Genomic DNA, 225,246 nt, shown 5'->3' with positions numbered 1-225,246 from the left:
TTGGCCGACGCGCCGGAATTCGTCTTTAGCGACGTGCGCCAGGTCGGCCCCGATCTGCGTTTGCGCCTGCGGGCGAAACACTGAATCTCGCGCCTGCGCGCCGGTTTTACAAAAGCGCCGCGCAGGCGATGAAAGAATATGATAGAATCCGCCCCCCTGCGGGGTATTGAACCCATTTTTAAGGAAAGCCCATGAAAGTTATCGAAGGTGTTGTTGCTACTCCAAATGCCCGTGTGGCGATCGCAATTGCACGTTTTAACAATTTCATCAATGACAGCCTGCTGGAAGGCGCCATCGACGCGCTGAAACGCATTGGTCAGGTTGCTGACGACAACATCACCGTTGTCTGGGTCCCGGGCGCTTACGAGCTGCCGTTGACGGCGAGCGTATTGGCCAAAACCGGCAAATACGACGCGGTTATCGCGCTGGGCACCGTTATCCGTGGGGGCACCGCGCACTTCGAATATGTGGCGGGCGAAGCCAGCTCCGGCATCGGCAACGTTGCGATGAATGCCGAAATCCCGGTTGCCTTTGGCGTGCTGACCACCGAAAGCATCGAACAGGCGATCGAACGCGCCGGCACCAAAGCGGGCAACAAGGGCGCTGAAGCCGCGTTGACCGCACTTGAAATGATTAATGTTATCAAAGCTATTAAAGCCTGAATTTAGTTAAGGGGAATTCCGTGAAACCTGCTGCTCGTCGCCGCGCTCGTGAGTGCGCTGTTCAAGCGCTTTACTCTTGGCAGTTGTCTAAAAACGACCTTGCCGATGTTGAACACCAGTTCCTGACGGAGCAGGATGTCAAAGATGTTGACGTCGCCTATTTTCGCGAGTTGCTGTCCGGCGCGGCAGTGAATGCAGGTATGCTGGACGAACTGATGGCGCCATACCTGTCGCGTCAGCTCGAAGAGCTGGGCCAGGTGGAGCGCGCAGTGCTGCGCGTCGCGCTGTTTGAACTGAAAATGCGCGAGGATGTCCCTTACAAGGTGGCGATCAACGAAGCGATCGAGCTGGCGAAAACCTTCGGCGCGGAAGACAGCCACAAGTTTGTGAACGGGGTGCTGGATAAAGTGGCGCCAACCCTTCGCAAGAAAAAGTAAAACATTAAGGCCGGCATTCCCGGCCTTAATTTCTTCTCGTGGAATATCGATATGGCATGCGGCGAATTTGACCTCATTGCCCGCTATTTTGACCGGTTTAAGCGCGTGCGCCGGGATGTACAGTTGGGCATTGGAGATGACTGCGCACTGCTGGCAGTGCCGGAAAAACAGCTGGTGGCCGTCAGTACCGATACGTTGGTGGCGGGCGTGCACTTCTTGCCGGACATCGATCCGGCCGATCTCGGTTATAAAGCGCTGGCGGTCAATCTGAGCGATCTGGCGGCGATGGGCGCCGATCCGGCGTGGCTCTCGCTGGCCCTGACCCTGCCGGAGGTGAACGAGCCCTGGCTGAAGGCCTTCAGCGACAGCCTGTTTGATCAGCTCAACTATTACGGCATGCAACTGATCGGCGGCGATACCACGCGCGGCCCGCTGAGTATGACCTTGACCATTCAGGGCTTGATCCCGGCCGGCCGGGCGCTGACCCGCAGCGGCGCGCGTATCGGCGACTGGATCTACGTGACCGGCACGCTGGGCGACAGCGCCGCCGGTTTGGCGATCCTGCAGGATCGTCTGGCGGTGACGGATACGGCGGCGCGCGATTACCTGATCGCTCGCCATCTGCGCCCGCAGCCGCGGGTGTTGCAGGGGCAGGCGCTGCGCGATCTGGCCAGTTCGGCGATCGACATCTCCGACGGCCTGATCTCCGATCTGAAACACATCCTGAAGGCCAGCGACTGTGGCGCACGCATCGTGCTGGACGAGCTGCCGATGTCGCAGGCGCTGAGCAGCCACGCGGATGCCGAGCAGGCGCTGCGTTGGGCGCTGGCGGGCGGCGAAGATTACGAGCTGTGTTTCACCGTGCCGGAAATCAACCGCGGCGCATTGGAAGTGGCGCTGAGCCACCTCGGGGCCGACTACACCTGTATCGGTCAGATTGGCCCGCTGTCTGAAGGCATTCGCTATTATCGCAACGACGAGGCGGTGGAGCTGGACTGGGTCGGGTTCGACCATTTCAATGCGGAGCCGGGCAACCATGGATGAAGCCAAACGCCGGCTGCGGATGAGCAATCCGTGGCACCTGCTGGCCACCGGTTTTGGCAGCGGTTTGTCGCCGGTGATGCCGGGTACCATGGGATCGCTGGCGGCGATCCCGTTCTGGCTGCTGCTGATCCAACTGCCGTGGCAGCTCTACTCGCTGACGGTGATGTTCAGCATTTGCATCGGCGTCTATATTTGCCACCGCACGGCAAAAGACATGAAGGTGCACGATCACGGCAGCATCGTCTGGGATGAGTTCGTCGGCATGTGGATCACGCTGATGGCGCTGCCGGTCAACGACTGGCGCTGGGTCGCCGCCGGTTTCGTCATCTTCCGCATTCTGGATATGTGGAAGCCGTGGCCGATCCGTTGGTTCGACCGCAACGTGCATGGCGGCATGGGCATTATGGTCGACGATATCATCGCCGGCGTGCTGTCCGCCGGTATCATCTACCTGATTGGCCACCACTGGCCGATCGGGCTGTTCTGACCGCCGGGCGCGGTTCTTCGCGCCCGCTTCTCTTATTCAAACCCCGTCACCCGATGCGGCACGTAAGCCGTCTCCAGTTCCGCCACCTCTTGCGGCGACAAACTCAAATCGACCGCGGCGATGGCGTCATCCAACTGCTCGCTGCGTGACGCGCCGACGATCGGCGCGCTGACCGCCGATTTGTTCAGCAGCCAGGCCAGCGCGATCTGCGCGCGTGAAACACCGCGTTCTTCGGCGAGGCTGGCGACGCGCTCGGCGATGATGGCGTCGATGCCTTCAGTTTCCTCGTACAGGCTTTTGCCGAACTGGTCGGAGACCAGCCGCGCGGTGGTTTCGCCCCAGGGGCGGGTCAGGCGGCCGCGCGCCAGCGGGCTCCATGGCAGTACGGCGATGCCTTCGGCGGCGCACAGCGGGTGCATTTCACGCTCTTCTTCGCGCTGGATCAGGTTGTATTGATCCTGCATGCTGACAAAGCGCGTCCAGCCGTGCAGATCGGCGGTATACAGCGCTTTGGCGAACTGCCAGGCGTACATGGAAGAGGCGCCGATGTAACGCGCCTTACCGGCTTTCACCACGTCGTGCAGCGCCTCCAGCGTCTCTTCCAGCGGCGTTTCGTAATCCCAGCGGTGGATTTGCAGCAAATCGACATAGTCGGTGCCGAGACGGCGCAGGCTGTCGTCGATGGACTGCATGATCTTGGCGCGCGACAAACCGCGCTCCAGGTTGCTCAGCGGGAAATAGACCTTGGTGGCGATAACGACGTCCTCGCGGCGTGCATAGTCGCGCAGCGCCCGGCCGAGGATCTCCTCGCTGCTGCCGTCGGAATAGCTGTTGGCGGTGTCGAAAAAGTTGATGCCGGCTTCCAGCGCCTGTTTCAGCAGCGGGCGGCTGCTCTCTTCCGGCAGCGTCCAGGCGTGATTGCCGCGGTTCGGTTCGCCGTAGGTCATGCAACCCAGGCAGATGCGCGAAACGTTCAGATCGGTGTTGCCCAGTTTCAGGTACTTCATGTTTGCCTCCCATTCACAGCTCAGACAGTAACTGTAGCGCGGATCCCGGAGGGCGGAAACGAAAACGCCCCCGAAAGCGGAGGCGTTTTATCAGGCGCGGGCGGCGATTACTGCGCCAGCCAGGTTTCGATTTGGCGCTGAATGCCGGCGGCGTCCAGCCCCAGATCGGCGCGCAGTTCTTCCTGGCTGCCCTGTGAGACGAAGCTGTCCGGCAGGCCGAGGTTCAGCACCGGCACCGGACGGCGTTTGGCCATCAGCAGTTCGTTGACGCCGCTGCCGGCGCCGCCCATGATGGCGTTCTCTTCCAGCGTGACCAGCGTTTCATGGCTGGCGGCCAGTTCGAGCACCAGCTGCTCGTCCAGCGGCTTGACGAAGCGCATGTCGACCAGCGTGGCGTTGAGCGCTTCCGCCGCTTGCGCGGCCTCCGGCAGCAGGGTGCCGAAGTTGAGAATGGCGATCTTTTCCCCCTGGCGGCGCACCACGCCTTTGCCGATCGGCAGCATGTTGAGCGGCTCCAGCGCCGCGCCGGTGCCGGTGCCGCGCGGATAACGCACGGCGCTCGGGCCTTCGTTATAGTGATAGCCGGTATACAGCATCTGGCGGCATTCGTTCTCGTCGCTCGGCGTCATGATCACCATGGTCGGAATGCAGCGCATGAACGACAGATCGAACGCCCCCTGGTGGGTCTGACCATCGGCGCCGACGATGCCGCCGCGATCGATGGCGAACATCACCGGCAGGTTTTGGATCGCCACGTCGTGGATCAGTTGGTCGTAGGCGCGTTGCAGGAAGGTGGAATAGATCGCCACCACCGGCTTGTAGCCGCCGATCGCCAGCCCGGCGGCGAAGGTGACCGCGTGCTGCTCGGCGATCGCCACATCGAAATATTGCTGCGGATAGTCGCGAGAGAACTGCACCATGCCGGAGCCTTCGCGCATCGCCGGCGTGATCGCCATCAGCGAGCTGTCTTTGGCGGCGGTTTCACACAGCCAGTCGCCGAAGATTTTCGAATAGGTCGGCAGACCGCCGGCGCTTTTCGGCAGCGTGCCGCTAGCGGGATCGAACTTCGGCACCGCGTGGAAGCTGATCGGATCCTTTTCCGCCGGCGCGTAACCACGGCCTTTCTTGGTCATGATGTGCAACAGCTGCGGGCCTTTCAGATCGCGCATGTTTTTCAATGTGGCGACCAACCCCTGCACGTCGTGCCCGTCTACCGGGCCGATGTAGTTGAAGCCCAGCTCTTCGAACAGCGTGCCTGGCACCACCATGCCTTTCAGGTGCTCTTCGGTGCGTTTCACCAGCTCCTTGATCGGCGGCACGCCGGCCAGCACTTTTTTGCCGCCTTCGCGCAGGGTGGAGTAGAGTTTGCCGGACAGCAGCTGCGCCAGATGGTTGTTCAGCGCGCCGACGTTTTCCGAGATCGACATCTCGTTGTCGTTCAGCACCACCAGCATGTCCGGATTGATATCACCGGCGTGGTTCATCGCTTCGAACGCCATGCCGGCGGTGATGGCACCGTCGCCGATCACGCACACCGTGCGGCGGCCCTTGCCCTCACGCTCCGCCGCCACCGCCATGCCGAGGCCGGCGCTGATCGAGGTCGACGAGTGGCCGACCGACAGCACGTCGTATTCGCTTTCGGCGCGCCACGGGAAGGGGTGCAGGCCGTTCTTTTGCCGGATAGTGGCGATGCGGTCGCGGCGGCCGGTCAGAATTTTGTGCGGGTAGGCCTGGTGGCCGACGTCCCACACCAGATGATCGAACGGCGTGTTGTAGACGAAATGCAACGCCACCGTCAGTTCGACGGTACCCAGCCCGGAGGCAAAGTGGCCGCTGGAGCGACTGACGCTGTTCAGCAGGTATTGCCGCAGCTCATCGCACAGCTTCGGCAAGCTCTCTTTGGGCAGCGAACGGAGTTCCTCGGGGTTTTCCGCTAGCGCCAGGGTTGGGTATTTGGCTATATCAAGACTCATTCGATACTCATATCAGAGGAGTTAACGTCACACGTTAATTGTCGCGTTCAATAATGAAGCTGGCTAACGCTCGCAATGGCGCTGTGTTATAAGATTGCGCTGCCAAAGTGTCTAATGCAGCTAATGCTTCCTGATAGAGATCCCACGCTTTTGCTTTCGCGCTGTCAAGCCCGAGTAACGCCGGGTAGGTACTCTTTCCGTGTTGTTGGTCCGCTCCCTGGCGCTTGCCGATTTTCTCAGTTTCGCCGACAACGTCCAAAATGTCATCCTGCACCTGGAACGCCAGGCCGACTGCAGCGGCGTAACGATCCAATTGCGGCAGCGCCGCTCGTCCGGCTTCGCCGGCGCTCAGCGCGCCCAGGCGCACCGCCGCGCGGATCAGCGCGCCGGTTTTGTGGCGGTGGATCTGTTCCAGCGCCTGCAGGTCGACGTGCTTGCCTTCGGCTTCCAGATCCAGCGATTGGCCGCCGCACATGCCGGCTACGCCGCTGGCGGTCGCCAGTTCGGAGACCATCGCCAGCCGATCGCGCAGCGCCACGTCGGGCATCTCGGCATCGGCCAGGATCGAAAACGCCAGCGTCTGCAGCGCATCGCCGGCCAGGATCGCGTTGGCTTCGCCGAATTTAATGTGACAGGTCGGCTGGCCACGGCGCAGATCGTCGTCGTCCATCGCCGGCAGATCGTCATGGATCAGCGAGTAGGCGTGGATGCATTCCACCGCCGCCGCCGGCGCGTCCAGGTTGCTCAGCGACACGTCGAACATCTGGCCGGTGGTGTACACCAGGAACGGACGCAGACGCTTGCCGCCCAGCAAGGCGCCGTGACGCATCGCCGCCACCATGTTGCCGTCGTTGAACGGCAGCGGGGCGATGAAGTCCAGCAGCGTGCGATCGGCGCGCTGGCGGAAAATCTGCAGTTGATCGGCAAAAGCGGCCGATGGGGCGATCTCAGACATGTCGGTTACTCGGCATCCGGTGTGAAAGGCGCCAGCGCCGCATCGTCGGCGCTGTCGTTAAGAAGTATCTGCACACGCTGTTCCGCCTGTTGCAGTTTCTGCTGGCCTTGGCGCGCCAGCTGCACGCCGCGTTCGAATTCGTTCAGCGCGTCTTCCAGCGGCAGTTCGCCCGACTCCAGACGCGTCACGATGCTTTCCAGCTCGCCGAGGGCGCTTTCAAAGCTGGCAGTTTGCTCTGTACTGGCTGATTGTGCTGGTTTTTTCGGCATAATTTTCTTTTTACGTCATCATGTGAACCGTGGCGCCAGAGCCTATCCTAGCGGATCTTGATTAGCAAATCATGGCGCTCATGTGTGGTTTTGTGCGCAGAGCGCGGCGATATGGTGATATACTCCGCGCCGTAATTCTTATCTGACAACAAAGACCGCCATGAAGTTTATCATTAAATTGTTCCCGGAAATCACCATCAAGAGCCAATCTGTGCGCTTGCGCTTTATCAAGATTCTCTCGACCAATATTCGCAACGTCCTGAAGCAGTATGATGAAACGCTGGCGGTCGTCCGTCACTGGGATCATATCGAAGTTCGCGCCAAAGATGAAAACCAGCGGCCGATCATCGCCGACGCGCTGACGCGTATTCCCGGCATCCACCATATTCTGGAAGTGGAAGATCGCGCTTATACCGATATCCACCACATCTTCGAGCAGACGCTGGAAGCCTACCGCGCCCAGCTGGAAGGCAAAACCTTCTGCGTGCGCGTCAAGCGTCGCGGCAAGCAGGCGTTCAATTCGCAGGACGTGGAGCGTTACGTCGGCGGCGGCCTGAACCAGCATATCGAGAGCGCGCGCGTTAACCTGACCCGCCCGCAGGTCACGGTAAACCTGGAGATTGAAGACGACAAGCTGATGCTGGTCAAACGCCGCCTCGAAGGCATCGGCGGTTATCCGGTCGGCACTCAGGAAGACGTGATGTCGCTGATTTCCGGCGGTTTCGACTCGGGCGTGTCCAGCTATATGCTGATGCGCCGCGGCTGCCGCGTGCACTTCTGCTTCTTCAACCTGGGCGGCGCCGCGCATGAGATTGGCGTGAAGCAGGTGGCGCACTACCTGTGGAACCGTTTCGCCAGCTCGCACAAGGTGCGCTTCGTCGCCATCGACTTCGAGCCGGTGGTGGGCGAGATCCTGGAGAAGGTCGATGACGGCCAGATGGGCGTGGTGCTCAAGCGCATGATGGTGCGCGCCGCTTCGCAAGTGGCCGAACGCTATGGCGTGCAGGCGCTGGTGACCGGTGAAGCGCTGGGGCAGGTGTCCAGCCAGACGCTGACCAACCTGCGCTTGATCGACAATGCGTCCGATACGCTGATCCTGCGTCCGCTGATTTCGCACGATAAAGAGCACATCATCAAGCTGGCGCGCGAAATCGGCACCGAAGACTTCGCCAAAACCATGCCGGAATATTGCGGCGTGATTTCGAAGAGCCCGACGGTGAAAGCCGTCAAGGCCAAGATCGAAGAGGAAGAGAGCCACTTCGATTTCAGCATTCTCGATCGGGTGGTGAGCGAAGCGAAGAACGTCGATATTCGCTCCATCGCCGAGCAGGCGCAGGAGCAGGTGACCGAAGTGGAAACCGTTGCGGCCTTCGGCGCCGACGAGGTGATCCTGGATATCCGCTCCAACGACGAGCAGGAAGAGAAGCCGCTGCAGCTGGAACAGGTTGAAGTGAAAGCGCTGCCGTTCTACAAGCTGAGCACCCAGTTCGGCGATCTGGATCAGAGCAAAACTTATCTGTTGTACTGCGAGCGCGGCGTGATGAGCCGCCTGCAGGCGCTGTACCTGCTGGAGCAGGGCTTCAGCAACGTGAAGGTTTATCGCCCGTAACGCGGGCAGCGGCGTAAACGAGAGGGGCTGAACTGGTGTTCAGCCCTTTTTTTATCGGCAAGCCGCTCAGTCGCGGAAATCGTACATCCCAGGGATCAGCACCAGCTGCGCGGCGATCTCCGCCGCTTTGGCCTTGCCGAGCAGCAGATCGATCAGCTTCAGCGCGAACTCCATCGCGGTGCCCGGCCCCTGGCTGGTGAGCAGCTTGACGCGTGCGTCGTACACCACACGGCGCTCCATCCATTTTTCCGCCGGTATCTGGTCTTTCAGGCCCGGGAAGCCGGTCATGTTGCCGACCGGGAACAGATCGTGGTGCTGGAGCACCAGCGCCGGCGCCGCACAGATGGCGGCGACGATATTCCCCTGCAGGTGCATCTGCCGCACTTTTTCCACCAGCAACGGGCTGTCGCGGAAGCATTCCGCCCCCTTCAGGCCGCCGGGCAGCACGATGGCGTCAAAAGGCTCATCGACGATCGCCACCAGCGGCGCGTCGGCCAGCAGCTTGACGCCGCGCGAACAAACGATAGTCAGCTCGCCGTCACCGGCGACGCTGGCGGTAGTGACTTTAACGCCCGCCCGCACCAGCAGATCAATGGTGGTGACGGCTTCGGTTTCTTCGCTACCAGGTGCCAGGCAAACCAGCGCCGATACGCTCATATTCATTTTCCTTTCGTTTAATCAATTCAAACAGCCGCGCATTCTCCGGCAGCGTGAGGCCGTGACTGCGCGCACGGCGCAGCAGGTAGCCGGTGATGTAGTCGATCTCGGTATGCCGCTGGCTGCGGATATCCTGCAGCATCGACGAAACGTTGTCGGCGGTGCTGTGGATCACGTCCATCACATATTGCATCAGGCCTTCGCAGGAGGTGTGGTAGCCCTCCATCGCCATCACGCTGGCGACTTCACGACACAGCGTTTCGATCTGCTCCGGGTAGCGCTGCAGATCGCCGTTGCGGCAGCCGTACAGCGCCGTCAGCGGGTTGATCACGCAGTTGACCGCCAGCTTGCGCCAGTTGGCCGAGGCGATGTTGTTGTGCCAGGCGACGTCGGGCAGCGCCTGATGCAGCACTTCCGCCAGGTGGCTGAGATGCTGGGCGGCCGGTGAGGTGGGGCCGATGTGGGTGATGCCGGTGGCGACGTGAATAATGGTGCTGCCTTCGTGGCGCGCGGCGTGGGTGGTGGTGCCCTGCAGGATGGGCTGGCCGTTTTGCGGCAGCTCCTCCTGGGTACCCATGCCGTTATGCAACAGCAAAATGGCGCACTGAGGGTTCAGCTTCGGCAGCAGCGCACTGACCGCGCTGGAGACCTGCCAGGCTTTCAGCGTCACCAGCAGCAGCTCGCTCTGCGCGAGGTGCTCAGGATCGTTGGTGGGCAAATTGCGATTAAACGAGACGCCTTCCGGCTCGATCACGTTCACGGCGCAAAAAGGCTGCGGCACTCTTAGCCATCCCTGTACATCGTGGCCCTGCTGATACAGCCGGGAGAGCCACAGTTGTCCGAGCGCGCCGCAACCAAGAATGGTTATTTTCATTCAGTCTCCTTGGAAACACGGGAATACCGCTCAATTACCGTGATCTAACTATAGGCTTTATGGCAGCCTGAAGCGCTATCCCTGCGTGCGTTCAGCAGATTTTGTCTGAGGCGGCAAAGCGGTTATCATGCTCGGCATCAAAATCGCCTAAGCTATTAGGCACTCATTCAGGAGGAAGAAGTATGCCATCTTTCGACATCGTTTCCGAAATTGATATGCAGGAAGTGCGTAACGCCGTTGAGAACGCCACCCGCGATCTCGGCACCCGCTGGGATTTTCGCAACGTGCCGGCCAGCTTTGAGCTAAACGAGAAGAATCAAAGCATCAAGGTTGCCACCGAGTCTGATTTCCAGGTGCAGCAGCTGCTCGACATTCTGCGCGAAAAGCTGAGCAAGCGCAGCATCGACGGCGCCGCGCTGGAGATCCCGGAAGAGTTTACCCACAGCGGTAAAACCTACAGCGTGGAAGCCAAGCTGAAGCAGGGGATTGAAACCTCTGTAGCGAAGAAAATCGTCAAGCTGATCAAAGACAGCAAGCTGAAGGTGCAGGCGCAGATCCAGGGCGAAGAAGTGCGGGTGACCGGCAAGTCACGCGACGATTTGCAGAGCGTGATGGCGCTGGTGCGCGGCGGCGATCTGGGGCAGCCGTTCCAGTTCAAGAACTTCCGCGATTAATCTCGACGGGGCCGGCATTGCCGGCCCTGATTCTTTACAGCGAATTGACCAGCGCTTCCAGTTGACCGCGATTGGTCTGCTTGGTATCCACCTTGACGTAGGCGCTGCGCTCCTCCGGCACCACGATCGCCTCGGCCACGCCGGGCTGCGCCTTCAGGCGGCTTTCCAGCGCCGAATCCTTCACCGCCAGTTCAGACAGCGTAATGCGCAGGCTGCTGACATACGGCGGCTCTTTCATGGTGCTGCTGACCAGGAACCAAACGGCGGCCAATACCGCGCCGGCGATAAACACCAGGCCTGCCCCCTGCAAACCGTACAGCCAGCCGCCGAGGCTGCCGCCGATCGCTACGCCGATAAACTGGCTGGTGGAGTAGACACCCATCGCGGTGCCCTTATAGCCGGCCGGTGATTCTTTGCTGATCAGCGAAGGCAGAATGGCTTCCATCACATTGAAGGCCATGAAGAACAGCTGCACGCCGGCGATGATGCCCCACAGGTGCGCGCCGGAGAGCCACAGCAGCACTTCGGCGCAAAACAGCACCGCCACGCAGCCCATAAACACCTGCTTCATGCGGCGATATTTTTCGGCATAGATGATGAAAGGCACCACGGCGGCGAACGACACCAGCATGGTCACCAGGTAGACGATCCAGTGTTCGCTGGCCGCCAGCCCGGCTTTTTCCATCGCCAGCGGCAGCGCCACGAAGCTCGACATCAGCAGGATATGCAGACACATGATGCCGAAGTTGAGCTTCAGCAGGCGCGAGTTGCTCAGCACTTTGCTGAAACTGCCGCGCACGATGCTGGACTCGCGGTTCAGCAGATGGGTATCGGCGGAAGGCACTACCGCCAGGGTGATGACGATGCCGGCCAGCGCCAGCACGGCGATCATCCAGAACAGCGCATGCAGGCCGAAGGCGTGGGTAATTATAGGGCCCAACACCATGGCGATGGCGAAGGTGATGCCGAAGCTGACGCCGATGAACGCCATCGCTTTGGTGCGGTTCTGCTCGCGGGTCAGATCGGAGAGCAGCGCCATTACCGCGGCGGCGATCGCGCCGGAGCCTTGCAACGCGCGGCCGAGGATCACACCCCAGATAGAGTCGGTCGCGGCGGCGATCACGCTGCCGAGGGCAAAGATCAGCAGGCCGCCGACGATCAGCGGCTTACGGCCGATGCGATCGGACACCAGACCGAACGGGATCTGAAACACCGCCTGCGCCAGGCCGTAGATGCCGATGGCGATGCCGATCAGCGCTTCGCTGGCGCCGTTGAGCGCCATGCCGTAGGTGGTCAGCACCGGCAATACCATAAACATGCCGAGCATGCGCAGGGAGAATACGGTGCCCAATCCCCAGGTAGCGCGGCGCTCCTGCGGGGTCATTGAATTATCGTTCACATCAAACCTCGGTAAAAACCATGCCATCAGACGTTGAGACAGCGCCTGATGGCATGATTTCTGTAAAGCTTCGTCATTTTAGTGTGCGGGGCAGGGGGGGTAAATCGAATGTTGTTTAACAGATATTACAGTTTGGCCGCTTTTCGGCGTGACAAATAAAATGGGCCGCAAAAGCGGCCCATTCACAGATGATTTGGCTTACCAAACGTAGGTCACCAGCGCTTCAGGCGCCGCCGTGGCGCTGAAGTCGATCGACATCATCACGCTCAGCGAGGTGATGGCGACGATGGAGAACACGAACAGTTTGCGCGCCCAGACGCTGTCGTTTTCGGTCTTGTAACCGCGCAGCGCCATGCCGAGCCACCATACGCTCACCGCCGCAGCGACGATCAGGTATTTGTAGCCGGCGTAGCCCACCAGGGTCAGCATCAGCGTGGCGATCATAAATGCCAGGATGTAGACCGTGATGTGGTTCTTGGCGACGGAAATGCCTTTCACCACCGGCAGCACCGGAATGTTGGCCGCCTGGTAATCTTTAAAGCGGAAGATAGCGATCGCATAAGAATGCGGCATCTGCCACAGGCTAAAGATAGCCAGCAGGATCAACGCGCCGGCGTCGAACTCGTTGGTCACCGCGCAGTAGCCGATAACCGGCGGCGCGGCGCCCGACAAGCTGCCGATCAGCGTGCCGTAGACCGAATGGCGTTTCATGTACAGGCTGTAAACGCCGACATAAACCACGAAGCCCATCACCGCCAGCCACATGGCCAGCGGGTTGGCCGCGATATACAGCAACGCGAAGCCCGCAATACCCAACACGGTCGCATAAACCAGGGTGACACTCGGCGCGATCAGGCCTTTTACCAGCACCCGATTCTTCGTTCTCTCCATTTTCTTGTCGATATCGCGGTCGATGTAGTTGTTAAACACACAGCCCGACGCGACCACCAACGAGACACCCACCAGGGTGGCGAGAAACAGGGGATAGTCGATGCTCCCTTTGGAAGCGAGCAGGAATCCCCCAACGACAGAAATTAAATTGCCGAAAATAATTCCTGGTTTAGTGACTTGCAGGTATTGCTTAATCATCACGTGCAGCTCAGCTCTTAATCGACCATCATATTGATGTTGAGGTTGTACATAATCCAGAGTGAACCTACAACAACGATACCGATGATCATAGCGGTGAACAGCAATGCCACCAGGTTCCAGCGCTCTTCCGATGAGGTGTTCATGTGCAGGAAGTAAACCAGGTGAACAATCACCTGGATAACCGCCATACCGACAACAACCGCCAGGATGGTGGAATGAGAGGCAGTGCCGTTCATTACCATCGCAAATGGAATTACCGTCAGGATGATCGACAGGATAAAGCCGATCAGGTATGACTTCACGCTGCCGTGGCTTGCGCCGCCGTGAGAGGTTTCATGGGATGAATGGCTCATTACATAACCCCCAGCAGGTAGACAACGGTAAATACGCAGATCCAGACCACGTCCAGGAAGTGCCAGAACAGGCTCAGGCACATCAGGCGGGTTTTGTTGGTCGCGGTCAGGCCGAACTTGCTCACCTGAATCATCAGCACGATGATCCAAATCAGGCCGGAAGTCACGTGCAGACCGTGGGTGCCGACCAGCGCGAAGAAGCTGGACAGGAACGCGCTGCGATCCGGCCCGAAGCCTTCGGCGATCAGGTGATGGAATTCATAGATTTCCATCGCCACGAAGCCCAGACCAAACAGGAAGGTCAGGAACAACCAGGTGTTTACACCGCCAACTTTACCCTTGTTCATGGCGATCATCGCCATGCCGTAGGTGATGGAGCTGAACAACAGCAGGAAAGTTTCGACCAGAACAAACTTCAGGTCGAAGATGTCTTTGCCTGAGGGACCGCCAGCGGTCCCGTTCACCAGGACTGCATAAGTCGCGAACAAGCTCGCAAACAAAATACAGTCGCTCATCAGGTAGATCCAGAATCCGAAGACTTTGGTCTCTCCCGCGTCGTGGTGCCCATGCTCTGCATGGGCTGCGTTATGATTGGTCAGAGTTTCAGTTGACATGGTTCACGCCTGCTTTACGGATTTGTTCGTAGTGTTGGTTCTCAATGCGCTCGATTTCATCAACCTGCACATAGTAGTCAACATCGTGATCGAAGCTCTTGCCGATCCAGACAACGATCATACCGATGAAGCCGGCCAGAGCCATCCACCAGATTTCCCAAATCATTGCGAAACCGAATACCAGGCTGAAGAAGGCGATGATAACGCCGGCACCGGTGTTCTTAGGCATATGAATCGGTTCGTATTTAGCCGGTTTCTTATAAGCTTCACCTTTTTCTTTCATGTCCCAGAATTCATCACGGTCATGAATCTGCGGCACTACGGCAAAGTTATAGAACGGCGGTGGAGACGAAGTTGACCACTCCAGAGTACGAGCACCCCATGGGTCACCGGTCAGATCGCGGTTCTGCTCGCGGTCACGGATACTGACGAAGATCTGGGTCAGCTGGCACAGGATGCCGCAGGCGATCAGCGCCGCACCGCCGGCTGCAACCAGCAGCAGAGGGTGGAACTCAGGGTTGATGTTCTGGCTGATACGACGGGTCATGCCCATAAAGCCCAATGCGTACAGCGGCATGAAGGCGGTGAAGAAGCCGATGATCCAGAACCAGAACGCGCGGATGCCCCATTTTTCGTTCAGCGTGAAGCCGAAGGATTTCGGGAACCAGTAGGTCAGGCCCGCGAAGCAACCGAACACCACGCCGCCGATGATGACGTTGTGGAAGTGCGCGATCAGGAACAGGCTGTTGTGCAGCACGAAGTTCGCGCCCGGCACCGCCAGCAGAACGCCGGTCATACCACCCACGGAGAAGGTGATGATGAAGCCAACGGTCCACAGCATTGCGGAGTTGAGCTTGATGCGGCCCTGATACATGGTGAACAGCCAGTTGAAGATTTTCACCCCGGTCGGGATGGAAATGATCATGGTGGCGATACCGAAGAAGGCGTTAACGTTCGCGCCGGACCCCATGGTGAAGAAGTGGTGCAGCCAGACGATGAACGACAGAACGGTGATCGCGATGGTTGCCCATACCAGTGAGGTATAGCCGAACAGGCGTTTTCTGGAGAAGGTCGCGGTGACTTCGGAGAACACGCCGAACACCGGCAGAACCAGGATATACACCTCTGGGTGACCCCAGGCCCAAATCAGGTTGATGTACATCATCATGTTGCCGCCCATATCATTGGTGAAGAAATGGGTGCCCAGATAGCGATCCAGGGTCAGCAGCGCGATGGTGACGGTCAGAATTGGGAAAGAAACGATGATCAGGACGTTGGTACACAGCGCCGCCCAGGTGAACACCGGCATCTTCATCATAGGCATGCCAGGGGCACGCATCTTCAGAATGGTGGCGAAGAAGTTCACGCCGGTCAGCAGGGTACCCAGACCGGAAATCTGCAGACTCCAGATCCAGTAATCGACCCCGACGCCAGGACTGTACTCTTTACCCGACAGCGGCGGATACGCCAGCCAACCGGTCTGAGCGAACTCACCGACCCCCAGGGAGATGTTGATCAGCACCACGCCCACCACGAAGAACCAGAAGCTCAGGGAGTTCAGGAACGGGAAGGCGACGTCGCGCGCACCGATTTGCAGCGGCACCACGACGTTCATCAGGCCAACCACGAAAGGCATCGCCATGAAGAAGATCATGATGACGCCGTGCGCGGTGAAGATCTGGTCGTAGTGGTGCGGCGGCAGGAACCCGGCTTCGCCGGCGGACGCCAACGCCTGCTGGCTACGCATCATGATGGCGTCGGCAAAGCCGCGCAGCAGCATGACCATCGCCACGATGATGTACATGATACCAATTTTTTTATGGTCGACCGAAGTCAGCCATTCGCTCCACAGCCACTTCCATTTACCGAAATACGTCAGCAGTGCCAGCACTGCCAGGCCCCCGACAATAATTGCGGCTACGGTGACCATGATGATCGGTTCGTGGTACGGAACCGCATCAAGTGTTAATTTTCCCAACATCAGTTATTCCTCGGCTCCGGCGTGAGCAGCATGTTCACCCATGTCCATACCTTGGCTCATGTCCATGCCTTCGTGCGCGCCTGCGCCCTTGTGCATATCCATGTCGCCCATGAATTTGGCAATTGTTTCTTTGAACAAATTCGGTTTGACAGCGGCAAAGTACTCAACCGGGTTGTTTTCACTCGGCTCTGCCAGTTTGTTAAAGTCGTCGGTGGTGTTCAGGTTTTTAGACGATGCCTTCACCTTGGCCACCCACTGATCGAAGTCGCCTTCGGTCGGGGTAACGATCGCGGTGAACTTCATACCGGAGAAGCCTGCGCCGCTGTAGCTGCTGGAGATGCCTTTGTAGGCACCGGCTTCGTTGCCGATCAGGTGCAGTTTGGTCTGCATGCCGGCCATCGCATAAATCTGTCCACCCAACTGCGGGATAAAGAACGAGTTCATTACCGAGTTAGAGGTGATCTTGAATTCGACTGGAACATCTTTCGGGAAAGCCAGCTCATTAACGGTCGCAATGCCTTGTTCCGGGTAGATGAACAGCCATTTCCAGTCGAGCGACACCACTTCGATCGTCATCGGCTTCTTGTCGGTGACAATCGGCTTGAACGGATCGAGTTCGTGGGTGGTCTTCCAGGTAATGGTGCCAAGGATGGCGATGATAATGATAGGAATGGTCCAGACGACCGCTTCGATCTTGTTGGAGTGGGCCCAGTTCGGACTGTACTTGGCGTCTTTGTTGGAAGCGCGATACTTCCAGGCAAAGGCGAACGCCATGAAGATAACTGGCACCACTACGATCAACATCAATGCGATTGCAGTGATAATCAGTGTCCGTTGCTCAACACCAATTGCTCCTTTGGGATTCATCAAAACCATATCGCAGCCACTGAGCAATACAGTGCCTGCGATTAATGACAGCATCCCAATACTTTTATTGTATTTCTTAAGTCTCATCTAACGACCTCAATAACAAAGGCTCAATTGTCGTTTCATGTGTGCGGGCATTTTACGGGAAGGTTGCAGTACTGTAAACATGCTTAAGGGAGTGTCAGCGGCTTGTTGACACTTTCTGTTAAGGGGGTCACAGATGTAACCCTGCGTGACAATTTACCAATGACAACAACGCGTTGGCACGCTGAATCGTGACGAGCAGCCCGTATGTTAAGGAAAACTAAAGGTATGATGAATTTGGCGAAGAAATGCGCGGCGGGGAAATACGCAGAAAAGGTTTATTTAATGTAAAATAATTGTGTCTTAAAGGTGAATTTAATTTTATTTCCGAGTGCGGCAGTCGGATAAAAAAATAATTTCCGCGCCGATTATCTTTTTTTACCGAAATAAATATATCCCCGGATCGCTTTTTTTTTCGGCCGGTGAAATCACCGGCCGGTCAGATTATGCCAAACGGGTGCGGCGCAGGGCGAGGTAATCCAACGTACTGCCCATGGCGACGCCGAGCAGGCTCAGCGCGGCGCCGACCTGCAGCAGCCGATCGGCCAACTGCGGGGCCTGAGTCCAATCCAGCGCGTTGGCGATAAGCAACAGCAACCACAGGCCCAACAGCGAACAGCCTAGCGTCAGCAAGCGCAGCGCCCAACGGTAATATTCTGAAAACTCGGTGCGCGGCATAAAATTGCCATGCTGCTGGGTGTGCTCCAGCGTCTGACGACAGATAGCGAGCAGCAGCAAGCCGGGCAGGGCAGCGGCGATAGAGAACAGGTAGAACAACGGCCAACCGTGGGCTTCAACGAACCAGCCGGCGATCGGGCCGACATAGACGCGCCCTACGGCGGACAGCGCCGACAGCAGCGCGAACTGGGTGGCGGAGAACGACCGGTTGCACAGCGTCATCAGCAGCGCCACGAAGGCCGCGGTGCCCATGCCGCCACACAGATTTTCGAGGAAGATGGCGCTGCCCATGGTGAGCAGGCTCTTGTCGGTCACCGCCAGGATCCAATACCCGAGATTGGAGACCGCCTGCAGGACGCCGAACAGCATCAGCGCGCGAAACAGGCTGAGACGTTGCATCAGCACGCCGCCGAACAGGGCGCCGACGATGGTCGCGAACAGGCCGAGGGTTTTGTTCACCAGCCCGACTTCACCGGCGTCGAACCCCACGCCGCGGATCAGGAAGGTGGTACTCAGGCTGCCGGCGAAGGCGTCGCCCATTTTGTACATCACGATCAGCAGCAGGATCAGCCAGGCGTTGTTGCGGCCGAAGAAATCGCGCAGCGGCGCGACGACCGCCTGTTCCATGGTGCGCGGCGCCGGGATGCTTTCGTCCGGCTCCGGCGCCAGCAGCGTGGCGGCCACGCCGATCAGCATCAACCCGGCCATTAGCCAGTAGGTGGCTTGCCAGCCGAAATAGCGATCCGCCAGCCACAGCGCCAGGCCGCCGGAAACCAGCATCGCCAGCCGATAACCCAGCACCGAGATCGCCGCGCCCGTGCCGCGTTCTTCGGCTCTCAGCAGATCGGTTTTATAGGCGTCGAACACGATATCTTGCGAGGCGGAGCAGAACGCCACCAGCACCGCCAACGCCGCCAGCCACCACAGGTGCTGCGCGGGTTGCATAAAGCCCATCGCCACAATCGCCGCTACCAGCAACAGCTGGCTGATCAGCAGCCAACCGCGCCGCCGCCCGAGAAACGGCGGGGTATAGCGGTCCATGAACGGCGACCAGAGGAATTTGAAGACATAGGCCTGGCCCACCAGCGAGAAGATGCCGATGGTTTTCAGATCGATATTTTCGACGGTCATCCAGGCTTGCAGCGTGCCGGAGGTCAATGCCAGCGGCAGACCCGACGCGAAGCCCAGCAGCAGCAGAATGGCGGAGTTACGCTGGGTGAAGATGTTCAGATAGTGTTTCGACATGAGTTCCCTGTCTGCGCCGCCCGATCCGCCGGGCGGCGCCAGGCGCGCCGATTAGCGCGCGTTTTGCTTGATGAAATCGTTGACGCTGGTGTCCTGAGCCATGTCGGCGATCACGTCGCCCAGCACGGAGTTGACGGCGTCGGTGATCTTCTCGTTGGTCGCCGTGAAGGCGCCCTGCACGTTATAGGTCGAGCGGTAATTCTTCACTTGCTTGTTGCCGTTCTTCGCCTGGGCGATGATCGAGATGTCGGCTTTGGTGGTGATGTTGTAGCGCAGGTTACCTTCGGCGACGTCCGCGTACAGGTTATTGACGACGATTTGCAGCGCCACCGGGCCGTCGGCACCGATCATGTAGCCGCGTGCGCCCATCTGTTTCTCCAGCACTTCCTGCAGCAGGAAACGCAGATCGCGCGATGGCGTCAGCGTGACCAACTGGCCGTCGCGGTTCACCTTGGCCAGCGCCTGGTCGGTGCGCTGATCCGCGCCGTTGATGCTGACAGTGATGCCCTGCAGGGTAGGATCCTGCTGCGGCAGAACGATTTTCGGCGTGACGTTCAGGGTGTTGCTGCTGGTCGCGCAGCCGGCCAGCAGCAGGGCGGCCAGCAAAGGAAGACAAAGTTTCTTTAACATGTTTTCTGTCTCATTCTCGATGGATTTAGCAATAATCAGAGCGGGATAGCCGACAACAAATTGCCGACATCATAGCATCGCCGCCGTGCGGTGGAAGCGCGGAAGGCGCCTGAGTGACAAATTTTTACCTGCCGTTGATAAAAACACGCTTTTTTGGCCCGCTCAATCGGATAATCCCCCAAGCGGCGGGGATGGCGCTCATCATTTGACCGCAGAAAAGAGAAATTTGTCCCGGCGATGGTCTAAACGGGGGAAAACCGGCTAATATTGAACTAGATGGGCACGGTCCTCTGCCGGTGTTGTAAGGAGATCCTATGATTCGCGAGCAAATAGAAGCAAAGTTAAGGGCGGCGTTTGAGCCCGCGTATCTGGAAGTCGTTGATGAAAGCTATCGTCATAACGTTCCGGCGGGTTCAGAAAGCCATTTCAAAGTGGTATTGGTCAGCGATCGCTTCGTCGGCGAACGTTTTTTGACGCGCCACCGCTCCATCTACGGCGTATTGTCGGAGGAGCTGGCGGACGGCGTACACGCGCTGGCGCTGCACACCTATACGCTCAAAGAGTGGGAAGGTCTGCAGGATACCGTGCCGGCCTCGCCGCCGTGCCGCGGCGCCGGCACGCTGGCCTGAGGGGGAAATTTTCAGGTATCAGTGGAACTTTGCCCTTGAATTAGGGTATTACTACTGACGAATTTTGAAACGGCCTGCGGGCCGTTTCTGTTTTTGACGACGACACGGCCGACGCGCAATGTGGCCAACGTTCGGTCTGTTTTGGCGGCCTTTGGGCGATCGAATCGGCAAAAGTGTGAGTTTTAGCGCGCCTGCGCCGCCTAGCTTTCCTCGACTCGCCACGCATGCGCCGCTATAATGTCGCGTCTTATTTTTCCGGAATGGTTTCGGGACGCTTCTGTCATCAGGGAACTCGGTTCTTATCTGTAGCCGTCCTGGTTCTTGGAACGGAGTTGACCGAGCACTGTGATTTTTTTGAGGTAACAAGATGCAAGTTTCAGTAGAAACCACTCAAGGCCTTGGGCGCCGTCTCTCTATTACTGTACCGGCTGATACTATCAAGCAGGCGGTGAAGAAAGAGCTGATCAACGCAGCGAAAAGCGTGCGTATCGACGGCTTCCGCAAAGGCAAAGTGCCGATGAACATCGTGGAACAGCGTTACGGCGCCTCTGTTCGTCAGGACGTGCTGGGCGAAGCGATGCAGCGCAGCTTCGTTGACGCGATCATCAAAGAAAAGATTAATCCGGCCGGCGCACCAAACTACGTGCCGGGCGAGTACAAAGAAGGTGAAGACTTCACTTTCGCCGTTGAATTCGAAGTGTATCCAGAAGTTGAGCTGAAAGGCCTGGAAAACATCGAAGTCGAAAAACCCGTAGTTGAAGTGAACGACGAAGACGTCGACGCGATGCTGGATACCCTGCGCAAGCAGCAGGCCACCTGGAAAGAAACCGATCGCGCGGCGGAAGCTGAAGATCGCGTGACCGTTGACTTCACCGGTTCTATCGACGGTGAAGAGTTCGAAGGCGGCAAAGCGTCCGACTTCGTGCTGGCAATGGGCCAGGGCCGCATGATCCCAGGCTTCGAAGAAGGCCTGGTCGGTCACAAAGCGGGCGAAGAGTTCTCCATCGACGTGAACTTCCCGGAAGACTACCACGCTGAAAACCTGAAGGGCAAAGCGGCCAAATTCGCTATCGTGCTGAAGAAAGTTGAAGAGCGCGAGCTGCCGGAACTGACCGAAGAGTTCATCAAGCGTTTCGGCGTGGCGGACGGTTCCGTTGCCGGCCTGCGCACCGAGGTTCGCAAGAACATGGAGCGCGAGCTGAAAGGCGCCGTGCGTAACCGCATCAAGTCTCAGGCGATCGAAGGCCTGGTGAGCGCGAACGAAATCGACGTGCCTGCTGCCCTGATCGACGGCGAAATCGACGTGCTGCGTCGTCAGGCTGCACAGCGTTTCGGCGGCAACGAGAAGCAAGCGCTGGAACTGCCACGTGAACTGTTCGAAGAGCAAGCGAAACGCCGCGTAGTGGTTGGCCTGCTGCTGGGTGAAGTGATCAGCACCAACGATCTGAAAGCTGACGAAGACCGCGTGAAGACGCTGATCGAAGAAATGGCCTCCGCCTACGAAGATCCGAGCGAAGTCATCGAGTTCTACAGCAAAAACAAAGAGCTGATGAACAACATGCGCAACGTGGCTCTGGAAGAGCAAGCGGTTGAAGCCCTGCTGGCGAAAGCGAAAGTGACTGAAAAAGCCACTACCTTCAGCGAGCTGATGAACCAGACTCAACAGGCGTAATGCCGGCGTCCCGGGCGCGATGAACGGCGCCCCCGGTTTCGCCTGGCGAACCGGCGCACGATGAAAAAGCCCGCGACCTCAGGTTGCGGGCTTTTCTTTTTGCCACGTTGCTGATTAATCTCAGGTTAAGCGGGATAATATGCACTATATTTACCCTGTTGCCTGGGGAACTGGCTGGCATGATAAAGGTCAGAATAACGGCATCGTTTCCGGCGCGCGGAGAAAATCGGCCTCTGGGCTTGAAATCGCGCCGGGCTCCCCCCATCTGTAAAGAATAATTCTGGGGCTGTTTGCCAAAGTGCGCGGGATAAAACAACCGTCGGGTACGTGCGGCGCGGGTCGAATGCTTGAGCATAGTCATCATGGCCGTTCTCAAGTAGAATCGGCGTATTAGGGTGACACCCTGGCCGCCAAGGCAATTTCTATTAGGAGACGGTAATGTCATACAGTGGCGAACGAGATCAATTTGCACCGAACATGGCGCTGGTGCCGATGGTGGTAGAGCAGACTTCACGCGGGGAGCGTTCTTACGACATTTATTCCCGCCTGCTGAAAGAGCGCATCATTTTCCTGACCGGCCAGGTGGAAGATCACATGGCCAACCTGATCGTGGCGCAAATGCTGTTCCTCGAAGCGGAAAGCCCGGAAAAAGACATTTACCTCTACATCAACTCGCCGGGTGGGGTAATTACCGCGGGCATGTCGATTTACGACACCATGAAGTTCATCAAGCCGGACGTCAGCACCATCTGTATGGGCCAGGCGTGCTCGATGGGCTCCTTCCTGCTGACCGCGGGCGCCAAAGGCAAACGTTTCTGCTTGCCGAACTCGCGCGTGATGATTCACCAGCCGCTGGGCGGCTACCAGGGCCAGGCGACGGACATCGAAATCCACGCGCGTGAAATCCTCAAGGTGAAAGCGCGCATGAACGAACTGATGGCCGAGCATACCGGCCAGCCGCTGGAGCAGATCGAGCGCGATACCGAGCGCGATCGCTTTATGACCGCGGAAGAAGCCGTGGAATACGGCCTGGTTGACGGCATTCTGACACACCGCAGCTAGAACCACGCGGCGCCGATGGACTATAGTAATCAGAGTGGGCAGGGGCTCGCTCTGTTGTAGCCCCTCGGCGTTCCCGATATGAGTTTGGGCGCACTGCCGCCGTGATTTTCCTGCGGGACAAGACTAAAGAAGAGGTTTGACTGATGACAGATAAGCGCAAAGACGGTTCAGGAAAGCTGCTGTACTGCTCTTTTTGCGGCAAAAGCCAGCATGAAGTGCGTAAGCTGATTGCCGGGCCGTCAGTGTATATCTGCGATGAATGTGTCGATCTGTGTAACGACATTATTCGCGAAGAGATTAAAGAAGTTGCCCCGCATCGTGAGCGCAGTGCGCTGCCGACGCCACACGAAATTCGCCACCACCTGGATGACTACGTCATCGGCCAGGAGCAGGCGAAGAAAGTGCTGGCGGTTGCGGTGTACAACCACTACAAACGCCTGCGCAACGGCGATACCAGCAACGGTATCGAGTTGGGCAAGAGCAATATCTTGCTGATCGGCCCGACCGGCAGCGGCAAGACTCTGCTGGCGGAAACGCTGGCGCGTTTCCTGGACGTGCCGTTCACCATGGCCGACGCCACCACGCTGACCGAAGCCGGTTACGTGGGCGAGGACGTGGAAAATATTATCCAGAAGCTGTTGCAAAAATGTGACTATGACGTGCAGAAAGCGCAGCGCGGCATCGTTTATATCGATGAAATCGATAAGATTTCCCGTAAGTCTGACAACCCGTCGATCACGCGTGACGTCTCGGGTGAAGGCGTGCAGCAGGCGCTGCTGAAGCTGATTGAAGGCACCATCGCCGCGGTTCCACCGCAGGGCGGGCGCAAGCATCCGCAACAGGAATTCCTGCAGGTCGATACTTCCAAGATCCTGTTTATCTGCGGCGGCGCATTTGCCGGCTTGGATAAGGTGATCGGTCAACGCGTCAACACCGGCTCCGGCATCGGCTTCGGCGCGACCGTCAAGGGCGAGTCCGAGAAGGCCACCGAAGGCGAACTGCTGCTGCAGGCCGAACCGGAAGATTTGATCAAGTTTGGTCTGATCCCTGAGTTTATCGGCCGTCTGCCGGTGGTGGCGACCCTGAGCGAGCTGAGCGAGGACGCGCTGATTCAGATCCTGAAAGAGCCGAAGAACGCCCTGACCAAGCAGTATCAGGCGCTGTTCAATCTGGAAGGCGTGGAGCTGGAGTTCCGCGACGAAGCGCTGAACGCCATCGCCAAGAAAGCCATGGCGCGCAAAACCGGCGCCCGCGGCCTGCGTTCCATCGTGGAAGGCGCGCTGCTCGACACCATGTACGATCTGCCGTCGATGGACAGCGTAGACAAAGTGGTGATCGACGAGTCGGTGATCGCCGGCCAATCCAAACCGCTGCTGATTTACGGCAAGCCTGAAGCTCAGGCATCTGGCGAATAATTAGCCAGTTAAACCAGCGCGTTATCAGCAAAATGGGGGATTTCATCCCCCATTTCTTTTTCCTGCATTCTTGCCGTTGAATGTAAGAGATTCATCCCCATATACTCATTAACCAGATTTTATGAAACGTTAGATGCTTGCGTCTCATGAGATTCCCCCTCAACCTGGCGGAAATTAAACTAAGAGAGAGCTCTATGAACCCTGAGCGTTCCGAACGCATTGAAATCCCCGTTTTGCCATTGCGCGACGTGGTGGTTTATCCGCACATGGTGATCCCGTTATTTGTTGGCCGGGAAAAATCGATTCGGTGCCTCGAAGCCGCAATGGATCACGATAAGAAGATCATGCTGGTGGCACAGAAAGAGGCCTCAACGGATGAACCTGGCATTAACGACTTGTTCTCGGTCGGCACCGTAGCGTCGATCCTGCAGATGCTGAAGCTGCCGGACGGCACGGTAAAAGTGCTGGTCGAGGGGCTGCAGCGCGCACGCATCACTACGCTGTCCGACAGCGGTGAGCATTTCGCCGCGCAGGCGGAATACCTTGAGTCGCCGGCTATCGACGAGCGCGAGCAGGAAGTGCTGGTGCGCACCGCGATCAATCAGTTTGAAGGCTATATCAAACTGAATAAAAAAATCCCGCCGGAGGTGCTGACGTCACTCAACAGCATCGACGACGCCGCGCGCCTGGCGGACACCATCGCCGCCCACATGCCGCTGAAACTCAGCGACAAGCAGTCGGTGCTCGAGATGTCCGACATCACCGAGCGTCTGGAATACCTGATGGCGATGATGGAGTCGGAGATCGACCTGCTGCAGGTTGAGAAACGCATCCGTAACCGCGTCAAGAAGCAGATGGAGAAGAGCCAGCGCGAGTACTATCTGAATGAGCAGATGAAGGCGATTCAGAAAGAACTGGGCGAGATGGACGACGCGCCGGACGAGCACGAAGCGCTGAAGCGCAAGATCGATGCGGCGAAAATGCCGAAAGAGGCGCGCGAAAAAACCGAAGCGGAACTGCAAAAGCTGAAGATGATGTCGCCGATGTCGGCGGAAGCGACCGTGGTGCGCGGCTACATCGACTGGATGCTGCAGGTGCCGTGGAATGCGCGCAGCAAGGTGAAAAAAGACCTGAACAAGGCGCAGGAAGTGCTCGATACCGATCACTACGGCCTGGAGCGCGTCAAAGATCGCATCCTCGAGTACCTCGCGGTGCAGAGCCGCGTCAGCAAAATCAAGGGGCCGATCCTGTGTCTGGTGGGGCCGCCGGGCGTGGGTAAAACCTCGCTGGGGCAGTCGATCGCCAAGGCGACCGGTCGCCAGTACGTGCGCATGGCGCTGGGCGGCGTGCGTGACGAAGCGGAAATTCGCGGTCACCGTCGTACCTACATCGGTTCGATGCCGGGCAAGCTGATCCAGAAGATGGCCAAGGTTGGGGTGAAGAACCCGCTGTTCCTGCTGGATGAGATCGACAAGATGTCTTCCGACATGCGCGGCGATCCGGCCTCCGCTCTGCTGGAGGTGCTGGATCCGGAACAGAACGTGGCGTTCAACGACCACTACCTGGAAGTGGATTACGATCTGTCCGACGTGATGTTTGTCGCCACCTCGAACTCGATGAACATTCCTGCGCCGCTGCTGGACCGTATGGAAGTGATCCGCCTGTCGGGTTATACCGAGGACGAGAAGCTCAACATCGCCAAACAGCACCTGCTGCCGAAGCAGCTCGAGCGCAATGCGCTGAAAAAAGGCGAGTTGACGGTCGACGACAGCGCCATCATCGGCATTATTCGCTTCTATACCCGCGAAGCCGGGGTGCGCAGCCTGGAGCGTGAAATCTCCAAACTGTGCCGTAAAGCGGTGAAAACGCTGCTGATGGACAAGAAGCGCAAGCATATTGAGATCAACGGCGACAACCTGAAGGATTACCTGGGCGTGCAGCGCGTCGATTACGGCCGTGCGGATACCGAAAACCGCGTGGGCGAAGTCACCGGGCTGGCGTGGACGGAAGTGGGCGGCGATTTGCTGACCATCGAAACCGCCTGCGTGCCGGGCAAAGGCAAGCTGACCTACACCGGTTCTCTGGGTGAAGTGATGCAGGAATCGATTCAGGCGGCGCTGACCGTGGTGCGCGCGCGCGCGGAGAAACTGGGCATCAACGCCGATTTCTATGAGAAACGCGACATCCACGTGCACGTGCCGGAAGGGGCGACGCCGAAAGATGGCCCGAGCGCCGGTATCGCGATGTGCACCGCGCTGGTCTCCTGCCTGACCGGCAACCCGGTACGCGCCGATGTGGCGATGACCGGCGAGATCACGCTGCGCGGTCAGGTGTTGCCGATCGGCGGCCTGAAAGAGAAGCTGCTGGCGGCGCATCGCGGCGGCATCAAAACCGTGCTGATCCCTTACGAGAACAAGCGCGATCTGGAAGAGATTCCGGACAATGTTATCGCCGATCTGGAGATTCATCCGGTGCAGCGAATCGATGAAGTTTTGAACATTGCGTTGCAAAACCCGGCCTTCGGCGCACTGCCGGTAGCGGCAAAATAGTGACGAATCGCAAAAACCATTGATAAAACTTATACTGGCAAGCCATTTCGGACTTGCCAGTATTTTTTTGTACCGCTAAGTTAGATCTCTGTCGGCCCGCGTTTTGTCACCCAGTCGGTGGCTTGCCAAGGTTCGATGGGATTGATATAACAGCTGCGCTGTCGCAACCGTAGGGATTTTTCGGTGCGACGATAGAATTCTAGAGGGGATGATAGAGTGAATAAGTCACAACTGATCGACAAGATTGCCGCAGGTGCTGATATTTCCAAAGCGGCAGCGGGACGTGCTTTAGACGCAGTAATCGCTTCCGTTACCGACTCCCTGAAAGCAGGGGATGACGTGGCTCTGGTAGGTTTCGGTTCCTTTACCGTGCGTGAACGTTCGGCCCGTACCGGCCGCAACCCGCAAACCGGTAAAGAGATCAAGATCGCGGCAGCCAAAGTACCTGCCTTCCGTGCAGGGAAAGCGCTGAAAGACGCTGTAAACTGATTTAGCGTCTAACCGTTTAGCGTAACAGGGTTTTGTAATAAACAATCACCTGACGCAGCGGTGCTGGTAAGGTAAGATACAAGGCGCATCGGACTGATGCGCTTTTTTTATTTTTGTCGCAGGGAACGCGCCTGCGCAAGGGTTGTTAATCCACATCACAGCGGAGTGTTGTCACACTATGATGGACAATTTACGCGCGGCTGCCAATCACGTCGTGCTCAAAATCATCCTGGCCCTGATCATCCTGTCATTCGTTCTGACCGGGGTGGGTAACTACCTGATCGGCGGCTCCGGCGATTATGCTGCGAAAGTAAATGGTCAGACGATCGAACGCGCTCAGCTGGAACAGGCTTTCCAAAGTGAGCGCAGCCGCATGCAGCAGCAGCTGGGTGACCAGTTCTCTGCGCTGGCCGGCAACGAAGGCTACATGCAGCAGATGCGCCGTCAGGTGTTGTCCCAGTTGATCGACAACATGCTGCTCGACCAGTATGCCAAGACGCTGGGCCTGGCGGTCAGCGACGATCAGATCAAGGACGCCATCCGCAAGGCGCCTTACTTCCAGACCAACGGCCAGTTCGATAACGCCAAATATCTCGATCTGATTGGCCGCATGGGCTACACCGCCGACAACTTCGCGCAGTCGATGCGTCAGCAGTTGGTCAATCAGCAGGTGATCCAGGCCTTCGGCGAGTCCGGTTTCGTGCTGCCGTCTGAATCGCAAGCCATGGCGGCGCTGGTGCTGCAGGAGCGCGACGTGCGCCTGGCGACCATCGATTTGAAAGCGCTGCAGGCGAAACAGAGCGCCGGCGACGACGAACTGAAGGCGTATTACGATCAGAACAAGAACAGCTTCATCGCCCCGGAGCAGGTGAAGGTGAGCTATATCCCGCTGGACGCCGCGTCCATGCAGGACAAGGTGAAAGTGAGCGAAGAGGACATCAACGCTTACTACGACCAGCACAAGAGCAGCTACGGCCAGCCGGAGCGTAAAAACTACAGCGTGATCCAGCTGAAAACCGAGGCGGAAGCCAACGCGGCGCTGGATGAGCTGAAGAAGGGCGCCGATTTCGCCACCCTGGCGAAAGAAAAATCCACCGACATCATCTCACGCCGCACCGGCGGCGAGCTGGGTTGGCTGGAGCCGGAAACCACCGCCGACGAACTGAAGCAGGCTAACCTGACCGAGAAAGGGCAGCTGTCTGGCGTAGTGAAATCCTCCGTCGGCTACCTGATCGTGCGTTTGAACGACATCGAACCTGAGAAACTGAAACCGCTGAGCGAAGTGCATGACGCCATCGCCAAGCAGGTGCAGCAGGAGAAAGCGGTAGACGCCTATTACGCGCTGCAGCAGAAGGTGAGCGAAGCGGCGACCAGCGACAACGAATCTTTGGCCTCGGCTGAGGAAGCGGCCGGCGTGAAAGCGGCGCAAAGCGACTGGTTCACCCGCGACAACATCCCTGCCGCGCTGAACTTCAAACCGGTGGTGCAGGCGATCTTCGACGGCTCGCTGATCGGCGAGAACGGCGCGCCGGGCAGCAACTCCGACGTGATCACCGTAGACGGCGACCGCGCTTTCGTGGTGCGCGTGAGCGGCCACAAGCCGGAAGGCATCGAACCGTTCGACCAGGTAAAAGACCGCGTGGCGGAACTGGTGAAACGCAACAAGGCGCTGCAGGCAGCGAAGCTGCAGGGCGAGAAGCTGCTGGTTGAGCTGAAGCAGGGCAAGGGCGACGAAGCGATGAAAGCCGCCGGCCTGAGCTTTGGCGCCGTGCAGAAGATGGCGCGCGCGCCGGAAGACAGCCAGCTGGTGGAGAGCGTGTTCGCGCTGCCGCACCCGCAGGACGGCAAACCGGTTTACGGCATGTCGCAGGATCGTCAGGACAACGTGGTGCTGATTTCGCTTGATGCGGTGAAGCCAGGCACGCTGCCGGAAGACGAAATGAAAACCTTCGTCGGCAAGATGGAAGAGGGCGCGACCGGCGTTTCCTTCGATTCGCTGCTGGCGAGCCTGCGTAAAGAAGCCAAGATCAAAATGGGCGCCGCTGAGCAACAGCCTCAGTAATCGCCGCATTTTTCTGCAACGCAGTGCAACAAACAAAGGCCGCTTTCGCGGCCTTTTCCATATCTGACATCCGTCGATTGCTGAATATTCGCCGCCGCGGCAAGGTAGCCGTGCTGTCACACACAAGGAGGATACAGCATGCAATATTCAGAGAAAAAAGCGTTTTTCGGTTACCGTCGTCACGTTAACGCCGCGCTGACCGCGCTGTTGTTATGCCTGGCCGGGCCGGCCGCCGCGGTGGAAAAAAACGAGGCGCCGATGCTCTCAACACCGGCGAGCCATGGCGGACAATCGGTGATGACCAAGGCAACCGAAGAGGCGGCGGTCAGCATCAATCAGGCCACTGCCGAACAACTGGCCGCCGCCTTGAGCGGCGTCGGCCTGAAGAAGGCGGAAGGCATCGTGCGCTATCGCGAACAGAACGGGCCGTTCACCCAGGTTGAGCAGTTGCAGGAGGTGCCGGGCATCGGGCCGGCGCTGTTTGAGAAGAACCGCACCCGGCTGAAAATGTGATCCCGGTCGCGGCTGCGTGGCAAAATGGCGCTGAGGCCGTGACTCCTCTGCTACATTTTACAGGTCTTACCAGTTTGGCGCGTTGACCAAACGGGCGAGGGAGCCAGCGCGGCTCCCTCTTTCTGTAATCACCAGGCAGGAGCGATCGTTCCCTATGCAAACCTTTATCAAAGTTCGCGGTTATCACCTTGATGTTTACCAGCACGTTAACAACGCCCGCTATTTGGAGTTTCTGGAAGAGGCGCGTTGGGAGTGGTTGGAGAACGAAGCCGGGTTCCGCTGGATGACGGAAAACAACATCGCTTTCATCGTGGTGAACATCAACATCAATTACCGCAGCCCGGCGGTATTAGGGGACAAGCTGCGTATCGACAGCCAGATGGTGCAGCTCAACGGCAAGAGCGGGGTACTGAGCCAAAAGGTGACGCAGGATCCGGCGGGGACGCCGGTGGCAGACGCGCTGCTGACTTTCGTGTGCGTCGATCTGAAAACGCAGCGTGCGCTGCCGATCGAAGGAGAATTGCGCGAGCACCTGGAGGCGCTCACGCTGAAGGATAATCCGCAGTAAGCTCACGGGCGGCATAGGCTGCCGCCGTCACTGCCCTCAGGCCAGGCCGGCTTTCTGTTTCAACGCAGCCATCACTTCCGCCTGGTTGGCGCGATACTGCGTCAGGCCATTGGCGCGCAGGTTGCAGGCGGCGCACTCGCCGCAGCCGTCACCCTTGATGCCGTTGTAGCAGGTCAGCGTATCCTGGCGTACGCGATCCAGCTGGTGGTAATAATCCGCCAGCGCCCAGGTCTCGGCCTTGTTCAGCCACATCAGCGGCGTTTCGAAGCGGATATCGCGGGCGATGCCCAGCGTCATCGCCTTGTTCAGCGCTTTAACGAACTCGTCGCGGCAATCCGGGTAGCCGGAGAAATCGGTTTCACACACGCCGGTGATCACCGCTTCCGCTTCGACCTGGTAGGCGTAGATCGCCGCCAGCGTCAGGAACAGGATGTTGCGGCCCGGCACGAAGGTGCTCGGCAGCGCATTTTTCTGGTTGGGATCGTAGGTGGGAACCGGAATATTGTCGCGCGTCAGGCTGCTGACGGCCAGCTCATTAAGCAGCGTTACGTCCAGCACCTTGTGCGCCTTGGCGCCGAGGGCTACCGACAGCTCTTGAGCTACTTCAATCTCGGCGCGATGGCGCTGGCCGTAATCGAACGTGACGCAGTGAACTTCGTCATACTGTTGCAATGCCTGGATTAAGCAGGTCGTGGAGTCTTGTCCACCGCTGAAAACGACAACCGCGCGCTTCATAAAATCACCTTTTTGGGCTTTGGCCTCTCCCGATACACATTCGGGCGGCAGGATAAAAATTGCGTTGCGGCGACAATAGTAGCAGAAAGGGCCGCCAGGCGCAGGGCGGTTCGGCTCAGGCCGGTGCGTTGTCCACCGGCGGCGGCAGCCACGCCTGGCAAAAATCGAACCAGCCGTGGGCGGTCAGCGTGACGCCATGCATGCGCGGCGGCGCGCTGATCTGATACTGGTAGTGGAACAGCGGCGTGATGATGGCGGCGGCCATCAGCCGTTGATAATAGGCCTGCAGCCGTGCGAAACGCGGTTGCTGCGCCTGCAGCTGCTGGATCTGCCGCAGCGTATCCTGTTGCTGCTGCCAGCGGCTTTCCGTCAGGATGCCACGCCACAGCGTATCCTGCCGCAGCCAGCTCTCCAGCGTCGCCTCCGGCGCTTCGCCGATCAGGTTGTCCGCCAGCAGCAGATCGGCCTGGGCGATCTGTTCCTCGCTTTGCCAGCGCTTGCCGGCATAGTAACGCACCTCTAGCTCGCAGCCGTGCTGCGCGAGCAACCGCTGTAGCGCGGCCGTCACCGTTTCCAGCTCGACCGGCGGCCGATACAGCAGCGTCAGCCGGGCGGGCAGGGCGACATCCTCTTCGACCTGTTGGTGGGGGATGCGCCAGCCGGGCAGCATTTCATGGCTGGGGGTGATCACGCTGTTGGGGATCGGCAGATGGCTCAGCAGGCCGGACTGCTGGATCAGCATCAGCAGCTTTTGCCCCTGGGCTTCGTTCAGCACGCCGTGGCGCAGGTTCAGCGCCAGATAACACCAGCCCAGGCTCATGCTGCGCTGCACCGGCCGGGCCTGCGCCAAATCGTCTTGCTGGCCTATGGTGATGCGCACCGGATGCTGGCAACTGGTGTAGGTGCCGGCGGTAGGCAAATCGGGGGTGATCCAGTATTCGATGGTATCCAGATACGGATGCTGCAGATGGTAACCGGCGTGCTGTTCCAGCCGCACCAGGTGCGGCTCATTCAGTGTCAGCTTGAACGGGCCGGCGCCGATGGCCGGCAGTTCCGGGTGAGTCATCAGGCAAGGCAGCTCCGCCAGCCGGTGGGCCAGCCAGTAGTCCGGCAGGTGCAGATCGAACTGAATACACAACGGATGCGGCAGGCTGATGCGCGCGACGTTGGCCAGGCTCGGTTGGCTACGCGGATGGCGCTGCAGTTTTTCCAGCGTTTGCAGCAGTTGGTGGCCGGTTAACGGTTCGCCGTTGTGCCAGCGCAGCTGGCTGCGCAGAAAGAAGCGCCAGCGCAGGCCGCGATCGCTAATCTGCCAATGGTGCGCCAGATCGGGCTGCGGTTCCGGGTTACCGGTCATCAGGCGCGTCAGTCCGGCGTGCAGGGTCGACACCAGATGTTGTTCGGCGCGGCCGGTCAACGTGAGCGGGTCGAGCGCTTCCAGCGTGCGGTAATAGGGAATGCGCAGCGTCGGGCTGCCGGCCTGCCATTGCCCGCCGAGGTGCGGGCTGAGCAGATCCTGCAGGTGCTGCGGATCGAGCTGCGCCATCTCCAGCGCCCCCTGATGATTGCCCTGTTGCAGCAGCTGTTGAAGCAGCTGCGCGCGCAGTTCATCCGGGGTTTTCAGGCAGTGCAGGCGAGCGCGCTTACCGCGGCCGGGCTGCGAATGCCAGCTCAGCCAGCCCTGATCCTGCAGCTGCTGCACCAGCGTGCGGGCATGGCGTTCGCTGCAGTAGAACATCGCCGCCAGCTCGCCGATGGTCACGGCGACCGGCGCGCTGCCGAGCTGTTGATACAGGCGTTGATATTGGCTGAGGCGGTGAACCAGGCGCATGGGCAGAAATCCGGAACAGTTTTCTCAAATTGTTCACTATTACTTCCGCAAATACCATCCCATACTGCAGTGATTGTAATCGCGTTCACATTCATGAGGTCTTTATGTATCGCCTGGCAGCTTTCGATATGGACGGCACGCTGTTGATGCCGGATCACCGGGTTGGCCCGGAAACGCTGGCGGTGCTGAACCAGCTGGTGGAGCGGGAGATGGCGGTGACGTTCGCCACCGGGCGCCACTACCTCGATGCGCAACCGATCATGGCGCAACTGGGGCTGCAGGGTTACCTGATCACCGGCAACGGCACGCGGGTATATGACAACCGCGGCCAACAGCTGCACGCCACCGACCTGCCGGCGGCGGTGGCCGAAGAGGTGCTGCATCATCATTGGCGCACCCGCGCCAGCATGCATGTATTCCGCGACGAAGGTTGGCTGACCGAGTTTCCCGTGCCGGAAGAGATGCTGCGGGCGCATCACCTGAGCGGTTTTCGTTTTCAACTGGCCGATGTGCGCCGTCTGCCGGCGTTCGGCAACAGCAAGGTGTGCTTTGTCGCGCCACATGAGGAGTTGCTGGCGTTGCAGGTGCAGCTGCGGGCGCAATTGGGCGATGAGGCAGACCTGTGCTTTTCCGCCTACGACTGTCTGGAGGTGCTGCCGCTCGGTTGCAACAAAGGCACGGCGCTGGAGCGGCTGAGCCGTCATCTGGGGCTGACGATGGCCGACTGCATGGCGTTCGGCGACGCGATGAACGACAAAGAGATGCTGGGAGCGGTGGGGCACGGCGTGGTGATGGGCAACGCCCTGCCGCAGCTGAAATCCCTGCTGCCGCAGCTACCGGTTATCGGCCATTGCCAACAACAGGCGGTGGCTCACTATTTACAACATTGGCTGCGTTCACCTTGCCTCACCTATTCCCCCGAAGAATGAGGTTCTCCTTACAGCCGGCCGGGTATGACTACCCGGCTTTTTTTTACCCGAAGCCTGGCGTTACAAATCCGCCAGCTGCGCGAGATACGGCTGCAGATCGCCGATGTTGTTGCTGACCCATTCCGGGTTGTAATAGGTATCCAGATAACGCTCGCCGCTGTCGCACAGCAGGGTGACGATCGACCCTTGCTCGCCGTTTTCCCGCATCTGCTTCGCCAACTGCAGCGCACCCCAAACGTTGGTGCCGGTAGAGGCGCCAACCTTGCGGCCCAGCACGCCTTCCAGCCAGTGAATGGTGGCGACGCTGGCGGCATCCGGCACGCGCAGCATGTTGTCGACCACCGACGGGATGAACGACGGCTCGGCGCGCGGGCGGCCGATGCCTTCGATACGGCTGCCGCAGCTGCCGATCAGGGTGCGATCGCCGTGGTGGAAGCAGTCATAGAACACCGAGTTTTCCGGATCGACCACCGTCAATTGGGTGTCGTGCCCCTGATAGCGGATGTAGCGACCCAGCGTGGCAGAGGTGCCGCCGGTGCCGGCGCTCATCACGATGTGTTTCGGCACCGGGAAAGGTTCGCGCGCCATCTGGCGGAAGATGCTGTCGGCGATATTGTTGTTGCCGCGCCAGTCGGTGGCGCGCTCGGCGTAGGTGAACTGATCCATATAGTGGCCGTTCAGCTCTTTCGCCAGCTGTTCGGAGGCAGCGTAGATCTGGGCGGCGTGATCGACGAAATGACAGCGGCCGCCGTAAAAGGCGATCTGCTCCACCTTGCGGCGCGCGGTGCAGGACGGCATCACCGCGATGAATGGCAGGCCGATCAGACGGGCGAAGTAGGCTTCGGAGACCGCGGTGCTGCCGGAAGAGGCCTCGATGATGGTGGTGTTCTCGGTGATCCAGCCGTTGCACAGGCCATAAAGGAACAGCGAGCGCGCCAGGCGGTGTTTCAGGCTACCGGTCGGGTGGGTGCTCTCATCTTTCAGGTACAGGCAGATGCCGGGAAACGCCGGCAGGTTCAGGCGAATCAGGTGCGTATCGGCGGAGCGCTGAAAATCCGCTTCTATTTCACCGATAGCATATTTTACCCAAGAGTTTGTCATGATTTGGCCTCAGAATAGGGGGCTGATTTATGGCGTAGCATAGCCTGTCGGCAGGAAAAAAGGATTGCCATTTTCCCTGTTTAATCGCCTAATGGGAGAAAATTTTTCTCCAGGTGGCCGCTATGTTAGATAAAACAGACCGTAAGCTGCTGTGCATGCTGCAGCAAGATTGCACCCAGTCGCTGCAGGCGCTGGCCGATGCGGTCAATTTGACCTCTACGCCATGCTGGAAGCGCCTGAAGCGTCTGGAAGACGAAGGCTATATCCGCGGCCGGGTGGCCTTGCTGGATAATGAAAAGCTCGGCCTGGGGTTGACGGCGTTCGTGCTGATCAAGACCCAGCAGCACAGCAGCGAGTGGTATCAGGCGTTTGTGCAGTTGACCAGCCAGATGCCCGAGGTACTGGCGTTCTACCGGATGGCAGGAGAGTACGACTACCTGATGCAGGTCGAAGTGGCGGACATGAAAAGCTACGACGGCTTTTATAAGCGCCTGGTGAACGGCGTACCGGGCCTTATTGACGTCACCTCGAGCTTTGCCATGGAAAAAATCAAATACACCACTGCGCTGCCGGTGCCGGAGTGAAAAGTTAACCGGACGGGCGGCTCAACGGTGGTATCCTGCTCTGCTGAAGCAGAAAAAGAGACAAATCCCATAAAATCCTGGAATCAAACTGCGTGAGATTATTTGCACAAATCGGCTGGTACTTCCGCCGGGAGTGGCGCCGCTACCTCGGGGCGGTGGTGCTGCTGATCGTCATCGCCATCCTGCAACTGTTGCCGCCTAAGCTGGTCGGCATCATCGTGGACGGCGTCACCGAAAAACAGATGTCCACCGGTGTGCTGTTGGCCTGGCTCGGGCTGATGATCGGCACCGCGATCGTCGTTTACCTGCTGCGCTATGTGTGGCGGGTGCTGCTGTTCGGCGCCTCCTACCAGCTGGCGGTCGAACTGCGCGAAAACTTTTACCGCCAGCTCAGCCGACAAAACCCGGCGTTCTACCTGCGTCATCGCACCGGCGACCTGATGGCGCGCGCCACCAACGATGTGGATCGCGTGGTGTTCGCCGCCGGTGAAGGCGTGCTGACGTTGGTGGATTCGCTGGTGATGGGGGTGGTGGTGCTGGTGGTGATGAGCACCCAAATCAGCTGGCAGCTGACGGTGTTGGCGTTAATCCCGATGCCGCTGATGGCGATCGCCATCAAATATTACGGCGACCAGCTGCACCAGCGCTTTAAATCGGCGCAGGCGGCGTTTTCCAGCCTGAACGATCAGGCGCAGGAAAGCATGACCAGCATCCGCATGATCAAGGCCTTCGGGCTGGAAGATCACCAATCCAACCGCTTCGCCGACGTCGCGGCGCAGACCGGGGCCAAGAACATGCACGTGGCGCGGGTGGATGCGCGCTTCGATCCGACCATTTATATCGCCATCGGCGCCTCTAACCTGCTGGCCATCGGCGGCGGCAGCTGGATGGTGGTAAACGGTTCGCTGACGCTCGGGCAACTGACCAGCTTTGTGATGTACCTCGGCCTGATGATCTGGCCAATGCTGGCGCTGGCCTGGATGTTCAATATCGTCGAGCGCGGCAGCGCAGCCTACAGCCGCATCCGCAGCCTGCTCGACGAGGCGCCGGCGGTGCAGGATGGCCCGCAGGCGTTGCCGGCCGGGCGCGGCGTGCTGGAGGTGGATATCCGCGCGTTCCACTACCCGGAAAACCCGCATCCGGCGCTGCACGATGTGGCGCTGACGCTGAAACCAGGGCAAATGCTGGGGCTGTGCGGGCCGACCGGGGCCGGCAAATCGACGCTGCTGTCGCTGATCCAGCGCCAGTTCGACGTCGATCAAGGGCAGATCCGCTATCACGGCCTGCCGTTGCCGCAGGTCAAACTCGACGACTGGCGTTCGCGGCTGTCGGTGGTGAGCCAAACGCCGTTCCTGTTCTCCGATACCGTGGCGAACAACATCGCACTGGGCCATCCGGGGGCGACGCAGGCGCAGATCGAACAGGCGGCGCGGTTGGCCAGCGTCCATGAGGACATTCTGCGGCTGCCGCAGGGCTATGACACCGAGGTGGGCGAACGCGGCGTGATGCTGTCGGGCGGGCAGAAACAGCGCATCTCCATCGCGCGCGCGCTGCTGCTGGATGCGGAGATCTTGATCCTCGACGATGCGCTATCGGCGGTGGATGGCCGTACCGAACACCAGATCCTGCACAACCTGCGCAGCTGGGGGCAAGATCGCACGGTGATCATCAGCGCACACCGGCTGTCGGCATTAACCGAGGCCAGCGAAATCCTGGTGATGCAGCACGGCGGCGTGGCGCAGCGCGGCGATCCGGCGGCGCTGGCGGCGCAGCCGGGCTGGTATCGCGATATGTACCGCTATCAGCAGCTGGAAGCGGCGCTGGACGAAGCGCCGGAAAACGGCGAGGAGGCGTTGGCCGATGAATAAAGTGCAAAAGCTGTGGCCGACGCTGAAGCGCCTGCTGGCCTACGGTTCGCCGTACCGCAAACCGTTGGGGGTGGCGGTGCTGATGCTGTGGGTGGCGGCGGCGGCGGAAGTCGCCGGGCCGATCCTGGTGAGCTATTTTATCGATAATTACGTCGCCAAAGGGCAACTGCCGCTGATGATCGTCGGCGGGCTGGCGGCGGCCTACATTCTGCTGGAGCTGCTGGCGGCGGCGCTGCATTACTTCCAGGCGCTGCTGTTCAACCAGGCGGCGGTAGGCGTGGTGCAGCGGCTGCGCACCGACGTGATGGACGCCGCGCTGCGCCAGCCGCTCAGCGCCTTCGACACGCAACCGGTCGGGCAATTGATCTCGCGCGTCACCAACGACACCGAAGTGATCAAGGACCTGTACGTGATGGTGGTCTCTACGGTGCTGAAAAGCGCCGCGCTGATCGGCGCCATGCTGGTGGCGATGTTCAGCCTCGACTGGCGCATGGCGTTAGTGGCTATCTGCATCTTCCCGGCGGTGTTTGTGGTGATGGGCATCTATCAATACTACAGCACGCCGATCGTGCGACGGGTGCGCAGTTATCTGGCGGACATCAACGACGGCTTCAACGAAGTGATCAACGGCATGGGCGTGATCCAGCAGTTCCGCCAGCAGGTGCGCTTCGGCGAGCGCATGAGCGCCGCCAGCCAGTCGCACTATCTCGCGCGCATGCAGACCCTGCGGCTCGACGGTTTCCTGCTGCGGCCGCTGCTCAGCCTGTTTTCGGCGCTGGTGCTGTGCGGTTTGCTGATGTTGTTCGGCTTCAGCGGCGAAGGCGTGATTGGCGTCGGCGTACTTTATGCCTTCATCAACTATCTGGGGCGTTTGAACGAACCGTTGATCGAGCTGACGTCACAACAGTCGATCCTGCAGCAGGCGGTGGTGGCCGGCGAGCGTATTTTCGAACTGATGGATCGCAGCCAGCAGAGTTACGGTACCGACGATAGTCCGTTGGCCGGCGGCCGCATCGACATCACCGATCTGAGCTTCGCTTACCGCGCGGACAAAAAGGTGCTGCAGCATATTTCTCTGTCGGTGCCGTCGCGCGGCTTCGTGGCGCTGGTCGGGCACACCGGCAGCGGCAAGAGCACCTTGGCCAACCTGCTGATGGGCTATTACCCGGTCAGCGAGGGAGAAGTGCGTCTCGATGGCCGCCCGATCTCCAGCTTGTCGCACCGCACGCTGCGCCAGGGCGTGGCGATGGTGCAGCAGGATCCGGTGGTGATCGCCGATTCGGTGCTGGCCAACGTCACGTTGGGGCGCAATATCGAGGAACACGCCGTTTGGCGGGCGCTGGAAACGGTGCAGCTGGCGGATCTGGTGCGTGGCTTCCCGCAGGGTATTCACACCCGACTGGGGGAGCAGGGCAATAACCTGTCGGTTGGGCAGAAACAGCTGCTGGCGATGGCGCGGGTCTTGGTGCAGGCGCCGCAGATCCTGATCCTCGACGAGGCGACCGCCAATATCGACTCGGGCACCGAACAGGCTATCCAGCGCGCGCTGCGTGCGATCCGCGAGCACACCACGCTGGTGGTGATCGCCCACCGGCTGTCGACCATCGTCGACGCCGATTCCATTTTGGTGCTGCATCGCGGCCAGGCGGTGGAGCAGGGCAACCATCAGCAACTGCTGGCGCTGCAGGGGCGTTACTACCAGATGTACCAGCTGCAGTTGGCGGGCGAGCAGTTGGCGGAAGCGGTGCGCGAGGAGAGCCAACCCGCCTGAACATGGGCCGCGCTCGCGGCCCTTCTTTCTTTCCAACGCACCATAAGCAGGCAAACCATCTGGGCCACGCCCCCTTTCTGCACTTTTTCGACGCGATGCGCACCAAATCAGTGCGCATTATTTAACCTACCCAAGGTATCGGTGCCGTGCTGCCTCGCGGCTGCGCCCGCGAGCCCGCTAATCCGCTGAATCGCCCTGCAAAATTAAATTTGGCACACCCCTTGCTACATATGACGCGTACCAGGGGTGAGTTTGGGCTTAATTCGTGGAGGGGCAATATGAAGCTGGTGACCGTGGTAATCAAACCGTTCAAGCTGGAGGACGTGCGCGAGGCCTTGTCCTCCGTGGGCATTCAGGGGTTGACCGTAACCGAAGTGAAGGGCTTTGGCCGCCAGAAGGGGCACGCCGAGCTGTATCGCGGCGCCGAATATAACGTCAATTTCCTGCCCAAGGTCAAAATCGATATCGCCATCGCCGACGATCAGTTGGATGAAGTGGTTGATGTGATTAGCAAAGCTGCCTACACCGGCAAAATCGGCGACGGAAAAATTTTCGTTGCCGAGTTGCAACGTGTGATCCGCATTCGCACCGGCGAAACCGACGAATCGGCACTGTAACCGCGAACTCAGTTAAGTGATGGGGATGGATTGATAATGAAAAGACTGTTATCCATGTTGGGCCTGAGTTCGGTAACCCTGGTTCCTTCTTTGGCCCTGGCCGCCCCGGCGGTCGCTGATAAGGCCGACAACGCCTTTATGATGATCTGCACCGCGTTGGTGCTGTTCATGACGCTGCCGGGCATCGCGCTGTTTTACGGTGGCTTGCTGCGCGGCAAAAACGTGCTGTCGATGCTGACGCAGGTCACCGTCACCTTCGCGCTGGTCTGCGTGCTGTGGGTGTTGTATGGCTATAGCCTGGCGTTCAGCGAGGGCAATGCGGTGTTCGGCGGGTTCGAAACGGCGATGCTGAAAGGCATCGGCATCGACAGCGTCACCGGCAGCATCAGCCAAATGATCCACGTCGCCTTCCAGGCCTCCTTCGCCTGTATCACCGTGGCGCTGGTGGTGGGTGGCTTCGCCGAACGCATTCGCTTCTCGGCGGTGCTGATCTTCGCGATCCTCTGGTTCACGCTGTCTTATCTGCCGATCGCGCACATGGTGTGGGGCGGCGGTTACCTGGCCGCCGACGGCGCATTGGACTTCGCCGGCGGCACCGTGGTGCACATCAACGCCGCCAGCGCCGGGTTGATCGGCGCCTACCTGATTGGCAAGCGCGCCGGCTTCGGTAAAGAGGCCTTCAAACCGCACAACCTGCCGATGGTGTTTACCGGGGCGTCCATCCTGTATATCGGCTGGTTCGGTTTCAATGCCGGTTCCGCCAGCGCGGCCAACGGCATTGCGGCTCTGGCATTCCTCAACACCGTGGTTGCCACTGCGGGCGCCATTCTCTCCTGGACCTTCGCCGAGTGGGTGCTGCGCGGCAAGCCTTCATTGCTGGGCGCCTGCTCCGGCATGATCGCCGGGCTGGTAGCAGTGACGCCGGCGGCGGGCACCGTGGGCGTGGGCGGGGCGTTGATCATCGGCCTGGTGGGCGGCGTCGCCGGCCTGTGGGGCGTCGTGACGCTGAAAAAATGGCTGAAAGTGGACGACACCTGCGACGTGTTCGGTGTGCACGGGGTGTGCGGCATCGTCGGCTGCCTGTTGACCGGGGTGTTCACCGCCTCTTCACTGGGCGGCACCGGTTATGCCGAAGGGGTGACGATGGGCCATCAGGTCTGGATCCAGCTGGTGAGCGTGCTGATCACGCTGGTGTGGTCGAGCGTCGCCGCCTTTATCGCCTTCAAGATCGCGGGCGCCATGGTTGGATTGAGAGTGCCGGAGGAGCAGGAACGCGAGGGGCTGGACGTCAACAGCCACGGCGAGAGCGCCTACAACCAGTAAGGCTCAAAGCAGGGCAGTGCGCTAAAGACTAAAATAATGATGAAGCCAAAAGGGGCGATGGAAACATCGCCCCTTTCTTTATGCTGCGGATCAGGCTTCGCGTTGGCGAATCACCCCTTCCTGCACGGTGGTGGCGACCAGTACGCCGTCGCGGGTATAAATCTGGCCGCGTACAAAGCCCCGTGCGCCGGAGGCAGAGGAGCTCTCCACCGCGTACAGCAGCCAGTCATCCATGCGGAACGGACGGTGGAACCACATTGAGTGGTCAATGGTAGCCACCTGCATGCCTGGCTCGAGGAAGCCGACGCCGTGCGGCTGCAGCGCCGTCGGCAGGAAGTTAAAGTCCGACGCGTAGCCCAGCAGATATTGGTGGATGCGCTGATCGTCCGGCATGCTGCCGTTGGCGCGGAACCACACGTAGCGATGCGGTTCTTCCACGCTGCCTTTCAGCGGGTTATGGAATTTCACCGGGCGCATTTCGATCGGCTTCTGGCCGATAAATTTTTCGCGCACTTTTTCCGGCAGCATATGCGCCAGCTTCTGGGCGATCTCTGACTCAGACAGCAGCCCTTCCGGCGGCGGCACGTCCGGCATCTGGTTCTGGTGCTCGAAACCTTCTTCCGGGCTCTGGAAGGAGGCGGTCATATAGAAGATAGGTTTGCCGTGCTGGATGGCGCTGACGCGGCGCGCGCTGAAGCTGTTGCCGTCGCGCAGGGTTTCCACGTCGTAAACGATAGGCTTGCTGCTGTCACCCGGGCGCAGGAAGTAGCTGTGGAACGAATGCACGCTGCGTTCGTCCGGCACCGTCTGTTTGGCGGCGTACAACGCCTGGCCGACCACCTGCCCGCCGAACACCTGGCGCAGCCCCAGATCTTCACTCTGACCGCGGAACAACCCTTCTTCGATTTTCTCCAGATCCAGCAGATCGAGGAGGTTTTGCAATGCCTGGCTCATAAAGTTGTTACCTTTCTAATAATCATTTTGCGCAGTGTGCGGAATATCACGGCGCGGCGTCAACATTTTGCGTTAAGGGGCCGATGAGAATGCTCTTAATCATGGACGCCTTGGGCTGTTTAAGTGATTAATAGGCGGGGTAAAGTGGATTTATCAGTGTTTTGTGCTAGGTTTAATAGGTGAGGTGGTGAAAGCCACCAACATGTTGATAATAAAAAAGGAGACCGATCCATGAAACTCTGGCAAATCGTAGGCGGTGCCGCGGCACTGACGATCACGCTGGCAGGATGCGCGCAAAAGAGTGCCGATGTGCCTACACAGACGGCCGGTAACCCGGCGGCTGCGCAAACGCAGATTCAGGGCCCGGCGGTGACAGGTTCGGTTAATATACGTCAGCGCATTGCGCTGCCGCCGGACGCCGTACTGACGGTCACCCTCTCTGACGCTTCGCTGGCAGATGCGCCGTCCAAAGTGATTGCACAGCGCGCGGTGCGTACTGAAGGGCAGCAGGCGCCATTCAGCTTTACGCTGCCGTACAACCCGTCCGACATCCAACCGAATGCGCGCATCATTCTGAGCGCGGCGGTGACGGTCAACGGGCGCCTGATGTTCATTACCGACACCATCCAGGAAGTGGTTAACCGCAACGGCACCCGCGCCGATCTGCTGCTGGTTCCGGTTCAGGGTGTGCCGATTCAGGCTGCACCAACCGCCATGCAGTAAACTTACTGCGGTACAGCAAGATGAAATCAACAGCCTTTGCGCTTCGGCCAAAGGCTGTTTTGTTTTACCAGCGCCAGCCGTAGCGTTCGAAATCGATCGTGCTGTGCGGGCCGAAAATTATCCCCTCCGCCAGCAGTGCCTGCCGTTGCCGTTGAAAATCCTCCCCCTGCTGCGAGATCTGTCCCTGCCGGTTGATCACCCGGTGCCAGGGCAGCGTGCTGCCTTCCGGCAAACGCCGCAGCACGCCGCCAACCTGACGCGCGGCGCGCGGCGAGCCGGCCAGTCGGGCGACTTCACCGTAAGTGGTGACTTTGCCGAACGGGATGGCGGCCACGATATGGAAAACCCGCTGGCTGAAAGAGGCGTCTTCTGGTTGCATATTGCTGTTCCTGCACGAGTCAAAACCCAAGCGAAGAGTGTGCCACAGCGCAGGTGGGTAAGAAAACAGCGGTTGGCCCCGGTTGGCTTGCTATTTGGTGGGGCATCGCCGATAATGCCCACCGCTTCGGAGTACAGAAGCCGTCAATGGGGGCCCTGTTGGTTCTCCCGCAACACTAACTTGTGAACTCGGTCAGGTCCGGAAGGAAGCAGCCGCAGCAGGTGACGTGTGTGCCGGGATGTAGCTGGCAGGGTCCCCACCCATTTGGGCTTCGCCAATCCGCGCTTTTGCCACCTATCCTCCACGTATCTATTATCCATTTCTGTCATCAGGCAGAGCGACACGCATTTCTTTTCTTCCCGCCTTCAATTCTTTTGGATAATGAATTAGCGGTTCTGGGGAGCGGGCACAGTGAGGCGGGCGATGAGATAACCTGACTCGATTAAAAAAGAAAATTGTTTCCGCGCAATATTATTATCGGAAGAGGGAACGCAAGTGAAGTTTTACTGTCAATAGGAAAAGTACGTATTCAACTTGAACATTGAAGCCGATAAAAGCATCGGCTCAACGCGTTAGGGGGGCTGATTATCTGACATATTTCCAAACGGAGGTGGGGATTTTGTCATACAGTTTGTTCATGGTCAGCTCTGCCAGACGATGATCTGCCGCTGAGTAAAACAGCTCCAGTTCATCATCGGAAAGCTCGTACTTATTTTTCTCAATAACACGTTCGAGAGTATCAATCGTGGTGCATTTACGTAAACGCATCAGATAGTCGGTTTTAGTCATGGTGGCCTTTAGTTTAATAACCGTAAAATAGCTTGGGAATAATTATCCCCTAAGTTTTCATTGTCGTACAGATGTCCTCTCCTGAGAACATTCTGAATAATCTCGCCTTGGTTTTTTGCCAGCGGCGCAGGTCGGAATCATTGATACCATAGCTGCTGAACAGCGTATAGGTATCGTCGAGATATTCTTCGACTAACTCCGACAGGTCAGATTCGTCCATGTATTTAATTTTATAACTCATCACAAACGAAGCGATATGTTCGATCAACTCATTAAGCTGCAGGTTGACGGAGGACGTCGGATCGTTGACCCACCCATGATGACTGTCTCCCAGGGTAGCGATACCTTCATCATACAAATTTTCGCACAAGAATTTGAGCTGAGCAATGTCGTGTCGCTTAGGCGAATACTCATCCATATCATCCCCTCCGTAAGTCTTAATTGCGGTGTGATAACACTATGTGAGTAAGCTGATTTACATCATGAACGGAGGCAGCTTAACGGTGGTTAAATAAACTTCCCGTAAAATGAATATAAATCATTTTTTCGCGTTTGGCCTGTAGTTATTACTTAAACTTACAATTCATCCGCAGTTGATGGTCGTGAGTTATCAATGATGTCGAAGATTAAACCCCGCGCCGTCACTCGAAACCGGACGCTGTCGTTGATGATATCTTCGCTGTTGATATCCAGGCAGGCATTAAAAATGCCCCACTTATAACGATAACTCATTGAATAATCGCTGTCACCTTGTTGCACTATATCAAGTATTTCTAATGAATCTTCGGCATAGCGTGCGCTTTCAGAATAAAAGCTGAGTCCGCTGGTCAGCGCCGGCACTAACTCCGCAATATTGTCATGAACCACTTTCTTTAATTTTTTAACAGAAAGTGCGTTGACGTCCAGGTTACAGGCAAGGGTAACAAGCATTAATCTCGGCCAACAACAATGTTATCTGCTTATCTTACTCCTTTTCCGCCCTCGTCGGTAAATTTTTCGATTTACCGCTGTTCTTTACCTTAACCTTACGCCAACATTCCAACCGAACGGAAATATCCCTGGGTTTTGTAAGGGCGTGGGGGGGCCGCTGTGCGAGGGATTGTTACGTTCCGTTGCATTATTGTCGCGCCATAGCTTGAGCTACGGCAGTTGTTGTGATGTTATATTATAACTCTTATCCATCATTTTGGTCATCACATTGATTCCCACTTCACGACATGGTGCCGCGCCGTCACTGAATTCGTTGTTCACCACCTCCGCCGCCGCGCGTTGTGCAGGGGCCGTTGTGCTGCTGGCTCTGCTGTGGCTCGGCATCTTTTGGGCGGTATCGCTGCCATGATCATCCTGCGTCAGCTGGTGCTAGGCTATGGCGCCACGCCGCTTTTTCCACCGCTGAGCGGGCAGTTTACCGCCGGCTCGTTAACCGCGGTGGTGGGCGTCAATGGGGCCGGAAAATCGACATTGCTGAAAACGCTCGCCGGTTTGTTGCCGCCGATGGGCGGCAGCCTGAATTTCAGCGGCGGAAAGCCGCCGCGCAGAGCTTACTTACCGCAGCAGGCGGAGCTGGATCGGCAGTTCCCGATCGCGGTAAGCGATCTGGTGGCGATGGGATGTTGGCCGCAAAGCGGCATGTTCGGCGGTATGAACAAGCATGCGGCGAGCCAGGTTAATGAGGCGCTGGCGAGCGTCGGCATGAGTGCGCTGGCGCACAGCCCGGTGGGCGAGCTCTCCGGCGGCCAGCTGCAGCGGGTGTTGTTTGCGCGCCTGCTGGTCCAACAGGCGCCGCTGATCCTGCTGGATGAACCTTTTACCGGCATCGACAGCGCCACCACGCAAATTTTGCTGCAGGTGATTGCGCAGCTGCACCGGCAGGGGAGAACGGTGATCGCCGTGCTGCACGATATGTCGATGGTTGCCGAGCATTTTCCGCAGGCGCTGTTGCTGACGCCGCAGGCTTGCCACTGGGGCGCGGCCGAGCGGGTGCTGGAGCAGGTGCCGAGGTATCACGCCGCCGAACGGCAGCCGGATCTGCGGGCGGTGGCGCCATGATGCTGTGGCATGCGCTTATCGATCCTTTCCTCTCTTTCGGTTTTATGCGCCGCGCGCTCATGGCGTGCCTGGCGTTGTCGCTCAGTGCCGCCCCGCTGGGCGTGTTTCTGCTGCTGCGCCGCATGAGCCTGGTAGGGGATGCCTTGTCACACGCGGTGTTGCCGGGCGCGGCGATCGGCTATCTGATCTCCGGTATGTCGCTGGTGGCGATGGGCGTGGGTGGCTTTATTGCCGGGCTGGCGGTAGCGATGCTATCCGGCCTGGTGAGCCGCCGCACGCCGCTGAAAGAGGACGCCAGCTTCGCCGGATTCTATCTGGGCTCACTGGCGTTGGGGGTCACGCTGGTCTCGCTGCGCGGTTCCAGCGTGGATCTGCTGCACGTGTTGTTCGGTTCGATCCTGGCGGTGGATGCGCAGGCGATGCTGATGGTCGGTGCGATCGCCTCGGTTTCGCTGCTGGCGCTGGCGGCGCTGTACCGCGCGCTGGTTATCGAATCCTTCGATGTCACTTTCCTGCGCGTTAACGCGCCGCGCCGGTTGGCGCTGATCCACGGCCTGTTTTTGGCGCTGGTGGTGGTCAATCTGGTGGCGGGATTCCAGATCCTCGGCACCCTGATGTCGGTTGGGCTGATGATGCTGCCCGCCGCCAGCGCGCGCTTCTGGGCGCGCAATCTGCCGCAGACGCTGGCGACGGCGATGGGCATCGGCGCGCTTTCCAGTCTGATTGGGCTGGTGTGGTCCTATCACGCTTCGCTTCCCGCCGGCCCGGCGATCGTGCTCAGCGCCAGCATCCTCTTTTTTGTCTCGATCCTGTTTGGAACGCGCGGAGGCATTTACGCCTTTGCGCGCCGTTGAGAAGTGCCATTTGCAAGGAGAAAATATGAAACGTTTACCTATATCGCTGGCGGTAGCTGCTCTGCTGGCCAGCCCATTGGCGATGGCGAAGACCGTCGACGCCGTCGCCAGCTTTTCCATTCTCGGAGATATCGTCAAGCAGGTGGGCGGCGATCACGTCAAGGTCAGCACGCTGGTGGGGCCGGATGGCGATCCGCACAGTTTCGAGCCTTCACCGCAGGACGGCAAGAAGCTGGCTCAGGCTGATGTGGTATTCGTCAGCGGCCTGGGGCTGGAAGGGTGGATCGATCGCCTGGTCAATGCTTCGGGTTATAAAGGGCAGGTGATCATCGCTTCACAGGGCATCAACACCCGCCAGATGGAAGAGGATGGCAAACCGATTACCGATCCTCACGCCTGGAACAGCATGAAAAACGGCGTGCAGTACGCCACCAACGTGATGAACGCCCTGATCGCCGCCGATCCTGAAGATGCCAACTATTTTCGCCAGCGTGGCGCCGACTACATTCAGCAGCTGCAAAAGCTGGATCTGTGGGCCAAAACCCAGTTCGCCGCAGTGCCACCGCAGAAACGTAAGGTGCTGACCAGCCATGATGCTTTTGGCTACTTTGGACAAGAGTATGGCGTCACCTTCCTTGCCCCGGTCGGATTTTCCACCGAAGCGGAAGCCAGCGCCAGCGACGTGGCGAGCCTGATTAAGCAGATTAAACAGGAGAAGGTTAACGCTTACTTTATCGAAAACCAGACCGATCCGCGGCTGGTGAAGCAGATTGCCGCCGCCACCGGCGCCAAGGCGGGCGGCGAGCTGTACCCTGAAGCGCTCTCCCGCGCCGGTGGTCCGGCGGCCACCTATGAGCAGGCGTTCAAACACAATGTCGACACGTTGCTGAGCAGCATGAAGTAATCTCTGCCCCCCGCCCGCGGGTGGGGGACAGCTTGCAGGCACTTTCTCGCCATAAAAAAAGCCCCGTTGAGCAGCAACGGGGCTTTGCGACAGATGACACTTGGGAGTTAACGCTTTTTCTTACGTCCCTGTACCGCTTTGAAACGCGGATTGCTTTTACAGATCACATAGATGCGGCCACGACGACGCACGACTTTGCAATCCGGATGGCGATTTTTCGCCGAACGCAATGAACTCAATACCTGCATGGGGTTTCCTTGTTACTTATTGCCGATAAAGCGGCCAAAGCGCTGCTGGAAGCGCGCCGTGCTGCCTTCTTTGGAATAGTCTTTCTGCTTACCGGTGTAATACGGATGCGAAGCGGAAGAGACGTCGAGGGTGACATACGGCCAGCTTTCGCCGTCCAGTTCGATAGTGCGATCGGTTTTGATGGTCGATCCCACTTTGAAGTAGGCATTGGCGCTGACGTCGTGGAACACCACGGTGCGGTAATCGGGATGGATGCCGGGTTTCATAATGGCTCTCTCGTGTGATGTTATACTATAACAATAATTATGCGCCGACCTGGCATCATGATCAAGCGTAAATTGCACTCACGAGCGAATTAATGAGAACGGTTTGCATTAAGCAACTGAAGCAAAAGAAAAAGGCCGCATGCGCGGCCTTTTCGATTATCGGGTGGAGCTCACATCACTGAGCGATCAGTGGTGCTCTACCGGGTGGCTGTGTTCCAGGTCTTCGTTCTTCTTGCTGAAGCGGCGGCGAACCACCACGAAGAACACCGGTACGAAGAAGATCGCCAATACGGTCGCGGTGATCATCCCGCCCATTACGCCGGTACCTACCGCGTTCTGTGCGCCGGAGCCTGCGCCGCTGCTGATAACCAGCGGCAGAACCCCGAGGATGAAGGCCAGGGACGTCATCAGGATTGGACGCAGACGCATACGCACTGCTTCCAATGTCGCCTCGACCAGGCCTTTGCCTTCTTTTTCCATCAGGTCTTTGGCGAATTCCACGATCAGGATGGCGTTCTTCGCCGATAGACCAATGGTGGTCAGCAACCCTACCTGGAAGTACACGTCGTTGTTCATGCCGCGCATCGTCGCGGCCAACAACGCACCGATAACCCCCAGCGGCAATACCAGCATGACCGAGAACGGCACGGACCAGCTTTCATACAGCGCCGCCAGACACAGGAACACCACCAGAATCGAGATGGCGTACAGCGCCGGCGCCTGGTTGCCCGACAGACGTTCCTGATAGGACATGCCGGTCCAGTCGTAACCGATGCCGCTTGGCAGTTTGGACGCCAGTTGCTCCATCAGGTTCATCGCTTCACCGGTACTCTTGCCCGGTGCGGCCTGGCCCAGAATTTCCATCGACGGCAAGCCGTTATAGCGTTCCAGACGCGGTGAGCCGTATTCCCATTTCGCCGAAGAGAAGGCGGAGAATGGCACCATCTGGCCGCTGGTACCGCGCACGTACCACTTGTTGATGTCTTCCGGCAGCATGCGGAACGGCGCTTCGGCCTGTACGTACACCTTCTTCACACGACCGCGGTCGATGAAGTCGTTGACGTACGAGCCACCCAGCGCGGTGCTCAGCGTGCTGTTAATGGTGGTGATGCTGACGCCCAACGCCTTGGCTTTCTCCTGATCGACGATCAGTTTGAACTGCGGCGTATCTTCCAGGCCGTTCGGGCGCACGCCCACCAGCACATCCGGATGCTGAGCAACCATGCCCAACAGCTGGTTACGCGCTTCGGTCAGTTTTTCGTGCCCCAGGCCGCCCTGGTCAATCAGCTCGAAGTCGAAGCCGGTTGCGGTACCGAGTTCGATAATCGCCGGCAGGTTGAACGGGAACACCAGGCCTTCTTTAATCTGCGAGAAGGCGCCCATGGCGCGACCGGCGATCGCTTCTACCTTGTTCCCGGCCCCCGGACGCTCGCCCCAGTCTTTCAGGCTGACGAATGCCAGGCCGTTGTTCTGGCCGTTACCGTTGAAGCCGAAGCCCGCGACGGTAAACACCGAAACCACGTTGTCCTTTTCCTTGTTCAGGAAGTAGTCAGAGACTTCTTCCAGCACTTTGTTGGTGCGGGACTCGGTGGCGCCGGCAGGCAACTGCACCATGGTCAACAGGATGCCCTGATCTTCGTCCGGCAGGAACGAGGAAGGCAGGCGCAGGAACAGCAGGCCCATGCCAACCACGATCAGCAGGTAGATGATCAGATAGCGGCCGGTGCTGCGCAGGATGTTGCCCACGCTGTCGGTATAGTGATGCGTGCTTTTCTCGAACATGCGGTTAAACCAGCCGAAGAAGCCTGTTTTAACCCCGTGATCGCCTTTCGGGATCGGTTTGAGCATGGTGGCGCACAGCGCCGGCGTCAGGATCAAGGCCACCAGCACCGACAGCGCCATCGCGGACACGATGGTGATCGAGAACTGGCGATAGATGGCGCCGGTTGAGCCGCCAAAGAACGCCATCGGCACGAATACCGCTGACAGCACCATGGCGATGCCCACCAGCGCGCCCTGGATCTGGCCCATCGATTTACGGGTGGCTTCTTTCGGCGGCAGCCCCTCTTCGGACATAACGCGCTCGACGTTTTCCACCACCACGATGGCGTCATCTACCAGCAGGCCGATCGCCAACACCATGCCGAACATCGTCAGGGTGTTTATCGAGAAGCCGAACGCCGCGAGTATCGCAAAGGTCCCCAACAGTACTACCGGCACCGCGATGGTTGGGATCAGCGTCGCGCGGAAGTTCTGCAGGAACAGATACATCACCAGGAACACCAGGATGATGGCTTCGATCAGCGTTTTCACCACTTCGTTGATGGAGATTTTAACGAACGGGGTGGTGTCGTACGGATAAACCACTTTCATCCCTTGCGGGAAGAATGGCGCCATCTTGGCCAGCTCGTCTTTCACACCTTTGGCGGTGTTCAAGGCGTTGGCGCCGGTTGCCAGTTTGATACCCAGGCCGGCGGCAGGCTTGCCGTTATAACGTGCGGTAACGGCATAGCTTTCCGCGCCGCGCTCGATGTGAGCGACGTCGCGCAGGCGCACCTGGGAACCGTCGGTATTCACCTTCAGCAGGATCTTGCCGAACTCTTCCGGCGAAGTCAGACGGGTCTGCGCGATGATCGAGGCGTTCAACTGCTGCCCCGGCACCGGCGGCAGGCCGCCCAGCTGGCCAGCGGCGATCTGGTTGTTCTGCTCGGTGATGGCGGAGGTCACGTCCGTGGTCGTCAGCTGGTAGTTGTTCAGCTTGTTCGGATCCAGCCAGATACGCATCGCGTACTGGGCACCGAACAGCTGCACTTCACCCACGCCGGACGAACGGCTGATCGGATCCTTGATGTTGGACGCCACGTAGTCCGCAATATCGTCCTGCGTCATGTTCGGATCGTCGGAAACGAAGCCGGCCACCATCAGGAAGCTGCTGCTGGATTTTTCTACTTTCAGGCCCTGTTGCTGAACTTCTTGCGGCAGCAGCGGGGTGGCCAACGACAGTTTGTTCTGAACCTGAACCTGCGCGATGTCAGGATCGGTGCCGGATTCAAACGTCAGGGTAATGGTGACGCTACCAGAGGAATCACTGGTGGAGGACATGTACATCAGGTTATCGATACCGTTCATGTTCTGTTCGATAATCTGTGTGACGGTATCCTGCACCGTTTTGGCATCTGCGCCCGGGTAGTTGGCGGAAATACTCACCGCCGGCGGTGCAATAGTGGGATACTGCGCGATGGGCAGTTTCATTATTGCAAGCACCCCCGCCAACATGACGATGATGGCGATTACCCAGGCGAAAATTGGGCGGTCTATAAAGAACTTAGCCATGTATTACAGGCTCCTTTTTATGACTTCTGCGCTTCAGACTGCGGCTGTTTTTGCGCCTGAGTGTCAACTTCCTGCACTTTTACCTGCGCGCCCGGATGCACTTTCATCAGGCCGGAGACGATCACGCGATCGCCGGCTTTCAGGCCATCGGTAACCAGCCATTTGTCGCCAATCGCCTGGTCCGCCTTCAGCGTGCGCAGCTCAACTTTGTTGTCTGCCCCTACCACCAACGCCGTCGCGTCGCCGCGCGGGTTGCGGGTGACGCCCTGTTGAGGCACCAGCAACGCATCGCTGCGTACGCCTTCGTCCAGACGGGCGCGCACGAACATGCCAGGCAACAGCGTATCGTTCGGGTTAGGGAACAGGGCGCGAATGGTAATGGAGCCGGTGGTCTCATCGACGGTGACGTCAGAGAACTCCAGCGTGCCTTCCTGCGCATATTCGGTGCCGTTTTCCAGCATCAGTTTCACCTTGGCCTTGCCGTTTTCCTGCTTCAGCGCGCCGCTGGCCAGTTCTTGCTTCAGGCGCAGGAAGTCGGTGCTCGACTGGGTGACGTCGACATACATCGGATCCAACTGCTGCACGGTGGACAGGGCGGTCGCCTGGCCGTTGCTGACCAGCGCGCCTTCGGTCACGGCGGATTTGCCGATGCGGCCGGAGATCGGGGAGGTCACTTTGGTGTACGCCAGATTAATGCGCGCGGTTTCGACGGCGGCCTTGGCGGCCACCACGGCGGCATCCGCTTGCTGCAGTGTGGAGACGGCGTTGTCGTAGTCCTGCTTACTGATATAGCTGGTACCCAGCAATGGCTTGTAGCGGTTTACCGTCACGCGTGCGATGGAAGCGCTGGCCTGTGCTTTGGCCAAATCGCCTTTCGCGCTGTCGTAGCTGGCTTGATAGGTTGCGGGATCGATTTGGTACAGAGACGTCCCGGCCTTGATATCGCTGCCTTCGACGAAGTTGCGCTTCAGGATGATGCCACTGACCTGAGGGCGAACTTCGGCGATACGATACGCAGCGGTGCGGCCAGGAAGATCGGTAGTGATGTTGAGAGGCTCGGCCTTCAAGGTGACTACGCCCACTTCAGGTGCCTGTTGTTGGGCACCTTGCTGTTGGGTTTCTTTATCGTTACATCCTGTTAGCACTAAGCTGCCTGAAAGCATCAGAACGGCCGCCAGAGGCGTTAACCCTCTGTTTTTGTTCATAGAAAAACCTCAAGTGTCCGATTTCAAAATGATCAATGGATCACAAGCTTTAAAACCCATTGCTGCGTTAATTATATGTGCGTGCTATGGTACATACATTCGCGAATGTATGTAAATCACACTCCCCCTAAATAACAATGCCATGGCACGAAAAACCAAACAGCAGGCGCAAGAAACCCGACAGCAAATCCTCGATGCTGCGGTGAGAGAGTTCTCTGAACGTGGCGTTGCTGCAACGTCACTGACAGATATTGCCACCGCTGCTGGGGTTACGCGTGGAGCCATTTACTGGCACTTCAAGAATAAGGTAGACCTGTTTAATGAAGTTTGGGAATCTACCGAGCCGAAAATTGACCAGCTCGAAACAGAGTATCAGGCAAAGTTTCCCGATAATCCACTGCGGGTTATCCGGGAAATTCTGATTTACGTTCTGACGTCTACGGTTGAAGACGGCCGCAGGCGGGCGTTGATGGAAATTATATTCCACAAATGCGAGTTTGTCGGTGAAATGATGCCGCTGCTGGATTCGCGCAAGGTGCTGTACCTCGCCGGTTACGAACGCATCGAAGCGGTGCTGTACAACTGCATTCACCACGGGCAATTGCCGGCCGATCTGCACACTCGTCGCGCGGCGATCATCCTGCGCGGTTATATCACCGGCCTGCTGGAAAACTGGCTGTTTATGCCGGAAAGTTTCGATTTGCGGGCCGAAGCCGAAGCGCTGGTGGATGCGTTTTTGGAGATGCTGCAGTTTTGCCCCACCTTGCGCCTCAGATCCGATATGCCGACGGCAGCACCGTCCAACGCCGGCTCCCTGCCTTTATAAGGAGAGATTTCATGTCATCAGTCGTTCTCATCGCCAATGGCGCCGCCTATGGCCACGAATCCTTGTTCAATGCGCTGCGGTTGGCCATCGCCATGAAAGAGCAGCAGAGCAGTCTCGATCTGCGGCTGTTTCTGATGTCCGATGCGGTGGTGGCCGGGTTGGCCGGGCAGCAGCCGCACGAGGGGTACCACCTGCAGCAGATGCTGGAAATCCTCACCGCGCAGCAGGTGCCGGTCAAGCTGTGCAAGACCTGCGCCGACGCGCGCGGCGTCAGCCGCTTGCCGCTGGCGGACGGCGTGGCGATCGGCACGCTGGTCGAGCTGGCGCAGTGGACGCTGGCGGCGGAGAAAGTGCTGACTTTCTGATTTCGCGACAATGGGACATCACCGGCAACGCTTTTGTTGTTCGTTGCCTGCCGGCTGTCGTGATAATCTTCAGGCTTCTTAACCGATTCCGAAGCTAAATCATGCATCGCTGGTTGACTCTGCCCTCTCTGGCGCCGCGCTCGTTTGTCGGCGCATGCCGGCGGCGCATCGCCGCCGCGACACTTCTTTTCCTGATTTGCGCGCTGAGCTTGCCGACACAGGCGGCGCTGAACGGCGATCTGCCGCAGCGCAGCGAAGTGCAAAGCCAGCTGGAAACGCTGAGCAAGCAAAAAGCCCTGACGCCGGTCGAAAAGCTGTCCCAACAGGATTTGACCCGCACGCTGGAGCTGCTGGACGCCCTCGAGCGCAACCGGCAAGACGCCGCACAGCTTAAACAGCAGGTGCAGCAGGCGCCGGCGAAGCTCAGTCAGGTCACTGCCGAACTGGATGCGCTGAAGCAGCCGGTAGACAATGCGGCGGCGCGCGCTGCGCTGTTGCCGCTGTCGCTGCGCCAGTTGGAAAGCCGGCTGTATCAAACGCTCGACGAGCTGCAAAGCGCGCAGGAGAGCCTCTCCACCTACAACAGCCAACTGGTGTCGCTGCAAACCCAGCCCGAGCGGGTACAAAGCACCATGTACGCCGCCTCGCAGCGCCTGCAGGAGATCCGCAGCCAGCTCAGCGGCCAGACGCCGGGGCAAGATTCGCTGCGCAACAGTCAACAGGTGATGCTGAGCACCGAGCAGGCGCTGCTCAATGCGCAGCTGGAGCTGCAGCGCAAGAGCCTGGAAGCCAATACCACGCTGCAGGATCTGCTGCAAAAGCAGCGCGACTACACCACCGCGCATATCGACGCGCTGGATAGGTCAGTGCAGTTGCTGCAGGAGATCGTCAACAGCAAGCGGTTGACGCTGTCTGAAAAGACCGCCAAAGAGGCGCAAAACCCGGAAGACGCCACCGATATCCAGCACGATCAGCTGGTCAGCAAGCAGCTGGACGTCAACCGCCAGCTGAGCCAGCGGCTGATCGCCGCCACCGAAGAGAGCAACACCCTGTTCCAGCAGAATATTCGGGTCAAAAACTGGCTCGATCGCGGGCTGCAGGCGGAGCGTAACCTGAAAGAGCAGATCCAGGTGCTGAAGGGCAGCCTGGTGCTGTCGCGCATCCTGTATCAGCAGCAGCAGAGCCTGCCGCAGGGCACGCTGTTGGCGGATATGGACACGCGCATCGCCGATTTGCGGCTGGAGCAGTTCGATATCAATCAGCAACGCGACGATCTGTTCAAGGGGGAGGATTACATCAACCAGCTGGTGGCCGAAAGCAAGGAAAAGGCCGGCCCGGAAGTGATCGACGCGTTGAACGAGATCGTCGACATGCGCCGCGAGCTGTTGGATCAGCTGAACAAACAGCTCAGCAACCAGCTGTCGCTGTCGATCAACCTGCAGATCAATCAGCAGCAGCTCACCAGCGTCTACGGTTCGTTGCAGGATACGCTGACCCAGCAGATCTTCTGGGTCAACAGCAACAAGCCGGTCGATCTGGCGTGGCTGAAGGCGATGCCGGAGGCGGTGCGCGATCAGCTTGCCGGGCTAGATATCAAATTCGACGGCGGCAAGCTATTGCAGGGCGGGTTGAATGCGCTGGTGTTCCTGATCCCGATGCTGTTGGCGATCGGGGTATTGCGCTGGCGCTACCGGCTGATCGACGGCCATTTGCAAAAGCTGGCCAGCGATGTGGGGCAACTGAAGCGCGACGGCCAACTGCATACGCCGAAGGCTATCGCGCTGACCTTGCTGAAGGTATTGCCCGGCGCCGCGCTGCTGCTCGGCGTCGGTTTCTGGATGTATCGCGCCGATTTCGGCATCAGCGACTTTATCTGGGCATTGTCGCAGCAGCTGGCGCTGTCGTGGCTGGTATTCGGCTTCAGCTATCGGATGCTGAAACCGGGCGGCATTGCCGAGCGGCATTTCAACTTCGGCGCCAATCTGTGCGCGCATTACCGCCGGCAGACGCTGCGGCTGGGATTGGCGCTGCAGCCGCTGATCTTCTGGTCGGTATTGGGCGAAAAAGCGCCGCTGCGCCTGGTGGAAGACGTTATTGGCCAGATCGTGGTGATGCTGACGCTGGCGCTGCTCGCGGTGCTGGTGTTCCCGCTGTGCCGCGACAGCTGGCGCGAAAAGGGCTCGCACGCCGTGCGGCTGATGGTGGTTACTGCCATAGCCGCCACGCCGCTGATCCTGCTGGGGCTGATGTTCGCCGGTTACTTCTATACCACGCTGCGACTGGCCAGCCGCTGGATAGACAGCCTGTATCTGTTTTTCCTGTGGAATATCGTGTACCTGACCGCGCTGCGTGGCCTGAGCGTGGCGGCGCGGCGTCTGGCCTACCGGCGCGCGTTGGCGCGGCGGCAAAACGTGGCGAAAGAAGGAGCCGAAGGCGGTGAACCGGTGGTGGAAGAGCCGCCGCTGGCGCTCGATCAGATCAACCAGCAGTCGCTGCGCCTGACCACCCTGGTGCTGTTCGCCATCTTCGCCAGCGCCTTCTATGCCATTTGGTCGGATCTGGTGACGGTCATCGCTTATCTGGACAGCATCACGCTGTGGCATTACACCAGCACCGTGGCGGGCAGCAGCGTGGCGCAGGCGGTGACGCTGGGCAACATGATGGTGGCGATAGCCGCAGTGATCGTCGCCTACGTGCTCACCCGCAACTTGCCTGGTCTGCTGGAGGTGGTGGTGCTGTCGCGGCTGCAGCTGCGGCAGGGGGCGTCTTACGCCATCACCACCGTGCTCACTTACCTGATTACCGCCGTGGGCGCCGTGGTTGCGCTGGGATCGCTCGGCGTTTCCTGGGACAAACTGCAATGGCTGGCCGCCGGTCTGACGGTCGGGCTGGGCTTCGGGTTGCAGGAGATCTTCGCCAACTTCGTCTCCGGCCTGATCATTCTGTTCGAACGCCCGATCCGCATCGGCGATACCATCACCATCGGCACCTTCTCCGGTTCGGTCAGCAAGATCCGCATTCGCGCCACCACCATTACCGACTTCGATCGCAAAGAGGTGATCATTCCGAACAAGGCGTTCGTCACCGAGCGGCTGATCAACTGGTCGCTGTCCGACACCATCACTCGCGTGCTGATCAAGGTCGGCGTGGCCTACGGCTCCGATCTCGACAAGGTGAAAAAGGTGTTGCTGCAGGCGGCGCACGACAACCCGCGGGTGATGACCGATCCCGAACCGCAGGTGTTTTTCCTCAACTTCGGCGCCAGCACGCTGGATCACGAACTGCGGCTCTATGTGCGGGAACTGCGCGATCGCAGCTATACCGTGGACGAATTGAACCGCTCAATCGATCGCCTGTGCCGGGAAAACGGCATCGACATCGCCTTCAATCAGCTGGAGGTGTATCTGCATAACCAGCAGGGCAACGAAGTGCAGGAAGTGAAAAGAACGCTGTCACCGGACGACGGCGGCCAGACGGCGGGCTGATGAACGTTGAAAGACGAAAGGGACAGCGGCGCTGTCCCCGGTTACTGTCCGGCAGGCAGGTAGGGCGAGGTGACGCCGGCGCGCTGCAGCTTTTCCTGATAATCCCGTTTGACGATATCCAGCGCCGCCAGTGCGGTGACCGGATCGATCTCGTTGCATTCCAGCAGGTAAATCAAGTCTACCGCCAGCTGCAGTTCGGGTGAGGCGTTTTCCAGAGACATAGCACCTGCGCTTATTAATTAATGGGATGAATAACTCGCATACCGGCAGAGTATAGTGAACCCGGCGCGCAACCGGGAATAATCATTAAAATATTGTGATAAATCTTCAAAAACCGTTTTCTTTGCGCTCGATATTGCGCTCGATGCGCGCCAACGCCTGACGACAGCGCATCAGCCGCCCCTCCAGCGCCGCCAGCTCGTGCTGCAGTTTTTGCTGCGCCGCCAGCGTGGTTTGGCGGCCGAGCAGGCTTTCCCGATCCTGAATCATGGCGATCAGCCGGCGTTCGTAGTCCTGATGTTCGGCCAGCTTGTGGTACAGATCGGCCTCGGGGGCTTCTTTCGGCTGGTTCTTGCGCCGCAGCGCCTGGGTCGCCAGCTCGCGCTGCAGGGCGGCGATCTGAGCCACCAGTTTTTCGGCCAGAAAGGCCACCTGGCTGGTGCGGTTGTCGTTGGCGGCGCTTTGCAGCTGGGCGAAATTCTTCTCCACCTCGGCCAGGTAGTCGCGCAGCCGCGTGCCGCGATTGGCGAACAGGGCGGCGTCGAAGCGCGCCTGCGGGATCGGAACGTCGCCGCGCGGGGTCACTTCGGCCGCCAGCGCCGCGATCTGCTGTGCCAACACCTGTAATAGACGCTGAGTGCTCACATAAGCTCCCTCTTGATTTCAACAGGCGTAAGCTTGCCCGCGATGCTGCCGTGAAACAAGCGCCGCATGCATATTCCGCCGGCGCGGCGCCGATGCTACAGTAAGCCGCAACCGATTGAGGAGCGAAGAGCCGCATGACGCGTGGGTTATTGATCATTTTGGGCTGGCTGGCGGTGGTGCTGGCGACGTTGGGCGTGGTGCTGCCGCTGCTGCCGACCACGCCGTTCCTGCTGTTGGCCGCCTGGTGTTTCGCCCGCTCTTCGCCGCGCTTTCATCACTGGCTGCTGCACCGTTCCTGGTTCGGCCCTTACCTGCGCCACTGGCAGCAGCATCGCGCGCTGCCGCCGGGGGCGAAGTGGAAGGCGGTGCTGGTGATCGTGCTGACCTTCGCCTGTTCGCTGTGGCTGGTGAAAATCTGGTGGGTGCGCGGGCTGTTGCTGCTGATGCTGGCCATTTTGCTGACCTTTATGCTGCGTCTGCCGGTTATTGACCTGCCGCAACAAAAACAGCGCTGATTGTGCGCCGCTGGTTGCATTTGTCCGCCAGTTTGCATAGATTTGGGCGTTTTCGTGCGCGGATCGCCTGCCATTTCTTCTCCGGTGTGTTTCTCCCGGGGGCGGCGGGTGAGCGGCGCGCCGGTTTTCAGGCAGTTTTATCAGGCAACAATTATGACCGCTACTGCGCAGCAGCTTCAGTTTATTAAAGACAGTATCAAAACCATCCCGGATTATCCGAAGCCGGGCATCCTGTTCCGCGACGTGACCAGCCTGCTGGAAAACCCGTTGGCCTATGCCGCCAGCATCGAGCTGCTGGTTGAGCGCTATCGCGAAGCGGGCGTGACCAAGGTGGTGGGTACCGAAGCGCGTGGTTTCCTGTTCGGCGCGCCCGTCGCGCTGGCGCTGGGCGTCGGTTTCGTGCCGGTGCGCAAACCGGGCAAACTGCCGCGCGCCACGCTCAGCGAAAGCTATGAGCTGGAGTACGGCACCGACAAGCTGGAGATCCACACCGATGCCATCACCGCGGGTGACAAAGTGCTGGTGGTGGACGATCTGCTGGCGACCGGTGGCACCATCGAAGCGACCACCAAACTGATCCGCCGTCTGGGCGGTGAAGTGAACGACGCCGCGTTCATCATCAACCTGCCGGATCTGGGCGGGGAAGCGCGTCTGAACAAGCTGGGCATCGATTGCTACTGCCTGGTGGACTTCGCCGGCCATTGATGCGGCCTTGCCCCTTGGGCACAACGGCCTCGCGGATCGCCGCGGGGCTGTGTTAGCATGACCCTCCAGATTCCTCGACTTCTCCGGTATTAATGAGCTATCAGGTTCTCGCCCGTAAGTGGCGCCCTCAAACGTTCGCAGACGTGGTCGGCCAGGAACATGTCCTGACCGCGCTGGCCAACGGCCTCTCACTGGGGCGGATCCATCACGCCTATCTGTTCTCGGGCACGCGCGGCGTGGGAAAAACCACCATCGCCCGCTTGCTGGCCAAAGGCCTGAACTGTGAAACCGGCATCACCGCCACGCCATGTGGCCAATGCGACAACTGCCGCGAGATCGAGCAGGGGCGCTTTGTCGATCTGATCGAGATCGACGCCGCTTCCCGAACCAAGGTGGAAGATACCCGCGATCTGCTGGACAACGTCCAGTACGCGCCGGCGCGCGGCCGCTTCAAGGTCTACCTGATCGACGAAGTGCATATGCTCTCGCGCCACAGCTTCAACGCGTTGCTGAAGACGCTGGAAGAGCCGCCGCCGCACGTCAAATTCCTGTTGGCCACCACCGATCCGCAAAAGCTGCCGGTGACCATTCTCTCGCGCTGTCTGCAGTTCCACCTCAAAGCGCTGGACGTCGATCAGATCCGTCAGCAGCTGGAAACGGTGCTGACGGCGGAGCAGATCACCAGCGACGCCCGCGCGCTGCAGCTGCTGGCGCGCGCCGCCGATGGCAGCATGCGCGACGCGCTGAGCCTGACCGATCAGGCGATCGCCATGGGGCAGGGGCAGGTGACCGCCGCCACCGTCAGCCAGATGCTCGGCACGCTCGATGACGAGCAGCCGCTGGCGATCCTCGAAGCGCTGGTCAGCGCCGACGGCGAAAAGGTGATGGCGCAGGTCGCGCAGGCCGCTTCGCGCGGCGTGGACTGGGAAAACTTGCTGGTGGAGACGCTGGCGCTGCTGCATCGCATTGCGATGGTGCAGCTGTTGCCTTCGATGCTCGACAACCAATACGCCGCCGTGGAGCAACGGCTGCGCGAGCTGGCGCGCACCCTGCCGCCGGCCGATGTGCAACTTTATTACCAGACGCTGTTGGTGGGCCGCAAAGAGCTGGCCTATGCGCCGGATCGCCGCATGGGGGTTGAGATGACCCTGCTGCGCGCGCTGGCGTTTCACCCGAAAGCGGTGATCCCGGAGCCGGTGGCGTTGGTGCAGACCGCGCCGGCGCCGATGGCGCAGCCGCAGCAGGCCGCATCGCCACAGCCGCCGCAGTTTCAGGACGCGCCGCCGCCGCTAGGGCAGCCGGCCGCGCCGCAGCGACAATCATCGGCCCCTTTACCGGATGCCACCGCCCAGCTGTTGAAAGCGCGGTCCCAGCTGCAACGACAGCAGGGAGCATCCACACCAAAAAAGAATGAGCCGGCGGCGCCAGGAATAGCGCGGCCGGCAAACTCGGCGCTGGGGCGTTTGGCTTCGGTGACCGAGCGCAGCCAGCAGCGCCTGGCGGAGAAGAAGGTGCCGGAAAAACCGGCGAAACCGGAAGCCTATCGCTGGCGCGCGCAAACCGAGCCGGAAGCGGCGCCGGAACCGCTGGCGACGCCGAAAGCGCTGCGCACGGCGTTGGAACATGAGAAAACGCCGGAGCTGGCCGCCAAGCTGGTGGTGGAGTCGCTGGAGCGCGACGCCTGGGCGGCGGAAATCGATAAGCTGAAGATCCCGAAATTGGTGCAGCAGCTGGCGTTGAACGCCTTCAAGCAGCAGCCGGAGCCGGGCAAAATTAACCTCCATCTGCGGTCTTCGCAGCGCCATCTGAATTCGCCTTCGGCGCAGAAGACGCTGGCCGACGCGCTCGGTGAGCTGTACGGCGGCCCGATCGAGCTGACCGTGGTGGAGGACGATAATCCGGCGGAGCGCACCCCGCTGGAATGGCGACAAGCCATCTATGAGGAAAAGCTGGCGCAGGCGCGCCAGTCCATCGAAGCGGATACCAACATTCAGACGCTGCGCCGATTCTTCGACGCGGATCTGGATGAAGAGAGTATTCGCCCCCTTTAAACGCCGCGCGAGGTGCGCGGCCCTAGCGACGAGAGACGACTATGTTTGGTAAAGGCGGTCTGGGCAACCTGATGAAGCAAGCCCAGCAAATGCAAGAAAAAATGCAGCAGATGCAGGAAGAAGTCGCCAAATTGGAAGTGACCGGCGAATCCGGCGCGGGCCTGGTGAAAGTCACCATCAACGGCGCGCACAACTGCCGCCGCGTGGAGATCGATCCTAGCCTGATGGAAGACGACAAAGAGATGCTGGAAGATCTGATCGCCGCGGCGTTTAACGACGCCGCGCGCCGCATCGAAGAGACCCAGAAAGAGAAAATGGCTTCCGTCTCCAGCGGCATGCAGTTGCCGCCTGGCTTCAAGATGCCGTTCTGATGCAAACCAGCCCGCTCCTTGAATCCCTGATGGAGGCGCTGCGCTGTTTGCCGGGCGTCGGCCCGAAATCGGCGCAGCGCATGGCGTTTCAACTGCTGCAGCGCGATCGCAGCGGCGGCATGCGCCTGGCGCAGGCGTTGACGCGCGCGATGTCGGAGATTGGCCACTGCGCCGACTGCCGCACCTTCACCGAACAGGACGTCTGCACCATCTGCGCCAATCCGCGCCGCCAGCAAAACGGCCAGATTTGCGTGGTGGAAAGCCCGGCGGATATCCACGCCATCGAGCAGACCGGCCAGTTCGCCGGGCGCTACTTTGTGCTGATGGGGCATCTGTCGCCGCTGGACGGCATCGGGCCGGGCGATATCGGTCTGGATCGCCTGGAGCAACGGCTGGAAAAGGAAAGCATCACCGAAGTGATCCTCGCCACCAACCCGACGGTGGAAGGGGAGGCGACCGCCAACTACATCGCCGAGATGTGCGGCCAGTATGGCGTGCTCGCCAGCCGTATCGCCCACGGCGTGCCGGTGGGCGGCGAGCTGGAGATGGTCGATGGCACCACGCTGTCGCATTCGCTGGCCGGGCGCCACGCCATCAAGTTCTGATGTTTTCCCGGATGGGGCCGCCCGGCCCCATTGTTTTTTGCCAAAAAAATCCCACCGTCCGCTTGAAAAACAACACCCTGACCCTCATCTGATCCTCATTGTTCGATTTTGGTAGCCATTGTCTTTTGAGGTAATCAATGAGTATGAAAGGTCAAGAAACCCGCGGGTTCCAGTCTGAAGTAAAACAGCTGCTTCATTTGATGATCCATTCGCTGTACTCCAACAAAGAAATTTTCCTGCGCGAGCTGATTTCCAACGCCTCTGACGCCGCCGACAAGCTGCGCTTCCGCGCCCTGTCCGCGCCAGAGCTCTACGCCGGCGACGGCGAGCTGCGCGTACGTTTGTCCTTCGATAAAGAGCAGCGCACCCTGACCATCGCCGACAACGGCATCGGCATGCGCCGCGAAGAAGTGATTGAAAACCTCGGCACCATCGCCAAGTCAGGCACTAAAGCGTTCCTGGAATCCATCGGTTCCGATCAGGCGAAAGACAGCCAGCTGATCGGCCAGTTCGGCGTCGGTTTCTACTCGGCGTTCATCGTGGCGGACAAAGTGACCGTGCGCACCCGCGCCGCCGGCGCCGCCGATGACGAAGGCGTGTTCTGGGAGTCCGCCGGTGAAGGCGACTACACCATCGCCGACATCACCAAAGAGACCCGCGGCACCGAAATCACCCTGCATCTGCGCGAAGGCGAAGATGAGTACCTCGACGCCTGGCGCCTGCGTTCGGTGATCGGCAAATATTCCGATCACATCGCCTTGCCGGTGGAGATCGAAAGCAAAAACGAAGAAGACGACACCGTCACCTGGGAGAAGATCAACAAGGCGCAGGCCCTGTGGACCCGCAGTAAGGCTGACGTGACCGACGAAGAGTACAAAGAGTTCTACAAACACATCGCCCACGACTTCACCGATCCGCTGAGCTGGAGCCACAACAGGGTAGAGGGCAAGCAGGAATACACCAGCCTGCTGTACATCCCGGCGCAGGCGCCGTGGGACATGTGGAACCGCGATCACAAGCACGGTCTGAAGCTGTACGTGCAGCGCGTGTTCATCATGGACGACGCCGAGCAGTTCATGCCGAACTACCTGCGCTTCGTGCGCGGCCTGATCGATTCCAACGATCTGCCGCTGAACGTATCGCGCGAGATCCTGCAAGACAGCCGCGTGACGCAAAACCTGCGCGGCGCGCTGACCAAGCGCGTGTTGCAGATGCTGGATAAGCTGGCCAAAGACGACGCCGAAGGCTACCAGAAATTCTGGCAGCAGTTCGGTCTGGTGCTGAAAGAGGGCCCGGCGGAAGACAACGGCAACCAGGAAGCGATCGCCAAACTGCTGCGCTTCGCCTCTACCCACGGTGACAGCTCGGCGCAGACCGTATCGCTGGAAGAGTACGTCGGCCGCATGGCGGAAGGGCAGGAGAAGATTTACTACATCACCGCCGACAGCTACGCCGCGGCCAAGAGCAGCCCGCACCTGGAGCTGTTCCGCAAGAAAGGCATCGAAGTGCTGCTGCTGTCCGATCGCATCGACGAGTGGATGATGAGCTACCTGACCGAGTTCGACGGCAAGCCGTTCCAATCGGTCAGCAAGGCGGATGAAGCGCTGGATAAACTGGCGGATGAAACCGAAGAGCAGAAGGCCGCCGAGAAGCAACTGGAACCGTTCATCGAACGCGTGAAAACCCTGCTGGGCGATCGCGTGAAGGATGTGCGCCTGACGCACCGCCTGACCGATACGCCGGCGATCGTGGTGACCGACGCCGACGAAATGAGCACTCAGATGGCCAAGCTGTTCGCCGCCGCCGGTCAGCAGGCGCCGGAAGTGAAGTACATTTTCGAGCTTAATCCGGAACATGCTCTGGTCAAACGCGCATCCGACGTGGGCGATAACGAACATTTCGCCGAATGGATCGACCTGTTATTGGATCAGGCGCTGCTGGCTGAACGCGGCACGCTGGAGGATCCGAACCTGTTCATCCGTCGCATGAATAAGTTGCTGTCCGCCTAAATTTGAAGATATGCGCCCTTAACGGCACCGTTAGGGGCGCATTTTCGGTTTTTCCCCGCTTTTTCTCGTCTTTTGCTTGCCCACTTTTTTGCACATTCCGCAATCGATTTCCTTCGCGCGCCTTGAGCCTGCCCCCCCTGAAATGGTATCGTTGAGCGTTTTCGCAATTTTATAAAAACTACATAGCAAGGGGATTTACGCAATGCGTATCATTCTGCTGGGCGCTCCGGGCGCTGGTAAAGGTACTCAGGCTCAATTCATCATGGAGAAATACGGCATTCCGCAAATCTCCACCGGTGATATGTTGCGCGCAGCCGTGAAGGCCGGCAGTGAACTGGGCAAGCAGGCGAAAGAGATCATGGACGCCGGCAAGCTGGTGACCGATGAGCTGGTGATCGCGCTGGTCAAGGAGCGCATCGCTCAGGAAGATTGCCGCAAGGGCTTCCTGCTGGACGGTTTCCCACGCACCATTCCGCAGGCTGACGCGATGAAAGAAGCCGGCATCAACGTGGACTTCGTGCTGGAGTTCGACGTGCCGGACGAGCTGATCGTTGACCGCATCGTTGGTCGCCGCGTGCACGCGCCGTCCGGCCGCGTATACCACGTGAAATTCAATCCGCCGCAGGTGGAAGGCAAAGACGACGTGACCGGCGAAGAGCTGACCACGCGCAAGGACGATCAGGAAGAGACCGTGCGCAAGCGTTTGGTGGAATACCATCAGATGACCGCGCCGCTGATCTCTTACTACAGCAAAGAAGCGGCGGCGGGCAACACCCAATACCGCAAAATCGACGGCACCCGCAAGGTGGCCGAAGTGAGCGCAGAGCTGGCGACCATCCTCGGTTGATCGCAAGCGCATCGTGCATGACGCCGGGCCCGTGGCCCGGCGTTTTTTTTTGCCGTTTTCTCGTTAAATTGTGATCGCGGCGGCTTGTTGCAACCGTGCCCGTTAATCGCCCGCGCCAAATGGCATATAACAAGCCTGCGTTTTCACCCTCAGCAGGGAGCCGGGCATGCTCAGACAAACCACTCTTCTGGCGGAAGCCACCGCGCGCCAGATCGTCCAGCGGGCGATGGGCATCATCAGCCATTCCGTCAACGTGATGGACAGCAATGGCGTGATCATCGCCTCCGGCAATCCGCAGCGTCTGTTTCAGCGCCATGAGGGCGCGGTGCTGGCGTTGGCGGAGAATCGGGTGGTGGAGATCGATCGCGCCACCGCCGAGCATCTGAAAGGGGTGCGGCCTGGCATCAACCTGCCGTTCAGCTTTCGTAATCAGCGAGTGGGGGTGATCGGCATTTCCGGCGAGCCGGCCGAGGTGCGCGCCTACGCCGAGCTGGTCAAGATGGCGGCGGAGATGATGGTGGAGCAGGCGGCGCTGCTGGATCAGCACCAGTGGGAAAAACGCTACCGGGAAGAGCTGGCGAATCAGCTGCTGCAGCCACAGCCGAACACCGCGTCGCTGGAAGCGATGGCGGCGTATCTGGGGTTGGATCTGCGCCAGGCGCGCATCGTGTGGATCGTCGAACTGCAAGAGGCGCAGCCGCACCTGCTGCGCGAGCTGTTGGCGGAGCTGGAGGCCACCCAGCGCGACGCGTTGATCGCCATTACCGGCTTCAATGAAATGACCCTGCTGCGCCCGGCCTGCATGGCTCAGGGCGAATGGAGTTTGAAGCTGGAGCGCCAACAGGCGCAGCGTCTGCAAAACCAGCTCAAGCACCGCTTTCGGGTGCGGCTGATCGTCGGCGGTTTCTACGACGATCCGCAAAGCGCCTACCGCTCCAGCCTGACGGCGCGCGCCACCCAGGCGATGGCGCAACGCCTGAAATTGCGTCACGCCACGCTGTTCTACCACGACTATCCGCTGCCGTCGCTGCTGTGCGATCTGGGAGAGGATTGGCGCGCGCAAGAGCTGGGGCGTCCCTGGCGAACGCTGGGCGAACAGGACGAAAAAGGCGTGCTGCGCAGCACGCTGCGCCACTATTTTTCGCAGAATTGTGATCAGACGCAGACCGCCGCGCAGCTGCATATTCACGTCAATACCCTGCGTTATCGCCTGCAGCGCATCGAAGCGATAACCGGCATGAAAATCAATCAATTAACCGATGCTCTGCGGTTGTATATCGGCATGCTGATGCACGACTGAATTGTGCCAACCCACAAATACCGCGCCGTTCCTTCGGCGATTTTTTGTTGTTTCCCCTCAGGCCAACACCGGGCGCGCGCGATATGTTGGCCTGCACATCAATCACGGAGAAAACAACAATGACAACCGTATCCACTCTGGGGGCGCTGGTGGCGTTAGCCGTCGCTATCGTCCTGATTCTACGCAAGGTGCCGCCGGCTTACGGCATGATTGCCGGCGCGCTGGCGGGCGGGCTGTGCGGCGGCGCCGATCTGGTGCAGACCGTGACGCTGATGATCGGTGGGGCGCAGGGCATCACCAACGCCGTGATGCGCATTCTGGCGGCGGGGGTGCTGGCCGGGGTGCTGATCGAATCCGGCGCGGCGCACACCATCGCCGAAACCATCGTGCGTAAGGTGGGCGAAACCCGCGCGCTGCTGGCGCTGGCGGTGGCTACACTGATCCTGACGGCGGTGGGGGTGTTTATCGACGTGGCGGTGATCACCGTCGCGCCGATCGCCCTGTCGATCGCCCAGAAGGCCGGTATTTCACGCGCGGCGATCTTGCTGGCGATGATCGGCGGCGGCAAGGCCGGCAACGTGATGTCGCCCAACCCGAACACCATCGCGGCGGCGGACAATTTCCACGTGCCGCTCACCTCGGTGATGATGGCCGGCATCGTGCCGGGGCTGTGCGGCCTGGTAGTGGCCTATCTGCTGGCGCGCCGCCTGAGCGATAAAGGCAGCAGGGTGATGGCCGAAGAGCTGACTCAGCATGCCGAAGGGGCGCGGCCTGGCTTCGCGGCGGCGATCAGCGCGCCGCTGGTGGCGATCCTGCTGCTGTCGCTGCGGCCGATCGCCGGGATCGCCGTCGATCCGCTGATCGCGTTGCCGGCCGGCGGTTTGGCGGGCGCGCTGTTGATGGGGCGTATTCGCCAGTGCAATCAGTTCATGGTCTCCGGCCTGTCGCGCATGGCGCCGGTGGCGATCATGCTGCTCGGCACCGGCACATTGGCGGGCATCATCGCCAACTCGGCGCTGAAGGATGTCCTGATTAACGGCTTAACGCACACCGGGCTGCCGGCCTGGTTGCTGGCGCCGCTGTCCGGCGCGCTGATGTCGATGGCGACCGCGTCGACCACCGCCGGCACCGCCGTGGCTTCCGGGGTATTCAGCTCCACGCTGCTGGAATTGGGGGTGAGCGGGCTGGCCGGCGCGGCGATGATCCACGCGGGCGCCACGGTGCTGGATCACCTGCCGCACGGCAGCTTCTTCCACGCCACCGGCGGCAGCGTCAATATGGCGGTGCACGAGCGGCTGAAGCTGCTGCCGTATGAGACGCTGGTGGGGTTCACCATCGCGGCAATCTCGGCGCTGATGTTTGGCGTATTTAACCTGGCGGGATAAGGAACAGTGATGAAAACGCTGAAAAAAGTGGTTATTGCCCCGGATTCTTTCAAAGAGAGCCTGAGCGCGCTCGGCGTCGCTGACGCTATCGAGCGGGGATTCCGCCAAATCTACCCGCAGGCGCACTACGTGAAGTTGCCGATGGCGGACGGCGGTGAAGGGACGGTGGAGTCGATGGTGGCGGCCACCGGCGGCGAGATCGTCCAGGTGACGGTCACCGGGCCGCTGGGCGAGCCGGTGCAGGGGTTCTATGGCCTGCTGGGCGACGGCGCAACCGCGGTGATTGAAATGGCCGCCGCCTCCGGGCTGCATCTGGCGCCGCCTAATCGGCGCGATCCGCGCATCACCACCAGCTACGGCACCGGTGAACTGATGTTGGCGGCGCTGGAACGCGGCGTGAAGGCGATCATTCTCGGCATCGGCGGCAGCGCCACTAACGACGGCGGCGCCGGGATGATGCAGGCGCTGGGCGTGAAGTTGCTGGATAAGGATCGTCGCCCGCTGCCGGTGGGCGGCGCGGCGCTGGCGCAGCTGGCGCAGCTCGATCTCGCCGGGCTGGACGCGCGCTGGCAACGGGTGAGCGTGACCGCCGCCTGCGACGTCGATAACCCGCTGTGCGGCGAAAAGGGCGCCTCGGCGGTGTTCGGGCCGCAGAAGGGGGCGACGCCGGAGATGGTGGCGCAGCTCGATGCGGCGCTGCACCACTACGGCGAGCTGCTGGAACGGGAAACCGGCCGCGCCGTGCTCACCCAGCCGGGCGCGGGGGCGGCGGGTGGCATGGGGGCGGCGCTGCTCGGCATGCTCAGCGCGCGCTTGCGGCCGGGCATCGAGATCGTCACCGAAACTCTGCGCCTGGATGAGGCGGTGCGCGATGCCGATCTGGTGATCACCGGCGAAGGGCGGCTGGACAGCCAGTCGATCCACGGCAAAACGCCGATCGGCGTGGCGCGGGTGGCCAAGCGCCACGGCGTGCCGGTGATCGCCATCGCCGGCAGCCTGACGCCGGATTATTCGGTGGTGCATCAGCACGGCATCGATGCGGCGTTTTCGGTGCTCGATCGCATTGTGACGCTGGAAGAAGCGCTGACGGACGCCGATCGCAATCTGCAGGTGACGGCGCGCAACGTGGCGGCGGTATGGCAGCTGGCGCAGGGAGGAAGCCCACAGGCATAGCCTGTTGCTGTTATCGGTTTCGATGCAGGACTTTTCCGTTACAATAGCCGGCATTAATGGCTGCTGACATCCCGACCCAGAACGGAATGCCGGCCGGAAAGGAAATGAGGGGAACTGAGATGAAGCAAGAGAAACACGGCGTATTGCTGGTGAACCTGGGCACGCCAGATGCGCCGACCTCGTCGGCGGTCAAACGCTATCTGAAGGAATTCCTCAGTGACGATCGCGTGGTCGACACGGCGCCGCTGATTTGGTGGCCGATCCTCAACGGCGCGATCCTGCCGATCCGCTCACCGCGCGTGGCGAAACTCTATCAGTCGGTGTGGATGGAAGAGGGCTCGCCACTGCTGGTGTACAGCCGCCGCCAACAGCGGGCGCTGGCGGCGCGCATGCCGAATACGCCGGTGGAGCTGGGCATGAGCTACGGTTCGCCAAGCCTGGCGGAAGCCATCGACAAGCTGCTGGCGCAGGGCGTGACCAACCTGGTGGTGCTGCCGCTCTATCCGCAATATTCCTGTTCCACCAGCGCGGCGGTATGGGATGGCGTGGCGCGGGTGCTGAAAGGCTATCGCCGCTTGCCTTCTGTGGCCTTCATTCGCGATTACGCCGAACACCCGGCCTATATCGCCGCGCTGCAGCAAAGCGTGGAGCGCTCGTTCGCCGAGCACGGCCAGCCGGACCGGCTGGTGTTGTCGTTCCACGGCATCCCCAAGCGCTATGCGCGGCTCGGCGACGACTACCCGCAGCGCTGCGAGGATACGCTGCGTGCGCTGAGCGCCACGCTGCCGCTGGCGCCGGAGCGGGTGATGATGACGTACCAATCGCGCTTCGGCCGCGAGCCGTGGCTGACGCCGTACACCGATGAAACCCTGAAGGGGTTGCCGGCGCAGGGCGTGAAGCACATTCAACTGATTTGCCCCGGCTTCTCGGCAGACTGCCTGGAAACGCTGGAAGAGATCAAAGAGCAGAATCGCGAGATCTTCCTTAAGGCCGGCGGCGAGAAGTTTGAATATATCTCGGCGCTGAACGACGAGCCGGCGCATATCGACATGATGCAGCAGCTGGTGGCGCAGCGTCTGTAATCATCCATAATCTGTCTATTAGGTGCATCGTGATCGGGCGGGGATGTGTTAACATTCTCCGCTTGTTAAACCGTCACCACCGCCAATCACATGAAATTTCCTGGTAAACGCAAGTCCAAACACTATTTTCCGGTGAGCGCCCGCGATCCGCTTCTGCAGCAGGCCCAGCCCGAAAGTGAAATCAGCACCTCGTATATTGTCGGCATCGACCAGACGCTGGTGGATATCGAGGCAAAAGTGGACGATGCTTTTGTCCAGCGTTACGGCCTGAGCCTGGGCCACTCTTTGGTGATCGAAGACGACGTCGCCGAGGCGCTGTATCAGGAACTGAATGAAAACAACCTGGTCACCCATCAGTTCGCCGGCGGCACCATCGGCAATACCATGCACAACTATTCGGTGCTGGCGGACGATCGTTCGGTACTGCTCGGCGTGATGTGCAGCAACGTGAAAATCGGCAGCTACGCCTACCGTTATCTGTGCAATACCTCCAGCCGCACCGATCTTAACTATTTGCAGGGCGTTGATGGCGCCATCGGCCGCTGTTTCACGCTGATCGGCGAAAGCGGCGAGCGCACCTTCGCCATCAACCCCGGCCAGATGAACCAGCTGCGCCCGGAAAGCATTCCTGAAGAGGTGATCGCCGGCGCGTCGGCGCTGGTGCTGAGTTCTTACCTGGTGCGCTGCAAGGAAGGGGAGCCGATAAAGGACGCTACCCTGCAGGCGATCGAGTACGCCAAAAAACACGATGTGCCGGTGGTGCTGACCCTGGGCACCAAGTACGTCATTGCCGACAACCCGCAGTGGTGGCGCGACTTCCTGAAGGAAAATGTGACGATTCTGGCGATGAACGAAGACGAAGCGCTGGAGCTGACCGGGCTGAGCGATCCGCTGACCGCCTCGGACATGGCGCTGGAGTGGGTGGATCTGGTGCTGTGCACCGCCGGGCCGAATGGCCTGTATATGGCGGGCTACACCGAAGAAGCCAATAAGCGCCAGACCCAGCACCCGCTGCTGCCGGGGCATATCGCCGAGTTCAACCGCTACGAGTTCAGCCGCGCCATGCGCCGCGAGCACTGTGAAAATCCGCTGCGCGTTTATTCGCATATCGCGCCGTATATGGGCGGGCCGGAGAAGATCATGAACACCAACGGCGCCGGCGACGGCGCGCTGTCGGCGTTGCTGCACGATATCGCCGCCAACGGCTATCACCGCCACAACGTGCCGAACTCCAGCAAGCATGTGCGCAGTTACCTGACCTACTCCTCCCTGGCGCAGGTGTGCAAATACGCCAACCGCGTCAGCTACCAGGTGTTGAACCAGCATTCGCCACGCCTCACGCGCGGCCTGCCGGAGCGGGAAGACAGCCTGGAAGAGTCCTACTGGGAGCGTTAACTCGCTGAAAAAGAAAAGGTCCGGCATGCCGGACCTTTTTTTATGCGCGGGCCTCAGATCGGGCAGCCGCCCATTTTTTCTTCTTCGCTCAGGGTGTCCAGCTGCAGGATGTTCAGCATGCTGTTGGCGATCTCGCGTTCGCCCATGACCACCTGATTGGCGCCGCGATCGGTGATGTAGGCCACTTCATCGTCGTAGTGGGCGCGGGCGATGATCTCGATATTCGGCCGCTTGGTGCGCGCCGAGGCGACGATCTCGCCGGCCTCGTAACCATTCGGGATGGTCAGCAGCAGCCAGCGCGCGCAGTCGAGCCTAGCCAGATCCATCACTTCCGGATTGGCGGCGTTGCCCAGCACCGTCTTGATACCCTGTTCGCGCAACGCTTCCACCCGCGGGCGGGAGTTCTCGATCACCACCAGCGGAATGCCCGCCTCGGCCAGTTTGCCGCCCAGCAGGCTGCCGACGCGGCCGTAACCGACCACCAGCGCGTGATTGCACATATCCACCGGGATCTGTTTCTCTTCTTCCACCGCCTCTTCGAGGATTTGCTCTTCGATGGTTTCGGTTTTGGCCAGATAGCGTTCCAGCAGGGTGAACAACAGCGGGTTGAGCATGATGGACAGAATGGCGCCGGCCAGCACCAGATTGCGGCCGTGCTCCGACATCATGCCGAGCGCGATGCCGAGGCCCGCCAAAATAAAGGCGAACTCGCCGATCTGTGCCAGGCTGGCGGAAATGGTCAGCGCGGTGCGCTTGGAGTGACCGAACATTTTCACCAGCAGGAACGCGGCGGCGGATTTGCCGAACACGATGATCGCCAGCGTCGCCAGCACCGCCAGCGGTTCGTTAATCACGATCATCGGATCGAACAGCATGCCGACCGAGACGAAGAACAGCACCGCGAACGCGTCGCGCAGCGGCAGTGTGTCGTGCGCTGCGCGGTGGCTCAGCTCGGACTCGTTCAGCACCATGCCGGCGAAGAAGGCGCCCAGCGCAAAGGAAACGTCGAACAGCTTCACCGCGCCGTAGGCGATGCCGAGCGCCAGCGCCAATACCGCCAGGGTGAACAGCTCGCGCGAGCCGGTGCTGGCGGTTTTCGACAGGATCCACGGCACCAGGCGGCGGCCGACCACGATCATCAGCGCGATGAAGGCGATGACTTTACCGATGGTCAGTGCCAGCTCCATCAGCAGCTGGCTGCTGCTGGCGTTGTCATTGCCCAGCATATTGCCGAAGGCCGGCAACAATACCAGCGTCAGCACCATCGCCAAATCTTCGACGATCAGCCAGCCGATGGCGATTTGCCCGCGCTGGCTGTCGATCAGTTGCCGTTCCTCCAGGGCGCGCAGCAGCACCACGGTGCTGGCGGTGGAGAGGCAGAGGCCGAACACCAGACCGGAGATCAGATCCCAGCCGAGCAGCTTGGACAGCCCCATGCCGAGCAGGGTAGCGACGGCTATCTGCGCCACGGCGCCGGGAATGGCGATAGATTTTACTGCGAGGAGGTCTTTCAAAGAGAAGTGCAGGCCAACACCGAACATCAACAGGATAACGCCGATTTCCGCCAGTTCCGGCGCCAGTGAGGTGTCGGCGACGAAACCGGGGGTGAACGGGCCGGCGAGCACCCCTGCGGCCAGATACCCCACCAGAGGGGAGATGCGCAGGCGGTTCGCCAGCATGCCGAGGAGGAAGGCGAGTACTAACCCTCCGACGATGGTGGTGATGAGCGGTGTTGAATTATGCATCCATACTCCTTCTGGCTATGCATCGCGGCACGGGAGAAACGCAACAAAGTTACGAAAAGATACATTTAGTTTATTGCATTTGTTCGCGGCTTGCTTGGCTAATTTGGCCTTTTTTGTAAAAAAGCAGAGGATTTCACTTAAGGCATGGCAATAAGGGGGTTTTGTGGCAGATAAACCAAATAACATTGATTTATCCGTAGGATAACCCGGATGAATAAATAATTTCATCCGGGCAGGCAGCGGGGTTATTGCGCTTTATGCTCCATATTGGGCAGTAGCGCGGTAATAATGCCGATCAGTGGCAGGAAAGCACAGATTTGGTAGACCAGTTCGATACTGGTCAAATCGGCGACATAACCAAGAACTGCCGCACCTAACCCGCCCATACCGAAAGCAAAACCGAAGAATAAGCCGGAAACCATGCCCACTTTACCGGGGATCAGCTCCTGAGCGTAGACCAGAATGGCGGAGAACGCCGAGGCGAGAATAACCCCAATGATCACCGTCAAAATGCCGGTCCAATAGAGGGATGCATAGGGTAAAACAAGGGTAAACGGTGCAGCACCGAGAATAGAGCCCCAAATTACGTATTTACGCCCTATCTTGTCGCCAAGAGGCCCGCCGATAATGGTGCCTGCTGCTACCGCAAACAGAAAGGCGAACAGGTGAATTTGGGCATTCTGCACCGAAACACCGAACTTATGTATCAGATAAAAGGTGTAATAGCTGCTGATGCTGGCCAGATAGAAGTATTTGGAGAAAATCAGCACCAGCAGGATGCCCAGCGAGTAGGCCACGGTACGTTTTGGCAGCGGTTTCAGCAGCGACGGGCTTTTCGGCTGCCCTTTAGTTGCCCGATGCTGATGTTGATACCACTTGCTGACCTGCAGCAACACCACGATCGCCAGCAGCGCCGCCAGCGAGAACCAGGCGACGTTGCCCTTGCCGTAAGGCGCGATGATCAGCGCCGCCAGCAGCGGGCCGAGCGAGCTGCCGAAGTTGCCGCCGACCTGGAACAGCGACTGCGCCAGGCCGTGCCGCCCGCCGGAGGCCATGCGCGCCACGCGCGAGGATTCCGGGTGGAAGACCGATGAGCCGGTGCCCACCAGCGCCGCCGCCAGCAGCACCAGCGGGAAGGTGCTCGCCACCGACAGCAGCAGCAGGCCGGACAGGGTAAAGCCCATGCCGATCGGCAGCGAGTAAGGCTGCGGGTGTTTATCGGTGTAATAGCCGATCAGCGGTTGCAGCAGCGAGGCCGTTAGCTGATAGGTCAGGGTAATCATGCCGATCTGCACGAAGCTGAGGTGGAAATCGGCTTGCAGGATCGGGTAAATCGCCAGGATCAGCGACTGGATCATATCGTTGAGCAGGTGAGACACGCTGATGGCGCCAAGGATGGAGAAGGCGGTGCCTTTCACCGCACTGCCTTTGGCGGGCGGTATCGCGTTTTGGCTACTGTCGGTCATATTATTATTAGCCTGATAAGTTGTTGAGCACAGAGATGACATCTTAGGCAGGACGTTCAATTTTTACCATATCTGAAATAATCAGACTCACATCGCAAAAAATTGAAATCAGCTGTTATTAATTCGCGCTACAATTTCGGCCTCATCATAAAAGCCATTTAATACACGGAGATCCGCCATGCGTTTTTCGCTGAAAACCACCGCATGCGCGTTGGCCGTTTCCCTGACGTTGCTGTCGGGGGCCGCCAGCGCCTGGGAAAAGGATAAGACCTACGCCATCACCATTCTGCACACCAACGATCATCACGGTCACTTCTGGCAGAACGATCACGGCGAATATGGCCTGGGCGCGCAGAAAACGCTGGTGGACGGCATTCGTCAGGAAGTGGCGGCGCAGGGTGGCAGCCTGCTGTTGTTGTCCGGCGGCGATATCAATACCGGCGTGCCGGAATCGGATCTGCAGGACGCCGAGCCGGACTTCCGCGGCATGAACCTGGTGGGTTACGACGCGATGGCGATCGGTAACCACGAATTCGACAACCCGCTGAGCGTGCTGCGCCAGCAGGAGAAGTGGGCGACCTTCCCGCTGCTGTCCGCCAACATTTATCAGAAAAGCACCGGCCAGCGCCTGTTCAAGCCTTACGCCCTGTTCGACAAGCAGGGCATCAAGATCGCGGTGATCGGCCTGACGACCGACGATACCGCCAAGATAGGCAACCCGGAGTACTTCACCGACATGGAGTTCCGCGTGCCGGCGCAGGAGGCGAAGCAGGTGGTGGAGCAACTGCGTAAGGACGAGAAGCCGGACGTGATTATCGCCGCCACCCACATGGGGCACTATGACAACGGCGAACACGGCTCTAACGCGCCGGGCGACGTAGAGATGGCGCGCAGCCTGCCGGCCGGATATCTCGACATGATCGTCGGCGGCCACTCGCAGGATCCGGTGTGCATGGCCGGCGACAACCGCAAACAGGCGGATTATGTGCCGGGCACGCCGTGCTCGCCGGATCGCCAGAACGGCACCTGGATCGTGCAGGCGCACGAGTGGGGAAAATACGTGGGGCGCGCCGATTTCGAATTCCGCAATGGCGAGCTGAGGCTGGTGCATTATCAGCTGATCCCGGTGAACCTGAAGAAGAAAGTGGAGAAAGCGGACGGCACCAGCGAGCGGGTGTACTACACCCGGCAGATTGCGGAAGATCCGGCCATGATGAAGCTGCTGACGCCGTTCCAGGATAAGGGCAAGGCGCAGCTGGAAGTGAAAATCGGCAGCGTCAACGGCAAGCTTGAAGGCGACCGCAGCAAGGTGCGCTTCGTGCAGACCAACCTGGCGCGGGTGATGCTGGCCGCGCAGAGGGAGCGCGCCGACGCCGACTTCGCCGTGATGAGCGGCGGCGGGGTGCGCGATTCGATTGAAAGCGGCGATATCACCTACAAGAATGTGCTCAAGGTGCAGCCGTTCGGCAACACCCTGGTGCATGTCGATATGAAAGGCAGCGAGGTTGAGCAGTACCTGGCGGTGGTGGCCAACATGAAGCCGGATTCTGGCGCCTACGCCCAGTTCGCCAACGTCAGCCTAGTGGCGGACGGCAAGGGCGTCAGCGAGGTGAAGATCAATGGCCAGCCGCTGCAGGCGGATAAAACTTACCGCATGGCGACGCTGAACTTCAACGCGCTGGGCGGCGACGGCTATCCGAAGCTGGACGGGCTGCCGAGCTACGTCAACACCGGCTTTATCGACGCCGAGGTGCTGAAGCAATACATCGAGAAACACTCGCCGCTGGATGCGGCGGCTTACGAACCGAAGGGCGAAATCGTGTATCGCTAGAAGCGTCGCGGAACGGCGCTCTCGCTTGTCGCGGGGCGCCGTTCCCGCCGTCGCTTTTCTCCTCTGAATCAACGCCTTTTGTCAGCGTTGCCGTTTTAAACGGCGTCTTACTTTCTTCTCTCCATATACGCCCTCGGCGGGCAGCCTGCCATATTCTTGAAAAAAGTGGCGAAGGCGCTGTCGCTGGAAAACGCCAGCCGACCGGCGACGTCGGATTGGCTCAGCCCTGCGGCCAGCATCTCTATCGCTTTGATCAGGCGCCATTGCTGGCGCCATTGTTGATAACCGAGACCGGTTTCACGGCGGAAAATCCGGCTGATGGTTTTCTCGGAAGCGCCGCTATAGCGCGATAGCTCGTGCAGCGGCGGAAGCATGTCCAGATTGGCCAGATGGCGCAGGCGGCGGTCGCTGGGCAGCGGCAGCAGCGTCAGTTCGCGCGGCGCGGCGGCGATCTCGTCCAGGCAGACCGCCAGAATATTGGCGTAAGGCCCATGCTGCCAGTCGGTGTCGAAGGCGGCGAACGCGATGCGTTCCAACACCTCGCGCAGCAGCGGCGAGGCTGTCAGTACGGCAAGCTGCGCAGGCAGACAGGCATAGCGATCGGCGTCGAGATAAAGCGAACGGTAGCCGACGACGCCGTTGACCTGAACGCGGTGAGCCACCTGCGGCGGGATCCAGGCGACTCTGCCCGGCGGCAGCATACAGATGCTTTGGTTGAGCGTGATGCGCATGCTGCCTTGCTGACAGAACAGCAACTGCCCCCTGTCATGCCAATGCGTGCCCGAGTCGTGCTGCGCCAGTTCGGCGGCGATCCCGAGTACGCTGTTGTCGAGCGTATCCGGATTAAAACTGTCCTGCGCCTGAAGCCACGCCATAGCCTGTCCGATTTTGTAAATTTATTGTCTTTTATATTGTAATCGGCGCTGGGACCAGATGCTACCTTGTGCAGCCTATTCTTGGCTACAGGATCTGTTATGCAACGTAAACTGACGCTGACGTTGGCAACGTCGATGATGATGTTTCCCCAGGTGGTAGAGACCATCTACAGTCCGGCATTGACGCATATTGCGCACGGTTTCCGGGTCAGTGCGGAGATGGCGGCGCAAACGCTCTCTTGCTACTTTTTCGCCTTTGCGCTGGGCGTGGTGGTATGGGGGCGGATGTGCGACGTCATCGGACGCCGTCCCACCATTTTGGCCGGGCTGACGCTCTATCTGCTGGCTTCTCTCGTTGCGTTGTTCAGCGGCAGCTTCAGCGTGCTGCTGGCCGCGCGGGTGCTGGCCGCCTTTGGCGCGGCGGTCGGTTCGGTCGGGACGCAAACGGCGATTCGCGATCGCTTCGACGGTTATGAATTGGCGCGGGTGTTCTCGGTGATGGGGATCGCCATGGCGATCGGCCCGGCGATTGGCGTGTTGAGCGGCGCAGTGCTGACTCACTATTGGGGCTATCAGGGGGTGTTCGGCGGTTTGGCGCTGTTGGCGGCGCTGTTGCTGGGCTATGCCGGTTGGCAACTGCCGGAGACGCGTCCGCAACAGGTGGTGAAGAATTCATTTTTCGGCACGCTGGGACGGATGGTCAAGGACGGGGATATTTGGCTCAGCGCGCTGTTGGTGGCGTTGTTCAATATTTGCATGTTCAGCTATTACCAGCTGGCGCCATTCCACTTCTCGGCGTTGGCGCTGCCGGCGCAGTGGTTCGGTTATACCGGTTTGGTGTTGGCGGCCGGGGTGGGTATCGGCGCGGCGATCAACACGTTTTTGATCGGCAAGCACTGGTTGTTCCCCGCACTGTTGATGCTGGCCTGCGGATTATCGCTGATCGGCGGCCTACTGGTACTGCTGCTGGAAGGGACCTTGTGGTTCGTTCTGCCGATGATGCTGGTGGTGATGGCGTACGGCATCGCCATTCCCAATATTCTGGCGCGCGCGCTGCGCCATTATAAAGACTGCATGGGCACCGCCGGCGCCATCCTTGGCCTGATGTATTACCTGATGCTCGGCGGTGGCTTGGTGTTGGCTGGGCTTTCGCAGCACCTGGGCGCCGTGCTGTCGCTCTGCAGCCTCTGCGTGCTGCTGTTGGCGTGGCGGGTGGTGTACAACGAGCGTCGTTTGACGATGCCTGAGCGTATCTGAATGATAAGCGGGCCGGACATTCTCGCCACCGCCGCCTTCCAATGATAGCCTGAGCGACAATTTGGTTTTGATAACGCAAACAGGAATATGACATGTTGAAAACCGCAGGCTGGCTGCTGCCCGCCATCGTGGCGCTGGCGGGGTGTTCGTCATCCGGCCAACGTCACGAACAAACCCTCAGCCAGGCGCTGGCGGCCCTCGGCCAAGACAAGGCGCTGGTTGGGGCGTCGAGCGGCGTGATGGTGCGCGATGCCGAGAGCGGCGCCGTGCTGTATCAGGCGCACGCGGATCAGCGTTTGGCGCCGGCTTCCAACATGAAGATGTTCACCTCTCTGGCGGCGTTCGGCGTGCTGGGGGCTGATTACCGCTTTGAAACCCGGCTGTTGACCGCCGGCGAGCAGCGCGGCGACACCTTGCGAGGGGATCTCTATCTACAGGGCAGCGGTGACCCGACGCTGCATCCGGACGATCTCGACACCTTCGCCGCAGCGCTGGCGCAGCGCGGCATCCGTCATATACAGGGGCGGTTGTTGCTGGATGCCGGCGCCTTCGATCAGACGCCATTCGGCGCCGGTTGGAGCTGGGACGATGAACCTTTCGCCTTCGCTGCGCCGATCTCGGCGCTGAACTACGCCTTTACTCCCGGCGGCGATATCAACGTGGTGCAGGTGGCGGTGCGGCCGGGCGCCCGCGCCGGCGCGCCGGGACGGGTGAGCTTCTATCCCGCCAATGACGCGGTGACGCTGGTCAACCGCACCACCACCGGTAGTGACACCGCGCTGACGTACGAGCGCCGGCCGGGCAGCAACCGGATCGTGGTCAGCGGCACCATCGCCGCGCAGGCGGAGGCCAGCTCGCGATTGATTACCGTCGATCAACCGTCCCTTGTCGTCGGCGCTTTATTGCAACATGCTCTGCGCGCGCACGGCATCACCCTGCGCGGCAAGGTTGAAGAGGGCGTGACGCCGGCCGGCGCACAGCTGCTGGCGGAAAAAACCTCGCCGCCGCTCTCCCGCCTGGTCGTCACCTTCCTGAAAGTCTCCAATAACGGCTACGGCGAGATATTGACCAAGGCGATGGGCCGCAAGACGCAGGGTAAAGGGGATTGGGCCGCCGGCCTTCAGGCGATAAACGGATTTGTGCAAAGCCAGGGCGTCGCGGCCGACGCGTATCGCCAGGTGGACGGCTCAGGGCTGTCGCGCATGAACCAGATCACGCCGCAACAGCTGACGACGCTGCTGCTGGCGGCCAGAAAACAGCCGTGGTTCGCCGACTGGTATCACGCCTTGCCCGTCGCGGGCGAGCCGGGGTTGCTGGTGGGCGGCACGCTGCAAAGCCGCATGGTGAACAGCGCGGCGGCGGGGCGCGCCCACGCCAAGAGCGGTTCCATGACCGGTGTATCGTCGCTCAGCGGCTATGTCGATTCGGCGACCGGGCGGCCGCTGGCATTCGCCATCATCAGCAATAACTATCTGGTGCCCGGCGCGCAGGTGAAGGCGCTGGAGGACCGCCTGGTGGAGACGCTGGCGGCCTGTGACGCCACGGTGGCGTGCCGCTGAGCGCGCGGCGTCAGTCGCGTTTGGCAATGTCGGCGAAGCTGCCGGCCAGCAGGCGGCACAGATCGGCGGCGGCCAGTTCGATGTCCAGCCCGCGTTTGCCGCCGGAAACGTAGATGGTGGCGAACGCTTGCGCCGGGCTGTCGATCACCGTCGGCAGCCGCTTTTTCTGCCCCAGCGGGCTGATGCCGCCCACCAGATAACCGGTGACGCGCTGCGCCAACTGCGGATCGGCCATCTCGGCCTTTTTGGCGCCGAGCGCGCGGGCGACCTTCTTCAGATCCAACTGGGTCGCGACCGGGGTGACCGCCACCGCCAGGTGTTTGGCGTCGCCGTTCAGCGCCACCAGCAAGGTTTTGTAAACCCGATCGGCATCCAGCCCCAGCTTTCTCACCGCCTCGTCGCCGAAGTTGGTTTCGTCGCTGTCGTGGTGATAAGGATGGAGGGTGAAGGCGACCTTTTGTTTCTCAAGCAGAACGACTGCGGGCGTCATGATGTGTTGTCCAAAATGTCCCCGGCGGGGAAAGGGTGATAACCAGCCTTAAAAATACAAAAATCCAACCTGCCCGGCAACCTGAGCGGCTGTTACATAAAGCGGGTTGCCAAGATATTCACCGGGTTGCTACCCTGTTTACTGTAACCGTTAACACGGTTGCTATGCGTATAACTAGAATACAAGAAATTCCTCTTTGACTGGCCAATAGCGATATTGGCCTCTTTTTTACCCCTGCGGCTGCAGCATCGCCGGCAGGTTATCCTCGCCGTACAGGTGCAATGCGCCAACCGCCACCACATAGTCACCGGCAGGCAGCGCCTCCAGCTGATGCCGCCAGTCGCGATTGCGCTGATGCATCAGCACGTCATACAGCCCGGCGCTGAAGGTGGCGGGCAGCGTGTCCAGCGTACCGCGCGGTTTGGCGTCCAGCCACCAGCTCACCATGGTTTGCAGCAGCCGCGCGTTGGTATGCCAGTGTTCCAGCGTATCGCGCAGCAGCGCAATGCCGCCTTCCGGCAATTGTTCCAGCATCGCCAGCTGCTGCTGCGCGCCTTCCAGTTCGATCACCGGTTTGTCCTGCGCCCGGGCGGCTTGCAGCAGCTGATAGTCCACGCCATATTCCGCGCGCAGCCCCAAACGCTGAGCCTGGCGCGCCTGCATCATCAGCGCCACCTGCCAGCCGGGCAGGGTAGCGAAGGCGTGCGGGTCGGCGCCCAGCTCATGGCACAGCGCCAGCAACCGTTGATATTCTTCGGCGGACAGGCGCTGTTCCAGCTCCGGCTGCAGCTCGGCGTGGTCGAAAGGGGAGGCGGAGTCGGTGATATCGGCTTCGACGATCAGCGCGTCGGCCTGCTGCAGCCGGGCGGTCAACCGGGGCGGCAACGGCGACATATCGACGGTGCCCATATGGATGCTGCCCACCAGATGCAGCCGACGATCGCCAGGCAGGGTGATGTCCAACGCCGGATAAGCGTAACGCTTGGGCGAGATCAGGCCGAGAAAGGCGGCGAGGCGGCGTAACAGTTGACCCATACGGCGTGGCTCCTGAATAACGGGTGCGCGTTTCAGCATGAAAGGCGAGGGGAAATCGTTATTCATGCTAAACGCTATCCGCCGCGCAGGAAAGCCCGGAAAACAGCGGGGCGCCATGACGGCGCCCCGGCAATCACTTCCTGGGTTTAAAACGCAGCAGCCGGTTGGCGTTGCTGACCACGGTAATGGACGACAGCGCCATCGCCGCGCCCGCCACCACCGGGCTGAGCAGCGTGCCGGTCAGCGGGTAGAGCACGCCGGCGGCGATCGGAATGCCCAGCGTATTGTAGATAAAGGCGCCGAACAGGTTCTGCTTCATGTTGCGCAGCGTGGCCTTCGACAGCGCTACCGCATCCGCCACGCCGTGCAGGCTGTGGCGCATCAGGGTGATGGCGGCGGTCTCGATGGCGATGTCGCTGCCGCCGCCCATCGCGATGCCCACGTCGGCCTGCGCCAGCGCCGGGGCGTCGTTGATGCCGTCGCCGACCATCGCCACGCGCTGGCCCTGCGCCTGCAACTGTTTGATCGCCTCCGCTTTGCCGTCCGGCAGCACGCCGGCAATCACCCGATCGATACCGGCCTCTTTGGCGATGGCGTTGGCGGTTACCGGGTTGTCGCCGGTCAGCATCACCAGCTGATACCCCTGCTGGTGCAGGCGCTGCAGCGCCGCAACGCTGTCCTCGCGCAGCGGATCGCGAATGGCGAACAGCGCGGCCGGTTTACCGTCCACGGCCAGCAGCACCGGCGTTACGCCGCGTTCGGCCTGGGCGCGCATCGGCGCATCCAGTTCGGCGGTCGCTACCTGATGCTGTTCCAGCAGCGCGGCGTTGCCCAGCAGCACCTGCACGCCGTCGATCTCCCCGCTGACGCCGGCGCCGCGCAGGGTGCGGAACTGCGCTACCTGCGGCAGCATTTGCCCGGTGGCGCGTTCCATGATGGCGCGCGCCAGCGGGTGGTTGGAGCCTTGTTCCAGCGCGGCGGCCCAGCCGATCGCTTGCTGTTCGCTGACCTGATTGAAGGTCAGGATCTCCACCACCTGCGGTTTCCCTTCGGTCAGGGTGCCGGTTTTGTCGAACACCAGGGTGTCCAGCTGGCTGGCCTGCTGCAGGGCGTCGGCGTCGCGCACCAGCACGCCGAACTCCGCCGCGCGGCCGACGCCGGAGATGATCGACATCGGCGTCGCCAGACCCAATGCGCACGGGCAGGCGATGATCAGCACCGTGGTGGCGATCACCAGCGTATAGACCAGCTGCGGCTGCGGGCCAAAGAAGTACCATATCGCCGCGCTGAACAGGGCGATCGCCACTACCGCCGGCACGAACACCGCCGAGACGCGGTCAGCCAGTTGGCCAATCGCCGGTTTGCTGCTCTGCGCCTGACGCACCAGTTTGATGATGCGCGCCAGCGTGGTTTGGCTGCCGATGGCGGCGGCGCGGAACAGCACGCTGCCGTCGTCGACCACCGTCCCGGCATGCACCGTGTCGCCGGCGCCTTTCTGCTGCGGCACCGCTTCGCCGGTCAGCATCGCTTCATCAAGCCAGACTTCACCCTGTACGATTTCGCCGTCGACCGGCACGCGATCGCCGGTAGTCAGCCGCAGCGTCATGCCGAGCTGCACCTCCGCCAGCGGGATATCGCGCTCGCCGTCGTCAGTTACCAGGCGGGCGGTGGGCGGCGTTAGATCCAACAAGCGCTCCAGCGCCTGCGAAGAACGCTGGCGAGCGCGCTGCTCCAGCGCATGGCCGAGGTTGATCAAACCGATGATCATCGCGCTGGCCTCGTAATAGAGGTGGCGCGCTTCCATCGGGAAGAAATCGGGCCAAATGTTGACGGCGATCGAGTAGAGCCAGGCGGCGCCGGTGCCGAGCGCCACCAGAGTATCCATGGTGGCGCTGCCGTTCATCAGCGCGCGCCAGGCGTTGCGGTAGAAGTGCCCGCCGGCGAACACCATCACCGCCAGGGTGATGACGCCGACCAGCAGCCAGGGGCGCTGGGTTTCCGGCGTCAGCGTCATGCTGCCGCCGAACAGCCCCCAGGCCATCAGCGGGATCCCCAGGGCCAGACCGAGCGCCGCCTGCCAGCTAAAGCGCTTCATGTTGGCGCGAGCGGTCTGCTGTTGCCGTTCGCGACGTTCGGTTTCGTCCTGGATCATCTCGGCGCCGTAGCCGGCTTTTTCCACCGCCGCCACCAGCGCCTGCGCATCGGCGGCGCCGGTCACCAGCGCGCTGCGCTCCGCCAGATTGACGCGGGCGTGCTCCACGCCGGGGACGCTTTGCAGCGCCTGCTGCACTTTATTGACGCAGCTGGCGCAGGTCATGCCGCTGAGCAGCAGCTGTACGCTGTCGTCCGCGCTGTCGGTTGCCGGAAGGGAAGGTTGCGCCGCTGGCTGAACGTCCGGCAACGAAGGTGTTGCGTCAGTCAACGGCTCAGTTTTTGGGACGACGGCGCCCGCCACGCTGGCGTGATAACCGGCGTGTTCTACTGCGGCGATCAGCGCCTGTGGATCGGCATCGCCGTACACTTTCGCGCTGTCGATCTCGACCTCGGCGGCGAACACGCCCGGTACCGCTTCCAGCGCCTTGCGGGTGCTGCCGACGCAGTGCATGCAGCTCAGGCCGCTCAGCTGCAGTTCGGTATCGGCGTGCGGCGCGACTTCGGCCTGATAACCGGCGGCGATCACGCTGTCGATCAGCGCGCTGTCCGGCGCTTCACCGGTCACTTTGGCGTATTGGACGTTAACCTCGGCCTGTTCGACATCGCTGCGGCTTTCCAGGGCTTTTTTCACCCGCTGCGCGCAGTTCATGCAGGACAACCCCTGTAATGCCAGCATAGTGGTGTGTGACATGATTGGACTCCTTGCTTAAGGGCGGTGTTTAAAGGTTGACCGCCTGACCTGTTTTCACTAAGAATGGAGCTTAAACCTTCCAGCAAGGGTAAGGTCAAGGAGGGAAAATGAATATTAGCGACGTCGCGAAAAAAACCGGTTTAACCAGCAAGACGATTCGTTTTTACGAAGAGAAAGCGCTGATTACCGCCCCTATCCGCAGCGATAACGGTTACCGCCACTATTCCGCCAGGCATGTCGAAGAGCTGACGCTGCTGCGCCAGGCGCGGCAGGTGGGCTTCAACCTGGACGAGTGCCGTGAGCTGGTGGCGTTGTTCAACGATCCGGCCCGCCACAGCGCCGACGTGAAGGCGCGCACGCTGCAGAAGGTGGCGGAGATCGAAAGGCACATCAGCGAACTGGGCGAAATGCGCCAACGCCTGTTGACGCTGGCGGAACAATGTCCGGGCGATGAGGGGGCCGAGTGCCCCATCATCAATAATCTGGCGGGATGCTGTCGTTCGAATTAACGGCTGATGGCGCGGATCACCAGCGTGACCCCTTCCACCGCCACCACTTCCACTTCGGTGCCGGCGGGCAGATCTTCCGCCGCCTGCGCGCGCCAGCTGCTGTCGCCGATATTGATGCGCCCCATGCCGTTGTGCATCGGCTCCGTCAGCGTGGCGCGGGTGCCGATCAGCTGACGGTTGCGCTGGTTGAGCACCGGTGAACCGCCGGACGCTGCCGCCGGGCGGCGACGCAGCCAGTACCACCATAGATAGGCGACGACGACGGTCAGGACGGCGAAGATCACGCCTTGCCATTCCCAGGCGAGCGCCGGCAGCAGCCAGATCAAGGCGCCGACCAACAGCGCCGCCACGCCGCTCCACAGCAGGTAGCCGCCGGCGCCGAGCATTTCCGCCGCCAGCAACACGCCCCCGAGGGAGAGCCAGAACCACAGCGGATTCGCCGCGATCAGTTCGAGCATGATTATTTGCCTTTGCTTTCTTTCAGCAGTTCGGTAATGCCGCCGATCGAGCCGAGCAGGCTGCTGGCGTCCAGCGGCATCATCACCACTTTGCTGTTGTTGGAGGAACCGATCTTCTGCAGCGCGTCGGTGTATTTCTGCGCCACGAAGTAGTTCACCGCCTGAATGTTGCCGCTGGCGATGGCGTCGGACACCAGCTGGGTGGCGCGCGCCTCGGCCTCGGCGGCGCGCTCACGCGCTTCCGCCTGCAGGAACGCCGACTGGCGTTCGCCCTCGGCCTTCAGGATTTGCGATTGTTTCTCACCCTCGGCGCGCAGAATGGCCGCCTGGCGCACCCCTTCCGCCTCCAGGATGTCGGCGCGCTTGGTTCGCTCGGCCTTCATCTGGGCGTTCATCGAGGCGATCAGTTCCGCCGGTGGGCGCACGTCGCGGATCTCGATACGGGTGATCTTCACCCCCCAAGGGTTGGTCGCTTCATCGACGATGTGCAGCAGGCGGCTGTTGATGCTGTCGCGCTGCGACAGCATTTCGTCCAGCTCCATCGAGCCGAGCACGGTGCGGAAGTTGGTCATGGTCAGGTTGACGATCGCCTGTTCGAGGTTGCTGACCTCGTAGGCGGCGCGCGCCGGATCGACCACCTGGATAAAGCACACCGCATCGATGGCCACGTTGGCGTTATCGCGGGAAATCACTTCCTGCGAAGGGATGTCCAGCACCTGCTCCATCATATTGATTTTACGGCCGATGCGGTCCATGAACGGCACCACCAGGTTCAGGCCCGGCATCAGCGTTTTGGTGTAGCGGCCGAAGCGTTCTACCGTCCATTGGAACCCCTGCGGCACAATTTTGACGCCGGCGAACACCACAATCAGCGCGACGACGATCACGATGGGAATAAAAGTAAGCATGCAAACCTCCTGTCAGACATATGTAAACAGATATTACGCCAGCGCAGGAAAAATGCCTACCGATACCGCGACTTAATCCAGGGCGCTGACCAAACCCGCGATTAACGGATCCCGCGTCTGGAACAGGCTGATCAGGGTGCGCACCGCTTCGCCGCCGCGAGCATCGGACCAGGCTAGCGACAGGGGTGAAGGTTGGCGCGGATATCTGAGCTGCTTGGCCACCAATTCGCCGCTATCAAGATAAGTTTGGCACAGCTGGCGCGGAAGGAAACCGATCCCGAGACCGCGCAGATGGCATTCCAGCTTGGTGCGCAGATCCGGCACCTTGATCTCCTGCTGGCCGGACAGCAACCAGGCGGTACGCTTGGCCAGATGGCGCGCGGTATCTTCGACGTTGATTGCGGCATAAGGGCGCAGCTGCGTTTCGTTCAACGGATCGGCGGCAGCGGCCAGCGGATGCGTCGGCGAAATGGCGAACACCCAATCGATCTTGCCGAGCGGCAGCACCTTGATGCTGTTTTCCAGCGATTCATTGCCCGCCGCGCCGATCGCCAGATGGCAATCCTCATTCAGCAGCGCGTCCCACACGCCCATGTACACCTGGCGGGAAATGTGGAATTGGGTGAACGGGTATTTGTCGTGCAGGTGAGTCAACAGCCCGGCTACGGCGGCGGCGTCGTACAGCAGGTTGTTGATCACGATATTCACCTGATGCTCTACGCCGTCGTTGATTTGCCGCAGTTCGCCCGGCATGGCGTCCAGCCAGGTGTGCCACTGGCGGCAGCGCTCCAGCAAATACTCCCCGGCCGGCGTCAGGTTGACGGTGCGGGTGGTGCGGATAAACAGCTGCGTGCCGATGCTCTCTTCCAGCGTTTTAATGCGGTAGCTGATGGTGGCGGTGGTTTTATGCAGCAACTCTGCCGCGCGCGAGAAGCTTTGGCACTCGGCAACTTTGATAAACGAACGAATGGTTTCGTGATCCAGCATGTGGGGTCCTTGGCTGACACCGCCTTTTCGGTTATCGGTGAGAAGAATCTACTGATGTTGCGACACGATAGGCAGCGGCAAAGCCCAACCCCACGATCCCGGTCACAGAATCACCGGATAGCGATGAGCATACGCAGCCCTATTCTTGTCGATCGTGGATTAGGTGTTTTTTTAATTCATTGATTTCAAGCAATTAATATGGGATTCCGATCGTGAAATGTGCGGACGATCTTGTTATGGAAAAATTTTCCAAAAAATTGCTGTCAAATTTGCCATGCGCTGTCTAGAGTGAAGGCGTTGGGTGAAATATCGCCGTTTAATCGTCGTCTGGGTCATGCGCTTTGGAGAATCACATGGATTTAGTCATCGAAGAATTAACGCCGGCGGCCTTTGCGCCTTATGGCGATGTATTGCAGATAGAAGGTTCGCGTTTCTTTCATATCAATGACGGAAAAACCGAGCGTTATCACGATCTCGCCAAGATTGAGGTGTCGGACGGCAACCGGGTGCTGGCCAGCATCAACCGGGCGGAACCCTGCGAGCTGCCGATGACCTTTTCCCTGCTGGAAAAGCATCCGCTCTCGTCGCAGGCCTTTGTGCCGATGAACGGCGAACGCTTCGTGGTGATCGTCGCCGAACCGGGCGAAACGATCCCTGTTGGCACGTTGCGCGCCTTTATCACCAACGGCAAACAGGGGATCAACTATCATCGTAACGTCTGGCATCACCCGCTGTTCGCCTATACGAAAGTCACCGACTTTTTCACCATCGATCGTGCAGGCGCCGACAACTGCGTAGTCAGCCGCTTGCCGGAGCCGTATCGCATAGTTTTGGCATAGCGCTGGCCGCACGCCGCGCAGGGCGTTTATCATAGCGTCACCCATGCCGTCACTGACAAAGGAAGCTTGAATGACCGAATTACGCAGGAAAGGACGACCCGCCACCGAAGCCGGCGCGACCAAAGGGGCGCAGGCGTTGGATCGCGGGCTGGAGATCCTCCAGTATTTGGCCAACGCCGGGGGAAGCTCGTCGGTTTCCGTGCTGTCCGAAAAGCTGGAGTTGCCGCTGTCCACCACCTTCAGATTGTTGAAAGTGCTGGAGAAATCGGAATTCGTCTTTCAGGATCCGCAGCTGGGCTGGTGGCATATCGGCATTCAGTCGTTCACCGTCGGCTCCGCTTACATGAACGATCGCGACGTGGTATCGGTAGCCGGGCCGTTCATGCGGCGGCTGATGCTGTTGTCCGGCGAGACCGCCAACCTGGCGATCCGCAACAATTTCGATGCGGTGCTGATTCGCCAATGCGAATGCCAGGCGATGGTGCGCATGTGCGCGCCGCTGGGCAGCCGCTTGCCGCTGCACGCATCGGGCGCCGGCAAGGCGCTGCTGTATCCGCTGGCGGAAGAAGAGATGCTGGATCTGATCGTGCGTTCGGGGCTGCAATCCTATACGCCGAAAACCCTGACCAGCGTGAACCTGCTGCGCAAGGATCTGCATCAGTCGCTGGAGCAGGGCTACACCATCGACGATGAAGAGCACGCGCTGGGCCTGAACTGCCTGGCTTCGGCGATTTTCGATCGCAACAACAACGTGATCGCCGCTATTTCCATTTCCGGGCCCAGTTCGCGGGTCGGCAAGGAGCGGTTCAAAGAGCTGGGTGAACTGGTGGGGGAAGTGGCCAGAGATATCAGCGCCGCGCTGGGTGAATCGCGCAGCAAGGCGTAATCGTCGCGTGCCGGGGTGAGCCGGCGCGGAACAAGACTCCCCGTTTGATGAGCAGACGGGTTTTTTTGACGGTATTTCAAAGTTGGAAAAATTTTCCAATAAATTAAGGAGAGCATCACATGGCAATTATGCGAGCGGTAGACGCGGCAATGTACGTGCTGGAAAAAGAAGGGATCACCACCGCGTTCGGCGTGCCCGGCGCGGCGATTAACCCGTTCTACGATGCGATGCGGCGACACGGCGGCATCAAACACTACCTGGCGCGGCACGTGGAAGGGGCCTCGCACATGGCGGAAGGTTATACCCGCGCCGCCGCCGGCAATATCGGCGTGTGCATTGGCACCTCCGGCCCGGCGGGCACTGACATGATCACCGGCCTTTACTCCGCCTCCGCCGATTCGATTCCGATCCTGTGCATTACCGGCCAGGCGCCGCGCGCGCGTTTGCACAAGGAAGATTTTCAGGCGGTGGACATCGAGTCGATCGCCAAGCCGGTGACCAAGATGGCGGTCACCGTGCAGGAACCGGCGCTGGTGCCGCGGGTGCTACAGCAGGCGTTTCACCTGATGCGCTCCGGCCGGCCGGGCCCGGTGTTGATCGACCTGCCTTTCGACGTGCAGATGGCGGAGATCGAGTTCGATCCGGACACCTACTCGTCGCTGCCCGCCTATAAGCCGGCGGCCACCCAGGCGCAGATCGACAAAGCGCTGGATCTGTTGTGCGCGGCGAAAAAGCCGTTGATCATCGCCGGCGGCGGCATTCACAACGCCGATGCGGCGGATCTGCTGCAACGGCTGGCGGAGATCTGCAATGTGCCGGTGATCCCGACGCTGATGGGCTGGGGCGCCATTCCGGACGATCACCCGCTGATGGCGGGCATGGCGGGCCTGCAAACCTCGCACCGCTACGGCAACGCCAACCTGCTGGACTCGGATCTGGTGTTCGGCATCGGCAACCGCTGGGCCAACCGCCACACCGGTTCGGTGGATAAGTACACCGCCGGGCGCAAGGTGGTGCATATTGATATCGAGCCGACGCAGATTGGCCGGGTGATCTGCCCGGACCTGGGCATCGTTTCCGACGCGCGCATCGCGCTGCAAATGCTGGTGGACACGGCGCAGCGCCGTTTCGAACGCGGCGAGTTGCCGAATCGCGACGCCTGGTGCGCCGCCTGCCTGCAGCGCAAGCAAACGCTGCTGCGCAAGACCCATTTCGACAACGTACCGGTCAAGCCGCAGCGGGTGTATGAAGAGATGAACCGCGCCTTCGGCCGCGACGCCTGCTACGTCACCACCATCGGGCTGTCGCAGATCGCCGCCGCGCAAATGCTGCACGTTTTCGAACCGCGTCACTGGATCAATGCCGGTCAGGCCGGCCCACTGGGTTGGACGCTGCCTGCGGCGCTGGGCGTATGCGCCGCCGATCCGCAGCGCAAGGTGGTCGCGCTGTCGGGCGACTATGATTTCCAGTTCATGATCGAAGAGCTGGCGGTCGGCGCGCAGTTCAAGCTGCCGTATATCCATGTGCTGGTGAACAACGCCTATCTGGGGCTGATCCGTCAGGCACAGCGCGGGTTCGATATGGATTACTGCGTGCAGCTGTCGTTTGAAAACATCAACAACGCGGAAATTGGCGAGTACGGCGTCGATCACGTCAAGGTGGCGGAAGGCCTGGGTTGCAAGGCGCTGCGGGTGTTCAAACCGGAAGAGATCGCGCCGGCGTTCCGTCAGGCCCAGGAACTGATGCGGCAGCACCGGGTGCCGGTGGTGGTGGAAATCATCCTGGAGCGCGTCACCAATATTTCCATGGGCACCGAGCTGGATAACGTCAACGAGTTCGAGCCGGTGGCGGCAACGCCGGAAGACGCGCCGACCTCGGTCAACTTCTTTGATTACCGCTGAGGAGCCTTACTATGCCGAAATTTTCAGCCAACCTGTCGATGCTGTTCACTGAAGTCGATTTTATGCAGCGTTTCCGCCGGGCGAAGGAGCAGGGCTTCAGCGCGGTGGAATACATGTTCCCTTACGACTATCCGATCGCGGCGCTGCGCAGCGAACTGGAGGCGCACCGTCTGAGCCAGGTGCTGTTCAACCTGCCGGCCGGCGACTGGGCAGCGGGCGAACGGGGCATCGCCTGCTTGCCGGGGCGCGAAGCGGAGTTCCGCGACGGCGTCGGGCGCGCGATTGAGTATGCGCAGGCGCTGGGCTGCGATCGCATCAACTGTCTGATCGGCAATCCGGATCCCGCCGTCGGCCGCCACGCCACCGACGAACGGGTGAAGGAGAACCTGAGCTACGCCGCCGACACCCTGGCGCGGCAAAATATTCGCCTGCTGATCGAACCGATCAACCGCTACGACATGCCGCAGTTCTACCTGCAAACCTCCCGGCAGGCGATCGAACTGATCGAGGCGATCGGCAGCCCCAACCTGTATCTGCAGTACGACCTCTACCACATGCAGCGCATGGAAGGAGAGCTGACGCAGACCCTCGAGCGCCTGCTGGCGAGGATCGACCACATCCAGGTCGCCGATAACCCGGGGCGGCACGAGCCCGGCACCGGCGAAATCAACTGCGAGTTTATCTTCGCGCAGCTGGATCGCATGGGGTATCGCGGCTGGATCGGCTGTGAATACAAACCGCTCACCACCACGGAAAGCGGCCTGTCATGGATTAAAAAATACCTGTCTTGAGGAGATGAAAATGAAAGTGGGATTTATCGGTCTGGGCATCATGGGCGCGCCGATGGCGGAAAAGCTGCTGGCAGGCGGGCACACGCTTTACGCCCACACCCGACATGAGGTGCCGGCAACGTTACTGCAACAGGGGGCCATCGCCTGCCGCGATCCGCAGCAGGTGGCGGATGAGGCGGACGTGATCTTCATCATGGTGCCGGATACGCCGCAGGTGGAGGAGGTGCTGTTTGGTGAACGCGGCTGCGCCGCCGGCAAGCTGAACGGCAAAGTAGTGGTGGACATGAGCTCCATTTCACCGCTGGAGACCAAAGCGTTTGCGCAGCGCATCAACCAGCTGGGCGCCCAGTACCTGGACGCGCCGGTTTCCGGCGGCGAAGTGGGCGCCAAACAGGGCACGCTGACCATCATGGTGGGCGGCGAGCAAGCGACCTTCGAACGGGTGCAACCGCTGCTGGCGCTGATGGGCAAGAACATCACGTTGATCGGCGGCAACGGCGACGGGCAAACCTGCAAGGTCGCCAATCAGATCATCGTGGCGTTGACCATCGAAGCGGTCAGTGAAGCGTTGGTGTTCGCCTCGCGCGCCGGCGCCGATCCGGCCCGGGTGCGTGAAGCCCTGATGGGCGGCTTCGCCTCGTCGCGCATCCTCGAGGTGCACGGCGAGCGGATGATCAAGCGGGCGTTCGCGCCGGGGTTCCGCATCTCGCTGCACCAGAAGGATCTCAATCTGGCGCTGCAGGGTGCGAAGGCGCTGGCGCTCAGCCTGCCGAATACCGCCACCTGCCAGGAGTTGTTCAACGTCTGCGCCGCCAATGGCGACGGCGAACTGGATCACTCCGCGCTGGTGCGGGCGCTGGAAATCATGGGCAACCACCGGGTAGCCGGCTAAGGCGCCCGCCGGCGTTTCATTCGCCGGCTTATCATTAGAATCAGAGATGTTCGACATTAATAACGCCCTCTTTATGATAAATAAAGAGGGTCCCCGCCAATCCAATAAAAAATGATTCAGCACAATAAAAAGTAAAAAGCAGGATGCCAACCCAAGGAGACACTGAATATGGCAACCGATAATGCTGTTATTGACAAAGATATTCTTACCGCCCCTGACAAAAATCGTTTATATCGAAAAATCGCCTGGCGTATTATGCCCATTCTATTAGTGAGCTATATCGTCGGTTATCTCGATCGGGTGGGGATTTCGTTTTCGAAATTCCAAATGATGCCCGATATTCTGAACGGCAATGTCTCGATGGCCGAAGCCGTTTACGGGCTGGGGGCCGGGGTATTTTTCATCGGCTATATCATCGCCGGGGTGCCCAGCAATATTCTGCTGAGCCGCTACGGCGCCAGAAAGATCATCGCGCTGCTGATGGTGGTGTGGGGGGCGATTTCGATGCTGAGCATCTTCATCACCAACCCCTGGCAATTCTACCTGGCGCGTTTTCTGCTGGGGCTGGCGGAAGCCGGCTTTTACCCCGGCGTGATCCTCTACCTGACGCTGTGGTTCCCCTCCAGCCAGCGCGCCAAGATGACGGCGCTGTTCGTGTGCGGCATCCCGGTCAGCAACATCATCGGCGGCCCACTATGCGGCTGGATCATCGAACACATGAACGGCCTGATGAACCTCTCCGGCTGGCAATGGCTGTTCTTTATCAGCGGCCCGCGTGCGCTGTTGATCGCCATCGTCATTTTTTGCTTCCTGGATAATACCTATCAGAGCGCCAAGTGGCTCAGCCCGCAGGAGAAGGCGCTGATCAAAGAGGATATGGCGCAGAGCGCGCCGCGTCAGGGCGCCGCCGGCGGGCAGGAGTGGACGATGAAAAGCATGCTGAGGTCGTCCGCGTTCACCAAAATGTGGCTGATTTGCTTCTGTACCGTGATGGGGCAAGGCGGGCTGGCGTTTTGGGTGCCCACCATCATTCGCGACACCGGCGTGACCTCGGTGATGGATATTGGGCTGCTGACCATGCTGCCGTACATGCTGGCGGTGGTGGCGATGCTGGTGGCCGCGCGCAGTTCGGACAAGCATCGCGAGCGGCGCTGGCACATTATCGTGCCGTTCTGCATCGCGGCGGTGTCGCTGATCTTTATCGGCCTGTTCCCGGACAACAAGCACGTGGTGATGGCGGCGCTGTGCGTGGCGGTGGCGTCGAGCCTGGTGCCGTCGCCGCTGTTCTGGAGCCTGCCGAATGCCATCTTTACCGGCACCTGCGCCGCAGCGGGCATTGCGCTCATCAATTCCATCGCCAATATCGGCGGATTTATTTCACCTTACATTATCGGATATTTCAAACAGCTGACCCACAGTAACTTGGCGGCGATGTGCGTTTTGTCGGCGATGATGATCGTGGGCGCATTATTGACCTACAGCGTGCCGGCGAAATGGGTCAATAAATAACGCTTTTCTTCATCTTAATTAAATAATCGGCAACAGTTTTATTTTATTCCGCCATGCGTTCTTCATCTGATTAATTCAGCGGGGGAAGGCATGGCCGTTTTTATTTCCGTTCGAATAAAGGATGCGTCATGAAAATTGTTATTGCACCGGATTCATTTAAAGAAAGCGTCAGCGCGGAATTGGCGGCGCGGGCGATCGCGCGCGGCTTTCACGAGGTTTATCCCGATGCCGAGTGCGTTTGCCTGCCGATCGCCGACGGCGGCGAAGGCACGGTGGATGCGCTGGTGGCCGCCACCGGCGGGCGCAAGGTGAGCGTGACTGCAACGGGACCTCAGGGGGAACGGGTGGCGGCGTTTTACGGCGTCAGCGGCGACGGCAAGACGGCGGTGATCGAGATGGCGGCGGCCAGCGGATTGATGCTGACGCCGGCGGAACGCCGTAACCCGCTGCTGGCCACCAGCTACGGCACCGGCGAACTGATCCTGCATGCGCTGGATCAGGGCATTCGCCACCTGATCCTCGGCATCGGCGGCAGCGCCACGGTGGATGGCGGCGTCGGCATGGTGCAGGCGTTGGGCGGCCGCTTTTATCGTCCGGACGGCAGGGCACTGCCGTGGGGCGGCGGCGAGCTGGCGACGCTGAACGGTATCGATCTCAGCAGGCTGGACGTGCGCCTGCGGCAGTGTCGGATTGAGGTCGCCTGTGACGTAGACAACCCGCTGGTGGGGCCGCGCGGCGCGGCGACGGTGTTCGGCCCGCAGAAGGGCGCGACGGCGGCGATGGTGGCGCAGTTGGAGCAGGGCCTGGCGCAGTACGCCGAGGTGATCCGTCAGAGCACCGGCCGCGACGTGCAGCATGTCGCCGGCGGCGGTGCGGCGGGCGGCATGGGGATCGCCTGCCTGGTGTTTCTCGGTGCAACGCTGAAGCCGGGCATCGAGATCGTGATGGCGGCGCTGGGGCTGGAGCTGGCGTTGGCGGAGGCCGATCTGCTGGTCACCGGCGAAGGGCGCATCGACAGCCAAACGCTGGGCGGCAAGGCGCTGTCCGGCGTCGCCCGTCTGGCGCGGGCGCGCGGCCTGCCGGTTATCGCATTGGCCGGCGTGGTGGAGGAAGGGGCGGAGGCGCTGCACGCGCAGGGGATCGACGCGATGTTCAGCATTTTGCCGCGTCTGAGTACGCTGGAGGTTGCGCTGTCGCAAGGCGAGCTTAACCTGCAGCTCAGCGCCGCCAACGTCGCCCGCGCGATGCGCGTCGGCCAGCGATTGGGATAAAAAAGAAGGCCACGCTGCGCGGGCAGGTGGCCTGGGTTTTGGCGGCGAAGTGCTTATGGCTCGACGTCGCGGTTGCAATCCTTGGAGTAGATGTAGCTGAAGGTTTCCTGGCCCACCGCATAACCCGCCTGCTGCACATAGGCGCCCATGAAGATGTAGTCGCCTTGCTTCACCGGCATCCATTCATTGTCCAGGTTGTACACGCCGGCGCCGCTGAGAATATAGGCACCATGCTCCTGCACGTGGGTCTCGATGTAGCCGTGGCTGGCGCCGGGGGCGAAGGAGAGGATGTGCATATTCATGTCGAAGCCCAGATCTTTCGGCAGCAGATCCTGCAGGATCACCTCGCTCATGCCCTCGTAGTGGATCTGCTCCAGGTTGGCGACGTTGTTGCTGACCACGTGCGCCTCGTAGCCCTTGATGCGCTGGTAGCGGCGCTTGTAGAGGAACAGGCGGCTGGATTGGCCGCCGTTGGCGTTTTCCAGCCGCATCGTGACGCCCGCCGGGCAGTAAAGGTAGCCGCCGGCGCTCAGCGGGTAATCGGTGGCGTCGGCGGAAGCGGTGATGGCGCCGTCGATGACGTACACGAAGGTTTCGATCTCTTCGCCGCCAAAGCCTTTGGTGTTGCGGCCGCAGTCGTGCAGCGTCACCAGATAATCGACGAAGGTGGCGCCCAGTTTCGGCGTCGACAAGATGGTGACGTCGCAGTTTTCAAAACCGGGAATGACGTTGCGCACCAGGCCGTTCGGCGGGATCAGCGCATAGTTGCCGCGTTTGATGATGGCGCGCGTTGACAGAATGTCGGTTGGATAACCGGTTTGATTGTTGAAGTAACCCACGTTGATTCTCCTGATCGTTGAAAGGGCGCCGCGGCGGCGCCCGGTAAAAAAGCGCCGTCAGGCCTCGGTGGCCGTTCGGGTTGGCGTAGTGCGTTTCATCAAGACATTGACGGTGAAGAAAATGGCGGTGCCCACCAGCAGGATGGCGGCGGAGATGTAAAAGCCCATCACCTTGGAGCCGGTGCTGTCGGAGATCACGCCGGTGAGGAAGGGGGCGATCACCGACGAGGACATGCCGAAGAAGTTGAACACGCCGAAGCTGGTGCCATAGCCTTTCTTCGGCGCGTTGTCGGCGACGAAGGAGATCATGATCGGATCGACCGCCAGCTTACCCAACAGCCCGTACAGGATCAGGCTGATCAGCAGCATGGTGGAGTCCGGCGAAATGACGGTGCAGACCAGCATTACCGCCGCGCACAGCTCGAGGAAGATGATCAACTGCACCTTCTTGTTGCGGAAACGGTCGGACATGCGGCTGAAGAACAGCGCGCCCGGCACCGACGCGAAGGCCACCAGGGCGGAGGAGAAGCCGATGGCTACCCCTTCAAAGCCGCGCTCTTGCTGCAGGAACGAGGGCAGCCAGGTGACTATCATGTAGTAGCCGTAGCAGGTGGCGAAGTACATCGCGTAGGCGGAGATCATGCGCAGGCTGAACAGGCCGCTGGCCTGACCGTCTTCTTCGGGCGCGAGCGCCGCCGGCGCAACGGTCTGGCTGACGGCTGCCGGCGTTTGAGGCTGCGAGCCTTTGATGACCACGGCGAACACCAGCGTCATCACCACCAGCAGGCCGGTGATGATGAACAGCATGATCTGCCAGTTCATGTTGAAGCTTTTCACCAGCAGGCTGGAGGCGATCAGGCCGATGGCCATGCCGAGCGCCGAGCCGCTGTTGATCACCGCGGTCGCCAGGCCACGACGCTCCAGCGGGATATTCTCCGACGACAGGGAGTAAGCCGAGCCGTAATAAGAGCCGCAGCCCATGCCCGCCAGCAGGCTGCCGGCATAGACCATGGTCAGGCTGGTGGCGTTGCCGATCAGCAAGGTGGCGATGATGAACAGGCAGAAGCCCGGGATCAACACCACCTTCTTGCCGAATTTGTCCACCAGGATGCCCGCCGGGATCTGCATGCCGGTATAGGCGAAGAAGTAGAAGCTGGCGATCAGCCCCATTTCCGCATTGGAGTGCGCGCCGATGGTCTGTTGGATCTCGGGAAAGATCGGCGTCAGAACGGTGCGGTAGATCCAGATCACCGCCCAGCCCAGGCAGAGCACGACGACGATCTTTTTCCAGTAGCGCGGGTCGATGTCGTTGCTCATGCCTCGGCCCCCTGTTCGGTGTAGGCCAGCTGATACAGCGTCTGCGCCAGGATTTTCACCCCTTCGTTCAGATCGGCGACGGCGGTTTTTTCCGCCGGGTTATGGCTGATGCCGGCGATGCTCGGCACGAACATCATCACCGTCGGCACGCGCGGGGCGAAAATTTGCGAGTCGTGCCCGGCGCCACTGTGCATCATGCGGTAATTCAGCCGCTGCGTTTCACACAGGCGGCTGACGCAGGCCACCAGCTGTTCGTTCATCGGGATCGGCGCTTCGTCCATCCACAGATCGATCTCGGCCTCGATGCCCATCTCGGCGCAGATGCGCTGGATATCCTGCTCGATCTCCTGCGTGAAGCGCAGCAGCGCGGCCTGATCGGTATGGCGGCAGTCGAGGGTGAAGTGGGTGAAGCCCGGCACCACGTTGACGGTGTTCGGCTTCGGCTCCACCTTGCCGAAGGTCAGCACCAGCGGATCGCCCTCGGCGCGCGCCTTGGCGATCGATTCGCAGCAGATGCGGCTGAAGGCGTGCACGGTATCCCGGCGGTAGCTCATCGGGGTGGTGCCGGCGTGGTTGGCTTCGCCCTGCAGCCGCACGTCATAGCGCCGTTGGCCGACGATGCTGGTCACCACGCCGAGGGTTTTGCCTTCGGTTTCCAGCACTTTGCCCTGCTCGATATGGATCTCGACGAAGGCCGCGATATCACTGCGCAGCGGCTGATGCGGCGGCGGGAAATCGAAACCGGCGTCGCGCATGGCGTTGACGAAGCCGACGCCCTTGGCGTCCGTAATGTGCTGCACGTCCTCCCGCCGGGCCAGGCCGACGATGTTCTTGCTGCCCCAGAACACATAGGGGAAGCGGCTGCCTTCTTCTTCCGCCAGCGCGATGACTTCCAGACTGCGCAGCGGCGGGCCGTAGGTATCCTTGAGGTATTTGATCGCCATAAAGGCGGCTTCGATGCCGAACTGGCCGTCGAGGTTGCCGCCGTTGACCACCGTATCGATGTGCGAACCGGAGAGAATCACCTGGTCGGGGTATTTGCTGCCCTCCAGCCGCCCGAACAGGTTGCCGACCGCATCAAAATGGGTGCTCAGCCCGGCGGCCTCGAAGGCGTTTTTCAACGCGTGCTGCGCCTCGATCCATTCCGGGGTATAAAGCAGACGCGTCATGCCGCCGCTGGGGTCGGCGCCGATTTTCGATAACCAGCCGGAAATATCACGGATTTCTTGTTGGAAGTCTTTCATGTTTACCTGCCCGCATGTTATGTCTCAGCGGCGATGCGGCCAGGGCGGATGATATTCGCCGCCGGCCGACCTATTGCGCTGAGCGCGCTGATGAAGGTTTTCTTTTTTCTCCCCGGCTCTGAAATATCAACCGCGAGCCGCGGCGTAAAAAGCCCACGATAATAAGATTGCGTTAACTGGCGAAGGGGTCTTTGTGATCGTAAGAACGCTGGTAAATAGCATTTGAAATTAAGTATTGATAAATATCGTCGACGATTTCGATACCGTTTTTCTCGCTTTCCATTTCACGCGCATGGCTGTTCTGTCCCGGGTAAAGCACTTTACTGACGCCCGGCGCCGGTTTAACGGCGTTCAACTCTTTCATGACCTGGCTGATATTTTTACGGAACGCCGATTCGTTGGTGAAATAACCTGGGTTCAGGACGATATGCAATTGGCCCAATTCCCGGCCGGCGCTAAGATCGTGATACATCGAGCTGACGTGTTTGCCGAACGGCAGGCCGAGCAAAATGCCCGACAGCACGTCGACCATCATCATCAGGCCGTAGCCTTTCGGCCCGGCGATCGGCAGCAGCCCGCTGACGGCGAACGGATCGGTGGTGTGCTTGCCCTCGGCGTCCACCGCCCAGGTGTCGGGAATGGCGGCGTTGCGCGAGCGGGCGTCCAGCACTTTCCCCCAGGCCTGCACGGTGGTGGCCATATCGAAGGTAATCAGCTCGTCGCCTTCGCCCGGCGCAGAGAAGGCGATAGGGTTGGTGCCGTAGTAGACTTCGGCGCCGCCGTACGGCACCACCATCGGATCGGATTGGCACAGCGAGATGCCGACCATGCCGGCGCGCGCCGCCTGCTGCACGAAGTACGACAGCGCGCCGCTGTGGCCGATGCGGCGAACGCCCACCACCGCAACGCCGTTCTCTTTCGCCATCTCGATGGCGCGATCCATGCTCAGCTTGGCCGCCACGTGCCCGGCGCCGTTGTCGCCGTCGAAAATGGCGCTGCAGGGGCCGGTTTTTTCAAAGGTGAAATGGGGATGATTGTTGGTGCCGCCCTTGCTGATGCGTTCGGAATAGTATTCGACCCTGACCGCGCCGTGGGAGTGGATGCCGCGCGCATCGGCATGAACCAGCACGTCGGCGACGATGCCGGCGTGCTCCTGGCTCAGGCCGGCGGCGTGAATTTTTTGCTGGATAAGCTGATGCAATTGTTGTTTAGAGACCTTCATATACAGTCCTTTTATCACTACGGTTTATTTAATTCGCCTCTGCGTTGTAATGTATAAATACCGGGGGGGAATAATGTGATCCAGATGCGTTTTACTCTATTGAATTAAAAATTCGTTGAATTAAATCGTCATTGTTAGAAGTTTTTTATAAATGATTTTCTCGCGTCTGGATTAACTAATATTCAGACGATTAAGTTATTTTTTCTAACAATGAAAAAAGTGTGACCGCACTCACCTCTGGGCGTGATTTTAATTTGTAGCTTGATAATTAACCTTTTCGCTGGATTCAATGCATCGCCGCGCCGCCGGTGCGGGAAATATTGCCGATATTATTAAATGCTGTCGTAAGGATATCACCATGATCCATGCTTTTATTAAAAAGGGGAGCTTTCAGGATTCCGTCAGCCTGATGTTGATCTCCCGCAAACTCAGTGAGTCTCCCAAGGTTGAGGAAATATCCGTCATGATGGGGACGCCGGCCAATAAATCCTTATTGGAGGTGACCGGTTTCTGGCATCCGCAGTTTAGCGAAGCGACGCCGAACGATATTTGCGTGGCGATCAAAGCGGAGTCCGCCGACGAGTCGATCGCCGAGGAGATCGGCGCGGCGCTGGAGGCGGCGCTCAAGGCGATTGCGCAGGGCGGCCAGGGCGGTAAAAAACTGCTGCGGGCGCGCAGCTGGCGCACCGCCCGGCAGAAGCTGCCGGCCGCCAATCTGGCACTGATCTCGATCGCCGGCGAATACGCGGCGGAGTTGGCGGATCGGGCGCTGGAAGACGGCTGCAACGTGATGATGTTCTCCGACAACGTCAGCCCGGCGCAGGAAGTGGCGCTGAAAACCAAGGCGCGCGAGCGTGGGCTGATCGTGATGGGGCCGGACTGCGGCACTGCCTGCATCGCCGGCGCGCCGCTGGCGTTCGCCAACGTGGCGCCCGCCGGATCCATCGGCGTGGTCGGCGCCTCCGGTACCGGCATTCAGGAGCTGATCTCGCAAATTACCCTGGCGGGACAGGGCATCTCGCACGCTATCGGCCTGGGCGGGCGGGATCTGACGGCGGAGATCGGCGGCATCAGCGCCATCAGCGCGCTGCGCATGCTGGCGGCGGATCCGCAGAGCCAGGTGCTGGCGTTCGTGTCCAAACCGCCGGCGCCCGAGGTGCGTCAGCGGGTGATCGACGAAATGAAAGCGCTCGGCAAGCCGGTGGTGGCGCTGTTCCTCGGCGCGCAGTCCGCCGTGCGTCAGGATGGCAACATCACGTTCGCCGCCACGCTGGATGAAGCGGCGCGGCTGGCGGCGATGCTGGGCTGCGTGCAGCAACAGGCGGCGCAACAGCCCGCGGTGCCCGGCGGAAAAATCGCCGGACTGTACGCCGGCGGCACGCTGGCGGCCGAATGCGCGATGTTGCTGGCGGAAAAACTGCGCTTGCCGGTGGATAGCGAACACCCGCGCGGCGCCATGCTGGTGACCGACGGCCATCGCATCATCGACATGGGCGATGACTTTTATACCCAGGGGCGCCCGCACCCGATGATTGATCCGACCGCCCGCAATCAAGAGATCGCCCGCCTGGCGCAGCAGCCGCAGACCGGCGTGTTGCTGCTGGACGTGGTGATCGGCTTTGGCGCCCAGGACGATCCGGCGGCGTCGCTGGCGGACGAGGTGGCCAACGTGCGCGCGGCGCGCGGCGCGGCCCACCCGCTGGCGGCGATCGCTACTGTCACCGGCACCGAACAGGATCCGCAGCAGCGCTCGCGGCAAATCGCCACCCTGCAGGAGGCCGGCATCGCGGTGATGCCGTCGCTGCCGGCGGCGGTCGCGTTGGCACATCAGCTGATTACCCCCGTCTTACCCGCACCTGAACGTGAACGGCCGGCCTTGCTGGACGGCGTCGCGGTGATCAACGCCGGGCTGCGCAGCTTCGCCGATGACCTGCAAACCAGCGACATCCCGGTGGTGCATTACCAGTGGGCGCCGGTGGCCGGCGGCGATCAACGATTAGCCAACATCTTGAAAAAATTAAAGTAAGGAACCGCTATGTACGCAACGATTGAGCAAGCAAACGCCGCCGTTATCGCCCGTATCCGCGAGGCGCGCCCGCACTGGCAGGATGTGGATCTGGCGCATCGGTTGATCCCGCAGCTGGCTGAAGGACGCAAGCTGCTGCACGCCGGGCCGCCGGTCACCTGGCAAGAGATGAGCGGTCCGGTGCGCGGTGCCTGCATTGGCGCCTGCCTGTTCGAAGGCTGGGCGCAGGATGAACAGCAGGCGCTGGCGCTGCTGGAGCAAGGGGAAATCGAGTTCATCCCATGCCACAGCGTGAGCGCGGTGGGGCCGATGGGCGGCATCACCTCGGCCCACATGCCGATGGTGGTGGTCAGGAACACCGTCCACGGCAACTACGCCTACTGCAACATGAACGAAGGCATCGGTAAGGTGATGCGCTTCGGCGCCTATGGCGAGGATGTGCAGCAGCGTCTGCGCTGGATGCGCGACTCTTTGGCTCCGGTGCTGAAAGCGGTGCTGGCGACGCTGGAGGAGGGGATCGATCTGACCGCGCTGATGGCGCAGGCGATCAGCATGGGGGACGAATTCCACCAGCGCAATATCGCAGCCTCAGCGCTATTGATGCGCAGATTGGCGCCGGAGATTAGCCTGCTGCCTCGCGATAAGGCGGAGCTGGCGCAGGTGATGCAGTTCCTCAGCATCACCGATCAGTTCTTCCTCAATCTGGCGATGGCTTACTGCAAGGCGGCGATGGATGCGGGAGCAGAAATTGAGCAGGGCACTATCGTCACGGTAATGACCCGCAACGGCAAGAACTTTGGCGTCAAGATCAGCGGCATGGGCGATCGTTGGTTCACCGCGCCGGTCAATACGCCGGAAGGGCTGTTCTTCTCCGGCTTCAGCCAGGCGGACGCCAACCCGGACATCGGCGACAGCGCGATCACCGAAACCTTCGGCATCGGTGGGGCGGCGATGGTCGCGGCCCCGGGCGTGACGCGTTTCGTCGGGGCTTCCGGCGGCATGAGCGCCGCCACCGACATCTCCGAGGAAATGGCGGAGATCTATCTTGAGCGCAACATGATGCTGCAGATCCCGACCTGGGACTTCCAGGGCGCCTGCCTGGGGCTGGATGCCCGGCGGGTGGTGGAAACCGGCATCACGCCGCTGATCAACACCGGCATTGCTCACCGCGAAGCCGGGGTCGGGCAGATCGGCGCAGGCACGGTGCGTGCGCCGCTCGGTTGTTTCGAGAAGGCGATCGAAGCGCTGGCCGATAAGCTCGGCATCACGGCGTAAGTGAACGGAGGGGCGTATGGACATTGTCGCGCTGGCAGGCAGCCGCCATGTGACGCGGGACTATGGCGCGCTGCGCTGCGTCGGCAGCTTCACCAACGCGATCAATTTCCTGACGGAAAACGCGCGGCTGCTGACGCTGCACCGCGCCGGCAGCGGCCTGAGCCCGATGGGGTGGCAGCTCGGCGCGCGGGATTTCGATCGCGTGCGGCGTGCGGTGCCGTCTGTACGACGCTGCACTTTCTCCGCCGCAGGCATCACGTTGGATGCGCTCCTTGTTCGGCCCGCCGCGATGGCGCGGGAGCTGGCGCTGGCGCAGCGGGCGGCCATTGCCGATCGGCCGCTGGCGGCGGTATTGCAGCGCTGCACGGCGCAGTGCGGGTTGCACGGCGAAATCGGTCGGCTGGTGAAGCGGCCGTTAACGCCGGAGCTGGCCAGGCTGGCGCGGGATTTCTCCCGTTGGCTGCGGGGCGGCGCGGTCGACTGGCGCCATACGCTGGGCAAAGGGCCGGGGCTGACGCCGAGCAACGACGACACCTTGCTCGGTCTGTTGCTGAGCGCGCACCTCGACAGCCGCATCCAGGTCGCCGGGCTGACGCCGTTTTTCGCCCAGACGCCACCGCTGGAAGCGTTGACCACGCTGGTGAGCGCGCACTACCTGCACTACGCCGAGCGGGGCGTGTTCGCCACGCCGCTGCATATGCTGGCGCAGGGGCTGCAGGTACCTAACGGTGTATCGGCGGCGGTGGCGGCGGTGCTGAACCTGGGGCATTTCTCGGGGGCGGACACGCTGCTGGGCGTGTGGCTGGGGGTGACGACGATTAACGCACTGTGCGGCGCGCGGTGTGAACATGAGGGCCGGATCGCGGATCCGGCCGGGACGGTATGATTTCAACTACGGGTGCAAACCATGAAAACCTTGGTCATTGCGTTGGGCGGCAACGCCTTGTTGCAACGCGGAGCCGTGCTCTCTGCGGAAAATCAGTATAAGAGCATCGCCCTCATCGCCGACGCCATCGGCAAGCTGGCGCAGAAATACCGCATCGCCATCGTGCACGGCAACGGCCCGCAGGTGGGGTTGCTGGCGTTGCAAAATCTGGCGTACCGCGATGTGCCGCCCTATCCGCTGGATATTCTGGTGGCCGAAAGCCAGGGCATGATCGGCTATATGCTGGCGCAGCAGCTGAATGCCAGCCATCCGCAGCAGCCGGTGTCCACGCTGCTGACGCGGGTGCTGGTGGATGCGCAGGATGCGGATTATCAGGCGCCGAGCAAGTTCATCGGGCCGGTGTATGCGCCGGAACAGCGGCAGGCGCTGGAGGCCAAGTTCGGCTGGACGCTGAAGGCGGACGGCAACTATATCCGCCGGGTGGTGCCTTCGCCGGCGCCGCAAAAGATCCTCGACATCGAGGCGATCACCTTGCTGCTGTCGCAGCGGCATATCGTGATCTGCAACGGCGGCGGCGGCATCCCGATGATCGCCGGCGAGCATGGGCTGACGGGCAGCGAAGCGGTGATCGACAAAGATCTGGCGGCGGCGCTGTTGGCGGAACAGGTGGAGGCCGATCATCTGGTGATCCTCACCGACGCCGACGCGGTGTACCAGGAGTGGGGCACGCCGCGCCAGCGCGCCATTCGTCGCGCCACCACGCAGGAGCTGGCGCCGATGGCGGTGGCGGACGGCGCCATGGGGCCGAAGATCATGGCGGTCAGCCGCTTCGTCGATCGCACCGGGCGGACGGCGCATATCGGTGGCCTGCAGGATATCGACGCGGTGCTGGCGGGCCAGGCCGGCACCTCTATTTTACCTTAGCTGCCTTCGGTTTATCCGCGCCCGCGTTGGCGCGGATAAGTATGCCTAAATGGCATGATTTCAATAATTTTTATTCATTTCATGATGTTGCTCGCCTTGGCTAGAGTAAAAACACCCCCGTGTTTACCGTCAAAAATTTGTCATTTTTATTTGCGACTATGCTTTTTGAAATGACATTTCGGCCAAGGATTGTTATGGATTCGCTCAGTGTTGATGAACTCGCCCAGAAGAAAGACCGCTGGTATCGCATTGTAGAGGAGATGCTGGCCGAAGCCGGCGTCGCCATCAACGGCCCGCGCGCCTGGGATATCCGGGTGCATAACCCGGCGCTGTTCAAACGCATTTTGCAGGAAGGCTCGCTCGGCTTCGGCGAGAGCTATATGGACGGCTGGTGGGAATGCGAACGGCTGGACATGCTGTTTACCCGCATTCTGCAGGCCGGCGTCGATGAGCGGTTGCCGAAAAGCCTGAGCGACATCGCGCGCATCGCCTATGCCCGGCTGTTCAACCGCCAATCGCGCAAGCGCGCCTGGCAGGTGGGCAAAGAGCATTACGACATTGGCAACGACCTGTTCCGGGCGATGCTCGATCCTTACATGCAATACTCCTGCGGCTACTGGAAAGAAGCGCAAACGTTGGAGCAGGCGCAGCAGGCCAAGCTCAGGATGATCTGCGAGAAGCTGCAGCTGAAACCGGGCATGACGCTGCTGGATATCGGCTGCGGCTGGGGCGGGTTGGCGCAGTTTGCGGCGCAAAACTACGGCGTCTCGGTGCACGGCGTGACCATTTCAGCCGAGCAGCAGAAGCTGGCGCAGGCACGCTGCGCCGGGCTGGACGTCGAGATCTTGCTGCAGGATTACCGCGATCTGGATCGTCAGTTTGATCGCATCGTGTCGGTCGGCATGTTCGAGCACGTCGGGCCGAAAAACTACGAGACCTATTTCAGCGTCGCGGCGCGCAACCTGAAGCCCGATGGCCTGTTTTTGCTGCACACCATCGGTTCCAATCAAACCGACCTTAACGTCGACGCCTGGATAGACAAATACATCTTCCCCAACGGCTGCCTGCCTTCGGTGCGGCATATCGCCGAGGCCAGCGAAGGGCGTTTCGTGATGGAGGATTGGCACAACTTCGGCGCCGATTACGATCGCACGCTGATGGCCTGGCTGGAGAATTTCAAACGGGCGTGGCCGGAATTGGCGGGCGGTTATTCCGAGCGCTTCGAGCGCATGTTCACTTATTACCTGAACGCCTGCGCCGGCGCGTTCCGTTCGCGCAACATTCAGCTGTGGCAGGTGTTGTTCAGCCCGGCGGGCGTGGAGGGCGGGGTGCGGGTCTATCGTTGATATCCCTTCGTCTTTTCCGCCGCATCGTTGTTGGCTGCACGTTCGATCCCCTGGTCACTTAGTTATCTAAGCTCCCAGGGCTTCTCACGTTTGCCGCCTGGATGCAGCTTCAGGTATGACGGATATCAGTACAGCAGGGAGTACAGCTGGCGGCGATACTTGGCGGCCAGCGCGTCGCCGGTGCCGAGCGCGGCCAGAATGTCCATCAGGGTCTTGCGCGCGTTGCCGTTGGCGGCGGCCAGATCTTTCTTCAGATGCCCCATCAGCAGTTCCAGCGCTTCTTCGTTACGCCCGACCTGATGCAGTTGCAGCGCCAGCTGCACCGCCAGCTCGACGTTGTCCGGCTCTTGCTGCACCTGCTGTTGCAGCTGTTGGATTTCCGGCGTGTCCGCTGCCTGCTTCAACAGTTCAATCTGCGCCACCAGGCCCTGATAGCGCGTATCGCGATCCTGCAGCGGGATGGTCGCCAGCACCGCTTCGGCGTCTTCGCTGCGGCTGAGGGCGATCTGCGTTTCGGCCAGCGTCAGGCCGATGTCGCTGCGCTGCTGGCTGCTCTGCCAGGCGTCTTTCAGCAGCGGCAGCGCTTCGGCGGCGTTGCCGGCGGCCAGCAGTTCCTGCGCCTGCGCCAGTTTCAGATCTTCTTCCTTCGGCAGGAAACGCTGCAGCAGGTCGCGGATCGCTTCTTCCGGCTGCGGGCCCTGGAAGCCGTCGACCGGCTGGCCATCTTTAAACAGGTAGACCGTCGGAATGGAACGCAGCCCGAACTGGGAGGCGATCATCTGCTCGGCGTCGCAGTCCACCTTGGCCAGAATGAACTGACCGGCGTATTCCGCCGCCAGCTTGTCCAGCACCGGCGTGAGCTGCAGGCAGTGTTGGCTGCGCTCGGACCAGAAGTAGAACAGCACCGGTGTGGACATCGATTGTTCCAGCGTCTGGTGCAGGTTAGTTTCGTTAATATCAACAACAGCTTGAGCTAGCATCTTTTTTCTCTCTGATCGTGCGGAGCCATGGGGTGTAAATGGGGGCGCGCCGCCATTCTTCAACCCCGTCGGGCGAATTAAGCGTTGCTGCGCAGCAGCCAATCCAGACAGCGGCCCGGCAAAATGCGGCGCAGCACGCTCATCGCGTGCGCCAGCAGGGTGACCGGATAGCGCAGTTTGGCGCGTGGGCTTTCCAGCGCGTGGCGCAGTTTGGGCAGGATGGCCTCCGGCGGCAGCGTCAGGCGCTTGGCGATGCCGGGGTTGTGCACCGGCTTGTCGCTCTGCGCCTGGTTGACGTTCTGGCTAAAGTGGGTGGAGATCGGCCCCGGTTCGATCAGGCTGACCTGAATGCCGCTGCCGTGCAGCTCCATGCGCAGCGCGTCCGACCAGGCTTCCAGCGCGAACTTGCTGGCGGCGTAAGCGCCGCGCCCGGCGCTGGAGACCAGGCCCATCACCGAGCTGGTCTGAATAATACGCCCTTCGCCGTGCGGCAACATCGCCGGCAACAGCAGCTGGGTTAGCTGATGGGTGCCGAACAGGTTGGTGGCGAACTGCCGCTCCAGCTGGCTGCGCGAAATGCGGCTGAGCGGGCCGTAAACGCCGAAACCGCCGTTATTGAACAGGCCGTACAGGCGGCCGTCGGTCAGCGCGATCACCTCGGCGGCGGCGCGCTCGACGCTGGCGCTGTCGTCCAGATCCAGCTCGATGCCTTCCAGCCCGAGCTGGCGCATGTTTTCCACGTCCTGCGGCTTACGGCAGGCGGCCAGCACCCGGTAGCCGCGGTTGCGCAGATCCTGCGCCGCAATCAATCCAATCCCGCTGGAACAGCCGGTTATCAATACCGCTTTTTGCATAACTTTACCTAGTGTACGACCCTAATTTAGTGAGACTCATGCTTTACTAGCGGTTCCAGGCGCTCCGCCATCCAGGTGGCGATAAACGGCTGAGCGTCCCCATTGGGGTGCAATCCGTCATCCTGCATCCATTCCGGCTTCACCACCACCTGTTCCATATAGAACGGCAGCAGCGGAATGTTGAACTGCTTGGCCAGCGCCGGGTAGACGGCGCTGAACGCCTCGGTGTAGCGGCGGCCGTAGTTAGGCGGGATGCGGATCTGCATCAGCAGCGGCTGCGCGCCGGCCTGCTGCACCCGCGTGATGATTTGGCCGAGATCGCGCTGTACGTCCTGCGCCGGGAAGCCGCGCAGGCCGTCGTTGGCGCCCAGCTCGATCAGCACCCAGCGCGGCTGATGCTGTTTCAGCAGCGCGGGCAGACGCGCCAGCCCCTGCGCGGCGGTGTCGCCGCTGATGCTGGCGTTGACCAGTTGCGGCGCGCCCGGTTTTTTCTGCCACTGTTCGGCCAACAGCGTCGGCCAGGCCCGCTCGATCGGCAGGCGATAGCCGGCGCTTAAACTGTCGCCCAAAATCAATAAGGTATCGGCGGCGGCAGCGCGTAAACTGAATAATCCCAACAGCAAAAGGAAGGGAAGATGCCAGCGGAAAACGTTCTTGAAGTTCATCATCTTAGTAAACACGTTGGTCAAGGTGAGCATCAGCTCACCATCCTTACCGGAGTCGAGCTGCTTGTCAAACCCGCGCAGACGATCGCCCTGATCGGCGAATCCGGATCGGGGAAATCGACCTTGCTGGGCATTTTGGCCGGGCTGGACGACGGCAGCGAGGGCGAGGTGCGTTTGCTCGGCGAGTCGCTGACCGCGCTGGACGAAGAAGGCCGCGCCGCGCTGCGCGCCAGGAACGTCGGCTTCGTGTTTCAGTCGTTCATGTTGGTGCCGACGCTGAACGCGCTGGAGAACGTGCAGCTGCCGGCGCTGCTGCGCGGCGAGAGCGACAGGCAGAGTCGCGAGCAGGCGGTGCAGTTACTGGAACAGTTGGGGCTGGGCAAACGTCTCGATCACCTGCCGGCGCAGCTGTCCGGCGGCGAGCAGCAGCGCGTGGCGCTGGCGCGCGCCTTCAGCGGCCGGCCGCGGGTGCTGTTCGCCGATGAACCGACCGGCAACCTCGATCGTCAGACCGGCGATCGCATCGCCGACCTGCTGTTCTCTCTCAACCGCGATTTCGATACCACCCTGATCCTGGTGACCCATGACGAAACCCTGGCGGCGCGCTGCCAGCGGCGGCTGCGGCTGCGTGAAGGCAAACTGTGGGAGGAAGCATGATCTGGCGCTGGTTCTGGCGCGAATGGCGCTCGCCGTCGCTGCTGATCGTGTGGCTGGCGCTGACGCTCTCCGTCGCCTGCGTGCTGGCGCTGGGCAGCATCAGCGATCGCATGGACAAAGGGCTCAGCCAGCAGAGCCGCGATTTTATCGCCGGCGATCGGGTGCTGCGCAGCGCGCATCCTGTGCCGGACGGCTGGCTGCTGGACGCGCAGCAGCAGGGGCTGAAGGTGAGCCGTCAGCTGTCGTTCACCACCATGACCTATGCCGGCGATCGGCCGCAGCTGGCGGACGTGAAAGCCACCGATATGGTCTATCCGCTGTACGGCAAGCTGGAAACGCGCCCGGCCAACATCAAACCCGAACCGGGCAGCGTGCTGGTGGCGCCGCGCTTGCTGGCGCTGCTGAACGTGAAAGTGGGGGATTCGCTGGAGGTGGGCGACACTACGCTGCGCATCGCCGGTGAAATCGTTCAGGAGCCGGACGCCGGCTTCAATCCGTTCCAGACCGCGCCGCGCATCATGATCAACCTGGCGGACGTCGATAAGACCGGCGCAGTACAGCCGGGCAGCCGCCTGACCTACCGTTATATGTTCGCCGGCGCCGAGCCGGATATTCAGCGTTACGAAGCGCGGCTGACGCCGCAGTTGACGCCGGATCAGCGCTGGTTCGGGCTGCAGGAATCCGGCAGCGCGCTCGGCAAGTCGCTGCAGCGATCCCAACAGTTCCTGCTGCTGTCGGCGCTGCTGACGCTGCTGTTGTCGATCGCCGCCGTGGCGGTGGCGATGAGCCACTATTGCCGCAGCCGTTACGATCTGATTGCGGTGCTGAAAACCCTCGGCGCCGGGCGCGGCGCGCTGCGCAAATTGATCGTCGGCCAGTGGCTGGCGGTGATGACGCTGGCGGCGGCGTGCGGCGGGGCGATCGGGCTGGCGTTTGAGGCGTTGCTGATCCGCCTGCTGAAGCCGGTATTACCGGCTGCATTGCCTGCCGCCGGCGCCTGGCCGTGGCTGTGGGCGCTCGGCGCGCTGGTGCTGATCTCGCTGCTGGTCGGGCTGCGGCCGTATCGCCAGCTGTTGGCCACCCAGCCGCTGCGGGTGCTGCGCCGCGACGTGACGGCCAACGTCTGGCCACTGCGCTACTTCCTGCCGGTGACGGCGGCGATCGTGGTGGCGCTGTTGGTGGCGCTGATGGGGGCCAGCACGCTGCTGTGGGCGATCCTGGCTGGCATGGCGGTGCTGGCGCTGCTGCTGGGCGGCATCGGCTGGGGCAGCCTGCTGTTGCTGCGCCGCATCACGCTCAAGAGCCTGGCGCTGCGGCTGGCGGTCAACCGCCTGCTGCACCAGCCGTGGGTGACCATCAGCCAGCTGGCGGCGTTCTCGCTGTCGTTCATGCTGTTGGCGCTGTTGCTGGTGCTGCGCGGCGATCTGCTCGAACGCTGGCAGCAACAGCTGCCGCCGGACAGCCCGAACTATTTCCTGCTCAATATGACCGAGGCGCAGGTGCCGCAGGTGAAAACCTTCCTGCAGCAGCACCAGATCAAGCCGGAAACTTATTATCCGATCGTCCGGGTGCGCCTGACCGAGATAAACCAGCAGGTGGCGACCGAGCGGGTGCATGAAGACGATCCGGGCGGCGAGGCGGTGAACCGTGAGCTGAACCTGACCTGGCTGGCTGAACTGCCGGATCACAATCCGCTGGTGGCGGGCAATTGGCCGCCGAAAACCGGTGAGGTTTCAATGGATGAAGGCATCGCCGGGCGGCTGAAGATCAAGCTGGGCGACACGCTGACCTTCAGCGGCGATACCCAGGCGTTCAGCGCCAAAGTCACCAGCCTGCGCCAGGTGGATTGGGAAAGCCTGAAGCCGAACTTTTACTTTATCTTCCCGCCGGGCGCATTGGACGGCCAGCCGCAGACCTGGCTCACCAGCTTCCGCTACGACGGCGACGGCCAGATGCTGACCCAGCTCAACCGTCAGTTCCCGACGCTCAGTCTGCTGGACATCGGCGCGATCCTGAAACAGGTGGGCGGCGTGCTGCAGCAGGTCAGCCGCGCGCTGGAGGTGATGGTGGTGCTGGTGGTGCTGTGTGGCGGCCTATTGCTGCTGGCGCAGGTGCAGGTCGGCATGCGTCAGCGCCGTCAGGAGCTGGTGGTGTACCGTACGCTGGGGGCCGGCAAACGGCTGCTGCGCCGCACGCTGTGGTGCGAGTTTGCTCTGCTGGGGCTGGTGGCGGGCATCGCGGCGGCGGTGGGCGCCGAGGCGGCACTGTGGCTGCTGCAGAGCCGGGTGTTTGACTTCCCGTGGACGCCGACGCCGGTGCTGTGGTGGGCGCTGCCGCTGGCCAGCGCGCTGCTGCTGTCGCTGTGCGGCGGCTGGCTGGGCGTGCGCCTGCTGCGCGGCAAGGCGCTGTTCCGCAGTTATGAGGGGTGATAGTCAGGTTGTGAAGGGATAGAAATAGTGGGTTCAGGATGTTGAACCCACTATTTTTTCGTCGGTAATGGGCATTATTTATTTGTGATTTTTGAACGGAAATTTTGAGTTAAATTTAACCTATCATTATGATAGCTGGCGTGCACTTCCAAATTTTTTATTAATTGGTATGGTCTGATTGATTCAGTTTTGGCTGGCTTTTAATGTCTTTGTTATATTTCTTCCATATTTTATTGGCTTTCTGAATCTGTAATTTAACTCTTAATGAGGATGGGATAAACCCTCTTCTGGTACTGTATTATCATTAAAAAGGATAATGTAATGATAAATAGCTATGTGACCAATGATTATAATTTCCGTTTTGCCAGGAAGTCGCTGTGCATTGCTTTGACATCGTTTCTTTTAAGTTCTTCGGTGATGGCGGAAACGCTGACCAGAGATAATGGTGCACCGGTAGGCGATAACCAAAACTCGCAAACAGCAGGCTCTAATGGGCCGGTATTATTGCAGGATGTTCAGCTGCTGCAAAAATTGCAACGCTTTGATCGTGAACGTATCCCAGAACGGGTCGTGCATGCACGGGGGACCGGTGCTTTTGGCGTGTTCACGCCAACCGCTGATATTTCCGATCTTACCGTCGCTGAAGTGTTTAAAATGGGCTCGACGACGCCGGTATTCGTGCGTTTTTCCAGCGTGGTGCATGGCAATCACTCGCCGGAAACATTGCGCGATCCGCATGGTTTTGCTACCAAATTTTATACTGCGCAGGGAAATTGGGATTTGGTGGGTAATAACTTCCCAACGTTCTTCATTCGCGACGCCATAAAATTCCCGGATATGGTACATGCCTTTAAACCGGATCCACGCACCAATCTTGACGATGACTCGCGACGCTTCGACTTTTTCTCCCACGTGCCGGAAGCGACCCGGACCTTAACGCTGTTGTATTCAAATGAAGGAACTCCTGCCTCGTATAGAAATATGGATGGCAACGGCGTTCATGCTTATAAATTCGTTAATGGCAACGGAGAGGTTCATTATGTGAAGTTCCACTGGAAAACGTTGCAAGGGATCAAAAATCTCGATCCCGCTCAGGTCGAAGCGGTACAGGGTAAGGATTACAGTCATCTGACACAGGATTTGGTAACGGCAATCAATCGGGGCGACTACCCGAAATGGGATCTCTATATCCAGGTATTAAAGCCCGAGGAGCTGAAAAACTTCGATTTCGACCCGCTTGATGCAACCAAGATATGGCCGGACGTTCCCGAGCGTAAAATCGGCCAGATGGTGTTGAACAGGAATCCAAACAACGTTTTCCAGCAAACGGAGCAAGTCGCCATGGCGCCGTCGAACCTGGTGCCGGGGATTGAACCGTCGGAAGATAAGCTCTTGCAGGGGAGGCTATTCGCTTATGCGGACACTCAAATGTATCGTCTTGGCGCGAACGGTTTAAGTTTGCCGATCAACCAGCCGAGGGTCGCGGTCAATAACGGCAACCAGGACGGTAACTTGAATTATGGCGATACCCAGGATTTAGGCGTGAATTATCAGCCGAGCCGACGTTATCCGCGAGAAGAGTTGGCATCCGCACGATACAGCAGCGCGCCGCTCAGTGGTGTGACGACGCAAAGCAAAATCCAGCGTGAGCAGAACTTCCGGCAGGCAGGGGAACTTTATCGGTCCTATAGCGCAAAAGAGAAGGATGATCTGGTGAACAGTCTCGGGACGTCACTGGCATCGGCCGATGCGGAGAGTAAAAATATTATGCTTTCCTACTTTTACAAAGCCGATAAGGATTACGGATCGCGCTTGGCCGCGGTTGCTAAAGGTAATTTGGCCGAGGTGAAAAAACTGGCGGACAAGTTGTCGGACTGATCAGACGACCTTCGAGCGCCCGGTTAATAGGCTCACCGGGCGTTCATGTAAAGAGGTGAAAATGTTTATCATCAAAAAGGCCATTTTATTCTGGCTGAGTGCCGTACTGTTTTTTTCATGGCCTGCACATGCCGACGATACCGATCCGACGCTTTCACAACTCAATCATTATCTCTGGGAGGGAGCCAGAAAAGGCGACATTGCAGTGATTAACACCCTAATCGATGGCGGATTTAATCTCGATACCGCCGATGAGAAGGGGTACACGGCCATCATTCTGGCGGCCTACCATGGCCATGATGATGTGGTGCAAGCCCTGCTTGCGGCCGGGGCAGATCCCTGCCTGCGCGACAAGCGTGGCAATAGCGCCTTGATGGGCGCGGTATTCAAAGGTGAGTTAACCGTGGCTCGCCGCTTGATCCGCGCTGATTGCAATGTCAATCAACGCAATCAGGCAGGACAAACCGCGGCAATGTACGCTGCTTTGTTCCAACGGAAAGAGTTGCTGCGTGAGTTAAGCAATAAAGGTGCTGACATGAAACTGGTCGATGATGCGGGTAACAATGTTGAGGCGTTGTCGAAGGGAACGATCAGGACAAGCCGCTAGGCTGTGATATTAAAAATCAGGGTTCACGGGGTTGAACCCTGATTTTTATTGGATGTTTAGGCCAGCTTCTGCTGTGCCCAGGCCAGCCCGCTTTGGTATTCGCCCGGCAGCAGCGGTGCCAGCGCCTGCAGCGCCTGGCGCAGATCGGCGGCGTTCGGGTCGTTCAGATTGAGGTGGCCGACCTTGCGGCCCGGGCGCACCTCTTTCTCATACCAGTGCAGGTGCACCAGCGGCAGCGACAGCCACTGTTCGTTGACGGCGGTGCCGATCAGGTTGACCATCACCGACGGCGTGCTCACTACCGGCTGCGGCAGCGGCAGGCCGAGGATGGCGCGCAGGTGCAGCTCGAACTGGCTGATGGACGCGCCGTTTTGCGTCCAGTGGCCGCTGTTGTGCACGCGCGGCGCCAGTTCGTTGATCAGCAGCCGATCGCCGACGATAAAGCACTCCATCGCCATCACGCCGACGTAGTTCAGCTCGTTCAGGATCGCCGCCAGCATCTGCTCGGCCTGTTGCTGCAGCGCCGGGTTGGGCTGCGGCAGCGCCACACTGGTGCGCAGGATGCCGTCTTCATGCAGGTTGTGGGTCAGCGGGTAGAATACCGAACGGCCGTCGTGGCCGCGCGCGCCCACCAGCGACACTTCGCCGGAGAAATTGATGCCTTGCTCGACGATGCACTCGCCATAGGCGTCGGCCGGCAGTTCGGCTTCCTGGCCCGGGCGCAAGCGCCACTGGCCGCGGCCGTCATAGCCACCGACCCGGCGTTTGACGATCGCCAGTTCGCCCAGCGAAGCGAACACTTGCGGCCATTCGGCGGCGCCCGCCAGCAATTGCCACGGCGAGGTCGCCAGGCCGAGCTGATCGAGCAGCTGTTTTTGCGTCAGGCGATCGGCCAGACGCGGGAAAATGTCGCGGTTGACGAAGGCGCTGTGGGTCGCCAGTTCGCGCGTCAGCGCGGTTTCCGGCCAGCGTTCGATCTCGGCGGTAATGACGCTGTTCTGATACGGCACTGCCTCGGGTTCGGCATCGATGCCGACAGGATAGACGGCGATGCCCAGTGGTTCGCCGGCCTGGCGCAGCATGCGCCCCAGCTGGCCGTTGCCCAGTACGCAAACCGGCTTCATGCGTCCTCCCGCGGATCGGGGTGGTTCAAAACGTCTTCAGTCTGCGCCTGACGCCAGTCTGCCAAACGCTGCGCCAGCGCGGCGTCGTGCAGCGCCAGGATCTGCATCGCCAGCAGCCCGGCGTTGGCGGCGCCGGCTTTGCCGATCGCCAGCGTCCCCACCGGAATGCCGCGCGGCATCTGCACGATGGAGTAGAGGCTGTCTACGCCGCTCAGCGCGGCACTTTGCACCGGCACACCCAGCACCGGCACCAGGGTTTTCGCCGCCAGCATGCCCGGCAGATGCGCCGCACCGCCGGCGCCGGCGATGATCACGTCAAAGCCGTTGGCGGCAGCCTGCTCGGCGAAGCTGAACAGCTTGTCCGGCGTGCGGTGAGCGGAAACGACTTCGACATGGAAGGGGACATCGAGTTGGGTCAGGACTTCGGCGGCGAACTGCATGGTGGCCCAGTCACTTTTCGATCCCATTACAATTGCGATTTTAGCCCCGGCATTGGCGGCTGAAGCGGCGTTGGCTCCCATGGGTGTAAGGCTCCTGTGATTTGTCTGGCGTCGGCTGAGGGCCGAATGAGGGCGTAGAGCATACCATGAGCGCACGGCGAGGAAAACGGTTGCGTCGCCGGTTTTCACCGGCGAAAGCGCGAATTTTCACTCGCGCGCCTGCGCGGAACTCAGAATGGGAATTGGATCAGCTCGACGGCGTCGGCGCTGACTTTGATCATCGATCCTTCGACGTGCCAGGCGCCCAGCACCGCGCGATGGGCTTCGCCGTTGCTCAGCGCCAGCCGGTGCACCGCTGGGCGATGGGTATGGCCGTGGATCATCCAGTGCACGTCGTGGCGCAGCATCGTTTGCTCGACCGCCTGCGGGTTGACGTCCATGATGGCTTCCGACTTGTACTGGTTGGATTGCTGGCTGCGGGCGCGCATGTTGGCGGCGATCTTCAGTCGCCAGCGCAGCGGCAGCGCGAGGAACAATTTTTGAATCAGCGGGTTGTGCACTTTACGGCGGAATTGCTGATAGGCTTGATCGTCGGTGCACAGGGTGTCGCCGTGCAGGATCAGGATCCTGCGGCCGTACAGCTCCAGCACTTTTTCTTCCGGCAGCAGCTGCATGCCGCTGGCGCGGGCGAAGCGCTTGCCGAGCAGAAAATCGCGGTTGCCGTGGATGAAATAGCAGGGCACGCCGGCCTGTTGCAGCGCTTTGAGCGCCGCGGCGATCTCCGCGTGCAGCGGCTCGGGATCGTCGTCGCCGATCCAGGCTTCAAACAGGTCGCCGAGGATGTACAGCGCGTCGGCGTGCACCGCTTCGCGCCGTAAAAAACGCAGAAAACCGGCAGTGATTGCCGGTTCCTGTGCGCACAAGTGCAGATCTGCGATGAACAGCGTACTCATGCAGCCGCGATTACTCGCTGACGGTCACGCTGTTGATGACGACGTCTTCTACCGGTACGTCCTGGTGCATGCCGCTGCGGCCGGTTTTCACGCCTTTGATCTTGTTGACCACGTCCATTCCTTCAACCACTTCAGCGAACACGCAGTAGCCCCAGCCCTGCACGTTTTCGCCGCGGAAGTTCAGGAAGTCGTTGTCAGCCACGTTGATGAAGAACTGTGCGGTGGCGGAGTGCGGATCGTTGGTGCGCGCCATTGCCAGGGTGCCGATGGTGTTTTTCAGACCGTTGTTGGCTTCGTTCTTGATGGTCGCGTTAGTCGCTTTCTGGTTCATGCCCGGTTCGAAACCGCCGCCCTGGATCATGAAGCCGTTGATCACACGGTGGAAGATGGTGTTGTCGTAGAAACCGGCGCGGCAGTAGTTCAGGAAGTTTTCAACGGTAACCGGCGCTTTGTCAGCAAAGGTCCTGATAACGATATCGCCGTGATTGGTGTGGAAAGTAACCATAGTTTTAATCCTAACAAGGTGAAGTGAGACGTCACGTAAAGCGAGTGAACATTCAGACCGCCCTTATAACATATCCGCCCCAGCGAGTCAGCAGCGGCTCAACCGCGCACTGTCTGTGGTAATTGCATTTGTGTTATATTATAACAATTGTGCCAACCGGCGAATTTCGCGCATTTTATTCGCGTGAAGTCAGCAAAGCTTGGCCTTAACCTTGCAATAGATCAGGCTTCAGGTTTCAATACGCTACCGGGCGTAAAACCTGAAGCCCGGTTATCTTTTTTGTTATCACGCACACCACGGAATCTCCCGATGCTAAAGATTTTTAATACCCTGAGTCGTCAAAAAGAGGAATTCAAACCCATTCATGCCGGGAAAGTGGGCATGTACGTGTGCGGGGTAACCATCTATGACCTGTGTCACATCGGCCACGGTCGTACCTTTGTCGCTTTCGACGTGGTGGCGCGTTATCTGCGCTATCTCGGCTATTCGCTGAACTACGTGCGCAACGTCACCGACGTAGACGACAAAATCATTCGCCGCGCGGCGGAAAATCATGAGACCTGCGACCAGCTGACCGAACGCATGCTGGCGGAAATGCATGCCGACTTCGACGCGCTGCTGATCGATCGCCCGGATCAAGAGCCGCGCGCAACCCAGCACATCGCCGAGATCATCGAGATCACGCAGCGTCTTATCGATCGCGATCACGCTTACGTGGCCAGCAACGGCGACGTGATGTTCTCCATCGACAGCGATCCGCAATACGGCCTGCTGTCGCGTCAGGATCTGGATCAGCTGCAGGCCGGCGCGCGCGTGGAGATCGACGACGTGAAGCGTAACCCGATGGACTTCGTGCTGTGGAAAATGTCCAAGCCGGGCGAGCCGAGCTGGCAGTCGCCGTGGGGGCCGGGTCGTCCGGGCTGGCATATCGAATGCTCCGCCATGAACTGCAAACAGCTGGGCACCCACTTCGACATCCACGGCGGCGGTTCCGATCTGATGTTCCCGCACCACGAGAACGAGATCGCGCAGTCGAGCTGCGCCCACGACGGCCCGTACGTCAATTACTGGATGCACTCCGGCATGGTGATGATCGACAAAGAGAAGATGTCCAAATCGCTGGATAACTTCTTCACCATCCGCGACGTGCTCGGCCATTACGATGCGGAGACGGTGCGTTACTTCCTGATGTCCGGGCACTATCGCAGCCAGCTGAACTACAGCGAAGAGAACCTTAAGCAGGCGCGCACCGCGCTGGAGCGCCTCTATACCGCGCTGCGTGGCACCGACGCCGATGCCGCGCCGACCGGCGGTGAAGCGTTCGAAGCCCGCTTCCGCGAAGCGATGGACGACGACTTCAACACTCCGGAAGCCTACTCGGCGCTGTTCGATCTGGCGCGCGAAGTTAACCGCCTGAAGAGCGAAGACATGGCGGCGGCCAACGGCATGGCGGCGGAGCTGCGCAAGCTGGCGAAAGTGCTCGGCCTGCTGCAGCAGGAGCCGGAGCAGTTCCTGCAAGGGGGCGCACAGGTTGACGACGGTGAAGTGGCGGAGATCGAAGCGCTGATCAAACAGCGTAACGAAGCGCGTGCCGCCAAGGACTGGGCGCTGGCGGACGCCGCTCGCGATCGCTTGAACGAGATGAACATCGTGCTGGAAGACGGGCCGCAGGGCACCACCTGGCGCCGTAAGTAAGCCGGCCGAAGTGAAAACAAAAAAGGCGCTGAATTCAGCGCCTTTTTCTATGGCTGCAGGTTAGGGTTTAACCATGACCTTGCCGCCGTTGAACTCCACCACCTGATCGGCGACGATCTTGCAGCGCTTGCGGGTTTCGACCTTGCCGTCGACTTTCACCAGCCCTTCGGCGATGACTTCTTTGGCGGCGCCGCCGCTTTCACACCAGCCCTGGAACTTCAGCAGATCGCACAGTTCGACGTGGGGATGATTGTCCAGATTGAAAATTTCCATACTGCCTTACTTATTTAGGTTGAACGTCGTGATATTCCTCGCAGGCCTGCAAGGTATTTTGGATCAGTGTAGCCACGGTCATCGGGCCAACGCCACCCGGCACCGGGGTGATGTAGGCGGCGCGCTCGCTGGCGGCGTCGAAATCGACATCGCCCACCACTTTACCGCTTTCCAGACGGTTGATGCCGACGTCCACCACGATGGCGCCCGGTTTGATCCAGTCGCCCGGGATGAAGCCCGGTTTACCGACCGCCACCACCAGCAGATCGGCGTTCTCGACGTGGTGACGCAGATTTTTGGTGAAACGGTGGGTGACGGTGGTGGTGCAGCCGGCCAGCAGCAGCTCCATGCTCATCGGGCGGCCGACGATGTTGGAGGCGCCGACCACCACGGCGTTCAGGCCGTAGGTATCGATGTTATAACGCTCCAGCAGGGTGACGATGCCGCGCGGCGTGCATGGGCGCAGCTTGGGCGCGCGCTGGCACAGGCGGCCGACGTTGTACGGGTGGAAGCCGTCGACGTCTTTGTCCGGATGGATGCGTTCCAGCACCTTGACGTTATCGATGCCGGCCGGCAGCGGCAGCTGCACCAGAATGCCGTCGATTTCCTCATCGGCGTTCAGCTGGTCGATCAGCGCCAGCAGTTCGGCCTCACTGGTGGCAGCGGGCAGATCGTAGGAGCGGGAAAGGAAGCCGACTTCATCGCAGGCGCGGCGCTTGCTGGCGACGTAAATTTGCGAAGCCGGGTTCTCGCCGACCAGCACAACCGCCAGGCCTGGGGCGCGTTTGCCGGCCGCCAGACGTTGTTTCACTTGCTCAGCCACTTCGTTTCTAACCTGCTGCGCAATCGTTTTACCATCAATAATCTTTGCTGACATCAGTGTGGAAATCCATCAATTAAGAAAAGCGGGGATGCCGCTATTCTGGCAGAAGCTGAGCGCGCTGTCAGGCGCAGAATCACCCTCGCCGCCGTTGGCGAGGCCGATTTACGCTTTTTTTATGCCGGCTTCAGGAACCTCTACGCCATTTTTACCGGCATTTGCATACGCTGGGGCCATACACAGGGCGAAAGAGGGCAGGATCATGAGAGCGATAACCCGGCTTTATCCGTTGCATCACCAGCCTGGCGAGCAACCGGCGCAGCCTAAACATGTGGGCGAGACGGTGTTCGATTCTTCGCTGCATCCGGTGGACAGTGAGCAACTCACCGCGCTGCATCAGCTCGGCAAGCATGAGGCGGCGCCGTTGTGGCGGGCACGCCTGAATGCGCTGTGGCGGAAGTTATGCGTATGAAGGGCTGCGCCTGGGCAGGCTGCACGCTGTTGCTGGTTTGGGCATCGGGGAGCCAGGCTTCTTTAAACAGCGCACGCGCTGACGCCGCATGGGTTGAAAACGTGGCGGCGACTTGCAACACACGGGTGATTGAGCATGCCGATTGGGGGGACATTGCCGCAGTGGTTATGTCTGCTCGCCTCTGCCAGCGGCGGGACAACGGGCGGCAAGGGCGTGAGCACGCGCCGATTTACGTAGGCGCCGGGCTGGCTCAGCGTAACGGCGCCCGTTGACGAGAACCCTCGCCGCGCGGGCGCTGGTGGAAAAAACGCCATAAAGCACGGCCGCCGCCGTAACGTCATGAAAAGGCATTGACTCGCTAACCTCTGACCGTATAATCGCAACCCGCAGCCGCAGGTTGCCGCATCTCAATGCGCCCTTAGCTCAGTTGGATAGAGCAACGGCCTTCTAAGCCGTAGGTCATAGGTTCGAATCCTATAGGGCGTGCCATTAACACTTCTCCTGATGTCTACTACAGTCCATAAATCCCCCGTATTTCTGCAAGTTCTCGATTATTCCTATGTCTGCTCGCATTTATTGATAGCACTTCTTATTTTATTGTATTGGGATATTGTTATCAGGTATATGACGTACAGATGTCCTAAATAATCGACGCGTAGAGAGGCCTAACTCTTATCTCAAATATGACAAGAATAATGTCAGTATTTTATTTCGTGATTTTTCGACCTGACTCTACTTAGACACCCGATCATTTAGACGAGAGAAGGATTAACTCAGTACACGATATGAATGGGAAGAATTTTTCCATGATGATTAACTTGTTATATTATTTTTGTCATTGTGCTTCATTTTTATTTTTCCGGGAGAGATGCCATAGCATTTTTTGAAGCTCCTAATAAAGGATTGTTGAGTCTTGAATCCTACAGCACAAGAAACAGCAAATACGGATAATTTTGTTGTAGAAAGCAAGTTATAAGATTTTTTTAATTTTCTTTCAAGAATATAGTCACCAAGGTTTTTTCCCGTATGTTTCTTGAATAACCTTTGAAAGTGCCAGTTTGAATAGCCTGATACCTTGGAAATGTCTGCAAGACTGATGCGATGTTCAAGGTTGTTTTCTATCCAACTCATGATCTCTGTGGTGATTTTTTTTTGAAAGCAAGTGTTTTCTTTCATGATATGCCTGAGTCATATTTTCAATTGATTATGCGTTTTTTTTAATTAATTTATTTTAAATCTAATTATTGCAATTGAGTTTTTTTTAAGGAAGTTGGATTAAAGGGCTTAGCATATGCTGCCCTTTGTGATGTCATCATGCTTAGCGCATTGTTTCTTTATATGATAAAACAAGTGCGCAGGTTGAAAAAATAAATCCAACCGCCCAAAAAAGAGGCCCTAAAATCCCTGGCCAAATAGGCGTGTAACCAGGAATTAGAATGTAAATAATAAAGCCAATATCAGTGGCGCTGACAACGGCTAAATTTATCCACCATCCTCTTATGTCATTGCGCCAATTCAAGAAAATAGACGTCAAGGCAGCGCAAAGTGCAAAGCAAAATAAATTCCATGCATCTTGTTCTACTCGCCCACTTGCCATTCCTGGTGGCATGCTATCGCCTAATTTATAAACTCCCCAGGCAGCTTGAAAATGTAGAAGAGCCCAGATGAAATAAGCAATAGCCCCCCCTTTGGCGAACCAGGAAGATAAGTCTTTTTTCTGCATTGTCATGATACCTCAAGTTTGTTAATTATCGATCATCAACTGTTGACGGCATTCCTATTTACCACTCACTGCTTTTTAAAACTCTGGCTGGGTAGTGTAATAAATATATTTTCTTTTGTTGCTAGTGTTTTAAATGTATTATATGAGTCTGGAAGTATGGCTAATTATTTCTGACAAAAACAATCCGATTGAAAAACGTCCTGTGTTCGCTGGTTTTTTTTGATGATGCAATGATGTGACTGAGGATATAGTTTTTAATCAGGTTATATCCTCAATCGTTATATCGCTCTCCCTGTATCAAATTTCCACTGTCGAACCACTGGGATCGGCTTTGATATGGTAGGTTCCACTCTCGCGAAAACTTCGTACTGTGGCGAAGGTATCTTCCATGAACTGTACGAAAGTTAACTTACCGCCCTTGGCGCGAGCCAAAATCGAGAGGGGGGAGGTGACAGTCTTACCCAAAACAGTAGAGCGATAAGTAAAATAACCGAAGACGGCAGCACCGTCGGCATTCTCAAAAGTGTCCTGTAATTCGAATGCCAGTGTAGACCAGTAGGCGTTCACATCCTTGAAGGTCTGGACCAAGCCTTCGGTTCCTGCTGTCGTCCCTGCCCAAGGCATGATGGCTTTTAGTTCCGGATGTTCATAATTGAGTGAAACATAGATGAAATTGTCCGCCGTAAATTGGCGGACATGCTCGAGATCCGCGGGTTTTTTCAGAAGGTCCAGCAGGAGAGACAAAGGGCTGCTGAACGTGGCCGGTTTCGCGAGGCTAGCAGCCTGCGCTTCTTTTATGTTAGCGATTTTCTTGTAGACGTTTGACATGGTCTCCCCTTATTCCGGGAACGGCACGCTGAAGTGTGCCGTTCCCTTCAATAATCAATCTTCTGCTAAGACAATTCTCTTGTCTTTTCCAATATGGTGCGCTGAATCGCCGAGTATGGTTGGCAGGCCGGACAGTGTTGACACGACGGCCAGAGGATTCTTCAACCAGCAATTTGCCAACCGCATTTTAGCCTTTGAAATCTTTCTCTGGATTAAAGCCGTCCCAGTTCTCGAATACGTCCATGAAACCAGGAACGGTCTCTTGGCGAGCCCAGTCTCGCTGCAGCTCGCACCAGAGCTGTGTCTTGGAAATCAGTTTGCCACCCGCTTGTTCGACGCGGCGTAGAGCCAACTCATGAGCCGCTACTGAAGTTCCGCCGATGGCGTCGGCGACGACATAGACCTCGTACCCTTCCCTGAGTGCATCCAGAGCGGGGAAGGCCAGGCAGACTTCGGTCCAGAGTGCCGTCATGATCAACTTCCGCCGTCCAGTTGCCTGCACTGCCTGCTTGAATTCGACGTCTTCCCAGGCATTAACCGTCGTACGATCAATAACGGGGTCATTAGGGAGTAGCGCCATGATCTCTTTAATTGGCGGTTTGTTTAAGCCCGTCGCAATATTTACCGCCGAATGAATAATAGGTACGTTATAATTCTTCACAGCTTTAATGCTATGGGTGATGTTGAAAACCAATTCCTTTTGGTCCATCGAACGGATCGAACTCACCTGAATGGGTTGATAGTCGATCACGATGAACACGCAGTTCTCAGGGGTCAGGAGGTGGTCAGCCTTAGGATCACGGATAGATTCACTGGTCATTAGATAACTCTCTTTCACGTTACAGATTAGGTTAGACTCATCGCAATCGCGATAGGCCAAAGAAGGGATCTCAACATCGCCTTCAATGAAAGCAATCTTAATTGGGTCATGTAATTGTGAGATATCATGCTAAGTCGATACAGCGGACCCGACAATCCCAATTCCGGAGAACATATTGTTCTCATTTTTGGGCTGTGAGAGTAGATCGTAACTTTAGTTGGGTGGGTTTAAGTCCTCGTCATTCACCCAGTCCTATCGCTGTACTTAAATAAGAGAACACAGTGTTCTTTTATTGAGGCTTTCTAATTTTTGTAGAGGAGGTAATGTTTGTCCTTTGTGGGGAGAAAGAACCGTCAGCACAAACGAACATTGTCATCTGCAGTAACGACAGTCATTCCATTGCAAAAAGCGAGTAGATCATGACCCATATCATTGGAATTTCAGGAAGTCTTCGCAGCGCTTCCTTTAACCATTCACTTCTTCAGGCTGCTGTGCAATTGGCACCCGAGAGCGTGACTCTGGATGTTCGTCGAATCAATGGGATACCGCTTTATGATGCTGATGTTGAAGTTAAATCTGGCATTCCCGCTTCTGTTGTCGAATTGAAGGAGGCGATCGCGGTAGCCGATGGCGTGCTCCTTGCCACCCCTGAGTACAATAATGGTATTCCAGGGGTATTCAAAAACGCCATTGATTGGGTTTCGCGTCCAGACAGCGATATACGACGCGTTTTCGGCGGAAAACCTTTCGCCTTGATTGGTGCATCGCCGGGGGGATTTGGCACAATCCTATCTCAGGAAGCTTGGCTACCCGTGTTGCGAGCACTTGGAACCCGACCTTGGTTCGGCGGACGGCTTCTCGTTTCCCACGCCAACCAACAATTCGACGTCGATGGCAATCTGACCGACGAGTCGACGCGTCTTCGCTTGGAGGGATTCTTGAGTGGGTTCGTGGAGTTTATTCGTTCGAACGAGCCTTCCATCCGTTAGAGAGTATCGCGCTACCCTGGATCCAGCAGCGCCTGCGCATAATACATTTTTCGGCATCGTCTGACGTGGGGGGCGGAAAGCGTGCGTCTCGATGCCGTTCCTCGAGAGGAATAGCGGTCGCTAAGTGATGCCGTATCATTGTGATTGACATATTTGGAATTGAAAAGGTTGCGGAAGCATGGCCGATCGCTTTGAGGAACTGAAAACTTATATTGCTGTTGTTGAGGCTGGCGGTTTTGCGGCGGCTTCAAAGCGCTTGGCCTTGGCTAAATCTGCGATCAGTCGCCGCATACGAGATTTGGAAATTCGGCTTGGTGCCCCGTTGCTGAACCGGAGCACCCGACAGATCCATCTGACGGACACAGGGCTGAAGTTTTATGAGCAAGCCAAACGCATACTGACTGAGTTGAATGAGGCTGAAAATGCCGTTGGAGGGCGACATAACGATTTACAAGGGCGGTTGCGAATCGCCGCTCCCGTTTCGCTGACCGTACATTGCCTTAGCCGGGTGGTTGGTCAATTTATCGAGGCGAATCCGAATCTGGCACTGGAGTTTGATGCCGACGACAAGATGGTTGACATCATTCGTGATGGATTTGATCTCGCCATCAGGATTTCTAAATTGCGCGACTCTTCCTTGGTAGCCAGGCGGATCACAACCATTCGCCATGTCTGTTGCGCGAGCCCGTCTTTGCTAGATCGGTACGGTCGTCCAAATAGAGTGGAAGACTTGGCGGCATTGCCGGGCATTCGCTATAGCAACGTTGAAGAAAGTTATTATTGGCGCTTTGCTGGCGGTCATACGCCAATGGTGAAATCGCGGCTCTGTTTTTCCAACGGTGATGCTGTTCGTGAGGCCGCCATCGCGGGTTTGGGGATCGCTATGTTGCCCACTTTCATCGCGCATGAGGCGATCAGAAAAGGTGAGCTCGAAGTTGTATTACGTGAGTATATGCGTCCTCCCATTGGTATGTATGCGGTTTTTCCTTCATCACAAAACATGCCTGCGAAAATGCGCGCATTCATTGATTTTTTACTTGCTAATTTCAGTGATGAGCCTTTTTGGGATCGCGATATATTGACCAATGAGAGATGAATCGCTTTGAAAAGAAGGCGTTTGCTTGAAAGTCGAATTACTTTAGCCGTTATGCTGCCGTCTCTCTGAATGAGCGCGAGGCTCTCGACCCGCCGCCAATTGAACCTTCGTTTAGTTTGTCGCGTTACAATAGGTGAAAATTTCCCCATGGAGCCTATCGTGCGCAAATCCAGATTCTTTCTCGTGACCTTGCTGTGCCTGTGCGCCGCTGCCGTGCTGTACGTGATGGCATATCGGGCGCTGGGGCATTACCTCAGTGACGGCGAGAAGGCCTACCCGGATATCAGCGTTGAAATTCGCTGAGAGCCGTGCGGCCTGAAGGGGACTGCGCCGACTTTTTCGCACTGATTTACCCGCCATTTACCCGCCGTCGGCAATGATGACGCTGCGTCTCCACATTGTGTGGTTCTCTTGGGCGGAATGCGGTTATGTCACTGCAGCAGGTATCGAATGTTTCTTTGAGCAACAACGGCTTAAAGGGCATCGGTTACAAACATTATGCGTTGGCGATCGTGGCGTTTTCGGCGCTCGTACGGTCTATATCCTTAACCGACAGGTATTTTTGGTGCGATGAAGCCTCCAGCGTGCTGACCAGCCGTTACGATGTGGGCGCGTTGCTCTATCACGCTTCCTTCGATGTTCACCCGCCGCTTTATTACCTGCTGCTGCATGGCTGGATGGCGCTGTTCGGCGACGGCATTCTGGCGGCCCGCTCGTTGAGCCTGGTGTTCGGTGTGGTGACGGTGGCGCTGGCGATGCGCTTTATCCGTTGGCTGGCCAATGAACGGGCGGCGCTGATCGCGGGCTGGCTGATGGCGATCATGCCGATGGCGGTGCGCTACAGCCAGGAGGCGCGCATGTATGCGCTGATGGGGCTGCTGGCGATCGCCGGCGCGATGGCGTTGGCGAAGTGGCTGAAAACGCCGGATAACCGCCGTTATCTGGCGCTGTATGCGCTGTTGATGACGCTGAGCTTTTATACCCATTACTTCACGATTTTCACGCTGATCGCGCATTGGCTGGTGGTGTTGGCGCTGTCGTGCCGCCGCGAAGGCGAGTGTTATATCAAGCAACCGGCATGGTGGCTGGCCAATGCGGCGATCGGGGTGGCCTACATTCCCTGGCTGCTGGTGTTGTTCAATCTGCTGGCGCATATCGCCGAGCTGAGGGTCGGCGGCGACGTCGGTTGGATCCCTCAGGTTTCCTGGAGCGATCTGCCGGCGATGTTCTGGCGTTTTCTCACCGGCCATGATGGCAGCAACTATCCCACGATCATTCTCTGGCTGTTGCCGGCGATGTTTGTCGCTTTATGTTCACTGCTGCTGTGGCGGCGCCAGATGCCGAGAAAATTCTCTCTGCTGCTGCTCTGCGGCATTCTGATCCCGGTAACGTTGGTATTCGCCATTTCCTGGCGCTCGCCGCTGTTTGTCGATCGCTATCTTTATTCCGCCGCGCTCGGCATTCCGCTGGTGTTGGGCGTGCTGATCGCCGGAACGAAAAACCGGGTGCGCGGGATCTCTTTGCTGCTGTTCTTCAGCCTGCTGTTCGGCTACGGCGTACGTAACGACTACCCGGTCGAAAAAGATGAGTTCAAGGTGATGGTGCACTATATCAACAGCCACTATCAGCCTAACGATGCGGTGGTGGTCAGCAACATGTTCAACTACCTGAGCTATGTGTATTACAACAAGCAGGGCTACCGCGCCTTGCTGTATACCCCGGCCAGGCCCAACGGCATTTCAGGCAAGCCCAACGCCTATGGCTTCGGCACCTTTTTCCACGATCGGGCGGCGCAGACTTACGTCGATAAGCTCAGCGTTTTATCGAAAGGCCATCGCCGGGTCTGGCTGGTCAGCGGCGGCGATTTCAATCAGGACTTCGGCCGTTCGCCGCCGGGGTGGGTCAATACCGGCACCTTCAAGAGCGGCGGCTTTGAGTCGCGCCTGTTCGTGGTGCGTTGAGCAAAATGTCATATTTCCCATTCGGCGTTACATCTGGCCGAGCAAACTTACGCGGGGATGACAGTTCTATACATTGAGATTGGTACTGTAGCTCTACCCGATGATGTTGTGTGTTATCCATTCCCTGTAGTGTATTACCCCATCCCTGTTAAGTTTATCCCGCCTTGTGCGGGATTTTTTTATCTGTGCATGCCTGGCGCGCAACGCGATTTTTTTGAATAACACCGTCAGTTTTATTCGGTATTCAGTCGCTGTGCGCTTGATTAGATTGAACGCGAGAGGGGCGCCGTCGGCGCCTTTGTGCAATGAGTGGAGAATTTCTATGGCGAAGACAGTAGTGGTGTTTCATTCCGGCTACGGCCATACCGAGCGTTTGGCGAAAGTGGTGGCGGAAGGCGCCGGGGCGGAACTGATCGCTATCGATCAGAACGGCGATATCAGCGACGAAGCCTGGCAGACGCTGGATGAGGCGGACGCCATCATCTTTGGTTCGCCGACCTATATGGGCGGCCCATCCTGGCAGTTCAAGAAATTCGCCGACGCCAGCTCCAAAGCCTGGTTCGGCCGCAAGTGGCAGGATAAAGTGTTCGGCGGTTTTACCAACAGCGCCAGCCTGAACGGCGACAAACAGGTGACGCTGATCGCGCTGCAGACGCTGGCTTCGCAACATGGCGGCCTGTGGGTCAGCCTGGGGCTGCTGCCGGCCAACACCAAATCGGCGCAGCGCACCGACGTCAATAACCTGGGCGGTTCGGTGGGGCTGCTGGTGCAGACCCCGGCGGATGCCGGCGTGGATGAGATGTTGTCGGGCGATCTGGCGACCGCCAAGCTCTATGGTCAGCGCGTAGCGGGCTTTGCCGCCAAACTGGCGTAAGACCTATCGTGTAGATGGGACGGCGGTGCGGTTGAACGGATGCCGCGTTCATTTTCTCTGCACAATTGGCGTGTAATCTGCGAAATGTTATTAGCCTGCTTGGGCTAACACTGCATTTCGTACAAATATTCCCGGTTCCTAGGCCGGGTTTTTTGTTGCTAAGGTCTGCTTAAGCTTTCACCGCTATACTGCGCGTCAGCACGGTCATGCAATGCATGGCCGTGTCGTAACTGTCGATTTGCTGTTGTTCAAGCAAGCCCGCTTCATGCGGGCTTTTTTTGGGTTGTTATTGCACAGGCGGCCCAGTTGCAGGAAAATAATCGCACAGTGATTCAAACATCATTTAATGACCAATAACCACAAGTTTATTAATGTAATTAACGCTCTCGGCGGCCTATTACGCTATGCGCTATGCTGACAGCAGAGCGGGCATTATTTGCTGACGCTGTGCGGGGAATTACGGCGCGGCCGCATCAGGCTAAGAAAAGTCTGTTAATTAAATGTTAATGATTTTTATTATTGATTTGTCTGGCTTTTTTGGTTGAAATTCGGATTGACTATCCCTCACTGGCCGGGCGAGAGAGTATGCATATTATTATTCTGGTTATTAGCAAAATATGGGCGAGGCGATGAGCGCCAGAATAAACGCCAGGCATGGCCTGCCGCTAACGGTGCAGCTGATCAATCTTTTCATGCTGGCCTTTTTACTCTCCCTGGTGGGTATTCTTAGCCGGCCGATTGGCTCGCTTTCTTTATTTTGGCCGGTGAATGCGATTTTGCTCGGCCTGCTGCTGCGCAAACCCGCTTACGCCACGCCGCTCGGCTGGCTCACGACCTACCTGGGCATGGTTGCCGCCGATCTCAGCACCGGCGAGGGCTGGTCTTTGGCGCTGTGGCTGAACGCCTGCAACATGTCGCTGATCGTCGTCGGTTACAGCATCATGCTGATGTTGCCGCAATCTCAACGGCGCATGGGCAAACCCCAGGCGATACTCTATATGTTCAGCGCCAGCCTGGCCGGTGCGGCGGTGGCGTCGACGCTGTCGGTGCTGCGTAACGACAGCCTGTACAACAATACGGTGGTGGTCGCCTGGTTGGCCTGGTTCAGTGAGCAGTTCTCGACGACCTTGCTGTTGTTGCCGGTGCTGATGGCGGCGCCGCGGTTGAAACAGCTGTTTCGCATGCAGGTGCGTTGGCGCCTGAAAGGCTGCCTGCCGCTATTGGCGCTACTGCTGTCGCTGGCGTTCAGCGTCTATATCGGCGGGCCGGGCGCCATCGCCTTCCCGATCCCGGCGCTGCTGTGGTGCGCGGTGCGCTACCAGTTGTTCCCCGTGACGCTGTTGACGCTGTTGACCGGCATGACCGAGATCAGCAACATTTCAGCCAACTTGGTGCTGTATGAAACGCCGAACAATCACAACGCCTTCCTCGACACCCTGATGTCTGCCCGCTTGGGCATCGCCATGCTGGTGATGGGGCCGCTGATCCTCGCCAGCTCTATCGCCGCCAATCGCAAGCTGATGCGGCGTCTGGAGCACAGCGCCAACCACGATTTCCTGACCGGGGTGCTGGCGCGCAGCGCGATGACGCGCAAAGCGGGCGAGCTGCTTGAGCACAAGCACCGCTCGAAAGAGGCGGTGTCGCTACTGCTGATCGACATCGATCATTTCAAGCAGATCAACGATACGCACGGCCACAGCGCCGGCGATCAGGTGTTGGCGTCGTTCGCGCATATCGTGCGGCGCGAGCTGCGGCACGATCAGCTGTTCGGCCGCCTGGGCGGGGAAGAGTTCGCCATCATGCTGCCGCGCGCGCTGGCGGCGCAGGGCGTGGCGCTGGGGGAGCATCTGCGCCGGTTGGTGGAGCAGGCGGAACTGCAGGCGGAAGGCAAACAGACGCTGAAAATCACCATCAGCGTCGGCGTCGCCAGCCTGGCGATGAACGAAGTGAAATCGCTGGAGCAGCTGATGAATATGGCGGATATCGCGCTGTATCGCGCCAAATCGCAGGGGCGGAATCGGGTGGAGTCGTTCAACGTGGTGAACGGCAACAGCGTCGAGCATATTCTGTTTCGCTAACCGCTTTCAGCCTTGCCTGGGCTCGAAGCGGGTTTCGCAATTAGGGCAAATCAGTATCACGTCTTGCAGCATTGCCGCGCATTTTTGCCGGGTAACATAGCCGCATTTAGGGCAGACGATTTGGGTGGAGCGGTTGATAAAACCTTTGACGCTGCTGGAATCGGACATATCAATAGCCTGTGTCAGGTGAAAACTCACGCTAACACAGGCGACGACAAATTTCGTTGGTTATTTTCTGTACGCAGAGGCTTACAGGCTTTTCAACGCCTTGATGGTTTCATCCATGTCGATCTCGTGCTCGGAGAAGGTATGGGTGGTGTTCTGGAAGGTGGTGATGGTCAGCATGCGCAGCGTTTGCATGGCCTGCGCCTGGTCTTCGGACTGCGGGCGAATGCGGTTCATCAGCAGGCCGACCGACAGCACGGTGTTCTCTTTATCCACGTCGGCTTTGACCGGCACTTCCTTGGTGAAGGTATTGAAAGACTTGATGCTGGCGATCTTGATTCTTTCATTGGCGATGATGATGTATTTGCTAGGCGCCAACACTTTGACTGCATAAGCCGACGGGCCTTTGGTGTTGTTGGTCGGTTCGAAGGTCACCGCCGCGTTTTTCTTAATCAGCTCCGGATTCTGCACTTTAATCACGTGAAAATAACGATTTTCTCCGTTCTCGTCGGTAATAAAGCCGAAGCCTTTGTCTTCAAAAAAAGTCGTTATCTTGCCGTTCATCGTTATTCTCACAAAAGGGATCAATACAGCGCTTATGATAGCGCGGAATGCCTTGCAGCGACAGATTGCGCGGGCGGCATTTAGTCATGCGATAACGGCATTTAGCGGCTTTCCCCCCACATGCTATGTTCATGCTGACTTCATTCAATGCGAAAAAGGAATATCGATGGGCATCAAACGTCTCAATCACGCCGTGCTGTATGTCAGCGACGTGCGGCAGAGCGCCGACTTTTATCATCAGGTATTGGGCTTCAAGCTGAAGCCGTCCGACAGCCCCGACCGGGCGGTATTTACCCAGGCCGCCGATTCGGACAACGATCACGATTTGGCGCTGTTCAGCAAGAATCTGGGCCAGCAGCGCGCCGGGGTGTTTCGCGCCAACAACGAGCCGCCGGCAGAGCATGAGCCACCGGCCGGGCTGTACCATCTGGCCTGGGAAGTGGACAGCCTGGAAGAGCTGGAGCGCATTCGTCACCAGCTGGCCGAACGCGGCATTCTCGGGCTGGAAGAGGATCACGGTGTGCACAAAAGCATTTATGGCCACGATCCGGACGGGCTGCTGTTTGAGGTGACCTGGTTTATTCCGCCGGCGCTGCTGACCGAAGAGGATAAAAACCAGCAGGGGATCCGTCCGCTGGATTTCGCCGCCGAGAAGCGGCGTTTCGCCGGCCTGTAAGCTGATCAGGTGTGGGGCGCCGCGGCGCCCCGACGATCACAGCACTTTGTTGAGGAAGTTAACGGTGCGAGGGTGCTGCGGCTGAGCCAGTACCTGCCTGGCGTCGCCCTGTTCGACGATCTGCCCGTCGACCATAAACACCACCCGATCCGCCGCTTCGCGCGCAAAGCCGATTTCATGCGTGACGACCACCAGCGTGACGCCCAGATCCGCCAATCCCTTAATCACGTCCAGCACTTCGCCGACCAGCTCGGGATCGAGCGCGGAGGTCGGCTCATCGAACAGGATCACCTTGGGGTTCAGCGCCAGCGCGCGCGCGATGGCGATGCGCTGCTGCTGGCCACCGGAGAGGTGGCGCGGATAGGCATCCGCCTTGTGGCGCAGCCCGACGGTATCCAGCAGCTCATAAGCCACCGCCTTCGCCCGTTCGCGGGAGTGAATTTTGTGCACCACCGGCGCTTCGATGATGTTTTCCAGCACCGTCAGGTGCGGGAACAGGTTGAAGTTTTGGAACACGTAGCCGACGTTGATGCGCTGCCGGAGAATGGCCTTTTCCTTCAGCTCGTACAGCCGGTTGCCCTTGCGGCGGTAACCGACGTAGTCGCCGTCGATGCGGATAAAGCCCTCGTCCACGCGCTCCAGGTGGTTGATCGCCCGCAGCAGCGTCGATTTGCCCGAGCCGGAAGGGCCGAGGATCACGGTTACGGTGCCCGGCTGCAGCGTCAGGCTGACGTCGTCCAGCGCCTTGTGTTTACCGAAAAACTTGCTGACGTTGCTGATTTCGATCAGGCCGCGCGCCGGCACCGGGGTGAGGTTGCGTGCCGGCTGTTCGGGCAAGGCGTAATAATCAATGGCTTCAGACATGCGGGTCTCCTAACGTTTTAGCCAGCCGGCCAGTTTCTGCCAGGGCGTCGGCGGCAGTTCGCGCACCGCGCCCCGGGCGAAATAGCGCTCGATGTAGTATTGGATCACCGACAGGGCGGTGGTGATGAACAGATACCAGACGGTGGCCACCATCAGCAGCGGTATCACCTGCTGGGTGCGGTTATAGATCACCTGGATGGTGTAAAACAGCTCCGGCAGCGCCAGCACGTACACGATCGAGGTGCCTTTCGCCAGGCTGATGATCTCGTTGAAGCCGGTCGGAATAATGGAGCGCAGCGCCTGCGGTAGAATGATGCGGAAGGTGCGGCGATAGCCCGGCAGGCCCAGCGCCGCCGCCGCCTCATGCTGGCCGTAATCCACGCCCAGAATGCCGCCGCGGATGATCTCGGCGGTGTAGGCTGACTGCACCAGCGTCAGGCCCAGCACCGCCACGGCGAACTGGCCGAGGATATCGATGGTCGGGTAGCTGGCGAACACCACCGAGGTAAAGGGAATGCCCAGCGAGATGGCGTCGTACAGATAGGAAAAGTTATACAGGATGATCAGCACCAGGATCAGCGGCAGCGAGCGAAACAGCCAGATATACCCCCAGGCCAGCGACGCCAGCAGGTAAGAGCGCGACAGCCGCGCCAGCGCCAGCAGGGTGCCGAACAGGATGCTGAACAACGTGCCGAGCAGCGTCAGCAGCAGGGTCTGCCCCAGACCCGCCAGCACCGCCGGGGCGAAGAACCACTCGGCGAACACGCCCCATTCCCAGCGCGCGTTGCCCGCCACCGATTGCACGATGGCGGCCAGAATAAACAGCGAGAACAGGGCGCCGATCAGCCGCAGCGGATAGCGGGCGGGCACCACTTTCAAGACTTCTTGTTTGGACATGTCATGTCTCCTGACTACAGATAAAGGGGGGTTAGGCGATTTTCCTTTCCGACGCGCAACAACACGCGTCCTCTGCAATCAGGCTTTTGCGGAACGGCAGGCGGCCATCGTAGGGCGGGTGGCTGTAAACCTCGCTGTCAACGGTGGGATCGAACTGCGGCTGATAACCGTTGCTCAGGTACAGGCCTACCGCTTCGGGCTGGCGAAAGCCGGTGGTCAGGTAGAGCCGGCGATACCCCTGCGCCAGCGCCAGCGTTTCCAACTGCTGCAACACCCGCTGCGCCAGGCCCTGGCGGCGCAGATCGCCCCGGGTCCAGATGCGCTTCAGCTCGGCGGTTTGCGCGTCATAGCGTTTGAAGGCGCCCATGGCGATCGGCGCACCGGCGCGCAACAGCACGATGAAGGCCCCTTGCGGCGGTGCATACAGGTCCAGCGGTTCCGGTTCCTGGTCACCAAAATAGTCGCCGTAACGCTGGCGATATTCACCGAACAACCCCTCGATCACCGGGGCGATCAGCGGGTCGGTCGGCAACGTCTGAATGAAGGTGTCTTGCGTCATTGCGCGCTCCTAATCGCCCAGGCCGGGCGGGTTGATTTCCGACTGCGCAAGGCGTTCGACGCTCTCGCCCCAGCGATTGAGCACCTGATCGTACTGTTCGCCGCGGATCGCGCCGTTCAGCGCTTCATTCACCGCCTGCACCAGTCCGTTGCCTTTACGGGTGGTGACGGCGATGTGCGCCGCCTTGGGCCAACCGCCTTCCACCGTGCCCGCCAGCCGGGTACGGCCGTTCAGCGCCGCTTTATAGGCGCCCAGCACGTTCGGCCCGAAATAGGCGTCGGCCCGGCCGGACTGGATCGCCAGCGTGGCGGCCGCATCGTCGGTCACGTAGATCGGCTGGAAGGGTTTGAGCCCCTGCTGCCGGTTCTGTTTGTCCCACGCCAGCAAGATGGCTTCCTGATTGGTGCCGGAGCCGACGATGATCTTTAATCCGGCGATATCGGCAGGCTGTTTGATCGTTGCGATCTTGCCGCCGGTTTTGACGTAAAAGCCGAGCGAGTCGATGCGGTAGGTGGCGAAGTCGAAGCGGGTTTTGCGCTCTTTGGTCACGGTGACGTTGGTGATGGCCGCGTCATACTTGCCGGAAACCACCCCCAGCGGCCAGTCTTCCCACGACGTTTGCACTACGTTCAGCTCCAGGCCCAGGCTGTCGGCCACCAGCTGCGCGATATCCACTTCGCTGCCGATAAGCCGCCGGTTGTCGGCAGCGAACAGCGCCAGCGGCGGCGTGTTGAGCGCGGCGATTGCAACGGTGAATTGGCCCGGCTTCACGAAGTGGAAATCGGCCGGCAGTTTGGCGATCGCCTGCGGGTTTTTCGGCGCGTGGATCGGGGTTTCATTGGCCTGTAAATCGATGCCGGTGCCCGCCTGCGCGGCGCCGGTCAGGCTCAGCAAGGCCGCCACGAGAGCGGCGGTAACGGTTTTCTGCATAGCGGGTATCCCTGAAAACGATCTTATTATTGGGTGAATCTGTTCAACGGGCGCGTGAGGCCCAGGTGTTCGCGCAGCGTATCGCCGTGGTACGCCCGGCGGAACAGGCCACGTTGTTGCAGGATGGGCACCACCCGATCGACGAAGTGCCCGAAGGCGTTGGGCGTACCGCCGCTGATGATGAAGCCGTCGGCGGCTTCGCCGTCGAACCAGCGTTGCAGGCCGTCCGCCACCGCTTCCGGCGTGCCGCTGAACACCGGGCGCGGCGAGGCGGCTTCCAGCGCCACCTGGCGCAGCGTGAGGTTCCGCTCGCGGGCGTTGCGCTTGATGGCGTCGGTGGTGCTGCGGAAGCTGTTTTGCCCCAGATCGCCGATGTCCGGGAAGGGGGCGTCCAACGGATGGCGGGAAAAGTCGTAATGTTCGAAGTAGCGGCCAAGGTAGTTGAGGGCGTTCTCGATGCTGACCAGACGGGCGGTCTCCTGGTACTGACGCTCGACGTCCGCATCGTCGTCGCCGACGATCACGCTGACGCCCTGGAAGATGCGCAGACCGTCCGGCTCGCGCCCCTGTTCCACCAGTTGCCGCTTCACGTCCTGGTAGAAATCCTGCGCCTGCTCCAGCGTGTCGTGATGGGTGAAGATCGCATCGGCGTGCTTGGCCGCCAGCCGTTTGCCGTCTTCAGAGGCGCCGGCCTGGAACAGGATCGGGCGGCCCTGCGGCGTGCGGCCGATGTTCAACGGCCCCTGCACCGAGAAGAACTCCCCCTGGTGATTGAGGGGGTGCAGTTTCCCGGCCCTGAAAAATTCGCCGCTGGCCTTATTGCGCACGAAGGCATCGTCTTCCCAGGAGTCCCACAGTCCTTTGGCGACGTCGAGAAACTCGCCGGCAATGCGGTAACGCAGGCTGTGCTCCGGGTGTTCTTTGCGCGAGAAGTTTTTTGCCGAACCTTCCAGCGGCGATGTCACCACGTTCCAGCCCGCGCGCCCGCCGCTCAGGTGATCGAGACTGGCGAACTGGCGGGCGACGGTGAACGGATCGCTGTAGGAGGTGGAGAGCGTGCCCACCAGGCCTATTTTGTCGGTGGCGGCGGACAGCGCGGCCAGCAGGGTGAGCGGTTCGAAACGATTAAGAAAATGCGGAATGGACTTTTCGTTGATATATAACCCATCGGCGACAAACACGAAATCGAATTTCCCCTGTTCGGCTTTTTTCGCCGAGGCGATATTAAATTCGAGGTTAATGCTGGCGTCGGCGGTGGCATCCGGGTGGCGCCAGGCGGACATATTTCCCGATGCGCCATGCAGAATGGCGCCCAGCCGTAATTGCCGTTGATTATTCGCGTTGTCGCTCATCGTGATTATCCTGTCATGCGCCGCAAAGGCGCGCGGTGTCTGATGCGTCCACTATTGATGAGCGGCAACGGGATGTAAAACAACAAAACAGCATATTCAAATGTTGAAAACTGCAAATATCACGGCGAGCGAAAATAATAATCCCCGACGCGGCATCAGCGGCGTCGGGGAAATACTACTTCACGTTATTCAGGCGTTGCTGAGGGCTTTTTTCGCTGCGGTGGTTAATTGTTGCAGCGTGCGCTCCGCCAGCAGCGAAAAATAGTGGGCGGCAGGGAAGAGGGCGCGCTCATCGGGATTGAAACGCGGATGGTGCAGGCCGAATTCGCTGGCGGAGCCGATGCTGACGAACGCGCCCGGCACGTGATGCAGATACAGTGCGAAATCTTCGCCGCCCATCTGCAGCTCCGCCTCTTCGACCCGGTAGCCGGCCTCGGCGGCGACGGTTTTGCTGAATGCCGCCCAATGGGCGTCGTTGATCACCGCCGGCGGCCCCGGCTGCCAGTGCAGTTTAGCCTGGGCGCCCAGCGCGGCGGCGACGCCGTCGATCACCTGACGAATCTTGTCCGGCACCTGGCGGCGCACCGCGTCGCTGTGGGTGCGCACCGTGCCTTCCAGCTCCACGGTTTGCGGCAGCACGTTCCAGGTATTGCCGCCTTCGATGCGCGTCACGCTCACCACCAGCGATTCCAGCGAGCTGAAGCTGCGGCTGGGCAGCGTCTGCAGCGCGCCGACGATCTGGCTGGCGGTGACGATGGTATCGACGCCCTGTTCCGGTTTGGCGGCGTGGGCGCCTTTGCCGGTGATGCGGATCTGGAAGCGATCGACGTTGGCGTAGAACGGCCCGGCGCGGGTAGCGAAGGTGCCGGTGGGCAGCTCCGGCGCGTTATGCAGACCAAATACTGCCGCGACGTTATCCAGCGCGCCGGCGTCGATCAGGTGACGGGCGCCGTTGAAGGTCTCTTCCGCCGGCTGGAAGAAGATGCGCACCGTGCCGGGCAGCTCGGCTTCACGCGCTTTGAGCAGGTGCGCGGCGCCGAGCATCACCGAGGTGTGAAAGTCGTGGCCGCAGGCGTGCATTACGCCGCTGTTTTGCGAGCTGAAGGGCACGTCGGCGATTTCGTCGATTGGCAGGGCGTCGATGTCGCCGCGCAGGGCGATGATCGGTCCCTTGCCACTGCCGATCTCCGCCACGACGCCGGTTTTCAGCGCCAACGGCAGAATACGAATGCCCGCCTCTTGCAGCCAGCGGGTCAGCCGAGCGGTGGTGGCGAATTCGTGATTGGAAAGCTCCGGGTTTTGGTGCAGTTCACGCCGATAGGCGATGATCTTGTCTGCCAACTGGCTGGTCATAGGCTTGGCTCACAGTGGGAAATAAACCCTAACCCTAGTGCAGGGGCCGCCGAAGCAAAAAGACCATCTGGTTATATTTCATAGCGATTGTGTCTGCACGACGCGTCAACGATGGGGGGGAAGGGGCAGGTTTAGGCGTTCGCGCGTTGTTCGCCGGCGCAGGGAGAGGATTGGCCTGGAACGGTAACGTATCGCAACCGGTGCAATGCATTTACACCGGGCAACACGGATTTTTTCACTCTTTATCGGATTTCTGTGATCGCGGTGGTGGACAAAATCCTGCCTGCTTGCTGTACTGTAATCGACACAGGTTTTGTGTCTTTCATTCACGTTAAAGGTAAGTTTGATGTCTAAGATTAAAGGTAGCGTTAAGTGGTTTAATGAATCCAAGGGCTTCGGTTTCATTACTCCGGAAGATGGTAGCAAGGACGTTTTCGTTCACTTCTCTGCCATCGTTAGCAACGGTTTCAAAACGCTTGCTGAAGGCCAGCGTGTAGAATTTGAAATCACGAACGGTGCCAAAGGCCCATCTGCCGCTAACGTTACTGCTATCTAAGCTGCGTAGCTGAATTTCTTAAAACCCGCTCATTGAGCGGGTTTTTTATTGGGCGCGCTATGCTTCGCTGCGGCGGGCCAACAGGCTGAACAGCAGGATGGCGACGGCGTAGCAGCCGACGATGGTCAGCGCCATCGACAGGCCTGAGGTGCCGCCCAGCCCGGTGAGCGGCACGGCGCAGGCGCCGAGCGCGAACATGCACACGCCGATCAAGGCCGACGCGCTGCCGGCTTTGTCCCCCTGGCTTTGCATCGCCAGCGACGAGGCGGTCGGGCCGACGATGCCGATCACCGCCACCGAGAAGAACAGCGGCACCAGCAACACGACCAACGGCGCATGTAGCGCGGCGGCCAACAGCAGCAGCAGCGACGCGACGGCCGCCAGCGTTAACCCGCCCCTCAACACCCGGCGTTCCCCCCAACGTGAACTGAGACGGCTGGCCAGCTGCGCCGCAATGATCAGCCCGACGCCGTTAATGGCGAAGCACAGGCTGAACATCTGCGGGCTGAGGCCGTAGATCTGCTGCAAGACGAAAGGCGAAGCGCCGATATAGGCGAACATGCCGGCCATTACGAAGCCCTGCGTCAGGCACAGCCCCATAAAATAGCGCTGGGTCAGCAACCCGCCGAGCGACATCAGCATCGCCAGGATACCGCCCTGGCTGCGGCGCTCTACCGGCAGGGATTCGCGCAGCTTCAGCGCCGACAGGCTGAACAGCAGCACGGCGATGGCCGCCAGCACGCCGAAGATGCCGCGCCAGTTCATCACCTGCAGCATCACGCCGCCCAGCACCGGCGCGACGATCGGCGCCAGGCCGTTGACCAGCATCAGCAAGGCGAAGAAACGGGTCAGCTCATGGCCGGCGTACAGATCGCGGGCAATGGCGCGGGAAATCACCGCGCCGCCGGCGCCGGCGATGCCCTGCAGCAGGCGAGCGATCAGCAACTGGTCGATGGTGGGCGCCAGCGCGCACCACAGCGAAGCGCCCAGCAGCAGGATCAGCGACAGCAGCAGCGGGCGCATGCGGCCCAGCTTGTCGCTGTAAGGGCCGAAAATCAGCTGGCCGACGCCCAGACCGAGCAGCCCGGCGGTCAGGCTGAGCTGCGCGGCGGCGGTGGAGGTATTCAGCTCGCCCGCCATTTCCGGCAGGGCGGGCAGATAGAGATCGGTGCACAGCGGCCCCAGCGCGGCCAGCAGGCCAAGCACGACGGCGTACACCAGACGTTGTCTGGCTAAGTGTTTGGTCATGGGAGATTAGAGTTTCCTGAACAGGTGAGAAATGGCCTGCTGATACAGATCGCGCAGCAGGGACGCATCGGCTTTTTGCGTGGTAAGGATACGGTAACCGGTGCCTTCGCTCATGACGGCGATAAACTCCACCCGGGCGGCGATCTCTTCCGCGCTGAAATGGGGGTACAGCCGCTGCAGATTGTGGCAGACGTGGCGAAACAGCCGCGCTTCCGCATCGCTGAGCATTTTGGCCACCACCGGGTTGCGCGTGGCCTCGGCGGTCACTTCCAGCATCAGCATGTGATCGGTTTCGCTCTCGCCCGGCTGCTGAAACAGCGTGCGCGCCGCCAACGTGCCGGCGATCAGGTTGATGTGATCGCCAAGGTTTTCCAGGCGCTGCATCTTGTTGGTGATGATGCGGTTGACGATCTCTTCGATGATCGCGTCTTTATTGGCGAAATAGCGATAGATTTGCCCGACGCTAAGCTGCGAGCCTTGGGCGATCTCCGCCATGCTGGCGGCGTGGAAGCCGTGGCGGCGAAAGCTGGTTTTCGCCGCTTCGACGATCTGATCGCGGCGCGCCTGCACCTTGGCCTGTTTACTGTCGTTGGGGGGGAGCATCTGCCCGATCCTTTGCTACGCGTGAGCCGGGTTCACATTTTTGGGTGTGAACGTTCATTCTCAATTGTAGTGTAACCGACCGGAAAGACGCAAGATGAACGCGCGCTGCGATAAAAGGCGTTTAAGCGAACAGGTAGGATTTGATAAAGGCGGCGACGATCAGCACGCACAGCGCAACGGCGATCGTTTCGGCGGTGGTTTTCGGCAGGCTAAACATAGCGATTTCTCATCCAGTCAGGAGTTCTGGATGAGATTATGCGCATGCAAGATTAAGGAAACATTAAGGCCTTATCGCCCGTTGACCCACATCACCAGCATAAAGGCCAGCAGCGTCATCGCCAGCGAGCCGGCCAGGTTGAGCAGCATGTTGGCCAGCGCCCAGCCGAAGCGGCCATCCTGCATCAGATACACCACCTCCAGCGAAAAGGTGGAGAAGGTGGTCAGGCCGCCGCAGAATCCGGTGGTGATCAGTAATTTCCAGGTGGGATCCAGATGCGTCATGCGGGTGAAAATCGCCATCGCCAGGCCGATGATAAAACCGCCGATCAGATTGACCATCAGCGTACCGAGCGGAATGTGGGCGTTCAGCGGATTCATTTTCATACTTACCGCCCAGCGCAAAACGCTGCCGACGCCGCCGCCGATAAATACGGCCAGTAAAGAGCTCAACATGGGGCAACTACCTTTCAATCAGAGAAATTCACGAGGCTCGGAAAGGGACAGGCGTAACGCTACGCGCCTCTCTCCGAGAGGTTACGTAGACATCATCAGCCTGTGAAGGCGGTTAGGGAGGAATGTCATCTCCAGCGTGCCGCACGGCCTTTTTCGCCGCACCCGGTGGATGTTACACCTAATGCCGCCTATTTTGTAGTATCGACACTCTGCGAGGTAAAACCGATGGAAATCAGAACGGCGCGTCTGAGCGACCGGCACGCTATCGCTGAATTAATGGCGGCGCTGGATTATCCCGGCACCGAGGCGTTTCTGACACAGCGGATGCACCAACTTCTGGCGCACCCGGACGAGGCGTTGCTGGTGGCGGAGCAGGGCGAACAAGTGCTGGGCGTGTTGTCGTTGCATTTTCTGCCGCAGTTGGCGTTGGCCGGCGACATTGGCCGCATCAGCTATTTTTGCGTCGACGATCGGGCGCGCGGCGCGGGCGTAGGGCGGCGGTTGCTGGCGGCAGGCGAGGCGCTGGCGCACCGTCGCGGCTGCGATCGGCTGGAAGTCCATTGCCACAGCCGCCGCGAGCGGGCGCATGCGTTTTACCGGCGTGAAGGCTTTGTCGAAGCGCCGAAGTATTTTGCCAAGTTATTAAGTCAGTAAGTTACTCCCCTGGCGGCGCCGCCGTTTCCAGCCGGTTGCGGCCATTCTGCTTCGCCCGATAGAGCGCGCCGTCGGCCGCTTTCAGCCAGTCCAGATAACCGCCCTGCGCGGGGTGGTAGTTAGCGATGCCGGCGCTGATCTGCAGCCGCAGCTGCGGCGCCTCCTTGAAGCTGACCGCGTCCAGCCGCTGCTGGATGCGGCGCAGAACGATTTCCGCCTGCTCAGCACTGGTGTTCGGCAGCACTGCGCCAAACTCGTCGCCGCCGTAGCGCCCAACGATATCCACGTTGCGCAAGCCAATCAGCAGCTCTTCCGCCAGCGCCGCCAGGGCCTCATCCCCCAGCGCATGGCCGAAAGTATCGTTGATGGTTTTGAAGCGATCGATATCCATCAGGATCAGCGTGGCGTTGTCCTGGTAGCGGCGGCAGCTGTCGAACTGGCGATGCAGCAGGTGCTCCCAGTGGCGGCGGTTATATAAGCCGGTCAGCCCATCGCGGGTGCTGATGCGCTGCAACTCCTGTTTCTTTTCCGCCAACCGTTTGGCGGTGCGGTAGGTCACCAGCCCGAGCAGCGTCGGATAAAGGTAGATCATCGGCAGGCACAGTAAGAATAGTCTGGGATTCACGCCTCAGGGGCGCGTGGCATTCCTGCGACGGATCTCACTCTGTTACATGTTGCGGTTGTGCGAGCTGAAGGAAAGTCGCTAAATATTCGCAGGCAAGGTCAGTTTTTCTCGCTGTTCACGCAGCGCTCTATGATAAGAAGGTGAGTATGGAAGGTATCAGCATTACCAAACTTCTGGTGATTGCGGTGTTGGTGATTTTACTGTTCGGCACCAGCAAACTGCGCACGCTCGGCGCCGATCTTGGCGCGGCGCTGAAAGGCTTTAAAAAAGCCGTAGGCGACGACAGTACGCCGCCGGCCGCCGGCAACAATGCCGCCGAAAGCCAGTCCGCGCAGCAGAGCGTCGAGAAGAAAGACGTTTAATCCCGTCTGATGGCGCACAATAAAAAACGGATGCCTTGCGGACATCCGTTTTTTGGCGTTTTCGCCGTCTTTAGCGTAACAAACTATTACGCGTTATTTCACTTCCATCCCTTTGGCCTGCAGATCGGCGTGGTAAGACGAACGCACGAACGGGCCACAGGCGGCATGGGTGAAGCCCATCGCCATCGCTTCTTCTTTCATTTCGTCAAACTCGGCCGGGCTGACGTAGCGCTGCACCGGCAGGTGGTGACGGCTCGGCTGCAGGTACTGGCCCAGCGTTAGCATGGTCACGCCGTGGCGACGCAGATCGCGCATCACTTCAATGATTTCCGCGTTGGTTTCGCCCAGGCCAACCATCAGGCCGGATTTGGTCGGGATATCCGGGTGCGCTTCTTTAAAGCGCTCCAGCAGCTTCAACGACCACTCGTAGTTGGCGCCCGGGCGCACCTGGCGGTAGACGCGCGGCACGTTTTCCAGGTTGTGGTTGAACACGTCCGGCGGCGTGGCGGTGAGGATCTCCAGCGCGCGATCCATACGGCCGCGGAAGTCCGGCACCAGCGTTTCAATTTTGATGTTCGGGCTCTTGGCGCGGATGGCCGAGATGCAGTCGGCAAAGTGCTGGGCGCCGCCGTCGCGCAGATCGTCGCGGTCAACCGAGGTGATCACTACATAACGCAGCGCCATGTCGGCGATGGTTTGCGCCAGCTTTTCCGGCTCGTTGGCGTCCGGCGCGATCGGGCGGCCGTGGGCCACGTCGCAGAACGGGCAGCGACGGGTACAGATGGCGCCGAGGATCATAAAGGTGGCGGTACCGTGGTTGAAACACTCGGACAGGTTAGGGCACGAGGCTTCCTCACAGACGGAGTGCAGGCCGTTTTTACGCATGGCGGCCTTGATGCCCTGAATGCGCGTAGAGTCGGCAGGCAGTTTGATCTTCATCCACTCGGGTTTACGCAACAGCTCCTGCCGTTCGGTGACCACCGTTTTGACCGGGATCAGCGCCATTTTGTCAGCATCGCGGTATTTGACGCCGCGTTCCATCTGAATTGGTTTACTCATAATCGTGCAGGTTCCAGTTACGAAGCTCGACCGTCTGGTAGCCGAGTAAATGAACAAATTCCTGTACCAGGATTGGGTGTATGTCTTCAATGCCAACGGCGGGCGCCAGCGCGCTGACCTGCGTCATCTGCATGCCGGCGTAACCGCAAGGGTTGATGCGTTGGAAGGGGCTGAGATCCATCGCCACATTCAGGGCCAGGCCGTGGAATGAGCTGCCTTTGCGGATCCGCAAACCCAACGAACAGATTTTCTGCTCCCCCACGTACACGCCGGGCGCATCCGGACGAGCGCGCGATGCGAGGCGGAAGTGGGCGAGGGTGTTGATAACCGTATCTTCTATCGCCGTGACCAATTGGCGTACGCCGACCTTATTGCGCTTCAGATCGACCATCACGTACATCACCTGCTGGCCCGGCCCGTGGTAGGTCACCTGGCCGCCGCGATCGCTCTGGACAACCGGGATATCGCCGGGCATCAGCACGTGTTCGGCTTTGCCGGCCTGGCCCTGGGTGAATACCGGGTGATGCTGCACCAGCCACAGCTCGTCCGGCGTAGTCTCGGTACGACTGTCGGTGAAGTTATGCATGGCTTGGGATACAGGCGCGTAGGGCTGCAACCCCAGCTGACGCAAAATGATCTTGTCTGGTTGCAAAAGAGTCATCGTCAGGTTACAGAAGTGGTAAAGCCATTATACCGGGCGCTCCGGCTGGCGGCCAGCCTTTCGCTGACCAAAAATGCGCAACCCGGGAAGACACTGCGCCATCCCGGGTTGATCAGCAGGGTTTTATGCTGGAATTACAGCACCATGCGAACAATTTCAATGTTGCCCAACTCCTCGTACAGGGTTTCGACCTGCTCGATGTGAGTGGCGTTGATGGTGATGGAGACCGAGTGGTAGTTGCCTTTGCTGCTTGGCTTAACCTGCGGGTTGTAATCGCCCGGCGCATGGCGCTGCACCACTTCAACTACCTGGTCAACCAGCTCAGGCTGCGCCAGGCCCATCACCTTGTAGGTAAACGAGCAAGGGAATTCGAGCAGTTCGTTCAGTTTAGTTTTTTGCATGTGCGTGCGCTCCAGAGTGCTAGCTAATCTATAAATTATAACTCCCGCCGGGGCGGGAGTTAATGTTATTCAGTATATGGGGGCAATTTCGCCCGTTTCAACCGTTAACCGAACCAGTGGTGGAACATCAGTTTGATGTAGTCCACGATGCGGCTGAAGAAACCACCTTCTTTCACTTCGTTCATCACCACCAGCGGACGCTGGTCGATGGTTTTGCCGTCCAGCTGGAAGTTGATGCTGCCCACCACCTGGTTTTTCGCCAGCGGCGCGTGAATTTCCGGCGTGTTCAGCACATAGCTGGCCTTCAGATCTTTCATGCGGCCGCGCGGGATGGTCAGGTAGACGTCTTTATCCACGCCCAGCTCAACGCGATCGGCATCGCCGAACCAGACCGGCTCGGAGGCGAACTCTTTACCGACTTTCAGCGGCGCCACGGTTTCGAAGAAGCGGAAGCCCCAGGTCAGCAGTTTCTTGCTCTCGGCTTCGCGGCCTTTGTAGGTGCGGCCGCCCATCACGGCGGAGATCAGACGCATCTGGCCTTCGGTCGCCGAAGCCACCAGGTTGTAACCCGCCGCGTCGGTGTGGCCGGTTTTGATGCCGTCGACGTTCAGGCTGTTATCCCACAGCAGACCGTTGCGGTTCATCTGGCGGATATTGTTGAAAGTGAACTCTTTTTCTTTGTAAATCGCGTACTCTTCCGGCACGTCGCGGATCAGCGCCTGGCCGATCAGCGCCATGTCGCGCGCCGAGCTGTACTGGCCCTGGGCATCCAGGCCGTGTACCGTCTGGAAGTGGGTATTCTGCAGACCCAGCTTGCTGACGTAGGTGTTCATCAGGTTGACGAACGCGTCCTGGCTGCCGGCGACGTAGTCGGCCATCGCCACGCAGGCGTCGTTACCGGACTGCAGGTTGATGCCGCGGGTCAGTTTGGAGACCGGCACGCGATCGCCCGGCTTCAGGAACATCAGCGAGGAACCTTTGAACACCGGGTTGCCGGTCGCCCAGGCGTCCTGGCCGACGGTCACCAGATCGTCCTGGCCGATTTTACCCGCTTTCAGCGCCTGGCCGATGACGTAGCTGGTCATCATTTTGGTCAGGCTGGCCGGATCGCGACGCGCATCGGCGTTCATCTCGGCCAGCACCTTGCCGGAGTTGTAATCAATCAGGATGTACGCTTCCGCATCGATCTGCGGGACACCTGGGATCATGGTTTTGATGTTAACGTCATCGGCATGTGCAACGGAGGCTGCGCTCATTGCGATAACGGTGCCGAGTGCGATGCTTTTGATTAAGCGAAAAGAAGTTACTTGTTTCATGATCGGGACTACAACATCCGTGAAAGTAAAGTTAAAAAACGAGCCACACTATAGCAGATGCGATCCCGGCAGGCATTATCCATTCATCTGACTAATTGCGGTTAGTGCCCTTTTAGCTGCAAGAAAATGTTTCAGCTAAATAACCGCTTAACAGCCGTGAATGCCCGCCGGGTTTAACGCTCAGGGTGCAGCAGTAACGAAAGACTGTTGTTGCGCTTCGCTGGCCAGACGTTGTTGCAGCTGGGCCGCCTGTTGACGGCTGCTGAACGGGCCGAGCTGGACGCGGTAAACGTTGCCGTTGGCCGCTACTTTGCCCGGTACGCCAAACTGTTGGCTCAGGCTTTGCTGCCAGCTCTGGGCGCGCTCGGCGCTGCTCAACGCACCGACCTGCACCACGTAGCCGCCGGAGGAGGAAGCGGCAGCCATGCCGGCAGCGGCAGCGCCGGCCGCGACCGGTGCGGCTACTGCGGCGGCTTCAGGCTCGGCACTTTCCAGCACGCCGGCCGGTAATGCGCTTGGCGCGCCGAGGAAACCACTGCGGCCGTTGGCGGCGTTGCCGGCGTTCGCAGGCGCGTCGTCATCGGTGCGCAGGGTGCTGTTATCAATAGGGCGCACCGCCGCGCCGCTGGCGATCGGCGCCTCCTGTTGGATCGGGGTGCCCATGCCGCTGGAGCCAAGATCCGGGCGCGCCGGCAATGCGTAGCTCTGTTTCGCCACGATGGTGCCGATGGTGCCAGGGCCGCTCAGCGTGCCGTCCGGCGCCACGTTGATGAAATCGACTTTGACCTTGGTGTTGTTGGACAGGTTGAGGCGATCGGCGGCGGCTTTCGACAGATCGATGATACGGCCCTTGGTGTAAGGCCCGCGATCGTTGACGCGCACCACCAACTGACGGCCGTTGGCCAGGTTGGTGACGCGCACGTAGCTTGGGATCGGCAGCGTTGGGTGGGCCGCAGTCAGGCCATTAGGATCGAACTGCTCGCCCAGCGCGGTGGTGTTGCCGTTGGCTTCTTCGCCATACCAGGCCGCCAGGCCGGTCTGCGAGAAGTTCTGCGGATCTTTTACGATGCGGTAAGTATCGCCATTAACCTTATAATCCTGCATGTTATTAGGGTTATAGGGTTCATATTGAGGCTCGACGCCGCCGATTTCCACCACCGGGCCGTTGTACGGCTGCGGAGGGGCTTGCTGTTCCGTGGTCGGGGCGGTACAGGCGGAGAGCAACACCGCCGCGACGCCGATCCAAAGCCATTCCTTACGCATTACTCACCTCTTATAAACTTTTAGACAGCATTTTCCGATGCGTGTGGATCGACATGATGATGCCGAAACCGGCCATCAACACTATCAGCGCCGAACCCCCGTAACTGACCAGAGGCAAAGGTACGCCAACTACCGGCAAAATGCCACTGACCATACCGATGTTAACAAAGACATAAACGAACAAAATCAGCATCAAGCCGCCGACCATCACGCGGCCGAAGGTGGTTTGCGCCTTGGCGGCGATCATCAGCCCGCGAATGATCACCAGCAGGTAGAGCGCCAGCAGCACCAACACCCCGATCAGCCCCAGCTCTTCGGCCAACACGGCGAAGATAAAGTCGGTATGGCGCTCCGGCAGGAACTCCAGCTGCGACTGGGTGCCGTGCAGCCAGCCCTTGCCGGACAGGCCGCCGGAGCCGATGGCGATCTTGGATTGAATGATGTGATAACCGGCGCCGAGCGGGTCGCTTTCCGGATCGAGCAGCATCATCACGCGGTCGCGTTGATAACCGTGCATCAGGAAGAACCACAGCACCGGGATAAAGGCCGCCAGCGCGACGGCGGCGACGGCGATCAGTTTCCAGCTCATGCCCGACAGAAACAGCACGAACAGGCCGGAGGCGGCGATCAGGATCGACGTGCCGAGATCCGGCTGCGCGGCCACCAGCAGCGTCGGCAGGAAGATCAGCACCAGCGCGATGGCGGTGTTTTTCAGCGAAGGCGGGCAGACATCGCGGTTCATAAAGCGCGCCACCATCAGCGGCACGGCGATCTTGGCGATTTCCGACGGCTGGAAGCGCACCACGCCGAGATCCAGCCAGCGCTGCGCGCCTTTACTGATCTGCCCGAAGGCGTCCACCAGGATCAGCAAAATCACGCAGAAAATATACAGATAGGGCGCCCAGCTTTCGTATACGCGCGGCGGGATCTGCGCCATGACGGCCATCACGATCAGCCCCATGACGATCTGCCCGATCTTGCGCTCCATCATGCCGATGTCCTGGCCGCTGGCGCTCCACATCACGAAGGCGCTGTAGACCAGCAGAGCCAGGATCAGCAGCAGGAACGTCGGATCGATGTGGATTTTGGTCCAGATCGAGCCTTTTTGTTGGCTTTCAGTCATGTTCTACCTTAGTCACCTTCTACGCCAGGCGGCAGCGGGGCCTCGCTTGGCAATTGCGTATTGTTGTCGCCCAGCAGAATATGGTCGAGGATCTGGCGGGTGATGGTGCCCACCGCCGGACCGGAGCCGCCGTTTTCCAGAATGATGGCGACCGACACCGTCGGGTTATTGAACGGCGCAAAGGCGGTCATCAGCTTGTGATCGCGCAGGTGCTCCGCCAGTTTATGGGCGTTGTAGGTTTCGTAACCGAAGACCTGTGCGGTGCCCGATTTCGCCGCGGCTTTATAAGATGCGTCCGCAAAGTACTTGCGCGCCGTCCCGTTCGGACGGTTGGCCACACCGTACATGCCGTCTTTGGCGATTTCCCAGAAGCCGGAGTGAATATCGCCGATCTGCGTGCTCTCTTCCTGTTTGAACGGCACCAGCGCGCCGTTGACGCGGGTGCTCTGCAGCAGGTGCGGCGTTTTGACGGTACCGTCGTTGATCAGGGTATTCAGCGCCTTGGCCATCTGGATCGGCGTGGCGGTCCAGTAACCCTGGCCGATGCCCACCGGAATGGTGTCGCCCTGATACCACGGTTTTTTATAGCGTTTCAGCTTCCATTCACGCGTCGGCATCAGGCCGGAGCGCTCTTCGGCCAGATCGATGCCGGTGTACTGGCCGTAACCGAATTTGGTCAGCCAGCTCGACAGCCGATCGATCCCCATATCATAGGCGACCTGATAGAAGTAGGTATCCGCGGATTCTTCCAGCGCTTTGGTGACGTTCAGGCGGCCGTGACCCCATTTTTTCCAGTCGCGAAAGCGTTTTTCCGAGCCGGGCAGTTGCCACCAGCCGGGATCGAACACTACGGTGTTCTTGGTGATCACGCCGGCGCTGAGTGCCGACACGGCGATATAAGGTTTCACCGTTGACGCGGGCGGATAAACCCCCTGCGTGGCGCGGTTGATCAGCGGGCGATTCGGATCGTTCAGCAGACCCTGATAGTCCTTGCTGGAAATGCCGTCCACGAACAGGTTCGGATCGTAGCTCGGATTGGACACCATCGCCAGGATGGCGCCGGTGCGCGGATCGCTCACCACCACCGCGGCGCGGCTGCCAACCAGCAGCTGTTCGATATAGCGCTGCAGATCAAGATCGAGCGTCAGATAGACGTCCTGGCCGGCGGAAGGCGGCTGCTCGTGCAATTGGCGGATCACCCGGCCGCGGTTGTTGACTTCAACCTCTTCGTAACCGGTTTTACCGTGCAGCGTGTCTTCGTAATAGCGTTCGATGCCCAGCTTGCCGATATCGTGGGTGGCGGCGTAGTTGGCCAGCTTGCCGTCTTTATCCAGACGTTCAACGTCGCGATCGTTGATCTTCGACACATAGCCGGTGACATGGGTGAGGGCGGATCCGTAAGGATAGTAGCGGCGCTGGTAGCCTTTCACTTCCACGCCGGGGAAGCGGAACTGATTGACCGCAAAGCGGGCGACCTGCACCTCGGTCAGCGCGGTTTTCACCGGAATGGAGACGAAACGGCGCGAGCGCTTGCGCTCTTTTTCGAAATTGGCGATGTCGTCGTCAGTCAGATCGACCACCGTGCGCAGCGCCTGCAGCGTGGCCTTGAGATCGTCGACCTTCTCCGGCATCAGCTCCAGCTGATAAATGGTGCGGTTGAGCGCCAGCGGGGTGCCGTTGCGATCGTAGATAATGCCGCGGCTGGGCGCGATGGGCACCAGCTTGATGCGGTTTTCGTTGGAGCGGGTGCGGTAATCCTCGACGCGGACCACTTGCAGATTATACAGGTTGGCGATCAGGATGCCGGACAGCACCAGGATGACCAGGAACGCCACCAGGGCGCGGCGTACAAACAGGGCGGATTCAGCCGTATAGTCGCGAAAAGGGTTACGTTCTATTTTCATCCCGCTGCTTTATTTCACTCTGTCACGGTCACCACCGGCTATTCCCGGTGGTAAGGATGATTTGTTGTAATACTCCAGGCGCGGTAGAGGCTTTCGGCCACCAGGACGCGCACCAAAGGATGCGGCAGCGTCAACGGAGAAAGCGACCAGCTCTGCTCGGCAGCGGCTTTGCAGGCGGGCGCCAGCCCTTCCGGGCCGCCGATCAGCAAGCTGACATTGCGGCCATCCTGCTTCCAGCGCTCAAGCTGCTGCGCCAGCTGCGGCGTTTCCCACGGCGTGCCTGGGATATCCAGCGTAACGATGCGGTTGCCTTTGCCCACCGCCGCCAGCATCTGTTCGCCTTCCTTGTCCAGAATGCGCTTGATGTCGGCGTTTTTGCCGCGTTTGCCGGCCGGGATCTCGGTCAACTCAAACGGCATGTCTTTGGGAAAGCGGTGCAGGTAATCCATAAAGCCGGTTTGCACCCAGTCTGGCATTTTGGTGCCGACCGCCACCAATTGCAGTTTCACCGCTTAGCTCCAGAGTTTTTCCAGCTCGTACAGGCGACGGCTCTCTTCCTGCATCACGTGCACGATCACTTCGCCCAGATCGACCACGATCCAGTCGGAGGCTTCCTGGCCTTTCATGCCGTACAGCTCCATGCCCGCGGCGCGGGATTCCTGCACCACGTGGCTGGCGATCGACATCACGTGGCGCGTTGAGGTGCCGGTGCAGATGATCATGCAATCGGTGATGCTGGATTTGCCCTGGACGTCCAGAGCGACAATGTCTTGGCCTTTCAGATCATCGATTTTATCGATGACGAAATCTTGGAGCGCTTTACCTTGCAAAGGTTCCCCCTCGGGTGTGTTCTGTTCAGTCGGCTGCGGCGGGCAAAATGCGCGCGTCGCGGCGTAACCGGATAATGGTTTCGGCAGGCTGCCGCTGAAAGCCAGCTAACTGGTGACTGCCCGGCCAGCTAAGGTTTCCGGGGTTTTCAGCGGATACCTGAAAAATAGCGGCGCAGTATATCACGCACCTTTCACTAGCGATATAAACCCTGCAACTCGATATAGCGCTGCACCGGGCGCGGCAGCAGGTCGTCGCAGTTGAGGCCCTGATGGCGGCGCTGGCGGATCTCGGTGGCGGAAATTTCCAGCTCCGGCGTATCGGCCAGATAGATATGGCCGTGCGGGCGACGGCTGAGCAGCGCCGGGTCGGCGGTGCGATGGCGTTCCAGCCACTGCTGCAGTTCCGGCGTGTCCATGCGATCGTTATAGCCCGGGCGCGCCAGCACCAGCAGGTGGCAGACGTCCAACAGCGCCTGCCAGCGGTGCCACTTATGCAGCGTCAGCAGCGAGTCCTGGCCAATAATAAACGCCAGCGGCTGGGCGGCGCCACGCTCTTTACGAATCGTTTCCAACGTCTCGATGGTGTAGGAGGGCGTGGTGCGGTGCAGTTCGCGATCGTCGACCGCAAACAGCGGGTTGCCGGCGATCGCCAGCTCGACCATCTTCAGGCGCTGTTGCGCATTGGCCTCCGGCTGCGGGCGGTGCGGCGGCACATGGTTAGGCAGCAGCGTGACGCGATTCAGGCCCACTTCGGCGGCCAGAGCCTCCACCGGCCGCAGGTGGCCATAGTGGATCGGATCAAAGGTGCCGCCGAACAGCGCGTGCAAAACGGTGGGGTGTTCCGGGTTAGTGGGCATCGCTAAAACTCGTGGCCAGGGGTTTGCCGCACAGCAGCATCGACAGGGTTTCCAGTTCCGGCCAGACCGACTGGCCATAGTCCTGCTTGAGGGTCAGCTCGATTTGCGTCAGCAGCTGTACCGCCTGCTGCAGCTGGGGGCCGGACAGGCGTTGCAACGCCTGGGTCACCAACGGGCGGCGGTTCTGCCAGACTTTGTGCTGATCGAACAGCGAGCGCAGCGGCGCGGAAGCCATGCGGCGCTGCAGCGTCAGCAGCAGCAGCAGTTCGCGCTGCAGGGTGCGCAGCAGGATCACCGGCTCCACGTCCTCTTGCTGCAACTGCTGCAAAATATGCCAGGCGCGCTTGCTCTTGCCGGCCAGCAGGGCATCCAGCCAGTGGAACGGCGTGAAGTGGGCGGCGTCGTTCACCGCCTGCTCGACGCGCGGCAGCGTGAGCTTGCCGTCCGGGTGCAGCAGCGACAGCCGCTCCAGCGCCTGCGACAGCGCCAGCAGGTTGCCTTCGTAGCAGTAACACAGCAGCTGATTGGCCGCGTCGTCCAACTCCAGCTTCATCGCTTTGGCGCGCGCGGCGACCCAGCGCGGCAGCTGCGCCTGTTCAGGCGTCTGGCAACTGACGAGAGCGCCGTGCGGGCTGAGCGCCTTGAACCAGGCGCTGTTTTCCTGCGCTTTGGTGAGGCGCGGGCCGCGCAGGATCAGCAAAATATCCTCGTGCAGCAGCGTGGCGAGCTTGGTCAGCTGTTCGCCGATCGGCGCCGTCGGGCCGTTTTCCGGGAAGATCAGCAGCAGCGTCTGGCGGCTGGCGAACAGGCTCATCGCCTGGCAGATGCCGAAGATGGCGTCCCAGTCAGTATGGGCGTCGAGGGAAATGCTGTAGTGCTCGCTGAACTGCTGCTGTTGCGCGGCCTGCCGGAGTAAATCCTGGCTTTCCTGCAGCAGCAGCGGTTCATTGCCGCTCAATAAATAACAAGCGCGCAGCCCCTCTCGGAGCTGCGCGGCAAGTTGTTCCGGATAAATGCGGATCATTGTGCGGTTTGGCTTGCCGCTCGTTCGCCGACGGCAGCGGCTTTCTGCCGGTTCTCTTCTTCCGCCGCATGCACGGTCAGCAGTTTACGCACCAGTTGCTGCGCCGCCTGCTCACGCATTTCCTGGCGAATGATCTCCTGCTCGGAGTCCTTGGCCAGCGCGGTCAGCGGGTTGTCGAAGAACGAACGGAACACTTTCACCGACAGCGGATACAGGTCGTGGCCCGGGAGCAGCACCTGCGCCTGCACGGTCAGCACCAGCTGGTACTCGGCGGTTTTACCGTCCTGGAAGATCGAGGCGGTATCCTGGCTTTCCGTCGCGCCGACGATGCGCAGGGAAGGCACGTCTTTACGCTTCGGATCGCTGACGATGGTCACGGCGTTCAAACGCAGCTGCTCACGCACCGCGCGCGTCAATGGCCCGTAAGGATCCGAACTGTCCAGGATCAGCGTTTTCATTTCATTAGGCACCTGCGTGGTGCCACGCAGGTGAAAACCGCAGCCGGCGGTGACCAGCACCGCCAACCCCAGCAACAGCGTCAGAATACGTTGTCGCACAACTCCTCCTTGTGTTAACCCACAACCAGGTTAAGCAGTTTGCCCGGAACGTAAATCACTTTGCGAATCGTGACGCCGTCCAGATATTTAGCCACCAGATGCTCTTCGGCAGCGCGCGCGCGCACTTGCTCTTCGGTCGCATCGGCAGATACGGTGATTTTAGCGCGAACCTTGCCGTTCACTTGCACCACCACCAGCTTGGAGTCCTCGACCATCGCCTGTTCGTCGGCAACCGGCCATGGCGCGGTGTCCACGTCGCCTTCGCCACCCAGTGCCTGCCACAGGGTGAAGCACACGTGAGGGGTGAACGGATACAGCATGCGCACCACGGCCAGCAGCGCTTCTTGCAGCAGCGCGCGATCCTGCTCGCTCTCCTGCGGCGCGCGGGCCAGCTTGTTCATCAGCTCCATCACGGCGGCGATTGCGGTGTTGAAGGTCTGACGGCGGCCGATATCGTCGGTCACCTTGGCGATGGTTTTGTGCAGATCGCGGCGCAGCGCTTTCTGATCTTCGTTCAGCGACGCCACGTTCAGCGGCTGCACCGCGCCTTTTTCCACGTGATCATAGGCCAGTTTCCACACGCGTTTCAGGAAGCGGTTAGCCCCTTCCACGCCGGATTCCTGCCACTCCAGCGTCATTTCTGCCGGTGAAGCGAACATCATGAACAGACGCACGGTGTCCGCGCCGTATTTTTCCACCATCTCCTGCGGGTCGATGCCGTTGTTCTTCGACTTCGACATTTTGCTCATGCCAGCATAGACCAGTTCACGGCCTTGCGGATCCGTAGCCTTGATGATGCGGCCCTTGTCGTCGCGCTCGACGGTGGCGTCAACCGGGGATACCCAGACGCGCTCGCCGCTGTTGCCGGTGTAGTAGAAGGCGTCGGCCAGCACCATGCCCTGACACAGCAGGCGCTTGGCCGGCTCATCGGAATCCACCAGGCCCGCATCGCGCATCAGCTTGTGGAAGAAGCGGAAGTACATCAGGTGCATGATGGCGTGCTCGATGCCGCCGATATATTGATCGACCGGCAGCCAGTAGTTGGCGGCGGCCGGATCCAGCATGCCCTGGTCATACTGCGGGCAGGTGTAGCGCGCGTAGTACCAGGAGGACTCCATAAAGGTGTCGAAGGTGTCGGTTTCGCGCAGCGCCGGCTGGCCGTCGACGGTGGTTTTCGCCCACTCAGGGTCGGCCTTGATCGGGCTGGTGATGCCGTCCATGACCACGTCTTCCGGCAGGATCACCGGCAGCTGGTCTTCCGGCGTCGGCATTACGGTGCCGTCTTCCAGCGTCACCATCGGGATTGGCGCGCCCCAGTAACGCTGGCGGGAGACACCCCAGTCGCGCAGACGGTAGTTAACCTTACGCTGGCCTACGCCCTTGGCGACCAGTTTGTCGGCGATGGCGTTGAAGCCCGCTTCATTGTCCAGACCGTCGAACTCGCCGGAGTTGAACAGCGCGCCTTTGTCGGTCATCGCTTCGGCGCTCACGTCAGGCTGGCTGCCGTCGAGGTTCAGGATCACCGGTTTGATCGGCAAATCATATTTGGTGGCGAATTCCCAGTCGCGCTGGTCGTGCGCCGGTACTGCCATCACGGCGCCGGTGCCGTATTCCATCAGCACGAAGTTGGCGACCCACACCGGCAGCTTCTCGCCGCTCAGCGGGTGGACCACGAACAGGCCGGTCGGCATGCCTTTCTTCTCCATCGTCGCCATTTCTGCTTCGGCCACTTTGGTGTTGCGGCATTCGTCGATGAACTCGGTCAGCGCCGGGTTGTTGCGCGCGCCCTGTTGCGCCAGCGGGTGGCCCGCGGCGACCGCCACGTAGGTGGCGCCCATGAAGGTGTCCGGGCGGGTGGTGTAAACCGTCAGCTTCTCTTCGCTGTCCGCCACGTCGAAGGTGATTTCCACGCCTTCGGAGCGGCCAATCCAGTTGCGCTGCATGGTTTTCACCTGCTCCGGCCAGCTTTCAAGCGTGTCCAGATCGTTCAGCAGCTGATCGGCGTAAGCGGTGATTTTGATGAACCACTGCGGGATCTCTTTACGCTCGACCTTGGTGTCGCAGCGCCAGCAGCAGCCGTCGATAACCTGTTCGTTGGCCAGCACGGTCAGATCGTGCGGGCACCAGTTCACCGCCGAAGTCTTCTTGTAGACCAGGCCTTTTTCATACAGCTTGGTGAAGAACCACTGTTCCCAGCGATAGTATTCCGGCTGGCAGGTGGCGATTTCGCGATCCCAGTCGTAGCCGAAGCCCAGCAGTTTCAGCTGGTTCTTCATGTATTCGATGTTGTCGTAGGTCCATGGGGCCGGCGCGGTGTTGTTTTTCACCGCTGCGCCTTCCGCCGGCAGGCCGAACGCATCCCAGCCGATCGGCTGCAGTACGTTTTTGCCCAGCATGCGCTGATAGCGCGAGATCACGTCGCCGATAGTGTAGTTACGAACGTGGCCCATGTGCAGTCGGCCGGACGGGTAAGGCAGCATGGATAGGCAGTAGTACTTTTCCTTGCTGTCGTCTTCGGTAACTTTGAAAGTCTGCTTCTCTTGCCAGTGAAGCTGTACGTTCGATTCTATGTCTTCTGGACGGTATTGCTCTTGCATGGCGGCCGGTGGTCCTGTAGGTGTAAACCGTTGCCCCGGTCAGAGGCAACGCAATGAACATTTAGTATTCGTAGATCCGCATAGCATAGCTGATAAGACCTCCCGGCAACAACTCCAAGCGCCTGACTCGGCGCATTTAAAAAAAACGCCGTCATGACGCGGCTCACAACCTGCGGATCCCGCGTCTTGCCAAGTGACATCAGTCATTTACGGCTAAAATAAGAACAAGTAGCTTAGGGGGGATCCCTACAGCCAAGTCCGGCGCAGCGTTTATTGAGGAGAGTCTATGAACAAGGTTGCTCAGTATTACCGCGAATTGGTGGCATCGCTGAGCGAACGCCTGAAAAACGGCGAACGCGATATCGATGAACTGGTGGCCAGCGCGGAGCGGCGCTTGAACGAGGCCGAAGATCTGACGCGCGACGAAGTGCGGCAGGTGACGCAGGCGGTGCGGCGCGATCTGGAGGAGTTCGCTCGCAGCTATCAGGAGAGCCGGGACGAGTTTACCGACAGCGTGTTTATGCGCGTGATCAAAGAGAGCCTGTGGCAGGAACTGGCGGATATCACCGACAAAACCCAGCTGGAGTGGCGCGAGGTGTTCAAGGATGTCAGCCACCACGGCGTTTACCACAGCGGTGAAGTGGTGGGGCTGGGCAATCTGGTGTGCGAGCAGTGTCACTACCATTTGGCGTTTTACACGCCGGAGGTGCTGCCGCTCTGCCCGAAATGCGGTCACGACCAGTTCCAGCGCCGGCCGTTTGAACCTTGATGACGTTCCCCGCCAGGGCGGGGAACGCTAAGGCCGGCGTTTAACGGAACAGTTTCTTCAGCAGGTTGCTCAGGAAACCGCCGCTGACGGTTGCCGGGGCAACGTCCGCCTGCGCCGGTGCGCTGGCCGGTACGGCGACGCCGGCCGGGATTTTTTGCACGACTGCGATGCGGCTGTCCTGGGCGGCTTTCTCCGCCGCTTCCGGGCCATAGGCGAAGCCTTCCGCCAGCACGAATTCAACGTCGGTGATGCCGATAAAGCCCAGGAACAACTTCACGTACGGCGTGATCAGATCCGTCGGCGTGTCGGCGTGGATGCCACCGCGGCTGGAGATGACGATCGCTTTCTTGCCCGTCACCAGCCCTTCGGCGCCAGCGGAGGTATAGCGGAACGTCTGGCCGGCGCGGGCGATAAGATCGAAGTAGATCTTCAGCTGCGTCGGGATGTTGAAGTTGTACATCGGGGCGCTGATGATCAGCGTGTCGTGCGATTTCAGCTCGGCAATCAGCTCATCGGACAGCGCCAGGGTGCTTTGCTGATGCGGCGTCAGCGGTTTGTCGCCGGCGGTAAAGCCGGCCATCACTTCACCATCCAGCTCCGGCAGCGTTGGGTTGGCCAAATCACGCACGGTAAACGTGTCTTCAGGGTGAGTTTCACGCCATTGTTCAACAAAAAAATCGACTAATTTTCCAGACTGGGAATATTCACCCAGAATGCTTGATTTCAGGACCAGTACGCGGCTCATTGGCTTATCTCCAGGCGAAGGCTAATCGGTAACGATGTCAGTCGGTGTAAACGCATGGTAGAGGCAAGCCATGAACAGTGATAGCGCAAAAATTCGCTGAGTTAAATCAAAAAAGTTGAACGAGGGGCGCGAGCGCGCCCCGATAGGATCAATAACGCGCTACGCGCTCGGCCAGCAGATCGATAAAGCCCTCGCGGTTGATGCCGGTCAGCACTTCCACGTTGGCCGCGTTGCCGGTTTGCTGGAAATAGTCCACCACCGTCATGCCGACGGTGTATTCCCCTTTGGTCTCCACGCCGACCCAGCGTTCTACGCCGGTGAACAGCTGTGGCGCCAGCAGCCAGGCGATGGTGCAGGGATCGTGCATCGCTGCGCCGGGCAGGCCGCGCGGATGGCTGAGGTACAGCGGCAGATAAAAATCGAGCATCTCCGCGACCGCCTGCGCGACCGGATTGTCTATCTGACGAATGCGCTCGATATCCTGCGGCAACACCAGCGCCTGATGGGTGACGTTCAGCCCGGCCATGGTCAGCGGCACGCCGGATTTCAGCACCATTTCGGCGGCTTCGGGATCGACGAAGATGTTGAACTCCGCCACCGGCGTAGTATTGCCGGCGTTCATGCCGCCGCCCATGAATACGATGCGCTCGATGCGGCTTTTCAACTCGGCATGCTGGGCCAGTAGCAGGGCGATATTGGTCATCGGGCCGGTCACCACCAGGGTTATCGGCTGTGGGCTGGCGCGCAGCAGGTCGGCGATCAGCTCGACGGCGCCGCGGGGATCGGGTTTGAGGGTCGGCGTCGGCAGGTGGGTGTTGCCCATGCCGGTTTTGCCGTGGACATAGTCGGCGATCACCAGCTCGCGCATCAGCGGGCCGCCGGCGCCGGCGGCGACCGGGATGTCCTCGCGCTGCATCAGGGTCAGCAGGCCCAGCGCATTATGCAGGGTTTTCTCCGGCGTCTGGTTGCCGGCGGAGGTGGTAATGGCTTTGACGTCCAGCTCCGGCGAACGCAGCGCCATGGCCAGCGCGATGGCGTCGTCGAGGCCGGGATCGCAATCGATGATAATAGGGCGGGGCATGTTCTTTCTCCTCTGTTTGTTATCCAGCGAGCATCGGATCAAAACCGGGGAGAAACAAGCGCTTTTAGTGCCGGGAGAAAAGATGCGCCCCTGGCGGGGCGCACCGAGAGCGTTTAGTGCAGGATCTTGGCCAGGAAGTCCTTGGCGCGATCGGACTCGGGGTTGTTGAAGAAATCGTCTTTGTTGCGGTCTTCGACGATTTTGCCTTCGTCCATAAAGATTACCCGATTCGCCACCTTGCGGGCGAAGCCCATTTCGTGGGTTACCACCATCATGGTCATGCCTTCGTTCGCCAGTTCGACCATCACGTCCAGCACTTCGTTGATCATTTCCGGATCGAGCGCCGAGGTCGGTTCATCGAACAGCATGGCGATAGGATCCATGCACAGCGCGCGGGCGATGGCGACGCGCTGCTGCTGGCCGCCGGACAGCTGGCCGGGGAACTTGTTGGCATGGGCGGAGAGGCCGACGCGTTCAAGCAGCTTCAGGCCCTTCTCGCGTGAGGCGGTCTTATCGCGCTTGAGCACTTTCACCTGCGCCAGCGTCAGGTTGTCGATGATAGACAGGTGCGGGAACAGCTCAAAGTGTTGGAACACCATGCCGACTTTGGCACGCAGCTGCGCCAGGTTGGTTTTCTTGTCGTTGACCGGGGTGCCGTTCACCAGGATGCTTCCCTGCTGGATCGGCTCCAGGCCGTTGACGGTTTTGATCAGGGTGGATTTGCCGGAACCTGAAGGACCGCAGACGACGACCACTTCGCCTTTTTTCACTTCGGTGGTGCAATCGGTCAACACTTGGAAGTGACCGTACCACTTGGAAACATTTTTCAGGGATATCATCAAACAGTCCTTTTCTTCAAATAGCTTACCAGCGCAGAGGCGGCGAGGCTGATAACAAAATAGACAAAACCGGCGAACAGGATCATTTCAACCTGGGTGCCGTCGCGTTCGCCGATGGTCGACGCGGTGCGGAAGAAGTCGGCCAGGCTCAGTACGTAAACCAGCGAGGTATCCTGGAACAGTACGATGCCCTGGGTCAGCAGCAGCGGCACCATGGCGCGGAACGCCTGCGGCAGGATCACCAGCCGCATGGACTGCCAGTGGGTCATGCCCAGCGCCAGCGCGGCGGAGGATTGGCCGCGCGAGATGCTGATGATACCGGCGCGGATGATTTCCGAGTAATAGGCCGCTTCAAACAGGGAAAAGGCTACCATAGCCGAGATCAGGCGAATATCGGTTTTCGGCGACAGCCCTAGAACCTGTTGTAATAAGCTTGGAACCACCAGATAGAACCACAGCAGCACCATCACCAGCGGCACCGAACGGAACAGGTTGACGTACAGGGTGGCGAACCAGCTTATCGGCTTGAACGGCGACAGACGCATCACCGCCAGCACGGTGCCCCACAGGATGCCGACCACGATGGCGGTCACGGTGATCTTCAGCGTGATCACCATGCCTTGCAGCAGATAAGGGAAGCTTGGGACGATCGACGCCCAGTCAAATTCGTACATTATTTACTCCCCAGGTTGCCAGGCAACTGCACTTTCTTTTCGACCAGACGCATAAACAGCATGATAACGGCGTTGATGCCGATATAAGCCAGCGTGATGGCGGTAAAGGATTCATAGGCGTGTGCGGAGTAATCCAACAGCTTGCCGGCCTGTGCGGCCATGTCCACCAGGCCGATGGTGGAGGCGATGGCGGAGTTTTTGACCAGGTTGAGCATCTCCGAGGTCATCGGCGGCACGATCACCCGGTAGGCGTTCGGCAGCAGCACGTAGCGGTAGGTTTGCGGCAGCGTCAGGCCCATCGCCAGCCCGGCGGCTTTCTGGCCGCGCGGCAGGGACTGAATGGCGGCGCGCACCTGTTCGCAAACGCGGGCGGCGGTAAACAGCCCCAGGCAGAGCATGGAAGAGACGAAGAACTGCACGTTGGGATCCAGCTCGGTTTTGAACCAGGTGCCGATATTGGCCGGCAGCAGCTCGGGGATCACCAGATACCAGGTAAAGAATTGCACGATCAGCGGCACGTTGCGGAACAGTTCGACGTAACAGGTGCCGAGGGTGGAAAGAAAGCGGTTGGGCACGGTACGCAAGATACCGAACAGTGAACCGACGAAGAAAGCGATAATCCAGGCACAGACGGAGAGGGCCACCGTGACCTGAAAGCCGGACCAGATCCAGCCGAGGTAAGTGGTGTTCCCAAACGGGGCCTGCTGCAGGAAGATACCCCAGTTCCAATCTATTGACATAACAAACTCCGATAAACGGGCGCAGGGCGCCGAAGATTGATGACTTGATGAGCGCCGATCGCCACGCGGCCAGTCTGGCTGGCTTGTTGTGTACGGGTGTCGGTGATGCGCCTTGGGGAAAATGAGGGAGGGGAACGGCCCCCCTCATTCCTGTCTGTCCCAGTCATCAACTGGGCCGGTTTGGCCTGGCGGCCGCGCCGGCTTTTGTTCTATTTAGTTCAACGCTTTGTCGTTTGGCTCTTTGAACAGTTGCTTCATGTCGTCCGACAGTTCGAAGTTCATGTTGAGGTTTTTCGGTGGAATAGGCTGCTTGAACCATTTCTCAAACCACTTGGCCGCTTCACCGGAGGTTTGCGCCTGGGCGATGGTGTCATCGACCAGCTTTTTAAACTCAGGATCGTCTTTGCGCAGCATGCAGCCGTAGGCCTCTTTCGACTGCGGCGTGCCGATGATTTCCCACTGATCCGGTTTCTTGGCCTTGGCGCGTTCGCCCGCCAGCAGGGCATCATCCATCATGAAGGCCACGGCGCGGCCGCTTTCCAGAGTGCGGAAGGAATCGCCGTGGTCTTTGGCGCTGATGATGCGCATGTTCATCTTGTCGCTGTCGTTCAGCTTGTTCAGCAGCACTTCGGAGGTGGTGCCGGAGGTGACCACCACCGGTTTGCCGGCCAGGTCTTTAAAGTCTTTGATGTCGGAGCCCTTTTTCACCAGCAAGCGGGTGCCGACCACGAAAATGGTGTCGGAGAAGGCGGCCTGTTTCTGGCGCTCGAGGTTATTGGTGGTGGATCCGCACTCGAAATCATAGGTGCCGTTTTGCAGCAGCGGGATGCGGTTCTGCGAGGTAATCGGCAGCATTTTCACCTGCAGATTCGGCGCATTCAGCTTTTTCTTAACGGCTTCAACGATTTGGTTGGAGTAGTCCTGAGAGTAGCCCACAACTTTTTGTTGGTTGTCGTAGTAGGAGAACGGCACTGACGATTCGCGGTGGCCGACAACGATCACGCCATTGTCTTTGATTTTCTTCAGCGTACCGGTCAGGTCTTCCGCATGCGCCACGCTACCTGCCGCACCGAGCAGCAGTAACGATAACGCCAATTTACGCATTTGCATGGTCCAACTCCTTTGCTGTTGTTGTGGCTCTGACTAAAGAGCGTCAGGTTAAATCGACTGTTTATTGCTCAAGTTATAAAGATAGTCTTATGAACTGAACGCTGTTAAAAAATAACCGATTGTGAACACCTTGAAACTAAAATGTTTCATTTTTTGAGACGCCGCGCGCACCAAATCAATGCAACAAAACGTCGGCGCACCCGCGCGGTGCGCTTAATGCACCCAAAATGTGCGCAGGTGCGACAAAACGTCAGCAAAAGTAAACCGGCGCGCGATGTCGCCATAGATAAAAGCAAGGAGTGTGCCAGCCGCGTTGATTTAACGACGTTTTCTGACTGAGGCGGGGATATTGACGGGAACGCGGGGCGCGGCGGGCGCGCCCCGGCGAAGAGGATTATTTGCGGCGCAAGCCCAACATCAGCGCCCAGCCGCCCAGCAGCAGGGTAATCACCCACAGCGGTGTGGCGCCGAAACGCGCATAAGGCGTGACGCCGGTGGTCGGTGTGACCTTCACTTCGAGCACCTGGCGGGTAAACTGCGGGATCTCGGCGATCACCTCGCCGTTCGCATCCACCGCGGCGGTGACGCCGTTATTGGTGCTGCGCAGCAGCGGCCGGCCGAGCTCCAGCGCCCGCATGCGCGCCATCTGGAAGTGCTGCCACGGGCCGATGGAGTGGCCGAACCAGGCGTCGTTGGAGATGGTCAGCAGGAAGTTGGTGTCCGGGCGGAAGTTATCGCGCACCTGCTGGCCCAGCACGATCTCGTAACAGATGGCCGCCGTCAGGTTGTAGCCGCGTACGCTGAGCTGCGGCTGCACGTAGTCGCCGCGGCTGAAACCGGACATCGGCAGATTGAAGAACGGCGCGATAGGGCGCAGCAGTTCACCCAGCGGCACAAACTCGCCGAACGGCACCAGGTGATGCTTGTTGTAGCGATCTTTGGCCGGGTAGCTGTACGGCGTCGGTTCGCCCAGCACGATGGCGCTGTTGTATTCCTGCACGCCTTGTGGGGTGGCGCGCGCATCGACGATGCCGGTGATCAGGCTGCTGTTCTTCGCCCGCATCAGGTCATCCATCATGATCAGGAAGCCGTTCTGACGCGGCTCGAAGTCAGGGATGGCGGACTCTGGCCAGATGATGATCGGCGCCTTGCCCATGTAGGGGCGGGTTTCGTCCAGATAGGTTTGCAGCGTGCTGAGCAGAATGCTCGGATCCCACTTCATTGACTGGGGAATGTTGCCTTGCACCATGGCGACGTTCACCGCTTTCTCCGGCTGCGGGGTAAACCACTGCAGCTGGCGCAGCGGCCACGGCAACAGCAGCAGCGCGGCGGCGATCACGGCTGCCGACAGGCGCCGTTGATTGACGGCGTACACCAGCAGGCCGGCGATGGCCATCAGCACAAAGGTGATGGCGTCAACACCCAGCAGCGGCGCGATGCCCTTCAGCGGGCCGTTGATCTGGCTGTAGCCGAACTGCAGCCACGGGAAGCCGGTCAGCACCCAGCCGCGCAGGAATTCGGTCACCTGCCACAGCGCCGGCGCGGCGATGGCCAGCCGCCACCAACTGGTGGCCGGCCACAGGCGCGTCAGCAGCCCGGCGAACAGCCCGGTGTACAGCGACAGGTAAGCGGCGAGCAGTACCACCAGGAAGACGTTGACGGCGAACGGCATGCCGCCGAAATCGGCGATGCTGACATACACCCAGTTGATGCCGCTGCCGAACAGCCCGAAGCCCCAGACAAAGCCGAGCAGGGCGGACTGTTTGGTGGTGCGATTGAGGGTAACGGCCAGCAGGCCGAACAGGGAGACGATGGCCGCGGGCCAGAAGTCGTAGGGCGAGAACGCCAGCGTCCCGCCGGCACCTGACAACAGCGCCAGCAGGGCGCGAACCCGCTGGCGTTCAAGTAATGAGGCTTTAGCCATGTTGGATTTAATCTTCCAGTTTCGGTGGTGGAGAATCGTCCGGAATTTTTACATGAACCTGGATGATACGTCGACTGTCGGCCATGGCAACTTTAAATAGGTAACCTTCGATTTCAATGGTTTCCCCGCGCGCCGGCAGGTGGCCGAAGGCCTGCATCACCAGACCGCCGATGGTATCGACCTCGTCATCGCTGAAGTGGGTGCCGAAGGCTTCGTTGAAGTCTTCGATCGGGGCCAGCGCGCGCACGGTGTACATGTGGCGGCTGAGCTGGCGGATATCCAGATCGTCTTCGTCGTCATATTCGTCTTCGATTTCGCCGACGATCAGTTCCAGGATATCTTCGATGGTGACCAGGCCGGACACGCCGCCGAATTCGTCAATGACAATCGCCATGTGATAGCGCTGGGAGCGGAATTCTTTCAGCATCCGGTCGACGCGCTTGCTTTCCGGCACCACCACCGCGGTGCGCAGCACCTTGTCGATGCTGAACGGCTCGGAATCTGCGCGCATGAACGGCAGCAGATCCTTGGCCATCAGGATGCCTTCGATGTGATCTTTGTCTTCGCTGATCACCGGGAAACGCGAGTGGGCGGAGTCGATAATCACGTCCAGGCACTCTTCCAGCGTCTGGTTGCGCTTGAGCGTCACCATCTGGGAGCGGGGGATCATGATGTCGCGCACGCGCTGTTCGGCGATATCCATCACGCCTTCCAGCATGTCGCGGGTATCGGGATCGATCAGGTCGTTTTGTTCGGAATCGCGGATCAGCTCGACCAGATCGCCACGGTTTTTGGGCTCGCCGTGGAACAACTGGTTAAGGATAAGAGTAAAGAACCCCTTCTTGGGACTGGGGCTGTCATTGCTTTGTGAATGGTCGTCGCTCATGGCGTTTTCGTTACTGTCACTCATGTCAGAGTTAAGGGGCGTCAGCGACAGCCCCGCAGAGGGGCTGTAGGGTAAACGGCTGACGTCAGACGGGGTCTTTTTCCGCCAGGTACGGATCAGGATAGCCCAGTCCGTGCATGATTTCGGTTTCCAAAGACTCCATTTCTTCGGCTTCATCGTCTTCGATGTGGTCATACCCTAGCAGATGGAGGCTGCCGTGGACAACCATATGCGCCCAGTGGGCCTCCAGCGCCTTGCCTTGCTCAATCGCTTCCTGTTCCACCACCTGGCGGCAGATGATCAGATCGCCGAGCAGCGGCAGCTCGATGCCCGGCGGGGCTTCGAACGGGAAAGAGAGCACGTTGGTCGGTTTGTCTTTGCCGCGGTAGGTCAGGTTCAGCTCGTGGCTTTCCGCTTCGTCCACCAGACGCACGGTCACCTCGGCCTCTTCCTGAAATTGCGGCAGCACGCCTTCCAGCCAGCGCTGGAAGGTGGCCTCGTCCGGCAGGCCGTCGCTGCTTTCACAGGCAATCTGCAAATCCAAAATCACCTGGCTCATGGTGTCTCCTGCTCGGAGGCGGCGAGCGCCTCGCGCTTACGTTGTTCGGCAATCGCGTCTTTGCGTTTCTGTTCGGCCGCTTCCCAGGCCTCATAGGCGATGACCACGCGGGCCACCACCGGGTGGCGCACCACGTCTTCGCTGTGGAAGAAGTTGAAGCTCAGCTCTTCCACGTCCGACAGCACTTCCACCGCGTGGCGCAGGCCGGATTTCTGGTTGCGCGGCAGGTCGATCTGGGTGACGTCGCCGGTGATGACCGCCTTCGAGTTGAAACCGATGCGCGTCAGGAACATCTTCATCTGTTCGATGGTGGTGTTCTGGCTCTCATCCAGAATGATAAAGGCGTCGTTCAGCGTGCGGCCGCGCATATAGGCCAGCGGCGCGACTTCGATCACGTTGCGTTCGATGAGCTTCTCCACGCGCTCGAAGCCCAGCATTTCGAACAGGGCGTCGTACAGCGGGCGCAGATAAGGATCGACCTTCTGGCTCAGATCGCCCGGCAGGAAGCCCAGCTTTTCGCCGGCTTCGACCGCGGGGCGGGTCAGCAGAATGCGGCGAATTTCCTGGCGTTCCAGCGCATCCACCGCGGCGGCGACCGCCAGGTAGGTTTTGCCGGTGCCCGCCGGGCCGATGCCGAAGGTGATGTCGTGATCGAGAATGTTGGCGATGTATTGCGCCTGGTTAGGCGTGCGCGGTTTCACCATGCCGCGCTTGGTTTTAATGGTGACCGCCTTGCCGTAATCCGGCACGCTGTCGGCGACCTGTTCCAGCACCCGGCTCTCTTTGATCGCCAGATGGATTTGCTCCGGATCGATATCCGGGATCACGCCGCGAATCGGCGCGGTATCCACGTAAAGATGGCGCAGGATATCGGCGGCGGCGACCACGCACAGGTTCTTGCCGACCAGCTTGAAACGGTTGTCGCGGCGATTGATTTCGATGCCCAATCGGCGCTCGAGTTGCTTGATGTTGTCATCAAACGGGCCGCACAGGCTGAGCAAACGCTGGTTGTCTGCGGGCTCTAACAAAATTTCTTGTGTTGCGACGTTCAAACTATTCCTCTAGGTCACATCGGGCCTGGTTGATGTCACATAGCGCGTCCGGGACGCGCGCGTTCAGGACGAGCCTGAATACTCTCTTTCTTGAATTATTCATGGTGCGCTGCAACGGCGCAAGTTTACCGCTGATCTATCTGTGCGCCGTCGGCGGAATTCAAGGGAAGACAAGGAAAAAACGCGGCGGGGCGCAAAGCCCGCCGCGTCATCACAGGACAAGACAGCTGGGAATCAGTTCTTTTTCACGAATTCGGATTTCAGTTTCATCGGGCCGAAACTGTCGATTTTGCAGTCGATGTTGTGATCGCCTTCCACCAGACGAATGTTTTTCACCTTGGTGCCGATTTTCAGCATCGAGGAGCTGCCTTTAACCTTCAGGTCCTTGATCACGGTGACCGCGTCGCCGTCCGCCAGCAGGTTGCCGTTGGCGTCTTTGACGATCAGCGCGTCCTGATCTTCCGCCGGGGCGCTGTCGCTCCACTCATGGGCGCACTCAGGGCAGATGAACAGGGCATTGTCCTGGTAGGTGTATTCGGAGTTGCACTTCGGGCAGTGTGGGAGTTGCATGTTATGTCGCCTCTTCAACAATAAAAAAATAAAAAAAAACATCACCGGGCGCGGACGCCCGGCGGAGAAACGGTAAGGAGTAGCGCGAACGGGCGGCGATAAGGCGGCCGCCGCGGCGTCAGGGCTGGTAAATGCCGACGCCCAGCGCGTTTTCTTTGCGGGTACGGGCGATCACCGACTGCGGGGATTCATGTACGCGCAGATCCATCTGCTGTTCGGTGCGCACCACTGCGCCACGCAGGGTGTTGGTCAGCACCTCGGTAATTTCCACGTCGACAAACTGGCCGATCATGTCAGGCGTGCCTTCGAAGTTTACCACACGGTTGCATTCCGTGCGCCCGGCCAGTTCCATCACGCTTTTGCGCGAGGTGCCTTCCACCAGAATGCGCTGGACGGTGCCGAGCATGCGGCGGCTGAACTGCAGCGCCTGCTGGTTGATGCGATCCTGCAGAATGTACAGCCGCTGCTTTTTCTCTTCTTCGCTGACGTCGTCAACCATGTCCGCCGCCGGGGTGCCCGGGCGCGACGAATAGATGAAGCTGAAGCTGACGTCGAAGTTGACGTCGGCGATCAGGTTCATGGTCTGTTCGAAGTCGGCCTGGCTCTCGCCCGGGAAACCGACGATGAAATCGGAGCTGAGCTGAATGTTCGGGCGCGCCTTGCGCAGCTTGCGGATAATCGCCTTGTACTCCAGCGCGGTATGCGCGCGTTTCATCATGGTCAGGATGCGATCCGAACCGCTCTGCACCGGCAGATGCAGGAAGCTGACCAGCTCCGGCGTGTCTTCGTACACCGCGATGATATCGTCGGTGAACTCGATAGGGTGGCTGGTGGTGAAGCGAATGCGATCGATGCCGTCGATGGCCGCCACCAGGCGCAGCAGTTCGGCGAACGAGCAGATATCGCCGTCATGCGTGGCGCCGCGGTAAGCGTTGACGTTTTGGCCGAGCAGGTTGACCTCGCGCACGCCCTGCGCCGCCAGCTGGGCGATTTCGAACAGCACGTCGTCGCTCGGGCGGCTCACTTCTTCACCGCGGGTGTAAGGCACCACGCAGAAAGTGCAGTATTTGTTGCAGCCTTCCATGATCGACACGAACGCGGTCGGGCCTTCGGCGCGCGGTTCCGGCAAACGGTCGAATTTTTCGATCTCCGGGAAGCTGATATCAACCACCGGGCTGCGGGTGCCCTGAACGTGGTTGATCATTTCCGGCAGGCGGTGCAAGGTCTGCGGGCCGAATACCACGTCGACGCAGGGCGCGCGGCTGCGGATCAGTTCCCCTTCTTGCGAGGCCACGCAACCGCCGACCCCGATGATGACAGACGGGTTCTTTTCTTTCAGCAAGCGCCAGCGCCCCAGCATGGCGAAAACTTTCTCCTGCGCTTTTTCGCGGATCGAGCAGGTGTTCAGCAACAGCACGTCCGCTTCTTCGGCGTTGTCGGTCCACTCGAAGCCGTGCGTGCTGTTCAACAGGTCGGCCATTTTCGATGAATCGTACTCATTCATCTGGCAGCCCCAGGTTTTGATATGTAGTTTTTTCGTCATTGACTTGCCATTACTCAGTGCGGAGCGAAAGTTGCGTTACGCGACATGCAGGGCGCGTATTGTAATCATTTGCCGCCGTTGTGACCAGCGCGGGGGAAAATGGCACGCAACCTGAAGCCGAAGCGAAAATCCGGTACACTGCGCAAAACGCCATGCCGGGTGGGATGGTGAGCATTCACACAGAAAACATAGCCAATATGAAGACATCTCAAAATCGGTATGACGCGGTGGTGGTGGGCGGCGGCATGGTCGGCGCGGCGGCGGCCCTCGGGCTGGCGCAGGCGGGCTGGTCGGTGGTGTTGCTGGAACATCAGGCGCCGCAGGCGTTCGAGGCGCAAAGCCCGCCGGACCTGCGCATTTCCGCTATCGGCTGCACCTCGGTGGGGCTGCTGAAACAGCTCGGCGCCTGGCCGGCCGTGACGGCGATGCGCACGGCGCCGTATCGCCGGCTGGAGACCTGGGAATGGGCATCGTCGCGGGTGGCGTTCGACGCGGTGTCACTGGGGCTGCCGGAGCTGGGCTTTATGGTGGAAAACCGTATTCTGCAGTTGGCGCTGTGGCAGCAGTTCGCGCAGTGCGCCAATCTGACGTTGCTGTGCCCCGCCAGGCTGCAATCGCTGCAACGGGCGGACAAGGCCTGGCAGCTGACGCTGGACAGCGGTGAAACGCTGCAGGCGCGGCTGGTTATCGGCGCCGATGGCGCTAACTCGCAGGTGCGCAAGCTGGCGGCGATCGGCACCAACGGCTGGCAGTATCGCCAGGCGTGCATGTTGATCACCGTCGATACCGGCGCGCCGCAGCAGGATGTGACCTGGCAGCGCTTCTTCCCGTCCGGGCCGCGCGCCTTTCTGCCGCTGTACGACAGCTGGGCATCGCTGGTGTGGTATGACAGCCCGCAGCGCATTCGCCAGCTGCAGGCGATGCCGCCGGCGCAGCTGGAGCGTGAGATCGCCGCCGCTTTCCCGGCGCGACTGGGCCCGGTCAAGGTGCACGCCGCCGGTTCGTTCCCGCTGACGCGGCGTCATGCGCAGCGCTACGTGCTGCCGGGGTTGGCGCTGCTGGGGGATGCGGCACATACCATCAACCCGCTGGCGGGGCAGGGCGTCAATCTGGGGTATCGCGACGTGGATGCCTTGCTGAACGTATTGAGCGATGCGCGGGAGCAGGGAGAGGACTGGAGCAGCGAGGCGGTACTGCTGCGTTATCAGCGCCGCCGCCGTACCGACAATCTGCTGATGCAGAGCGGCATGGATCTGTTCTATACCGCCTTCAGCAATAACCTGGCTCCGCTGAACGTGGCGCGCAATCTGGCGCTGATGGCCGCGCAGCGGGCGGGCAAGCTGAAAGAACATGCGTTGAAGTACGCCTTGGGATTGTAACCGACAGGGCTCAGCGGCGGCTGGGCCTATTAAGGATGGCTGAACGCCAGACAGCAAAAAGCCCGCCGAAGCGGGCTTTTCTAAATATGGCTGGGGTGCCAGGATTCGAACCTGGGTATGCTGGTATCAGAAACCAGAGCCTTACCGCTTGGCGACACCCCAATTATGGTGGCTACGACGGGATTTGAACCTGTGACCCCATCATTATGAGTGATGTGCTCTAACCAGCTGAGCTACGTAGCCGATGTTACTTTTTACTTCTTTGATTTGCAAGCAGTTTGTTATGGCTGGGGTACCTGGATTCGAACCAGGGAATGCCGGTATCAAAAACCGGTGCCTTACCGCTTGGCGATACCCCACCTGCAAACAAATCTTATGTTGAAACCCCGTTCCCGAAAGAATATGGCTGGGGTACCTGGATTCGAACCAGGGAATGCCGGTATCAAAAACCGGTGCCTTACCGCTTGGCGATACCCCATCAACATACTGCGCCGACGATGAAGAGAAATGGTGCGGGAGGCGAGACTTGAACTCGCACACCTTGCGGCGCCAGAACCTAAATCTGGTGCGTCTACCAATTTCGCCACTCCCGCAAATGCAAAAAAGAGATGGTGGCTACGACGGGATTCGAACCTGTGACCCCATCATTATGAGTGATGTGCTCTAACCAGCTGAGCTACGTAGCCCTCTTTTTTTGCTTTGCCTTCATCGGCGTTGCGGGGCGCATTATGCGTATATGACCGATTTGCGTCAACAAGTTTTTTCCCGAAAAAGCGCCCGGAAGCGCCGTTTGTCTGGGTTGTGAACATTATGGCGATAAAATCGGCAATTCAGGCAGTTGGCGGGCGGAAAAGGCAACAAAAAGGCGGGCCAAAAGGCCCGCCCCAAGGGAAAACGCCGCGTGTTTATTTATAGGCGGCCTGGTGCACGCCGACGGCGCGGCCGGAAGGATCGTCCATCTTCTTGAACGATTCATCCCATTCGATGGCCTTGGCGGACGAGCAGGCGACGGACGGGCCGCCCGGCACGCATTCGGCGGCGCTCGGCAGCGGGAACAGCTCTTCGAAGATCTCGCGGTACAGGTAGCCTTCTTTCGAGGTCGGCGTGTTGTACGGGAAGCGGAAACGCGCGGTTTCGAGCTGTTGATCGCTGATTTGCTGCGCAGCCACCTCTTTTAGCGTGTCGATCCAGCTGTAGCCGACGCCGTCGGAGAACTGCTCTTTCTGGCGCCAGGCCACGCTGGCCGGCAAATAGGACTCGAAACATTCGCGAACGATATGTTTTTCCATTTTGCCGTTGCCGCACATTTTATCTTTCGGGTTGATGCGCATCGCCACGTCGAGGAATTTCTTGTCCAGGAACGGCACGCGGGCTTCGACGCCCCAAGCGGACATCGCCTTGTTGGCGCGCGCGCAGTCGAACATGTGCAGCGCCAGCAGCTTGCGTACGGTCTCTTCGTGGAATTCGCGGGCGTCCGGCGCCTTATGGAAGTACAGGTAGCCGCCGAACACTTCGTCCGCGCCTTCGCCGGAAAGCACCATCTTGATGCCCATCGCCTTGATTTTGCGCGACATCAGGTACATCGGCGTCGAGGCGCGAATGGTGGTGACGTCGTAGGTTTCGATGTGATAAATCACGTCGCGGATGGCGTCCAGGCCTTCCTGTACGGTGAAGTGGATTTCATGGTGCACGGTGCCCAGATGGTTGGCCACCTCTTGCGCGGCGCGCAGATCCGGCGAGCCTTCCAGCCCGACAGCGAAGGAGTGCAGCTGTGGCCACCAGGCCTCGCTGCGTTCCTGATCTTCCACGCGGCGCGCGGCGTACTTCTTGGTGATCGCCGAAATGACCGAGGAATCCAGCCCGCCCGACAGCAGCACGCCGTAAGGTACGTCGGACATCAGGTGGCTTTTCACCGACTCTTCCAGCGCGGTGCGCAGGGCGGCGGCGTCGGTCACGTTGTCCTTGACGCTGTCGTAATCGAACCAATCGCGGCGATAATATTCACGAATCTCACCGTCCTGGCTCCACAGGTAGCTGCCGGCCGGGAATTCCTTGATGGTGCGGCACACCGGCACCAGCGCTTTCATTTCCGAGGCGACGTACAGGTTGCCGTGTTCGTCATGGCCCATGTACAGCGGAATGATGCCCAGGTGATCGCGGCCGATCAGGTAGGCGTCTTTTTCGGTGTCATACAGGGCGAAGGCGAACATGCCTTGCAGATCGTCGAGGAAGTCCGGGCCTTTCTCCTGGTACAGCGCCAGGATCACTTCACAGTCGGAACCGGTCTGGAACGCGTAGCGTTCGCTCAGCTGTTGGCGCAGCGCCTGATGGTTGTAAATTTCGCCGTTGACCGCCAGAACGTGGGTGTGCGCAGCGTTGTACAGCGGTTGAGCGCCATTGTTGACGTCGACGATCGACAGGCGTTCGTGAGCCAGAATGGCTTTGTCGCTGGCGTAAACGCCGGACCAATCCGGGCCGCGGTGGCGCATCAGACGTGACAGCTCCAGCGCTTTCTTACGCAGTTCAACGGGATCGGACTTCAGATCGAGCACACCGAAAATAGAACACATACAACTCTCCTAACGGGCTTTTATGACTGTGATGTTGTTTTTTACTGTTATGGGCAGCATTGCCGATTTATCAGCGATAACCCGCTTTTGCTGCGCTGTGGTTATGAAAATGCGCCAAAAGCTGCGGGAGATGCAAGCGTTTTAGCCATGCGTTGAGAAATAGTTGTTTGCTTAGGTGTGGTTTTTAACGGATGTTCAGTTATCGACGTGAAAAATTATCGATTATGCAATTTTTAGCGTGATGGCGGGATTGCCGGCCAGTTTGGCCGGCAATCGATTAGCGATTAGGCGATGAGCTGCCACAGGGTGAAGGCGGCGTCCGGCGTCCAGCCGGCGTTGGAGGTGTGCGCCTGGATACAGGTATATTTCTTGCCTTTATAGCTCACCACGTCGCCAGCCTTGTAACTGTGGTTGTTCTGCCACTCGGGCGCCCCCGGATCGGGCGGCGTGCCGTCGTTGGCGGTTTTGACCGCCAGCGCGCTGCTCGGCAGCGAGGTATTGCCCTGGCTATCGGTCGCGGTAACGAAGTAGCTGTACTGGGTCGCCGGCGTCAGACCGCCGTCAGCCAGCGACAGACCGGCGGTCTGGCCGATCGGGTTGCCGTTGCGGTAGACGGTGTAACTGGCGATCGGGAAAGCGCCGGTGGCGGCGGCCCAGCTCAGTTTCAGCGAGGTGGCGCCCAGCTCGGCGACCGTCAGCGCCGTCGGCGCATTAGGCTTTCCCGGCGGCGGGGTGACGCCGCCCTGAATCAGCGGCGCATAGCGGGTTTTGAACTCCCAATTGTAGGCGACGCCGGCTTTGCTCTTGCCGTTGTCCCAGTTGATTGACCAGGTCATCAGGCCCTTGATCGACAGGTTTTTGGCGTCGAGGCGCGAGAAAGCGTTATACACCGCCTGTTTGTCGATCACGTAGCCAGTGGCGGCGGCATCGTTGTTGCTTGGCAGGCCGATGACGAATTTCGCCGCCGGGATCTTCGCATAGCCGCGGGTGCCGGTGACCAGGCTTTCCGTCAGATAGTAGAGGAAGTCCTCTTTCATGGCGTCGTTATTCTGCGTGATCCAGGCGTTGAGTTCATCCACCCAAATACCGTCGCCGCCCTGATTGTAATATTGCGGCGCGATAAAGTCGTAATAGCCTTCGAGGGCGTTGATATAATCCAGATAGGTGCCGTTGGTGCGCAAATACGGAAATTCCGGCGCCATGCTGATAATAAAGTTTTTTCCCTGCGCGGCGTAATGGTCTTTTACTTTTTTCAATGCCGCAGGCAAGACGGTTTTATTATTGGCGGCGCCGATCGCCGCCTGTTCCAGATCGATATCCAGGCCGTCGAAGCCATAGACTTCCACCAGGCGAATAATCTCGTCTTTCAGCTTGTCTTCATCGCCGGTCTTTAGCTCGATATGCGCGTCTGCGCCACCGAGGGAGATCAGCACCGCGCGGCCCTGGCTGTTCAGCACGCCCACCTGGCGGCGGAACTCGGCGTCGGACAGGTTGTAAGGCTTGAAGGTCGGGATGCCCTGGCCTTTCATAAAGGCGACGGCCACCACGTTGTATTCGGCGGGAATGTCGGTCAGGTTCATCGTGGCGAACTGCCCTTGCTGGTAGCCGTCACTGGCGCCGGCGGCCCAGTTGTGCCAGAAACCCATCAGGATCTTTTTATTGGCGATAGACGGCATAATGGCCGCGTCATCGGCGGCGACGGCATTAATAATGTTATTGGTGCTCATGGTAGCCTCATTAATTAGGGGTAAGAGTTTTCCGCTCGCCGGCAATATCAGCTATTGGCGGGGCGTAAATTTATAATGAGGATTTTTAGCGCAGGCAGGCTGAAACCTTTTGCGGCCATGAACGAATTAAATTCAAACTGACGCTGAGGGAGAAGGAAATAATGGCGGCCGGGCGGCCGCCATGGCCGCATCAGAAGATGGTGATATCGGCGACGGAAGGGTAGACGTAGCTCGGACGGAACGGCATGGTTTCGATGTCGCTCAGCGTGGAGACGCCGGACAGCACCAGCACGGTTTCCAGGCCGGCCTGGAAGCCCGCCAGAATGTCGGTGCGCAGGTTGTCGCCGACGATCACCGTCTCTTCCGAGTGCGCCTGCATTTTGTTCAGTGCGGCGCGAATGATCCACGGGCTGGGCTTGCCGACATAAAACGGCTTGCGGCCGGTGATCTTCTCGATGGGCGCGCACAGGGCACCGCAGGCCGGCGAGAAGCCGTGGCCGTGGCTATCCGGATTAGTCGCGATAAAGCGCGCGCCGTTACTGACGAAGTAGGCGGCTTTGTGCATCATGTCCCAGTTGTAAGAGCGAGTTTCACCGACGATCACAAAATCCGGGTTGATGTCGGTGATGGTGAAACCGGCTTTGTACAGCTCATGGATCAGCGCGCCTTCGCCGACCACATAGGCTTTTTTACCTTCCTGACGGCGCAGGAAGTCGGCGGTGGCCATCGCCGAGGTATAGAACGCGCTCTCCGGCACTTCCAGCCCGGCGGCGGCGAAGCGGTTCGCCAAATCCTGTGCGGTCTGTGATGGGTAGTTGGTCAGCACCACCAGCGGCATGCCTTGTTCCTGGATGCGCGCCAAGAACAGATCGGCGCCGGGCACCGGCGTATTGTCATGCAGCAGCACGCCGTCGATATCGCATATAACGTTTTTGATTTTCATTTGTCGCTGTTTCTCATGATTACGGCAGGCAAGAAGTGACGATAACACACCTGCCAGAAGCGGCGGATCAGCTTTCCAGCAATCGCTGCAAGAGCACGCCGTTGAGCATCGCGCGTTTGGCCAGGGCGAAAGCGCCGATCGCCGAGCGATGATTGAGTTCGGAGGTCACCACCGGCAGATTTTTGCGGAAGTCCTTCAGCACCTGAGTATTGATGCAGCTTTGGATCGCCGGCAGCAGCACCTTGTCCGCTTCGGTGATCTCACCGGCGATCACCACCTTCTGCGGATTGAACAGGTTGATGGCGATGGCCACCGCCTTGCCCAGATAGCGGCCGACGTGTTCGATCACTTCGCTGGCCAGCAGATCGCCGCGGTTGGCGGCCTTGCAGATGGCGTTGATGCCGCAGTCTTCCAGCGTCAGTTTGCTCGGGTAGCCCTGGCTCAGCAGCTGGCGCACGCGCTGTTCGATCGCCGCGTTGGCGGCCACCGTCTCCAGGCAGCCGAAGTTGCCGCAGTGGCAGCGTTCGCCGAGCGGATCGATCTGGATATGGCCGATCTCGCCGACGTTGCCGTTGTTGCCGAGAAAAATCTGCCCGTTGACGATGATGCCGGCGCCGGTGCCACGGTGCAGGCGCACCAGAATCGAGTCTTCACAGTCGCGGGTGGCGCCGAAGTAGTGCTCCGCCAGCGCCAGGCTGCGGATGTCGTGGCCGACGAAGCTGGTGACGTTAAAGCGCTGCTGCAGGTTGTCTACCAGCGCCCAGTTGCTGACGCTGATGTGCGGCATATAGCGCACCACGCCCAGCGCCGGATCCACCAGGCCAGGCAGGATCACCGCGATGGCGATCAGTTCGCGCAGGCGGCGCTGGTTCGCTTCAATGAATTGGGCGATGGCGGCAAACAGCGCATTCTCCAGCGTTTCCTGGGTACGTTCCGGCAGCGGATAGTGTTCTTCACTGAGCGACTTACCGCTCATGTCATACAGCGTGATGGTGGCGTCGTGGCGGCCGAGGCGCACCGCGACGGTATGGAAATAACGGGTTTCCGACACGATGGAGATCGCGCGGCGGCCGCCGGTGGAGGCTTGCTGATCGACTTCTTTGATCAGCCCGCGCTCCAGCAGCTGGCGAGTAATCTTAGTGACGCTGGCGGGGGCGAGCTGGCTGAGTTCGGCGATTTGAATGCGCGAGATCGGGCCCTGTTGGTCGATCAGGCGATAAACTGCCGCGCCGTTAAGTTGTTTGACTAAGTCAACGTTCCCTATTTGTGCTTGTCCGCCAGTGCTCATCAATAATGTTACTCGCTGTTCATTGAATTAAACCTCGTTACCGTTAACGAGCGTTTTGGTGATCTTGAAATCACGGGTGAAGGCGGTCAGGTTAGCCACCTTGCCGGCTTCGATGGTGCCCAGACGGCGATCGGCGCCGATCGCGCGCGCCGGGTACAGCGTCGCCATGCGCAGCGCTTCGTCCAGCGCGATGCCGATATGCTCGACGCTGTTTTGCACCGCTTCGATCATGGTCAGCGCGGAACCGCTCAGGGTGCCGTTCTCATCCACGCACAGCCCGTCCCGATAGTATATTGTTTTACCGGCGAAAATAAATTGGTCAATATCTGCACCCGCCGGTGCGGTCGCGTCGGTGACCAAGACCAATTTATCACCTTTCAGGCGTTTGGCGTTACGGATACTCGCCCAGGCCACGTGATGGCCGTCGGCGATGATGCCGGTATAGACCTCCGGCGTGTCGAAGATAGCCCCCATCAGCCCCGGTTCGCGGCCGGTGATATATGGCATGGCGTTGTACAGGTGGGTGGCGAAGCTGATGCCGGCGGCGAAGCCGGTGCGCGCCTGATCGTAGGTGGCGTTCGAGTGGCCGGCGGAGACCACGATGCCGGCCTCGGTCAGCTGCTTGATAAAGTGCGGCTCAACCATTTCCGGCGCCAGCGTCACCTTGGTGATCACGTCGGCGTTGGCGCACAGGTAATCGATCATGTCCTGGGTCGGCTTGCGAATGAACGCCGGGTTGTGGGTGCCTTTTTTCACCGGGCTGAGATACGGCCCTTCCAGGTGCAGGCCCAACGCCTGATTTTGGTGCTTTTTCAGATAAGCGCGCATCACGTCGACGCTGTGCTTCATGAATTCGTCGCTGCTGGTGATCAGCGTCGGCAGATAGCTGGTGCAGCCGGATTTCTCATTGGCGCGCTGCATGATCTCCAGCGTTTCTTCCGAGATCGCTTCCAGCGAATCGTTGAACTGGACGCCGCCGCAGCCGTTCAGCTGCACGTCGATAAGCCCGGGGGCCAGGATGGCGCCACCCAGGTCGCGCGTTTCGATGCCGGCGGGCAATTCAGCCACCGGGCAGACTTTCTCGATCAGCCCATCAGCGATAATGACTGCATGGTCATCAAGTACGTCGTGGCCGGTATAGATTCGGCCGTGGGTTAAAGCGAACATCGTAGCCCCCTGCAAAGATTAAAGACTTTTCACGCTTTCCGCTTCTAACTCGCGGAAATATTTGACGGTTTTGACTTTCAGTTCCATGGTGGCCGGTTCGTCGCACACCACCACCGCTTTGGCGTGCAGCTGCAGGCAGCTGATGGTCCACATGTGGTTGATGTTGCCTTCCACTGCGGCTTCCAGCGCCTGCGCCTTGGCGTGGCCGGTGACCAGGATCATCACTTCTTCCGCGTCCAGCAGCGTGCCCACGCCGACGGTCAGCGCATATTTCGGCACCAGGCTGACGTCGCCGCCGAAGAAGCGCGAGTTGGCGATGCGGGTGTCTTCGGTCAGCGTTTTGATGCGGGTGCGCGAAGCCAGGGACGAAGCCGGCTCGTTGAACGCGATATGGCCGTCGATGCCCACGCCGCCCATGAACAGGTTAATTTTGCCGTAAGACTTGATCTTCTCTTCGTACTGGCGGCACTCGGCGTCGACATCCGCAGCGTTGCCGTTCAGCAGGTTGATGTTTTCACGAGGAATATCAACGTGATCAAAGAAGTTGCGGTACATGAAGGTGTGGTAGCTTTCCGGGTGTTCCTGCGGCAAGCCAACGTACTCGTCCATGTTGAAAGTCACAACATGCTTAAAGCTTACTTCACCTGCTTTGTGCATCGCAATCAGATGTTTGTAGGCTTCCAGCGGCGTGCCGCCGGTAGGCAGGCCGAGTACAAACGGGCGCTCTGCGGTTGGCTTGAATGCGTTGATGCGTTGAACGATATGACGCGCGGCCCATTTGCCGACTTGTGCGGTATCTTTCAGTGGGATAAGTCTCATCTAACACCTCTTGGGATAAGTAAACTAAAGCTATACTGTACGGGCCTGCGGGAGTCCTAAGCGTAACCCAGCTTTATGATTCTCGCGTGAATCGTCCGTCCGGTTGATTTTTTGAATGATAAAATAAGTTTTGTGTGATGGCCAGCAATCTGGGAGGTAAAGACTACTTTTTGGTGATATTTATCACAAAAAGGGAGGTTTTAATTTGCGATACAAAATAAATTTTTTACACTCGGCATGAGTGATACGTGCCATGCGTTGTTTCTAAAAAGGTAGTGAGAGCTCCAAATAAACTACTAATAGGGTCCGTCCGCGGACAACATAGGGGGAAAAGGTGAACATTCTTAGTTATTTGCAAAAGGTGGGACGGGCGCTGATGGTGCCGGTCGCCACGCTGCCCGCCGCCGCCATCTTGATGGGCGTCGGGTACTGGATTGACCCTGTTGGTTGGGGCGGCGACAACGCGCTCGCCGCTTTCTTCATTAAATCCGGCTCCGCTATCATCGACAACATGTCGGTGCTGTTCGCTATCGGCGTGGCCTACGGTATGTCCAAAGACAAGGATGGCGCCGCCGCGTTGACCGGCTTCGTCGGCTTCCTGGTGCTGACCACCCTCTGTTCGCCGGCCGCCGTGTCGATGATTCAGAAGATCCCGCTGGATCAGGTGCCTGCCGCATTCGGCAAGATCCAGAACCAGTTCGTCGGTATTCTGGTGGGCATCATTTCCGCCGAAGTGTACAACCGCTTCAGCGGCGTCGAGCTGCCTAAGGCGCTGTCGTTCTTCAGCGGCCGCCGCCTGGTGCCGATCCTCATCTCCTTCCTGATGATCCTGGTGGCTTTCATTCTGATGTACATCTGGCCGGTGATCTTCAACGGTCTGGTGAACTTCGGTGAACACATCCAGAAAATGGGCTCGGTCGGCGCGGGCATCTATGCCTTCTTCAACCGCCTGCTGATCCCGGTTGGCCTGCACCACGCGCTGAACTCGGTGTTCTGGTTCGACGTGGCCGGCATCAACGATATCCCTAACTTCCTCGGCGGCCAGCAGTCGATCGAAGCCGGTAAAGCGGTTGTCGGTATCACCGGCCGTTATCAGGCGGGCTTCTTCCCAATCATGATGTTCGGTCTGCCGGGTGCGGCGCTGGCCATTTATCACTGCGCGCGTCCTGAGAACAAAGCCAAAGTGGCGGGCATCATGCTGGCGGCCGCGTTCGCCGCCTTCTTCACCGGTATCACCGAACCGCTGGAATTCTCCTTCATGTTCGTGGCGCCGGTGCTGTACGTAATCCACGCCGTGCTGACCGGTATCTCGGTGTTCATCGCCGCCAGCATGCACTGGATCGCCGGTTTCGGCTTCAGCGCCGGCCTGGTGGATATGGTGCTGTCTTCCCGCAACCCGCTGGCGACCCACTGGTACATGCTGATCCCGCAAGGCCTGGTGTTCTTTGTCATCTACTACGTGGTGTTCCGCTTCACCATCAATAAGTTCAACCTGATGACCCCGGGCCGCGAACTGGCGGTTGCCGGTGACGAAACCGACGGCTACGACGTCAACGTCGACAGCAACGCCGGTAAAGACGAGAACGAAACCACCACGCTGGCCCGTCGCTACGTCGGCGCGATCGGCGGTTCCGACAACCTGACCGGCATCGATGCCTGCATCACCCGTCTGCGCCTGAACGTGAAAGACTCCGCGCTGGTGAACGACGCATTGGCGAAACGCCTCGGTGCATCGGGCGTTATTCGCCTGAACAAGCAGAGCGTGCAAGTGATCGTCGGCACTCGTGCCGAACTTATCGCCAGCGCGATGCGCAACGTGATCGCGTCCGGCCCGGTAGCGGCAGCGGCGGCTCCGGCGGCGGCCCCTGCTGCAGAAGCCAAACCGCAGGCGGTGCCGAACGCACCGAAAGCCGCGTTTGAAACGCTGGTGGCGCCGGTAACCGGTGAAGTGGTGGCGCTCGATCAGGTGCCGGACGAAGCCTTCGCCAGCAAGGCGGTAGGCGACGGCCTGGCGATTCGCCCGACCGACAACATCGTGGTGTCGCCGGCTGACGGCACCGTGGTGAAAATCTTCAATACCAACCACGCCTTCTGCCTGGAAACCGACAAGGGCGCTGAGATCGTGGTGCACATGGGGATCGACACCGTCGCACTGGAAGGCCAGGGCTTCAAACGCCTGGTGGAAGAGGGCGCGGAAGTGAAAGCCGGTCAACCGATTCTGGAACTGGATCTGGATTACCTGAACGCCAATGCGCGTTCGATGATAAGCCCGGTGGTAGTCAGCAACTCTGACGACTATGCCGGCCTGGCGGCGCTGGCCAGCGGCTCTGTGGTCGCCGGTCAGACCAAGCTGTACGAGATCCAGAAATAAGGCTGTTTTTACCTGAGTAGTACCCGGGGCCGGTCACGCATCATGGCGGAGTTTGCCCCGACTTGGCGGGAAGATAGCAATCTCTTCCCGCTTTTTTTATCCCATTTCGCTCCACGGCGGTGCGCTGCGCGCTGATGGTGCAATATGCCGCATTTTTCGTGAAACAAACGGTTGTTTCCAGACGTGGCTTGTTGGATCATAGGCGGTTATGTGTAGCGCTTTGCATTGAGGAACAGTGAAATGAGTGAGGCTGAAGCCCGCCCAACCAATTTTATCCGTCAGATCGTCGATGAAGATCTGGCGTCGGGGAAACACACGTCGGTACATACCCGTTTCCCGCCGGAGCCTAACGGCTATCTGCATATCGGCCACGCCAAGTCCATCTGCCTGAACTTCGGCATCGCCAAGGACTATCAGGGCCAGTGCAACCTGCGTTTCGATGACACCAACCCGGTGAAAGAAGACATCGAGTTCGTGGAGGCAATCAAGCACGACGTGGAGTGGCTGGGCTTTGAGTGGAGCGGCAACGTTCATTACTCCTCAGACTATTTCGATCAACTGCACCAGTATGCGGTTGAGCTGATTACCAAGGGGCTGGCCTACGTCGATGAGCTGTCGCCGGAGCAGATCCGTGAATATCGCGGCACCCTGACCTCGCCGGGCAAAGACAGCCCGTACCGCGACCGCAGCGTGGAAGAGAACCTGGCGCTGTTCGAGAAGATGCGCAACGGCGAGTTCGCCGAAGGCGCCGCCTGCCTGCGCGCCAAGATCGATATGGCTTCGCCGTTTATCGTGATGCGCGATCCGGTGCTGTACCGCATCAAGTTCGCCGAACACCACCAGACCGGCAACAAATGGTGCATCTACCCGATGTACGATTTCACCCACTGCATTTCCGATGCGCTGGAAGGGATCACCCATTCGCTGTGCACCCTGGAGTTCCAGGATAACCGCCGTCTGTATGACTGGGTGCTGGATAACATCACCATTCCTTGCCACCCGCGGCAGTACGAGTTTTCGCGTCTGAACCTCGAATACGCCATCATGTCGAAGCGCAAGCTGCACCAACTGGTGGCCGAGAAGATCGTCGAAGGTTGGGATGACCCGCGCATGCCGACCGTCTCCGGTCTGCGCCGCCGCGGTTATACCGCCGCCTCGATTCGCGAGTTCTGCCTGCGCATCGGCGTGACCAAGCAAGACAACAACGTCGAGATGGTGGCGCTGGAATCCTGCATTCGCGACGATCTGAACGAGAACGCCCCGCGCGCCATGGCGGTGCTGGATCCGGTGAAAATCGTCATCGAGAACATGGGCGATGCGGTGGAAATGGTCACCATGCCTAACCACCCGAACAAGCCGGAAATGGGCAGCCGCGATGTGCCGTTCAGCCGTGAGATCTATATCGATCGCGCCGACTTCCGCGAAGAAGCCAACAAGCAGTACAAGCGTCTGGTGCTGGGTAAGGAAGTGCGTCTGCGCAATGCGTACGTGATCAAGGCCGAGCACGTCGAGAAGGACGAAGCGGGCGAGATCACCACCATCTTCTGCAGCTACGATGCGGAAACGCTGAGCAAAGATCCTGCCGACGGCCGCAAGGTGAAGGGCGTGATCCACTGGGTGTCCGCGGCGCACGCGCTGCCGGCGGAAATTCGCCTGTACGATCGCCTGTTCAGCGTGCCTAACCCGGGCGCGGCGGAGGATTTCCTCTCCACCATCAACCCGGAATCGCTGGTCATCAAGCACGGTTTCGTTGAGCCGAGTCTGGCGGCCGCTCAGCCGGAGAAGGCCTACCAGTTCGAGCGTGAAGGCTACTTCTGTGCCGACAACCGTTACTCGTCGGCCGACCATCTGGTGTTTAACCGCACCGTTGGCCTGCGTGATACCTGGGCGAAAATCGAAGGCTAATCTTATTCGCCTTGGAAATTAATGAATCAGCGCGGCTTAGGCCGCGCTTTTTTTATGTCTGCCATTGAGCAAATCATCTATTCCTGCAGCGTTATTCCGGGCTGTGCTTAATTAACCTCGGTGCGTTAATCAATAAGTTTTCTGATATTGGACTTAATAGCCTTAATTTTTACTTATATATTCGTGATGCGAATTAATTTCATTTGGAGAGCGCTCTCAATTTTTATTGTCTGAATGACGGATTTGGTCAGGCTGAAACCATTAATCGTCTCTGGTTGACCTTATATCTCAATTTATTCTGATTTAATTGAATTTTTTATTCGACACCTTCCATGAACACCGGCGTAACAAAATCTCACTGATATGTGCTCCTTGTCATATTTTGACAAATCTCCCGCATTTTTCATTTGATAATTCGCGTCGCGAAAAATAGTCTGTCTGTAGCAATTAGTGCTGTGGGAATAACATCTCGTCGGCAATTTTTTTACCCGTTCGGGTTTTTTATTGGCAGTCGTGCAGGGCAGTGGTGAACACAGGCGGCTGCAACTTTTAAGTTAAGTCAAAGAGGAATTTCAATATGGGTACGCACGGTGCTCAGCGTAAAACGCTGGCGCTCGCAGTCGCGGGCGCGCTGTTGGGAACAGGGTTTGCCATGGCGCCTGAGGCGAAAGCCGCAGGGTTTATCGATGACTCCACGCTGACCGGCGGCATCTATTACTGGCAACGTGAGCGCGACCGTAAAGATCTCAATCCGGACAGCAAGGATTACAACCAATACACCACCAACCTGTCGCACTCTACCGCCAACCTGAGCCTGGATTTCGCGTCGGGCTATGCCTGGGACATGTTCGGTCTGGACGTCGGTGCCTTTACCGCCATCGAGCTGGCGGAATCCAGCGCCAGCGGCCACCCTAACGAGATCGCGTTCTCCTCAAAAAACCGTACCTACGACGAAGACTATTCCGGTGACAAAGGCGGCGTCAGCCTGTACAAAGCCGCCGCCAAGTTCAAATACGGCCCGGTCTGGGCGCGCGCCGGCTATATTCAGCCGAGCGGCCAAACCCTGCTGGCGCCGCACTGGAGCTTTATGCCGGGCACCTATCAGGGCGCCGAGGCCGGCGCCAAGTTCGACTACGGCGATGCCGGCGCGTTGAGCTTCTCCTACATGTGGGCCGACAAATACAAGGCGCCGTGGCATATCGAGGTGGACGACTTCCGCCAGAACGATAAGAAAACCCGCGTCTCCTACCTGCACTCGCTGGGCGCCAAGTACGATTTCAAAAACGATCTGGTGCTGGAAGCCGCCTTCGGCCAGGCCCAGGGTTACGTGAATCAGTACTTCACCAAGGCGTCTTACAAATTCGATGTGCTGGGCAACCCGCTGACCACCAGTTACCAGTTCTACGGTGCGGAAGATCGCATCAGCGACAAGAACGATCCGAACAGCATCTACGACGGGCTGGCCTGGCTGCAGGCGCTGACCTTCGGTTACACCACCGGCCAGTTCAACTGGCGTCTGGAAGGCACCATGGTCAAGGCGGAAGGCAACCAGGGTTTCTTCCTGCAGCGCATGACCCCGACCTACGCCTCGTCCAACGGCCGCCTGGACGTGTGGTGGGATAACCGCTCCGACTTTAACGCCAACGGCGAGAAAGCGGTGTACGCCGGCGTGATGTATGACCTCAGCAACTGGAACCTGCCGGGCATGGCGGTCGGCGGCTCCTACGTTTACGCCTGGGACGCCAAGCCGAGCACCAATCCGATCTACGATCAGAGCCAGCGCCTGAAAGAGAGCGCCTGGAGCCTGGACGCGATGTACACCATCCAGGAAGGGCGCGCCAAGGGCACGCTGATCAAGCTGCACTACACCCAGTATGACAACCACACCAACATCCCGAGCTGGGGCGGCGGTTACGGCAACATCTTCCAGGACGAGAAAGACGTCAAGTTCATGGTCATCGCGCCATTCACCATCTTCTGATGCGTTCCCCGGCCTCGTCGCCGGGGGCAGTTAAGGGAATTCAACGATGAAAAAAATCATGCTGATGTTGGCGGCCGCCGCGCTCTTGAGCGCCTGCGCGCAACCCGCCGCGCCGCCGGAAGACGCCAAATTGAAGCAGGCTTACAGCGCCTGCATCAACACCGCCGAAGGCTCGCCGGAGCGTCTGCAGCCCTGCAAGGCGGTGCTGAACGTGCTGAAACAAGAGAAACAGCACCAGCAGTTTGCTGAGCAGGAAACGGTGCGGGTGATGGATTATCAGAACTGCATTATGGCGGTGCACAGCGGTAACGGTCAGGCTTACGACGCCAAGTGCGGCAAGCTGTGGCAAGAAATTCGCGATAACAATAATTAAGAAGGACGAGAAGATGAACGCATTCAAACTGAGCGCACTGGCCGCTTTGACGGCAACGATGGGATTCCTGGGCGGAATGGGTAATGCCATGGCCGATCAACAGCTGGTGGATCAGCTGAGCCAGCTGAAGCTGAACGTGAAAATGCTGGATAACCGCGCCGGCGAAAACGGCGTGGATTGTGCGGCGCTGGGCGCCGACTGGGCCTCTTGCAACCGGGTGTTGTTCACCCTCAGCAACGACGGCCGGGCGATCGACGGCAAAGACTGGGTCATCTATTTCCACAGCCCGCGCCAGACCCTGCGGGTGGATAACGATCAGTTCAAGATCGCGCATCTGACCGGCGATCTGTACAAGCTGGAGCCGACCGCCAAATTCAGCGGTTTCCCGGCCGGTAAGGCGGTGGAAATCCCGGTGGTCGCCGAATACTGGCAGCTGTTCAGAAACGACTTCCTGCCGCGCTGGTATGCCACCTCCGGCGACGGCAAGCCGAAAATGCTGGCGAATACCGACACCGAAAACCTGGACCAGTTCGTAGCGCCGTTCACCGGCGATCAGTGGAAGCGCACCAAGGACGACAAAAACATTCTGATGACGCCGGCTTCGCGCTTTGTCAGCAATGCCGATCTGCAGACGTTGCCCGCCGGCGCGCTGCGCGGCCAGATCGTGCCGACGCCGATGCAGGTGAAGATCCACGCACAGGACGCCGACCTGCGCAAAGGGGTATCGCCGGATCTGAGCACGCTGGTCAAGCCGGCGGCGGACGTCGTCAACCAGCGTTTCGCGCTGCTGGGCGTGCCGGTTCAGGCCAACGGTTACCCGATCAAGACCGACATCCAGCCGGGCAAGTTTAAAGGCGCGATGGCGGTGTCGGGTGCCTATGAGCTGAAAATCGGTAAGAAAGAGGCGCGGGTGATCGGCTTCGATCAGGCCGGGGTGTTCTACGGGTTGCAGTCGATCCTGTCGTTAGTGCCGAGCGACGGCAGCGGCAAGATCGCCACGCTGGACGCCAGCGATGCGCCGCGCTTCCAGTATCGCGGCATTTTCCTCGACGTGGCGCGCAACTTCCATAAGAAGGACGCGGTGTTGCGTCTGCTGGATCAGATGGCGGCTTACAAGCTCAATAAATTCCACTTCCACCTGAGCGATGACGAAGGCTGGCGCATCGAGATCCCCGGTTTGCCGGAGCTGACGGAGGTCGGCGGCCAGCGCTGCCACGATCTGAGCGAAACCACCTGCCTGCTGCCGCAGTACGGCCAGGGGCCGGACGTCTACGGCGGCTTCTTCAGCCGTCAGGACTATATCGACATCATCAAATACGCCCAGGCGCGCCAGATTGAGGTGATCCCGGAGATCGACATGCCGGCGCACGCCCGCGCGGCGGTGGTCTCTATGGAAGCGCGCTACAAAAAACTGCATGCCGCCGGCAAAGAGCAGGAGGCCAACGAGTTCCGCCTGGTGGATCCGACCGATACCTCCAATACCACCTCGGTGCAGTTCTTTAACCGCCAGAGCTACCTGAACCCGTGCCTGGATTCCTCCCAGCGCTTTGTCGACAAGGTGATTGGCGAGATTGCCCAGATGCATAAAGAAGCCGGGCAGCCGATCAAAACCTGGCACTTCGGCGGCGATGAGGCGAAAAACATCCGCCTGGGCGCCGGCTATACCGACAAGGCGAAACCGGAGCCGGGTAAAGGCGTCATCGACCAGAGCAACGAAGACAAGCCGTGGGCCAAGTCGCAGGTTTGCCAGACGATGATCAAAGAAGGCAAGGTGGCCGACATGGAACACCTGCCGAGCTACTTCGGCCAGGAGGTCAGCAAGCTGGTGAAGGCGCACGGCATCGACAGAATGCAGGCCTGGCAAGACGGCTTGAAAGACGCCGAGAACGCAAAGGCGTTCGCCACCTCGCGCGTGGGCGTCAACTTCTGGGATACGTTGTACTGGGGCGGTTTCGATAGCGTCAACGACTGGGCCAACAAAGGATATGAAGTGGTGGTCTCCAACCCGGACTACGTCTACATGGACTTCCCTTACGAGGTGAACCCGGACGAGCGTGGTTACTACTGGGGCACACGCTCCAGCGACGAGCGCAAGGTGTTCAGCTTCGCGCCGGACAACATGCCGCAGAACGCGGAAACCTCGGTCGACCGCGACGGCAACCACTTTAACGCCAAAAGCGACAAGCCGTGGCCGGGCGCCTACGGTCTGTCCGCTCAGCTGTGGAGCGAAACCCAGCGCACCGATCCGCAGATGGAATACATGATCTTCCCGCGCGCGCTGTCGGTAGCGGAACGCGCCTGGCACCGCGCCGGTTGGGAGCAGGACTATCGCGCCGGCCGTGAATACAAAGGCGGGGAAACCCACTTTGTCGACACCAAGGCGCTGGAGAAAGACTGGCTGCGCTTCGCCAATATCCTGGGCCAACGAGAACTGGCCAAGCTGGACAAAGGCGGCGTCGCCTACCGTCTGCCGGTGCCGGGCGCTCGTGTGGCGGGCGGCAAGCTGGAAGCGAATATCGCGCTGCCGGGATTGGGCATCGAGTACTCCACCGACGGCGGCAAGCAGTGGCAGCGTTATGACGCCAAGGCCAAGCCGGCGGTATCGGGTGAGGTGCAGGTGCGTTCGGTCAGTCCGGACGGTAAACGTTACAGCCGCGCCGAGAAGGTCTAAGCCCGGCACATCGGCCTGTCGTCATGGCGGCGGGCCGCTTAACGAAGGGGGAATGCGTTCGCCCCCGCGCGTGCCGGCGTGGGGCGGATGTCGAAGTGAGAGCAGTACGTGGAGTCGCAGTGCCGCTGCAATTGTAGTATTTCATGACATGATCTTTCCCCGGCTTGCCCGGGGATTTTTTTGCCCGTTGTACGGCGGGCATAAAAAAACCGCCTCAATGTGAGGCGGTTTCTCATAGCCGGTGAGGCTTATTTCTTGTCGTGCAGCGATTCGTCTTCGCGGCAGTCACCGGTTTCACAGTGGCCGTACAGGTACAGACTGTGGTTGGTAAGCTTGATGCCGTGCTGCTTGGCGATATCACGCTGGCGCACTTCGATGGATTCGTCGCTGAATTCGATCACTTTGCCGCAGTCCAGGCAAATCAGGTGATCGTGGTGATGCTGTTGGGTCAGCTCGAACACGGACTTGCCGCCTTCGAAGTTGTGACGTGTCACAATGCCCGCATCGTCAAACTGGTTCAGTACGCGATAAACCGTTGCCAGGCCGATCTCTTCGCCCATATCAATCAGTTTTTTGTACAAATCTTCCGCACTGACGTGATGGCATTCCGGATTTTGCAGTACTTCCAGGATTTTGAGTCGCGGAAGCGTGACTTTTAAGCCGGCCTTCTTCAATGCGATGTTGTTGTCGGTCATGCGAATTCAGTCCTGTTACTATGCTAATCAAGTTGAGGCGTACTCGCCTGTGGCATCGGTCGGCACAAAGAGTTAATGCGTCTCATTATAGAACCGGTTGTACTAAATGGAAACCGCCGGTTGTTAACAAAGATATAATTGCACTATTGCATGTTTTGCATGCAACGCCTTGATGGATGGGATAAACCGATATCTCAGTCTACCGTGACGGGGTGGGAAGTTACAAATCTGTAGCTTCTATCGCAGCAATCCCTGTTGCCGATGACGGCCCTGTCGGCACACTATGCACTTTACAGGGCCTTTGTTCAACCTTTCGCCAGTCCCGGCGTTTAGCCGACGATATCGGCCAGGCTCAGCTCTTCGACAATCTGTTTGACCCAGGCGTCGACGCGCTCGTTGGTCAGCTCCGGCTGACGGTCTTCGTCGATCGCCAGACCGATGAAGTGGTTGTCGTCCGCCAGGCCTTTGGAAGCTTCGAAGTGGTAGCCTTTGGTCGGCCAGTGGCCCACGATGGCCGCGCCGCGCGGTTCGATGATGTCGCGGATGGTGCCCATCGCGTCACAGAAGTATTCCGCGTAGTCTTCCTGGTCGCCGCAGCCGAACAGCGCCACCAGTTTGCCGTTGAAATCGACTTCTTCCAGCGTCGGGAAGAAATCGTCCCAGTCACACTGCGCTTCACCGTAGTACCAGGTCGGGATACCCAGCAGCAGGATATCGAACCCTTCCAGGTCTTCTTTGCTGCTTTTGGCGATGTCGTGCACTTCAGAGACGTCGTCGCCAAACTGTTTCTGGAGAATTTTCTGGATCATTTTGGCAATGTTTTCGGTATTGCCAGTGTCGCTGCCAAAGAAAATGCCTACAGTAGCCATATCGCGTATAACCTTTAAATTCAATTAATTGCATTACTCGGCGCCGGCACTGCCGCCGATTAAAATGATGCCATGGCAAGAGCCTTTCGCCACGGTGGCGGGCGCCGACAGGCGCAGTCTCTTACCGGTAAATGCGTATCATGCCAGAAAGTGGCGCCGGGGTTTTATCGCATTTATGCGATGCCGAAGGATGAAGAAAAGCGTGGTCGATCCGGCGTTGTCCTTAACGCCGCGCCGCGCGTGCGGCCGAAGAGATCAATGTTCCGGCTGTTCTTCCGCCAGTTGCGCCAACAGCATCTGCTCGATGAGTTCGCTGCGGCTGATGTTGCGCTGTTCCGCCAGTTTGTTCAGGGCGTCCACCGCATCCGCGTTGATTTTCAGCTCTACGCGCCGCAATCCGCGCACTTTATCGCGCCGTAACTGATTGCGCTTATTGATTCTAAGCTGTTCATCGCGGGAAAGCGGGTTGGTTTTCGGGCGCCCCGGACGGCGTTCATCTGCGAACAGATCCAGCGTCGTGCGATCCGTTTGTTCTTTTGCCATAGGTAGCGGTACTGCAAGGGAGTTTGCATCAAAAAGCGCTCGCACGCTTCCGGAGGCATCGGTTAACACACTTCGGGCCAATAAACCCTAACCCAAATTTACCCCCGAACCGGCGTTCGCGAACGCGCTGGCGCGGCGGCAAAATTATAGCGCGCCATATTACCCCAGCAGATGGAGCGGCGACAATGCCTAACTGCGGGCTAAACGCGCTAAGCCGTTATCTTTAGCGCGTTTTTTCGTCAGGTGAGCGCGTTTTTCAGGCTTCGCCGAGGAAACGGTGGATGGCGCGCAGCACCGCTTCCGGTTTTTCGGCGTGCACCCAATGGCCGGTGCCGGCGACGACGTGCGCGCGTGCCTGCGGGAATTGGCGGGCGATGTCTGCACGGTAGCTGTCCTGCACGTACGGCGACAGGCCGCCGCGAATGAACAGGGTCGGGTGTGGCCAGGCCGGGACTTCCTGCCAGCCGGTGATGTCTTCGTAGCGTTCGATCAGCACCGGCAGGTTGAAGCGCCATTCACCGTGATGGAAGGACTTCAGCAGGAACTGGATCACGCCTTCTTCCTGCAGGTAGTCGCGCATCAGCTGGGCGGCCGCCTGGCGCTGGGTGATGCCGGCGGCGCTGACGGCCTTCAGCGCGGCGAAGATCTCGTCGTGGCGTCGGGTCTGGTAATCCACCGGCGCGACGTCGATCACGATCAGCCTGGCGATGCGCTCGGGCGCGATGGCGGTCAGCGCCATCGCCGCTTTGCCGCCCATCGAGTGGCCGATGACGATCGCTTTCTCCAGCTGCAGTTCGTCGAGCAGCGCCAGCAGATCCTGCGCCATGGCGGGGTAGTTCATGTCGTCGGCGCGCGGGGAGAGGCCGTGGTTGCGCAAATCGACCTTGATCACACTGTGCTGTTTATGCAGATCGCGCGCCAGCACGCCCAGGTTGTCCAGATTGCCGAACAGCCCGTGGATCAGCAGCACCGGCAGCGCGTCTGACTCGGCGGCCAGCAGTTGATAATGTAATTTCATGGCGAAGTTCATACTGAGAGAGATTCAGATTAGGGTATCATGATTGAATCGCACGATGAATCATGCGGAATTTTCGCGGCGCGGGCTTGGCAGTGCCGGCTATAGGTATTAGTCTGCATTTTCAGTCCGGAGGCACATTGTTGTGTTCGCCCCAGCGCTTTTAACCTTATAATCCCATGGCTTGAATGCAGGATCTGGCTTCAGGTTCTAAGTAGAAAAAACAGTATTGGATAAAGATGAAAACTATTGAAGTCGACGAAGAGCTTTACCGTTATATTGCCAGCCACACGCAACACATCGGTGAAAGCGCGTCCGATATTTTACGCCGCATGTTGAAATTCACCGCCGGGCAGCCGGTGCGCGCGTTGCCTGCCGCCAGTGCGCCGCCGTCCGTCGAGCTGGAAAAAACGGCGTCCGCGCAGCGTCCGCGCGATCGCGTGCGCGCTGTGCGTGAGCTGCTGTTGTCGGATGAATATGCCGAGCAGAACAAAGCGGTCAACCGTTTCATGCTGGTGCTGTCTACGCTGTATACTCTCGATGCCGCCGGTTTCGCCGCCGCCACCGAGGCGTTGACCGGCCGTACCCGCACCTATTTCGCCGGCGATCAGCAGACCTTGCTGGCCAACGGCACGCATACCAAGCCGAAGCATGTACCGGGCACCCCTTACTGGGTGATCACCAATACCAATACCGGCCGCAAGCGCAGCATGATCGAACACATCATGCAGACCATGCAGTTCCCGGCGGAACTGATCGAGAAAGTTTGCGGTACCGTCTAATTTAGCGAACAGCCCGTCATGATGGCCGTGCGCGACGTATTTGCCCGGTCACCGACAGGGATTAGGGAGATATGTCGATGGCGAATAATCCACGTGCCGGGCAGCCCGCCCGTCAAAGCGATCTGATCAACGTAGCCCAGCTGACGTCGCAGTACTATGTGCTGCAACCGGAAGCCGGCAATGCCGCACATGCGGTGAAGTTTGGTACCTCCGGCCACCGCGGCAGCGCGCAGCGCCACAGCTTCAACGAAGCGCACATCCTCGCCATCGCTCAGGCGATCGCCGAAGTTCGTCATCAGCAGGGCACTACCGGCCCATGCTATGTGGGCAAGGACACCCATGCGCTGTCCGAACCGGCCTTCATTTCCGTGCTGGAAGTGCTGACCGCCAACGGCGTCGATGTGATCGTGCAGGAAAACAACGGCTTCACGCCAACGCCGGCGGTATCGCACGCCATTCTGTGCCACAACCGCCGCGGCGGCGCGCAGGCTGACGGCATCGTCATTACGCCGTCCCACAACCCGCCGGAAGACGGCGGCATCAAGTACAACCCGCCGAACGGCGGTCCGGCTGACACCAACCTGACGTCGGTGATCGAAAAGCGCGCCAACGAACTGCTGGCGCAGCAGCTGAAAGGCGTTCAGCGCCAGTCGCTGGACAAGGCCTGGAACAGCGGCCACCTGCACGCCAAAGATCTGGTGCAGCCTTATGTCGAAGGCCTGGTTGACGTGGTCGACATGCCGGCCATTCAACGCGCCGGCCTGAAACTGGGCGTAGATCCGCTCGGCGGCTCCGGCATCGCCTATTGGCAGCGCGTGGCGGAACACTACAAGCTGGATCTGACGCTGGTGAACGACTCCATCGATCAGACCTTCCGCTTTATGCACCTGGATCACGACGGTATCATCCGCATGGACTGCTCGTCCGAGTCGGCGATGGCCGGCCTGCTGGCGCTGCGCGACAAATTCGATCTGGCGTTCGCCAACGATCCGGATTACGACCGTCACGGCATCGTCACGCCGAAGGGCCTGATGAACCCGAACCACTATCTGGCGGTAGCCATCAACTACCTGTTCCGGCATCGCCCGCAGTGGGGCGCCGATGTGGCGGTAGGTAAAACGCTGGTGTCCAGCGCGATGATCGATCGCGTGGTGGCTGACCTGGGCCGCAAGCTGGTGGAAGTGCCGGTCGGTTTCAAATGGTTCGTGGACGGCCTGTTCGACGGCAGCCTGGGCTTCGGCGGCGAAGAGAGCGCCGGGGCCTCGTTCCTGCGCTTCAACGGCCAGCCTTGGTCGACCGACAAAGACGGCATCATCATGTGCCTGCTGGCGGCTGAAATCACCGCGGTAACCGGTGAAAATCCGCAGCATCACTATGACGATCTGGCCAAGCGCTTCGGTGCGCCAAGCTACAACCGCATCCAGGCGCCGGCAACCCATGCGCAGAAAGCGGCGCTGTCCAAGCTGTCGCCGGAGATGGTCAAGGCCAGTACGCTGGGCGGGGACCCGATCACCGCGCGTCTGACCGCAGCGCCGGGCAACGGCGCGTCGATCGGCGGCCTGAAAGTGATGACCGACAACGGTTGGTTCGCGGCCCGTCCTTCCGGTACCGAAGAGGCATACAAGATCTACTGCGAGAGCTTCCTCGGGGCGGAACACCGCGAGAAAATCGAGCACGAAGCGGTCGAAATCGTCAGCGAAGTGCTGGCTTCCGCCAAATAATCGTTGTTCTCGTCTGATAAAAGGCGCTGTTTTTACAGCGCTTTTTTTATGCCTGTAATTTAGATATATCTTTTTCACGGCACGCGCTTGCGCATTTAGATATATCGATCTAGATTAGCGTTATCGACGCTGTTTAGATATATCTAAACAACCTCGTATTGATGTTCACTGTTAAAGCGAGGTATCACCCTATGTTTCATCGATTAGGTTTACACCGGCATCATCACCATCATGAATGTGAAGAGGGGCGCCGTCATCGCGGTGGACGCCATCACTTCGGCGGCGACGGCGAAGAGCATGGCCGTGGCGGGCGCGGCGGCCGCGGCGGGCGTCATCGTCTGTTCGAACACGGCGATCTGCGTCTGGTGTTGCTGGCGCTGGTGGCGCGCAAGCCCAGCCACGGGTACGAGTTGATCAAAGCAATAGAAGAAGCTTCTTCCGGCCTGTATGTGCCGAGCCCGGGGGTGATTTACCCCACGCTGACGCTGCTGGAAGAGCAGGATTTTCTCGAACCGCTCACCACCGGCAACGGCCGCAAAAGCTATCGCATCACCTCGGCGGGCGAGGGCGAGCTGCAAAAGCATCAACAGGTGGTTGAAGTCATTCTGGCGCGTCTGGCGGGCGCCGGCCGCGAGCATCATCGGCACGGCAACCTGGCGGAAGGCATTTACGACGCCATGAACCGTCTGCGCAGTCTGCTGCGCGGCAACGTGATGCGCGCCGATCTTACGCCGCAGCAGGTGGAGCGCATCAACGCCGCACTGTTGACCGCCGTGGCGGCGATCGAAAACGAAATGCACATTCAACCCACGCAGCAGGAGGAGAACTGATGCCCGGCTACCGTTTTAACATTACCGTTGAAGCCCTGAGCGACCGCCAGGGCAACCCCGTCGAGAAGGCACCGCTGAGTTTTGAGGTGACCAACCATGACGATATTCTTGAGATCGTCGAGCGCATTCGGGCGCGTGACGATCTGAACTTCGGCCCTGAGCAGAGCGCGGCCTTCGCCGTGGGGTTGAAACTGTTCTCCGAAGTGATGATCGAAAACCGCAAACACCCGGTGTTCGCTCCGCTGCGCGAGGCGTTCAAGGAATTTATGGTCGGATTGAAGAAGGGCCCGGCGGCGTAACGGCGCGGCAAACCGCGCCCGTCGGGGTTAAGGCATGAAACGGTAGCCGACGCCGGTTTCGGTCAGCAGGTGTTTGGGCCGAGCCGGATCGGCTTCCAGCTTCTGCCGCAGATGGCCCATGTAGATGCGCAGGTAGTGGCTGTGTTCCACGTAGTTCGGCCCCCAGACGTGGCTCAGCAGCTGGCGTTGGGTAATCACCTTGCCGGCGTTGGCCAGCAGCTCCGCCAACAGGCGAAACTCTATCGGCGTCAGGTGCAGATCTTCGTCGTTGCGCAGCACCCGGCGGTTGACCAGATCGACGGTGATTTCCGAAAAGCTCACCAGCGGGCTTTCCTGCTGGCTGGCGGAGTGACGGCGCAGCGCGACCCGCACCCGCGCCAACAGTTCGCCGATGCCGAACGGTTTGCTGAGATAGTCGTCGGCGCCGGCGTCCAGCGCGGCGATTTTGTCCTCTTCGGCGTTGCGCGCCGACAGCACGATCACCGGAATGGCGCTCCACTGCCGCAGATCGCGGATGTAGCTCAGCCCGTCGCCATCCGGCAAGCCCAAATCAAGGATGATCAGATCCGGTTTGCGCGTGCCGGCCTCAATCAGCCCACGTTGCAGGGTTTCACTTTCAAACACCCGCAGGCCTTCGCTCTCCAGCGCGGTGCGCACGAAGCGGCGGATCTCTTTTTCATCTTCAACAATCAGAATGTTGGTTGGCGTTATGCTCACGTTTCCCCTGCGTTGATTACAGATCGAAGGCATCGCCGTCGATCTCGGGCGGTTTTTCCAGCGGCAGCACGAAGCGGAAGCTGGCGCCGCCGTTGGCGCCGTTTTCCGCCCAGATGCGGCCATCATGCACTTCAATAATGGCACGGCAAATGGCTAACCCCAAGCCGACGCCGGGGATCGCCGACTCTTTATTGCCGCGTGAAAACTTGTCGAAAATCAGCTGCAGCTGATCGGCGGGGATGCCGGGGCCGTTATCCCAGACCTCGACTTCCAGCCACTCGGGCAGCGTGCGGGCGCGAATGCCGATGGTGGCCTCGGCGCCGGCGTATTTATTGGCGTTTTCCAACAGGTTGGTGAACACCCGTTCCAGCAGGCTGCCGTCGCAGTTGACCAGGATCTGTTCCGGCGGCAGCTCGACCACGATCGGATGCTGGCTGAGCAGCGGCTCCAGCATGTGCAGCGAGGCGCCGACGATCTCTTCCAGCGACTGCCACTCTTTACGCAGGCTGAAACCGCCGGACTGGATGCGCGCCATATCCAGCAGGTTGTTCACCAGCCGGGTGGTGCTCAGCACCTGCTGGCGGATTTGGCTGGCCTGGGTGGCGTGATTGGAGCCTTCGGCCGCCAGGTCCAGCGTGAGAATTTCCGCCTGACCGAACAGCACGGTCAGCGGCGTGCGCAGATCGTGCGACAGCGCCGCCAGCAGCGAGTTGCGCAGCTGTTCACGTTCGGCGTCCAGCTTGGCTTCTTCGGCGCTGCGCGCCAGGTGCAGCCGTTCCAGCGCGCTGGCGATCAGCACTGCGAAGGTTTGCAGCAGCCGCTGTTGTTCCGGCACCATCAGCTGGCGCAGGTTGTTGGGTTCGATCGCCAACAGGCCGAAGGTCTGTTTGGGGGTATTGAGCGGCAGCAGCTGGTAAGGCACGCCGGGCAGAGTGTCGGTGCCGGCGCCGGCCGGCAAGCCTTTATCGAAACTCCAGCGTGCGATGGCTTCGTCTACCGACAGCAGCCCGCCTTCCTCGCCGATCATTTGCTGCAGCCGGCCGTCTTCCTGCGGCAGCAGCAGCACGGTTTTCGCCTGGAAGCTGCTGGAGAGGAAATGACGGCTGGTGTTGGCGATGTCGGCCACGGTCAGCGCGCGGCTCAGCCCGCGTGACATTTCGTACAGATGGCGCGCCCGCTGCTCGCGGTAGCGCGCCACCCGGGCCTGATAACGCACCCCGGCGGTCAGGTTGCCGATGATGATGCCGACGGCGAGCATCACGCCGAAGGTCAGCAGATACTGCATATCGCTGACGGCGAACGACCATTCGGGCTGGACGAAGAACAGATCGAAACTGGCGACGTTGATCACCGCCGCCAGCACCGATGGCCAGCGGCCGAAGAACAGCGCGACGATCGCCACGCCGAGCAGGTAGACCATCACCAGGTTGGCCTGATCGAAGCCCGGCAGCAGCCACTGCGAGAGCAGGGTGATCAGCGCGCACAGCGCCACCGCCACCGCGCAGCCGCGCAGCTGCATGCGCCATTTCTCATTGAAGCTGCGGCCGTCGTGCTCCTTGCCCGGCGGCGGCTGTGCGGCGTCGCTGTCCAGCGCGACGATCACCAGATCGAGATCCGGGCCCAGCCGGCCGAGGCGATCGGCGAAGCTGCCGCGCAGCTTCCAGCGTTGCTCGCTGCGGCGGCCGATGATGATTTTACCGAGGTTATGTTCGCGGGCGTAGCGCAGCACTGCGCGCTCTTCGGACGGATCGGCCAGGGTGGCGGTTTCGGCGCCCAGCTCCTGCGCCAGCCGCAGCGCGCGCAGAATGGCGCGGCGCTGGTTTTCCGGCAGCCGGTGCAGCTTGGGGGTTTCCACGTAGACCGCATGCCAGTGGCAGCCGAGCCGCGCCGCCAGGCGGGCGGCGATGCGTACCAGCTTTTCGTTGCCGCTGTTGTGGCCGACGCACAGCAGAATGCTGTCGCGGGTGTGCCACACTTTCTCGCGTCCCTGGGTGTCGCGAAACTCGCGCATCTGGTCATCGACCCGATCGGCGGTGCGGCGCAGCGCCAACTCGCGCAGGGCGATCAGGTTGCCTTTACGGAAAAAATGCTCGATGGCGCGCTCGGCCTGGCCGGGAATATACACTTTGCCTTCGTGCAGCCGTCGGCGCAGATCGTCCGGCGGCAGATCGACCAGCACCACTTCGCTGGCCTCGTCAAACACGTGGTCGGGCACCGTTTCGCGCACCCGCACGCCGGTCACGCCGCCCACCACGTCGTTCAGACTTTCCAAATGCTGCACGTTGACGGTAGTCAACACGTCGATGCCGGCGTCCAGCAGCTCTTCCACATCCTGCCAGCGTTTGGGGTGGCGCGAACCGTGGGCGTTGCTGTGCGCCAGTTCATCCATCAGGATCAGCGCCGGATGGCGCGCCAGCGCGGCGTCGAGATCGAATTCATGCACCAGCCGGCCGCGATGCTGGATGCGCTTTTGCGGCAACAGCGCCAGGCCGTCGAGCAGGGCGGCGGTCTCGCTGCGGCCGTGGGTTTCCACCACGCCGACCAGCACGTCCAGCCCCTGAGCGCGCAAACGCTGGGCCTCCTGCAGCATGGCGTAGGTTTTGCCCACGCCGGCGCAGGCGCCGAAGAATACCTTCAACCGGCCGCGCGGTTTTTCATTGGCCAGCGCCAGCAGGCTATCGGGATCGGGACGCTGCTGTTCTTCTTCGACCATGACAATTCCTTGTGTTACCAAGCAAAAAGGGGTTCGGCACGCCGAACCCTATCACTATGCTGAATACGGCGCGCTACTTCAATGCATCCAGCGCCAGGTTCAGCTTCAGCACGTTGACCACCGATTCCCCCATGAAGTTGGGCGTGGCCCGATCGGTGTTGTCTTCGATCAGTTTGGCGACCTGTTCCGGCGGCAGATGACGCGCCGCCGCGACCCGCGCCAGCTGATACCGCGCCGCGGCGATCGAAATCTGCGGATCCAGTCCGCTGCCGGAGGCGGTCAGCAGATCCACCGGGATCGGGCCGCTCATGGCCGGATTGGCCTGGCGCAGCTGCGCCGCGCGTTCGGCGATAGCCTTATCCAGCGCCGGGTTGGTGGCCGCCAGGTTGCTGCCGGCGGAGGCCTGTGGATTATAAGCCGAATCGCCGGTGGCCGACGGGCGGCTCCAGAAATAGTCGGCGCGCGTGAAGTTCTGGCCGATCAGCGCGGAGCCGACCGCCTTGTCGCCCTGGTACAGCAGCGAACCGTTGGCCGCGCCCGAAAACAGCAGCTGCGCCAGCCCGGTGGTCAGCAGCGGATAGGCGATGCCGGTGATCAGCGTCAGCAGGATCAACATCACCAGCGCAGGTCGTAAATATGTCATGTTCATTTCCCTCAATGGTTAACCGGCGACGTGCAGCGCGACCAGGAACAGGTCGATCAGTTTGATGCCGACGAACGGCACCAGCAGACCGCCGACCCCGTACAGCCACAGGTTGCGGCGCAGCAGGGCCGCGGCGCTCATCGGTTTGTAGCTCACCCCTTTCAGCGCCAGCGGGATCAGGAACACGATCACCAGGGCGTTGAAGATCACCGCCGACATGATGGCGGAGGCGGGGGAGTGCAGGTGCATCACGTTCAGCGCGTTCAGCTGCGGATAGGTGGCCGCGAACGCCGCCGGAATGATGGCGAAGTATTTGGCTACGTCGTTGGCGATGCTGAAGGTGGTCAGCGAGCCGCGCGTCATCAGCATCTGTTTGCCGATATGCACCACTTCGATCAGCTTGGTCGGGTTGGAATCCAGATCGACCATGTTGCCCGCCTCTTTGGCGGCCTGGGTGCCGGAGTTCATCGCCACCGCCACATCGGCCTGCGCCAGCGCCGGGGCGTCGTTGGTGCCGTCGCCGGTCATCGCCACCAGACGGCCTTCCGCCTGATACTGGCGGATCAGCGCCAGCTTGGCTTCCGGCGTGGCTTCCGACAGGAAGTCGTCCACCCCGGCTTCGGCGGCGATCGCCGCTGCGGTCAGCGGGTTATCGCCGGTGATCATCACCGTTTTGATGCCCATCTTGCGCAGCTCATTGAAGCGCTCTTTGATGCCGCCCTTGACGATATCCTTCAACGCCACCACGCCCAGCACCCGGGCGCCTTCCGCCACCACCAGCGGCGTGCCGCCGGTGCGCGCCACGCTTTCCACCAGATCGTCCACCGCCCGCGGGAAGTGGCCCTGATTGGATTCGACGTGGCGGCGAATGGCGTCCACTGCGCCTTTACGGATCATGCGCTCCTGCACGTTGACGCCGCTCATGCGGGTCTGGGCGGAGAAGGGCACGAAGGTGGCGTTCAGCGCCTGCAGATCGCGTTCGCGCAGGTTAAAACGCTGTTTGGCCAGCACCACGATGCTGCGGCCTTCCGGCGTTTCGTCCGCCAGCGAGGCCAGCTGCGCGGCATCCGCCAGCTCTTGCTCTTTCACGCCCGGCGCCGGCAGGAACTCCGAAGCCTGACGGTTGCCCAGCGTGATGGTGCCGGTTTTATCCAGCAACAGCACGTCCACATCGCCGGCGGCTTCCACCGCGCGGCCGCTGGTGGCGATCACGTTGGCGCCGAGCATGCGGCTCATCCCGGCCACGCCGATGGCGGACAGCAGGCCGCCGATGGTGGTGGGGATCAGGCAAACCAGCAGCGCGACCAGCACGGTGATGGTGACCACGCTGCCGCTGCCGGCCGCCTCGACGCTGTATTGCGAGAACGGGAACAGGGTGGCGGTGGCCAACACGAACACGATGGTCAGCGCCACCAGCAGGATGGTCAGCGCGATTTCGTTCGGCGTTTTGCGGCGCTTGGCGCCTTCCACCATGGCGATCATGCGATCGAGGAAGGTTTCCCCCGGGTTGACGCTGCACTGCACCACCAGCCAATCGGACAGCACGCGGGTGCCGCCGGTGACCGAGGAGAAGTCGCCGCCGGACTCGCGGATCACCGGGGCGGATTCGCCGGTGATGGCGCTTTCATCCACCGAAGCGCCGCCTTCCAGCACCTCGCCGTCGCACGGGATGGTATCGCCGGCTTCCACCAGCACGATATCGCCTTTGCGCAGGCTCTCGGCGGCCACTTTCTCCGTGGCGCCGTCGCGGCGCGGGCCGGCCAGCTTTTTCGCCCAGCTGGTTTTCTTGGTGCCCTTCAGGCTTTCCGCCTGGGCCTTGCTGCGGCCTTCGGCCAGCGCTTCGGCGAAGTTGGCGAACAGCACGGTGAACCACAGCCACAGGGCGACGCTGCCGGTAAAGGCGGCGGCGCCGTCGGTCTGGCCGGTGAGGATCGCCAGCCAGATGGCGGTGGTCAGCAGGCTGCCGATATACACCACGAACATCACCGGATTGCGCCATTGAACGCGAGGGTCCAGTTTTTTCAGCGCATCGATCAGCGCGGTGCGCACCAGAGCCGGTTCAAACAGCGCGCGTTGTTTGCGAGTCATCTCTTATTCTCTCTCTGTGACGTCGGTTAGTTTGCCAACCAAAGTTGCAAATGCTCGGCCACCGGGCCCAGCGCCAGCGCCGGCACGAAGGTCAGCGCCCCCACCAGCAGCACGGTGCCGATCAGCAGGCCGATAAACAGCGGCCCATAGGTCGGCAGGGTGCCGTTGCCCGCCGGCTGGCGTGGCTTGGCGCTCAGCGAACCGGCGATCGCCAGCACCGGCAGGATCACCCCGAAGCGGCCGACGAACATGGCGAAGGCCAGCAGCAGGTTGTAGAACGGCGTATTGACGCTCAACCCGGCGAAGGCGCTGCCGTTGTTGTTGGCGGCGGAAGACAGGGCATACAGCACTTCGCTGAAGCCGTGGGCGCCCGGGTTGAGGATGCCGGCGCGGCCCGCGTCGGTGCCGATGGCCAGCGCGCTGCCCAGCAACACCAGCGTCGGCGTGACCAGGATCGCCAGCGCGGTCATCTTCATGTCGTAAACGTCGATTTTCTTGCCCAGGTATTCCGGGGTGCGGCCGATCATCAGACCGGCGATAAACACCGTCAGCAGCACGAACAGCAGCATGCCGTACAGGCCGGAGCCGACGCCGCCGAACACCACTTCACCGATCTGCATCAGCCACATCGGCACCATGCCGCCCAGCGCGGTGAAGGAGTCGTGCATGGCGTTGACCGCCCCGCAGGACGCGGCGGTGGTCACCACCGAGAACAGGCTGGTGGCGAGAATGCCGAAGCGCGACTCTTTGCCTTCCATATTGATGTTGCTGTCGGCGCCCAGCGCGCTCAGGTGCGGGTTGCCCGCCAGCTCGGCAACCATCACCACCACCACCGCCACCACGAAGATCAGCGCCATCGCCCAGATCAGCGCGTGGCCCTGGCGGTTTTCACCGGCCAGCTGGCCGAAGGAGAAGCACAGCGCGCAGGGGATCAGGAAGATGGCCAGCATCTGCACGAAGTTGGTCAGCACGGTCGGGTTTTCGAACGGATGCGCCGAGTTGGCGCCGAAGAACCCCCCGCCGTTGGTGCCGAGCATCTTGATCGCTTCCTGCGAGGCGACCGGCCCCATCGGCAGCGTCTGCTGCGCGCCTTCGAGCGTGGTGACGTGCAGGTAAGGCAGGAAGTTTTGCAGCGTGCCCTGGCTGACGAAGAACAGGGCGATCGGCAGCGCGATCGGCAGCAGCACGTACAGCGTGATGCGGAACAGATCGGCCCAGGCGTTGCCGACGGTCTTGCCGGCGCGGCGGGTAAAGGCGCGGATCAGCGCAAAGGCCACGGCGATGCCGGTGGCGGCGGAGACGAAGTTCTGCACCGCCAGCCCGGCCATTTGGCTGAAATAGCTGAGGGCGCTTTCGCCGCTGTAGGCCTGCCAGTTGGTGTTGGTGACGAAGCTGACGGCGGTGTTGAGCGCCAGATCCCAGGAGAGGCCCGGGAAGCCTTGCGGGTTGAGCGGCAGCGAGCCCTGCGTCATCAGCAAGGCGAACAGCAGCGCCAGGCCGAGCAGGTTGAATGCCAGGATCGCCAGCGCGTACTGCCACCAGTTCATCTCGGTGGCGCGGATGCCGCAGGCGCGCCAGACGCCGGCTTCCACTGCGCGCAGCGCAGGCAGCGGCTCACCTTCGATCAGGCGCGCCATAAAACCGCCCAGCGGCCGGGCCAGCAGCAGAAGCACCAGCAGGAAACTGGCGATCAGTAAAAAGGCTGAAGCCGCCATCAGAAATCCTCCGCGTTAAACAGGGCGTAGACCAGATAGGCCAACAGCAGCAGAACCAACAGCGCACCACCAATAACGCTGAAACTCACGGGACACCTCCAGAGGTGTTGTTTTTGATAGAGGCAGTGTAGGGAGAGGGGTAGAAAGAAGATGAAAAAATCGCGCGGGCAGGTGTAAAAAAAGTATAAAAATGGCTGAAATTTCAGCGGAAATTGGCCGTTTCAGGCAGCCTGCTTGCGGCGAGATTGCGCCTGATGCGTGAATAAGCCGGGGCTGGGGCGTGGGATGAAGAACCGAATAATAACCACAATGTAACCCATGTTTAGTTAAAAATTAACTTGATTGTAACAAAATTACGAATCGCCGCGGTGATTAGCGATTTTTTGTGCGATTTAGTGGTCGGATGAGTAGTAAACTTTCATCAAGTGCGCTAAAATTTTGTCCAGTTACCAAATTACCGATTGTTCATTTGATGCGCCGACGCCGTTTTCCCTGACAAATCAACGGCAGGCGTTTTTAAGGAGGTTCGCATGTCTACGACCTATCACGCTTATTCACTGCATCGGATTCTCCTGCGCCGCAGCGCAGTGGTTATCGCGGGCATTTTGGCCCTGCCGGTGATGCTGTTCCGCAGCGATCGCGGGCGTTTTTACAGCTACCTGCACCGCGTCTGGTCAAAAACCAGCGATAAGCCGGTCTGGCTGCAGCAGGCGGAACTGGCGTCCTGCGATTTCTACTGAGTCACTGCCGATTCACGCACAACCCTCGCCCTGCGGCGGGGGTTTTTTTATGCCCTGGCCGCCCCTACCCAACGTAAGGTCGTATTCGGCAAGCCGTTCTTCTACACTTTCCTCAATCGGCTAACAACGCGGGAGAGCGGTATGAGCGACAAGATCCCTATCGGCATCAGCGCCTGTTTACTGGGCGACGCGGTGCGTTTCGACGGCGGCCACAAGCGGCTGGCCTTCGCGGTGGAACAGTTGGCGCCCTATGTGCGCTTTGAGCCCGTTTGCCCGGAAATGGCGATCGGCCTGCCCACGCCGCGCCCGGCGCTGCGCCTGGTGAAACAGGCGCAGCCGTGGCCGGCGATGCGCTACAGCAACGACGCCGGCGTGGATCTGACCGAGGAGATGCGCAGTTTCTCCGCGCAGCGCGTGGCCGCGTTGCAGCACCTGTGCGGCTATATCGTCTGCGCCAAGTCGCCGAGCTGCGGCCTGGAGCGGGTGCGGGTCTACAGCGAGAACGGCAAGGACTCGCGTAAAAACGGCGTCGGGCTGTTTACCGCCGAGCTGCTGCGTCAGATGCCGTGGCTGCCGGTGGAAGAGGATGGGCGTTTGCAGGATGCGGCGCTGCGGGAAAACTTTATCGAGCGAGTGTACGCGCTGTATGAGTTGAACATGCTGTGGCGTCAGGGGCTGACCCGCGGCGGGCTGATCGCGTTTCACAGCCGCTACAAGCTGTCACTGCTGGCGCATTCGCAGCCGGCTTATCGCGAGCTGGGGCGTTTCGTCGCCGACATTCATCGCTGGGACTCGCTGGAGGCATTCGCCGTGGAATACCGCAGCCGCCTGATGGCGCTGTTGGCGCACAAGGCGACGCGCCGCAACCATACCAACGTGCTGATGCACGTGCAGGGGTACTTCCGCCGCCAGCTCAGCGCGGCGCAGCGCCAGGAGCTGGCGCACCTGATCGACCGCTACCGGCAGGGCATGCAGCCGCTGCTGGCGCCGATCGCCTTGCTTAAGCATTACATGGCGGAATACCCCGACAGTTATCTGACGGAACAACGCTATTTCGAACCTTATCCGGAGGCGCTGCGTTTGCGTTACGGCCATTGATTGACAAGGGAATTTTATGACCACGCATCTGGTCTGGTTGCGTAACGATCTGCGTATCACCGACAACAAAGCGCTGCACGCCGCCTGCAGCGATCCCAAAGCCCGGGTGTTGGCGGTGTTTATCGCCACCCCGCAGCAGTGGCGGCAGCATGAGATGGCGCCGCGGCAGGCGGCGCTGATCCACGCCAGCCTGCGGGCGGTACAGCAGGCGCTGGCGCAAAAGGGCATTGCGCTGCATTGCCATGCCGGCACGGACTTTGCCGCGTCGATCGACTGGCTGGCGGAGTATTGCCGGCGAGAGCAGGTGGACGCGCTGTTTTACAACCGCCAGTACGAACTGAATGAACGGCGCCGCGATGCGCGGCTGGAGCAGCAGTTGAATGGACGGGTAACGTGCCACGGTTTTGATGACAGCCTGCTGTTGCCGCCGGGCAGCGTGCTAACCGGCGGCGGCGAGATGTACAAGGTTTATACGCCGTTTCGCAACGCCTTTATTCAGCGCCTGACTGAGTCCGACGTGAGCTGCCTGCCGGCGCCGAAGATCCGTGCCGATGGCGCGTTGCCAGCGCCTGAAGCGCCGGCGGCGTTCGATTATCCCGCGGCGGAGATCGGGGATGACTATCCCGCCGGCGAGGAGGCCGCGCTGCAGCGGCTGCGCGCCTTTTGCCGTGAGCAAGTGCAGGATTACCTTCGCCAGCGCGATCTGCCCGCCATCGCCGGCACCAGCAACCTGTCGCCTTATCTGGCGATCGGCGCGCTGTCGCCGCGCCAGTGTTTTAACCGCCTGCGCGCCGAATGCCCGCAGCTGCTGGAAGATCGCGAGAGCGGCGCTTTCGCCTGGCTGAACGAGCTGATTTGGCGCGAGTTCTACCGCCATCTGCTGGTGGCCTATCCCGAGCTGTGCCGCCATCGGCCGTTTATCGCCTGGACGGACAAAGTGCGCTGGTGCGATGACGCGGCGAAGCTGCAGGCCTGGCTGCGGGGCGAGACCGGCTATCCGATCGTCGATGCCGCCATGCGCCAGCTGAACGCTACCGGCTGGATGCATAACCGGCTGCGCATGATCAGCGCCAGTTTCCTGGTGAAGGATCTGCTGATCGACTGGCGGGCCGGGGAGCGCTACTTCATGTCGCAACTGCTGGACGGGGATCTGGCGGCCAACAACGGCGGCTGGCAGTGGGCGGCTTCCACCGGCACCGACGCTGCGCCGTATTTCCGCATCTTCAACCCGACGACACAGGGTGAACGTTTTGATCCACAAGGCACTTTCATCCGTAAATGGTTGCCGGAACTGGCGGATGTGCCCGACAATGACATCCATTACCCCCACCGCTGGGCGGAAAAGCAGCGCCGTACGCTGAACTACCCGCTGCCGATCGTCGAGCACAAACAAGCCCGCGTGGAGACGTTGGCGGCGTTCGAGGCGGCGAAACGGGGAGAGTCTTGAGGCAACTGCAAGGAGCGACGTAATGATGAAAAAGGTGCTGGCCCTGTGCCTGAGCGGCTATTCCGCGCTGGCGATCGCCGGCTTTGACGTGGTGGCGCTGGGCGTCGACGGCGGCGTCAGCGACGGCAACCTGACTTCCTACCTGATCCGCAGCGACAATCAGCCGCAGTATGTGGCGCTGGACGCCGGCTCACTGCTGCCGGGCATCGCCAAAGGGCTGGAGAAGGGCAGTTTCCCGCAGGTGACCCCCGAGCTGGCCGCGCCTTACACGCCACAGGGCTACGTGTTTCGGCAGTTGATCGGCAGCTACTTTATCAGCCACGGCCATCTGGACCACGTGGCGGGGCTGATCGTCGGCTCGCCGGAAGACAATAAAAAAACCGTTTACGCCCAGGCGGACACTGTGCTGACCCTGCGTAATCACTACTTTAACTGGAAGGCCTGGCCGAACTTTACCGACGCCGGCAACGGTGCGCGGCTGGGCACCTACCGGCTGCAAACGGTGCGGCCGCAGCAGCGATTTACCCTCGGCCTGACCGGGTTGACCGGCGTGATGTATCCGCTCAGCCACGATCGCTACCCGTCGTCGATGCTGCTGATTTCCAACGGCAACGAGTTCTTCGCCTACTTCGGCGATACCGGGCCGGACAAGGTGGAGCAGTCGCGCGATCTCGATACCGTCTGGCGCGCGCTGGGGCCGCTTGTCGAGCAGAAAAAGCTCAAGGGCATGATTATCGAAACCTCTTACCCTAACGGGGTGGAGGACAAACATCTGTACGGCCATTTGACGCCGGCCTGGCTGCTGAAGGAGCTGAAGAATCTGACGCAGTACAGCGGCGGCGAAGGCTCGCTGACCGGTCTGCCGGTGGTCATCAGCCACATCAAGCCCAGCCTGAAGCAGGGCGAAGACGCGCGCGCCGCCATTGCGCAGCAGCTGGCGCAGGGCAACGATCTGGGGGTGAAATTCATCCTGATGGCGCAGGGCGACCGGCAGACATTTTGACTATGAAGAGAGAAGAGAATGCGTAACCTCGATCTGGAACAACTGATCAACACGGAACTGAACGCCGCGGCGTTTCAGGACTACGCCCCCAACGGTTTGCAGGTAGAGGGGCGCCCGCACGTGCAGCGCATCGTGACCGGCGTCACCGCCTGTCAGGCGCTGCTGGACGCCGCGGTGGCGCATCAGGCCGACGCGATCATCGTGCATCACGGCTATTTCTGGAAAAACGAGGCGCCGGCGGTGCGCGGCATGAAGCGCAACCGCCTGAAAACGCTGTTGACCCACGACATCAACCTGTACGGCTATCATTTGCCTCTGGACGCGCATCCGGTGCTGGGCAACAACGCGCAGCTGGCGCAGGCGCTGGGCATTCGGGTGATTGGCGAAGTCGAGCCGCTGGTGCCGCACGGGGAATTCGAACAGCCGCTGACCGGCGAAGCGCTGCAACAGCGCATCGAAAGCCGGCTGGGGCGCGCGGTGCTGCACTGCGGCGATAACGCGCCTGAGCATATTCGCCGAGTGGCCTGGTGCACCGGCGGCGGCCAGGGCTTTATCGACAGCGCGGCGCGCTTCGGCGTCGATGCGTTCATCAGCGGTGAAGTCTCTGAGCAGACCATTCACAGCGCGCGCGAAATGGGCGTGCATTTCTTCGCCGCCGGTCACCACGCCACCGAGCGCGGCGGCGTGAAGGCGTTGGGGGACTGGCTGGCCCAGCACCACGGCTTTGATGTGACCTTTATCGATATCCCGAATCCCGCCTGATCTTTTTCTTCCCCGGATCCAGCCCGGCCTGCGCGCCGGCTGAATCCTTTTACCGCGCTATTTCCTTATTTTCCTTATGGTTGCGTTCTATTGACAGCCGGGGCCGCGTCACGCATAACTGGTGTGTTTTTCAGCGCGATAATAAGGAGAATAAGGGTGCAACAAGCACGTTATTACCTGTTGGGTGAAAGAGCGGTAGTGCTTGAACTGTCGCCGCCGGTGACGTTACCGAGCCAGCAGCGCATTTGGGCGCTGGCGGAAAAGCTGAATCACCACCCCGACGTGCGGGAAGTGGTGCCGGGGATGAATAACCTGACGCTGCTGCTGCATACGCCGCAGGCCGACGCCGAAGCGATGCTGGCATTGCTGCAGCAGGGGTGGGAGAGCAAAGAGCGCCTGACGCCGGAATCGCGTCAGGTGGATATTCCGGTTATCTACGGCGGGGAACAGGGCCCCGACCTGGATGAGGTGGCGCGTCATACTGGCATGACGCCGCAACAGGTGGTGGAATGCCACGCGGCGGCGGCCTATGTGGTCTATTTCCTCGGCTTTCAGCCGGGCTTCTCCTATTTGGGCGGCATGCCGGAACAACTGGCGACGCCGCGCCGCGCTGAACCGCGTCTGGCGGTGGCGGCCGGTTCCGTCGGCATCGGCGGCGGCCAGACCGGCATCTATCCGCTGGTGACGCCCGGCGGCTGGCAGCTGATTGGCCGCACTCCGCTGGCGCTGTTCAATCCGCATGAAATGCCGCCGACGTTGCTGCGTCCGGGCGATAACGTACGCTTCGTGCCGCAGAAGGAGGGCGTATGCTGATTATTCTGCGCGCCGGCATCTATACCACGGTGCAGGATTTGGGCCGCGAGGGATTCCGCCGTCTGGGCATCAGCACCGGCGGAGCGCTGGATCAACCGGCGCTGAAGATCGCCAACCTGCTGGTGGGCAATGCGCCGGAGGCCGCCGGGCTGGAGATCACCCTCGGCCAGTTCAGCGCCGAGTTTACCCGCGCAGGCTGGATCGCCCTGACCGGCGCCGGCTGCGACGCGCAGCTGGACGGCAAGCCGTTGTGGACCGGCTGGCGCTATCCGGTGAAAAAGGGGCAGCGGCTGACGCTGGGCACGCCGAAACGCGGCATGCGCAGCTACCTGGCGATCGCCGGCGGCATCGCCGTGCCGGAAATGCTGGGCTCGCGCAGCACCGACATGAAAGCCGCCTTTGGCGGATGCGAGGGGCGTAATCTGAAGGACGGCGACCGGTTGCCGCTCGGCAACTCCGCCGCTCAACCGCAACATTCCTGTGGCGTGAAACAGCTGCTGTTCACCAACCGCATCCGCGCGTTGCCGGGGCCGGAGTACGCTGAATTCAGCGAAGAGGCACAGGAGACGTTTTGGCGTACCGCCTGGCAGCTCAGCCCGCAGAGCAACCGCATGGGCTACCGTCTGCACGGCGGCACGCCGCTGGCGCGTACCACCGGCCGCGAGATGCTGTCGCATGGCCTGTTGCCCGGCGTGGTGCAGGTGCCGCACAACGGCCAGCCGATCGTGCTGATGGCCGATGCGCAAACCACCGGCGGTTACCCGCGCATTGCCTGCGTGATCGAAGCCGATCTCTACCATTTGGCGCAGATCCGTCTCGGCGAACCGATCCACTTCGTTCTCTGCTCACTGGCCGAGGCGCAGCGCGCCAAGGCCGAGCAGGATCTCTTCCTTCGACAGATTGCCTGGGGGTTACATGATCGTTGATTTGAACGCCGATCTCGGCGAGGGCTGCGCCAACGACCAGGCGCTGCTGCAATTGGTGAGTTCGGCCAACATCGCCTGCGGCTTCCACGCCGGCGATGCGCAGACCATGCGTCAGTCGGTGCGCTGGGCATTGCAGTACGGCGTGGCGATCGGCGCCCACCCGAGTTTTCCCGATCGGGAGAATTTCGGCCGCACCCGCATGCAGCTGCCGCCGGAAACGGTCTACGCGCAGGTGGTGTATCAGCTCGGGGCGCTGGCGGCCATCGCCCGTGCTGAGGGCGGAGTTATGGTGCACGTCAAGCCGCACGGCATGCTGTACAACCAGGCGGCGGTTGAGCCGGCGCTGGCGGAAGCGATCGCCCGGGCGGTGCAGGCGGTCGATCCGGCGCTGCGGCTGGTGGGGCTGGCCGGCAGCGCGCTGATCCGCGCCGGGCAACGGCTCGGTCTGACCACCCGGCAGGAGGTGTTCGCCGATCGCGGTTATCAGGCCGACGGCACGCTGGTGCCGCGCGGTTTGCCGGGGGCATTGATCGAGGATGACGAACAGGCGCTGGCGCAAACGCTGGAGATGGTGCGCCATCACCGGGTGCGCAGCGTCGATGGCGTCTGGGCCCCCGTACAGGCGGAAACCGTCTGCCTGCATGGGGACGGTGAGCATGCGCTGGCGTATGCGCGCAAGCTGCGGGACAGTTTTGTTCAGCAGGGGATCCGCGTCAGCGCAGAGCAGTAAAGCAAGACACAACATCACAAACAAAAAAATTATTAGAAAATATCGAGGGAAGACTATGGAACAGGCCGTGAATCTCTGGCCACTGATCGGCATCGCCGCTATCGTGGTCGGGTTTGTATTGCGTTTCAATCCGGTGCTGGTGGTGATCGCCGCCGGCATCATCACCGGTCTGGCGGCGCTGATGCCGCTGGACGTCATTCTGGAAAAGCTCGGTGAGGGCTTTCTCAACACCCGTAACCTGCCGCTGATCCTGCTGCTGCCGCTGGCGGTGATCGGCCTGCTGGAGCGCCACGGGTTGAAAGAGCGGGCGCAGGCGTGGATCGCCAAGATCAAAAGCGCCACCGCCGGCCGTTTGCTGATCGTATACCTGTTCGTGCGCGAGATCACCGCGGCGATGGGGTTGACCAGCCTGGGCGGGCACCCGCAGATGGTGCGGCCGCTGCTGGCGCCGATGGCGGAAGGGGCGACGGAAAACCGCTACGGCGAGCTGCCGGAGCGCACCCGCCACCGCCTGCGCGCCATGTCGGCCGCCACCGACAACGTCGGGCTGTTCTTCGGCGAAGATATCTTCGTGGCCTTCGGCGCGATCATCTTCATGCACAACTTTATGCTGGAGTCCGGTGGCATTCAGACCGAGCCGCTGCATATCGCGCTGTGGGGCATTCCGACCGCCATTTTCGCTTTCCTGATCCACGCCTTCCGGCTGTATCGGATGGATAAACAGCTGAGTGCCGAGCTGGCGCAGCTGAATCAGGCGGCGCTGCAGGCGAAGGGGGAAGCACGATGAACTTCCAGCAACAATATCTCTACTGGCTGGCCGGCGCGGTGCTGCTGATTGTGGCGGTGATGTCCTTCCGCGATCGCGCCAACCCGCGCCGCATCACTACCGGGCTGTTTTGGGGGCTGTACGGCCTGGTGTTCCTGGTCGGCGACTGGACTTACCGCCTGCTGGGCGACGTGCTCGGCGAAGGCAGCAACGAGAAACGCATGCTGCACATCATCGTTGGCGTGGTGGTGGTGGTGATGGCCCTGATCGCCGGCTTCGGCGGCGTGCGCCTCGGCAGCTATCATCAGCGAACGCCGCAGGAGCGCGAGGCCAGCGCCAAGCGCCTGGGCAACAAGCTGTTTATCCCCGCGCTGGCGATCCCGGTGGTGACGGTGATCGGCGTGCTGCTGTTCAACAATATTCTGGCGTTGCAAAGCGCGGTGTTCGGCAGCGGTAACCATGCGACGCTGATCACCCTGTTCTCGATGACCGTCGGCTGCCTGATTGGCCTGGCGATCGCGGTGAAAATGACCCATGAGAAGGCGTTGCAGCCGGTGCAGGAAGCGCGGCGCCTGCTGGATTCGATCGGCTGGGCGTTCATTCTGCCGCAGATCCTCGCCACGCTTGGCCTGCTGTTTACCGTCGCCGGCGTCGGCACCGCGATCTCGCATTTAACTCAGGAGTATCTGGCGGTGGATAACCGCTTTATCGCCGTGGCGGTCTACGCTATCGGTATGGCGGTGCTGACCATGGTGATGGGTAACGCCTTCGCCGCGTTCCCGATCGTCACCGCCGGCATCGGCATTCCGATCCTGGTGCTGCAGCACGGCGGCAACCCGGCGGTGATGGCGGCGATCGGCATGTTCTCCGGCTATTGCGGCACCCTGATGACGCCGATGGCGGCGAACTTCAACATTGTGCCGGCGGCGCTGCTGGAGCTGCCGGACAAGAATGCGGTGATCAAGGCGCAGGTGCCGACCGGCGTGCTGCTGCTGTTGGTTAACGTGTTCCTGCTGTATTTCCTGATGTTCCTGTAGGAGTAAGGATGCAAAAAGTATTGATTACCGGCTTTGAGCCGTTTGGCGGCGAGCGGCTCAACCCTTCCTGGGAAGTGGTGAAGCAGCTCAATGATATGGAGCTGGTGGGTACGCGCATTGTGGCGCGCCAGCTGCCGTGCGTGTTCGGCGCGGCGCTGGAGGCGCTCAATGCGGCGATCGACGAGGTGCAGCCGGTGATGGTGCTGGCTGTCGGCCAGGCCGGCGGCCGCACCGATATCACGATTGAACGGGTGGCGATCAACGTCGACGACGCGCGTATCCCCGATAATCAGGGGCAGCAGCCGGTGGATGAGCCGATCGTCGCCGGCGGTCCGGCGGCCTATTTCAGCACCTTGCCGATCAAGGCGATGGTCAGCTCGATGCGCGAGGCCGGCATTCCGGCCTCCGTTTCGCAGACCGCCGGCACCTACGTGTGCAACCATGTCATGTACGGCCTGCTGCACCGGTTGAGCGGCCAGCGCGAGGTGAAGGGCGGGTTTATTCATATCCCGTACCTGCCGGAACAGGCGGCGGCGCACCCCGGCGCACCGAGCATGGCGGCCTCGACGGTGCTGTTTGCGCTGGAGCTGGCCGTTTCCATCGCGTTGCAGGTGGAACACGATCTGAAAGTGGCGGGCGGCGCAACGCATTAATCAAGAGAATCCCCGGCGCATCGGGCTGCGCCGGGTCTACGCAAGGAGTGGTCTATGCCGGAAGGACCGGAGATCCGCCGGGCGGCGGACAAACTGGCGGCGGCGGTGATCGATCAGCCGCTGACCGCCGTCGATTTCGCTTTTCCTCAGCTGAAACATTATCGCCAGCGTTTGCTCGGCGAGCGCATCGTCGCCATCGAGCCGCGCGGCAAGGCGCTGTTGACCCACTTTTCCAACGGGCTGACGATGTACAGCCATAACCAGCTGTACGGCGTGTGGAAAGTGGCGGCGGCGGGGGAGACGCCGGAGACCAAGCGCGATCTGCGGGTGCGGCTGGAAACCGCTCGCAGCGCAATATTGCTCTACAGCGCTTCCGACATTACCGTCGGGCCGCGCGAGGAAATAGAGCAACACCCGTTTTTGCAACGCATCGGCCCTGACGTGTTGGACATGTCGCTGACGGTAGACGATGTGGTGGAGCGGTTGCTGACGCCGCGTTTTCGCCGCCGGCAGCTGAGCGGCATGCTGCTCGACCAGGCGTTTCTCGCCGGATTGGGCAACTATCTGCGCGCCGAAATCCTGTGGCAGGCCGAGTTGGCGCCGCAGCACAAACCACAGGATCTGGCGCCAGAGGCGCTGCGCGACCTGGCGGAGGCATTGCTGGCGGTGCCGCGCCTTTCCTACCAGACGCGCGGGCAGGCGGATGACAACCGGCATCACGGCGCGCTGTTTCGCTTCAAGGTGTTTCATCGCAGCGGCGAGCCCTGTGAGCGCTGCGGTGGGATGATCGTGCGTACCGAGCTGTCGTCGCGGCCGTTTTATTGGTGCCCGGGCTGCCAGAAATAGCCAAAAAAAACGCCGCCCGAAAGGGCGGCGCTGTGCGGTTTCAGCCGGGGAAGCGGCTTACTTGGTTTTCAGCTGGGATTTGAAATCACGCTCGGCATAGCCGGTGTACAGCTGACGCGGACGGGCAATTTTGATGCCTTCGTCGTGCATTTCGTTCCAGTGGGCGATCCAGCCGATGGTGCGCGCGATGGCGAAGATCACGGTGAACATGGAAGAAGGAATGCCCATCGCCTTCAGGATGATGCCGGAGTAGAAGTCGACGTTCGGGTACAGTTTCTTCTCGATGAAGTACGGGTCGTTCAGCGCGATGTGTTCCAGCTCCATCGCCACCTGCAGCAGGTTGTCGTCCTTCTTGTTCAGCTCTTTCAGCACTTCGTGACAGGTCTCGCGCATCACGGTGGCGCGCGGATCGTAATTCTTGTACACGCGGTGGCCGAAGCCCATCAGGCGGAAGGAGTCGTTCTTGTCCTTGGCGCGCTTGATGAATTCCGGAATGTGCTCGACGGTCTTGATCTCTTCCAGCATTTTCAGCGCCGCTTCGTTGGCGCCGCCGTGCGCCGGCCCCCACAGGGAGGCGATGCCGGCCGCGATGCAGGCGAACGGGTTGGCGCCGGAAGAGCCGGCGGTGCGCACGGTCGAGGTAGAGGCGTTCTGCTCATGGTCGGCGTGCAGGATCAGGATGCGATCCATGGCGCGTTCCAGTACCGGGTTCACCACGTACTCTTCGCACGGGGTGGCGAACATCATGTGCAGGAAGTTGCCGGCGTAGGACAGATCGTTGCGCGGGTAAACGAACGGCTGGCCCAGGGAGTATTTGTAGCACATCGCGGCCACGGTCGGCATTTTGGACAGCAGACGGAACGCGGTGATTTCACGGTGACGCTCGTTGTTGACGTCCAGCGCATCGTGGTAGAACGCCGCCAGCGCGCCGGTCACGCCGCACAGCACCGCCATCGGGTGCGAGTCGCGACGGAAGCCACGGAACAGATGGGTGATCTGGTCGTGGATCATGGTGTGGCGGGTCACGGTGGTCTTGAAGGTTTCGAATTCTTCCGGCGTTGGGGTCTCGCCGTACAGCAGGATGTAGCACACTTCCAGGTAGGAAGATTCTTTCGCCAGCTGCTCGATAGGGAAGCCGCGGTGCAGCAGCACGCCTTTGTCGCCGTCGATGAAGGTAATCTTGGATTCGCAAGAAGCGGTGGAGGTAAAGCCGGGATCAAATGTGAAATAACCTTTGGAACCCAGAGCGCGGACATCGAGGACATCAGGGCCCAGTGTCGGTGTCAATACGCCCAGTTCGATCGGAGCTTCGCTGTCGTTAATGGTTAGCGTCGCTTTCTTATCAGTCATTTACTGTCTCCTTAGCGCCTTGTTTTTAAAACCACTAACAACTGAAATACCTTAAATCTCTGCAGGTTGCCCGCAAAAAAATGGTGCGGACGCTAACTCTGTGAGCGACTGCGCAACTGTGCGCGGGTAGGGTACAGAGTGCTGACCAGGCGAACGAGACGGGTGACCAGTTGTTAACGATTCATAGTAATTCGTTATAGTCTGTTAATCTTACCTATGAGCTGTTCGAAGAGATGTGAACCTATCCCAATAATCTGTTTTTATGTGCTTTATTTGCTTTTGACGCCGGCAAACTCGAGCGGGAAACAACGGCTATTGGGATAGGTTCGCCAAATACACTGTTGCATAACTCGAACCCGGGAGGAAGTGTATCTGCTGACCCATAGCGCATCATAGGACCGTTTGTGCCCCTATATGTAATGGAAATGTTGATCTCTTGTCAAATCAGATAATTAATTTTGCACTAATTGTGAAATCCGTGATCTGAATCACTGTTCGGGGGAAATGTTATCAAAGCGGTTGTATGAGAATTGTAATCAGAATGTGATCCTCCTATACTGCCGCCAGGTCTCCGGATTACCCTGAAGTAGGAGCACCCAGCGTTATAAATGCGCGCCGTTTGAGCACAGAGGATGTTGATGTTTGAGCGCGTGACGTGTAAGGGTTTTAGGCTCTTAACGCTGTCTGATCCCCGCCCAGGCCCGGAGGAAGGAAAATAATAAGAGCTGTGTGGGCAAATACGTGAAAAAACAACGACCTGTCAACTTGGATCTGCAAACGATCCGGTTCCCCGTAACTGCGATAGCGTCTATCTTACACCGAGTCTCTGGCGTAATTACCTTCGTTGCCGTGGGTATCCTCCTCTGGCTGCTGGGCCTGTCACTCTCTTCCCAAGAGGGGTTCCTGCAGGCGGCCGCCATCATGAATAGCTTCATCGTCAAATTCATATTCTGGGGCATCCTCACGGCGCTGGCCTATCACATTTGCGGTGGCATCCGTCACTTGTTAATGGATTTTGGCTACATCGAAGAGAGTTTGGCCGCCGGCACCCGTTCCGCCCAGGTGGCGATCGGTCTGACCGTCGTGCTGTCAGTTCTGGCTGGAGTCCTCGTATGGTAAACAACGTTTCTGCATTAGGGCGCAACGGCGTGCACGATTGGCTGCTGCTGCGCGCTTCCGCTATCATCATTACCCTGTACGTCCTGTATATCCTGGGCTTTTTCGTCACGGCTCCGGAACTCACTTATGACATCTGGCGCGGTTTCTTCGCCACTTCCATTACGAAAGTGTTCACTCTGCTGACCCTGCTGTCGATTCTGGTGCACGCCTGGATCGGGCTGTGGCAGGTGCTGACGGACTACGTCAAGCCGCTGGCGGTTCGCCTGGTGTTGCAGCTGGCTGTCGTGGTCGCGTTGCTGGTCTATTTACTGTACGGAACAATCGTAGTGTGGGGTGCTTAAATGAAACTGCCAGTCAGAGAGTTTGATGCCGTCGTAATCGGCGCCGGCGGTGCGGGCATGCGTGCCGCGCTGCAAATTTCCCAAGCGGGCTCGACCTGTGCCCTGCTGTCCAAAGTTTTCCCGACCCGTTCCCATACCGTGTCCGCACAGGGCGGCATCACCGTCGCGCTGGGCAACAGCCACGAGGACAACTGGGAATGGCATATGTACGACACGGTGAAAGGTTCCGACTATATCGGTGACCAGGACGCCATCGAATATATGTGTAAAACCGGCCCGGAAGCGATTCTGGAACTGGAACACATGGGTCTGCCGTTCTCTCGTCTGGACGACGGACGCATCTATCAGCGCCCGTTCGGCGGCCAGTCGCTGAACTTCGGCGGCGAGCAGGCGGCGCGTACCGCAGCCGCAGCCGACCGTACCGGCCATGCGCTGCTGCACACCCTGTACCAACAGAACCTGAAAAACCACACCACCATCTTCTCCGAGTGGTATGCGCTTGATCTGGTGAAAAACCAGGACGGCGCGGTGGTCGGCACCACGGCTATCTGCATCGAAACCGGTGAAGTGGTTTACTTCAAAGCCAAGGCCACCGTGCTGGCGACCGGCGGCGCAGGTCGTATTTACCAGTCCACCACCAACGCCCACATCAACACCGGCGACGGTGTCGGCATGGCGCTGCGCGCCGGCGTGCCGGTGCAGGACATGGAAATGTGGCAGTTCCACCCGACCGGCATCGCCGGCGCAGGCGTGCTGGTGACCGAGGGTTGCCGCGGCGAAGGTGGTTACCTGCTGAACAAACACGGCGAGCGCTTCATGGAGCGTTATGCGCCGAACGCCAAAGATCTGGCGGGGCGTGACGTGGTTGCACGTTCGATCATGATCGAAATCCGCGAAGGCCGCGGCTGCGACGGTCCTTGGGGCCCGCACGCCAAGCTGAAGCTGGATCACCTGGGCAAAGAGGTGCTGGAATCCCGCCTGCCGGGCATTCTGGAACTGTCCCGCACCTTCGCGCACGTCGATCCGGTGAAAGAGCCGATCCCGGTTATCCCAACCTGTCACTATATGATGGGTGGCATTCCGACCAAGGTGACCGGCCAGGCGCTGACCGTGAACGAGAAAGGCGAAGACGTGGTGATCCCGGGGCTGTTCGCCGTGGGCGAAATCGCCTGCGTATCGGTGCACGGCGCCAACCGCCTGGGCGGCAACTCGCTGTTGGACCTGGTGGTGTTCGGCCGTTCCGCCGGCATGCACCTGCAGGAATCGCTGGAAGAGCAGGGTGTGAGCCGTGACGCCAGCGACTCCGACGTGGAAGCTTCGCTGGATCGTCTGAACCGTTGGAACAACACCCGTTCCGGCGAAGACCCGGTCGAAATTCGCAAAGCGCTGCAGTCTTGCATGCAGCACAACTTCTCGGTATTCCGCGAAGGCGATGCGATGGCCAAGGGCCTGGAAGAACTGAAAGTGATCCGTGAACGTCTGAAGAACGCACGCCTGGACGATACCTCCAGCGAGTTCAACACCCAGCGCATCGAATGCCTGGAGTTGGATAACCTGATGGAGACCGCGTATTCCACCGCCGTGTCGGCCAACTTCCGTACCGAGAGCCGTGGCGCACACAGCCGCTTCGACTATCCGGAACGCGATGACGCCAACTGGCTGTGCCATTCGCTGTATCTGCCGCAATCGGAAAGCATGACGCGCCGCGAAGTGAACATGCAACCGAAGCTGCGCCCGGCATTCCCGCCGAAAGTGCGTTCTTACTAATTGCGGAGATCGACAGATGAAACTCGAATTTTCCATTTATCGCTACAACCCGGATGTCGATGACGCGCCGCACATGCAGGACTACACCCTGGAAGCGGAAGAAGGTCGCGACATGATGCTGCTGGATGCGTTGATCCAGCTGAAAGAAAAAGACCCGACCCTGTCGTTCCGTCGCTCATGCCGCGAAGGCGTGTGCGGTTCCGACGGCCTGAACATGAACGGTAAAAACGGCCTGGCGTGCATCACTCCGGTTTCGTCGCTGCGCAAAGGCAACGGCAAGATCGTGATCCGTCCGCTGCCGGGCCTGCCGGTGGTGCGCGATCTGGTGGTGGATATGGGCCAGTTCTATACCCAATATGAAAAGATCAAGCCATACCTGCTGAACGACGGCAAGAACCCGCCGGCGCGCGAGCACCTGCAGTCGCCGGAGCAGCGCGCCAAGCTGGACGGTCTGTACGAGTGCATCCTGTGCGCCTGCTGTTCGACCTCTTGCCCATCGTTCTGGTGGAACCCGGACAAGTTCATCGGCCCAGCCGGTCTGTTGGCGGCGTATCGCTTCCTGATCGACAGCCGTGACACGGAAACGCAAGAACGTTTAGATGATCTGGACGACGCTTTTAGTGTTTTCCGCTGCCATAGCATTATGAATTGTGTCAGTGTATGTCCTAAAGGCTTGAACCCGACGCGTGCGATCGGGCATATCAAGTCCATGCTGCTGCAACGCGGCGCATAAACGGAATGAGATGCTGCGCCGGGCTCTTTTCCGGCGCACGTCCCATAGGGGAGGGAACCTCTAAAAACTGACCCGCGGCTGCGGCGCTATGCAGCCTGGTTCTTCCGCCGGTTTTTAGAGGTTCCTTGTAAGGGACCGCAAGGTCCATAACAGAACGTATCGGGCCGACATGGCCGCAAGTACGTCGAGTGAACCGTTTTACGGCAAACCGTATTCATCACGGTAATTATGTTAACCACGGCGAAAACTAAAGCTTCAAAGCTTAAGGGATCATGATGCAGAACGGCGCAATGAAGGCCTGGCTGGATTCCTCCTATCTGGCGGGCGCGAACCAGTCTTACATAGAGCAGCTCTATGAAGACTTCTTAACCGATCCGGGTTCCGTTGAAGATAGCTGGCGTTCCATTTTTCAACAGCTACCAACCGCGGGTGTCAAACCCGATCAGCTTCACTCTCAAACGCGCGATTACTTCCGCCGCCTGGCGAAAGACTCCGCGCGCTACAACACCACCATCACCGATCCGGAAACCGACGCCAAACAGGTCAAGGTACTGCAGCTGATCAACGCCTTCCGCTTCCGCGGGCATCAGCATGCCAACCTCGATCCGCTCGGCCTGTGGCAGCGCGAGCAAGTTCCTGACCTTGATCCCGCTTACCACAACCTGACCGAAGCCGATTTCCAGGAAACCTTCAACGTGGGCTCTTTCGCCATCGGCAAAGAAACCATGAAGCTGGGCGATCTGTACGCCGCGCTGAAACAGACCTATTGCGGGTCGATCGGCGCTGAGTACATGCACATCACCAACACCGAAGAGAAACGCTGGATCCAGCAGCGCATCGAGTCGGTGGTGGGGCGCGCCAGCTTTACCGCCGACGAAAAACGCCGTTTCCTGAACGAGCTGACCGCGGCGGAAGGCCTGGAGCGCTACCTGGGCGCCAAATTCCCGGGCGCCAAACGCTTCTCGCTGGAAGGCGGCGACGCGCTGGTGCCGATGCTCAAAGAGATGGTGCGCCACGCCGGCAAGAACGGCACGCGCGAAGTGGTGTTGGGCATGGCCCACCGCGGCCGTCTGAACGTGCTGATCAACGTGCTGGGCAAAAAGCCGGCCGATCTGTTCGACGAATTCGCCGGCAAGCATAAAGAACACCTCGGCACCGGTGACGTGAAATATCACCAGGGCTTCTCCTCCGACGTGGAAACCGAAGGCGGCATGGTTCACCTGGCGCTGGCGTTCAACCCGTCGCACCTGGAGATCGTCAGCCCGGTGGTCATGGGGTCGGTACGCGCCCGTCGCGATCGTCTGGACGAAGCGCGCAGCAACATGGTGCTGCCGATCACCATCCACGGCGACGCCGCCATCACCGGCCAGGGTGTGGTTCAGGAAACCCTGAACATGTCTCAGGCTCGCGGCTACGAAGTGGGCGGCACCGTGCGCATCGTCATCAACAATCAGGTTGGTTTCACCACCTCCAACCCGCTGGATGCGCGCTCTACCGAATACTGCACCGACATCGCCAAAATGGTTCAGGCACCGATCTTCCACGTTAACGCGGACGATCCGGAAGCCGTGGCCTTCGTCACTCGCCTGGCGTTGGATTTCCGTAACACCTTTAAGCGTGACGTGATGATCGATCTGGTCTGCTACCGTCGCCATGGGCACAACGAGGCCGACGAGCCGAGCGCCACCCAGCCGGTGATGTATCAGAAGATCAAGAAACACCCTACGCCGCGCAAAATCTACGCTGACGTTCTGACCGAACAGAAAGTGGCCAGCCTGGAAGATGCCACGGAAATGGTCAACCTGTATCGTGATGCGCTCGACCGCGGCGATTGCGTGGTTGAAGAGTGGCGTCCGATGAACCTGCACTCCTTCACCTGGTCGCCGTACCTGAACCACGAGTGGGACGAAGAGTACCCGAGCAAGGTTGAGATGAAGCGTCTGCAGGAGCTGGGCCGCCGCATCAGCACCGTGCCGGAAGCGATCGAAATGCAGTCGCGTGTGGCGAAAATCTACGCGGACCGCGCCGAGATGGCCGCAGGCAACAAGCCGTTCGACTGGGGCGCCGCCGAAACGCTGGCTTACGCCACCATGGCGGATGAAGGCATTCCAATCCGCATCTCCGGCGAAGACGCCGGTCGCGGCACCTTCTTCCACCGTCACGCGGTGGTGCACAACCAGAAAAACGGTTCGGTCTATGTTCCGCTGGCGAACATCCACAGCGGCCAGGGCGAATTCAAGGTCTGGGACTCCGTGCTGTCCGAAGAAGCGGTGCTGGCGTTCGAATACGGCTACGCCACGGCGGAACCGCGCACGCTGACCATCTGGGAAGCGCAGTTCGGCGACTTCGCCAACGGCGCACAGGTTGTTATCGACCAGTTCATCAGCTCCGGCGAGCAAAAATGGGGCCGTATGTGCGGCCTGGTGATGCTGCTGCCGCACGGCTATGAAGGCCAGGGCCCTGAGCACTCTTCCGCGCGTCTGGAACGCTATCTGCAGCTGTGCGCAGAGCAGAACATGCAGGTGTGCGTCCCGTCCACGCCGGCGCAGGTTTACCATATGCTGCGTCGCCAGGCGCTGCGCGGTATGCGCCGTCCGTTGGTGGTGATGTCGCCGAAGTCGCTGCTGCGTCACCCGCTGGCGATTTCTTCGCTGGACGAGCTGGCCAACGGCACCTTCCTGCCGGCGATCGGCGAGATCGACGACTTGGATCCGAAAGCGGTCAAGCGCGTCGTGCTGTGCTCCGGCAAGGTCTACTACGACCTGCTGGAACAGCGTCGCAAGAACGAGCAGAAAGACGTGGCCATCGTGCGCATCGAGCAGCTGTATCCGTTCCCGCATCAGGCCGTGCAGGCCGTGCTGGAGCAATACTCTCACGTGCATGATTTCGTCTGGTGTCAGGAAGAGCCGCTGAACCAGGGCGCCTGGTACTGCAGCCAACACAACTTCCGTGAAGTGGTGCCGTTCGGGGCTTCTTTACGTTACGCAGGACGTCCGGCCTCCGCTTCTCCGGCGGTGGGCTATATGTCCGTACACCAGAAGCAGCAGCAGGCTCTGGTGAACGACGCGCTGAATATTGACTAATGTTCGCTCGCTTGCCGGCCGAGGGGCCGGCAAGCAGATGATAAAAAACTTAAGGGAAAGCTAAATGAGTAGCGTAGATATTCTGGTTCCTGACCTTCCTGAATCGGTTGCCGATGCGACCGTAGCCACCTGGCACAAAAAACCGGGCGACAGCGTGCAGCGTGATGAAGTCCTGGTTGAAATCGAAACCGACAAAGTGGTGTTGGAAGTGCCGGCCAGTGAAGCGGGCATTCTCGATGCTATCGTGGAAGAAGAGGGCGCGACCGTGCTGTCTCGCCAGCTGCTCGGCCGCATCCGCCCAGGCGACAGCTCCGGCAAGCCGACCGCCGAGAAGAGCCAGGAGAAAGAGTCCACGCCTGCACAGCGCGCGACCGCGAGCCTGGAAGAAGAAAGCAATGACGCGCTCAGCCCGGCGATTCGCCGCCTGATCGCCGAACATGACCTCGATGCCGGCGCCATCAAAGGCACCGGCGTGGGTGGCCGCATCACCCGTGAAGACGTGGAAGCGCACCTGGCCAAAGGCGGCGCCGCCGCCAAACCGGCCGCCGCCGCTGAAGCCGCACCGCAGCCGGCTCTGGCCGGCCGCAGCGAAAAACGCGTGCCGATGACCCGCCTGCGCAAACGCGTCGCCGAGCGTCTGCTGGAAGCGAAGAACAGCACCGCGATGCTGACCACCTTCAACGAAATCAACATGCAGCCGATCATGGATCTGCGCAAGCAGTACGGCGAAGCCTTCGAGAAACGCCATGGCGTGCGTCTGGGCTTCATGTCCTTCTACATCAAGGCGGTGGTTGAAGCGCTGAAGCGTTTCCCGGAAGTGAACGCGTCGATCGACGGTTCCGACGTGGTTTACCACAACTACTTCGACATCAGCATCGCGGTTTCTACCCCGCGCGGCCTGGTGACGCCGGTACTGCGCGATGTAGACGCCATGAGCATGGCTGACATCGAGAAGAAAATCAAAGAGCTGGCCGTTAAGGGCCGCGACGGCAAACTGACCGTGGAAGAGCTGACCGGCGGTAACTTCACCATTACCAACGGCGGCGTATTCGGCTCGCTGATGTCCACCCCGATCATCAACCCGCCGCAGAGCGCCATCCTGGGCATGCACGCCATCAAAGATCGCCCAATGGCGGTCAATGGTCAGGTGGTGATCCAGCCGATGATGTATCTGGCGCTGTCTTATGACCACCGCCTGATCGACGGTAAGGAATCCGTCGGTTATCTGGTGACGGTCAAAGAGATGCTGGAAGATCCGGCTCGTCTGCTGCTGGACGTCTAGTAACCCTTGCCGGGCGCGGCGTGCCGCGCCCGCACTCTGTGCTATGTGGCCGGAAAACCATGCGGTTTACCGCGTAATAATGGTCCGGCTAAAAACCTTCAGAACTGAATGGATAGAACATCATGAATTTACACGAATATCAGGCAAAACAGCTGTTTGCTCGGTATGGCATGCCGGCACCGACCGGTTACGCCTGTACCACTCCGCGTGAAGCAGAAGAAGCCGCATCCAAAATCGGCTCCGGCCCGTGGGTGGTGAAATGTCAGGTTCATGCTGGCGGCCGCGGTAAAGCGGGCGGCGTTAAAGTCGTCAACAGCAAAGAAGATATCCGTGCTTTCGCGGAAGCCTGGTTGGGCAAGCGCCTGGTGACTTACCAGACTGACGCGCTGGGCCAGCCGGTTAACCAGATCCTGGTTGAAGCGGCGACCGACATCGATAAAGAACTGTACCTGGGCGCCGTCGTAGACCGCGCGACCCGTCGCATCGTATTCATGGCGTCTACCGAAGGCGGCGTGGAAATCGAGAAAGTAGCGGAAGAAACCCCAGAACTGATCCACAAAATGACCATCGATCCGCTGGCGGGTCCACAGCCTTATCAGGGCCGTGAGCTGGCCTTCAAACTGGGCCTGACCGGCAAGCAAGTCAGCCAGTTCGCCAAGATTTTCATGGGCCTGGCGACGCTGTTCCTGGAGCGCGACCTGGCGATGGTTGAGATCAACCCGCTGGTGATCACCAAGCAGGGCGATCTGGTGTGCCTGGACGGCAAACTGGGCGCCGACGGCAACGCCCTGTTCCGTCAGCCTGAACTGCGTGAAATGCGTGACCCTTCCCAGGAAGACGAGCGTGAATCCCGTGCGGCTCAGTGGGAGCTGAACTACGTTGCCCTCGACGGCAACATCGGCTGCATGGTGAACGG

At 59.9% G+C, this 225,246-nt stretch carries 210 protein-coding genes, 7 tRNA genes, 1 other RNA gene, 1 pseudogene, 1 riboswitch and 1 other annotated feature (2 of these 221 only partly in view); of the genes and pseudogenes, 105 read left to right on the top strand and 114 right to left on the bottom strand.

The annotated features are described in order from the left end of the window. The 5 genes from ribD to pgpA all read left to right on the top strand — a co-directional run. Positions 1-84: the end of a bifunctional diaminohydroxyphosphoribosylaminopyrimidine deaminase/5-amino-6-(5-phosphoribosylamino)uracil reductase RibD gene (gene ribD / locus ACOWVD_RS13245; protein WP_021504683.1), read on the top strand. Its footprint begins 1,026 nt before the window's first position; 84 of the gene's 1,110 nt are visible here — the last part of the coding sequence; its start codon lies off the left edge, out of view; its stop codon occupies positions 82-84. Positions 85-191: 107 nt separating this feature from the next. Next, positions 192-662: a 6,7-dimethyl-8-ribityllumazine synthase gene (gene ribE / locus ACOWVD_RS13240; RefSeq protein WP_004940385.1), complete on the top strand. Its 471-nt coding sequence runs from the start codon at positions 192-194 to the stop codon at positions 660-662. Positions 663-682: 20 nt separating this feature from the next. Then, on the top strand, positions 683-1,099 hold the full coding sequence (gene nusB / locus ACOWVD_RS13235) for a transcription antitermination factor NusB (RefSeq protein ID WP_004940384.1): 417 nt from the start codon (positions 683-685) through the stop codon (positions 1,097-1,099). A 51-nt stretch (positions 1,100-1,150) separates the two neighbouring features. Next, entirely contained in the window at positions 1,151-2,143 is a 993-nt protein-coding gene (gene thiL, locus ACOWVD_RS13230) for a thiamine-phosphate kinase (protein ID WP_033634011.1), read from the top strand. Then, positions 2,136-2,630 (top strand): phosphatidylglycerophosphatase A, encoded by a 495-nt coding sequence (gene pgpA / locus ACOWVD_RS13225; protein ID WP_033634010.1) that lies wholly within the window; start codon positions 2,136-2,138, stop codon positions 2,628-2,630. Before thiL ends, pgpA begins: the two co-directional genes overlap by 8 nt. Positions 2,631-2,662: 32 nt before the next feature. Here the strand turns inward: pgpA and ACOWVD_RS13220 are convergent, their stop codons facing one another. The 4 genes from ACOWVD_RS13220 to xseB form a co-directional block, all read right to left on the bottom strand. Beyond that, the gene (locus ACOWVD_RS13220) at positions 2,663-3,637 is read right to left on the bottom strand and encodes an aldo/keto reductase (protein ID WP_197842932.1); all 975 of its coding nucleotides are present in this window, start codon (positions 3,635-3,637) and stop codon (positions 2,663-2,665) included. Positions 3,638-3,744: 107 nt separating this feature from the next. Continuing rightward, positions 3,745-5,610: a 1-deoxy-D-xylulose-5-phosphate synthase gene (dxs, locus tag ACOWVD_RS13215; protein ID WP_049242811.1), complete on the bottom strand. Its 1,866-nt coding sequence runs from the start codon at positions 5,608-5,610 to the stop codon at positions 3,745-3,747. A gap of 34 nt (positions 5,611-5,644) precedes the next feature. Next, positions 5,645-6,565, bottom strand: coding sequence for a (2E,6E)-farnesyl diphosphate synthase (gene ispA / locus ACOWVD_RS13210; RefSeq protein WP_049242810.1), 921 nt, complete (start codon positions 6,563-6,565; stop codon positions 5,645-5,647). A gap of 5 nt (positions 6,566-6,570) precedes the next feature. After that, the gene (gene xseB, locus ACOWVD_RS13205; RefSeq protein WP_015376838.1) at positions 6,571-6,834 is read right to left on the bottom strand and encodes an exodeoxyribonuclease VII small subunit; all 264 of its coding nucleotides are present in this window, start codon (positions 6,832-6,834) and stop codon (positions 6,571-6,573) included. A gap of 160 nt (positions 6,835-6,994) precedes the next feature. Here xseB and thiI point away from each other — a divergent pair, with 160 nt between their 5' ends. Next, positions 6,995-8,443 (top strand): tRNA uracil 4-sulfurtransferase ThiI, encoded by a 1,449-nt coding sequence (gene thiI / locus ACOWVD_RS13200; protein ID WP_004940377.1) that lies wholly within the window; start codon positions 6,995-6,997, stop codon positions 8,441-8,443. A 66-nt stretch (positions 8,444-8,509) separates the two neighbouring features. Here thiI and yajL read toward each other — a convergent pair whose 3' ends face one another. Together yajL and panE are read right to left on the bottom strand one after the other, a co-directional pair. Beyond that, entirely contained in the window at positions 8,510-9,100 is a 591-nt protein-coding gene (yajL, locus tag ACOWVD_RS13195) for a protein deglycase YajL (RefSeq protein WP_004940376.1), read from the bottom strand. Further along, complete coding sequence (gene panE / locus ACOWVD_RS13190; RefSeq protein WP_004940375.1) at positions 9,063-9,974, bottom strand: 2-dehydropantoate 2-reductase; 912 nt, start codon at positions 9,972-9,974, stop codon at positions 9,063-9,065. Before panE ends, yajL begins: the two co-directional genes overlap by 38 nt. 182 nt (positions 9,975-10,156) lie before the next feature. Here panE and ACOWVD_RS13185 point away from each other — a divergent pair, with 182 nt between their 5' ends. Then, complete coding sequence (locus ACOWVD_RS13185) at positions 10,157-10,648, top strand: YajQ family cyclic di-GMP-binding protein (protein ID WP_004940373.1); 492 nt, start codon at positions 10,157-10,159, stop codon at positions 10,646-10,648. Positions 10,649-10,682: 34 nt separating this feature from the next. On the opposite strand, the gene ACOWVD_RS13180 is transcribed toward ACOWVD_RS13185, so the two are convergent. From ACOWVD_RS13180 to ACOWVD_RS13145, 8 genes are all read right to left on the bottom strand, one after another. After that, positions 10,683-12,047: an MFS transporter gene (locus tag ACOWVD_RS13180; RefSeq protein ID WP_164095463.1), complete on the bottom strand. Its 1,365-nt coding sequence runs from the start codon at positions 12,045-12,047 to the stop codon at positions 10,683-10,685. Positions 12,048-12,245: 198 nt separating this feature from the next. Further along, the gene (gene cyoE, locus ACOWVD_RS13175) at positions 12,246-13,136 is read right to left on the bottom strand and encodes a heme o synthase (RefSeq protein WP_015376842.1); all 891 of its coding nucleotides are present in this window, start codon (positions 13,134-13,136) and stop codon (positions 12,246-12,248) included. A 17-nt stretch (positions 13,137-13,153) separates the two neighbouring features. After that, on the bottom strand, positions 13,154-13,492 hold the full coding sequence (locus ACOWVD_RS13170; protein WP_004940369.1) for a cytochrome o ubiquinol oxidase subunit IV: 339 nt from the start codon (positions 13,490-13,492) through the stop codon (positions 13,154-13,156). Further along, complete coding sequence (locus ACOWVD_RS13165) at positions 13,492-14,106, bottom strand: cytochrome o ubiquinol oxidase subunit III (RefSeq protein ID WP_004940367.1); 615 nt, start codon at positions 14,104-14,106, stop codon at positions 13,492-13,494. The genes ACOWVD_RS13170 and ACOWVD_RS13165 overlap by 1 nt, the downstream gene beginning before the upstream one ends. Continuing rightward, a complete protein-coding gene (cyoB, locus tag ACOWVD_RS13160; protein ID WP_004940366.1) occupies positions 14,096-16,087 on the bottom strand; it encodes a cytochrome o ubiquinol oxidase subunit I in 1,992 nt (663 codons plus the stop codon). Before cyoB ends, ACOWVD_RS13165 begins: the two co-directional genes overlap by 11 nt. 3 nt (positions 16,088-16,090) lie before the next feature. Continuing rightward, on the bottom strand, positions 16,091-17,041 hold the full coding sequence (gene cyoA, locus ACOWVD_RS13155) for a cytochrome o ubiquinol oxidase subunit II (RefSeq protein ID WP_004940365.1): 951 nt from the start codon (positions 17,039-17,041) through the stop codon (positions 16,091-16,093). Between the two features lie 441 nt (positions 17,042-17,482). Further along, positions 17,483-18,961, bottom strand: coding sequence for a muropeptide MFS transporter AmpG (ampG, locus tag ACOWVD_RS13150; protein WP_049242804.1), 1,479 nt, complete (start codon positions 18,959-18,961; stop codon positions 17,483-17,485). A 51-nt stretch (positions 18,962-19,012) separates the two neighbouring features. Beyond that, complete coding sequence (locus ACOWVD_RS13145; RefSeq protein ID WP_004940363.1) at positions 19,013-19,591, bottom strand: lipoprotein; 579 nt, start codon at positions 19,589-19,591, stop codon at positions 19,013-19,015. Positions 19,592-19,905: 314 nt separating this feature from the next. On the opposite strand from ACOWVD_RS13145, the gene bolA reads away from it, so the two are divergent. The 9 genes from bolA to ACOWVD_RS13100 all read left to right on the top strand — a co-directional run bounded on the left by bolA (position 19,906) and on the right by ACOWVD_RS13100 (position 30,550). Further along, complete coding sequence (bolA, locus tag ACOWVD_RS13140; protein ID WP_004940361.1) at positions 19,906-20,220, top strand: transcriptional regulator BolA; 315 nt, start codon at positions 19,906-19,908, stop codon at positions 20,218-20,220. A 367-nt stretch (positions 20,221-20,587) separates the two neighbouring features. Next, positions 20,588-21,892: a trigger factor gene (gene tig, locus ACOWVD_RS13135; RefSeq protein ID WP_031300019.1), complete on the top strand. Its 1,305-nt coding sequence runs from the start codon at positions 20,588-20,590 to the stop codon at positions 21,890-21,892. 438 nt (positions 21,893-22,330) lie between these two features. Beyond that, positions 22,331-22,954 (top strand): ATP-dependent Clp endopeptidase proteolytic subunit ClpP, encoded by a 624-nt coding sequence (clpP, locus tag ACOWVD_RS13130; protein WP_004940356.1) that lies wholly within the window; start codon positions 22,331-22,333, stop codon positions 22,952-22,954. A 143-nt stretch (positions 22,955-23,097) separates the two neighbouring features. Next, positions 23,098-24,369, top strand: coding sequence for an ATP-dependent protease ATP-binding subunit ClpX (clpX, locus tag ACOWVD_RS13125; RefSeq protein WP_004940354.1), 1,272 nt, complete (start codon positions 23,098-23,100; stop codon positions 24,367-24,369). A 194-nt stretch (positions 24,370-24,563) separates the two neighbouring features. Next, positions 24,564-26,918 (top strand): endopeptidase La, encoded by a 2,355-nt coding sequence (gene lon / locus ACOWVD_RS13120; RefSeq protein WP_004940352.1) that lies wholly within the window; start codon positions 24,564-24,566, stop codon positions 26,916-26,918. Between the two features lie 216 nt (positions 26,919-27,134). Then, a complete protein-coding gene (gene hupB / locus ACOWVD_RS13115) occupies positions 27,135-27,407 on the top strand; it encodes a nucleoid-associated protein HU-beta (RefSeq protein ID WP_004940351.1) in 273 nt (90 codons plus the stop codon). A gap of 178 nt (positions 27,408-27,585) precedes the next feature. Then, positions 27,586-29,469 (top strand): peptidylprolyl isomerase, encoded by a 1,884-nt coding sequence (gene ppiD / locus ACOWVD_RS13110; RefSeq protein WP_342134960.1) that lies wholly within the window; start codon positions 27,586-27,588, stop codon positions 29,467-29,469. A 138-nt stretch (positions 29,470-29,607) separates the two neighbouring features. Then, entirely contained in the window at positions 29,608-29,982 is a 375-nt protein-coding gene (locus ACOWVD_RS13105) for a ComEA family DNA-binding protein (protein ID WP_004940345.1), read from the top strand. Between the two features lie 154 nt (positions 29,983-30,136). Next, complete coding sequence (locus ACOWVD_RS13100; protein ID WP_004940344.1) at positions 30,137-30,550, top strand: acyl-CoA thioesterase; 414 nt, start codon at positions 30,137-30,139, stop codon at positions 30,548-30,550. A 36-nt stretch (positions 30,551-30,586) separates the two neighbouring features. Here ACOWVD_RS13100 and queC read toward each other — a convergent pair whose 3' ends face one another. Together queC and ACOWVD_RS13090 are read right to left on the bottom strand one after the other, a co-directional pair. After that, positions 30,587-31,285: a 7-cyano-7-deazaguanine synthase QueC gene (gene queC, locus ACOWVD_RS13095; RefSeq protein WP_325994511.1), complete on the bottom strand. Its 699-nt coding sequence runs from the start codon at positions 31,283-31,285 to the stop codon at positions 30,587-30,589. A 115-nt stretch (positions 31,286-31,400) separates the two neighbouring features. Continuing rightward, positions 31,401-33,116, bottom strand: coding sequence for an SgrR family transcriptional regulator (locus ACOWVD_RS13090; protein WP_197763879.1), 1,716 nt, complete (start codon positions 33,114-33,116; stop codon positions 31,401-31,403). A gap of 104 nt (positions 33,117-33,220) precedes the next feature. Here ACOWVD_RS13090 and cof point away from each other — a divergent pair, with 104 nt between their 5' ends. Then, entirely contained in the window at positions 33,221-34,045 is an 825-nt protein-coding gene (cof, locus tag ACOWVD_RS13085) for an HMP-PP phosphatase (RefSeq protein WP_049242798.1), read from the top strand. Between the two features lie 60 nt (positions 34,046-34,105). Here cof and ACOWVD_RS13080 read toward each other — a convergent pair whose 3' ends face one another. Further along, the gene (locus ACOWVD_RS13080) at positions 34,106-35,146 is read right to left on the bottom strand and encodes a PLP-dependent cysteine synthase family protein (protein ID WP_015376851.1); all 1,041 of its coding nucleotides are present in this window, start codon (positions 35,144-35,146) and stop codon (positions 34,106-34,108) included. Positions 35,147-35,268: 122 nt separating this feature from the next. Here ACOWVD_RS13080 and ACOWVD_RS13075 point away from each other — a divergent pair, with 122 nt between their 5' ends. From ACOWVD_RS13075 to amtB, 5 genes are all read left to right on the top strand, one after another. Next, on the top strand, positions 35,269-35,730 hold the full coding sequence (locus ACOWVD_RS13075) for an Lrp/AsnC family transcriptional regulator (RefSeq protein ID WP_004940330.1): 462 nt from the start codon (positions 35,269-35,271) through the stop codon (positions 35,728-35,730). Between the two features lie 92 nt (positions 35,731-35,822). Then, entirely contained in the window at positions 35,823-37,598 is a 1,776-nt protein-coding gene (gene smdA / locus ACOWVD_RS13070; RefSeq protein ID WP_044031830.1) for a multidrug efflux ABC transporter permease/ATP-binding subunit SmdA, read from the top strand. After that, positions 37,591-39,369, top strand: coding sequence for a multidrug efflux ABC transporter permease/ATP-binding subunit SmdB (smdB, locus tag ACOWVD_RS13065; RefSeq protein ID WP_049242794.1), 1,779 nt, complete (start codon positions 37,591-37,593; stop codon positions 39,367-39,369). Before smdA ends, smdB begins: the two co-directional genes overlap by 8 nt. A gap of 278 nt (positions 39,370-39,647) precedes the next feature. Beyond that, complete coding sequence (glnK, locus tag ACOWVD_RS13060) at positions 39,648-39,986, top strand: P-II family nitrogen regulator (protein ID WP_004940327.1); 339 nt, start codon at positions 39,648-39,650, stop codon at positions 39,984-39,986. Between the two features lie 36 nt (positions 39,987-40,022). Continuing rightward, positions 40,023-41,309, top strand: a complete 1,287-nt coding sequence (gene amtB, locus ACOWVD_RS13055; protein ID WP_004940322.1) for an ammonium transporter AmtB — start codon at positions 40,023-40,025, stop codon at positions 41,307-41,309. 90 nt (positions 41,310-41,399) lie between these two features. Here the strand turns inward: amtB and tesB are convergent, their stop codons facing one another. Continuing rightward, the gene (gene tesB / locus ACOWVD_RS13050; protein ID WP_049242792.1) at positions 41,400-42,263 is read right to left on the bottom strand and encodes an acyl-CoA thioesterase II; all 864 of its coding nucleotides are present in this window, start codon (positions 42,261-42,263) and stop codon (positions 41,400-41,402) included. A gap of 231 nt (positions 42,264-42,494) precedes the next feature. On the opposite strand from tesB, the gene ACOWVD_RS13045 reads away from it, so the two are divergent. Then, a complete protein-coding gene (locus ACOWVD_RS13045) occupies positions 42,495-42,986 on the top strand; it encodes a YbaY family lipoprotein (RefSeq protein ID WP_004940318.1) in 492 nt (163 codons plus the stop codon). A gap of 64 nt (positions 42,987-43,050) precedes the next feature. Here ACOWVD_RS13045 and ACOWVD_RS13040 read toward each other — a convergent pair whose 3' ends face one another. After that, entirely contained in the window at positions 43,051-43,365 is a 315-nt protein-coding gene (locus ACOWVD_RS13040) for an MGMT family protein (protein ID WP_049242789.1), read from the bottom strand. Positions 43,366-43,521: 156 nt separating this feature from the next. On the opposite strand from ACOWVD_RS13040, the gene ffs reads away from it, so the two are divergent. Beyond that, positions 43,522-43,618, top strand: an RNA gene (gene ffs / locus ACOWVD_RS13035) — signal recognition particle sRNA small type. A 332-nt stretch (positions 43,619-43,950) separates the two neighbouring features. Here ffs and ACOWVD_RS13030 read toward each other — a convergent pair. The 3 genes from ACOWVD_RS13030 to ACOWVD_RS13020 form a co-directional block, all read right to left on the bottom strand. Then, complete coding sequence (locus tag ACOWVD_RS13030) at positions 43,951-44,154, bottom strand: HHA domain-containing protein (protein WP_004940313.1); 204 nt, start codon at positions 44,152-44,154, stop codon at positions 43,951-43,953. Between the two features lie 49 nt (positions 44,155-44,203). After that, on the bottom strand, positions 44,204-44,572 hold the full coding sequence (gene tomB / locus ACOWVD_RS13025) for an Hha toxicity modulator TomB (RefSeq protein ID WP_004940312.1): 369 nt from the start codon (positions 44,570-44,572) through the stop codon (positions 44,204-44,206). A 158-nt stretch (positions 44,573-44,730) separates the two neighbouring features. Continuing rightward, positions 44,731-45,084 carry a hypothetical protein gene (locus ACOWVD_RS13020; protein WP_004940311.1) on the bottom strand — a complete coding sequence of 118 codons (354 nt, stop codon included), beginning with the start codon at positions 45,082-45,084 and terminating at the stop codon, positions 44,731-44,733. Between the two features lie 405 nt (positions 45,085-45,489). Between ACOWVD_RS13020 and ACOWVD_RS13015 the strand changes: the two genes are divergently transcribed. The 3 genes from ACOWVD_RS13015 to ACOWVD_RS13005 are packed head-to-tail and all read left to right on the top strand — an operon-like array spanning position 45,490 to position 47,961. Next, positions 45,490-46,203, top strand: a complete 714-nt coding sequence (locus tag ACOWVD_RS13015) for a metal ABC transporter ATP-binding protein (protein WP_049242873.1) — start codon at positions 45,490-45,492, stop codon at positions 46,201-46,203. Then, positions 46,200-47,057, top strand: a complete 858-nt coding sequence (locus ACOWVD_RS13010; RefSeq protein ID WP_044031827.1) for a metal ABC transporter permease — start codon at positions 46,200-46,202, stop codon at positions 47,055-47,057. The genes ACOWVD_RS13015 and ACOWVD_RS13010 overlap by 4 nt, the downstream gene beginning before the upstream one ends. 25 nt (positions 47,058-47,082) lie before the next feature. Then, on the top strand, positions 47,083-47,961 hold the full coding sequence (locus ACOWVD_RS13005) for a metal ABC transporter substrate-binding protein (protein ID WP_049242786.1): 879 nt from the start codon (positions 47,083-47,085) through the stop codon (positions 47,959-47,961). A gap of 107 nt (positions 47,962-48,068) precedes the next feature. On the opposite strand, the gene ykgO is transcribed toward ACOWVD_RS13005, so the two are convergent. The 4 genes from ykgO to sdeX form a co-directional block, all read right to left on the bottom strand. Then, on the bottom strand, positions 48,069-48,209 hold the full coding sequence (gene ykgO, locus ACOWVD_RS13000) for a type B 50S ribosomal protein L36 (protein WP_004940304.1): 141 nt from the start codon (positions 48,207-48,209) through the stop codon (positions 48,069-48,071). 12 nt (positions 48,210-48,221) lie between these two features. Then, a complete protein-coding gene (locus ACOWVD_RS12995) occupies positions 48,222-48,476 on the bottom strand; it encodes a type B 50S ribosomal protein L31 (RefSeq protein ID WP_004940303.1) in 255 nt (84 codons plus the stop codon). Between the two features lie 186 nt (positions 48,477-48,662). Beyond that, positions 48,663-51,809 (bottom strand): multidrug efflux RND transporter permease subunit SdeY, encoded by a 3,147-nt coding sequence (gene sdeY / locus ACOWVD_RS12990; RefSeq protein ID WP_049242784.1) that lies wholly within the window; start codon positions 51,807-51,809, stop codon positions 48,663-48,665. 17 nt (positions 51,810-51,826) lie between these two features. Further along, on the bottom strand, positions 51,827-53,014 hold the full coding sequence (gene sdeX / locus ACOWVD_RS12985) for a multidrug efflux RND transporter periplasmic adaptor subunit SdeX (RefSeq protein ID WP_015376861.1): 1,188 nt from the start codon (positions 53,012-53,014) through the stop codon (positions 51,827-51,829). Positions 53,015-53,156: 142 nt separating this feature from the next. On the opposite strand from sdeX, the gene acrR reads away from it, so the two are divergent. The 3 genes from acrR (at position 53,157) to mscK (ending at position 57,690) form a co-directional block, all read left to right on the top strand. Beyond that, entirely contained in the window at positions 53,157-53,840 is a 684-nt protein-coding gene (acrR, locus tag ACOWVD_RS12980) for a multidrug efflux transporter transcriptional repressor AcrR (protein ID WP_049188633.1), read from the top strand. An 11-nt stretch (positions 53,841-53,851) separates the two neighbouring features. Beyond that, positions 53,852-54,205, top strand: a complete 354-nt coding sequence (locus ACOWVD_RS12975; protein WP_004940282.1) for a DsrE/DsrF/TusD sulfur relay family protein — start codon at positions 53,852-53,854, stop codon at positions 54,203-54,205. A gap of 101 nt (positions 54,206-54,306) precedes the next feature. Next, a complete protein-coding gene (gene mscK / locus ACOWVD_RS12970; RefSeq protein ID WP_164095466.1) occupies positions 54,307-57,690 on the top strand; it encodes a mechanosensitive channel MscK in 3,384 nt (1,127 codons plus the stop codon). A gap of 41 nt (positions 57,691-57,731) precedes the next feature. Here the strand turns inward: mscK and rsmS are convergent, their stop codons facing one another. Both rsmS and priC read right to left on the bottom strand, forming a co-directional pair. Continuing rightward, positions 57,732-57,911 carry a pleiotropic regulatory protein RsmS gene (gene rsmS, locus ACOWVD_RS12965; protein ID WP_004940278.1) on the bottom strand — a complete coding sequence of 60 codons (180 nt, stop codon included), beginning with the start codon at positions 57,909-57,911 and terminating at the stop codon, positions 57,732-57,734. 106 nt (positions 57,912-58,017) lie between these two features. Then, positions 58,018-58,554, bottom strand: coding sequence for a primosomal replication protein PriC (gene priC / locus ACOWVD_RS12960; RefSeq protein ID WP_004940276.1), 537 nt, complete (start codon positions 58,552-58,554; stop codon positions 58,018-58,020). A gap of 134 nt (positions 58,555-58,688) precedes the next feature. On the opposite strand from priC, the gene ACOWVD_RS12955 reads away from it, so the two are divergent. The 12 genes from ACOWVD_RS12955 (at position 58,689) to ACOWVD_RS12900 (ending at position 71,992) form a co-directional block, all read left to right on the top strand. After that, positions 58,689-59,069, top strand: a complete 381-nt coding sequence (locus ACOWVD_RS12955; RefSeq protein WP_004940275.1) for a DUF454 family protein — start codon at positions 58,689-58,691, stop codon at positions 59,067-59,069. Between the two features lie 153 nt (positions 59,070-59,222). Then, complete coding sequence (gene apt, locus ACOWVD_RS12950) at positions 59,223-59,774, top strand: adenine phosphoribosyltransferase (RefSeq protein WP_015376864.1); 552 nt, start codon at positions 59,223-59,225, stop codon at positions 59,772-59,774. 92 nt (positions 59,775-59,866) lie between these two features. After that, entirely contained in the window at positions 59,867-61,825 is a 1,959-nt protein-coding gene (gene dnaX, locus ACOWVD_RS12945) for a DNA polymerase III subunit gamma/tau (RefSeq protein ID WP_164095467.1), read from the top strand. Then, positions 61,158-61,222 (top strand) — a sequence feature (DnaX frameshifting element). (Overlaps the previous gene by 65 nt.) 41 nt (positions 61,826-61,866) lie before the next feature. Continuing rightward, positions 61,867-62,196 carry a YbaB/EbfC family nucleoid-associated protein gene (locus tag ACOWVD_RS12940; protein WP_004940264.1) on the top strand — a complete coding sequence of 110 codons (330 nt, stop codon included), beginning with the start codon at positions 61,867-61,869 and terminating at the stop codon, positions 62,194-62,196. Next, positions 62,196-62,801, top strand: coding sequence for a recombination mediator RecR (recR, locus tag ACOWVD_RS12935; protein WP_004940263.1), 606 nt, complete (start codon positions 62,196-62,198; stop codon positions 62,799-62,801). The genes ACOWVD_RS12940 and recR overlap by 1 nt, the downstream gene beginning before the upstream one ends. A gap of 143 nt (positions 62,802-62,944) precedes the next feature. After that, a complete protein-coding gene (htpG, locus tag ACOWVD_RS12930) occupies positions 62,945-64,810 on the top strand; it encodes a molecular chaperone HtpG (protein WP_004940262.1) in 1,866 nt (621 codons plus the stop codon). A gap of 202 nt (positions 64,811-65,012) precedes the next feature. Then, the gene (gene adk, locus ACOWVD_RS12925) at positions 65,013-65,657 is read left to right on the top strand and encodes an adenylate kinase (RefSeq protein ID WP_004940261.1); all 645 of its coding nucleotides are present in this window, start codon (positions 65,013-65,015) and stop codon (positions 65,655-65,657) included. 166 nt (positions 65,658-65,823) lie between these two features. Continuing rightward, the gene (locus tag ACOWVD_RS12920; protein WP_021504663.1) at positions 65,824-66,957 is read left to right on the top strand and encodes a sugar diacid recognition domain-containing protein; all 1,134 of its coding nucleotides are present in this window, start codon (positions 65,824-65,826) and stop codon (positions 66,955-66,957) included. A 119-nt stretch (positions 66,958-67,076) separates the two neighbouring features. Beyond that, entirely contained in the window at positions 67,077-68,342 is a 1,266-nt protein-coding gene (locus ACOWVD_RS12915; protein WP_016928831.1) for a GntP family permease, read from the top strand. A 9-nt stretch (positions 68,343-68,351) separates the two neighbouring features. After that, the gene (locus tag ACOWVD_RS12910) at positions 68,352-69,515 is read left to right on the top strand and encodes a glycerate kinase (RefSeq protein ID WP_049242772.1); all 1,164 of its coding nucleotides are present in this window, start codon (positions 68,352-68,354) and stop codon (positions 69,513-69,515) included. Between the two features lie 119 nt (positions 69,516-69,634). Further along, a complete protein-coding gene (gene hemH, locus ACOWVD_RS12905; protein ID WP_004940253.1) occupies positions 69,635-70,597 on the top strand; it encodes a ferrochelatase in 963 nt (320 codons plus the stop codon). 90 nt (positions 70,598-70,687) lie between these two features. Further along, positions 70,688-71,992: an inosine/guanosine kinase gene (locus tag ACOWVD_RS12900; protein ID WP_004940249.1), complete on the top strand. Its 1,305-nt coding sequence runs from the start codon at positions 70,688-70,690 to the stop codon at positions 71,990-71,992. A gap of 53 nt (positions 71,993-72,045) precedes the next feature. Here ACOWVD_RS12900 and ybaL read toward each other — a convergent pair whose 3' ends face one another. After that, the gene (ybaL, locus tag ACOWVD_RS12895; protein WP_033633981.1) at positions 72,046-73,737 is read right to left on the bottom strand and encodes a YbaL family putative K(+) efflux transporter; all 1,692 of its coding nucleotides are present in this window, start codon (positions 73,735-73,737) and stop codon (positions 72,046-72,048) included. Between the two features lie 245 nt (positions 73,738-73,982). Next, positions 73,983-75,203 carry an MFS transporter gene (locus tag ACOWVD_RS12890; protein WP_421105665.1) on the bottom strand — a complete coding sequence of 407 codons (1,221 nt, stop codon included), beginning with the start codon at positions 75,201-75,203 and terminating at the stop codon, positions 73,983-73,985. Between the two features lie 178 nt (positions 75,204-75,381). Between ACOWVD_RS12890 and ushA the strand changes: the two genes are divergently transcribed. After that, the gene (gene ushA, locus ACOWVD_RS12885; protein WP_049242769.1) at positions 75,382-77,034 is read left to right on the top strand and encodes a bifunctional UDP-sugar hydrolase/5'-nucleotidase UshA; all 1,653 of its coding nucleotides are present in this window, start codon (positions 75,382-75,384) and stop codon (positions 77,032-77,034) included. Between the two features lie 107 nt (positions 77,035-77,141). On the opposite strand, the gene ACOWVD_RS12880 is transcribed toward ushA, so the two are convergent. Then, entirely contained in the window at positions 77,142-77,909 is a 768-nt protein-coding gene (locus ACOWVD_RS12880) for an AraC family transcriptional regulator (RefSeq protein WP_197798662.1), read from the bottom strand. A 99-nt stretch (positions 77,910-78,008) separates the two neighbouring features. On the opposite strand from ACOWVD_RS12880, the gene ACOWVD_RS12875 reads away from it, so the two are divergent. After that, positions 78,009-79,166 (top strand): MFS transporter, encoded by a 1,158-nt coding sequence (locus ACOWVD_RS12875; RefSeq protein WP_421105664.1) that lies wholly within the window; start codon positions 78,009-78,011, stop codon positions 79,164-79,166. Positions 79,167-79,258: 92 nt separating this feature from the next. Next, the gene (dacB, locus tag ACOWVD_RS12870; protein ID WP_049242764.1) at positions 79,259-80,725 is read left to right on the top strand and encodes a D-alanyl-D-alanine carboxypeptidase/D-alanyl-D-alanine endopeptidase; all 1,467 of its coding nucleotides are present in this window, start codon (positions 79,259-79,261) and stop codon (positions 80,723-80,725) included. A gap of 10 nt (positions 80,726-80,735) precedes the next feature. On the opposite strand, the gene ybaK is transcribed toward dacB, so the two are convergent. The 3 genes from ybaK to copA form a co-directional block, all read right to left on the bottom strand. Continuing rightward, entirely contained in the window at positions 80,736-81,215 is a 480-nt protein-coding gene (gene ybaK / locus ACOWVD_RS12865; protein WP_004940240.1) for a Cys-tRNA(Pro)/Cys-tRNA(Cys) deacylase YbaK, read from the bottom strand. Positions 81,216-81,443: 228 nt separating this feature from the next. Beyond that, the gene (locus ACOWVD_RS12860; RefSeq protein WP_049242761.1) at positions 81,444-82,250 is read right to left on the bottom strand and encodes a TraB/GumN family protein; all 807 of its coding nucleotides are present in this window, start codon (positions 82,248-82,250) and stop codon (positions 81,444-81,446) included. A gap of 133 nt (positions 82,251-82,383) precedes the next feature. Further along, positions 82,384-85,095, bottom strand: coding sequence for a copper-exporting P-type ATPase CopA (copA, locus tag ACOWVD_RS12855; protein ID WP_306377179.1), 2,712 nt, complete (start codon positions 85,093-85,095; stop codon positions 82,384-82,386). A gap of 107 nt (positions 85,096-85,202) precedes the next feature. On the opposite strand from copA, the gene cueR reads away from it, so the two are divergent. Next, positions 85,203-85,604, top strand: coding sequence for a Cu(I)-responsive transcriptional regulator (gene cueR / locus ACOWVD_RS12850; protein ID WP_015376888.1), 402 nt, complete (start codon positions 85,203-85,205; stop codon positions 85,602-85,604). On the opposite strand, the gene ACOWVD_RS12845 is transcribed toward cueR, so the two are convergent. From ACOWVD_RS12845 to allS, 3 genes are all read right to left on the bottom strand, one after another. Beyond that, on the bottom strand, positions 85,601-86,062 hold the full coding sequence (locus ACOWVD_RS12845; protein WP_049242756.1) for an NfeD family protein: 462 nt from the start codon (positions 86,060-86,062) through the stop codon (positions 85,601-85,603). The two genes, cueR and ACOWVD_RS12845, sit on opposite strands and share 4 nt — an antisense overlap. A 2-nt stretch (positions 86,063-86,064) precedes the next feature. Beyond that, positions 86,065-86,970 (bottom strand): SPFH domain-containing protein, encoded by a 906-nt coding sequence (locus ACOWVD_RS12840; RefSeq protein WP_004940203.1) that lies wholly within the window; start codon positions 86,968-86,970, stop codon positions 86,065-86,067. A gap of 72 nt (positions 86,971-87,042) precedes the next feature. Then, complete coding sequence (allS, locus tag ACOWVD_RS12835) at positions 87,043-87,957, bottom strand: HTH-type transcriptional activator AllS (protein ID WP_044031807.1); 915 nt, start codon at positions 87,955-87,957, stop codon at positions 87,043-87,045. 353 nt (positions 87,958-88,310) lie between these two features. Here allS and ACOWVD_RS12830 point away from each other — a divergent pair, with 353 nt between their 5' ends. From ACOWVD_RS12830 to ACOWVD_RS12800, 7 genes are all read left to right on the top strand, one after another. Next, positions 88,311-88,796, top strand: coding sequence for an ureidoglycolate lyase (locus tag ACOWVD_RS12830; RefSeq protein WP_164095474.1), 486 nt, complete (start codon positions 88,311-88,313; stop codon positions 88,794-88,796). 70 nt (positions 88,797-88,866) lie between these two features. Next, entirely contained in the window at positions 88,867-89,682 is an 816-nt protein-coding gene (gene allR, locus ACOWVD_RS12825) for an HTH-type transcriptional repressor AllR (protein WP_015376892.1), read from the top strand. A 119-nt stretch (positions 89,683-89,801) separates the two neighbouring features. Continuing rightward, the gene (gcl, locus tag ACOWVD_RS12820; protein WP_164095475.1) at positions 89,802-91,583 is read left to right on the top strand and encodes a glyoxylate carboligase; all 1,782 of its coding nucleotides are present in this window, start codon (positions 89,802-89,804) and stop codon (positions 91,581-91,583) included. Between the two features lie 11 nt (positions 91,584-91,594). Next, on the top strand, positions 91,595-92,374 hold the full coding sequence (hyi, locus tag ACOWVD_RS12815; protein ID WP_049242750.1) for a hydroxypyruvate isomerase: 780 nt from the start codon (positions 91,595-91,597) through the stop codon (positions 92,372-92,374). Positions 92,375-92,384: 10 nt separating this feature from the next. After that, complete coding sequence (glxR, locus tag ACOWVD_RS12810; RefSeq protein ID WP_015376895.1) at positions 92,385-93,266, top strand: 2-hydroxy-3-oxopropionate reductase; 882 nt, start codon at positions 92,385-92,387, stop codon at positions 93,264-93,266. Between the two features lie 255 nt (positions 93,267-93,521). Further along, positions 93,522-94,775, top strand: a complete 1,254-nt coding sequence (locus ACOWVD_RS12805) for an MFS transporter (RefSeq protein ID WP_226882941.1) — start codon at positions 93,522-93,524, stop codon at positions 94,773-94,775. A gap of 128 nt (positions 94,776-94,903) precedes the next feature. After that, a complete protein-coding gene (locus ACOWVD_RS12800; protein ID WP_164095477.1) occupies positions 94,904-96,046 on the top strand; it encodes a glycerate kinase in 1,143 nt (380 codons plus the stop codon). A gap of 53 nt (positions 96,047-96,099) precedes the next feature. On the opposite strand, the gene allE is transcribed toward ACOWVD_RS12800, so the two are convergent. The 4 genes from allE to allD form a co-directional block, all read right to left on the bottom strand. Then, positions 96,100-96,885, bottom strand: a complete 786-nt coding sequence (gene allE / locus ACOWVD_RS12795) for a (S)-ureidoglycine aminohydrolase (RefSeq protein ID WP_015376898.1) — start codon at positions 96,883-96,885, stop codon at positions 96,100-96,102. A 57-nt stretch (positions 96,886-96,942) separates the two neighbouring features. Next, a complete protein-coding gene (locus tag ACOWVD_RS12790; protein WP_015376899.1) occupies positions 96,943-98,202 on the bottom strand; it encodes an MFS transporter in 1,260 nt (419 codons plus the stop codon). Beyond that, positions 98,199-99,446 (bottom strand): allantoate deiminase, encoded by a 1,248-nt coding sequence (gene allC / locus ACOWVD_RS12785; RefSeq protein ID WP_197763884.1) that lies wholly within the window; start codon positions 99,444-99,446, stop codon positions 98,199-98,201. Before allC ends, ACOWVD_RS12790 begins: the two co-directional genes overlap by 4 nt. Before the next feature lie 172 nt (positions 99,447-99,618). After that, positions 99,619-100,668: an ureidoglycolate dehydrogenase gene (allD, locus tag ACOWVD_RS12780; protein ID WP_015376901.1), complete on the bottom strand. Its 1,050-nt coding sequence runs from the start codon at positions 100,666-100,668 to the stop codon at positions 99,619-99,621. Positions 100,669-101,026: 358 nt separating this feature from the next. Between allD and ACOWVD_RS12775 the strand changes: the two genes are divergently transcribed. From ACOWVD_RS12775 to cfa, 5 genes are all read left to right on the top strand, one after another. Continuing rightward, a complete protein-coding gene (locus ACOWVD_RS12775) occupies positions 101,027-102,694 on the top strand; it encodes an acyl-CoA synthetase FdrA (RefSeq protein ID WP_049242743.1) in 1,668 nt (555 codons plus the stop codon). A gap of 9 nt (positions 102,695-102,703) precedes the next feature. Further along, the gene (locus tag ACOWVD_RS12770) at positions 102,704-103,969 is read left to right on the top strand and encodes a DUF1116 domain-containing protein (RefSeq protein WP_049242741.1); all 1,266 of its coding nucleotides are present in this window, start codon (positions 102,704-102,706) and stop codon (positions 103,967-103,969) included. A 16-nt stretch (positions 103,970-103,985) separates the two neighbouring features. After that, positions 103,986-104,855: a DUF2877 domain-containing protein gene (locus tag ACOWVD_RS12765; protein WP_197798657.1), complete on the top strand. Its 870-nt coding sequence runs from the start codon at positions 103,986-103,988 to the stop codon at positions 104,853-104,855. 21 nt (positions 104,856-104,876) lie between these two features. Then, positions 104,877-105,779, top strand: coding sequence for a carbamate kinase (locus ACOWVD_RS12760; protein ID WP_342134968.1), 903 nt, complete (start codon positions 104,877-104,879; stop codon positions 105,777-105,779). 194 nt (positions 105,780-105,973) lie between these two features. Then, complete coding sequence (gene cfa, locus ACOWVD_RS12755) at positions 105,974-107,125, top strand: cyclopropane fatty acyl phospholipid synthase (protein WP_015376906.1); 1,152 nt, start codon at positions 105,974-105,976, stop codon at positions 107,123-107,125. A gap of 125 nt (positions 107,126-107,250) precedes the next feature. Here cfa and ACOWVD_RS12750 read toward each other — a convergent pair whose 3' ends face one another. The 3 genes from ACOWVD_RS12750 to tesA all read right to left on the bottom strand — a co-directional run bounded on the left by ACOWVD_RS12750 (position 107,251) and on the right by tesA (position 109,624). Further along, positions 107,251-108,105: a co-chaperone YbbN gene (locus ACOWVD_RS12750; protein WP_076740492.1), complete on the bottom strand. Its 855-nt coding sequence runs from the start codon at positions 108,103-108,105 to the stop codon at positions 107,251-107,253. Positions 108,106-108,182: 77 nt separating this feature from the next. Beyond that, complete coding sequence (locus tag ACOWVD_RS12745; RefSeq protein ID WP_004940195.1) at positions 108,183-108,959, bottom strand: SDR family oxidoreductase; 777 nt, start codon at positions 108,957-108,959, stop codon at positions 108,183-108,185. A 26-nt stretch (positions 108,960-108,985) separates the two neighbouring features. Beyond that, positions 108,986-109,624: a multifunctional acyl-CoA thioesterase I/protease I/lysophospholipase L1 gene (gene tesA / locus ACOWVD_RS12740; RefSeq protein ID WP_161545168.1), complete on the bottom strand. Its 639-nt coding sequence runs from the start codon at positions 109,622-109,624 to the stop codon at positions 108,986-108,988. On the opposite strand from tesA, the gene ybbA reads away from it, so the two are divergent. The 4 genes from ybbA (at position 109,595) to ACOWVD_RS12720 (ending at position 115,195) form a co-directional block, all read left to right on the top strand. Then, positions 109,595-110,281 carry a putative ABC transporter ATP-binding protein YbbA gene (gene ybbA, locus ACOWVD_RS12735; RefSeq protein WP_004940192.1) on the top strand — a complete coding sequence of 229 codons (687 nt, stop codon included), beginning with the start codon at positions 109,595-109,597 and terminating at the stop codon, positions 110,279-110,281. The genes tesA and ybbA overlap by 30 nt on opposite strands. Continuing rightward, a complete protein-coding gene (gene ybbP / locus ACOWVD_RS12730; RefSeq protein ID WP_421105663.1) occupies positions 110,278-112,710 on the top strand; it encodes a putative ABC transporter permease subunit YbbP in 2,433 nt (810 codons plus the stop codon). The genes ybbA and ybbP overlap by 4 nt, the downstream gene beginning before the upstream one ends. A 417-nt stretch (positions 112,711-113,127) precedes the next feature. Next, positions 113,128-114,588, top strand: coding sequence for a catalase KatB (gene katB / locus ACOWVD_RS12725; RefSeq protein ID WP_306377746.1), 1,461 nt, complete (start codon positions 113,128-113,130; stop codon positions 114,586-114,588). A 61-nt stretch (positions 114,589-114,649) separates the two neighbouring features. Next, the gene (locus ACOWVD_RS12720; RefSeq protein WP_197798653.1) at positions 114,650-115,195 is read left to right on the top strand and encodes an ankyrin repeat domain-containing protein; all 546 of its coding nucleotides are present in this window, start codon (positions 114,650-114,652) and stop codon (positions 115,193-115,195) included. A 56-nt stretch (positions 115,196-115,251) separates the two neighbouring features. Here ACOWVD_RS12720 and purK read toward each other — a convergent pair whose 3' ends face one another. The 4 genes from purK to ppiB all read right to left on the bottom strand — a co-directional run bounded on the left by purK (position 115,252) and on the right by ppiB (position 118,217). Continuing rightward, entirely contained in the window at positions 115,252-116,319 is a 1,068-nt protein-coding gene (gene purK / locus ACOWVD_RS12715; RefSeq protein WP_049242728.1) for a 5-(carboxyamino)imidazole ribonucleotide synthase, read from the bottom strand. Continuing rightward, complete coding sequence (purE, locus tag ACOWVD_RS12710; RefSeq protein ID WP_004940188.1) at positions 116,316-116,840, bottom strand: 5-(carboxyamino)imidazole ribonucleotide mutase; 525 nt, start codon at positions 116,838-116,840, stop codon at positions 116,316-116,318. The genes purK and purE overlap by 4 nt, the downstream gene beginning before the upstream one ends. A 149-nt stretch (positions 116,841-116,989) precedes the next feature. Next, complete coding sequence (locus ACOWVD_RS12705; RefSeq protein WP_015376912.1) at positions 116,990-117,712, bottom strand: UDP-2,3-diacylglucosamine diphosphatase; 723 nt, start codon at positions 117,710-117,712, stop codon at positions 116,990-116,992. 10 nt (positions 117,713-117,722) lie between these two features. Then, a complete protein-coding gene (gene ppiB / locus ACOWVD_RS12700; protein WP_164095483.1) occupies positions 117,723-118,217 on the bottom strand; it encodes a peptidylprolyl isomerase B in 495 nt (164 codons plus the stop codon). 309 nt (positions 118,218-118,526) lie between these two features. Here ppiB and cysS point away from each other — a divergent pair, with 309 nt between their 5' ends. Beyond that, positions 118,527-119,912 carry a cysteine--tRNA ligase gene (gene cysS / locus ACOWVD_RS12695; RefSeq protein WP_049242724.1) on the top strand — a complete coding sequence of 462 codons (1,386 nt, stop codon included), beginning with the start codon at positions 118,527-118,529 and terminating at the stop codon, positions 119,910-119,912. Positions 119,913-119,972: 60 nt separating this feature from the next. On the opposite strand, the gene ybcJ is transcribed toward cysS, so the two are convergent. Together ybcJ and folD are read right to left on the bottom strand one after the other, a co-directional pair. Further along, complete coding sequence (gene ybcJ, locus ACOWVD_RS12690) at positions 119,973-120,185, bottom strand: ribosome-associated protein YbcJ (protein WP_015376914.1); 213 nt, start codon at positions 120,183-120,185, stop codon at positions 119,973-119,975. 10 nt (positions 120,186-120,195) lie between these two features. Next, positions 120,196-121,062, bottom strand: a complete 867-nt coding sequence (gene folD / locus ACOWVD_RS12685) for a bifunctional methylenetetrahydrofolate dehydrogenase/methenyltetrahydrofolate cyclohydrolase FolD (RefSeq protein ID WP_004940177.1) — start codon at positions 121,060-121,062, stop codon at positions 120,196-120,198. 205 nt (positions 121,063-121,267) lie between these two features. On the opposite strand from folD, the gene ACOWVD_RS12680 reads away from it, so the two are divergent. Together ACOWVD_RS12680 and ACOWVD_RS12675 are read left to right on the top strand one after the other, a co-directional pair. After that, positions 121,268-121,477: a hypothetical protein gene (locus tag ACOWVD_RS12680; RefSeq protein WP_049242723.1), complete on the top strand. Its 210-nt coding sequence runs from the start codon at positions 121,268-121,270 to the stop codon at positions 121,475-121,477. Between the two features lie 412 nt (positions 121,478-121,889). Then, a tRNA-Arg gene (locus ACOWVD_RS12675) sits at positions 121,890-121,966 on the top strand. Between the two features lie 324 nt (positions 121,967-122,290). On the opposite strand, the gene ACOWVD_RS12670 is transcribed toward ACOWVD_RS12675, so the two are convergent. From ACOWVD_RS12670 to ACOWVD_RS12655, 4 genes are all read right to left on the bottom strand, one after another. Next, positions 122,291-122,653: a helix-turn-helix domain-containing protein gene (locus ACOWVD_RS12670; RefSeq protein WP_197763889.1), complete on the bottom strand. Its 363-nt coding sequence runs from the start codon at positions 122,651-122,653 to the stop codon at positions 122,291-122,293. A 142-nt stretch (positions 122,654-122,795) separates the two neighbouring features. Next, positions 122,796-123,200: a hypothetical protein gene (locus ACOWVD_RS12665; RefSeq protein ID WP_164095847.1), complete on the bottom strand. Its 405-nt coding sequence runs from the start codon at positions 123,198-123,200 to the stop codon at positions 122,796-122,798. Between the two features lie 297 nt (positions 123,201-123,497). Next, positions 123,498-124,028 (bottom strand): nuclear transport factor 2 family protein, encoded by a 531-nt coding sequence (locus ACOWVD_RS12660; protein WP_197763890.1) that lies wholly within the window; start codon positions 124,026-124,028, stop codon positions 123,498-123,500. Between the two features lie 187 nt (positions 124,029-124,215). After that, positions 124,216-124,848 (bottom strand): hydrolase, encoded by a 633-nt coding sequence (locus ACOWVD_RS12655; RefSeq protein ID WP_033634142.1) that lies wholly within the window; start codon positions 124,846-124,848, stop codon positions 124,216-124,218. 419 nt (positions 124,849-125,267) lie between these two features. On the opposite strand from ACOWVD_RS12655, the gene ACOWVD_RS12650 reads away from it, so the two are divergent. The 6 genes from ACOWVD_RS12650 to ACOWVD_RS12625 all read left to right on the top strand — a co-directional run bounded on the left by ACOWVD_RS12650 (position 125,268) and on the right by ACOWVD_RS12625 (position 131,846). Then, positions 125,268-125,837, top strand: a complete 570-nt coding sequence (locus tag ACOWVD_RS12650) for an NADPH-dependent FMN reductase (RefSeq protein ID WP_033633947.1) — start codon at positions 125,268-125,270, stop codon at positions 125,835-125,837. A 178-nt stretch (positions 125,838-126,015) separates the two neighbouring features. Further along, complete coding sequence (locus tag ACOWVD_RS12645) at positions 126,016-126,933, top strand: LysR family transcriptional regulator (protein WP_049242720.1); 918 nt, start codon at positions 126,016-126,018, stop codon at positions 126,931-126,933. 159 nt (positions 126,934-127,092) lie between these two features. Continuing rightward, complete coding sequence (locus tag ACOWVD_RS12640; protein WP_015376917.1) at positions 127,093-127,236, top strand: hypothetical protein; 144 nt, start codon at positions 127,093-127,095, stop codon at positions 127,234-127,236. A gap of 125 nt (positions 127,237-127,361) precedes the next feature. Beyond that, a complete protein-coding gene (locus ACOWVD_RS12635) occupies positions 127,362-128,894 on the top strand; it encodes a glycosyltransferase family 39 protein (RefSeq protein WP_049242718.1) in 1,533 nt (510 codons plus the stop codon). Between the two features lie 322 nt (positions 128,895-129,216). Next, positions 129,217-129,768 (top strand): flavodoxin family protein, encoded by a 552-nt coding sequence (locus ACOWVD_RS12630; protein ID WP_004940045.1) that lies wholly within the window; start codon positions 129,217-129,219, stop codon positions 129,766-129,768. 629 nt (positions 129,769-130,397) lie between these two features. Then, positions 130,398-131,846, top strand: coding sequence for a GGDEF domain-containing protein (locus ACOWVD_RS12625; RefSeq protein WP_239504350.1), 1,449 nt, complete (start codon positions 130,398-130,400; stop codon positions 131,844-131,846). 6 nt (positions 131,847-131,852) lie between these two features. On the opposite strand, the gene ACOWVD_RS12620 is transcribed toward ACOWVD_RS12625, so the two are convergent. After that, entirely contained in the window at positions 131,853-132,014 is a 162-nt protein-coding gene (locus ACOWVD_RS12620) for a YnfU family zinc-binding protein (RefSeq protein WP_015376921.1), read from the bottom strand. A gap of 81 nt (positions 132,015-132,095) precedes the next feature. Next, the gene (locus tag ACOWVD_RS12615; protein ID WP_015376922.1) at positions 132,096-132,575 is read right to left on the bottom strand and encodes a cold-shock protein; all 480 of its coding nucleotides are present in this window, start codon (positions 132,573-132,575) and stop codon (positions 132,096-132,098) included. Positions 132,576-132,741: 166 nt separating this feature from the next. Here ACOWVD_RS12615 and ACOWVD_RS12610 point away from each other — a divergent pair, with 166 nt between their 5' ends. Beyond that, positions 132,742-133,251, top strand: coding sequence for a VOC family protein (locus ACOWVD_RS12610; RefSeq protein WP_004940041.1), 510 nt, complete (start codon positions 132,742-132,744; stop codon positions 133,249-133,251). Positions 133,252-133,287: 36 nt separating this feature from the next. On the opposite strand, the gene ACOWVD_RS12605 is transcribed toward ACOWVD_RS12610, so the two are convergent. The 6 genes from ACOWVD_RS12605 to ACOWVD_RS12580 form a co-directional block, all read right to left on the bottom strand. Further along, positions 133,288-134,115: an amino acid ABC transporter ATP-binding protein gene (locus tag ACOWVD_RS12605; protein ID WP_015376924.1), complete on the bottom strand. Its 828-nt coding sequence runs from the start codon at positions 134,113-134,115 to the stop codon at positions 133,288-133,290. 9 nt (positions 134,116-134,124) lie between these two features. Continuing rightward, on the bottom strand, positions 134,125-135,012 hold the full coding sequence (locus ACOWVD_RS12600) for an amino acid ABC transporter permease (protein ID WP_004940038.1): 888 nt from the start codon (positions 135,010-135,012) through the stop codon (positions 134,125-134,127). A gap of 31 nt (positions 135,013-135,043) precedes the next feature. Next, on the bottom strand, positions 135,044-135,571 hold the full coding sequence (locus tag ACOWVD_RS12595) for a GNAT family N-acetyltransferase (RefSeq protein WP_004940037.1): 528 nt from the start codon (positions 135,569-135,571) through the stop codon (positions 135,044-135,046). A gap of 9 nt (positions 135,572-135,580) precedes the next feature. Beyond that, the gene (locus ACOWVD_RS12590) at positions 135,581-136,501 is read right to left on the bottom strand and encodes an ABC transporter substrate-binding protein (protein WP_421105662.1); all 921 of its coding nucleotides are present in this window, start codon (positions 136,499-136,501) and stop codon (positions 135,581-135,583) included. Positions 136,502-136,527: 26 nt separating this feature from the next. Next, on the bottom strand, positions 136,528-137,853 hold the full coding sequence (locus ACOWVD_RS12585; RefSeq protein ID WP_197798649.1) for an LLM class flavin-dependent oxidoreductase: 1,326 nt from the start codon (positions 137,851-137,853) through the stop codon (positions 136,528-136,530). Positions 137,854-138,042: 189 nt separating this feature from the next. After that, entirely contained in the window at positions 138,043-139,206 is a 1,164-nt protein-coding gene (locus ACOWVD_RS12580) for a M20 peptidase aminoacylase family protein (protein WP_197798648.1), read from the bottom strand. 346 nt (positions 139,207-139,552) lie between these two features. Here ACOWVD_RS12580 and cspE point away from each other — a divergent pair, with 346 nt between their 5' ends. Then, complete coding sequence (gene cspE, locus ACOWVD_RS12575) at positions 139,553-139,762, top strand: transcription antiterminator/RNA stability regulator CspE (RefSeq protein WP_004940030.1); 210 nt, start codon at positions 139,553-139,555, stop codon at positions 139,760-139,762. Positions 139,763-139,819: 57 nt separating this feature from the next. Here cspE and ACOWVD_RS12570 read toward each other — a convergent pair whose 3' ends face one another. From ACOWVD_RS12570 to crcB, 3 genes are all read right to left on the bottom strand, one after another. After that, positions 139,820-141,010, bottom strand: a complete 1,191-nt coding sequence (locus ACOWVD_RS12570) for a multidrug effflux MFS transporter (protein ID WP_021504628.1) — start codon at positions 141,008-141,010, stop codon at positions 139,820-139,822. Positions 141,011-141,016: 6 nt separating this feature from the next. Continuing rightward, complete coding sequence (locus ACOWVD_RS12565) at positions 141,017-141,613, bottom strand: TetR/AcrR family transcriptional regulator (RefSeq protein ID WP_004940026.1); 597 nt, start codon at positions 141,611-141,613, stop codon at positions 141,017-141,019. A gap of 288 nt (positions 141,614-141,901) precedes the next feature. Beyond that, positions 141,902-142,285, bottom strand: coding sequence for a fluoride efflux transporter CrcB (gene crcB, locus ACOWVD_RS12560; protein ID WP_004940022.1), 384 nt, complete (start codon positions 142,283-142,285; stop codon positions 141,902-141,904). Between the two features lie 79 nt (positions 142,286-142,364). Next, a riboswitch (Fluoride riboswitch) is annotated at positions 142,365-142,427 on the bottom strand. A gap of 83 nt (positions 142,428-142,510) precedes the next feature. On the opposite strand from crcB, the gene ACOWVD_RS12555 reads away from it, so the two are divergent. Next, complete coding sequence (locus ACOWVD_RS12555; protein WP_021504626.1) at positions 142,511-142,939, top strand: GNAT family N-acetyltransferase; 429 nt, start codon at positions 142,511-142,513, stop codon at positions 142,937-142,939. 1 nt (position 142,940) lies between these two features. Here the strand turns inward: ACOWVD_RS12555 and ACOWVD_RS12550 are convergent. Beyond that, positions 142,941-143,558 (bottom strand): annotated as a pseudogene (locus ACOWVD_RS12550) (diguanylate cyclase); the annotation flags it as partial. A 152-nt stretch (positions 143,559-143,710) separates the two neighbouring features. On the opposite strand from ACOWVD_RS12550, the gene tatA reads away from it, so the two are divergent. Next, positions 143,711-143,926, top strand: a complete 216-nt coding sequence (tatA, locus tag ACOWVD_RS12545) for a Sec-independent protein translocase subunit TatA (RefSeq protein WP_004940019.1) — start codon at positions 143,711-143,713, stop codon at positions 143,924-143,926. Positions 143,927-144,019: 93 nt separating this feature from the next. Here tatA and lipA read toward each other — a convergent pair whose 3' ends face one another. The 13 genes from lipA to leuS all read right to left on the bottom strand — a co-directional run bounded on the left by lipA (position 144,020) and on the right by leuS (position 157,518). Continuing rightward, positions 144,020-144,985, bottom strand: coding sequence for a lipoyl synthase (lipA, locus tag ACOWVD_RS12540; protein WP_004940018.1), 966 nt, complete (start codon positions 144,983-144,985; stop codon positions 144,020-144,022). After that, entirely contained in the window at positions 144,978-145,646 is a 669-nt protein-coding gene (lipB, locus tag ACOWVD_RS12535; RefSeq protein WP_049242710.1) for a lipoyl(octanoyl) transferase LipB, read from the bottom strand. The genes lipA and lipB overlap by 8 nt, the downstream gene beginning before the upstream one ends. A 134-nt stretch (positions 145,647-145,780) precedes the next feature. After that, the gene (gene ybeD / locus ACOWVD_RS12530; protein ID WP_004940012.1) at positions 145,781-146,047 is read right to left on the bottom strand and encodes a DUF493 family protein YbeD; all 267 of its coding nucleotides are present in this window, start codon (positions 146,045-146,047) and stop codon (positions 145,781-145,783) included. 104 nt (positions 146,048-146,151) lie between these two features. Beyond that, positions 146,152-147,363: a D-alanyl-D-alanine carboxypeptidase DacA gene (gene dacA / locus ACOWVD_RS12525; protein WP_004940010.1), complete on the bottom strand. Its 1,212-nt coding sequence runs from the start codon at positions 147,361-147,363 to the stop codon at positions 146,152-146,154. A 180-nt stretch (positions 147,364-147,543) separates the two neighbouring features. Continuing rightward, a complete protein-coding gene (gene rlpA / locus ACOWVD_RS12520) occupies positions 147,544-148,626 on the bottom strand; it encodes an endolytic peptidoglycan transglycosylase RlpA (RefSeq protein WP_021504623.1) in 1,083 nt (360 codons plus the stop codon). A gap of 10 nt (positions 148,627-148,636) precedes the next feature. Beyond that, the gene (gene mrdB / locus ACOWVD_RS12515; protein ID WP_004940006.1) at positions 148,637-149,749 is read right to left on the bottom strand and encodes a peptidoglycan glycosyltransferase MrdB; all 1,113 of its coding nucleotides are present in this window, start codon (positions 149,747-149,749) and stop codon (positions 148,637-148,639) included. Positions 149,750-149,757: 8 nt separating this feature from the next. After that, positions 149,758-151,653: a peptidoglycan DD-transpeptidase MrdA gene (gene mrdA / locus ACOWVD_RS12510; RefSeq protein WP_004940004.1), complete on the bottom strand. Its 1,896-nt coding sequence runs from the start codon at positions 151,651-151,653 to the stop codon at positions 149,758-149,760. A 38-nt stretch (positions 151,654-151,691) separates the two neighbouring features. Then, complete coding sequence (gene rlmH, locus ACOWVD_RS12505; RefSeq protein ID WP_004940002.1) at positions 151,692-152,162, bottom strand: 23S rRNA (pseudouridine(1915)-N(3))-methyltransferase RlmH; 471 nt, start codon at positions 152,160-152,162, stop codon at positions 151,692-151,694. A 3-nt stretch (positions 152,163-152,165) separates the two neighbouring features. Next, positions 152,166-152,483: a ribosome silencing factor gene (gene rsfS / locus ACOWVD_RS12500; protein WP_015376937.1), complete on the bottom strand. Its 318-nt coding sequence runs from the start codon at positions 152,481-152,483 to the stop codon at positions 152,166-152,168. 194 nt (positions 152,484-152,677) lie between these two features. Next, the gene (nadD, locus tag ACOWVD_RS12495; protein ID WP_015376938.1) at positions 152,678-153,340 is read right to left on the bottom strand and encodes a nicotinate-nucleotide adenylyltransferase; all 663 of its coding nucleotides are present in this window, start codon (positions 153,338-153,340) and stop codon (positions 152,678-152,680) included. Beyond that, on the bottom strand, positions 153,330-154,364 hold the full coding sequence (gene holA / locus ACOWVD_RS12490) for a DNA polymerase III subunit delta (RefSeq protein ID WP_049242708.1): 1,035 nt from the start codon (positions 154,362-154,364) through the stop codon (positions 153,330-153,332). Before holA ends, nadD begins: the two co-directional genes overlap by 11 nt. After that, entirely contained in the window at positions 154,361-154,921 is a 561-nt protein-coding gene (gene lptE, locus ACOWVD_RS12485) for an LPS assembly lipoprotein LptE (RefSeq protein ID WP_049242706.1), read from the bottom strand. Before lptE ends, holA begins: the two co-directional genes overlap by 4 nt. Positions 154,922-154,935: 14 nt before the next feature. Next, the gene (gene leuS / locus ACOWVD_RS12480) at positions 154,936-157,518 is read right to left on the bottom strand and encodes a leucine--tRNA ligase (protein ID WP_031299996.1); all 2,583 of its coding nucleotides are present in this window, start codon (positions 157,516-157,518) and stop codon (positions 154,936-154,938) included. 286 nt (positions 157,519-157,804) lie between these two features. Between leuS and ACOWVD_RS12475 the strand changes: the two genes are divergently transcribed. Then, complete coding sequence (locus ACOWVD_RS12475; RefSeq protein WP_004939988.1) at positions 157,805-158,287, top strand: zinc ribbon-containing protein; 483 nt, start codon at positions 157,805-157,807, stop codon at positions 158,285-158,287. 40 nt (positions 158,288-158,327) lie between these two features. On the opposite strand, the gene ACOWVD_RS12470 is transcribed toward ACOWVD_RS12475, so the two are convergent. From ACOWVD_RS12470 to miaB, 12 genes are all read right to left on the bottom strand, one after another. Further along, the gene (locus ACOWVD_RS12470) at positions 158,328-159,032 is read right to left on the bottom strand and encodes an FMN-dependent NADH-azoreductase (RefSeq protein WP_015376942.1); all 705 of its coding nucleotides are present in this window, start codon (positions 159,030-159,032) and stop codon (positions 158,328-158,330) included. A 148-nt stretch (positions 159,033-159,180) separates the two neighbouring features. Continuing rightward, on the bottom strand, positions 159,181-160,113 hold the full coding sequence (gene rihA / locus ACOWVD_RS12465) for a pyrimidine-specific ribonucleoside hydrolase RihA (protein WP_015376943.1): 933 nt from the start codon (positions 160,111-160,113) through the stop codon (positions 159,181-159,183). A 113-nt stretch (positions 160,114-160,226) separates the two neighbouring features. Beyond that, the gene (locus ACOWVD_RS12460; protein WP_004939983.1) at positions 160,227-160,952 is read right to left on the bottom strand and encodes an amino acid ABC transporter ATP-binding protein; all 726 of its coding nucleotides are present in this window, start codon (positions 160,950-160,952) and stop codon (positions 160,227-160,229) included. Continuing rightward, the gene (gene gltK / locus ACOWVD_RS12455; protein ID WP_004939982.1) at positions 160,952-161,626 is read right to left on the bottom strand and encodes a glutamate/aspartate ABC transporter permease GltK; all 675 of its coding nucleotides are present in this window, start codon (positions 161,624-161,626) and stop codon (positions 160,952-160,954) included. The genes ACOWVD_RS12460 and gltK overlap by 1 nt, the downstream gene beginning before the upstream one ends. Continuing rightward, entirely contained in the window at positions 161,626-162,366 is a 741-nt protein-coding gene (locus tag ACOWVD_RS12450) for an amino acid ABC transporter permease (RefSeq protein WP_004939979.1), read from the bottom strand. The genes gltK and ACOWVD_RS12450 overlap by 1 nt, the downstream gene beginning before the upstream one ends. Before the next feature lie 213 nt (positions 162,367-162,579). Continuing rightward, on the bottom strand, positions 162,580-163,476 hold the full coding sequence (locus ACOWVD_RS12445; protein ID WP_004939976.1) for an amino acid ABC transporter substrate-binding protein: 897 nt from the start codon (positions 163,474-163,476) through the stop codon (positions 162,580-162,582). A gap of 394 nt (positions 163,477-163,870) precedes the next feature. After that, positions 163,871-165,400 carry an apolipoprotein N-acyltransferase gene (gene lnt / locus ACOWVD_RS12440; RefSeq protein WP_044031767.1) on the bottom strand — a complete coding sequence of 510 codons (1,530 nt, stop codon included), beginning with the start codon at positions 165,398-165,400 and terminating at the stop codon, positions 163,871-163,873. A gap of 7 nt (positions 165,401-165,407) precedes the next feature. Continuing rightward, positions 165,408-166,286 (bottom strand): CNNM family magnesium/cobalt transport protein CorC, encoded by an 879-nt coding sequence (gene corC / locus ACOWVD_RS12435; RefSeq protein WP_004939973.1) that lies wholly within the window; start codon positions 166,284-166,286, stop codon positions 165,408-165,410. An 85-nt stretch (positions 166,287-166,371) separates the two neighbouring features. Next, positions 166,372-166,845 (bottom strand): rRNA maturation RNase YbeY, encoded by a 474-nt coding sequence (gene ybeY / locus ACOWVD_RS12430; protein WP_004939970.1) that lies wholly within the window; start codon positions 166,843-166,845, stop codon positions 166,372-166,374. Further along, entirely contained in the window at positions 166,842-167,897 is a 1,056-nt protein-coding gene (locus tag ACOWVD_RS12425; protein ID WP_004939969.1) for a PhoH family protein, read from the bottom strand. The genes ybeY and ACOWVD_RS12425 overlap by 4 nt, the downstream gene beginning before the upstream one ends. 234 nt (positions 167,898-168,131) lie before the next feature. After that, the gene (locus tag ACOWVD_RS12420) at positions 168,132-168,467 is read right to left on the bottom strand and encodes a zinc ribbon domain-containing protein YjdM (protein WP_421105661.1); all 336 of its coding nucleotides are present in this window, start codon (positions 168,465-168,467) and stop codon (positions 168,132-168,134) included. Between the two features lie 118 nt (positions 168,468-168,585). Continuing rightward, positions 168,586-170,010 (bottom strand): tRNA (N6-isopentenyl adenosine(37)-C2)-methylthiotransferase MiaB, encoded by a 1,425-nt coding sequence (gene miaB, locus ACOWVD_RS12415; protein ID WP_004939964.1) that lies wholly within the window; start codon positions 170,008-170,010, stop codon positions 168,586-168,588. Positions 170,011-170,207: 197 nt separating this feature from the next. Between miaB and ubiF the strand changes: the two genes are divergently transcribed. Next, positions 170,208-171,389, top strand: coding sequence for a 3-demethoxyubiquinol 3-hydroxylase (gene ubiF / locus ACOWVD_RS12410; protein WP_197763893.1), 1,182 nt, complete (start codon positions 170,208-170,210; stop codon positions 171,387-171,389). A gap of 87 nt (positions 171,390-171,476) precedes the next feature. On the opposite strand, the gene ACOWVD_RS12405 is transcribed toward ubiF, so the two are convergent. From ACOWVD_RS12405 to nagB, 12 genes are all read right to left on the bottom strand, one after another. Then, positions 171,477-171,551 (bottom strand) — tRNA-Gln (locus tag ACOWVD_RS12405). Positions 171,552-171,555: 4 nt separating this feature from the next. Beyond that, positions 171,556-171,632 (bottom strand) — tRNA-Met (locus tag ACOWVD_RS12400). A gap of 41 nt (positions 171,633-171,673) precedes the next feature. Continuing rightward, positions 171,674-171,748: transfer RNA gene (locus ACOWVD_RS12395), tRNA-Gln, on the bottom strand. Positions 171,749-171,792: 44 nt separating this feature from the next. After that, positions 171,793-171,867, bottom strand: a tRNA-Gln gene (locus ACOWVD_RS12390). A gap of 30 nt (positions 171,868-171,897) precedes the next feature. After that, positions 171,898-171,982: transfer RNA gene (locus ACOWVD_RS12385), tRNA-Leu, on the bottom strand. Positions 171,983-171,998: 16 nt separating this feature from the next. Continuing rightward, positions 171,999-172,075: transfer RNA gene (locus ACOWVD_RS12380), tRNA-Met, on the bottom strand. Positions 172,076-172,294: 219 nt separating this feature from the next. Then, positions 172,295-173,959, bottom strand: coding sequence for an asparagine synthase B (gene asnB / locus ACOWVD_RS12375; protein WP_019454068.1), 1,665 nt, complete (start codon positions 173,957-173,959; stop codon positions 172,295-172,297). Positions 173,960-174,243: 284 nt separating this feature from the next. Continuing rightward, on the bottom strand, positions 174,244-175,686 hold the full coding sequence (locus tag ACOWVD_RS12370) for a carbohydrate-binding protein (RefSeq protein WP_049240206.1): 1,443 nt from the start codon (positions 175,684-175,686) through the stop codon (positions 174,244-174,246). Positions 175,687-175,876: 190 nt separating this feature from the next. Continuing rightward, positions 175,877-176,629, bottom strand: a complete 753-nt coding sequence (locus ACOWVD_RS12365; RefSeq protein ID WP_004939957.1) for an HAD-IIA family hydrolase — start codon at positions 176,627-176,629, stop codon at positions 175,877-175,879. Positions 176,630-176,696: 67 nt separating this feature from the next. After that, positions 176,697-177,917 carry a DNA-binding transcriptional regulator NagC gene (nagC, locus tag ACOWVD_RS12360; protein WP_049240205.1) on the bottom strand — a complete coding sequence of 407 codons (1,221 nt, stop codon included), beginning with the start codon at positions 177,915-177,917 and terminating at the stop codon, positions 176,697-176,699. Positions 177,918-177,944: 27 nt separating this feature from the next. Further along, positions 177,945-179,084, bottom strand: a complete 1,140-nt coding sequence (gene nagA / locus ACOWVD_RS12355) for an N-acetylglucosamine-6-phosphate deacetylase (protein ID WP_015376951.1) — start codon at positions 179,082-179,084, stop codon at positions 177,945-177,947. A gap of 18 nt (positions 179,085-179,102) precedes the next feature. Next, a complete protein-coding gene (gene nagB, locus ACOWVD_RS12350) occupies positions 179,103-179,903 on the bottom strand; it encodes a glucosamine-6-phosphate deaminase (RefSeq protein WP_004939952.1) in 801 nt (266 codons plus the stop codon). A gap of 334 nt (positions 179,904-180,237) precedes the next feature. Here nagB and nagE point away from each other — a divergent pair, with 334 nt between their 5' ends. From nagE to ACOWVD_RS12325, 5 genes are all read left to right on the top strand, one after another. After that, on the top strand, positions 180,238-182,274 hold the full coding sequence (gene nagE / locus ACOWVD_RS12345; protein WP_033633925.1) for an N-acetylglucosamine-specific PTS transporter subunit IIBC: 2,037 nt from the start codon (positions 180,238-180,240) through the stop codon (positions 182,272-182,274). Positions 182,275-182,514: 240 nt separating this feature from the next. Continuing rightward, a complete protein-coding gene (gene glnS, locus ACOWVD_RS12340; protein ID WP_421105660.1) occupies positions 182,515-184,179 on the top strand; it encodes a glutamine--tRNA ligase in 1,665 nt (554 codons plus the stop codon). A gap of 577 nt (positions 184,180-184,756) precedes the next feature. Continuing rightward, positions 184,757-186,160, top strand: a complete 1,404-nt coding sequence (chiP, locus tag ACOWVD_RS12335; RefSeq protein ID WP_004939945.1) for a chitoporin ChiP — start codon at positions 184,757-184,759, stop codon at positions 186,158-186,160. Positions 186,161-186,206: 46 nt separating this feature from the next. After that, positions 186,207-186,533 (top strand): ChiQ/YbfN family lipoprotein, encoded by a 327-nt coding sequence (chiQ, locus tag ACOWVD_RS12330; protein WP_049240203.1) that lies wholly within the window; start codon positions 186,207-186,209, stop codon positions 186,531-186,533. Between the two features lie 13 nt (positions 186,534-186,546). After that, the gene (locus ACOWVD_RS12325; protein WP_325994535.1) at positions 186,547-189,204 is read left to right on the top strand and encodes a beta-N-acetylhexosaminidase; all 2,658 of its coding nucleotides are present in this window, start codon (positions 186,547-186,549) and stop codon (positions 189,202-189,204) included. Positions 189,205-189,452: 248 nt separating this feature from the next. Here the strand turns inward: ACOWVD_RS12325 and fur are convergent, their stop codons facing one another. The 4 genes from fur to ybfF form a co-directional block, all read right to left on the bottom strand. After that, on the bottom strand, positions 189,453-189,899 hold the full coding sequence (gene fur / locus ACOWVD_RS12320) for a ferric iron uptake transcriptional regulator (RefSeq protein WP_004939939.1): 447 nt from the start codon (positions 189,897-189,899) through the stop codon (positions 189,453-189,455). 329 nt (positions 189,900-190,228) lie between these two features. Then, positions 190,229-190,768, bottom strand: coding sequence for a flavodoxin FldA (gene fldA / locus ACOWVD_RS12315; RefSeq protein ID WP_004939938.1), 540 nt, complete (start codon positions 190,766-190,768; stop codon positions 190,229-190,231). 255 nt (positions 190,769-191,023) lie between these two features. Continuing rightward, positions 191,024-191,311: a LexA regulated protein gene (ybfE, locus tag ACOWVD_RS12310; protein WP_004939936.1), complete on the bottom strand. Its 288-nt coding sequence runs from the start codon at positions 191,309-191,311 to the stop codon at positions 191,024-191,026. A 256-nt stretch (positions 191,312-191,567) separates the two neighbouring features. Further along, complete coding sequence (gene ybfF, locus ACOWVD_RS12305; RefSeq protein ID WP_081835542.1) at positions 191,568-192,341, bottom strand: esterase; 774 nt, start codon at positions 192,339-192,341, stop codon at positions 191,568-191,570. A gap of 224 nt (positions 192,342-192,565) precedes the next feature. On the opposite strand from ybfF, the gene seqA reads away from it, so the two are divergent. The 4 genes from seqA to ACOWVD_RS12285 all read left to right on the top strand — a co-directional run bounded on the left by seqA (position 192,566) and on the right by ACOWVD_RS12285 (position 195,958). Then, on the top strand, positions 192,566-193,108 hold the full coding sequence (seqA, locus tag ACOWVD_RS12300; protein ID WP_049240201.1) for a replication initiation negative regulator SeqA: 543 nt from the start codon (positions 192,566-192,568) through the stop codon (positions 193,106-193,108). A gap of 77 nt (positions 193,109-193,185) precedes the next feature. After that, complete coding sequence (pgm, locus tag ACOWVD_RS12295) at positions 193,186-194,829, top strand: phosphoglucomutase (alpha-D-glucose-1,6-bisphosphate-dependent) (RefSeq protein ID WP_041922314.1); 1,644 nt, start codon at positions 193,186-193,188, stop codon at positions 194,827-194,829. 191 nt (positions 194,830-195,020) lie between these two features. Continuing rightward, positions 195,021-195,659, top strand: a complete 639-nt coding sequence (locus ACOWVD_RS12290) for a PadR family transcriptional regulator (RefSeq protein WP_049240200.1) — start codon at positions 195,021-195,023, stop codon at positions 195,657-195,659. Beyond that, positions 195,659-195,958 (top strand): DUF3861 domain-containing protein, encoded by a 300-nt coding sequence (locus ACOWVD_RS12285; protein ID WP_033633920.1) that lies wholly within the window; start codon positions 195,659-195,661, stop codon positions 195,956-195,958. The genes ACOWVD_RS12290 and ACOWVD_RS12285 overlap by 1 nt, the downstream gene beginning before the upstream one ends. Positions 195,959-195,985: 27 nt before the next feature. Here ACOWVD_RS12285 and kdpE read toward each other — a convergent pair whose 3' ends face one another. The 6 genes from kdpE to ACOWVD_RS12255 form a co-directional block, all read right to left on the bottom strand. Beyond that, on the bottom strand, positions 195,986-196,675 hold the full coding sequence (gene kdpE / locus ACOWVD_RS12280) for a two-component system response regulator KdpE (protein WP_019454051.1): 690 nt from the start codon (positions 196,673-196,675) through the stop codon (positions 195,986-195,988). Between the two features lie 16 nt (positions 196,676-196,691). After that, complete coding sequence (gene kdpD, locus ACOWVD_RS12275) at positions 196,692-199,388, bottom strand: two-component system sensor histidine kinase KdpD (RefSeq protein WP_075684748.1); 2,697 nt, start codon at positions 199,386-199,388, stop codon at positions 196,692-196,694. A 73-nt stretch (positions 199,389-199,461) separates the two neighbouring features. Continuing rightward, positions 199,462-200,031: a potassium-transporting ATPase subunit KdpC gene (gene kdpC, locus ACOWVD_RS12270; protein ID WP_049240207.1), complete on the bottom strand. Its 570-nt coding sequence runs from the start codon at positions 200,029-200,031 to the stop codon at positions 199,462-199,464. An 18-nt stretch (positions 200,032-200,049) separates the two neighbouring features. Beyond that, complete coding sequence (gene kdpB, locus ACOWVD_RS12265; protein WP_197763898.1) at positions 200,050-202,119, bottom strand: potassium-transporting ATPase subunit KdpB; 2,070 nt, start codon at positions 202,117-202,119, stop codon at positions 200,050-200,052. Between the two features lie 26 nt (positions 202,120-202,145). Beyond that, complete coding sequence (gene kdpA / locus ACOWVD_RS12260; RefSeq protein WP_197800161.1) at positions 202,146-203,834, bottom strand: potassium-transporting ATPase subunit KdpA; 1,689 nt, start codon at positions 203,832-203,834, stop codon at positions 202,146-202,148. Next, on the bottom strand, positions 203,834-203,923 hold the full coding sequence (locus ACOWVD_RS12255; protein ID WP_016928742.1) for a K(+)-transporting ATPase subunit F: 90 nt from the start codon (positions 203,921-203,923) through the stop codon (positions 203,834-203,836). Before ACOWVD_RS12255 ends, kdpA begins: the two co-directional genes overlap by 1 nt. 441 nt (positions 203,924-204,364) lie before the next feature. Here ACOWVD_RS12255 and ACOWVD_RS12250 point away from each other — a divergent pair, with 441 nt between their 5' ends. The 12 genes from ACOWVD_RS12250 to nei all read left to right on the top strand — a co-directional run bounded on the left by ACOWVD_RS12250 (position 204,365) and on the right by nei (position 214,655). Then, the gene (locus ACOWVD_RS12250; RefSeq protein ID WP_004939916.1) at positions 204,365-204,574 is read left to right on the top strand and encodes a YbfA family protein; all 210 of its coding nucleotides are present in this window, start codon (positions 204,365-204,367) and stop codon (positions 204,572-204,574) included. A 141-nt stretch (positions 204,575-204,715) separates the two neighbouring features. Further along, entirely contained in the window at positions 204,716-205,672 is a 957-nt protein-coding gene (locus tag ACOWVD_RS12245; protein WP_049240196.1) for a YbgA family protein, read from the top strand. 16 nt (positions 205,673-205,688) lie between these two features. Beyond that, the gene (phrB, locus tag ACOWVD_RS12240) at positions 205,689-207,119 is read left to right on the top strand and encodes a deoxyribodipyrimidine photo-lyase (RefSeq protein ID WP_421105659.1); all 1,431 of its coding nucleotides are present in this window, start codon (positions 205,689-205,691) and stop codon (positions 207,117-207,119) included. Between the two features lie 22 nt (positions 207,120-207,141). Next, positions 207,142-208,122, top strand: a complete 981-nt coding sequence (locus tag ACOWVD_RS12235) for an MBL fold metallo-hydrolase (RefSeq protein WP_049240194.1) — start codon at positions 207,142-207,144, stop codon at positions 208,120-208,122. Between the two features lie 18 nt (positions 208,123-208,140). After that, positions 208,141-208,884, top strand: coding sequence for a type 2 GTP cyclohydrolase I (locus ACOWVD_RS12230; RefSeq protein WP_048232935.1), 744 nt, complete (start codon positions 208,141-208,143; stop codon positions 208,882-208,884). Positions 208,885-209,040: 156 nt separating this feature from the next. Next, positions 209,041-209,697 (top strand): 5-oxoprolinase subunit PxpB, encoded by a 657-nt coding sequence (gene pxpB / locus ACOWVD_RS12225; protein WP_099982407.1) that lies wholly within the window; start codon positions 209,041-209,043, stop codon positions 209,695-209,697. Beyond that, the gene (gene pxpC, locus ACOWVD_RS12220) at positions 209,691-210,623 is read left to right on the top strand and encodes a 5-oxoprolinase subunit PxpC (protein ID WP_049186577.1); all 933 of its coding nucleotides are present in this window, start codon (positions 209,691-209,693) and stop codon (positions 210,621-210,623) included. The genes pxpB and pxpC overlap by 7 nt, the downstream gene beginning before the upstream one ends. Beyond that, complete coding sequence (gene pxpA / locus ACOWVD_RS12215) at positions 210,613-211,353, top strand: 5-oxoprolinase subunit PxpA (protein WP_306377246.1); 741 nt, start codon at positions 210,613-210,615, stop codon at positions 211,351-211,353. Before pxpC ends, pxpA begins: the two co-directional genes overlap by 11 nt. A gap of 55 nt (positions 211,354-211,408) precedes the next feature. Then, the gene (locus tag ACOWVD_RS12210) at positions 211,409-212,140 is read left to right on the top strand and encodes a DUF969 domain-containing protein (RefSeq protein ID WP_016928734.1); all 732 of its coding nucleotides are present in this window, start codon (positions 211,409-211,411) and stop codon (positions 212,138-212,140) included. Next, positions 212,137-213,156 carry a DUF979 domain-containing protein gene (locus ACOWVD_RS12205; protein ID WP_197763901.1) on the top strand — a complete coding sequence of 340 codons (1,020 nt, stop codon included), beginning with the start codon at positions 212,137-212,139 and terminating at the stop codon, positions 213,154-213,156. Before ACOWVD_RS12210 ends, ACOWVD_RS12205 begins: the two co-directional genes overlap by 4 nt. Positions 213,157-213,164: 8 nt before the next feature. Then, entirely contained in the window at positions 213,165-213,809 is a 645-nt protein-coding gene (gene pcp / locus ACOWVD_RS12200) for a pyroglutamyl-peptidase I (RefSeq protein WP_049186579.1), read from the top strand. A gap of 54 nt (positions 213,810-213,863) precedes the next feature. Then, positions 213,864-214,655, top strand: coding sequence for an endonuclease VIII (gene nei, locus ACOWVD_RS12195; RefSeq protein WP_197842920.1), 792 nt, complete (start codon positions 213,864-213,866; stop codon positions 214,653-214,655). 57 nt (positions 214,656-214,712) lie between these two features. Here nei and ACOWVD_RS12190 read toward each other — a convergent pair whose 3' ends face one another. After that, positions 214,713-216,005: a citrate synthase gene (locus ACOWVD_RS12190; RefSeq protein WP_004939895.1), complete on the bottom strand. Its 1,293-nt coding sequence runs from the start codon at positions 216,003-216,005 to the stop codon at positions 214,713-214,715. Positions 216,006-216,734: 729 nt separating this feature from the next. Between ACOWVD_RS12190 and sdhC the strand changes: the two genes are divergently transcribed. From sdhC to sucC, 7 genes are all read left to right on the top strand, one after another. Next, positions 216,735-217,124 carry a succinate dehydrogenase cytochrome b556 subunit gene (sdhC, locus tag ACOWVD_RS12185; protein ID WP_004939893.1) on the top strand — a complete coding sequence of 130 codons (390 nt, stop codon included), beginning with the start codon at positions 216,735-216,737 and terminating at the stop codon, positions 217,122-217,124. After that, positions 217,118-217,465, top strand: coding sequence for a succinate dehydrogenase membrane anchor subunit (sdhD, locus tag ACOWVD_RS12180; RefSeq protein ID WP_004939891.1), 348 nt, complete (start codon positions 217,118-217,120; stop codon positions 217,463-217,465). Before sdhC ends, sdhD begins: the two co-directional genes overlap by 7 nt. After that, complete coding sequence (sdhA, locus tag ACOWVD_RS12175) at positions 217,466-219,232, top strand: succinate dehydrogenase flavoprotein subunit (protein ID WP_015376974.1); 1,767 nt, start codon at positions 217,466-217,468, stop codon at positions 219,230-219,232. A gap of 16 nt (positions 219,233-219,248) precedes the next feature. After that, on the top strand, positions 219,249-219,965 hold the full coding sequence (locus tag ACOWVD_RS12170) for a succinate dehydrogenase iron-sulfur subunit (protein ID WP_015376975.1): 717 nt from the start codon (positions 219,249-219,251) through the stop codon (positions 219,963-219,965). Between the two features lie 275 nt (positions 219,966-220,240). Beyond that, a complete protein-coding gene (gene sucA, locus ACOWVD_RS12165; RefSeq protein ID WP_015376976.1) occupies positions 220,241-223,048 on the top strand; it encodes a 2-oxoglutarate dehydrogenase E1 component in 2,808 nt (935 codons plus the stop codon). Positions 223,049-223,112: 64 nt separating this feature from the next. Then, positions 223,113-224,330 (top strand): 2-oxoglutarate dehydrogenase complex dihydrolipoyllysine-residue succinyltransferase, encoded by a 1,218-nt coding sequence (gene odhB, locus ACOWVD_RS12160; RefSeq protein ID WP_015376977.1) that lies wholly within the window; start codon positions 223,113-223,115, stop codon positions 224,328-224,330. Between the two features lie 122 nt (positions 224,331-224,452). After that, positions 224,453-225,246: the 5' portion of an ADP-forming succinate--CoA ligase subunit beta gene (gene sucC, locus ACOWVD_RS12155; RefSeq protein ID WP_015376978.1), read on the top strand. Its footprint extends 373 nt past the window's final position; the window shows 794 of its 1,167 coding nt (coding positions 1-794); it begins with the start codon at positions 224,453-224,455; the stop codon falls past the right edge of the window.

Origin of the sequence: Serratia sp. SA088, assembly GCF_049065515.1 — a bacterium.
Classification (GTDB): domain Bacteria; phylum Pseudomonadota; class Gammaproteobacteria; order Enterobacterales; family Enterobacteriaceae; genus Serratia; species Serratia nematodiphila.
Note: the sequence above shows the minus strand (reverse complement) of the source record. Positions and strands in the feature narration are given on the sequence as shown.

What these genes read in the sequence shown, in the direction of transcription:
- ACOWVD_RS12750 (WP_076740492.1), bottom strand. Translation starts at nt 108,105, where the DNA reads ATGCTAGCTCAAGCTGTTGTTGATATTAACGAAACTAACCTGCACCAG.
- allC (WP_197763884.1), bottom strand. Translation starts at nt 99,446, where the DNA reads ATGAAAGACTTCCAACAAGAAATCCGTGATATTTCCGGCTGGTTATCG.
- ACOWVD_RS12590 (WP_421105662.1), bottom strand. Translation starts at nt 136,501, where the DNA reads ATGCAGAAAACCGTTACCGCCGCTCTCGTGGCGGCCTTGCTGAGCCTG.
- phrB (WP_421105659.1), top strand. Translation starts at nt 205,689, where the DNA reads ATGACCACGCATCTGGTCTGGTTGCGTAACGATCTGCGTATCACCGAC.
- ACOWVD_RS12645 (WP_049242720.1), top strand. Translation starts at nt 126,016, where the DNA reads ATGGCCGATCGCTTTGAGGAACTGAAAACTTATATTGCTGTTGTTGAG.
- ACOWVD_RS12845 (WP_049242756.1), bottom strand. Translation starts at nt 86,062, where the DNA reads ATGCTCGAACTGATCGCGGCGAATCCGCTGTGGTTCTGGCTCTCCCTC.
- ACOWVD_RS12245 (WP_049240196.1), top strand. Translation starts at nt 204,716, where the DNA reads ATGAGCGACAAGATCCCTATCGGCATCAGCGCCTGTTTACTGGGCGAC.
- ACOWVD_RS12450 (WP_004939979.1), bottom strand. Translation starts at nt 162,366, where the DNA reads ATGTCAATAGATTGGAACTGGGGTATCTTCCTGCAGCAGGCCCCGTTT.
- smdB (WP_049242794.1), top strand. Translation starts at nt 37,591, where the DNA reads ATGAATAAAGTGCAAAAGCTGTGGCCGACGCTGAAGCGCCTGCTGGCC.
- xseB (WP_015376838.1), bottom strand. Translation starts at nt 6,834, where the DNA reads ATGCCGAAAAAACCAGCACAATCAGCCAGTACAGAGCAAACTGCCAGC.
- nei (WP_197842920.1), top strand. Translation starts at nt 213,864, where the DNA reads ATGCCGGAAGGACCGGAGATCCGCCGGGCGGCGGACAAACTGGCGGCG.
- katB (WP_306377746.1), top strand. Translation starts at nt 113,128, where the DNA reads ATGGCGGAAACGCTGACCAGAGATAATGGTGCACCGGTAGGCGATAAC.
- ACOWVD_RS12975 (WP_004940282.1), top strand. Translation starts at nt 53,852, where the DNA reads ATGTCATCAGTCGTTCTCATCGCCAATGGCGCCGCCTATGGCCACGAA.
- allD (WP_015376901.1), bottom strand. Translation starts at nt 100,668, where the DNA reads ATGAAGGTCTCTAAACAACAATTGCATCAGCTTATCCAGCAAAAAATT.
- ACOWVD_RS12745 (WP_004940195.1), bottom strand. Translation starts at nt 108,959, where the DNA reads ATGCAAAAAGCGGTATTGATAACCGGCTGTTCCAGCGGGATTGGATTG.
- ACOWVD_RS13075 (WP_004940330.1), top strand. Translation starts at nt 35,269, where the DNA reads ATGTTAGATAAAACAGACCGTAAGCTGCTGTGCATGCTGCAGCAAGAT.
- asnB (WP_019454068.1), bottom strand. Translation starts at nt 173,959, where the DNA reads ATGTGTTCTATTTTCGGTGTGCTCGATCTGAAGTCCGATCCCGTTGAA.
- pxpA (WP_306377246.1), top strand. Translation starts at nt 210,613, where the DNA reads ATGATCGTTGATTTGAACGCCGATCTCGGCGAGGGCTGCGCCAACGAC.
- ACOWVD_RS12235 (WP_049240194.1), top strand. Translation starts at nt 207,142, where the DNA reads ATGATGAAAAAGGTGCTGGCCCTGTGCCTGAGCGGCTATTCCGCGCTG.
- dacB (WP_049242764.1), top strand. Translation starts at nt 79,259, where the DNA reads ATGTTGAAAACCGCAGGCTGGCTGCTGCCCGCCATCGTGGCGCTGGCG.
- ACOWVD_RS12210 (WP_016928734.1), top strand. Translation starts at nt 211,409, where the DNA reads ATGGAACAGGCCGTGAATCTCTGGCCACTGATCGGCATCGCCGCTATC.
- ACOWVD_RS12995 (WP_004940303.1), bottom strand. Translation starts at nt 48,476, where the DNA reads ATGAAACCCGGCATCCATCCCGATTACCGCACCGTGGTGTTCCACGAC.
- sdhD (WP_004939891.1), top strand. Translation starts at nt 217,118, where the DNA reads ATGGTAAACAACGTTTCTGCATTAGGGCGCAACGGCGTGCACGATTGG.
- ACOWVD_RS13105 (WP_004940345.1), top strand. Translation starts at nt 29,608, where the DNA reads ATGCAATATTCAGAGAAAAAAGCGTTTTTCGGTTACCGTCGTCACGTT.
- ACOWVD_RS12655 (WP_033634142.1), bottom strand. Translation starts at nt 124,848, where the DNA reads ATGACCAGTGAATCTATCCGTGATCCTAAGGCTGACCACCTCCTGACC.
- ACOWVD_RS12285 (WP_033633920.1), top strand. Translation starts at nt 195,659, where the DNA reads ATGCCCGGCTACCGTTTTAACATTACCGTTGAAGCCCTGAGCGACCGC.
- glnS (WP_421105660.1), top strand. Translation starts at nt 182,515, where the DNA reads ATGAGTGAGGCTGAAGCCCGCCCAACCAATTTTATCCGTCAGATCGTC.
- ampG (WP_049242804.1), bottom strand. Translation starts at nt 18,961, where the DNA reads ATGTCGAAACACTATCTGAACATCTTCACCCAGCGTAACTCCGCCATT.
- ACOWVD_RS12555 (WP_021504626.1), top strand. Translation starts at nt 142,511, where the DNA reads ATGGAAATCAGAACGGCGCGTCTGAGCGACCGGCACGCTATCGCTGAA.
- allS (WP_044031807.1), bottom strand. Translation starts at nt 87,957, where the DNA reads ATGCTGGATCACGAAACCATTCGTTCGTTTATCAAAGTTGCCGAGTGC.
- ACOWVD_RS12760 (WP_342134968.1), top strand. Translation starts at nt 104,877, where the DNA reads ATGAAAACCTTGGTCATTGCGTTGGGCGGCAACGCCTTGTTGCAACGC.
- amtB (WP_004940322.1), top strand. Translation starts at nt 40,023, where the DNA reads ATGAAAAGACTGTTATCCATGTTGGGCCTGAGTTCGGTAACCCTGGTT.
- ACOWVD_RS12445 (WP_004939976.1), bottom strand. Translation starts at nt 163,476, where the DNA reads ATGCAAATGCGTAAATTGGCGTTATCGTTACTGCTGCTCGGTGCGGCA.
- allR (WP_015376892.1), top strand. Translation starts at nt 88,867, where the DNA reads ATGACCGAATTACGCAGGAAAGGACGACCCGCCACCGAAGCCGGCGCG.
- ACOWVD_RS13100 (WP_004940344.1), top strand. Translation starts at nt 30,137, where the DNA reads ATGCAAACCTTTATCAAAGTTCGCGGTTATCACCTTGATGTTTACCAG.
- ACOWVD_RS12630 (WP_004940045.1), top strand. Translation starts at nt 129,217, where the DNA reads ATGGCGAAGACAGTAGTGGTGTTTCATTCCGGCTACGGCCATACCGAG.
- nadD (WP_015376938.1), bottom strand. Translation starts at nt 153,340, where the DNA reads ATGCCCACTAACCCGGAACACCCCACCGTTTTGCACGCGCTGTTCGGC.
- ppiD (WP_342134960.1), top strand. Translation starts at nt 27,586, where the DNA reads ATGATGGACAATTTACGCGCGGCTGCCAATCACGTCGTGCTCAAAATC.
- nagA (WP_015376951.1), bottom strand. Translation starts at nt 179,084, where the DNA reads ATGTTCGCTTTAACCCACGGCCGAATCTATACCGGCCACGACGTACTT.
- ybcJ (WP_015376914.1), bottom strand. Translation starts at nt 120,185, where the DNA reads ATGGAAATTTTCAATCTGGACAATCATCCCCACGTCGAACTGTGCGAT.
- ACOWVD_RS12770 (WP_049242741.1), top strand. Translation starts at nt 102,704, where the DNA reads ATGTACGCAACGATTGAGCAAGCAAACGCCGCCGTTATCGCCCGTATC.
- ACOWVD_RS12890 (WP_421105665.1), bottom strand. Translation starts at nt 75,203, where the DNA reads ATGACCGACAGTAGCCAAAACGCGATACCGCCCGCCAAAGGCAGTGCG.
- ACOWVD_RS12585 (WP_197798649.1), bottom strand. Translation starts at nt 137,853, where the DNA reads ATGAGCGACAACGCGAATAATCAACGGCAATTACGGCTGGGCGCCATT.
- ACOWVD_RS12205 (WP_197763901.1), top strand. Translation starts at nt 212,137, where the DNA reads ATGAACTTCCAGCAACAATATCTCTACTGGCTGGCCGGCGCGGTGCTG.
- tesA (WP_161545168.1), bottom strand. Translation starts at nt 109,624, where the DNA reads ATGAACTTCAAGAACGTTTTCCGCTGGCATCTTCCCTTCCTTTTGCTG.
- dacA (WP_004940010.1), bottom strand. Translation starts at nt 147,363, where the DNA reads ATGAAACAAGTAACTTCTTTTCGCTTAATCAAAAGCATCGCACTCGGC.
- nagC (WP_049240205.1), bottom strand. Translation starts at nt 177,917, where the DNA reads ATGAGCACTGGCGGACAAGCACAAATAGGGAACGTTGACTTAGTCAAA.
- ACOWVD_RS12625 (WP_239504350.1), top strand. Translation starts at nt 130,398, where the DNA reads ATGAGCGCCAGAATAAACGCCAGGCATGGCCTGCCGCTAACGGTGCAG.
- ybbA (WP_004940192.1), top strand. Translation starts at nt 109,595, where the DNA reads ATGCCAGCGGAAAACGTTCTTGAAGTTCATCATCTTAGTAAACACGTT.
- ACOWVD_RS12565 (WP_004940026.1), bottom strand. Translation starts at nt 141,613, where the DNA reads ATGCTCCCCCCCAACGACAGTAAACAGGCCAAGGTGCAGGCGCGCCGC.
- ACOWVD_RS12720 (WP_197798653.1), top strand. Translation starts at nt 114,650, where the DNA reads ATGTTTATCATCAAAAAGGCCATTTTATTCTGGCTGAGTGCCGTACTG.
- ACOWVD_RS12470 (WP_015376942.1), bottom strand. Translation starts at nt 159,032, where the DNA reads ATGAGCCGCGTACTGGTCCTGAAATCAAGCATTCTGGGTGAATATTCC.
- seqA (WP_049240201.1), top strand. Translation starts at nt 192,566, where the DNA reads ATGAAAACTATTGAAGTCGACGAAGAGCTTTACCGTTATATTGCCAGC.
- ACOWVD_RS12940 (WP_004940264.1), top strand. Translation starts at nt 61,867, where the DNA reads ATGTTTGGTAAAGGCGGTCTGGGCAACCTGATGAAGCAAGCCCAGCAA.
- recR (WP_004940263.1), top strand. Translation starts at nt 62,196, where the DNA reads ATGCAAACCAGCCCGCTCCTTGAATCCCTGATGGAGGCGCTGCGCTGT.
- panE (WP_004940375.1), bottom strand. Translation starts at nt 9,974, where the DNA reads ATGAAAATAACCATTCTTGGTTGCGGCGCGCTCGGACAACTGTGGCTC.
- gltK (WP_004939982.1), bottom strand. Translation starts at nt 161,626, where the DNA reads ATGTACGAATTTGACTGGGCGTCGATCGTCCCAAGCTTCCCTTATCTG.
- clpX (WP_004940354.1), top strand. Translation starts at nt 23,098, where the DNA reads ATGACAGATAAGCGCAAAGACGGTTCAGGAAAGCTGCTGTACTGCTCT.
- ybeD (WP_004940012.1), bottom strand. Translation starts at nt 146,047, where the DNA reads ATGCAAAAAACTAAACTGAACGAACTGCTCGAATTCCCTTGCTCGTTT.
- ushA (WP_049242769.1), top strand. Translation starts at nt 75,382, where the DNA reads ATGCGTTTTTCGCTGAAAACCACCGCATGCGCGTTGGCCGTTTCCCTG.
- ACOWVD_RS12775 (WP_049242743.1), top strand. Translation starts at nt 101,027, where the DNA reads ATGATCCATGCTTTTATTAAAAAGGGGAGCTTTCAGGATTCCGTCAGC.
- ACOWVD_RS12170 (WP_015376975.1), top strand. Translation starts at nt 219,249, where the DNA reads ATGAAACTCGAATTTTCCATTTATCGCTACAACCCGGATGTCGATGAC.
- ubiF (WP_197763893.1), top strand. Translation starts at nt 170,208, where the DNA reads ATGAAGACATCTCAAAATCGGTATGACGCGGTGGTGGTGGGCGGCGGC.
- ACOWVD_RS12955 (WP_004940275.1), top strand. Translation starts at nt 58,689, where the DNA reads ATGACGCGTGGGTTATTGATCATTTTGGGCTGGCTGGCGGTGGTGCTG.
- ACOWVD_RS12920 (WP_021504663.1), top strand. Translation starts at nt 65,824, where the DNA reads ATGCTCAGACAAACCACTCTTCTGGCGGAAGCCACCGCGCGCCAGATC.
- ACOWVD_RS12910 (WP_049242772.1), top strand. Translation starts at nt 68,352, where the DNA reads ATGAAAACGCTGAAAAAAGTGGTTATTGCCCCGGATTCTTTCAAAGAG.
- ACOWVD_RS13045 (WP_004940318.1), top strand. Translation starts at nt 42,495, where the DNA reads ATGAAACTCTGGCAAATCGTAGGCGGTGCCGCGGCACTGACGATCACG.
- ACOWVD_RS13010 (WP_044031827.1), top strand. Translation starts at nt 46,200, where the DNA reads ATGATGCTGTGGCATGCGCTTATCGATCCTTTCCTCTCTTTCGGTTTT.
- ispA (WP_049242810.1), bottom strand. Translation starts at nt 6,565, where the DNA reads ATGTCTGAGATCGCCCCATCGGCCGCTTTTGCCGATCAACTGCAGATT.
- chiQ (WP_049240203.1), top strand. Translation starts at nt 186,207, where the DNA reads ATGAAAAAAATCATGCTGATGTTGGCGGCCGCCGCGCTCTTGAGCGCC.
- lipB (WP_049242710.1), bottom strand. Translation starts at nt 145,646, where the DNA reads ATGACTCTTTTGCAACCAGACAAGATCATTTTGCGTCAGCTGGGGTTG.
- tatA (WP_004940019.1), top strand. Translation starts at nt 143,711, where the DNA reads ATGGAAGGTATCAGCATTACCAAACTTCTGGTGATTGCGGTGTTGGTG.
- yajL (WP_004940376.1), bottom strand. Translation starts at nt 9,100, where the DNA reads ATGAGCGTATCGGCGCTGGTTTGCCTGGCACCTGGTAGCGAAGAAACC.
- ACOWVD_RS12830 (WP_164095474.1), top strand. Translation starts at nt 88,311, where the DNA reads ATGGATTTAGTCATCGAAGAATTAACGCCGGCGGCCTTTGCGCCTTAT.
- ACOWVD_RS12860 (WP_049242761.1), bottom strand. Translation starts at nt 82,250, where the DNA reads ATGGGTCAACTGTTACGCCGCCTCGCCGCCTTTCTCGGCCTGATCTCG.
- ACOWVD_RS12790 (WP_015376899.1), bottom strand. Translation starts at nt 98,202, where the DNA reads ATGAGCAACGACATCGACCCGCGCTACTGGAAAAAGATCGTCGTCGTG.
- nagB (WP_004939952.1), bottom strand. Translation starts at nt 179,903, where the DNA reads ATGAGACTTATCCCACTGAAAGATACCGCACAAGTCGGCAAATGGGCC.
- pxpC (WP_049186577.1), top strand. Translation starts at nt 209,691, where the DNA reads ATGCTGATTATTCTGCGCGCCGGCATCTATACCACGGTGCAGGATTTG.
- fur (WP_004939939.1), bottom strand. Translation starts at nt 189,899, where the DNA reads ATGACCGACAACAACATCGCATTGAAGAAGGCCGGCTTAAAAGTCACG.
- tomB (WP_004940312.1), bottom strand. Translation starts at nt 44,572, where the DNA reads ATGGATGAGTATTCGCCTAAGCGACACGACATTGCTCAGCTCAAATTC.
- glxR (WP_015376895.1), top strand. Translation starts at nt 92,385, where the DNA reads ATGAAAGTGGGATTTATCGGTCTGGGCATCATGGGCGCGCCGATGGCG.
- ACOWVD_RS12680 (WP_049242723.1), top strand. Translation starts at nt 121,268, where the DNA reads ATGAGAGCGATAACCCGGCTTTATCCGTTGCATCACCAGCCTGGCGAG.
- ACOWVD_RS12460 (WP_004939983.1), bottom strand. Translation starts at nt 160,952, where the DNA reads ATGATATCCCTGAAAAATGTTTCCAAGTGGTACGGTCACTTCCAAGTG.
- sucA (WP_015376976.1), top strand. Translation starts at nt 220,241, where the DNA reads ATGCAGAACGGCGCAATGAAGGCCTGGCTGGATTCCTCCTATCTGGCG.
- ACOWVD_RS13220 (WP_197842932.1), bottom strand. Translation starts at nt 3,637, where the DNA reads ATGAAGTACCTGAAACTGGGCAACACCGATCTGAACGTTTCGCGCATC.
- ybaK (WP_004940240.1), bottom strand. Translation starts at nt 81,215, where the DNA reads ATGACGCCCGCAGTCGTTCTGCTTGAGAAACAAAAGGTCGCCTTCACC.
- ribE (WP_004940385.1), top strand. Translation starts at nt 192, where the DNA reads ATGAAAGTTATCGAAGGTGTTGTTGCTACTCCAAATGCCCGTGTGGCG.
- sdeX (WP_015376861.1), bottom strand. Translation starts at nt 53,014, where the DNA reads ATGAACAAAAACAGAGGGTTAACGCCTCTGGCGGCCGTTCTGATGCTT.
- ACOWVD_RS13005 (WP_049242786.1), top strand. Translation starts at nt 47,083, where the DNA reads ATGAAACGTTTACCTATATCGCTGGCGGTAGCTGCTCTGCTGGCCAGC.
- ACOWVD_RS12610 (WP_004940041.1), top strand. Translation starts at nt 132,742, where the DNA reads ATGGGCATCAAACGTCTCAATCACGCCGTGCTGTATGTCAGCGACGTG.
- ACOWVD_RS13090 (WP_197763879.1), bottom strand. Translation starts at nt 33,116, where the DNA reads ATGCGCCTGGTTCACCGCCTCAGCCAATATCAACGCCTGTATCAACAG.
- bolA (WP_004940361.1), top strand. Translation starts at nt 19,906, where the DNA reads ATGATTCGCGAGCAAATAGAAGCAAAGTTAAGGGCGGCGTTTGAGCCC.
- hyi (WP_049242750.1), top strand. Translation starts at nt 91,595, where the DNA reads ATGCCGAAATTTTCAGCCAACCTGTCGATGCTGTTCACTGAAGTCGAT.
- pgm (WP_041922314.1), top strand. Translation starts at nt 193,186, where the DNA reads ATGGCGAATAATCCACGTGCCGGGCAGCCCGCCCGTCAAAGCGATCTG.
- ACOWVD_RS12800 (WP_164095477.1), top strand. Translation starts at nt 94,904, where the DNA reads ATGAAAATTGTTATTGCACCGGATTCATTTAAAGAAAGCGTCAGCGCG.
- tig (WP_031300019.1), top strand. Translation starts at nt 20,588, where the DNA reads ATGCAAGTTTCAGTAGAAACCACTCAAGGCCTTGGGCGCCGTCTCTCT.
- ybfF (WP_081835542.1), bottom strand. Translation starts at nt 192,341, where the DNA reads ATGAACTTCGCCATGAAATTACATTATCAACTGCTGGCCGCCGAGTCA.
- lipA (WP_004940018.1), bottom strand. Translation starts at nt 144,985, where the DNA reads ATGAGTAAACCAATTCAGATGGAACGCGGCGTCAAATACCGCGATGCT.
- odhB (WP_015376977.1), top strand. Translation starts at nt 223,113, where the DNA reads ATGAGTAGCGTAGATATTCTGGTTCCTGACCTTCCTGAATCGGTTGCC.
- miaB (WP_004939964.1), bottom strand. Translation starts at nt 170,010, where the DNA reads ATGACGAAAAAACTACATATCAAAACCTGGGGCTGCCAGATGAATGAG.
- kdpD (WP_075684748.1), bottom strand. Translation starts at nt 199,388, where the DNA reads ATGGTCGAAGAAGAACAGCAGCGTCCCGATCCCGATAGCCTGCTGGCG.
- kdpC (WP_049240207.1), bottom strand. Translation starts at nt 200,031, where the DNA reads ATGACATATTTACGACCTGCGCTGGTGATGTTGATCCTGCTGACGCTG.
- htpG (WP_004940262.1), top strand. Translation starts at nt 62,945, where the DNA reads ATGAAAGGTCAAGAAACCCGCGGGTTCCAGTCTGAAGTAAAACAGCTG.
- dnaX (WP_164095467.1), top strand. Translation starts at nt 59,867, where the DNA reads ATGAGCTATCAGGTTCTCGCCCGTAAGTGGCGCCCTCAAACGTTCGCA.
- ACOWVD_RS12580 (WP_197798648.1), bottom strand. Translation starts at nt 139,206, where the DNA reads ATGACCAGCCAGTTGGCAGACAAGATCATCGCCTATCGGCGTGAACTG.
- ACOWVD_RS12805 (WP_226882941.1), top strand. Translation starts at nt 93,522, where the DNA reads ATGCCCATTCTATTAGTGAGCTATATCGTCGGTTATCTCGATCGGGTG.
- ACOWVD_RS12620 (WP_015376921.1), bottom strand. Translation starts at nt 132,014, where the DNA reads ATGTCCGATTCCAGCAGCGTCAAAGGTTTTATCAACCGCTCCACCCAA.
- ACOWVD_RS12665 (WP_164095847.1), bottom strand. Translation starts at nt 123,200, where the DNA reads ATGCAGAAAAAAGACTTATCTTCCTGGTTCGCCAAAGGGGGGGCTATT.
- ybaL (WP_033633981.1), bottom strand. Translation starts at nt 73,737, where the DNA reads ATGCATAATTCAACACCGCTCATCACCACCATCGTCGGAGGGTTAGTA.
- tesB (WP_049242792.1), bottom strand. Translation starts at nt 42,263, where the DNA reads ATGAGCCAGGCATTGCAAAACCTCCTCGATCTGCTGGATCTGGAGAAA.
- ybeY (WP_004939970.1), bottom strand. Translation starts at nt 166,845, where the DNA reads ATGAGCCAGGTGATTTTGGATTTGCAGATTGCCTGTGAAAGCAGCGAC.
- ACOWVD_RS12880 (WP_197798662.1), bottom strand. Translation starts at nt 77,909, where the DNA reads ATGGCGTGGCTTCAGGCGCAGGACAGTTTTAATCCGGATACGCTCGAC.
- ACOWVD_RS12230 (WP_048232935.1), top strand. Translation starts at nt 208,141, where the DNA reads ATGCGTAACCTCGATCTGGAACAACTGATCAACACGGAACTGAACGCC.
- ACOWVD_RS13185 (WP_004940373.1), top strand. Translation starts at nt 10,157, where the DNA reads ATGCCATCTTTCGACATCGTTTCCGAAATTGATATGCAGGAAGTGCGT.
- corC (WP_004939973.1), bottom strand. Translation starts at nt 166,286, where the DNA reads ATGAGCGACGACCATTCACAAAGCAATGACAGCCCCAGTCCCAAGAAG.
- mrdB (WP_004940006.1), bottom strand. Translation starts at nt 149,749, where the DNA reads ATGACTGAAAGCCAACAAAAAGGCTCGATCTGGACCAAAATCCACATC.
- kdpA (WP_197800161.1), bottom strand. Translation starts at nt 203,834, where the DNA reads ATGGCGGCTTCAGCCTTTTTACTGATCGCCAGTTTCCTGCTGGTGCTT.
- ACOWVD_RS12365 (WP_004939957.1), bottom strand. Translation starts at nt 176,629, where the DNA reads ATGAAAATCAAAAACGTTATATGCGATATCGACGGCGTGCTGCTGCAT.
- hemH (WP_004940253.1), top strand. Translation starts at nt 69,635, where the DNA reads ATGAAGCAAGAGAAACACGGCGTATTGCTGGTGAACCTGGGCACGCCA.
- chiP (WP_004939945.1), top strand. Translation starts at nt 184,757, where the DNA reads ATGGGTACGCACGGTGCTCAGCGTAAAACGCTGGCGCTCGCAGTCGCG.
- ACOWVD_RS12875 (WP_421105664.1), top strand. Translation starts at nt 78,009, where the DNA reads ATGCAACGTAAACTGACGCTGACGTTGGCAACGTCGATGATGATGTTT.
- rihA (WP_015376943.1), bottom strand. Translation starts at nt 160,113, where the DNA reads ATGCCCCGCCCTATTATCATCGATTGCGATCCCGGCCTCGACGACGCC.
- dxs (WP_049242811.1), bottom strand. Translation starts at nt 5,610, where the DNA reads ATGAGTCTTGATATAGCCAAATACCCAACCCTGGCGCTAGCGGAAAAC.
- ACOWVD_RS12595 (WP_004940037.1), bottom strand. Translation starts at nt 135,571, where the DNA reads ATGACGCAAGACACCTTCATTCAGACGTTGCCGACCGACCCGCTGATC.
- ACOWVD_RS13030 (WP_004940313.1), bottom strand. Translation starts at nt 44,154, where the DNA reads ATGACTAAAACCGACTATCTGATGCGTTTACGTAAATGCACCACGATT.
- ACOWVD_RS12420 (WP_421105661.1), bottom strand. Translation starts at nt 168,467, where the DNA reads ATGCAACTCCCACACTGCCCGAAGTGCAACTCCGAATACACCTACCAG.
- copA (WP_306377179.1), bottom strand. Translation starts at nt 85,095, where the DNA reads ATGTCACACACCACTATGCTGGCATTACAGGGGTTGTCCTGCATGAAC.
- cspE (WP_004940030.1), top strand. Translation starts at nt 139,553, where the DNA reads ATGTCTAAGATTAAAGGTAGCGTTAAGTGGTTTAATGAATCCAAGGGC.
- glnK (WP_004940327.1), top strand. Translation starts at nt 39,648, where the DNA reads ATGAAGCTGGTGACCGTGGTAATCAAACCGTTCAAGCTGGAGGACGTG.
- cfa (WP_015376906.1), top strand. Translation starts at nt 105,974, where the DNA reads ATGGATTCGCTCAGTGTTGATGAACTCGCCCAGAAGAAAGACCGCTGG.
- ACOWVD_RS12900 (WP_004940249.1), top strand. Translation starts at nt 70,688, where the DNA reads ATGAAATTTCCTGGTAAACGCAAGTCCAAACACTATTTTCCGGTGAGC.
- ybfE (WP_004939936.1), bottom strand. Translation starts at nt 191,311, where the DNA reads ATGGCAAAAGAACAAACGGATCGCACGACGCTGGATCTGTTCGCAGAT.
- ACOWVD_RS12660 (WP_197763890.1), bottom strand. Translation starts at nt 124,028, where the DNA reads ATGTCAAACGTCTACAAGAAAATCGCTAACATAAAAGAAGCGCAGGCT.
- kdpB (WP_197763898.1), bottom strand. Translation starts at nt 202,119, where the DNA reads ATGACTCGCAAACAACGCGCGCTGTTTGAACCGGCTCTGGTGCGCACC.
- adk (WP_004940261.1), top strand. Translation starts at nt 65,013, where the DNA reads ATGCGTATCATTCTGCTGGGCGCTCCGGGCGCTGGTAAAGGTACTCAG.
- rlpA (WP_021504623.1), bottom strand. Translation starts at nt 148,626, where the DNA reads ATGCGTAAGGAATGGCTTTGGATCGGCGTCGCGGCGGTGTTGCTCTCC.
- mscK (WP_164095466.1), top strand. Translation starts at nt 54,307, where the DNA reads ATGCATCGCTGGTTGACTCTGCCCTCTCTGGCGCCGCGCTCGTTTGTC.
- ACOWVD_RS13145 (WP_004940363.1), bottom strand. Translation starts at nt 19,591, where the DNA reads ATGTTAAAGAAACTTTGTCTTCCTTTGCTGGCCGCCCTGCTGCTGGCC.
- ACOWVD_RS13165 (WP_004940367.1), bottom strand. Translation starts at nt 14,106, where the DNA reads ATGTCAACTGAAACTCTGACCAATCATAACGCAGCCCATGCAGAGCAT.
- ACOWVD_RS12840 (WP_004940203.1), bottom strand. Translation starts at nt 86,970, where the DNA reads ATGCTTACTTTTATTCCCATCGTGATCGTCGTCGCGCTGATTGTGGTG.
- leuS (WP_031299996.1), bottom strand. Translation starts at nt 157,518, where the DNA reads ATGCAAGAGCAATACCGTCCAGAAGACATAGAATCGAACGTACAGCTT.
- queC (WP_325994511.1), bottom strand. Translation starts at nt 31,285, where the DNA reads ATGAAGCGCGCGGTTGTCGTTTTCAGCGGTGGACAAGACTCCACGACC.
- ACOWVD_RS13040 (WP_049242789.1), bottom strand. Translation starts at nt 43,365, where the DNA reads ATGCAACCAGAAGACGCCTCTTTCAGCCAGCGGGTTTTCCATATCGTG.
- ACOWVD_RS12475 (WP_004939988.1), top strand. Translation starts at nt 157,805, where the DNA reads ATGAACAAGGTTGCTCAGTATTACCGCGAATTGGTGGCATCGCTGAGC.
- pgpA (WP_033634010.1), top strand. Translation starts at nt 2,136, where the DNA reads ATGGATGAAGCCAAACGCCGGCTGCGGATGAGCAATCCGTGGCACCTG.
- thiI (WP_004940377.1), top strand. Translation starts at nt 6,995, where the DNA reads ATGAAGTTTATCATTAAATTGTTCCCGGAAATCACCATCAAGAGCCAA.
- crcB (WP_004940022.1), bottom strand. Translation starts at nt 142,285, where the DNA reads ATGTTGAGCTCTTTACTGGCCGTATTTATCGGCGGCGGCGTCGGCAGC.
- clpP (WP_004940356.1), top strand. Translation starts at nt 22,331, where the DNA reads ATGTCATACAGTGGCGAACGAGATCAATTTGCACCGAACATGGCGCTG.
- gcl (WP_164095475.1), top strand. Translation starts at nt 89,802, where the DNA reads ATGGCAATTATGCGAGCGGTAGACGCGGCAATGTACGTGCTGGAAAAA.
- lnt (WP_044031767.1), bottom strand. Translation starts at nt 165,400, where the DNA reads ATGGCTAAAGCCTCATTACTTGAACGCCAGCGGGTTCGCGCCCTGCTG.
- ACOWVD_RS12650 (WP_033633947.1), top strand. Translation starts at nt 125,268, where the DNA reads ATGACCCATATCATTGGAATTTCAGGAAGTCTTCGCAGCGCTTCCTTT.
- acrR (WP_049188633.1), top strand. Translation starts at nt 53,157, where the DNA reads ATGGCACGAAAAACCAAACAGCAGGCGCAAGAAACCCGACAGCAAATC.
- holA (WP_049242708.1), bottom strand. Translation starts at nt 154,364, where the DNA reads ATGATCCGCATTTATCCGGAACAACTTGCCGCGCAGCTCCGAGAGGGG.
- ACOWVD_RS12600 (WP_004940038.1), bottom strand. Translation starts at nt 135,012, where the DNA reads ATGTCCAAACAAGAAGTCTTGAAAGTGGTGCCCGCCCGCTATCCGCTG.
- mrdA (WP_004940004.1), bottom strand. Translation starts at nt 151,653, where the DNA reads ATGAAAATAGAACGTAACCCTTTTCGCGACTATACGGCTGAATCCGCC.
- ACOWVD_RS12370 (WP_049240206.1), bottom strand. Translation starts at nt 175,686, where the DNA reads ATGAGCACCAATAACATTATTAATGCCGTCGCCGCCGATGACGCGGCC.
- ACOWVD_RS12615 (WP_015376922.1), bottom strand. Translation starts at nt 132,575, where the DNA reads ATGAACGGCAAGATAACGACTTTTTTTGAAGACAAAGGCTTCGGCTTT.
- ACOWVD_RS12250 (WP_004939916.1), top strand. Translation starts at nt 204,365, where the DNA reads ATGTCTACGACCTATCACGCTTATTCACTGCATCGGATTCTCCTGCGC.
- ACOWVD_RS12605 (WP_015376924.1), bottom strand. Translation starts at nt 134,115, where the DNA reads ATGTCTGAAGCCATTGATTATTACGCCTTGCCCGAACAGCCGGCACGC.
- ACOWVD_RS12705 (WP_015376912.1), bottom strand. Translation starts at nt 117,712, where the DNA reads ATGAGTACGCTGTTCATCGCAGATCTGCACTTGTGCGCACAGGAACCG.
- ACOWVD_RS13015 (WP_049242873.1), top strand. Translation starts at nt 45,490, where the DNA reads ATGATCATCCTGCGTCAGCTGGTGCTAGGCTATGGCGCCACGCCGCTT.
- ppiB (WP_164095483.1), bottom strand. Translation starts at nt 118,217, where the DNA reads ATGGTTACTTTCCACACCAATCACGGCGATATCGTTATCAGGACCTTT.
- apt (WP_015376864.1), top strand. Translation starts at nt 59,223, where the DNA reads ATGACCGCTACTGCGCAGCAGCTTCAGTTTATTAAAGACAGTATCAAA.
- ACOWVD_RS13170 (WP_004940369.1), bottom strand. Translation starts at nt 13,492, where the DNA reads ATGAGCCATTCATCCCATGAAACCTCTCACGGCGGCGCAAGCCACGGC.
- cyoE (WP_015376842.1), bottom strand. Translation starts at nt 13,136, where the DNA reads ATGATTAAGCAATACCTGCAAGTCACTAAACCAGGAATTATTTTCGGC.
- ACOWVD_RS12765 (WP_197798657.1), top strand. Translation starts at nt 103,986, where the DNA reads ATGGACATTGTCGCGCTGGCAGGCAGCCGCCATGTGACGCGGGACTAT.
- ACOWVD_RS12325 (WP_325994535.1), top strand. Translation starts at nt 186,547, where the DNA reads ATGAACGCATTCAAACTGAGCGCACTGGCCGCTTTGACGGCAACGATG.
- cof (WP_049242798.1), top strand. Translation starts at nt 33,221, where the DNA reads ATGTATCGCCTGGCAGCTTTCGATATGGACGGCACGCTGTTGATGCCG.
- sdeY (WP_049242784.1), bottom strand. Translation starts at nt 51,809, where the DNA reads ATGGCTAAGTTCTTTATAGACCGCCCAATTTTCGCCTGGGTAATCGCC.
- fldA (WP_004939938.1), bottom strand. Translation starts at nt 190,768, where the DNA reads ATGGCTACTGTAGGCATTTTCTTTGGCAGCGACACTGGCAATACCGAA.
- sdhA (WP_015376974.1), top strand. Translation starts at nt 217,466, where the DNA reads ATGAAACTGCCAGTCAGAGAGTTTGATGCCGTCGTAATCGGCGCCGGC.
- cyoB (WP_004940366.1), bottom strand. Translation starts at nt 16,087, where the DNA reads ATGTTGGGAAAATTAACACTTGATGCGGTTCCGTACCACGAACCGATC.
- cyoA (WP_004940365.1), bottom strand. Translation starts at nt 17,041, where the DNA reads ATGAGACTTAAGAAATACAATAAAAGTATTGGGATGCTGTCATTAATC.
- purK (WP_049242728.1), bottom strand. Translation starts at nt 116,319, where the DNA reads ATGAAGCCGGTTTGCGTACTGGGCAACGGCCAGCTGGGGCGCATGCTG.
- folD (WP_004940177.1), bottom strand. Translation starts at nt 121,062, where the DNA reads ATGTCAGCAAAGATTATTGATGGTAAAACGATTGCGCAGCAGGTTAGA.
- pcp (WP_049186579.1), top strand. Translation starts at nt 213,165, where the DNA reads ATGCAAAAAGTATTGATTACCGGCTTTGAGCCGTTTGGCGGCGAGCGG.
- ACOWVD_RS12190 (WP_004939895.1), bottom strand. Translation starts at nt 216,005, where the DNA reads ATGACTGATAAGAAAGCGACGCTAACCATTAACGACAGCGAAGCTCCG.
- ACOWVD_RS12290 (WP_049240200.1), top strand. Translation starts at nt 195,021, where the DNA reads ATGTTTCATCGATTAGGTTTACACCGGCATCATCACCATCATGAATGT.
- thiL (WP_033634011.1), top strand. Translation starts at nt 1,151, where the DNA reads ATGGCATGCGGCGAATTTGACCTCATTGCCCGCTATTTTGACCGGTTT.
- ACOWVD_RS12570 (WP_021504628.1), bottom strand. Translation starts at nt 141,010, where the DNA reads ATGACCAAACACTTAGCCAGACAACGTCTGGTGTACGCCGTCGTGCTT.
- cysS (WP_049242724.1), top strand. Translation starts at nt 118,527, where the DNA reads ATGCTAAAGATTTTTAATACCCTGAGTCGTCAAAAAGAGGAATTCAAA.
- ykgO (WP_004940304.1), bottom strand. Translation starts at nt 48,209, where the DNA reads ATGCAGGTATTGAGTTCATTGCGTTCGGCGAAAAATCGCCATCCGGAT.
- ACOWVD_RS13020 (WP_004940311.1), bottom strand. Translation starts at nt 45,084, where the DNA reads ATGCTTGTTACCCTTGCCTGTAACCTGGACGTCAACGCACTTTCTGTT.
- purE (WP_004940188.1), bottom strand. Translation starts at nt 116,840, where the DNA reads ATGGGAGCCAACGCCGCTTCAGCCGCCAATGCCGGGGCTAAAATCGCA.
- ACOWVD_RS12635 (WP_049242718.1), top strand. Translation starts at nt 127,362, where the DNA reads ATGTCACTGCAGCAGGTATCGAATGTTTCTTTGAGCAACAACGGCTTA.
- ybbP (WP_421105663.1), top strand. Translation starts at nt 110,278, where the DNA reads ATGATCTGGCGCTGGTTCTGGCGCGAATGGCGCTCGCCGTCGCTGCTG.
- ACOWVD_RS12670 (WP_197763889.1), bottom strand. Translation starts at nt 122,653, where the DNA reads ATGAAAGAAAACACTTGCTTTCAAAAAAAAATCACCACAGAGATCATG.
- rsmS (WP_004940278.1), bottom strand. Translation starts at nt 57,911, where the DNA reads ATGTCTCTGGAAAACGCCTCACCCGAACTGCAGCTGGCGGTAGACTTG.
- cueR (WP_015376888.1), top strand. Translation starts at nt 85,203, where the DNA reads ATGAATATTAGCGACGTCGCGAAAAAAACCGGTTTAACCAGCAAGACG.
- lon (WP_004940352.1), top strand. Translation starts at nt 24,564, where the DNA reads ATGAACCCTGAGCGTTCCGAACGCATTGAAATCCCCGTTTTGCCATTG.
- ACOWVD_RS12915 (WP_016928831.1), top strand. Translation starts at nt 67,077, where the DNA reads ATGACAACCGTATCCACTCTGGGGGCGCTGGTGGCGTTAGCCGTCGCT.
- ACOWVD_RS13080 (WP_015376851.1), bottom strand. Translation starts at nt 35,146, where the DNA reads ATGACAAACTCTTGGGTAAAATATGCTATCGGTGAAATAGAAGCGGAT.